Genomic DNA, 223,665 nt, shown 5'->3' on the forward strand with positions numbered 1-223,665 from the left:
CGTTCGGCGCGACGCTGCGGCACGGTCCGACCATGATCGAAAAATTCGCGCGGCTCACCTATCCGGAGCCGAGCCCTGAAATCGTCCGCTACACGCGCCGCGTGACCCAGGTGTGGTGCGCGTTCTTCATCGCAAACGGCGGCTTCTCCGTCTACACGGCGCTGTACTGGCGCCCGGCCGCGTGGGCGGTCTACAACGGGCTGGTCGCGTACGTGCTGATCGGTGCGCTGATCGCCGGCGAGTGGCTGTGGCGCAGGGCCTTCATCGCCGCCGCGCGCAAACGGGCAGGTGTCGCATGATCGCGCTGCACGAGATGCTCGCGGCCGAAGCGGACAGCGGCGCGGCCGTCTGTCGCGACGGCGCGCAGGTGCTGACGCTCGGCGACCTGCGCGCCCACGCCGACGCCATTGCGCGGCGCGTGGAGGCGAGCGGCGCGCGGCGCGTGGCGATCAGCACGGACGATCCGTTCGCGTTCGCGTGCGCGTTGTTCGCGGTAGCGGCCGCGCGCGCCGAAGCCGTGATTCCGGCCAGCAATGCGCCCGGTTATCTCGCCGAGCTGGCCCACGCATACGACCTCGTGCTCGATGCACCCGCGCTGGCCGCGTGTGCGCCGGCCGCGGGCGGCGAGGCCGCACCCGCGGCCCGCACGATCGACGCCGACGCCGCGGTGACGCTTTACACGTCGGGCAGCAGCGGCAGCGCGAAGCCGGTGCGCAAGTCGCTCGCGCAGTTCGACGCGGAGGTGCGTACGCTGCAGCGCGAATGGGCCGAGCGCGTCGGTGCGGCGGTCACGCTGTCGAGCGTGCCGCATCATCACATCTACGGATTGCTGTTCAGGATTCTGTGGCCGCTCGCGGCCGGCCGCGCGTTCGACCGGATCGCCGTGCTCGAGCCGTTGCAACTGCAGCAGCGGCTCGCCGCATACGGCGGCGGCATCGTCGTCTCCACGCCGGCGCAACTGGCGCGCTGGCCGGCGCTGCCGGGCTTCCCGATGCAGGCGCCGGCGCCTCGCGCGTTCTTCTCGTCGGGCGGCCCGTTGCCGGCCGATGCGGCAGCCGCGTATGCGAACGCGTTCGGCGCGGCGCCGCTCGAAATCTTCGGCAGCACTGAAACGGGCGGCATCGCATGGCGGCGTCAGGACGTTTCGCCCGCATGGCAGCCGTTCGCGGGCATCGGCGTGCGCTGCGACGACGACGGCGCGCTGTGCGTGCGCTCCGCGCATCTCGGCGACGATCGCTGGCACCGCACCGACGACACCGCGCAGTTCGATGCGTCCGGCCGCTTCGTGCTCGCCGGGCGGCGCGATCGCATCGTCAAGCTCGACGGCAAGCGCGTGTCGCTGCCGGAGCTCGAGGCGCGGCTGCTCGCGCACGCCTACGTCGCGCAGGCGGCGGCCGTGGTGGTCGACGGCGCGACGCGCGCGCACGTCGGCGTCGTCGCGGTATTGTCCGCGGCCGGGCGCGACGTGCTGGCCGCCGACGGACGGGTCGCCGTGGCGACCGCGCTGCGGCATGCGCTCGGCGACTATTTCGACGCGGCCGCGTTGCCGCGCTACTGGCGCTTCCTGCACGCGATGCCGTTCGACGCGCGCGGCAAATTGCCGGCCGCCGCGCTCGCGGCCGCCTTCACGGCCACGCCGGAAGGTTTCGAACTGCTCGCGTCCTGGCGCAGCGACGACGCGTTGCATTACGAGCTGCGCGTGCCGGCCACGCTCGCGCATTTCGACGGACATTTTCCGGGGCTGCCGATCCTGCCCGGCGTCGTGCAAATCGACTGGGCGGCGCGTCTGGCCGCGCGCGAGCTGCCGGCCGTGCGCGAGCTGCGTTGCGTCGAGCATCTGAAATTCAAGGCGCCGGTGCCGCCCGGCGCGGTGCTGACGCTGCGCATCGCGCATGACGCGGCGCGCGGCCGCGCACGCTTCGCGTTCCGCCGCGGCGAGCGCGAATGCACGTCGGGCGTGCTCGTCTACGAGGCGGCGGCGCAATGAGCGGCACCTGCATCGTCGTTCCGATCTACAACCATCGCGACGCGATCGGCGGCACGCTGGCGCGGCTCGCCGTGCATGGCCTGCCGATTCTGGTGGTCGACGACGGCAGCGATGCGCCGACGCAACAGGTGCTGACCGCGCTCGCCGCGCGCTACGCAGGCACGATGACGCTGCTGCGGCTGCCCGCCAACCGCGGCAAGGGCGCGGCCGTGATGGAAGGATTGCGCGCGGCGCGCGCGCGCGGCTATCGGCACGCGATTCAGATCGACGCCGACGGCCAGCACGACGCCGCCGACGTGCCGAAGTTCGTGGCGGCCGCGCAGGCCGAGCCGGACGCGGTGATACTCGGCCGGCCGCGCTTCGACGACAGCGTGCCGAAGGCGCGCCTGTACGGCCGCTATCTGACCCACGCGTGGGTATGGATCGAAACGCTGTCGCTCGACATTCCCGATGCGATGTGCGGCTTTCGGCTCTATCCGGTCGACGCGGTCTGCGAGCTGATCGACGCGGTGCCGCTGCCGACGCGCATGGCGTTCGACAGCGAAATCCTGGTGCGTCTGCACTGGCGCGGGCTCGCGTTCAGGACGATCGAGACGCGCGTGATCTACCCGGCCGACGGCGTCTCGCATTTCGACGTCTGGCGCGACAACGTACGCATCAGCGCGAGCCATACGCGGCTCGTGGCCGGCATGCTCATGCGCGCGCCGCTGCTCGTCGCGCGCCGGCTCGTCGGGCGGCGCGGCGCCGCGCCGACGGCGCGCGCACGCGCGTGGTGGCGCACGCCGGAGCGCGGCAGCCGGCTCGGCATGGCCCTGCTGGCGCTCAGCTGCCGCTGGTTCGGCAAGCGCTTCACGTCGTGCTGGCTGCATCCGATCGTCGGCTATTTCGTGCTGACGAATCGCACCGCACGCGCGGCATCGCATACCTATATCGCCCGCCTGCGCGATGCCAAGGCCGCGGCCATGCCGCAGCCCGGATGGCGCAGCGCGTACCGGCATATGCTGGCGTTCGCGCAGGCCGGCTTCGACAAGTTCGTCGCGTGGTCCGGGCGGCTCGACGAACTCGACGTGCGTTTCGACGATTCGTCCGCGTTCGATGCGCTCGCGGCGAGCGGCCGCGGCGCGCTCGTGATCGGCGCGCATCTCGGCAACCTGGAGATGACGCGCGCGCTCGCGTTGCGCGACGCCCACACGAAGGTGACCGCGATCGTCTACACCGAGCATGCGAAGCGCTTCACGGGCGTGCTCGCCGGCGCGAACCGCGACTACGGCAAGCACCTCGTCGAAGTGTCGGACTTCGGGCCGGACACGGCGATGATGATGCAGTCGCGCATCGACGCGGGCGAGCTGCTCGTGATCGTCGGCGATCGCGTGCCGCCGAACGATTCGGGCAAAACGGTCGACGCCCGGTTTCTCGACGCGACGGCCGCGTTCGCGCAGGGCCCGTACGTGCTCGCGCATGCGCTCGGCTGCCCGGTCTATCTGTTCTTCTGCCTGAAGGAGGCGCGCGGCTATCGGCTCTATTTCGAGCCGTTCGCCGAGCGCATCGAACTGCCGCGCCGCGAGCGCGCCGCGCACGTCGCGGCATGGGCGCAGCGCTATGCCGCACGGCTCGAACACTATTGCCGCAAGGCGCCCTACCAATGGTTCAACTTCTTCGATTTTTGGGCGCGGCCCGATGGAGGTCCGCGTGGCCGAGCATGAGATGAGCGACGTCGCGGCAAGCGCCGCGGCGGCAGCGGGCCGGGCGGCCGTCGTGGTCGGCGCACGGCATCTGACGATCGAGGACGTCGTCGCGATCGCGCGCGACGGCGCGCCGCTCGCACTGAACGCGGCGCCCGCCTGGCGCGCGCGGATCGAGCGCGGCGCGGCGTGGCTGCGCGACCACCTCGCGAACGGCGGCACCGTGTACGGCGTCACGACCGGATATGGCGACGCGTGCGTCGTCGACGTGCCGCCGTCGCTCGTCGAAGCGCTGCCGCTGCAGCTGACGCGCTATCACGGCTGCGGAATGGGCAACTGGTTCGACGCGACCCAAACGCTGTCGATCGTCGTCGCGCGCCTGAACTCGCTCGCGTTCGGCTACTCGGGCGTGCGCTTCACGTTGCTCGAACGGCTGGCCGACATGGTGAATCACCGCATCCTGCCGCGCATTCCGTCGGAAGGTTCGGTCGGCGCGAGCGGCGATCTGACGCCGCTGTCGTACGTCGCCGCGGCGCTGGTCGGCGAGCGTAGCGTCGGGTTCGCCGGCGGCGAGTGCGACGCGCGCGACGCGTGGCGCGCGATCGATCGCACGCCGCTGACGCTCGCGCCGAAGGAGGGGCTCGCGCTGATGAACGGCACGGCCGTGATGACGGGCCTCGCGTGTCTCGCGTTTGCGCGCGCCGACCACCTGACGCGCATGGCGGCGCGTCTGACCGCGTTGACGACCATCGCGCTCGACGGCCGCGCCGGACACTTCGACGCGCGGCTGTTCGACGCGAAGCCGCACGCGGGGCAGGCGGAGGCGGCGGCGTGGATTCGCGCCGATCTGGCCGGGCGCGACGAATTGCCGGGCCGCCGGCTGCAGGACCGCTATTCGGTCCGGTGCGCGCCGCACGTGATCGGCGTCGCACGCGACGCATTGTCGTGGATGCGCCGCGATATCGAGAACGAACTGAACAGCGCGAACGACAACCCGCTGATCGACCCGGACGAAGGCTGCGTGCTGCACGGCGGCAATTTCTACGGCGGGCACATCGCGTTCGCGATGGACGCGCTCAAGACCGCGGTGGCCAATCTGGCGGACCTGATGGACCGCCAGCTCGCGCTGCTGGTCGACGACAAGTTCAGCAACGGCCTGCCGCGCAACCTGAGCGGCGCCGCGCCCGAGCGTGCGGCGATCAACCACGGGTTCAAGGCCGTGCAGATTTCGTCTTCCGCATGGACGGCCGAAGCGCTGAAGCACACGATGCCGGCGAGCGTGTTCTCGCGTTCGACGGAATCGCACAATCAGGACAAGGTCAGCATGGGCACCATCGCCGCACGAGATTGCCTGCGCGTGCTGGCGCTCACCGAGCAGGTCGCCGCCGCGCACGTGCTCGCGACCGTGCAGGCCGTGCGCTTGCGGCTGCGTGACGATCCGCACGCGCAGCTGACGCCGGCGCTGCGCGCGTTCGTCGACGACGTGGGCCGGCAATCGCCGCTCGTGGTCGAGGACCGGCCGCTCGAAGCGGAACTGCGTGCGCTGTGCGCACGGCTCGCCGCATGCGAACCGATCGGCGCATCGCGCGACGGCATCGGGCAGGAGGAGGCGGCATGAACGAAGCTCGTCCGGCGCTGACCGCGACGGCACGCGTCGAAGTGCTGTTTCACGACGTCGATGCGATGAACGTCTGCTGGCACGGCCACTACCTCAAGTATTTCGAAAGCAGCCGCGCGGCACTGCTGCGCATGATCGACTACGACTATCCGACGATGCTGGCGTCCGGCTACATGTGGCCGGTGGTCGAGGCGCACCTCAAGTACGTGCGTCCGGCCCTGTACGGCCAGCAGCTCGACGTGCGCGCGACGCTGCTCGAATTCGAGAACCGGCTGAAGATCGGTTACGAGATCGTCGATGCCGTGTCCGGCGAGCGTTTGACGAAGGGGTATACGGTGCAACTGGCCATCGACGCGACGACGCGCGAACTGCAGTTCGTGTCGCCGCCGGCCTTGATCGAACGGGTGCGTGCGCAATGGGCCTGATGCTGCGTAACGGACGGCTCGTGACGATGTTCGCGGCCGCATGCCTGACGCTGGCCGGCGGCGCGGCCGCGGCCGTGGCCGCACCGGCGTCGGGCGCGGCGTCGCAATCCGCGAATGCCGCGCTCGTGTCGAACATCGCCGCGCGGCTTGCGCGGGTCGGCGCGATCCGCGCGGAGTTTCGGCAGACCCAGACGCTGTCGGCGATGAAGCAGCCGCTCGTCAGCACCGGCTCGATGTTGTTCGATCGCCGGGCCGGCGTCGTGTGGCGGATCGAGACGCCGTACCGGGCGACTTACGTGATCACCGACGGCGGCGTGCGCGAGGTCGGCGCGGACGGACGCCTCGTCGCAGCCGGCGGCGGTGGCCGCGGCGTCGCGCAGGTGTCGCGGATGATGCGCGACATGCTCGGCGGCGACCTGTCCGCGCTGTACGCGCAGTTCGACGTCGAAGCGAGCGGCACGCCCGAACGATGGCGGATGGTGTTGCGGCCGAACCAGCCGCAGCTCGCGCAGGCGGTGCGCGTGCTCGAAATGAGCGGCGGCGCGTATCTGGGCCGGCTCGACATGACCTTCGCGAACGGCAACGCGAGCGCGCTGGAGTTTGCTCGGCCGACGCCGGTCGACGCACCGGCGCCGGCCGAGCGCGCATGGCTGGAGGCGCGCTGATGAGCACGGCGCGCGACGTGAGCGGCGGCGCACCTGCACGCGCGCGACGGCGCATGCTGTGCGGCGCGTGGCTGCTCGTCACGCTGGCTGCCGCGGCGATCATCCTGTGGCGCTTCAGCGGCCCGTCGCCGCTGCAGACGAACCTGCTCGCGCTGCTGCCGGCGACCGAGGCGAACCCGGTCGCGGAACGCGCGGTCGATCTGCTCGGCGATGCGCTCGGCAACCGCACCGTGTTCCTCGTCAGCGACCGTGACGCGGCCCGCGCGAAGGCCGCCGCGAAACGCTTCGGCGCGCGGCTCGCCGCGAGCGGCGCATTTCGTTCGGTGACCGTCGAGGTGCCGCCGTTCGACCTGTCGCAGATCGCGGCCACCTACATGCCCGCGCGCTTCGGCTTGCTGACTGATGCCGATCGCCGGTCGCTGGAGCGCGGCGACCCCGCGCTCGGCGAGCAACTGACCCGGCGCCTCTATGCGCCGCCGGCCGACGGCCTGCAGACGCCCGTGGCCGACGATCCGTTCGGCTGGCTGCAGCACTGGCTCGGCGCGCTGCCGCTGGCGGCGTCGGATCTGTCGATGGAAGACGGCATGCTGGTGTCGCATCGCGACGGCGCGACCGGCGTGCTCGTGATGACCTCGCTGCCGGGGTCGGCCTATGAATCGACGGTGCAGCACGCGGTACGCGTCGCGACGGACGATGCGCAACGTGCGCTCGTGGCCGACTTCGCCGGCGTTCGCGTCGACCGCGCCGGCGCCGTGTTCTACGCGCAAGCGGCGCGCGCGAGCGCCGAGCGCGACGTGCACGTGATCGGCGCGGTATCGCTGGCCGGCATCGCGCTGCTGCTGATGAGCGTGTTCCGTTCGCCGCGCCTGCTGGTGCTCGCGTTTGCGTCGACCGCGTTCGGCATCGTCTGCGCGCTCGCGGCGACGCTGCTCGTGTTCGGCAAGCTGCACCTGCTGACGCTGGTGTTCGGCGTGAGCCTGATCGGCGAGGCCGTCGATTATTCGATCCAGTATTTCGTCGCGTATCTGTCGGCGGGGCCGCAATGGGATGCGCGCCGCGGCGCGGCGGCGGTGAGGCCGGCGCTCGCGGTCGCGCTCGCGACCAGTCTGCTCGGCTACGCGATCCTGATGTGGGTGCCGTTCCCGGCGCTCAAGCAGATCGCGTGCTTCGCGATCGTCGGCATCGCCTGCGCGTTCGCCGCGGTGACCGGCTTCCTGCCGCTGATGCTGACACGGCCGCCGCGGCGCGTGCCGGCGCGCGTGTTCGCGAACGCGGCCCGCTTGCTGCGCGGCTGGCAGTCGCTGCTGGCCGGCCGGCGCGCGGTGGCCGTCGCCGTGCTGGTGGCGCTGGTCGCCATCCCGGGCTGGGCGCTGTTGAAAAGCGACGACGACGTTCATCTGCTGATTCAGCGCGACGCGGACCTCGCGCGGCAGGAAAGCAGCATTCGTGCGGCGGTGGGCCTCGCGAACACCGCCCAATTCTTCGTCGTTCAGGGCGCGTCCGACGAACAGGTGCTCGAGCGATCGGAGGCGCTGATCGGCGCGCTCGATGCGCAGCGGCTCGGCCGCGTGCAGTCGATCGCGACGTTCGTGCCGTCGGCGCAGCGGCAGGCGCGCGACCGTGCGGTGCTCGCCACGCAGGTATTCGCCGACAGGGCCGCGTTGCGCGCGACGCTCGCGCACGCGGGCTTTCGCGACGAGGTCGCCGACGCGTGGCTGCGCGCGTTCTCCGCCGACGCCGCGGCGACGCTGTCGGTCGACAGCTGGCTCGCGGCGCGCTGGTCGGCGCCGTTCCGGCATCTGTGGCTCGGTCGAATCGACGGCGGCGCCGGCCCGGTCAGCGCGGCGCTCGCGATTCCCGAGCGCGTCGATGCGGCGAACGTCGCGACGTTCGCGGCCGTCGCGCGCACGTTGCCGGGCGTGTCGTGGGTCGACAAGGCCGCGAGCGTGTCGAGCCTGTTCGGCGCGTATCGCGTCGATAGCGGCCTGTGGCTGGCCGGTGCGCTCGTCGTGGTCGCCGCGCTGCTGATGTGGCGCTACGGCGTGCGCGGCGGCATCGCGACGACGTTGCCGGTCGTGTTCGCGATTGCGTTGACGCTCGCCGCGTTCGGCTATGTGCGCGTGCCGCTCACGCTGTTCAACTGGCTCGCGCTGATGCTGGTGCTCGGCGTGGGCGCGAACTACGCGGTGTTCCTGCGCGAAGGCTGCATGCGCGACGCGGCCGGCCTGGGCGCCGTATGGACCGGCGTGCTGCTGTCGGCGGCCACGACGCTGCTGTCGTTCGGCATGCTCGGCGCGAGCGCGATGCCCGCGCTGCGCAGCTTCGGCACGACGCTCGCGCTGGGCATCGTCTTTTCGGTGCTGTTCGCACCGCTCGCCACGCCATCCGGCCAGGAGCGCCGCGCATGAATTCGACTCGTACGGCCGTCTACCTGTCGGCGCCCGGCATGATCAACGCGCTCGGCGCCACGACCGACGCGATCGTCGACGCCCTGGGCCGCGGAGTCGCGCCCGGAATGGCGCCGCGCGCCGATGCGCCGGCCGGCGGCTGGGTCGGGCGCGTGACCGCGCCGCTCGAGTGCGCGCCGCCGGCCGCGCTCGCGCATTTCGACTGCCGGAACAATCGGCTGTTGCTCGCGGCGCTCGCGCAGATCCAGCCGCTGGTCGATGCGGCGATCGCGCGTTACGGCCCGCGCCGGATCGGCGTCGTGATCGGCACCAGCACGTCCGGCGTCGACGCGGCGGAACACGCGCTCGCACGACGTGCCGCGACCGGCGCGATGCCCGCCGGCTTCGATTACCGGCAGATGGAGATCGGCACGGCCGCGCCGTTCGTGCGCGCGGTGCTCGGCGTGACCGGGCCGGCGTACACGCTGTCGACGGCCTGCACGTCGAGCGCGAAGGCATTTGCGGCCGCGCGCCGCCTGCTGCAGCTGAAGATCTGCGACGCGGTGATCGTCGGCGGAGCCGATTCGCTGTGCGAGCTGACGCTGCAGGGCTTCGCGTCGCTGGAATCGGTCAGCCCCGGCCGCACCAATCCGATGAGCCGCAACCGCAACGGCATCAACATCGGCGAAGGCGCCGCGCTGTTCGTGGTGAGCCGCGACGAAGCGGCGATCCGGCTGGCCGGCGTCGGCGAGTCGAGCGATGCGCACCACATCTCGGCGCCCGACCCGGCCGGCCACGGCGCGGAAGACGCGTTGCGCGCGGCGCTCGCGGACGCCGGCGTGGCGGCATCCGCGATCGGCTACGTGAATCTGCACGCGACGGCGACGCGTCTGAACGACGAAATGGAAGCCAACGTCACCGCCCGGGTGTTTCCGCACGGCGTGCCGGCGAGCGGCACCAAGCCGCTGACCGGCCACATGCTCGGTGCGGCGGGCGCGACCGAGCTCGGCTTCGGCTGGCTGACGCTGGCGCGCCGGATCGCGCTGCCGGCCCACGTGTGGGACGGCGAGCACGACCCGGCGCTGCCGGCGCTCGACCTCGTGCGCGACGAACGGCGGCTGGCCGGCGACGCAGCGGGACGCTACGTGATGAGCAATTCGTTTGCATTCGGCGGCAGCAATGCCAGCCTGATTCTGGGGGCCTGACATGGATGCCGGACCATTGACCGATGCGCTGCACGCGGGCGCGGACATCGCGGTCGGCGACGTACCGGAGGTGTTGCCGCATCGCGGCACGATGCTGCTGCTCGATGCGATCGAGCGCTGCTCGGAAACCGGCATCGAAGTGCGCGCGACCGTGCGCCGCGACGCGTGGTATGCGGACGGCAACGGCGCGATGCCGGCATGGATCGGCATCGAGCTGATGGCGCAGGCGATCGCCGCGCACGTCGGCCTGCTCGCCGCCCATGAGGGCGGCCGCGCGAAGCCCGGCGTGCTGCTCGGCGCGAACCGCTATGTCGCGCATCGCCCGGCGTTCGGCGCGGATACGGTGCTGCGCATCGTCGCGCGCGAACTGCTGCGCGGCGACGAAGGGCACGGCGCGTACGACTGCGCGATCCATGCCGACGGCGGCTGTTACGCGGAAGCGGTCGTCAAGGTGTACCAACCGCAGGACTTTCAATCTTTCATCGAAGGGAGCTTCAATTCATGACTCGGCGAGTTCTCGTGACAGGCGCGAGCCGCGGCATCGGCCGCGCCGTGGCAATGCGCGTGGCGTCCGACGGTTTCGCCGTGACGGTTCATTGCCGCAGCGGGCGCGCGGACGCGGAGGCCGTCGCCGAGACGATTCGCGCGCAGGGCGGCACGGCGAGCGTGCTGCAGTTCGACGTGCGTGATCGCGCGGAATGCCGGCGTGCGCTGGAAGCCGACGTCGCAGCGAACGGCGCGTACTACGGCATCGTCTGCAACGCGGGCGTGACGCGCGACGGCGCGTTTCCCGCGCTGTCCGAAGAGGACTGGGACATCGTGATCGAAACCGGCCTGGACGGGTTCTACAACGTCGTTCATCCGCTGACCATGCCGATGGTGCGGCTGCGCGGCGGCGGGCGCATCGTGACGATCGCATCCGTGTCGGGCGTGATGGGCAATCGCGGCCAGGTCAATTACAGCGCCGCGAAGGCCGGCCTGATCGGCGCGACCAAGGCGCTGGCCGTCGAGCTGGCATCGCGCAGGATCACGGTCAACTGCGTCGCGCCCGGCCTGGTGGATACCGGCATGCTGGGCGAGGTGCCGCTCGAGCACGCCCTGAAGACGGTGCCGATGGGCCGCGTCGGTCAGCCCGACGAAGTCGCGGCGGTGGTGGGCTTCCTGATGTCGGATGCGGCGAGCTACGTCACCCGGCAAGTGATCGGCGTCAACGGCGGGATGGTGTGATGAAGCGAGTGGTCGTGACGGGGATGGGCGGCGTGACCGCCTTCGGCCAGCACTGGCACGAGATCGACGCGCGCCTGCGCGAGCGGCGCAATGCGGTGCGGCGCATGCCGGAATGGGATTGCTACGAAGCGCTGCATACGCGGCTCGCGTGTCCGTTGCCGGCGTTCGAATTGCCGAAGTCCTATCCGCGCAAGAAGACGCGCTCGATGGGGCCGGTGTCGATGTATGCGGTGCGCGCGAGCGAACTGGCGCTGGCGGACGCGCGGCTGACCGACGATCCGACGATCCGCGACGGCCGGATGGGCGTCGCGTACGGGTCGTCGTCGGGCTCGGTCGAGCCGATCCGCGCGTTCGGCACGATGATCGAAACGGGCTCGATGCGCGACGTCACGTCGAACAGCTACGTGCAGATGATGCCGCATACGACCGCGGTCAACGTCAGCCTGTTCTGGGATCTGAAAGGGCGCATCGTGCCGACCTCGTCCGCGTGCGCGTCGGGCAGCCAGGCGATCGGCTACGCGTACGAAGCGATCGCGACGGGCAAGCAGGCGCTGATGCTCGCGGGCGGCGCGGAAGAACTGTCGGGCCCCGCGGTGGCGGTGTTCGATACGCTGTACGCGACCAGCACGCGCAACGATACGCCCGACCTGACGCCGCGTCCGTTCGATGCGGCTCGCGACGGCCTGGTGGTCGGCGAAGGCGCGGCGACGCTGGTGCTCGAGGAATACGAACACGCGAAGGCGCGCGGCGCGACGATCCACGCCGAGATCGTCGGGTTCGGCTGCAATTCCGACGGCGCGCACATCACGCAGCCGACCGCCGACACGATGGCGATCGCGATGCGGCTCGCACTCGGCGATGCGGGGCTCGACGCCGGCGCGATCGGCTACGTCAACGCGCACGGCACGTCGACCGACCGGGGCGACGTGGCCGAGAGCCATGCGACGGCGTCGGTGTTCGGCGAGCGCATGCCGATCAGTTCGCTGAAGAGCTATGTCGGCCACACGCTCGGCGCGTGCGGCGCGCTCGAGGCGTGGTGGACGATCGAGATGATGAAGCGCAACTGGTATGTGCCGACGCTCAATCTCGAGACGGTCGATCCGGCCTGCGCGTCGCTCGACTACATCGTCGGCGACGCTCGCCCGATCGATGCGGAATTCGTGATGAGCAACAACTTCGCGTTCGGCGGGATCAACACGTCGTTGATCTTCCGGCGGATGGCGCCGTGACGACGCGCGTCGTCGTCACGGGGCTCGGCATCGTGTCGTGCCTCGGCAATTCGCTCGATGAAGTGGCGGCCGCGCTGCGCGCCGGCCGCTCGGGCGTGACGCGCGTGCCGGCGTGGCGCGACCGCGGCTTTCGCAGCCAGGTCGCGGGCGTGGCGTCCGTTGCCGCGGCGGCGCGCTTCGCGCGCAAGCACGAACGCTTCATGGGCGACACGGCGCGCTTTGCCGCGCATGCGGCCGCGGCCGCGCTGGACGATGCGGGCCTCGACCCGGCCGGGCTGCGCTCGCCGCGCGCCGGCGCGATCGTCGGCTCCGGCATCGGATCGATCGCCGATTACGACGACGCGATGGCCGTCGCGCAGCAGCGCGGCATCGACCGGACGCCGCCCTACGTCGTGCCGAGAGCGATGAGCAGCACGGCGTCGGCATGCGTGGCGCAGCTGTACGGCATCGAGGGCGTGTCGTACTCGCCGTCGTCCGCGTGCACGAGCGGCGCGCTCGCGATCGGCCACGCGACGCAATTGATCCGCCACGGCTGCCAGGACATCGTACTCGCCGGCGGCAGCGACGCGCTGCACGACAACATGACGTTGATGTTCGACGCGATGGGCGTGCTGTCGAGCGGTTTCAACGACACGCCGGACAGCGCGTCGCGCCCGTATGCGCTCGACCGCGACGGCTTCGTGATCGCGTCGGGCGCGGGCCTGCTCGTGCTCGAATCGCTCGACCATGCGCGCTCGCGCGGCGCGCGGATTTATGCGGAGGTGAGCGGGTTCGGGCAATGCACGGACAACGCCGGCATGGCGACGCCGCATGCGCGCGGCATCGCCCGCGCGATGCGCGATGCGGTCGAAGCCGGCGGCGGACGGCGCCCCGACTACGTCAATACGCACGCGCCGTCGACCCAGCCCGGCGACGTCGAGGAGTTGCAGGCGCTGCGCGACGTGTTCGGCGCCGACGTACCGGCGTTCTCGTCGACGAAAGGAATGACGGGCCATCCGCTCGGCGCGAGCGGCGCACATGAAGCGATCTACACGATGCTGATGATGCGCGACGGTTTCGTCGCGGGAACGGCCGTCGCCGGCCGACCCGATCCCGCTATCGCCGGCATGCCGCTCGTGCGCGACGCGCGCGACGCGACGATCGGCCGCGCGCTGTCGGTTTCGTTCGGCTTCGGCGGCAGTTGTACGAGTGTGTTGTTGGACGCCTGGAAGGGCGATTGATCTGAACCTGATGAGCTGAGAGGGCGATAACCATGAAACAAGCAGGACTTCTGGCCGGCATGCTGGCCGCGGCCGCGTTGCTGACGGGGTGCGGCACGGTGGTGCGTTCGCTGCCTTTGCCGGCAGCGGCGACGGCGGCGGACAGCAGCGGCGTCGCGGTCTACTTCGGTGCACAGCCGCATCCGGACGTGAAGGCCGTCATCGGCCCGCATTCGGCGTCCGTGCGCGTGCAGCGCGGCACGCTGAACGAGCAGCCGACGTGCGAGCTGGCGCTCGCCGAGGCATTGAACCGCCTTCGCACCTATGCGAAGAATCATGGCGGCGACGCGGTCATCAACGTGACGACGCGCTTTCACGAGAACCAGTCGAATTCGACCACCGGCTATACGTGCGGCGTGAGCCCCAGCGCGGGCGCGATCGCCGTGTCGGGCGATGTCGTGAAACTGAACGCCCGATAACGGAGTACCGATGAAACATCGCATGGCACTGGCGTTGCTCGCCGCGTCGTTTGCTGCCCCGGCCGCCTACGCGCGCGACACGATCGACACCTATCCGATCGACAGCGCACTGACGAGCGAGCCGGGCAAGGTCGACGACAGCATCGCGCTGTATTTCGGCGATCGGCCGCATCCGCGCGTGCTCAAGTCGTACGGGACGTTCGCGACCAACAAGAAGACCAACGCGTTCGGCAAGAGCGACGAGGCCGCGTGCCAGCACGTGTTCCTGTCGGCCGTGATCGAGCTTCAGGCGCGTGCCAAGCAGGAAGGCGGCAATGCCGTCATCGGCATCAACAGCAACTATCGGAACGTGTTGCACTCGAGCACGAGCGCGTACACCTGCGGCGCCGGCGCATTCGTGGCCGGCGTGGCGCTGACGGGCGAAGTCGTGAGGTTGAAGCGGTAACGCGCGTCGATCTGCAACGGGCCGCCGCGAGGCGGCCTCGTCGGGCTCAGGCAGGCTTGCGTGCGGCGACGTTGACGAGCGTCTCACGACGCTTGCCGGGCTTCGGCGTGTACAGGCCGATGCGCTCGAGCAGGCCGAAGTCTTTCGCGCGGCTCCACCACAGGTACGGGAACGACACGTTGCGGGCGTCGAAACCGAAGCCGGCATCGCGCAGCATCGCGAGGTAGCCGTCGGCGCTTTTCTGAACCTGCATCGGGTGGCGGAACAGCAGCCGGATCACCCACGACTTGATGTACGCGTCGGTCGATTCGGCGAACAGCAGCACGCCGCCCGGTTTCAGTACGCGGCGAAACTCGGCCAGTGCCTCGTCCTGATGAACGAGGTGGTGAAAGGTCTGGTGGCAGAACACGACGTCGACGCTCGAATCGGCCAGCGGAATCTGCGTGCAGTCGGCCCGATGCAGCTCGACCGGCGTGGCGCAGCGGCCGGCTTGTTGCGTCGCTTGCGCGAGCGATTCGTCGTGGCAGTCGACCCCGATGATCTTGCCGGGCGCGAACGCCTCGCTCAGCAGCCGGAACGACTTGCCCTGGCCGCAGCCCGCATCGAGGAGCACCGGCGCGGCCGGCAGCGGCGCGGCGAGGAGCCGCTTCAGGTCGGCGATCGCCACCCTGAGCACGTGATGCTCCCAGGTGTGCGTGCGCAGAAACCAGACGCCGAAGCGGGTTTCGGAAACATAGGCGGGAGCGTGCGTGCGGTGGGACGTCATGGGCCTTGGTCGGAATCCGGGATTTGTTTGGCGCCCATTGTAGTTTGCAACGCCATGTTGCGGCGTGAGAAACGTAAGATACCCAATCAATCGAAATGAACGGGCAAGCATGAACGAAATGAAATCGAATTCGGTCGACGTCGCCATCATCGGCGCCGGGCCGTCCGGCGCCGTCGCCGCCGCGCTGCTGCGCAATGCGGGCCGCTCGGTGCTCGTGCTCGAGCGCCAGCATTTTCCGCGCTTCTCGATCGGCGAGAGCCTGTTGCCGCAGAGCATGCGGTATCTCGAAGAGGCCGGCATGCTGCAGGCCGTCGTCGAGGCCGGCTTCCAGTTCAAGAACGGCGCGTATTTCGTTCATCGCGACCGGATGTCGTCGTTCGATTTCCGCGACAAGTTCTCCGACGGCTGGGGCACGGCCTATCAGGTCGAACGCGCCGCCTTCGACGATCTGCTGATCCGCTGCGCGGAGAAGCAGGGCGCGCAGGTGCGATTCGGTCATACCGTGCGTGCGTTTCACGCCGGCGATACGCCGCGGCTCGACGTGGTCGACGAGGCCGGCCACGAATATTCCGTTCAAGCGTCGTTCGTGCTCGACGCGAGCGGCTTCGGCCGCGTGCTGCCGCGGCTGCTGGGGCTCGAAGCGCCCACCGGCCTGCCGACGCGGGCGGCGATCTTTTCGCATGTCGAAGATCGTTTGCCGGCCGGCTCCACCGATCGCGACAAGATCTGCATCGCCGTGCATCCCGAGCGGCGCGACGTCTGGTTCTGGATGATTCCGCTGACCAACGGGCGCTCGTCGGTCGGCTGCGTGGCCGATGCGGCGTTCCTCGACGTGCCGGAAGCGGAACAGGAAGCGCTGCTGCGCGAATTGCTGCAGACCGAGCCGACCTTGTCTCGGCTGGTCGGCAGCAAGCCGTTCGTGATGCCGGTGCGCCGCATCTGCGGCTATGCGTCGAACGTCGAGTCGCTGCACGGCCACGGCTATGCGCTGCTCGGCAACGCGGGCGAGTTTCTCGATCCGATCTTCTCGTCGGGCGTGACGATCGCGCTGCGCTCGGCCCATCTGGCGGTCGCCACGCTGGAACGGCAGCTGCGCGGCGAGACGGTCGACTGGGCACGCGATTACGACGTCGCGCTGCGCAAGGGCATCGACACGTTCCGCGCGTTCGTCGAGCGCTGGTACTCGGGCGCGCTGCAGGACATCGTGTTCCACGAAGACAAGGCATCCGACGTAAAGCGCATGGTGTGCTCGATCCTGGCAGGGTACGCGTGGGACGAGACGAATCCATTCGTTCGGGAGCCGGCGCGCGGCCTCGATATCCTCGCGCAATTGTGTTGCCCGACGGGGGCGTCCGGCAACGCCGCTCAAGCGGCGACGCCGGACGGGGCGCGACGCCGTTGAATCCGACGGCGTTCCTGCTCGCACAAGCACGGCGTTTCCGCTCCCCGAAGCGTCGCAATCTTCCCGCGAGGAGCAGGACGCAAAGCGGACCGGCGCGAATGCGCGGGCGTTACTTGCTGGCCGTCCGCAGTTTCTCGCTCGCCGCGCGGAACGCGGCGTAGTGATCGCCCTCGTCGGCGGCGATCTGCCGGAACATCGCGGCCACTTTCTTGTCGCCGGCCGCATCGGCCTGCTCCGCGAACTTGACGTACATCTTGGTGTTCTCGTAGTGCTCGCCGGCCATGCCGTCGGCGAGGTTGGCCTCGTCGGACTTCGCCAGATTCAGCGCTTCCGCCTCGCGTGCGAAGTGCTCGTTGGCCTCCACGTTCGCGCTCTCGTCGAACAGCTTCGCGATCTCCGGGTGGCCGCTCTTGCGCGCATGCTCGGCGTAGGCGAGGTACTTCAGGTGCGCGTAGGCCTCGCCGTGCATCGCGGCCTCGAGGTTCTGCTTCGTCTGGTCTTTCAACGGACCGTCGGCGAACGCGGGAGCCGCGACGAACGAAAGCGCCGCCAGCGCGGCGACGGGCATCTGTTGCTTGAAGCGTTTCATGATCGGTATCCTTTTCGGGAACGTCGCCGACCGTGGCGACACCGACCATGTTGTCGTGCAGGATTGACAATGTCCTGACGTGCGCCACGACGTGCAACGACCATCGGTGTGTGACGACGCGCATCGGCGCGGGTTTGTCAGGACATGGTCAGAAGGCGTCTCTAAGCTTGGCGATGAGCGCGCCTTGCGCTCGCCGTTTCAGGCAATAGGAGCCGCAACATGAATCGCAACCGCATCGGCAGCATCGTCGCTATCATCCTGCTGGGCAGCATCGCGGGCCAGGCCGTCGCCAGCCCGACCTGCACGCGTCAGCCCGAATCGCAATGGCTGAGCGAGACGGAGATGCAGAAGAAGATCAGTCAGATGGGCTACAAGGAAATCAAGGTGTTCAAGAAAACCACGTCCGGTTGCTACGAGATCTACGGTCGCACGGCCGACGGCCGCAAGGCCGAGGTCTATTTCAATCCGGTGACGGGCGCGGTCGTCGAAAGCAACGTGGACTAGCCATGCTGCCGCTGCATCGTCACGACACGCAGATCACTCCCGCCGCCGCCGGACATGACGCGAACGCGCGGTCGATCCCGGTGTGGGACCTCGTCGTGCGCATCTTTCACTGGAGCGTCGTGGCCGGCGTGCTCGCGAACTACGTGTTTCTCGAAGCCGGCAAGGCGCCGCACCGTTACGTCGGCTACGCGGTGGCCGGCGCGCTCGCCGTGCGCGTCGTGTGGGGCTTCGTCGGCAGCACGCACGCGCGCTTCGCGGACTTCGTCACGACGCCGCGCGCGGCGGCGATGCACATCGCGAGCGCTGCAACCGGGCGCGATCGCCGCTATGTCGGCCACAACCCGGCGGGCGGCCTCATGATGCTCGCGCTGATGGCGCTGCTCGCCGCCGTCTGCATCACGGGCTGGATGCAGGGCCTCGACCGCTTCTGGGGCGAGCAATGGCTTCAGACCACGCATGCGTTGCTCGTCGACGCCGTGCTGGTCATGGCGGCGCTGCACGTGACGGCCGCGGTAGTGGAGAGCCGCCGACATCGCGAGAACCTCGTGCTTGCGATGGTGACCGGGCGCAAACGCGCAGCATCTGAAACGGACGTCGATCATGCGGCTGCTGCTCGTCGAAGATAACGCCAGGCTCGCGTCGCTGCTCGCCGACGGGCTGGCGAAGGAAGGCTTCGCGGTGGACTGGTGCGCGACACTCGATCTCGCGACGCGTGCGTTCGCGTCGACCCCCTACGACCTGGTGCTGCTCGATCTCGGCATGCCGGACGGCAACGGCGTGACCTTCGTGAAGGCGCTGCGCCGCGGCGGCCATACGGTGCCGGTGCTGATCATCACGGCGCGTAGCAGTCTGGACGACCGCGTGATCGGGCTCGACTCGGGCGGTGACGACTACCTGGTCAAGCCGTTCGAGCTGCGCGAGCTGACGGCGCGGTGTCGTGCGCTGCTGCGCCGGCCGGGCGCGTGCCTCGGCACCACGCTTGCGGTGGCCAATCTCGAACTCGATACGGCGGGGCGGGAAGTGCGCGTCGCGGGGCGCGTCGTGCCCGTGCCGCCGCGTGAGCTGGGGCTGCTCGAATGCCTGATGCGGCGGGTGGGCCATGTGGTCACGAAAGGCGCGCTCGAGGATTCGCTGTACGCGCTCGAAGCCGAGGTCACGCCGAACGCGCTGGAGGCAGTGGTGTCGCGCTTGCGGCGCCGGCTCGCCGCGGCGCATGCGCAGGTCGCGTTGCACACCGCGCACGGGATCGGCTACATGCTGACCGGCACATCCGCGTCCGCGTCGGACGACGGCGACGAAGCGCAGCGCAATGGTTGACGGGGCGGGCACGCGGGTGCGGCGACGCCACACGCTGTTCTTCACGATCTCCGTGCGGCTGGCCGTCGTCGGTTGCATCTTCATGCTGGTGCAGTTGCTCGCCGTCATGTGGATGTACGTGCGCAACCCCAACGAGCTCGATCAGTTGCTGATCTCGGCCGAGGCGACCCGCATCGCGCGCGCCATCGCCGCCGACGGCGCGGATGCCGGCCTCGCGCGATCCGCGGATCTCGCGCAGCCGCTCGCGCCCTACACGCGCCGCGCGTTCGTCGTTCACGAGAAGGGCGGCGCGATCGTCGCGCGACATGACGACGGCGAGGTGCGGATCGAACAGGAGGCGCCCATGTCGTTCCTGGTGATCCGCACGCAGCGCGAAACATGGGGCGACCGCTTTCTGCTCACGGGCACGCGGCGCGTGACGGTGGCCGACCGCCCGTACTGGGTGACGGTGGCGATCGCCGGCCGCGGCTTCAAGCCGTTCGTTCCGGTGATCTTCGACGAGATCCGCTTCCATGTCTTGCTTCCGCTCGCGCTGCTGTCGGGCTTGCTGCTGCTGTTCAACTTCAGCGTGGTGCGCAGCACGCTGAAGCCGCTCGATGAAACGATTGCCGCGGTGGATCGCATCGATCCGGCGCAGATCGCCACGCGCATAACGGATGCGACGCCGCTGTGGGAGGTGCAGGCGCTGGTCGGATCGGTGAACCGCATGCTCGACCGGCTGCAGCTGTCGGTGGAAACGCTGCGCGAGTTCGCGGGCGACGCTGCGCACGAGTTGCGCACGCCGCTGGCGATCCTGATGCTCGGCATCGGAAGCCTGCCCGACGGAGAGACGAAGACGAAGCTCACGCGCGACGCGCAGCGAATGAAGCGGCTCGTGGACCAGATGCTCGACATGGCGCAGGCGAGCACGGTCGAAATTGCCGCGGACGATCGCGTCGACCTCGGTGCGCTGGCGCGCGACGTTTCCACCGACCTGCTGCCGCTCGCGGTGGCGCGCGGCCGTTCGATCACGTTCGTCGATGCAGGCGGCGCGACGATCCGCGGTCACACGGAAGCGCTCGGCCGGGCGCTGCGCAACGTGATCGAGAACGCGCTCGAGCATACGCCGAGGGGCACGACGGTCGAGGTGGTGAGCGGGCCGGGCAGGTGTTGCTCGGTCCGCGACCACGGCCCGGGGGTTCCGGCGCGCGAGCGCGCGAGAATATTCGATCGCTTTTATCGGGTCGACCGGAGTCGCAACGCAGGCGCGGGGCTCGGACTCGCGATCGTCGCGACGATCATGGAAGCGCACGGCGGCTGGATCGAAGTCGACGATGCGGCGGATGGCGGCGCGTTGATGCGTCTGCGGTTTTAGGGCGGCCATGCGGGCGCGGCGTAGCGGGGATGCCGACGACATGCACGCTCGCTTGCATTCACGCCGCCTGTCGCGCGACGCCGAGTGCGAGCGCCGCCTTCGCGAGCAGCCGACGCAAACGCTCGGTGGCGGTCGCGACCGCGTGAAGCGGCGCGCGCGCCAGTTGCCGATCGTGCAGCGTCAGCAATTGCGCGACGTGCCCGTGGTCCTGCGCATCCATGCGCCATTCGCCCGTGGTGTGGCCGCGGTCGGTGCATCGGCGCAGCGCCGCTTCCATCTCCGCGAACGCGGCCTGGTCGCCGTCCCCATAGCCGGCTTCGTGAAGAAACTCGGCCAGGAACAGGATCTCGACGAGCCGCGAGAGCTGCCGCTCGTTGCCGTGGCCCGCACGGATCGCGGCCAGCACGAGGTGGTACTCGAGCGATTGCCGGTCGACCGTCGCACGCGGCGTCGGCAGCAGCATGGCCTTGTTGCGCGAGCGAACCGGCGAACGTCGAAGCGTCATCGTGCGGGATCCTTCAGGCGGAACATCGGACCGCGAATAGCCATGCACCGGCGCATGCCGCGTATGCGGAGCGGCCGAGCGGCCGGTTCCGCTGCGTTCCACTGCGAACCATCTCGACCTCCTTCATGCGCGGCCCGTCACCGTTCCGGAACCTGGGCGAGCAGCGCATCGACGACGCCGTACCCGACGCGATCGGCCGGATCGAGCGCGCGCAATTTCTCGACCAGCGCGCGCGCGACGCGGTACTCGCCCAGCCGCACGCTGATGAACGCGAGTGCCTTCAGCGTGAACAGCCAGAAGCGGGCGGGGCCGGGCACCGAAAAATCGGCGTCGCTCACGCGCACCGTGCGCCAGTCGCGGGCGAGCGACGCCTGCTCGGCCGCGACCGCGAGCGCCTTGATCGCGACCTGTTGCGCGTGCGCGAGCTCGCCGGCCGCCGCATGGAACTTGTAGAGCAGGTAGTACGCGGGCAGGCTGCGCGGCGCGCTGAGCACGGCTGCCCACAGCGCCGCGCCGGTCTCGTCGCGCGTCGCCCCGCGCGCCGAGTCGATCAGATGCCGGATCGACGCGGGCACGTCGCCGCCGAACAGCTCGGCGGACTCGGATCCCGTCATCAGGTTCACCAGATCTCCCTCGGCGCGAGCAGACGTGCGACCGGCTCGCCGCGTTCGAGGTGGCTGGAGAAAATCTCGTCGACGTCGGCCGGCGTGACGCCGCTGTACAGCACGGCTTCCGGATAGACGACGACATTCGCGCCGCGCTCGCACGGGCCGAGGCAGCCCGCGTAGGTGATGGCGACCGTGTCGTAGGCCTGGCGCTTCTGCTGCTCGGCCCAGAACGCCTGCAACAGCGCGGCCGAGCCGTGGCCGCCGCCGCAGGAGCCGCGCGGATGGTTCGGCGGCCGGTTCTGCGTGCAGACGAAGACGTGTCGTGTCGGACGTGGCATCGCGGTATCCCTCCTTCAACCGAACTTGAACAGGATCCCGTGGCCGCCCCGCGGGTACTCCCATTCGATGTTCTGATGTTCGCTGCACAGGATCCGGCAGCTCCCGCACTCGAGGCAGCCGTCGGTGATCAGCGTCACCGCGCCGTTGCCTTCGGCCTTGTAGCACGACGCCGGGCAGACGAACGTGCAGCTCTTCTGCCTGCAGTCGTTCAGGCAGACGTCCGTGCTCTTGATGCGGATGTGGGGCCGGCCCGCGTCGACGCGGTAGCGGTTCTGAAACAGCTTTTCCTCGACGTTGACTGTCACGGTGCTCATCGGAATGCCCTCCAGATTTTGAACGCGTCGCCGACCAGCCCGGCGAACGAACGGCTCTTGCGGAAGCTCGACACGATCGCGCGCTCCTTGGTCTTCTTGTCGACGCCGTCGACGGTGATCATCGTGCGCGCGGCGTTCGCGACCAGATCCGGATAGGTCGTGAAGAACTGCGGATTGCGGTGCAGCGTGTCCGGCATGTCGCGGTACTTGTACAGATCCTTCATCACGAAGCTGTCGTCGAGCTTCGCCTTGTACGCCTTCAGCTCGCCCGCGCGATAGCCGCGGCCGGCCGCCTTCGCCGCGATCACCGTCTCGGCCGCGAGGCGCCCGGTCGTCATCGCGAGGTTCGAGCCTTCGCGGTGCGCGGCGTTGACGAAGCCGCCCGAGTCGCCGACGATCATCCAGCCGTTGCCGTACACGCGCGGCACCGCGTGGAAGCCGCCTTCCGGGATCAGGTGCGCGCAGTACTCCTTCATCTCGCCGCCCTCGATCAGCGGCGCGATCGCCGGATGGCGCTTCATCTGCTCGATCAGCACGTACGGGCTCGTGCGGTTCGCGTTCTGCTTGAAATCGGACAGCATGCAGCCGACGCCGATCGTCAGCGATTCGCGGTTCGTGTACAGGAAGCCGGTGCCCATCATGCCGTCGGTGATCCGGCCGACCATCTCGATCACGACGCCTTCGTCCTCGCCGATGTTGAAGCGCTGACGGATCGTCTCCTCCGGCATGAACAGGATTTCCTTGACGGCGAGCGCGACGTTGCCGGCGTCGATCTCGTCGTGGAAACCGGCCTTGCGCGCAAGCGTCGAATTCACGCCGTCGGCGAGGATCACGACGTCGGCGTACACGTCGCCCTGCTCGCGATCGCACTGCACGCCGACCACCTGGTCGCCGTCGAGGATCAGATGGTTGACGGTCGTCTCGCAGATGACCAGCGCGCCGGCCTCGCGCACCTTCGACGAGAACCACTTGTCGAACTGCGCGCGGATGATCGTGTAGCGGTTGTACGGCGGCTTGTTGTAGTCGTCGCTGCGCACGTGCGTGCCGACGAACGACGTCTCGTCGAGCATCCACAGGCGCTGCTCGATGATGTGACGCTCGAGCGGCGCGTCGTCGCGAAAGTCGGGGATGATCTCCTCGAGCGCCTTCGCGTAGAGGATCGCGCCTTGCACGTTCTTGCTGCCCGGATACTCGCCGCGCTCGATCTGCAGCACCTTGAGGCCGGCCTTCGCCATCGTGTAGGCCGCGGCATTGCCCGACGGCCCCGCGCCGACGACGATCGCGTCGAATTGCGACGGTTTTTTCATTTCGCTGCTCCTTATGCGACCTGCTTGCCGCGAACCGACAGGTGTTCCGCGAACGCTTGCGTGAGCGCGGGCAGCACCTGCATCGCATTGCCGACGATGCCGAAGTGCGCGAAGTCGAAGATCGGCGCGTTCGGGTCGGTGTTGATCGCGACGATCACGTCCGCGCTCTCCATCCCCACGCGATGCTGGATCGCACCGGAAATGCCGGCCGCGATGTAGAGCTTCGGCCGCACGGTCTTGCCGGTCTGGCCGACCTGCCGGTCGGCCTCGACCCAGCCGGCCTGCACGCACGGGCGCGTCGCGCCCACCTCGCCGCCGAGCACCCGCGCGAGCTCGAACACGAGGCGGAAGTTCTCCGGGTTCTTCAGCCCCTTGCCGCCGCTCACGATCACGTCGGCATAGGGCAGGTTGATGCGGTTGCTGTTCGCGTCGGCGATGAAGTCGAGCAGCTTCGTGACGATGTCGGTCTCGACCATGCCGAACGTCTCCTGCACGATCTCGCCGCCGCGGCCCGGCTCGGCGCGCGGCATCGCCATCACGCGCGGGCGCACGGTCGCCATCTGCGGCCGGTACGCGAGCGTCATGATCGTGCACAGCAGCGAGCCGCCGAAGGTCGGCCGCGTCGCCGCCAGCGCACGCGTGGCCGGATCGATGTTGAGCGCGGTGCAGTCCGCGGTCAGTCCGGTCAACAGCGTGGTCGCAACCGAGCCGGCGAGGTCGCGGCCCATCGACGTCGCGCCGAGCAGCAGGATTTCGGGCTGGTAGCGATTGACGAGCTCGGTGAGCGCCTTCGTGAACGGCTCGTTCCGGTAGCCGTGCAGCACCGGCGCGTGAATCACGTAGGCCTTGTCGGCGCCGTAGCCGAACGCGTCGGCGGCGAACGCCTCGAGCGCTTCGTCGGGGCCGCCGAGCAGCACGACGGACACGTCGCTGCCGAGCTTGTCGGCGAGCTTGCGCGCCTCGCCGACGAGTTCCCACGACACGCCGTGCACGTGGCCGCGGTCGTGCTCGACGAACACCCAGACGCCCTTGTACGCCTTCAGGTGCTCGGGCAGCTCCAGATTGCGGCCGCCGGCCTTCCTGACGGGCGCGGCGGGCGGGTTGGCGGCGGTCGTCATGTCGACTCCTTCATCAGCAGGTCGGTTTCGAGCGTCGGATGACGCGTGAAGATCTTCTGCAGCAAGGTCAGCGACACGTCGCGCAGCGTCGACGTGTCGAGTTCGAGCAGGTCGGCCTTCTCGCTGCGCGGGGTCGGGCCGAACACCTTGCTGACGACGGTCGGCGATCCCTTCAGGCCGATCTTCGTCACGTCCTCGATGCCGGCGTCCTCCTTGTTCCATCTGCGCACCGGGAAACCGGCCGCGTGGATCATCGCGGGCATCGTCGCGAAGCGCAGCTCGTTGGTGTTCTCGAGCATCGTGACGAGACACGGCAGCGCGGTCTTCAGCACCTGCACGCCGCCTTCCGCGCGACGCTCGACGACGATCGTGCGCGCCTCGGGATCGATCTCGACGATGCGCGACACGTAGGTCAGCAACTGCATCCCGAGCCGCTTCGCGATGCCGGGGCCGACCTGGGCGGTGTCGCCGTCGATCGTCTGCTTGCCGGTGAACACGATGTCGACCGCCTGTTCGCGCGCGATCTGGCGGATGCCGGCCGCGAGCGCATAGGAGGTCGCGAGCGTATCGGCGCCCGCGAACGCGCGGTCGGTCACGAGGATCGCGTCGTCGGCGCCGTAGCTCACGCATTTGCGCAGCGCGTCCTCGGCCTGCGGCGGCCCCATGCACAGCGCGGTGACCATGCCGCCGAAGCGGTCCTTCAGCCGCAGCGCCTCTTCGAGCGAGAACAGGTCGTACGGATTGGGGATCGCGGGCACGCCCTGCCGCATGATCGTGTTGGTGACCGGATGAACCCGGATCTGCGCCGAATCCGGAACCTGCTTGATGCAGACGACGATGTGCATGGTGGGTTTCTCCGTCATGCGGTGCCGCGCGCCGGCAGCGACGCGCGGAGAGTGTCGACGGACACGTGCTGGCGGCCGTCGACGTCCTGGAATACCTTGAAGACCTTTTCCTCGGCGGGCGTCGACGCGACGAAGTCGCGGTAGGCCCGTGCGAGCTGGTCGCGGTAGGCGGCGAACAGCGCGGCTTCGGTGTCCTGCGGGATCGACGCCTGCTGCCGGATGTACTGGAAGAAGCGCTTGAGGATGTGCAGACGGCAGACGTCGACCACCTTCTGGTCGAACGGCACGCCAAAGAACTGCAGGAAGTCCTCCGCGGAGGACAGGTGTTTCAATCGTTCGGCGAGGGGCGTCATGGCGAATCACTCCGGACGGCGGGACGGGGATGGCGCGTGCACGGCGTCCATGCAGCCGTCGCCGCAGCATGGTTCGCCGGGTGCGCCGGGACGCGGCGGCAGCGGGCCGCCTGGGCTGGACTGCTCGAGCCGGGCGACGCGATCGAGCAGGCACGCGAGCGCCTTGCCGACCGGGTCGGGAATCAGGTGATGGTTCAGGTCGTAGCCGTGCGCGGTGCGCCGGTCGCGCGGCGCGACGACGCGCGCCGGAATCCCGACGACGGTCGCGTGGTCCGGCACCGCGTCGATCACGACCGAGTTCGCCGCGATCCGCGCGCCATCGCCGACCGCGATCGGGCCGAGGATCGTCGCGCCCGCGCCGACGATCACGCGCTCGCCGAGCGTCGGATGGCGCTTGCCCGCGTGCAGGCTGGTGCCGCCGAGCGTGACGCCGTGATAGAGCGTGCAGTCGGCGCCGATCTCGGCCGTCTCGCCGATCACGACGCCCGAGCCGTGATCGATGAACAGGCGCGGGCCGATCGTCGCGCCGGGATGGATGTCGACCTGCGTGACCATGCGCGCGACGAACGACAGCACGCGCGGCAGGTAGCGCCAGCCGCGCCGCCACAGCGCATGCGCGACGCGGTGCGCGGCGAGCGCGTGCAGCCCCGGATAGATGGTCCAGACCTCGAGCCGGCTGCGCGCGGCCGGATCGCGCTCGAGCACGCAGCGTGCGTCGCCGCGCAGCAAGGCCCACCATGAGCGGCCGGCGGCGCGCTCGGCCGCCGCCGCCGCGGATGCGGTGCGCGGCACGGCGCTCATGACCATTCCTCGATGAGTTCGCGCGTCTCGACCAGGAACCGGTACAGATCGGCCGCGTTCGGCGCCTGCTTCGTCTGGGTCGCATGCTGACGGATGCGCGCGAGCAGCAGCGGCACGAGCTGGTCGGCGACCGGTAGCCCGAGCGCCTCGTACGCATGGCGCACGCCGTGCGAGCCGGAATGCTTGCCGAGCACGAGCGAGCGCGCGCGGCCGAGCTCGGCCGGATCGAAGCTCTCGTAGGTCGTCGGATTCTTCGCGAGGCCGTCGGTGTGGATGCCCGACTCGTGCGTGAACACGCCGCCGCCGACGATGCTCTTGTTGAGCGCGACCTGCCGCCCGGACGCATGCTCGACGAGCCGCGAAATGCCGACGAGCGCGGTGGTGTCGACGCCGGTGTCGCGGCCGAGCAGATGGCGCGAGCACATCACGACCTCCTCGAGCGCCGCGTTGCCCGCGCGCTCGCCGAGGCCGTTGACCGTCGTGTTCGCATGCGTCGCGCCAGCCCGCAGCGCCGCGAGCGTGTTGGCGGTGGCGAGCCCGAGATCGTTGTGCGCGTGCATCTCGATCTCGATGTCGACGGCGTCGCGCAGGCGCGCGACGGCTTCGTAGGTCGAGAACGGATCGAGCACGCCGAGCGTGTCGGCGAAGCGGATGCGCTGCGCGCCGCATTGCTGCGCGAGCCGCGCGACGTCGGCGAGGAACGCCGGGTCCGCGCGCGACGCGTCCTCGGCGCCGAGCGAGATCTTCAGGTCGCTGCGCACGGCCTCGCCGATTACGCGCTTGATCTGCGCGAACACCCAGGCGCGCGGCTGGCGCAGCTTGTATTGCAGATGGATGTCCGACACCGGCACCGACAGGTGAATGATGTCGGGCCGGCTGCGCAGCGCCGCGGCGAGGTCGCCCGGCGTCAGGCGTCCCCAGACCATGACGCTCGCGTCGAGATTCAGGTCGACGATCGAGCGGATGTCCGCAATCTCGTCGGCGCCCATCGACGGGATGCCGATTTCGAGTTCGGGCACGCCGGCGTTCGACAACGCGGTCGCGATCGCGCATTTCTCCTCGACGGTGAACGCGACGCCGGCGGTCTGTTCGCCGTCGCGCAGTGTCGTGTCGTTGATGATCGGAATGGACATGGTTGCGATTCCAGAGGGCGTTGCGATACGTATTTGCAAAGGTCGTGCCAATTGCGCATGGGTGCGCGAGAGGCCGTCGCGACGCGGGTTTGCGCGAATCGCGCAGCGTGCGGATGGCGGCTTGCCGCCGACGCGTGTCGCGAATGTGCTGTTTCGGACAGCGGTGCGTCGGCTGGATGTCGGGTCGTTGGCGCGCGGTGCGCGCGACGTTGCGCGTGCAACGTGTCGCGCAGGAGGACGTACGGGCGGGATGAGCGGCAGGCGCGTGACGGAGAGACGAACGGCGGCCCGAGGACGGCCCGCGCGCTCAGCGTTCGCGTGCGAGATTGCGCGTGTGGCGCGGGAGTTCGATCGTCAGGTCGTCGTTGCCGAGGCTCACGCAGCACGCGAGCCGTGACTGCGCGTCGAGCCCCCACGCGCGATCGAGCTGGTCGTTCTCTTCGTCGTCCGGCGGCGCGAGCGACGCGCCGCCTGCGCGTACATACACATGGCAGGTCGCGCACGCGGCGACCATCTCGCACGCATGCTCGAGCGCGATGCCGCTTGCGAGCAGGCTCTCGCACAACGACGCGCCGCGCTGCGCATCGAATGCATGGCCGTTGGGACACAGCGCAGGATGGGGCAGAACCCGGACGCAGGGCATACGCGCTCCTCGATATCCGTTACGCGAGGCTGTCGAGTGCGCGCCCGGCGAGCGCGCTGCGGATCGACGCATCCATCCGGCGCGCGGCGAACTGCTCGGTGGCGCGGGACAGCGCGTCGGCGGCCTCGCGCAGCGCGTCGAGCGGCGCGGCCGTGCCGAGCGCATCGGCGACGCGGAACAGCGCCTGCCGGACCGCCGCGAGTTCGTCGGCCGCCAGCAGCGATGCATGCTCCGTCAGCGCGGCTTCGGTCGCGTCGAGCATCCTGCGCGCATCGACCTGTGCTTCGCGCCACGCGCGCAGCTGCATGTCCGCCACGGACGTGTCGATCGCATCGCGCAGCATCGACGCGACCTGGTCGTCGCTCAGGCCGTAAGACGGCTTCACTTCGACGTGCGCATCGACGCCGCTGCGCTGCTCGCGCGCGGTGACGGCCAGCAGCCCGTCGGCGTCGATCTGGAACGTGACGCGGATGCGCGCGGCGCCGGCCACCGCGGGCGGAATCCCGCGCAGCGTGAAACGCGCGAGCGAGCGGCAGTCGCCCACCGATTCGCGCTCGCCCTGCACGACGTGAATCGACATCGCGGTCTGGCCGTCCTTGAACGTCGTGAATTCCTGCGCGCGTGCGACCGGAATCGTCGAGTTGCGCGGAATGATCTTCTCGACGAGGCCGCCCATCGTCTCGATGCCGAGCGACAGCGGGCACACGTCGAGCAGCAGCCACGCGTCGCTGCCGGCGTTGCCGGCGAGGATGTCGGCCTGTTTCGCGGCGCCGAGCGCGACCACCTGATCGGGATCGATGTCGGCCAGCGGCTCGCGGCCGAACAGGCTGCGCACCGCGTCGCGCACGACCGGCATCCGCGTCGATCCGCCGACGAGGATCACGCCGTCCAGCTCGCCGATCGCCAGCTGCGCGTCGCGCAGCGCGCGTTTGGTCGCCGCCAGCGTGCGCGCGACGAGCGCTTCCGCGAGCCCCGCGAACGCCGCGCGCGACAGCGTTTGCCGCAGCTCGACGCCGCTCGACAGCCGGATCGCGAGATCGGCGCTCGCCGCGTGCGACAGCGTTTCCTTCGCCGCGCGCGCGGCGCTCAGCATCGCGCGCTGGTCGCCGGGCGCGTGCGAGGCGAGCGTGTCGACGCCGTGCGCGCGGCACAGCCAAGCCGCGATCGCGTGATCGAAATCGTCGCCGCCGAGCGCCGAGTCGCCGCCCGTCGCGAGCACCTCGAACACGCCGTTCGCGAGCTTCAGCACCGACACGTCGAAGGTGCCGCCGCCGAGATCGTAGACGACGTACGCGCCTTGCGCACCGCGATCGAGGCCGTAAGCGACCGCGGCGGCCGTCGGCTCGTTCAGCAGGCGCAGCACGGTCAGGCCGGCGAGCCGCGCGGCGTCCTTGGTCGCTTGCCGCTGCGCGTCGTCGAAATACGCGGGCACCGTGATGACGACGCCGGCCAGCTCGCCGCCGAGCGCCGTTTCGGCGCGCACGCGCAGCGCGCGCAGGATCTCGGCCGACACCTCGACGGGCGTGCGAACGCCGCCGGCCGTGTCGAGCGCGACCATGCCAGGCCGTTCGACGAACCGGTACGGCAGGGCGTCGGCGCCCGCGACATCCGCGAGGCCGCGGCCCATCAGGCGCTTCACCGACACGATCGTGTTCTGCGGATCGTCGACCTGACGCAGCTGCGCGAGCCGGCCGATCTCGGTTGCGCCGGACGGCAGATAGCGCACGATCGACGGCAGCAGCGCGTGGCCGTCCGCATCCGGCAGCACGCGCGCGAGCGCGCTCTGCACGGTCGCGACGAGCGAGTTGGTCGTGCCGAGGTCGATGCCGGCGGCGAGCCGGTGCTGATGCGGTGCGGCGGCGCGGCCGGGTTCGGCGATCTGCAGCAGGGCCATGACGGGTCTCCGTGCGGTCGGTGCGAATGTCGCGTGCGGGCGTGCTCAGACGGCGAAGCTCTCGCCGCAGCCGCAGTTCGCGGTCGCGTTCGGGTTGTGGAACTTGAAGCCTTCGTTCAGGCCCTCGCGGACGAAGTCGAGCTCGGTGCCGTCGAGCATCGGCAGGCTGCGCGGGTCGACGACGACGGTCACGCCGTGCGTCGCGAAGCACAGATCGTCGTCGTTCGGCGCGTCGACGAATTCGAGCGCGTAGGCGAAGCCGGAGCAGCCGCTCGTCTTGACCGCGACGCGCAGGCCGAGCCCGGCGCCGCGCTTTTGCAGCGCTTTCTCGATGTGGCGCGCGGCCGCTGGAGTGACGGAGATGGCCATCGCGCGCTCACACGGAAAAGGAACTGCCGCAGCCGCACGTGCTCTGCGCGTTCGGATTCTGGATCACGAAGCGCGAGCCTTCGAGCCCGTCCTCGTAGTCGACGCGGGCGCCCGCGAGGTATTGCCGGCTCATCGCGTCGATCAGCAGCGTGACGCCGTCGGTGACGACTTGCAGGTCGTCTTCCGCGACCTGGTCGTCGAACGCGAAACCGTATTGAAAGCCCGAGCAGCCGCCGCCCGACACGTAGAGCCGCAGTTTCAGCTGCGGGTTGCCTTCCGCGTCGATCAGCGCCGCGACTTTCGCGGCCGCGTTGGGCGTGAAGTCCAGAAAGGCCGGCAGCGGGACGGGCGCGGCGTCGGCGGACGGTTGCAGGAGTTCCATGGGGCGATCCTCGAAGGAGTGAAGCGTTCAGTTCGGCGTGGACGTGCAGACCGGCTGCTCGGCGAGCGTCTCGCCGCCCGCGCCCGGATGCCGCGAGCGGAAATCGGCGACGGCGGCCTTGATCGCGTCCTCGGCGAGAATCGAGCAGTGAATCTTCACGGGCGGCAGCGCGAGTTCTTCGGCGATGTCGGTGTTCTTGATCGCGAGCGCTTCGTCGAGCGTGCGGCCGCGCACCCATTCGGTGACGAGCGAGCTCGACGCGATCGCGGAGCCGCAGCCGTAGGTCTTGAATCTCGCGTCCTCGATCACGCCGTCGGCATTCACGCGGATCTGCAGCCGCATCACGTCGCCGCATGCGGGCGCGCCGACCATGCCGGTGCCGACGTCGTCGGCGCCGGCGTCGAATGAGCCGACGTTGCGCGGGTTTTCGTAGTGGTCGAGGACCTTGTCGCTATAGGCCATTGCATGCTCCGCGTGGAGGGATGACGACGGTGGGTTGACGACCGCCGGATTTGCAACATCCATGCCACGCTTTTTTTTCGCTTGATATCGTGGATGTCGAGCTGCGCATTGTCGAGTTTGTCGCGCGCACCCGGCGAACGGCGCGCGACCTTGTCGCCTTTGTCTGGTCTTTTCTCGCCTGTGTCGGCTTTGTCGTCGCGGGCAGGCGCCGCGATCCCGCGGCACGAGATGGGCGCAGATATTGCTTCGCCATTACGTCGCGCCGGAGTGCTGCACGCGCGGGCGAGCCATCGCAGGAGCGAAAGCCATGCCGAATTCCCATGCAAGCGAGCATCGCCGTGATCTCGACGTGGTCTATGAAGTGGGCAAGACGCTGATATCGTCGCTCGACGTCTCGCAGACCTTCCTCACGTCGCTGCGTTACCTGTCGTACACGCTGGGCTGGCGCTCGGCGTTCGTCGTCGTCGTCGAGCCGGACGGCTACCTGCGCGGCCTGTGCTGCACCGGCCTCGCCGACGACTGGCGCCAGCGCGTGCGCTTCCTGCCCGGCGAGGGCATCGTCGGACGCATCTTCACGAGCGGCTCGCCGGTGATCGTGCCGGAAGTGCGCGACGAGCCGCTGTTCCTCGATCGCACGGGCGGCGCGGGCGAGCCCGACGACGGCTCGGTCGCGATGCTCGGCATGCCGATCCGCCACGAGCAGCGCACGCTGGGCGTGCTGGTCGCGTTTTGTGCGAACCCCGATCGCAACCGCGTGTTCGCGAACGACCTGTATCTGATGAAGATCGTCGCGACGCTGATGGGGCAGGCGATGCTGCTACATCGCAGCGTCAGCTGCGCGCACGACCGCCTGCAGGACGAGGTGCGGCGTATGCAGAAGGCGATCCGGCCGGTGCAGCAGCTCGATCAGGTGGTCGGCGTGTCGGCGCCGATGCAGCAGGTGTTCTCGCAGGTCCATCAGGTCGCGCCGGCTCGCACGACGGTGCTGCTGCGCGGCGAGAGCGGCACCGGCAAGGAGGTGATCGCGCGCGCGATCCACCGGCTGTCGCCGCGCAACGACCACGCCTTCATCTCGGTGAACTGCGCGGCGCTGACCGAGACGCTGCTCGAAAGCGAGCTGTTCGGGCACGAGAAGGGCGCGTTCACCGGTGCGCAGGGATTGCGCAAGGGGCGTTTCGAACTGGCGCATGGCGGCACGCTGTTCCTCGACGAGATCGGCGACATCTCGCCGTCGTTCCAGGCGAAGCTGCTGCGCGTGCTGCAGGAGCGCGAGTTCGAGCGGGTCGGCGGCGCGGCGCCGGTGAAAGTCGATGTGAGATTGATTCTCGCCACCAATCGCAATCTCGAGCGGATGGTGAAGGAAGGCGAGTTCCGCGCCGATCTCTACTACCGGATCAACGTCGTCAGCATCCAGTTGCCGCCGCTGCGCGAGCGGCGCGACGACATCCCCGCGATGGCCCAGCACTTTCTCGATCGCTTCAACCGCGACAACGGCCGCGCGCTGCGCTTCAGCGAGGACGCGATGCGCGTGCTGACGAGCTGCTACTGGCCCGGCAACGTGCGCGAGCTCGAGAACTGCGTCGAGCGCACCGCGACGATGACGCATCACGACACGATCGACCGCCTCGCGTTCCTGTGCCAGGAGGACCGCTGCCTGACGAAGGTGCTGCATCACATCGAGCGCGAGGACGCGGTGCGTCCCGCGCGGCTGCTCGACATTCCGATCTGCGAGGTGCCCGCGCCTGGCGCGGGCGATCACCGCGGCTTGCCGCGCGACGGCGGCTTCGCGGACGACCCGTTCGACGACGCGTTCCATGAACACGAGCACGACCACGACGACGCGTTCGCGATGAACGGCGACGACGAAGGCAAGCCGGAGGGCGAGCGCGAGCGGCTGATCTGGGCGATGGAGCGCTGCGGCTGGGTGCAGGCGAAGGCCGCGCGCCTGTTGAAGATCACGCCGCGACAGATCGGCTACGCGCTGCACAAGTACGGCATCGAGGTGCGGCGGTTCTGACCGGCGCCGCCATGCCGCGCGTGCGCTGAGCTGCACGCGCGGCGCCTGACTGCGCGCTTGCGCCGCCGCATGCGCGCACGCCGCTTCCGCTTCCACTTTTCTTCCCGACCGACCTCACGCGCACGCCCGCGGTCCCATCCCGCTGCAGCCGCCGACGCATCGGCGCGCTTCCCTCTGCCGCTTCCCGATTGTGTCGTTTGTCGCAACCGCGACAGCGGCGGCCGCCGTTCTCGTCGCGGAACACGCGCCGGCCCGACAAACCGGACATCGGATCCGCCGCTCAGGCGCGCCGCTGCGTGCGTCGCGGCGTGGCACGGTTCTGGCTTTTAACGTCGCACGTCGTCCCCGTCGAATTCCAGGAGAAGTCCATGCACAGCGCACAGAACGTCGGCATGCCCCCCGCGTCGGCCTATATCGGCATCGGCGAGATCAAACCGCTCGGTATGCCAGCGGACGTCCCGGCAGCGGGCGGCGGTTGCGGCACGCAGGGCGGCGACGGCAAGGCGAGCTGCGGCTCGTCGGGCGGCCCCGACGACATGCCGGCCGAGATCTGGGAGAAGGTCAAGAACCACCCGTGCTACTCGGAAGAGGCGCATCACCACTACGCGCGGATGCACGTCGCCGTCGCGCCCGCCTGCAACATCCAGTGCAACTACTGCAACCGCAAATACGACTGCTCGAACGAGTCGCGCCCCGGCGTCGTGTCGCAGAAGCTCACGCCCGAGCAGGCGGTCAAGAAGGTCGTCGCGGTCGCGAGCGAGATTCCGCAGATGACGGTGCTCGGCATCGCCGGCCCCGGCGATTCGCTCGCGAACCCGCAGAAGACCTTCGACACGTTCCGGATGCTCCAGGAGCAGGCGCCCGACATCAAGCTGTGCCTGTCGACCAACGGCCTCGCGCTGCCTGCGCTGGTCGACGAGATCTGCCGCTACAACATCGACCACGTGACGATCACGATCAACATGGTCGACCCGGCCGTCGGCGCGAAGATCTATCCGTGGATCTTCTGGGATCACCGGCGCGTGACGGGCTACGAGGCCGCGCAGATCCTCCACGAGCAGCAGATGAAGGGGCTCGAGATGCTCACCGCGCGCGGCGTGCTGACCAAGATCAATTCGGTGCTGATCCCCGGCGTCAACGACGAGCACCTGATCGAGGTCAACCGCGAGGTGAAGAAGCGCGGCGCCTTCCTGCACAACATCATGCCGCTGATCTCCGAACCCGAGCACGGTACCTATTTCGGCCTGAACGGCCAGCGCGGACCGAGCGCGCAGGAACTGAAGGCCGTGCAGGACGCGTGCATGGGCGGCGCGAACCTGATGCGGCACTGCCGGCAATGCCGCGCGGACGCGGTCGGCCTGCTCGGCGAGGACCGCAGCGACGAGTTCACGCTCGACCGGATCGAGGAGATGGAAGTGGTCTACGACCTCGATCGCCGCCGGGCCTATCAGGACCGCGTCGAGGCCGAACGCAGCGCGCAGCATGCGGCGAAGCAGGAGGCGCTCACGGCGTCGATGGCGAGCGACGTCGCCACGGATCTCAAGGTGCTGGTCGCCGTCGCGACGAAGGGCGGCGGGCGCGTCAACGAGCACTTCGGCCACGTGAGCGAATTCCAGATTTTCGAGGTGTCCGCGTCGGAAGCGCTGTTCGTCGGCCATCGCCGCGTCGACCTCTACTGCCAGGGCGGGTTCGGCGACGACGAGCAATTGCCGTCGGTCGTGCGCGCGATCAACGACTGCCACGCCGTGCTGGTCGCGAAGATCGGCGCGTGCCCGCGCGACGAGCTGGCGCAGGCCGGCATCGAGCCGGTCGAGCGCTTCTCCGGCGAGTTCATCGAGAAGGCCGCGCTCGCATGGTTCGACGATTACCGCAGCCGCGTCGCGTCCGGCGCGGTCGTGCATGCGGATCGCGGCGACGCGGCGATCCGGCAGGGCGCGTACACCGGCAGCGCGGCGGCGTAACGCGCGCGTCATCAGGATCTCACCCACAACAGGAGCGTCACCATGTCCCTGAAGATCATCGCTTCGACCTGCACCGGCTGCTCGGCGTGCGAACCGGAGTGCCCGAACGTCGCGATCGGCGAAAAAGGCGGCGTATTCGCGATCGATCCCAAGAAGTGCACCGAATGCGAAGGGCACTTCGACAGCCCGCAATGCGTCGCGGTGTGCCCGGTCGACGGCTGCATCGTGCCGGCGTGAGCCGCGTGCCGACCGCCGTCCACGCGTTCAATGCGTTCAACGACAAGGAGTGAATCGCGATCATGCTGCCGAATGTCACCATCACCGCCGCGGCGGACAAGTTCATGCGCCGTATCGTGCGTTTCTCGGGCTTGCCGGCCGGCGCGGGCTTCCGGCTCGTCGTCAGCGCGGGCGGCTGCTCGGGCTATAACGCGGCGTTCAGCGCCGAGGCCGCGCCGCAGGCGGGCGAGGCGGTGCTCGACGCCGACGGCCTGCGCGTGTTCCTGCCCGCGGAAAGCCGGATGCTGCTCGACGGCGTGACGATCGATTTCGTCGAAACGGCGACGCAGTCGGGCTTCACGTTCACGAACCCGAACCAGGCGCCGTGTGCGTGCAGCAGCGCCGCGCCGGCGGAGCCCGGCGTCGCGAAGATCGGCATCGACGCGATCGGCCGCGGCCGGCCGCCCGAGCTGTCGCGCGCGTCGTGACCGACGGGAGCGGACCATGTACGGCGAATCCCGCACGCTCGACGACGCACTCTCCGCGTTCGCGTGTTCGGCGCTCGGCGGTGGCCTGCCGGCGCCCGTTGCCGCATGGATCGACGCCGCCGGGCGCTTGCAGCATCGCCCGGACGACGCGCTGGCATTGCTCGAACGCGCGCGGGCGGCGCTGCCCGCGCATCCTGCGCCGCTGATCGCGTTGTACCGCTTCCATTTCTACGGCCATCGGCTCGCGCAGGCGCGTGCAGTCGGCGAGGCAGCGCTTGCGCTCGTGCGCACGGCGCTCGGCCCGCGCGTCGGCGATGCGCCGCCGACGGGCGACGCGGTGCGCTACGACGCGACGGTGCGCTTCCAGCTGTTCGTGATGAAGGGGCTCGCATACCTGAACCTGCGGCTCGGCGAGCGCGCGGCGGCGCGCTCGCTGCTCGACGAATTGCGGCGCCTCGACCCGGACGACCGGGTGGGCGGCGCACTGCTGCTGCACGTGCTGACGCGCGACGAACGCCGCGCGGACGACGATGACGACGACGCGCTGCACGCGCATCCGGCGCGCCGCTGGGCGGAGACGCCGAGATGAACCGCTCGCCACGCTCCCCGCGCGCAGGGCGGTCGCCGCGCGAGCGCGCCGCCGGGCCGTCTCGCGATAGCGCGCTCGGCCGGGCGCGCAGCGTCCCGGCGCAGGCCGACGCGAACGCGCCGGCCGCGCCCGCCGGCGACATCCCGCCGCTGGACTGGCAGGGCGGCGCGCTCGACTGTGCGCGCTGCCCGTACGCGGCGCTGCGGGGCCGCGCGGGCGAAGCCGGCTGCGAGCCGGGCCGCGCCTGCATGCAGGACGCGTATGCGCGCCGGATCGACCGCTTCTTCAGCTGGCATCCGGCACTCGCCAACGAACAGCTCGCGCACCCGTATTTCGAGGTGCGCGCGATCGCCGCGCGCTACGCGGACGTGTTCCGCCTGCCCGCGCTGATCGACGATCCGGACGAAACCGTGCGGCTGCAGGTGGCGCTGCGCCTGCCGCACGCATATCTGTCGCGGCTCGCGGGCGATCCGCACCGCGAGGTGCGGATCCGCGTCGCGCAGCGCGTCGATCCGGCCGTGCTCGCGAGCATGCGGACCGATCCCGACTACGGCGTGCGCGACTGGGTCGCGCGCCGCCTGCCGGTCGCCCTGCTGCCGTCGATGGCGCGGGACGCCGATCGCGGCGTGCGCATGCGCGTGGCCGAGCGGCTCGACATGCCGGCGCTGCTGTGGATGGTGGACGACGCCGACGCCGAGGTGCGCCGGCGCGTCGCCGCGCGGCTGCCGGCGCCGCTGCTCGGCAACCTGCTCGGCGACGCGGATTGGCGCGTGCGCTGGGAGATCGCGCGGCGCGCGCCGCCGGGCATCGTCGTGCTGCTGCTCGACGATGCGGACGACGAAGTGTGCGCGCTCGCCAGGCGCCGGCTGCGTTCGGACGATCCGTCGCAACCGCTGGAACTCGATAGTGGAGCGGACCATGGCTGACATCAACCGCGACGACGACGTGATCGAGGTCGCCCATCCGCCGCGTTTTTCGTTCGGCGAGCGGGTGGTCGCGCGCTCGGTGGTGCGCAACGACGGCACCTACAGCGGCAAGGACATCGGCGAGGTGCTCGTCAACAAGGGCGACGTCGGCTACGTGACGAGCATCAACACGTTCCTGCAGCAGTTCTATATCTACGCGGTCGACTTCGTCGACACCGGCCACCGGGTCGGGATGCGCGCGAAGGAGCTGTGCACGCTCGACAACCTGCCCGACGACGTGCTCGCGAAGCTCGGCGCGCACGCGAGCCGGCTCGGCGAGCTCGGGCGGGCCGTTGCAGCCGACGGGCCGCACGCCGCGGCGCGCGAAGAACCGGAGACGTCATCGTGAACATGATGGAGCCCATGCGGGAGCCCGAGTATTCGTGGGGCATGCGCGTCGTCGCGCTGGACGATCTGTGCAACGACGGCAGCTATCCGGACCATGCGCCCGGCGCGCGCCTCGTCGACGCGGGCGCGGTGGGCGAGATCGTCAACGTCGGGCAGGTCGTCGACACGGGCGAGCCCGTCTACTTGGTCGAATTCGGCCGGCAGGTGATCGGCTGTACCGAGGACGAGATCGCGCCGGCGCCGGCCGGCCTGCTGCCCGAACACGACGGGGCGGCGCGATGATGACGCAGGGGCGAGCGGCGCCCGGGCGCGGCCAGCCGGCGAGCGTCGTCGATTTCACGCAGCGGCGGATCGAACGCGCGCTGCGCGAGCGTGCGCGCTATCGCTACGTGAGCCCGCGCGTGCTGCGCGACGCCGACGGCTTCCGGATCGAGAGCCCGTGCTGCTCGCGCAACGTCGATCCGGGCGGCGGCGTGATCGACATCGCGCGGCTCGCGCGCGGCCCCGCCGGGCGCTGGAGTCTGTACGCCCGCGATCATGCAGCGCACCGCTGGTCGTGGCGGTACGAAAGCGCCGATCTCGACCTGCTGCTGGAGCTGCTGTGCGTCGACGCCGAGCGCGTGTTCTGGCCGTGACGCACGACGGGGAGCGACGATGATCTATCTCGACCACAACGCGACGACGGCACCCGCGCCGGCGGCGATCGACGCGATGCTCGCCGTGCTGACCGACGTGTGGGCCAACGCGTCGTCGCAGCATGGCGCCGGACAGCAGGCGAAGCGCACGCTGGCCGCCGCGCGCGCGACGATCGCCGGCGCGCTCGGTTGCAAGGCCAGGGAAGTGGTCTTCACGAGCGGCGCGACCGAGGCGAATCATCTCGCGGTGCTCGGGCTCGGGGCGTCGGCCACGGCCTCGGCCGTGCGGCGCAGGCTCGTCTTCGGCGCGACGGAGCATGCGGCGCAGCTGAAGCTCGCGCACGCGCTCGCCGCCCAGGGCCGTCCGGTCGATTTCATCGCGGTGCGGCCGGACGGCGTGCTCGATCTCGACAGCGCCGCGCGCGTGATCGGCCCGGACGTCGCGCTGGTGTCGGTGATGGCGGCGAACAACGAGACCGGCGTGCTGATGCCGATCGCCGACGTGAAGGCGCTCGCGCAGGCGGCGGGCGCGCTGCTGCACGTCGACGCGACGCAGCTGGTCGGCAAGCTGCCGTTCGATTTCGCGGCGCTCGGCGCCGACGCGGTGTCGCTGTCCGCGCACAAGCTGCACGGGCCGAAAGGGATCGGCGCGCTGCTCGTGCGCGACGGCGTGCCGCTCGCGGCGCAGTTTCCCGGCAGCCAGGAGCGGCACCGGCGCGGCGGCACCGAAAACCTGCCCGCGATCGTCGGCTTCGCCGCGGCGCTCGAGCGGCTGGCCGATGTGCTCGCCGACGCCGCACGGATCGCCGCGCTGCGCGACGCGTTCGAGGCCGGCCTGCGCGCGGCGCTGCCCGGCGTGCACGTGTACGGCGCGAGCGCGCCGCGCGTGCCCGGCACGAGCTGCCTGCGCGTCGGCCGGCTGGACGCCGACACCGTCTTGCAGTGCTGCGAGCAGATCGGCGTGTGCGCGTCGTCGGGCTCGGCGTGTTCGTCCGGCGGCAGCGAGCCGTCGCACGTGCTGAGCGCGATGGGCGTGCCGCGCGACGAGGCGCTCGGCGCCGTGCGCTTCTCGCTCGGCGCGGCCACCAGCGCGCGCGACATCGATTACCTGCTCGCCGCGCTGCCTCCGTTGTTGAAGCCGTTGCTGGCCGAAGCGGCCGTGCAGCCGACCTGAACCCGTCGTATCCCCGGAGTCTTTATCGTGAAAGTGATGATTCGCAGAGACAGCAAAGGCGTGCTGAGCGCCTACGTGCCGAAGAAGGACCTCGAGGAGCCGATCGTGTCGATGGCGCGGCCGCAGATGTGGGGCGGGCTCGTCACGCTCGGCAATGGCTGGCAGCTCGAGCTGCCCGAGATGGATGCCGCCACGGCGCTGCCCGTGACGGTCGAAGCGCGGCGTATCGCCGGCGTGGAGGAATGACATGGCGCTCACCGCCGAGCAAGTCCAGGCCGCGGCCGAGCTGATCGGCTCGGCGTCGACGCTCGACGCCGCCGCGAGCCGGTGGCGCGAGCGCTTTCCGGACGTGCGCACGATGCAGCTCGGCGCGGCCGACATGTGCGGCGAGACGCCCGCCCTGCGCGTCGGCGCGCGGGCCGTCTACTTCGTCCGGATCGCCGGGATGTGCCTGTCGATCACGGCGCATGCGAGCGAAGCGAACGCGCTGATCCTCACCGACGCTGGGAGCGGCCATGGAACTTGACGAGATTGCGCTCGCCGAGCCGGCGTGCGGTGCGCGTGAAATCGAGCTGGTGAGCGCGGTGCTGCGCTCGTCGCGCTGGAGCGACGGCCCGATGCGCGAAGCATTCGAGCGCGCGTTCGCTGGCTGGGCCGGCCGCGCGCATGCGGTCGCGGTCGCGAGCGGCACGCTCGGCGCGTGGCTCGCGCTGCGCGCGCTCGGCATCGGGGCCGGCGACGAGGTGATCTGCGCATCGCACACCTGGCATCAGGTCGCGCAGGCGATCACGCTGGCGGGGGCGACGCCGGTGTTCGCGGACATCGATTACTGGAGCGGCTGCCTGAGCGCCGACAAGGCCGGCTCGAAGATCGGGCCGCGCACGGGGGCCATCCTCGCCGGCAACACGAACGGCCATCCCGCCGCGTGGGGCCCGCTGCGCGAGCTGGCCGATGCGCACGGGCTCGCGCTGATCGAGGACAGCACCGAGGCGCTCGGCTCGCGCTACCGCGGCCGCACGGTCGGCTCGTTCGGCGACGTCGCGATTTTCGAGTTCTCGGCGCCGAGCGCGCTGTGCGCGGGCGAGGGCGCGATGCTCGTCACCGACGACGACGCGCTCGTGCACGAGCTGCGTTATCTGCGCGAGCGGCGCGTCGCGGACCGCGGCTCGGTGTCGGTCGGCGCGCGCGTGCCGCTGCAGGCCGGCATCAGCGAGCTGACGGCGGCGCTTGGCCTCGCGCAGCTCGCGAGCCTCGACGAGCGCCTCGCGCAGCGCAAGCAGGTCGAGCGCTGGTATCACGAGCAGATGCGCAGCTTCGAAGGCATCAAGCCGCCGTACACGGCCGACGACGTCGACGAGGTGAACTGGATGCTGTACGTCGTGCACCTCGGCAAGCGCTTCACGCAAAGCGCGCGCGCGCAGATGATCGACGACCTGAAGTCGTGCGGGATCGAGACCGCCGCATACAGCCATCCGCTGCACGAGCAGTTCCACTACATGCAGGCGGGCGACTCGATCGGCCGCAAGCGCGGCGTGCTGCCGGACACCGAGCGCATCGGCGACCGCGCGCTGGCGCTGCCGCTGCACACCTTGCTCGACGCCGACCAGGTGAAGTTCATCGTCACGACCCTGAAGGACACCGCGACCAACGTGGGCGCGGGAGCCGCGATCTATCTGTGAGGAAGCCGTTCATGAGCATGTCGATCGAGCACATCGCCCGCCGGATCGAGGCGGGCAGCATCATTCCGTATCTCGGCCCGGGCCTGCTCGCGCTGTGCGCCGACGTGCGCGTGCCGGCCACCGCGGAGGCGCTGGCGCGGCTGATGACCGACAAGGTCAGCGTGCCGCACAAGATCCGCCACCGGCTCACGCAGGCCGCGCAGTTCATCGAGAACTTCAAGCATCGCAAGTCGGTGGTGAGCCTGATGAGCGACGCGTTTGCGGCCTCGCCGGCGCCGTCGGCGCTGCATTGCGCGCTCGCCGCGAGCGGGGGGGGCCTGTATGTCGACACCTGGTACGACGACACCTTCGCGGCGGCGCTCGCGCGCATGCGGCCGAGCGGCTGGGCGCAGGTGCAGGGGCTGTCGCAGTCCGAGCACTTCGGCGAATGGTTCGCCGGCTACGACGCGCACGGCGCGCGGCTGCCCGAGGTGCCGTCCGCCGGCGCGCTGCTCTACAAGCCGATCGGCGCGCATGCGCCTGCCGCGAACTATCTGGTGTCCGACAGCGACTTCGTCGAAGTGCTGACCGAGATCGATATCCAGACGCCGATTCCGCCAGCGGTGCAGGCGTGGCGCAGCGGCCGCAGCTTCCTGTTCGTCGGTTGCCGCTTCGACGACCAGCTCGCCCGCAGCTTCGCGCGCCAGATCATGAAGCGTTCGTCCGATACGCACTGGGCCGTGCTGCCCGACGAGCCGACGCGGATGGAGGCGCGCTTCCTCGACGAGCAGCGCATCGAGCGGATCGCGATGCCGCTCGATGCCTTTGCTCGCGCGCTGGTCGCCGAGTTGAGGCACGCGCTTCCCGCGTGACGGCCGCGGCGCGGCGTGTCGTCACGCGGTGGTTTCCGCCGTTTTCCTTGTTGTCTTTCTCGTCCCGTGAGTATCTGACCATGACCATCCTGACCGTTCTTCCTTCCGGTAAATCCTACGATGTCGCCGTCGGTGCGACGCTGTTGCAGGCGCTCCTCGGCGTCGGCGAGGCCATCGCGCACAAATGCGACGGCAAGGCCGAATGCGGGTCGTGCCATCTGTTCGTGCAGGAGGGCCGCAAGAGCCTGTCGAAGATTCAGCGCACCGAGAACGAAAAGCTCGATGCGATCGTCGGGGTCGGCTCGAAATCGCGGCTTGCGTGCCAGGCGGTGCTCGGCGACGAACCGGTGACCGTCGAGCTGTTGAGCTTCGTGTGAGGCAGACGTGAGGCCGTCGTGAGGCGGCATGCGGAGGCGGGCGTCGATGTCGCGAGCGGCTCTTGAGAACCGCATCGCGCTCATCGCCCGACCGACGCGCCCCCGTCATTCCGCTACTTCAGCAGCTTCGCGCGCTCCGCGGCCGAGAAGTTGCTCAGATGGCCCTCATGGGCCGCCTGCCGGCGGGCCTTCCTGACGATCTCGCGCGAGCGTCCGGGCGGCGCGGGCGCGCTGACCTGCTTGTCGAGCGCGGTGCTGCCGCAGTGCGGACACGCAGGCGACGCGCCCGCCCGCACCAGCGCTTCGAAGGTCCGGCCGCAGTCGCGGCACCGATAGTCGTAAAGAGGCATGGCGGCTCTCCGGTCAAATTGCATTCAGGCCGACGCGGCGGCGCAGCCCGTCGTCGCGGCCGCACAGCCTTCGAGCGAACCGGTCGTCACGTCTGCCGCCGTCAACGGACCGAGGCCGATCCACGCATGCACGCGCGCCGCATCGAAGCCGACCATCCGGCCGTCGCCCGCTTCCATCAGCGGCCGGCGGATCAGCAACGGTTCGGCCAGCAGCAGCGCGAGCGCGGCCGCGGCGTCGAGCGCCTCGGGGACGATCCGGCCGGCTTTCACGTCCGGCGCCGCGCGGTTGAACCATTCGTGCACCGGCAGCGGCTCGAGAAACGCGAACAGCGTCTTCGGCGTCCACGGCCAGCGCAGCAGATTGCGCGCCTCGAGTGTGTGGCCGGCGGCGACCAGCAGCGCCTTCTGCGCCGCATTGCCGCCGCAGCCGGGTTTTTCGTAAAACGTGACATGAGCCATCGCAAGATCCTTCATCAGAGTCGGCGCAGCAATTGCAGGCATTCGGCCGTCGCGGCCATGTCGAGGGCGGTGAAGCCGTCCCGCGAGCGGATCGCCGGATCGGCCCCCAGCGCGAGCAGCGCACGGACGACCTCGGCCTTGCCCGACGATGCCGCGTACATCAGGCAGGTCGCGCCCGTCACGTTCGCATGGTCGAGCGGCACGCCGGCCCGCGCGAGCCGCTCGATGCCGGCCGGGTCGCCATGCACGCATGCGAGCCACAGCGCGTTGTTGCCGTCCGCGTTGATCGCATCGACCGCCACGCCGTGCGCCAGCAGCGCGTCGACGGCGTCGCGCGCGCCGCGCCACGCGGCAACCATCAGCGGCGTGTTGTCGTGCGCGTCGCGCGCGCTCGGGCCGACGAAGCCGACGCTCGTGAGCCACGCGGCAAGCGCTGGCTCGACCGGGCTGCCGGACGGGTTCGCGCCGGCAACGCTCGCGGCCCATGCCGCGTGCCCGCCGATCAGGTCGCAGACGACCGTGAAGCCGAAGTCCGCGAACATGCGCGCCCAGGCCTGGCTCGCGTTGCCGCGATGGCAGTAGATCAGGATCGGCCGGCCGCGCCGCGTGCGCAGCAACAGCTCGTCCTGGTTGTCGCGCGACAGCCGCACGGCGTCCGGCCAGCCGGAGCGCGCATGACTGTCGGCATCGCGCGCGTCGAGCACCAGCGCATCGGGATGACGGCCGCGCCACGCGCCGAGCTCGTTGACCGTGAGACGTCGAAAGACGCGCTGGCCTTTCATTGCGAACGCTCGCGCGGCGTGCGCTTGCCGACGACGCGTGCGTCCGCGAGCGGCAGCGGTTCGAGCGGCGCGCCCTCATCGCGCGGGAACGCGGTGCGGTATGCGTCGCGGCTCGGTCCGGCTGCATGGCGCTCGTGCCGGAATACCGTCCGGAGCAGATGGTCGAGCGCGCCCGCCGCATCGGCGAGCGTGTAACCCGAGGCCGGGCGACGCGAAGCACACGCGCTCATGCCGCGTCGTCCTGCGCCGCATGCGCGAGCCGATGCGATTCGCGCAGCAGCTGCAGCGCACGATCGGTGGCCATGTCGCGCGCGCTGCGGCCGTCCGGCGCGCATAGCGTCTCGCTCGCGCCGCATGACAGCAGCAGCTGCATCACCTCGATCCGGCCGCTGGCGGCCGCCTGCATCAGACACGTGACGTCGTCGTCGTTCGCGTGGTCGACGTCGGCGCCCGCCTCGATCAGCCGCAGGATCGGCGCGGGCGCGCCGCCGATGCACGCATACCACAGCGCGCCGTTGCCGGCGTCGTCGAGCGCGTCGAGCCGCGCACCGTGCGCGAGCAGCGCGTCGAGCACGCCGTCCTCGCCTTGCAGCGCGGCCAGCATCAGCGGCGTGACGCCGTCGATGCCGCACGAGTGCAGATCGGGAAAGTCGTGCCACGCGAGCCAGGTGGCGAGCGCGGCGGGCATCCGTGGGCGCGGCGGGTCGTCGTCGCGCACCGCGCGCAGGTTGCCGCCGCGGCGTGCGACGAAGGAACTGTGCAGGGACATGGTCGTGCTCCGGCTCCGGTTGACGGACAGGGTTCGGCCAAGCGGCGCCGCGGGCGCCGATGCCGGCGCGCGGGAAACGCCGGGCCGCCCCACGTTGCTCAGGCTCGCTCGCGCGCGAGGCCCGAATCGACAGGTTCGCGGCCGCTCATACGGGCCGGTTCTCGTTCGGGTTGCGCACCGGCCCCATCAGTTCGAGCCCTTCCGCGTACGTGATCGTGTCGAACGTGACGTCGAACTTGAGCGCCGCGTCGGCGACGGCGTCGAGCTTGCCGGCGGTGTCCTTCTTCTTCAGCTCGCTCTTCTCCAGATAGAGCAGCTCGAGCATCTCGTTGTAGACGGTGCTCTCCAGAATCGGCAGCACATAGAACATCGCGCCCTTGTATGGCACCTGGTAGCGCTTGCTCAGGTCGATGTTGTCGCAGAACAGGAAGTACTTGCCGCCGGCGCTCAACGTGTCGCCGAGCACTTCGGCGACGTCCTTCAGATATTCGAAGCTCAGCAGGAAGCCCGCGAAGAACGGCAGGTGCGGCTCGCCGAAGGTCGCGACGGCCATCACCTGATCGCAGGTCAGCTCGGGCGGGCGCGCTTCGTCGGCGAGCTTGGCCGCGAAACGCAGCGCGAGTTCGCCGCGGAATCCGACCCGCCCGAAGGTATTCGTGAGCCCCTTCAGCACGGGGTTGAGCAGACGGCCTTCGGCTTCGAGCCGCGCGAACGCGGTGTCGTCGAGCGTGGTGCGGGTGAGCGCTTCGGTCATGATGAAAAATCCTCGGTGTCGTCGTCAAAGGTGAGGGCGAACGTCATCGCCCGGTGTTGCGCAACCAGTCGGCCAGCTTGAAGAGCGCCTGCATCAGTTCATCCCGCAGTGCCGGCTCGACGCCGCATTCGTCGAGCGCCGCGCGCATGCAGGCGAGCCACGCGTCGCGCTCGGCCATGCCGATCGCGAACGCGCGATGCCGCATCCGCAGACGCGGGTGCCCGCGCTGCGCCGAATAGTGACGCGGGCCGCCGAGCCACTCGCACAGATAGGTGACGAGCACCGTCTTCACCGGGCCGAGATCCGCGCCGTGCATCGCGCGGATGCCGGCGGCATCGGGCCGCGTGTCCATCTGGCGATAGAACGCATCGACGATGCGCGCGAGCGCGGCTGCGCCGCCGAGACGATCGAAAGGCGACGGCGGCGCGTGCGCCGCGTGAAGCGAATGAGCGGAGTGGGCGGGCGTGTTCATGAAGCCGCTTGGTGCAACAACCGTACCAGGCGAGATGCGCCGGGCCGCAGCGGACGAAGCGGACAAAACCACGCACGGATGCGCGACAACTGCGTGTCGTTTGCGACGCTGCGCGCGGCGTTTGTCGGGAATCCGACACGACGAAGGAAGCCGGCGCCGACCTCGCGCCGCGCGCAGCCGGCCCGTCGCGACGGGCGTTGCAACGAATGTCGTGCGGGTTGGCACGGAAGCTGCAATTGCTGGGCTGCGGACAACTCCTGGCCGATGCGCGGTGCGACAGAAGAAGACCAAAGGCGATACGGACACGGCAGGCTGACATGGTCGCGATTTCGCAACCCTGGTTTCAACCTCTTTTCTCAATGTGGAGCACGCAATGTCTCAACTTCGGCAAATCGCCTTCTATGGCAAAGGCGGCATCGGCAAATCGACCACGTCGCAGAACACGCTCGCGGCGCTGACCGATCTGGGCCAGAAGATCCTGATCGTCGGCTGCGACCCGAAGGCCGACTCGACGCGCCTGATCCTGCACGCGAAGGCGCAGGACACGATCCTGTCGCTCGCGGCGGAGGCCGGCTCGGTCGAGGATCTCGAGCTCGAGGACGTGATGAAGATTGGCTACAAGGACATTCGCTGCGTCGAGTCGGGCGGCCCGGAGCCGGGCGTCGGCTGCGCGGGGCGCGGCGTCATCACGTCGATCAACTTCCTCGAGGAGAACGGCGCGTATGACGGCGTCGACTACGTGTCGTACGACGTGCTCGGCGACGTGGTGTGCGGCGGCTTCGCGATGCCGATTCGCGAGAACAAGGCACAGGAGATCTACATCGTGATGTCGGGCGAGATGATGGCGATGTACGCGGCCAACAACATCTCGAAGGGCATTCTGAAGTACGCGAACAGCGGCGGCGTGCGCCTCGGCGGCCTCGTCTGCAACGAGCGTCAGACCGACAAGGAGCTCGAGCTCGCCGAAGCGCTGGCGGGCATGCTCGGCACCCGGCTGATCCACTTCGTGCCGCGCGACAACATCGTGCAGCACGCGGAGCTGCGTCGCATGACGGTGATCGAGTTCGCGCCGGATTCGAAGCAGGCGAACGAGTATCGCCAGCTCGCCAACAAGATTCACAACAACGCGGGCAACGGCACGATCCCGACGCCGATCACGATGGACCAGCTCGAAGATCTGCTGATGGAGCACGGGATCATGAGCGCGATCGACGAGTCGCAGGTCGGCAAGACCGCGTCGGAATTGACCGCGTAACGCGCGTCGCGCGACATGCCCCGCCGCGCGGCGCGCGCGGCGGGGCGCGCAGTGGAGAACGACCTCACATATGGAGCATGCTATGACCGCCACGGTTGAAGAGCGCAAGGCCGCGAACAAGGCCCTGATCGACGAAGTGCTGAAGGCCTATCCGGAGAAGATGGCCAAGCGGCGCGCCAAGCATTTGGGTACCTTCGAGGAGGGCAAGCCCGACTGTGGCGTGAAATCCAACATCAAGTCGCTGCCCGGCGTGATGACGATCCGCGGCTGCGCGTATGCGGGCTCGAAGGGCGTCGTCTGGGGGCCGATCAAGGACATGATCCACATCAGCCACGGCCCGGTGGGCTGCGGCCAGTACTCGTGGGCGGCGCGCCGCAACTACTACATCGGCACCACCGGCATCGACACGTTCGTCACGATGCAGTTCACGTCCGACTTCCAGGAGAAGGACATCGTGTTCGGCGGCGACAAGAAGCTCGACAAGATCATCGACGAGATCCAGCAGCTGTTTCCGCTGAACAAGGGCATCTCGATCCAGAGCGAATGCCCGATCGGCCTGATCGGCGACGACATCGAGGCGGTGTCGAAGAAGAAGGCGACCGAATACGCCGGCCACACGATCGTGCCGGTGCGCTGCGAAGGCTTTCGCGGCGTGTCGCAATCGCTCGGCCACCACCTCGCGAACGACGCGATCCGCGACTGGGTGTTCGACAAGACCGATCCCGACAAGCGCCCCGCGTTCGAATCGACGCCGTACGACGTCGCGATCATCGGCGACTACAACATCGGCGGCGACGCATGGTCGAGCCGCATCCTGCTCGAGGAAATCGGGCTGCGCGTGATCGCGCAGTGGTCGGGCGACGGCACGATCGCCGAGCTGGAGAACACGCCGAAGGCGAAGCTCAACGTGCTGCACTGCTACCGCTCGATGAACTACATCAGCCGGCACATGGAGGAGAAGTACGGGATTCCGTGGGTCGAATACAACTTCTTCGGCCCGACGATGATCGAGAAGAGCCTGCGCGAGATCGCGAGCCACTTCGACGACACGATCAAGGCGAACGCCGAGAAGGTGATCGCGAAGTACCGCCCGCTGATGGATGCCGTGATCGCACGGTACAAGCCGCGGCTGCAGGGCAAGAAGGTGATGCTGTTCGTCGGCGGCCTGCGTCCGCGCCACGTGATCGGCGCGTACGAGGATCTCGGGATGGAGGTGGTCGGCACCGGTTACGAGTTCGGCCACAACGACGACTACCAGCGCACGACGCACTACGTGAAGGACGGCACGCTGATCTACGACGACGTGACGGGCTACGAGTTCGAGCAGTTCGTCGAGCAGGTGCAGCCGGACCTCGTCGGTTCCGGGATCAAGGAAAAGTACGTGTTCCAGAAGATGGGCGTGCCGTTCCGGCAGATGCACAGCTGGGACTACTCGGGCCCGTACCACGGCTACGACGGCTTCGCGATCTTCGCGCGCGACATGGACATGGCGATTTCGAGCCCGGTCTGGAGCCTCGCGAAGGCGCCGTGGAAGAAGGCCGCCTGACCCCGCCCGCCGACGCTCGCTGCAGACGCCGGCACCGCGCCCATCGCCCATTTGACGACTGAATCAGGAGTACGTGATGCCACAATCCGCCGACAAGATCCTCGATCACGAGTTGCTGTTCCGCGAACCCGAGTATCAGGAGATTTTCCGCACGAAGAAGGAGCAATTCGAGTTCAACCATCCCGACGAGGCGGTCAAGCAGATCGTCGAGTGGACCAAGACCGAGGACTACAAGCAAAAGAACTTCGCGCGCGATTCGCTGACCGTGAATCCCGCCAAGGCGTGCCAGCCGCTCGGCGCGGTGTACGTCGCGAACGGCTTTCACAAGACGTTGTCGTTCGTGCACGGCTCGCAGGGCTGCGTCGCGTATTACCGTTCGCACTTCTCGCGCCACTTCAAGGAGCCGACCTCGTGCGTCAGCTCGTCGATGACCGAGGATGCGGCGGTGTTCGGCGGCCTGAACAACATGATCGACGGCCTCGCGAACGCATACAACCTCTACAAGCCCGAGATGATCGCGGTGTCGACGACCTGCATGGCCGAGGTGATCGGCGACGATCTCGATGCGTTCATCAAGAACAGCAAGCAGAAGGGCAGCGTGCCGGAAGACTACGACGTGCCGTTCGCCCATACGCCGGCGTTCGTCGGCAGCCACGTCACAGGTTACGACAATTCGCTGCTCGGCATCCTCAAGCACTTCTGGGACGGCAAGGCCGGCAGCGCGGCGCCGCTCGTGCGCGTGCCCGACGACAGCGTGAACTTCATCGGCGGCTTCGACGGCTTCGTCGTCGGCAACATGGCCGAAATTCGCAGGATCTTCGCGCTGTTCGACGTGAAGGTCAACGTGATCTGCGATCCGTCCGAGACCTGGAACACGCCGACCGACGGCGAGTTCCGCATGTACGAGGGCGGCACGACGAAGGAAGAGGTCGAACGCGCGCTGCACGCGAAGGCGACCTTCGTGTTCCAGGAGTACTGCTGCGAGAAGACCAGCAAGTTCATCGCCGAGCACGGCCAGGAAGTCGTCGTGCTGAACGCGCCGGTCGGCGTGGCGGGCACCGATCATTTCCTGATGGAAATCTCGCGCGTCACCGGCAAGCCGATCCCGGCGGAGCTCGAGAAGGAGCGCGGCCAGCTGGTCGACGCGATGGCCGACAGCCAGGCGCACCTGCACGGCAAGCGCTACGCGTTGTACGGCGATCCGGACCAGATGCTCGGCTATACGCAGTTCCTGCTCGAACTCGGCGCGGAGCCCGCGCACGTGCTCGCGACCAACGGCAACGAGGCATGGGCGGCGAAGGTGCAGGCGATGTTCGACGCGTCGCCGTACGGCGCGGGCTGCAAGGTGTATCCGAAGCGCGACCTGTGGCACATGCGCTCGCTGCTGTTCACGGAGCCCGTGGATTTCCTGATCGGCAACACCTACGGCAAGTATCTCGAGCGCGACGCGAAGACGCCGCTCGTGCGCATGGTGTTCCCCATCTTCGATCGCCACCACTACCACCGCTATCCGACCTGGGGCTACGCGGGCGCGCTGCGCACGCTGATCATGTTGCTGGACGAATTCTTCGAAGCGCTCGACGCGAACACGATGGTGCCGTCGAAGACCGACTACAGCTACGACATCATCCGTTGACACGGAGGCCGCGATGACGGAACGGGTACTCGTCAAGACGACGCAGGACGGCCGCAAGGTCGAGGTGATCGACGGCTGGGTCTGCCTCGCAGGCGTGCGCGAGACCGATCATCTGGTGCCGTTGGCCGAGCATCCGAACCGCCAGGCGATCGCCCGCACGGTGCGCTGCGCCACGCACGTGGCGGGGCGCCTGCCGCTCACGCACGACGAGGCCGCGATCGCGCAGGGCGCGCTGTCGGCCGCGCAGCGCGCGTTCGACGCGAGCCCGCAAGGGATCGCGCAGCGCATCCGGAAGGCCGTATGGGCGAAGACGGCAGCAGAGGGCGTCGAGTGAGCGCCGGCCGTTGCGATACGACGGCGTTACGACGTGGCGTCGCTCGGTCGCGGCGCGATCGGTCGGTCGGTCGGTCCAACAGGGTTTTACCTCGCGAAATTTGGCCCGCCGCCGGTATGGGGCGGCTTTTTTTCGGCGCGGCGATCGAGCGGCGCGCGTGACGAGGATTCGACGGCGTGCGCCGCGGCAGCGATCGGCCATCGCCGGGCCGCGATGCATGGCCCGACGCATGCGCCGTGGCCGCAGCGGCCGGATGGCGCCAGGAGGACGCGGTGATCTACGTGCTTGAACTGCCGGAAGCCGGCGCGCCGAACGCATGGTTCGCGTACGACGACGCCGATTTTGCGCGCAAGGTGGCGGCGTCCGACCCGCTCGCGCGCGACGAAATCCACGACACGCTGACGGTGCGCGAGCTGCTCGCGTTCGACGGCGCCGAACCCGACGCGGCGCTGTGCGCGCTCGGCGACGCCTATGGCTGGGACGCGACGCTCTACCGGGCCGACTACGTGCTCGGTCGCGGCGTCTGCGGCAACCAGCCGGTTACGCTGCGCGACGCGGCGGCGGCCGCGCTCGCCGCACGCAGCGCAGCCATCGTGTACTGGACCGACGACGACGCGCTCGCCGCGTTCGAGGGCGGCGATCCGCGCGTGGCGGGCGAGCGAAACTGGCGGGCGAGACGGGCGCTGTACGAGCAGCTCGTCGCGCTCGACGTACTGGCCGACGACAACTGACCGGCGGCGCACGAACATGAAGAAACGGCGAACCGCACGAACTCCGGCCGATGCGTCGGCGAACGCTTTCGCGACCGGATACGGGAACGAGCGATCGCCCGCTCGCACCGGCGCTGCGCCTTACAGCGTTCGCCGCTCGAGCGCGACTCGCGCGTTGTCGGGTTCCGTTCAAAACCGTCCAAAGCGCGTCCGAATCCCGACAACGCGCGCGCCCCGTCAGACCGCATCGAACGGTGTTCATGGGGCTGAGCCGCATGGTATGGAATTTGCGGATATCCCGTTGCACGAACCTGAGAGGAACCCGTCATGTCCGCATCGCTGAAAGCCAAGATTGCCGAAGTGTTCGACGAACCGGGTTGCGACAAGAACCAGGACAAGAGCGAGAAGGCACGCAAGAAGGGCTGCACGAAACAGCTTTCGCCCGGCGCGGCGGCCGGCGGCTGCGCGTTCGACGGCGCGAAGATCGCGCTGCAGCCGATCGTCGACGTCGCGCATCTCGTGCACGGCCCGATCGCGTGCGAAGGCAACTCGTGGGACAACCGTCACTCGGCATCGTCGGGCTCGCAGCTGTACCGCACCGGCTTCACGACCGACATCAACGAGCTCGACGTCGTCTACGGCGGCGAGAAGCGGCTGTTCCGAAGCGTGCGCGAAATCATCGAGAAGTACGATCCGCCCGCCGTGTTCGTCTACCAGACCTGCGTGACCGCGCTGATCGGCGACGACATCGAGGCCGTCTGCAAGCGCGCCACTGAGAAGTTCGGCAAGCCGGTGATTCCGGTCAACTCGCCCGGCTTCGCGGGGCCGAAGAACCTCGGCAACAAGCTCGGCGGCGAGGCGCTGCTCGACTACGTGATCGGCACGCGCGAGCCCGACTACACGACGCCCTACGACATCAACATCATCGGCGAATACAACCTGTCCGGCGAGCTGTGGCAGGTCAAGCCGCTGCTCGATGCGCTCGGCGTGCGCATCCTGTCGTGCATCTCCGGCGACGGCCGCTACGACGCGGTGGCGAGCGCGCATCGCGCGAAGGTCAACATGATGGTGTGCTCGAAGTCGATGATCAACATCGCGACGCGGATGCAGCAGCGCTACGGGATTCCGTACTTCGAGGGCTCGTTCTACGGGATCGGCGACATGAGCGATACGCTGCGGCAGATCGCGACGCTGCTCGTGCGGCAGGGCGCGCCGGCCGACCTCGTCGAGCGCGCCGAGCGTCTGATCGCGAGCGAGGAAGCGCGCGCGTGGGCGCGCATCGCGCACTACAGGAAGCGCCTCGCCGGCAAGCGCGTGCTCCTGATCACGGGCGGCGTGAAGTCGTGGTCGGTGGTCGCGGCGCTGCAGGAGGCGGGGCTCGAGATCGTCGGCACCAGCGTCAAGAAGAGCACGAAGGAAGACAAGGAGAAGATCAAGGAGATCATGGGCGACGACGCGCACATGATCGACGACATGACGCCGCGCGAGATGTACGCGATGCTGCGCGACGCGAAGGCCGACATCATGCTGTCGGGCGGGCGCTCGCAGTTCGTCGCGTTGAAGGCCCGCATGCCGTGGCTCGACATCAACCAGGAGCGCCACCATCCGTACGGCGGCTACGAAGGGATGGTCGAGCTCGTGCACGAGATCGATCGCGCGATCTTCAACCCGGTGTGGCAGCAGGTGCGGATCCCCGCGCCGTGGGGCGACGACGGCGAGACGCTCGGCGCGGTGCGCGCCGGTGCCGCGGCCGCATCGGCACCGATTCCGCATGGCGTGCATGCGTGGGCGATGGGGCTCGAACCGGGCGTCGTCGCCTGAGCGGGCCGGGGAGAGCTGCGATGGCTGAAGTCGTCGATTCGAAAAAGGCTTGCGCGGTCAATCCGCTCAAGATGAGCCAGCCGCTCGGGGCGAGCTATGCGTTCATGGGCCTCGACGCGTGCATGCCGGTGATGCACGGCTCGCAGGGCTGCACGTCGTTCGGCCTGGTGCTGCTCGTGCGTCACTTCAAGGAGGCGATCCCGCTGCAGACGACCGCGATGAACGAGGTCACCACGATCCTCGGCGGCTACGAGAACATCGAGACGGCGCTGCTGAACATCCGCAAGCGCGCGGCGCCGAAGATCATCGCGATCTGCTCGACGGGGCTCACCGAAACCAAGGGCGACGACGTCGAAGGCTATCTGCGGACCGTACGCAAGCGCAAGCCGGAGCTCGACGATACCGAGATCGTCTACGTGTCGACGCCCGACTACGTCGGCGGCTTCGAGGACGGCTACCGGCTTGCGGTCGCCGCGATCGTGCGCGCGCTCGTGAAGCCGCTGCCGGCGAACGCGCGGCAGGTCACGCTGCTGCCGGGCAGCCACCTGTCGCCGGCCGACATCGACGAGCTGCGCGAGATCATCGCGGCGTTCGGGCTCAACGCGATCGTGCTGCCGGACCTGTCCGGCTCGCTCGACGGCCACATCGCGCCGGACTGGCGCGGCACGACGCTCGGCGGCACGACGCTCGAGCAGATCCGGGCGGCGGGCGCGTCCGCGTTCACGATCGGCGTCGGCGAGCAGACGCGCATGGCGGCCGAGACGCTCCATGCGCTGACCGGCGCGCCGTTCGAGATCTTCGAGCGGCTCACCGGGCTCGAGCCGAACGACCGGCTGCTCGTGCGGCTCGCGCAGCTCGCCGGGCGGCCGGTGCCGGACAAGTATCGGCGGCAACGCAGCCAGTTGCTCGACGCGATGCTCGACGGCCACTTCTACACGGGCGGAATCAAGGTCGCGCTCGGTGCGGAGCCGGACCTGCTGCTCGCGCTCGGCTGCCTGCTGCACGAGATGGGCGCGGAGCTGCGCTGCTGCGTCAGCACGACCGCGTCGGCCGCGCACGCGCTGCTGCCCGCGCCACACGTGCTGCTCGGCGATCTCGAGGACCTGGAGCAGCGTGCGGCGGATTGCGATCTGCTGATCACGCATTCACACGGCCGGCAGATGGCCGAGCGGCTCGGCAAGCCGCTGATGCGCGTCGGCTTCCCGGTGTTCGACCGGATCGGCAACGCGCACCGCTGCCAGGTCGGCTATCGCGGCACCATGAACCTGATCTTCGAGATCGCGAACCTGATGATCGAGCGGATTGCGCATCACGGCCCGGGCGACTGGCCGCTGCCGCCGCACGCGGTCGATCTCGCTGCGCGCGATCCCGCGCGCACATTGGACATTCCGATCGTCGCCCAACCGATATTCGACCAGGAGCACACCGCATGAAGATCGCCTTCGCGACCCAGGACAAAGAGCATGTCGACGCGCATTTCGGCTGGGCGAAAAGCATCGTCACGTACGACGTGCGGCCGGACGGGCACACCTTCGTCGAGTCGTTCGAGTTCGGCGGCAAGCTCGAGGAGGACGGCGACGAGGACAAGCTCGCCCCGAAGCTCGACGCGATCAGGGACTGCGCGATCCTGTACGTCGCCGCGATCGGCGGCTCGGGCGCGGCGCGCGTCGTCGCACTGAAGATCCATCCGATCAAGGTTCCGCAGCCCGAACCGATCGGCGAGATCCTGGTGAAGCTGCAGGAGGTGCTCAACGGCACGCCGCCGCCATGGCTGCGCAAGGCGCTCGCGAAGGACGGCGGGCGCACATTCGATTTCGACGAAGACGACGAGGTATCACATGGCTGACGCCACCATCGACACGACGCCCGACGCGGCCGCGGACGAAGCGCTGCTCGCGACGCCGTTCGTGCAGCAGCTGATCAAGCAGCTGCGTGCACAGGACCTGCACGGCACCTGGGAGAACCGCAGCGACCTGCAACTGCTGAAGCCGTTCATCCTGAGCGCGGACGAGCGGCGCGCGATTCCGATCATCGGCGACCCCGATCCGGAGACGCTGTGGCGGCTCGAGCTGTTCTACGCGGCGGTTGCGGTCGCGATCGAACGCGAGACGCGCCAGATGGTGTCGCCGATGATGAAGATGAGCCACGAGGGCTTCGGCCGGATGGTGCTGATCGCGGGGCGGCTCGTCGTCGTCAACAAGCAATTGCGCGACGTGCACCGCTTCGGCTTTCCGTCTCTGGAGAAGCTCGCGGCGGCGGGCGGCAAGTTCCTCGACGACGCGATCGAAATGATTCGCGCGTACCCGGCCGTCGCGCAGTACGGCGCGTGAGCGGCGCAACGCGGAGAAAATCGATGACCAACCAAGCCGACGAACTGAAAGCGCGCCTGAAGAAGCTCAATGCCCAGGCGACGCAGGCGAAGATGGATCTGCACGACCTGTCCGAGGAACTGCCGACCAACTGGGAGCAGATTCTCGCCGTCGCGCAGCGCTGCCACGACGCGCATGCCGCATTGATGGAAGCGCGCAAGGCGAGCGCCGCGTGACGCGAGGCACCCGACCATGAGCGAAACCTTCAACGTGAAACTGCCGAGCGGGGAGACCTGGACGCCGACGTTCGTGTCCACGCTCGACGAGGCCAAATGCATCGGCTGCGGCCGCTGCTTCAAGGTGTGTCCGCGCGGCGTGCTCGAGCTGGTCGGCGTCGACGAGGACGGCGAGCACGTCGCGCTCGACAGCGACAGCGACGATGACGACGAGTACGAGAAGAAGGTGATGACGATCGCGCACCGGCAGCTGTGCATCGGCTGCACCGCGTGCGCGAAGATCTGCCCGAAGAAGTGCTATACGCACGCGGCGGCGCAGGTTTGACGGGGCGAGCGGCGATGGACGTGCGCGCGATCCTGATGCGTTGTGCGGTCGACGAGCAGGATCCGACCGTGCTCGCGTTCGTCGGCCCGCTCGCGGTGGCGTTTGCACGCGGCGAGGCCGACGCCGCGACGACCGTCGGGCTCGACGCGACCGATACGCACCGCGTGCTGGACCGCTGGTTTCCGGGCGCACGAGCGGCACTCGCGGCGTGCGCCGAGTCGCCCGGCGCTGCGCTGCCGCCGATGCACACGCAACCGCACACGCCGCGTGACGACGAGTTCGACGATCTGGTCGCGCTCTTCGTCGAGCACGCCGACTCCGATGCGGGCACGCGCGACGAAGCGCGCTGCGTCGCCCACGTGCTGGCGGCCGCCTGCGCGGGCGACAACCATTTGTGGCAGGACTTGCTGCTGCCGTCGCGCCGCGAGCTGTCCGCGCTGATCGGGCGGTGGTTTCCACGGCTCGCCGCGAAGAACACGCGCGACATGAAGTGGAAGAAGTTCTTTTACAAGCAGCTGTGCGAGCGCGAAGGACTGTTCGTCTGCAAGGCGCCGAGCTGCGGCGCGTGCGCCGATTACGCGCACTGCTTCGGACCGGAATAGCGGCGTTTCGCGCGATGTGGCGCGGAACCTGCTTCGTTTCGGACATCGTTATGTAGCGCGATATATAACCGACAAACCGAACAGGGAGCCGACACGCTCATGAACCCGAACCCGGGGGCTACGCCCCGCGCACGCTGGACGCCGTGTACGCGCGCCTGCTATCGGACGCTGCAATGGCCGGCCGCGCCTTTTCCACATGAGCGGCGCGACGCCGTCGGGCCGACCGTATGCCCGACGCTGCCCGCTCCGCCGCACCGGCTGCTCGCGATCTGCACGGAAGCGGGCCTGCGCGATCTGGTGGCGTGCCACATGGCGCGCTTGAAGACGACGCCGCTGTTCGCACGTGCCGGCGACTGCTTCGATTGCATCGTCGAGCGCGTCGCGGACTTCGTCGTCGAATCGTGCGGCGGCCCGCTGTACTTCAGTCAGCGTCACGCGCGTCTGCAGGCGGGCGCCGGGCTGCCGCTGCTGCTCGACGAGGAGGGGCGGGAGCTGTGGCTCGTGCATTTGTGGCATGCATTCGACGACGTCGGCTTGCCGAGCGCGTTGCGCGCGGATTTCTGGCGCTGGGCGGAACCGCTGTCGGTGCAGCTGCTCGCGCCGCATGCGCGGCACGACCGACTGACCCGCTATTCGTACGACACCGTGCAAAGCTGGTTCGCGATGCCGCCTGCGCAGCCCGACCCGCCGGGCCGGGATCGCACCGGCGCGCGCTGATCATGCCGCGGCCGGCGATGTGCGCGCTCGAGCGCAGCACGCAGCGCGCGTCGCAATCGCTGCGCGAGCACGACGAAGCGCTCGCGCGTCTCGCGCGGGTACGCGCGCATGCGGCAAGCCTCGCGCACGAGCTGCAGGCGGTCGAGCAGGTCATGCTCGACGGCGACTTGCTGTCGGCGATGCTGGTCGGCCGCCGCTTCGTCTACGTCGGCGGCCGGCCGGTGAGCAACGCGGTATTGCGCGCATGGTCGAGCGCGTCGGGCGGCGAATTCGTTCATCACGTGGCGCGGATCGACGACGACGGCGGCCCACGCGCGCAGCAGTTCGCGGCGCTGCTGCAACGCGCCGACGCGGTGCTGTGTCCGCTCGACACGATCGATCCGGACTCGCTCGCCGCGCTGCGCGCACACTGCGCGCGCCGTCGCGTGCGCTGGATCGCGCTGCGCACGTCGAGCGTCGCCAGCTTCATCGCCGGTGTGCTGAAGGCGCAGCGCATCTCGCGCGCGGCGCGTGCGGCGGCATGCGTGTGTCCGCGTCATGGATGACACCGGCGCTGCACGGCATTCGTGTCATGTCGGGAATCGGACATGTCGGTTTCGTTACGTCGCCTCGGTGTCTTTCTCGATGTCGAGAACGCGTGCGGCGACGAGCGCCGGGTTCGGTGGCCTGGCACGCTGCGCAGCGCCGATTCGTCGCGTGGCCGCATTGCTCCGCCCGCATCGGCAGCTGCTCGAGCCGGCCGCGCGTGACTTCGAACCTGCGCAGGGCGCTCGCGCGGCTCCCGGCGCGCCTCGGTCGGAGTTGAGGCTTTCCTGCCGGCCGACGCCTCGCGATGGAGGATGGCCTGCATCTTGCAACGTCGGTGATGTAGCCGAGTTCATCACGAAAGGTGTCGCAAATGTCGGGTTTCCTACAACGCATCGACTGGCCGCCGCTGTTGCTGTCGCTGAAAGTCGCGAGCCTCGCGACGCTGCTCGCATCGATCGCCGGCATCGCGCTCGGCTGGCTGTTCGCGCGCCGTCGCTTTCCGGGGAGCGCGATCGTCGAAGCCGCCTGCATGTTGCCGCTGGTGTTGCCGCCGACCGTGATCGGCTACGGGATTCTGATCGTCGCGGGCCGGCGCAGCGCGCTCGGCAGCTGGCTCCATGAACAGTTCGGCTACACCTTCGTGTTCAACTGGCACGGCGCGGTGCTCGCGTCGACGATCGTCGCGCTGCCGCTGGTGCTGAAATCCGCAAGCGCCGCGTTCGCGGGCGTCGACCGCTCGCTCGAGGCGGCCGCGCGCACGCTGCGGCAGTCGCCATTCTCGACCTTCGTGCGCGTCACGCTGCCGCTCGCATGGCCGGCGATTCTGGCGGGCGCGCTGCTCGCGTTCGCGCGTGCGATGGGCGAGTTCGGCGCGACCTTGATGATCGCGGGTGACATCCCGCGCGAGACGCAGACGCTGTCGCTCGCGATTTACGACGCGATGCAGGATGGCCGCGACGGCACCGCGTTCTTTCTCGCGTGCGTCACGTCGGTGCTGTCCGTCGCGGTGCTCGTGTTGTCCAAGCGCTTTTTCACACTACGTTGAGCCGGAGAGGGATTCATGAAATCAATGATTCGATGCTTCGCGAGCCTGCTGTGCGTGCTCGCGCCCGTCGTCGCGCTCGCGCAGCAACTGACCGTGTCGGCCGCGGCCAGCATGACCGATGCGTTCAAGGAAATCGTGCCGCGCTTCGAAGCCGCGCATCCCGGCGTGACGGTGCGGATGAACTTCGGCGCATCGGGCACGCTGCTTCAGCAGATCCGCGTGGGCGCGCCGGTCGACGTATTCGTCAGCGCCGATGCGGCGACCGTCACGCGCGGCATCGATGCGGGCATCTTCGACGGCGCGACGCAGCGCACGCTCGCGACGAACACGCTGGTGCTGGTCGTGCCGGCCGGCGACGCGTCGCCCGTGAAGTCGCTCGCCGCGCTAGCGGACCCGGCCGTGCGACGGATCGCGATCGGCAAGATCGCGACCGTGCCATGCGGCCGGTATACGCAGCAGGCGCTCGAGCGCGCGAAGCTGTGGGGCGCGCTCGGGCCGAAGATCGTGGAGTCCGACAGCGTGCGGCAGGTGCTCGACTACGTCGCGCGCGCCGAGGCCGACGCGGGCTTCGTCTATCGGACCGACGCGATGCTGATGCCCGATCGGGTCGCGGTCGTGCAGACGGTGGACGACCACGATCCCGTCGTTTATCCGGTCGTCGCGGTTCGCGCGAGCAGCGCTCCTGCGCTCGCGAAGGCATTCATCGCGTATCTGTTCGGCCCGGACGCACAGGCGATCCTGAAGCGGTACGGCTTCACGCACGCGTGACGGAGTGTACCGGTGATCGACGTCGACTTCGATGTGGCGGTGTCGGACGGCACACGGCGTTTCGCGCTCGCAATGCGCTTCGCGTCCGACGCGCGCGTGATCGCGCTCTACGGGCCGTCGGGCGCCGGCAAGTCGTTGACGCTGCAGACCGTCGCCGGGCTGCTTGCGCCGCGACGAGGGCACGTGCGCGTCAACCGGCGCACGCTGTTCGACGCGGACTGCGGAATCGACGTGCCGCCCGAGCGGCGCGGCATCGGCTGCCTGTTCCAACATTACGCGCTGTTTCCGCATTTGTCGGTGCGCGAGAACGTCGCGTTCGGGCTGACCACGTGGTATCGACGCCGCTTGTCGAACGACGCGCGTGGGCGCGTCGACGAGCTGCTGGAGCGCTTCGGTCTCGCGTCGCTCGCCGGCAGCCGGACCGACGGGCTGTCGGGCGGGCAACGGCAGCGTGTCGCGCTGGCGCGCTCGCTCGCCTGCCAGCCCGGCCTGCTGTTGCTCGACGAGCCGTTTTCCGCGCTCGATCCACCGTTGCGACGCGACTTGCGACGCTATCTGGACGAGGTGCTCCGCGAGTGGCAGATCCCCGCGATGATGATCACGCACGACGTCGACGATGTGGTGGCGCTTGCCGACGTCGCGTTCGTGATCGAGCAGGGCCGGGCGGTGCGCGAGGTCGACGTGCAGCGCGGCGTGGCGACTTCGCTGGAACGTATGTGCGCGGACGCGCGCCCGCCGACGCCGCACGAACAGCGTGTGCGCGGTTTGCTGCGTGCGTCCGCGATCGACTGACGCGGTGGACGGATGCGAGAGACGGGCGGTACGCGCAACGATGCGACGCTGTTGATCGGCGAGCTGAAGCTCGCGGGCCGCCTCGACGAGCGGTTTTTCGCGCTGCTGGAGGCGATCGACAACACGGGTTCGATCAACCGTGCGGCGCGCGTCGCCGGTTACAGCTACAAGGGCGCGTGGCTGGTGCTGGAGAGCGCGTCGAATCTTGCGAGCCAGCCGTTGTTCACGACGGAGACGGGAGGCAAGGGCGGCGGCGGTACACGACTTACGCCGGCCGCACGGGAGTTGCTGTCTGCATGGCGGGTGCTGCAGGTGAGGACCCGACGGTTCCTGCGGGAACAGGAAGCATGGCTGGTTCAATCTCCGGCGCTGTCCGGATTACTCAGGAGAATCGCAGTGAAAACCACCGCTCGCAATCAGTTTTCGGGAACCATAGCCGCGGTCAGCGATGGACCGGTCACGACCCAGGTGACGTTGAAGATATCGGGCGATCAGGAGATCGTTGCGACGATGACCACGGCCGCGGCGAAGCGGCTCGGTCTCAAGATAGGGCAGGACGCGATCGCGCTGATCAAGTCGTCGGCCGTCGTGCTGGTCGCCGATTTCGCCGGCTACGTGCTGTCCGCGCGCAATCAGTTCAGCGGGTCGATCTCGCGGATCGAGCGCGGCGCGACGACGTCGCTCGTCGTCGTGACGCTGGCGGGTGGCGTGAACGTGACGTCGAGCGTCACGAACGACGCGGTCGATGCGTTGGGGCTTGTCGTGGGGCAGCCGGCGACGGCGGTGTTCAAGGCTTATTCGGTGATGGTGGCGGTGGCGGCGGCTTGAGGCGTCATCGTGGTGAAGAGCGCCTTTCCGCCGGCCGTGCGGATGCAGGCGATCGCCACGCAGCTCACGCTGCCGACCACGGCCTTCGTGATCGAACGGTAGCCGGGCGACCACGCAATACGCTGGTTCACGCCGGGCGCCGAGCTGAACGTCTGCGGTCACGCCACCATCGCGACGATGGGGTATCTGTACGATGTCGAGCAGGTTCGGGCAAGCGGTCCGCTGTGCTTTCATACCCAGTGCGGACCGCTGCATGCATACGACGCCCGCCGCGCTACCGCCGCGCCTCCACGCGTCGCTGGGCTCGACGATCCACCATTTCGCGCGCGCGGTCGACGACTTTCTGGTGCTGCTGATTCGGAGGAAACGGTAAGCGGGCTCACGCCCGGCTTCGACGCTCTGAAGACCTTCGACTGCCGCGGCCATGTCGTCACGGCGCCCAGCCGGCGCACCGGCGTCGATTTTGTGTCCCGTTCCTTCTTTCCCGCGCTCGGGGTGAACGAGGTTCAGGTATGCGTGTCGGCCCATTGCAAACTGGCGCCGTTCTAGGCCGGGCGTCTGGAGCGGCGTCGCTTGTCGGCGCTGCAGGGGCCCCCGCGCGGCGGCCGCCTGATCGTTGAGGACGGGGAAGACCGCGTGCAGTCGCGGGCACTGCGGTCGTGCGGGCGCGGCTGACCCTATAAAATGGTCAGCCGCCCCGCAAGCTGAACCGCACCGAATTTTGTGGAGGCTCGGATTCTTGAGAGAATCGAGCCATGAACAAGAAGGCAACCAAGTTTTCCCCGGAAGTCCGGGAGCGCGCAGTGCGTCTGGTACGTGAGCAGCGTAGCGAACATCCGTCGATGTGGGCGGCGGTCGAATCGATTGCGCCGATGATCGGCTGTACGCCGCAGACGCTGCTGGATTGGGTCAAGCGCGAGGAGATCGATCGTGGGGAACGTGATGGCGTGAGCACGGCCGAGCGTGAACGCATCAAGGCCCTGGAGCGTGAGGTCAAGGAACTGCGCCGTACCAACGAGATTCTCAAGCTGGCGAGCGCGTTTTTCGCCCAGGCGGAGCTCGACCGCCGATTCAAGTCCTGAAGGCCTTCGTTGATCAGCATCGCGACACCTTCGGGGTCGAGCCGATCTGCAAGGTATTGCGGATCGCCCCGTCGGGCTACCGACGCCATGCTGCGCAGCTTCGTGATCCGTCCAAACGCTGCGCTCGTGCCAAACGCGATGAGGTCCTGCAACCCGAGATCAAGCGTGTCTGGCGGGCCAACATGCAGGTCTACGGTGTGCCGAAGGTCTGGAAGCAGATGAACCGGGAGGGCATTGTGGTCGCACGCTGCACGGTCGGGCGGCTGATGAAGCTGCAGGGCTTGCGAGGCACAGTTCGCGGCAAGCGAGTTCGCACGACGAATCCCGATACGAGCGCCCCGCGCCCGCTGGACCGGGTCAACCGGCAGTTCAAGGCTGAGCGCCCAAATCAGCTCTGGGTGTCTGACTTCACCTATGTCTCGACATGGCAGGGTTGGCTGTACGTGGCGTTCGTGATCGACGTGTTTGCCCGTCGCATCGTCGGTTGGCGCGTCAGTTCGTCGATGAGCACGGACTTCGTTCTGGATGCGCTCGAACAGGCGCTGTACGCGCGCCAACCGGGCGACGATGGGACCTTGATACACCACTCCGATAGGGGGGCTCAATACGTCAGCATTCGGTATAGCGAACGTTTGGCCGAGGCGGGTATCGAGCCGTCCGTCGGCAGCCGTGGCGACAGCTACGATAACGCGCTGGCTGAAACGATCAACGGTCTCTACAAGACGGAACTGATTCATCGGCGCGCCCCTTGGAAAACGAGGGAATCCGTCGAACTGGCAACGCTGGAATGGGTCGCCTGGTACAACCATCATCGGCTGATGGAACCGCTCGGCTATATCCCGCCCGCCGAGGCTGAGGCAAACTACTACAGGCAACTCAGAAATGCTGCTGAAGTGCCTGCATTAACTTAAACCAACCGGCCTCCACGATTCCCGGTGCGGTTCAAGCAAGGACACAAGATGAAGAAAAAGCGCCTGCAGTTGAATGTCGTCAACGTCGAAGATGTCGAGGCGGTCGATCACATGGAAGGGACGCACTGGGGCGGGTCTTACAAACCACTTACGCCTGTGCTCGACACGGTTCCCGGCAGAATCGGCGTGAATCTTTCACGCGTGCCGCCCGGCCGCACTGCCTGTCCGTTTCACACCCATGCGCGCGAGGACGAGGTCTTCTTCGTGCTGTCGGGACGCGGGGTGTTCCGCTATGGCGATACGCTGCGCGAAATCGGTCCCGGCGATTGCATCTCGTGCCCGGCAAGCAGCGGCATCGGACACCAGCTGGCGAATCCGTTCGACGAGGATCTGGTCTACCTGGCCATGGGGTTGAACGATCCGCACGAGGTCTGCACCTATCCCGACAGCGGCAAGGTGATGATTCGCAGCCTTAAGACGGTCGGCCGGATCAACACGGTGGATTACATGGACGGCGAAGCGAACGTGCCGCAGATCTTCACGATGCACACGACAGCCGGTCCCGCACCGAGGAAGCGCAAATCGTCCGGCAGACAGAAAAGCAAAAAGGCCTGACGAATCGGTGGGGTTGCGGGCGCCGCCGCACAGGGGGCGCATCCGGCGTAAACCGGCGACCAAGGAGCCACTTTATGCCACGCAAACGCAAGGAAGAAGTGACGATTGAACCGGGCAAGGGCTTGAACCTGGACCCGGAACTGATCAGACAACTGGTACCCGGAACGCTGGATCGGGAGACGCTGCCCCAAGCGCCGTTTCACGGGAGTACGCATTGACCGGCGCCGGCTTCGATACTCGCGAATGCCCCCGGCAATTTTCCGTACAATTTGACGAGCCCGGCAAATTTCCGTACAGTAGCGCAAGGAGGTAACACCTTATGGCTACTACTCGCTTTGAAGCACGCGTCGAGACCGACGTGCTGGCGGTGATCCGCCGGGCCGCCGAGATCCAGGGGCGCACGATGTCGGACTTCGTCGTGTCCGCTGCGCGCGAAGCCGCGCAACGCGCCATTTCCGACGCGGACTTGATTCGCCTGTCGGTGGCGGATTCGGAGCGCTTCGCCGCGGCGATTCTATCGCCCGCCAAGCCCACGGACGCCTTGCAGCGGGCACTGGGTCGTCATGACCAGTTGCTGCGTAACGAGTGACCGGTCCGCAGCTCACGGTGGCCGTGCTCGACGCAGCCCATGATCGAGCCGGTTTTGAATGTGGCACGCCGGCGCTTGACCGCTACTTGCGCGAAACGGTGACGCAGGACGTTCGCCGTCGCGTCGCCGCGTGCTTTGTAATGCTTGACGGCAATTTCGTTGCTGGCTATTACACGCTGTCAGCCGCCAGCGTCGCGTTGGCGGATTTGCCCCATGAAATAGCGCGCAAGCTGCCGCGCTATCCCACGATTCCGGCGGTGCGCATGGGGCGACTGGCCGTTGATCGCCGGTATCGGGGCAGGGGGCTGGGTGCCGCTTTGCTGGTCAATGCGCTGCGGCGCGCGACCAGCTCGGAAATCCCGGCCGTCGCGTTGACCGTCGACGCGAAGGACGAGGGCGCCGCGGCGTTCTATGGCCACTTCGGCTTCCAGCCCCTCACGCACGACCCGTTGGCATTGTTTTTGCCGTTGGCGACGGTCAAGTAGGGTAGAGCATTGAATCTGTCGCGACGTGAGCTTGTCCAGCTTATTCTCGAGATAAGCGGAGGGCTGACTGGCGCCATATCTACGATCCTCAACGAAGCACCAGAGTGGGCGATCAGGAGCGGTGACGAGTGCATCGATATCGCTCGCCTTGCACGAGTTGCCCGCGCGCATGTTTGACACCCCCTGGCCGTGGCCCATCGCACCTCGGCCCTTCCTGGAAGAGGCGTTTGGTAGCTGGTTGGGTCGAATCGCGGCGCGGTATCAGACGAGCGTGGACTGGATCTGGGAATCGGGCACAGGCGTAGCGATGCCTAGCCTGACCAAGGCCGGCTGGATCCTCGTTCCCCCCAGTTCCATCCCCAACCCTGTGCCGTCTATCTCGCGTAGCGCGGCTCAACGACGGCATTCTGCGCATGATCCAGACGCCGCATGAGTGGGTCTTCGGCCGGAAGTACTTGGTGTATTGCTTCAGATGTCTTGTTCTGAACGACGCCGATGTCACTGCATCACGGTGGAAGAGGGAGTGGCTCGATCCGTCAGCCGACTACTGCCGGGTGCACCACAGCCTGCTCGAGACTGTTCCGCAATCGATTTTTGCCAGAGCTCCGAATTTCGATGCCGCGCTGCTGGCGATATCACGTTATCGATGCCCACGCAGAAAGGAACCGTCACGCAGCTTTGGACCTGCGCCTTGTTGACGCGCCTTCTTCGATTCTCGCCAGTACACGCTTGCCGGAATCCACCACTGTCGAATCATGTGTCACCAGATAGCGCACAATCATGCCTTCCACAGAATAATTTCATTCAGTACCAGCGCCCTAACGGGCCGGTTCGGCGTCTCCGCAATCCGTCGACGATCTCCTTCACGATCAGCTTCAATGTGTGCGTTGATTCGATGCACCAAGGATGGACGCGACTTTCAATAGTGTCAAAGTCTGGTTTGCGATAGAGTCGATAGGAATGACCAATAGATGAGGGGGTGCCCGTGCTGCTCCGTCACATCCGCTACTTCCTTGCAGTGGCAGAACAGAAGAATTTCACGCGCGCTGCCGAGGCACTTCACGTATCGCAGCCGACCTTATCGCAGCAGATCCGGCAACTCGAGGACACCTTGGGAACACTGCTGTTCGACCGTTCCGGCAGAACTGTTCACCTGACCGACGCGGGAGAAGCGTGGATGCGTTACGCCAAACTCGCGCTGCAGGACCTTGACGCAGGGGTGAGGGCGATACACGACGTGGCGGAGCTGAGCAGGGGTAGCCTGCGTTTCGCAGTAACGCCGACCTATACGGCATCCTTGGTCGGGCCGATCGTCGATGACTTCCATCAGCTGCATCCTGGCATCAGAATCGATATTCGCGAACTCACGCAGGACCAGATGGAGGCGCAGCTTGCGGACGACAAGCTCGATATCGGTGTTGCATTCCATCCGGCCTTTTCGGCCGACATAGAAAGCCAATCGCTTTTCGAGGAGACGCTGAGCTTGGTAGTCGGCCACAGCCACCCGCGTGCGTCGCGCCGCAGGGCACTCGCGGGGCGTGACTTTGGCAAGGAACCGTTGGTGTTGTTGAACGACACGTTCGCGACGCGCCGGTTCATCGATGAGCATTTTGCGCGTCACGCGATTCGACCGCTTGTCGCAATCGAAGTGGATACCATCGGTGCAATCGTTGAAATCGTGCGTCGCGGGCAGCTGGCGACGGTTCTCCCTGATCACATCGCACGCGTGCAAGAGGGCCTGCATCCCGTGCCGCTCGATCCACCTCTGCCGACGCGCACGGCCGCCGTTTTAGAGCGCAAGGGTGGGTATCGCACCGCAGCAAGCAGGGCGTTCTTAAAGCTGCTCACTGATCGGTTCGGGAAGTCGACCTGACCTTCTCCGACATCGACGGTGTCGAGTAGTTGAGAGACTTGCATCGGAGCTGATGCAGCGTGAGCGGATTTGCCTACGACAGCGGTTTTTGCCGAGATCATCGACAGGAAACCCGCTTTTGATGACCCGTCGCGGCCTCGGTAACGATCCAACATTTCAGTGGCGAGCGGCCTTGCCGCCGCTGCGTTAGCATGCGCGTCGATCGCGACACCTTCATCGCAGGGCGCTTAGCCAAACCGTCAACCCCGTGCTTGATGGCTGTAGATCCGGCCGCGTCAGCAAATCCGACGTGGGCTCTGGTTGAAGAATTATTCACGATCGAATTCGCCGTGATCGTTAACGCATTGAGTGCTGCAACTGACGATCCACTGGACAGAGACACATCGAGGCGACTCGCTTCGCCGCAGCCGCTTGGTCTGGCGTCACGAGCCGTGGAAGACCGTGTCGTCCAGGCGTTGCAGAGTACCGTCCTGCCCGGCCTTGATCATGTCGTTGATCACCTCGCCGCGGGTCATTGCGCGCTGAGCTTCCGGCGCCGCATTCCGCTGAATCAACGGCGCAGCAGAGTGGTAACCCGGTGAAGCCGCTTCTGCGGAAGATGCAGCAAGCGCGGTCGTGGCGGAAGCAGCCAGCGTGAGTGCCGACAGGACGTAAGAAATGTGACGGATTCTCTTGTTCATGATGTTTCCATTTCCTTGTTTCGATAAGGTCAGTTTTACTAATGGTAGTGCTGTCGCGGTTCGAAGACTCTGCTAACAGTGACCATAGATTCAGCTAGCGGGAAAACCAGCGCCGCCGCCGTTAGAAAACCCTGAGAGCGACGGTCTCCTCGTCTCCGCACGCGATGCGCGTCGGGTAACAGAAGGGGGATGTCCGGGCGAAGGTTTTGCTATTGCGCCTTCATGTCGGATGTGGTTCACGAGGCAGCGGATCACTTCCTCAGCTAGGCCTTCGTCGGCCCGAAGTAGCGGAGCCGCCAGACGAGATTCGCGCACCACTCGACACAACCAGTAGTACCGTTGAACTTCAACACACGCCCAACAATCCGTTGTGCTTTGCCACGAGATTGTTGGGCGCGAACCGCTCATTGCGGCTCTAACGCGCCGGGCGTCAAAGTCCCAACTCGCTCAGTCCCGGATGATCGTCCGGCCGACGGCCCAAGGGCCAGTGATACTTGCGCTCGGACTCTTTGATCGGCATGTCGTTGATACATGCATAGCGGTGTTGCATGAGGCCGTCCTCGCTGAACTCCCAGTTCTCGTTGCCGTAGGAGCGGAACCAGTTGCCCGAGTCGTCATGCCATTCGTAGGCGTAGCGCACGGCAATGCGATTGCCGCCGAATGCCCACAGCTCCTTGATCAGACGATACTCGTGCTCCTTCTTCCATTTGCGCTCGAGAAACGCCTGCGCTTCCGTGCGATTGTTCGCGAACTCTGCGCGATTGCGCCATTTCGTGTCGAGCGAATAGGCGAGCGCGACCTTGGCGGCATCGCGCGAATTCCAACCGTCTTCTGCGAGACGGACTTTCTCGATGGCCGTCTCCAGCGTGAACGGCGGAAGCGGCGGACGAACTGCTGCGGATGAGGTCATTTCGGATCTCCTTGTGGGGGACAGCGCGTTGTTGGTGCTCGACGTGGAGCGCGGCACCGGTGCTCAGTAAGAACTTTCGTCTTTGCATCATGGGTTCAGAACGGCTTGGTCGGCAGATACTTGCCGTCGAGCGTGACGACGGCACGCTCGCCGCCTTCCGGGTCCGGAACCTTCTGGATATCGAGTTTGAAGTTGATCGCGCTGATGATGCCGTCGCCGAATTTCTCGTGAACCAGCGCCTTCAACGTCGAGCCGTACACCTGCACCATTTCGTAGAAGCGGTAGACGGTCGGATCGGTCGGCACGCCACCCGGAATGCTGCCGCGCACGGGAATGGTTTGCAGCAGGCGCACGGCGGCGGCGTCGAGCCCGAGGCGTTCGGCGACGAGCTTCGCCGCATTCTCAGACAGCGCATGCTGACCGAGCAGCGCAGCCGTCGTGTATGCGAGGCTCAGGCCCGTGCCTTCGTTGATGGCTTCGAACGTGAGGTTCTTGCGCACTTTCGCGTCGACGATCGTTTCGGTCAAAGCTTCGCGCGCGTTCGGTGTGACTTGCGATTGGGTCATGATGTTGCTCCTTGAGAAAATCAACCTGGTGAGATCGGCCGTCGGTTTGACGAGCCGGGAATCAGAGCGCAGCCACGCACTCGGCGGGCGTCGCGGTGACATCGGGATGCGCGGCGAGCGGCACGAACTGGCGAGTCGCGGCGTCGAGCGCGTCGATCGAGCCGGATTCGATGTCGTAGACCCATCCGTGCAAATTGAGGCGGCCTTGCGCAAGTCCCAGTGCAACGGAGGGATGGGTCTTGAGGTTGTCGAGCTGCGCGATGACGTTCTCGCGCACCATCGAGTCGACGCGCTCGCGTTCGCCTGCATGTTCACGCGCCTGGTTGACGAGCTTCGCCGAGTCGGCGTAGCGCAGCCAGTTCGCGACGGCGGGCATATGGTCGAGGCCCTTGCACGTTGCGACGGCCGTCATCGCGCCGCAGTCCGAGTGGCCGCAGATCACCACATCCGTCACGCCGAGCGCGGCCACTGCATATTCGACGGTTGCCGACACACCGCCCGGCTCGGGACCGAACGAAGGCACGATGTTGCCGGCGTTGCGGATCACGAACAGGTCGCCCGGTTCGCGCTGAGTGACCAGTTCGGGAACCATGCGGCTATCGGAACAGGAAATGAACAGAGTGCGCGGCGTCTGGCTGGTGGCCAGCTTGCGGAACAACTCCCTGCGAGCGGGCATGATGTCCCGTTGAAATTTCAGAAAACCGTCGATGATCTCTTGCATGGTCAGCTCCATTCAGTCTGGCGTTCGTCGCCGCGTCGGTCAGTGCGATGCGTTGAACAGAGAATGGACCTGTTGCATCATAGTGTCCAAGACGGGTTTATGATGCCAACCATAGGCAAGACCAATTGTTCTCGGGTGCGAGGAAATTCGCCATGCTGTTGTGGGCTATCCGTTACTTCCTGGCCGTCCCGGAACACCGCTATTTCACGTGCGCCGCCGAGGCACTGCACGTTTCGTAGCTCCCGCGGTCGGAGCAGATACGTCAACTGGAAGCCACGCGGCGCACTGAGCGAACTGCTGAGTGGATTCAGCATCGCTACGCGTGCCGCTGACGCGACGCGTCTGAAAGGCCCGCCGCGAAGCGAAGACTTCCCGCGCACGCCGCGAGGTGTCTTTACCAGGTCGTTGAATTCGACGGGCACCGGCTCGATATCCGGCTCAAAGGTCGTGATGCTCGATCAGCCCGGTTTTGCCCGAGAGTTCGAAATCAAATCGAACCCGTTTGGCTGCTGGTAATCATTGACGTATGCCATAGCCGAGCGTCAGGCCGCGCGTGTAATGTCGGGAGCGTTACGCGGCGGTGCCGCCCGTATGAACGGCGAGTTGCGCCCTAACTGGACCACGTTTGCGGGAACGATCGGAATGAATGCGGCTTCGCGCCAGCGCGGTCGAAGCGGGACCCGGCATTGCGCAGATCGCCGCAGCCGCCACTCGCCCCGAGCTCGAGGAGCGACACGATCGCGTGCGACACGGTGGAGTGCAACCCGATGAAGCCGCAGGCGAGGGCGACGCTACCGTCGACAGACGGGGCGAGCGGTTGCAACGACACGCGTCGCTCGAGCGGGCGGCTGCCACCGACGGCGCAGGCCCGCTGGTCAACCAGGCTCGGCGACAATCCGTGCGGCACATCGGGCAGCAGAAAAACGACTTTACCAGCGGCAAGCGGGATGCTGCCGCGCCTGTCGGCATAGTGAAGCCACGCGGACCCATGCAGGATGATGTGGAAGCTCGCCTTCGCGCAACCGGCGGTCGATGCCTGCCAGTTGCTGCAATACTGGGAAGAAGATCAAATTGCCGAGCGATCTCGCGTCGTGAACCCACATGAAGCAGTAGTCGTTCAGCGATCTACGTCCTTCTCACGATAGGGTGCAGCACGGGTGACATCGCCCTGATAGAACGCCGCAAATCGTTCCAACTGCCGCCGGGCCGCTTCGCTGTCGGAGCCCTCCTTCAGTACCGCACTCGAAAAACCCATGCGCTCCATCTGCTGCAATTGGTCGACGAGAACCTCACCAGTGGCCCGCAAGTCGCCCTTGAAGCCGAGCCGTCGGCGCAGGTAATAAGCCTGGCTATACGCTCGCCCGTCAGTAAACGACGGGAAATGCAAATCGACGCGCGTCGCGGTTGCGATCTGGAGCGCGTACACGCGCGGGTCGGCATCGTTCGGCAACGTGAGTACGGATGGGGCGGCGTCGGCGGCATGTTCGCCCGCGTCGAGAAGACGAATGCGTGCAACGGCGTTCATGCAAGAGTCTCCGCGGTTGTGCGAGCCGCATCGGCAGCCGACTTGAACGGTTCGAGTCCGACCCGGCGCAACGTTTCGATAAAGGTCTCGTAGCGTTCGCCCGACCGCGCACGTAGCGCCAGATAACAATCGAGCACCGCCTCGACGGCATCGGTTATTTCATGTGCCGCGAACGACGGGCCGATGACCTTGCCGGGCCGTGCAACGCCGCTGCGCGCGGAGCCGTCTGCTCCACCCAGTGTGATTTGGTACCACTCGGCGCCGTCCTTGTCGACGCCGAGGATGCCGATATGCCCGCTGTGATGATGTCCACACGAATTGATACAACCGCTGATGTGGAGGTCGATTTCGCCGATGTCATTCAGTTCGTCGAGATCCTGGAAGCGCTCCATGATGCTTTGCGCAACCGGTAGCGACCGAGCATTGGCGAGCGCGCAGAAGTCGCCGCCAGGGCACGAGATCATGTCAGTGAGCAAATGTACATTTGCGCTTGCGAGTTGCACGGCAACCGCCGCGTGCCAGAGCGGGAGCAAATCGTCGACATGAACCCAGGGCAGCACGATATTCTGGCTATGGGTGACGCGTGCTTCGCCTGCCGAGAAGCGATCCGCGAGCTCTGCGATCCGTTCGAGTTGCTCTGCAGACGCATCTCCTGGTGACTGCAATGGTCGCTTGAAGGAGAGGGTGACGATACGCAGCGACGGATCGCGGTGTGATGCGACGTTACGCTCGAGCCAGCGCGCGAAGTGGGGAGACTGCCGTGCAGTTGCCGTACGCACACCGTCCGATTCCGGATCGGCGGGGCGAATCGCGGCCACCTCGGGCGGCACCGCGAAGTACGACCTCATGCGATCTAACTCTGCCTGCGGGATCGTATGGGGCCCCCCGTCACAGTCCACGATTTGCCTGAATTCCTCTTCGACCTCGTCGATGAAACGCTGGCCTTCAGCCTTTGCGAGGATCTTGATCCGAGCTTTGTATTTGTTGTCTCTTCGGCCGAACTGGTTGTACACGCGGACAACGGCCTCGATGTAGTTCATGATGTGCCGCCACGGAAGGAATTCGCGCAGCACGACGCCGATCACCGGCGTTCTGCCCATGCCACCACCCACCAATACGCGAAATCCAAGTTCGCCGTCCTCGTCTTGGACGAGTCGTAGTCCGACGTCGTGCCAGCCCGTTGCCGCACGGTCCTCGGTGGAGCCGGAAATGGCGATCTTGAACTTGCGCGGCAGGAATGCGAACTCAGGATGCAGCGTCGTCCATTGGCGCATCAGTTCTGCAAAAGGCCGCGGATCTGCAATTTCGTCCGGCGCAACACCTGCTCGCTCGTCGCAGGATATGTTTCGGATGCAGTTGCCGCTCGTCTGTATGCCGTGCATGTTGACGGTTGCGAGAAGATCCATCACGTCGGCGGCTTTGGAGAGCGGAATCCAGTTGTACTGGACATTCGTTCGGGTCGTGAAGTGCGCCTGATGCGTCGGCAGGCGTTCGGTGCCAAGTTTACGCTGGGCATCAAGCGCTCGACGGTAGACTTCGGTATCAGGCTCGTCGTACTCGCGAGCAATGCGTGCCAAAACGCGAATCTGCGCACTTGAGAGTTCGCCGTACGGAACGGCGACACGCAACATCGGAGCGTGACGCTGCACGTACCAACCGTTTTGGAGACGCAGTGGCAGAAACTCTGCGTCACTGAGTTTGCCACTTTGCCAGCGCTCGATCTGATCGCGAAACTGAGCGGCGCGATTCGCCACGAAGGCCTTGTCGAATTCGTTGTAACGATACATGGTGGCTGCAGAAATGCCGGGATCCGGTGGACATGGAGCGTTCACGTTATCGTGCCCCGGAATGCAGTTAAAGCAGCAGACGACACTCAAACGAGCGTAGCAGTGTGAGATAGTCGAAAAGCTGACCCGTGGTCGACATTACAAAGCACCGTTCGTCATTCGTAAGCGGTAGATTGGCAGTCACATTGGGGGTAATCGTCCTTTTCGTGCAAAATCTGGCGGTTTCGCCGCAAAGCCTTCTGTAGCAAGGCCTTGCGGTCGATTCCGGCTACCGTCGGCAGTCCCGGCCGCGATCTGCGGTAAGCTACGTGCCCGCAATTTTCAATTGCGACCGTGACGGGAGGCAGCAGATGCCAGGCCTGGAATTTCGGTATGTGGAGCAAGATCGCTTGCCCGCGCGACTGTCGGAGTTCGACGTCCAGTGCTACTTCGCGCTGAACGACAGCGACGTAGCTGCGATCAACGAACGTTTCCGGCGCGATCGTCGCGCGGGCGCCGCCGTTCAACTGGCTTTCTGCGGGCCAGCGGCCACACGCAGGACCACGTTGGCACCCTTCCACGGCAACTGTTGCGCTATGTCGGCGAGCGCCTCGGTCTGCCGACGCCGTCGATCGCATCGCTGCGCGCGCTCTACCAACGCTACAAGACTCAATACGAGCACCAGGTGTGGGCGTGTGAATGCCTCGGCCTGACGTCGATCCGCGCTGACCAGTGGACCGGCCTCGGAACATGGATGCGTCAGGATGCGGCCGAATCGCTGACGCTCGACGAACTCGTCCAGCATGCGCATTACTGGCTGTACGAGCGGCGACTGTTGATTCCTGCCGAGCGAACGCTGCGGGATTTGGGGCGAGCGATCTGGGTGGAGGCCGAACGCGGTCTGCTCGCCACGATTCAGGCGACCGTCAGCGACTCCGAATTGATGCGCGCCGATGCGGTCTTGTCCACGCAACACGGCACGTCAGGAATGACCGTGCTCGAATGGCTGAAGACGCCGCCGGCACGGCACAGCCCGTCGACCATTACCGAAACACTTTCGCAGGTCCGTTTTCTCAAGTCACTCGGCACTCGTACGTGGAACTTGGACGCGGTGCCGATCGAGAAGCAGCGTGCCTATGCACAGTGCATACAGGCCCGGCGTCCCGCCACGGTTCGTGAGCTCAAGGCGTCGACGTGCACGATCGAGCAGATCATTTTCTGCACTTCACGCTGCTGGAGTTGACCGACGCGCTGCTCTACCAAACGGGTCGCCGCGTGTCCGATCTCGTTCGGCACGTCTACGATCGGACGACTGTCAAGCACGCCCGGTCCGCTGTCGAGTACGGCCAGCAGCTGATGTCAATCAAGGTGCTCGTCAACGATATAAGCCGCTCCGCAGAAGAACGGCTCGACGACATTGGCAAGTTGCTGGAGGATCTGTCAGACAAGCCGCCGACGAGTCACGCAGCCAGCGTTCGCGAAACGCTGACCGACGATCATCATCGCATCCGCAACCTGCTGGTGCCGTTACGCGAACTGGAGCTGTCCGGCAGGGAGGCTGAGCCGAGCCTGCAGCAGCTCGAACTCCTCAGCTCACTGCACGACCGCGGCGTGACCGAACTCCCGTCCGACTGCGAGGTGCCAGTAAGCGCAAGCTGGCGGAGACCAGCCGGCACCAGCACGACCCACAAGATGCTGATCGTGAGCCGGACCCCGTTGAGCAGCGGCCCGGCGATGGCCGGCAGCATGATGTGGATCAGCGGTTCACGGCGGTCGCCGCCAGGCTTGAGCCGAACTGCAGCCACTACCGCTCGATCTGCGTGGGCGCGCCGGCGGAGTATGCGTGGTAATAGCTGCTTTGACATTTGCAGCATGCCAATAAGTCGATATCGTCAGGCTGATAAATATATACGGACCTTTGCCCGCCAAACAGCAGCATGTCAGCATATTTGCTGATTAATCAGCAGCGCTGCAATCGAATTCGGGTGATCTCAATGCGGTTCCGGTGATGGTGCGTGATGGCACGGCTTCTGCTTTAGTCCTGGCATTGCAGCCATTTCTGATCTGCTGGAGCCAATATGACCGCATCAAATCACCTTAAATCCGTCCAGTCTTTCGATTCGCAATTATCGACAGGCACGGATTATGAGCGCCTGGCAGAACGCTTTCGCCCGATTTTCGCTCGTATTGCAGATGGTGCGCTCGAACGCGAGCGTTCTCGCATGCTGCCGTATGAGCCGGTCGAATGGCTCCGAAAGGCGGGGTTCGGCGCCGTGCGAGTGCCCGTCGAACGAGGCGGTGCGGGCGCGTCGTTGCCGCAACTGGTACAGCTGCTCATCGAACTGGCCGCCGCCGACTCGAACGTGCCGCAGGCGTTGCGCGGGCACTTCGCTTTCGTCGAGGATCGGCTCAATTCCGAACCGGGTGCTGCGCGCGACGAATGGTTCCGCCGCTTCGTCGCGGGTGAACTCGTCGGCAACGCGTGGACCGAGGTCGGCAGCGTTGCAATAGGCGATGTGATCACACGCGTGCGGCGCGATGGCGACGGCTGGATTCTCGACGGGGAGAAATACTATTCGACGGGCAGCATCTTCGCGGACTGGATCGACGTATTCGCGCGCGACGAAGACGGCCGGGACGTGATCGCGGCCGTGCGAACGAACCAGCCCGGCGTGCAACGCAGCGACGACTGGGATGGCTTCGGCCAGCGCACCACCGGTAGCGGCACGACCCGCTTCGACGCGGCACGCGTCGAAGCGGAGAACGTCATCGACTTCGCGACGCGCTTCAAGTACCAGACGGCGTTCTACCAGCTCGTGCTGCTCGCGGTGCTTGCGGGTACCGGACACGCCGCGCTACGCGACATCGCGCGAGAGGTGGGCGCACGCAAGCGCATCTTCAGCCACGGCAATGCGCCGTTGTTCGCGCAGGACCCGCAGATCCAGCAGGTGGTCGGCGAGGTCGCGGCGCGCGTATTCGCGGCCGAGGCGACGGCGGTGCGCGCGAGCGAGGCGGCGCAGCGCGCATACGAGGCCCGCTTCGGAGGTGACGAGCAGGCCGAGCACCGGGCGAACGTCGACGCCGAACTCGACTCCGCACGTGCGCAGATCGTGGTCTCGGATCTCGTGCTGCGCGCGACGACCGATCTGTTCAACGCGCTCGGCGCATCGGGCTCGAGCGTCGCGAAGGGGCTCGATCGCCACTGGCGCAATGCGCGCACCGCGGCCTCGCACAATCCACTGGTGTTCAAGGCGCGCATCGTCGGGGACTGGGAGATCAACGGCACTGAGCCGCCGTATGTCTGGGCCATCGGCAGCGGACCGGCCGCGCAGGGCGCTTCCCAGGCCGCCGCCTGAACCGGCGTAGGGAGCGGCACGGATGCATCCCGCTGCCGTTCCCGGACGCGACAGACCGTTGCATCAGAAACGATTGCTGCATACCGGGCAAGTGTCCGGCATGGTTGCTTGTCGGTACGTATGCGGATCAACGCCGATCGGATATCGATCGTGCCTTACGTAATGCCGCCGTTTGAACGCCGGCTGACGCTTCGACAATGTCGAGGTCAACGGCATGTATGGGCTGACGCCCGCGCTCGCGCTGGTCGGCAACGACGGATTCACGTCCGGCAAGGCGTCGCAGAACGGCAGGTCGGATTCGCTGCGCCGGTACTCGGTTACTGCGGGCGCGGATTATTCGTTCAGCAAGCGTACCGATGGCCTATCGAGCGTCTATCCGGCCGGTATTTACCAGCATGCAACGGGCATTGACCAGCGCCCGTGCGGAGCGTGCTACTTCAGCGCATTGATTTCCTTTGCCCGGATCAGACGCGCGCGCAGTACGTTGCGGCTGATGCCGAGCAGTTTCGCTGCCTGGATCTGATTTCGATGACTGAATTCAAAGGCAATGCGCATCACGGTATCTTCGATATGCTCGAACAGATTGTAGTGTTCCTCGTCGAACAGGCCGCGTAACGCCTGCTCGAAATTTTCCTGGGCATCATGGTGTTGAAGCGGATCGCTGCGAGGCGTGAACGGCGTGTCGCCGTACCTGATCTGGAGATCGGATTCCTGCAGCAGATCATGGCGGCTGACCAGGAGCGCGTGGTGGATCACGTTCTCCAGCTCGCGGATATTGCCGGGCCAGTTGTGCGCAAGCAGTTTCTGTTCGGCTCGCACGTCGATATCCGCGGGGCCGTATCCGAGGCGGCTGCGATAGTCCTCGATGAAATAGCGTGCGAGCGGCAGGACGTCGCCAGGGCGTTCGCGTAGCGCGGGGATCGCGAGCTGCACGACGTTGAGCCGATAGAACAGATCGCCGCGGAAGTGGCCTGCGGCGACCGCATCGTTGAGGTGGACGTTGGTCGCCGCGACCACTCGAACGTTGATCGGAATGCTGTGGCGCGACCCGAGCCGGACGATTTCGCGCTCCTGCAGCACCCGCAGCAGTTTGACCTGCATCGACAACGGCAGGTCGCCGATCTCGTCGAGGAACAAGGTGCCGCCGTTGGCCGCCTCGAACCATCCGGGCTTCGCGCAGAATGCGCCCGTGAACGCTCCTTTCTCGTGGCCGAACAGTTCGCTTTCCACCAGCGTTTCCGAGAACGCGCCGCAGTTGACCGCGATGAACGGGCGGTCCTTGCGGTGGCTCAGATTGTGAACGTGGCGCGCAACCAGTTCCTTTCCGGTTCCGGTTTCACCGACGATGAGCACGCTTGCATCGCTGGGCGCGATCATGCGTATCTGGTTGAGCAACGCGAGCGAGCGGGGATCGACGAAGACCTGCGCGCGCGCCCGGATCGACGTGGTGAGCGCGTGCCGGTCCGGCAGGGTCAGCACCGCCGAGTCGGCGGTCCCGGCCGGTTCGCTCAGCTGGACAGGAGGGAGCGGACGGTTCATGAGTAGAAGCTCGGTTGGGGGTAGGTCCGTTTGAGTGCCCACTCGCCGAGTTCGCGCAGCTTGTACGCCAACGGATCGTGCAGCGAGTGGGTTCGCAGGTTGCGCCAGTGTCTGTCGAGGCCCAGTGCGCCGTGGGTCGCGCGTGCTCCTGCAACGTCGAACATCCGGGTACAGATGTCGAGTCCGGTCCGGATCGACGAGACTTTTGCGCTCGCGACGGCCACCGCGACTTCTCCACGTTGGTCTTCGCCGAGTGCCGCGCCGAGCGCCCACGCGTCGTCGAGCCGGGCGGCCGCGCGGTCGGCCAGGACGCGTACGGCTTCGAGCCCGACCCAGAACTCGCCGTACTGGCTCAGGATGTAAGGATCGTCGGCGGTTCGTGCGACGCGCGTAGCGGGCCATGGCCGGGCCTCGTGCAGCGTGTAGTGTTGCGCGTCGTTGAAGGCGGCTTCGCTGATGCCCAGATAGATGTTCGTGAGCACGAGTTGCGCGATCAACGGGCGCAGGCACGCAAACGGTGTGGAGAGCGGCCCGGGATTGGCGAGAATCTCGCGATGCTCCACGCGCACCCGTTCGAACGTGACAGTTCCGCTGTCGGTCTGGCGCTGGCCGATGTTGTTCCAGTCTTCCGAGATGGAAATGCCGCTGCGTTGCGTCGGCACGGCGGCCACCAGCAACGCATTCGTGTCGACGGCGCGCGCGGACGCGATCAGCATTTCCGAATCGAGCGCACCGGAGCAGAAGCTTTTCTGTCCACTGAATTCCAGCCAGCCATTGCGCGGCGAACTGATCGTGCGTTCGTCGAGCGGGTTGAGCGCATTCCCCCAGAACCAGTCGTGGGTGGCCGTCTGCTGGAACCACGGCTCCCATTGCTCGGGCGCGCCGAACAGACGGGCGGTCGCAAGCAGCAGATGATGAAAACCAAACACGTGGGCGATCGAGCTGTCGGCGCGAGCCAGCGTGCGCACGATATCCAGCGTGGTGAGCCAGTTCGTGCCCAGGCCGCCATACGCAGTCGGAATGCTGAGCCGCAGCAGCCCGCTCGCACGTAACGCATCGCGTTCGGCCTTCGGCGTGCCGCCGGCACGATCACGTTCGGCGGCGGTTCGCGCGAATTGCGTGGCGAGTTGTTCGGCGATAGCCAGCGGATCGGGGTGCGCGCCGTTCGGCCCGGTCGTAGGCGGATAGGTCGAGAGTGTTGCCATGTGAAAGGGGGATGAGTGAGATGAAACCGAGCGTCCCAGTCCAACGATTCTGTTTGTCTCGGTGCTGCGTGGGAAGCAACAAATTGTCATATTCAAATCAGATGCCCGGCTTTTAGGCAGCAAGCGCTGAAGAATTGCGGATCGAGCAGCAGTTTGCTGGCGCGCTGCTGCCAGACAAGCGCGGCGGCTCCGGTTTCGACGTCTTTCGAGCCCATTCGCCCGTGGCATGGAACCTGCATGAACGCCAGCTCGAATAATCTCGATCGGAAGGCGTCTTGCTAATGAAGCATATCGGTGCTGAGACAGTTGCATTGGCGTCCTGGCAGCCGGCGGTGGAGTCGGTTGCGCAGGAACTGGAGCGTACGGCCGTTGCGCGTGACCGGGCCGGCGGGACGCCATTGCGCGAGCGTCGCATGTTGCGCGACAGCGGCCTGCTGGGGCTGAGCGTGCCTCGTGCGTATGGCGGTCATGGCGCGAGCTGGTCCGAGACCCTGGCCGTCGTACGGCGGTTCGCGCAGGTGGACAGCTCGCTCGCCCATCTATTCGCTTTTCACCATCTGCATCTCGCGACGGTGCGCCTGTTCGGGTGCCCACAGCAGTGGGAACCATGGCTGGAGCAGACCGTCTCGCAACGCTGGTTCTGGGGAAATGCGCTTAATCCGCTCGACCGGGGCACGCGTGCGGAACCGGGCGGTGCAGACGGATGGAATTTCGTTGGACGAAAGAGTTTCTGCTCCGGCGCGGCGGATTCCGATCGTCTGCTGGCCTCGGCTTTCGATGCGCAGGGACGTTTGCTGATCGGCGTGGTGCCGACTGCCCGCGAGCGGATCGTGATTCTCTACGACTGGGACAACATCGGGCAGCGCCAGACCGATAGCGGCACGGTGATATTCGAACGCGTGGCGGTGGCGCGCGATGAAATCCTCGCCGATCCGGGGCCGCTGTCTTCGCCGTTTGCCTGCTTGCGGCCGTTGTTGGCCCAACTGATCCTGGCGCATATCTATCTCGGCCTCGGCGAGGGCGCGTTACGTGCGGCGCGGGATTTTACGCGGGAGAGCACGCGCGCGTGGATCGCATCCCCGGCGCGCCATCCGACCGAAGATCTTTACGTACAGGGGCACTACGGCCGGTTCTGGCTTGCGCTCGAGGGTGCGGGCGCACTGGTGGAGCGAGCCGCCGCCGCGTTCGATGCGGCGTGGACGCGTGAGGCCGCGCTCACCGAGATCGAGCGCGGCGAGGTCGCGATTGCCGTTGCGGCGGCAAAGGTCTCGTCTGCGCAGGCCGGCCTCGATGTCACGCAGCGCATGTTCGAGGTAACGGGCGCGCGGGCGACCACCGCGGCGCTGCGGTTCGACCGCTTCTGGCGGAATCTGCGTGTCCATACCCTGCACGATCCGATCGACTACAAGATTCGCGAGCTCGGGGACTGGGCGTTGAATGAGCGCTTTCCGACGCCGTCCTTTTACTCCTGATGCTGCTCATGAAGCAGTGAGGAAGCAGCTTTGCTGCCGCTCGGTCATCTGCGCCGGCGATATGGTTTCCAGTCTGCCCGGAATGACGCGTGGATCGTCTCGCGAACCACGCATGTCGTGAATATGCGGCGAATCGCGGCCGGTTTTCCTGTCGTGGAACGAGAACGAGGCCGTTTGGCACGGTATTCGCTAAATGTTTGGCCTGCACGGCTGGCTGCAACGCTGGCGTCACGCAGCACATGAAAAGGAACGCACGATGGGCAAGAAGATTTACAAGGTGGTCGTTGTCTCGGGCAACACGTCACGGCCTTCGCGAACGCTCGCACTGACGGAGGCGTTGCTGTCGGGCCTGCGTGCGGTGCTGCCGGTCGAGCCGCATTTGATCGAACTCGGAGAGATTGCGCCGGTGCTGTCCGGCGTGCTTTCCCGAGCGGATGCTTCCGCCGAGCTGGCGCTTCAGTTGCGCGCCATCGAGGAGGCCGACGTGCTGATCGTTGGCAGTCCGGTCTACCGGGCGTCGTACACGGGGCTTTTCAAGCATTTGTTCGATCTCGTGCATCACGAGGCGCTGATCGACGTGCCCGTGCTGCTGGCCGCGACGGGCGGCAGCGAGCGTCATACGCTGGTGATCGACCATCAGTTGCGCCCGCTGTTCAGTTTCTTCCAGGCGCGGACCTTGCCGCTCGGTGTGTTCGCATCCGAGCGGGATTTCCACGACTACGCGATTACGAGCCCGGAGCTGCTCGATCGCATCCGGCTTGCCGTCGAGCGGGCCGTACCGCTCGTGCAGGAAGCCAGTCGTCTCGAACCTGCGGTGGCCGCGTCGGCCGCGTGAGTTTCAACATCTTCTGAACAGGACCTTTCCATGAGCAATGCCACTTCTTCCGACGAAGCCGTCAAGTTCGCCTACTGGGTGCCGAATGTGAGCGGCGGCCTTGTCGTCAGCACGATCGAGCAGCGTACCGACTGGAGCCTCGAATACAACCAGAAGCTCGCGAAGACCGCCGAAGACGCGGGTTTCGAATACGCATTGAGCCAGATCCGCTTCACGGCCGGTTACGGCGCCGAGTATCAGCACGAGTCGGTGTCGTTCAGCCACGCGCTGCTGCACGCGACGACCAAGTTGAAGGTGCTTGCCGCGATTCTGCCGGGGCCGTGGCATCCGGCCGTGGTCGCGAAGCAACTGGCGACGATCGATCACCTCACGAACGGGCGCATCGCGATCAACGTGGTGAGCGGCTGGTTCAAGGGTGAATTCACTGCGATCGGCGAGCCTTGGCTCGAGCACGACGAACGCTATCGGCGCTCGAAAGAGTTCATCGAAGTGCTGAAAGGTATCTGGACCCAGGACAACTTCACATACAAGGGCGACTTCTATCGCTTCCACGACTACACGCTGAGCCCCAAGCCGCTGCAGAAGCCGCACCCGGAGATCTTCCAGGGCGGCAGTTCGCGCGCGGCCCGCGACAACGCCGCGAGCGTGTCGGACTGGTATTTCACCAACGGCAATACGCCGGAGAACCTGAAGGCGCAGATCGACGACATCCGCGCGAAGGCGGCTGCGAATGGCCATCGTGTGCGCATCGGCGTGAACGCGTTCGTGATCGCGCGCGACACCGAGGAGGAAGCGCGGGCCGTGCTCGACGACATCATTGCGCATGCGCACGTCGAGGCGGTCAATGCGTTCGGCGACGCGGTGAAGCAGGCGGGCAAGGCGTCGCCGGAAGGGGAAGGCAACTGGGCGAAATCGACGTTCGAGGATCTCGTGCAGTACAACGACGGCTTCCGCACGAACCTGATCGGCACGCCGCAGCAGATCGCGGAGCGGATCGTCGCGCTGAAGGCGATCGGCGTCGATCTGGTGCTGACGGGTTTCCTGCACTTCATCGAAGAGGTCGAGTACTTCGGCAAGAAGGTGCTGCCGCTGGTGCGCGAACTCGAAAGCCGGCTGCAGCCGGTCGCGGCCTGAACGGGTGCCTGACACATGACGCAGACCGCGCCGCCGCTGCTCGCGCTCGAGCGCATCTCGCTGTTGTTCAAGGGCGTAAAGGCCGTCACCGACGTCAGCTTCGAGGTGGCGGCGGGCGAAATCTGCGCGCTGATCGGACCCAACGGCGCGGGCAAGAGCTCGCTGCTCAACGTGATCAACGGCGTGTATCGCCCGCAGCAGGGCGCGGTCCGCTTCGACGGACACACGTACCGGCACATGGACCCGTATCGCGCCGCGCATCGCGGCATCGCGCGCACGTTCCAGAACCTCGCGTTGTTTCGCCGCATGAGCGTATTCGACAACGTGCTGACGGGCCGCAACCTGCATCGGCGCAGCACCTGGCTGGAACAGACGCTGCATGTCGGCCGCGCCCGCCGCGACGAAGCCGCGCAGCGCCGGTATGCGGAGCGTGTGATCGAGAAACTCGACTTGCAGGCGTATCGCGACGCCGTGGTCGGCTCGCTGCCGTACGGGCTGCAAAAGCGCGTCGAACTGGCGCGCGCGCTCGCGGCCGAGCCGCGGCTGTTGCTGCTCGACGAACCGATGGCCGGGATGAATGCCGACGAAAAGCATGCGATGGCCGAATACGTGCTCGACGCCAACGCGCACTTTGGCGTGACCGTGGTGCTGATCGAGCACGACATCGGCGTTGTGATGGGCGTGTCCGATCACGTGGTGGTGCTCGACTACGGCAGGAAGATCGCCGACGGCAGACCTGATGAGGTGCGGGCGCACCCGGACGTGCTGGCTGCCTACATGGGCACGCATCACTGACGGAAACGGACAACGGGGAACGTGATGGCGTTTTTTATCGAGGTGCTGGTCGGCGGGTTGCTGGCGGGCGTGATGTATTCGCTGGTCGCGATCGGTTTCGTGCTGATCTACAAGGCATCCGGCGTTTTCAACTTTGCGCAGGGCGCGCTCGTGCTGTTCGGCGCGCTGACCTATGTGAGTCTCGTCGAGCGCGGCTGGAACGGATGGCTCGCGTTTGCCGCCACGCTCGTCGCGCTGGTCGTGATCGCGATCCTGACGGGGCGGCTGGTGCTGCGCCCGCTCGTGAACCGGCCGCCGATCGTGCTGTTCATGGCGACGTTGGGCCTGAGCCTGATACTCGAGGGCGCGGCGCAATTGTTCTGGGGCGCGCAGGTCCACGGTCTCGATCTCGGCATCGACGATCGGCCTCTGCATCTGGCCGGTGTGATGGTCAGCCAGTTCGACCTGTTCGCGGCGGCGACGGCCGGCGTGCTGGTGCTCGGACTGTCGCTGTTCGCGAAATGGTCGCGGCTCGGCCTGTCGCTACGCGCGGTGGCCGACGATCCGCTTGCCGCACTGGCAGTCGGCGTCCGTCTGCCGCGTGTATGGGCGGTGGTGTGGGCGCTTGCCGGATTCACGAGTCTGGTCGCCGGCCTGCTGTGGGGCGCGCGGCTCGGCGTGCAGTTCTCGCTTTCCCTGGTCGTGCTCAAGGCCCTGCCGGTGCTGATCATCGGCGGCTTTTCGTCGATTGGCGGCGCTATCGCGGGCGGGCTGCTGGTCGGCGCCGCCGAGAAGCTGGCGGAAGTTTACGCGGGCGGGGTGATCGGCGACGGCATCGAGAACTGGTTCCCGTATCTGCTGGCGATGCTGTTCCTGCTGGCGCGGCCGTACGGCCTGTTCGGCGAGCCGGCCGTCGAGCGTGTCTAGGAACGGACCCAGGGGAATTCACATGGATTTGACCAATACCGCTTCGATTCCCGCGTCGCGTCGCCTGGCCTGGCGCCAGTGGGTCGGGCCGGGCATGCTGGCGGTGGCCGCATTCGTCGGCGTGCCGCTGTGGGCCAACGATTACTGGCTCAATGCGATTCTCGTGCCGTTTCTGATCCTGTCGATCGCGGGACTCGGCCTGAACTTTCTGACCGGCTATGCGGGGCAGCTTTCGCTCGGCTCGGCGGCATTCATGTCGATCGGTGCATACGCGAGCTATAACCTGCTCGTGCGCGTGCCGGCGCTGCCGTTGCCGGCGGCGCTGCTGCTCGGCGGGGTCGCGAGCGCAGCGGTCGGTGTGCTGTTCGGGTTGCCGAGCCTGCGCATCAAGGGTTTCTATCTGATCGTGTCGACGCTGGCCGCGCAATTTTTCGTGGTCTGGTTGTTTACCCGCGTGAGCTGGTTCTCGCACGACGACATGTCCGGTGTGCTGAGCGCGCCGCAGCTCGCGATCGGCCGCTGGCACATCGACAATCCGGCATCGCGCTATTTGCTGGTGCTTGGCGTGGCCACCGTGCTGTTCGCACTGGGGGCGAGCCTCGTGCGAAGCGAACTGGGGCGGCGCTGGATGGCGGTGCGCGACATGGATACGGCGGCGCGCGTGATCGGCATCCCGATCGGGCGTACCAAGCTGCTCGCATTTGCGCTCAGTTCTTTCGTGCTGGGCATCGCCGGCGCGCTGTGGGCCTTTGCGTATCTCGGCACGATCGAACCGGACGGCTTCAGCCTCAACCTGTCGTTCCAGATCCTGTTCATCATCATCATCGGCGGCATGGGCAGCATCGGCGGGAATTTTCTCGGCGCCGCCTTCGTCGTGCTGCTGCCGATCCTGCTGTCGAACGCGGGCAGCGAACTCGCCCGCATCGGAATCGGCAGCGACCAGTTGCAGAACCTGCAGAAGATCGTGTTCGGCAGCCTCGTGATCGTGTTTCTGATCAAGGAGCCGGACGGATTGGCACGCCTCGTCCAGGTGGCGCGACAGCGGTTCAGACACGCGAAATGAATCCGTATCGACCGGGAATGACGTTTTTTATCATCATATAAATAAGGAATATCGATCATATGGGAAATGTTCGCAGGCACCTTGGCCGTTCGGCATGGAAAAAACGGGCTGGCACATTCATCGCTGCGCTCGCGCTGTGCTCGGCGGCGCTGCCGCAGGCACACGCGGCTGCCGAGGAATATTTCCCGCTGCAAAGCTACCGTGTCGGCCCGTATGCGGCCGGCGGCAGCGGCTTTTTCGGCGGCTTCATCGATTACATGCAACTGATCAACGCGCGCGACGGCGGCGTCAATGGTGTCAAGCTGGTATGGAAGGAGTGCGAGACCGAATACGTCGTGGAGAAAGGCGTCGAGTGCTACGAACGCCTGAAGAACGGCGGCCCGGACGGCGCACCGGCAGCTGCCACCAATCCGCTGTCGGTCGGTATCGCGTATGCGACGCTCGACCGTTCCACGGCCGACAGGATTCCGCTCATCACGATCAACCACGGGCGCACCGATTCGACCGACGGGGCCGTGTTTCCCTACGTGTTTCCTCTGCAGCTGAATCCGTACAGCGAAGTCTCGGCGATCGTCAACTACATCGGGCAGCGCTCGGGCGGGCTGGCCAACCTGAAGGGCAAGAAGATCGTCGTGCTTTATCACGGCTCGCCATATGGCCGCGAGACGATTCCCGTGGTCGACCTGCTGGCGAAGAAATACGGCTTCGACGCGATCCAGATCGAGGTGCCGCACCCGGGCAACGAGCAGGGCTCGCAGTGGCTGAAGATCCACCAGATCAAGCCCGACTGGGTGATCCTGCGCGGCTGGGGCGTCATGAACCCGGTGGCGCTCAAGAGCGCGCAGAAGGTCGGGTATCCGGCCGACCACATCATCGGCAACATCTGGAGCAATTCGGAAGAAGACGTGCGCCCGGCCGGCGATGCGGCCAAGGGCTTCGTCTCGATCACGACGCACCCGTCGGGCACCGATTATCCGGTCCTGCAGGCGATCAACCAGTACGTGATCAAAACCGGTAACGGCAACCTCAAGGACCCTGCGCGCTTCGGCACCGTCTACTACAACCTCGGCGTGGTGAACGGCATCCTGAACGTCGAGGCGGTGCGCGTCGCGCAACGCAAGTACGGCAACAAGCCGCTCACGGGCGAACAGGTACGCTGGGGCTTCGAGCACCTGAACCTCGACGATGCGCGGCTTCGGCAGCTCGGCGCGCTCGGTCTCGTGCAGCCGCTCAAGCTGTCGTGCTCGGACCACGAAGGCGGCGGCGCGGTGCGCTTCCAGCAATGGAACGGCAGCAAGTGGAACGTGATCAGCGACTGGGTGCAGGCCGATCGAGCGCTGCTGCGCCCGATCATCGAGAAATCGGCGCTCGCCTATGCGAAGGAAAAGAACATCACGCCGCGCGATTGCAGCAAGGAGCCTTGAGCATGAGCGAACCGATCCTGCAGGCCGACGAGATCTCCGTGACCTACGGCGGGATCATTCCCGCGTTGCGCGGGGTGTCGCTGACGGTGCCCGAGCGCGCGATCGTTGCGCTGCTCGGCGGCAACGGGGCGGGCAAAACCACCATGCTGAAGGCGCTTTCGAGCCTGGTGCGCGCCGAGCGCGGCGAATTGACGGGCGGGCGTGTCGTCTATCGCGGCGAGGACGTCACGCGTCTCGAGCCCTGGACGCTGGTCGAGCGCGGTCTCGTGCAGGTGCTCGAAGGGCGTCGCTGCTTCGGGCACCTGTCGATCGAGGAGAACCTGCGGATCGGATCGTTCGCGCGACGGCCGAAGCGGGCCGAGATCGACGCCGATCTCGAACGGATCTACACGATTTTTCCGCGCTTGAAGCAGAAGCGCGGCGCGTTGGCCGGCTATGCATCGGGCGGCGAGCAGCAGATGGTGGCGATCGGTCGCGCGCTGATGGCGCATCCGTCGCTCGTGCTGCTGGACGAGCCGTCGATGGGGCTGGCGCCGCATGTCGTCGAGGACATCTTCGAGATCGTCGCGGCGCTCAATCGTGACGAGGGCGTGAGTTTCCTGCTCGCCGAGCAGAATGCTTCGATTGCGCTGCGCTTCGCCAGTTGCGGCTACGTGCTCGAAAGCGGACGGGTCGTCGCGCATGGCACGTCGGCGCAACTGCGGGAGCTGGATGCGTTGCGAGATGCCTACCTCGGCGGTGCGCCGGTGGATTACGCGGCGAGGCGTGCGCAACGGGCGGCGGCGACGACCGGCGTATGACCGTGTTTCGGCAGCCGTGGGGCTGATTTTGCAGGACCCCGGCATCGCAGGATGTCACGGGTGCGGTGGATGATCATTTAACGAATACATCATGAGTCTCGATATTTTCTGGTTCCTGCCCACTTCGGGCGATACGCGTTATCTCGGCAAATCGGATTTCGGCCGTCAGGCAACGAATGCATACATGCGCCAGATCGCGGTGACGGCCGACCAGCTCGGCTACGACGGGCTGCTGATTCCGACGGGCGCTTCCTGTCTCGATCCGTGGGTGACGGCGGCCAGCCTGATTCCGGTCACGCAGCGTATCAAGCTGCTGGTGGCGCTGCGCACGTCGCTCGGCAATCCGACGGCTTCCGCGCGCCAGGCGGCGACGCTCGACCAGGCGCTCGGCGAGGGGCGGTTGCTGCTCAATGTCGTGCCGGGCGGCGATGCGACCGAACTCGCTGCAGACGGCGTGTTTTACGGTCACGACGAGCGCTACGAGGCCGGCGACGAATTTCTGACGATCTGGCGCGGCCTGCTGTCGGGCGAGAAGGTCGATTTCGACGGCAAGCACCTTAAGGTGCAGGGGGCACAGAATTTCTTTCCGCCCGCCAGCAAGCCTTATCCGCCGCTGTATTTCGGCGGGTCGTCGCCGGCGGCGCACGAGTTGGCTGCGAAGCATGTCGATGCCTATTTGACCTGGGGCGAACCGCCGGCCGCCGTGGCCGAGAAGATCGCCGACGTGCGGCGGCGAGCCGAGCGGTATGGCCGCAAGATTCGGTTCGGCGTGCGGCTGCATGTGATCGTGCGCGAAACGAGCGAGGAAGCGTGGGCGGACGCGGATCGATTGATCAGCCACCTGACGGACGACGATATCGCGGCGGCACAGCGCAATTACGCGAGCATGGATTCCGTGGGCCAGAAGCGCATGGCGGCGTTGCACGGCGGCAGCCGCGACACGCTGGTGGTCGGCCCCAATCTGTGGGCCGGTGTCGGCCTCGTGCGCGGCGGTGCGGGCACGGCGCTCGTCGGCAGCGCCGAAGAGGTGGCCGCGCGACTCAACGAGTATGTGGAGCTCGGCGTCGATAGCTTCGTGTTGTCCGGCTATCCGCACCTCGAAGAAGCGATTCGATTTGCGGAGCTGGTGTTCCCGTTGCTGCCCGGCAAGACGCCGGTCACGTTGCGCGACCGGACGCTCACGGGCGGAGCGTTCGATATCCGCGCCACGCCGCAAGGCGCCGGAGGGAAACACTGACGGGTTCGCCTGTCCGAATCCATTTCTTCGGCCGCAGCGTGATCGATCCGCGCTGCCGGCCAGCCTATCAACCTGACGTTTTCGGGGCGATCGCCGAGTCCGAGCGCGAATCCATCGTGCGCTGATTGAACCGGCGCACGGGTATCGAACGGTGCGAGCGGAAGTGGAGCGTGATCGCGCGGATCTTGGCGTGTCTTGGCCTGACGAACCCGAATCGCGCGTAGTAGACGAGAAGGAACCAGACCTGCGTTTTGGCGCGAAGGCCAGCGACGTCAATGTGGTCACGGCAATCGAGGTTGCGCCGCGTTGGACGATGCAGCGGCTTGAGGGCCGCGCGTCGGCCCGCTATGCGGGCAATCTCTGCGCACGCAAGATCGCCGCGAAGGCATCCTTCTCTTGGCGCATCGGAAACCGCGGTCCAAGGGCTGGCGGACCGACGCCGCGCCGGTCCGTCCTTTCGCAAACCCCTGTCTTTGGCGGCCGTGCGCCAGCGCCGTGCGCGGGGACACGCGTCATTCGTCGGTGTACAGCCCGCTCGCGTGCTTCTTTGGAAATGAAAATTTATTGGTTCGCCGTTCGCGGACGCTCGCGCATCATCGTTTCCTGATGGCTATAGACGGCTTGCCGTGAAACGGCCATGTAACGAACCCGGGAGGCGTAATGGCAGCAGTACTCGAAGAACGACCGGTCCACGCAGCACTCGAGACGGCACGCGAACAGGCGGCGAAGGAAGGGCTGGCCTACGCGGGCGGCGTCGCGCCGCGCGATGCATGGGCGCTGGTCTCGGCAGGCAACGCGGTGCTGGTGGATGTCCGCACCGCCGAAGAGCGCAAGTTCGTTGGCTATGTGCCGGACAGCGTGCATGTGGCGTGGGCTACGGGGACGAGCTTGACGCGCAATCCCCGTTTCGTGCGCGAGCTCGAAGCGAAAACAGGCAAAGATGTCGTCGTGCTGCTGCTGTGCCGCAGCGGCAACCGGTCGGCGCTCGCGGCGGACGCGGCAGCCAAGGCCGGTTTCGCACACGTGTTCAACGTGCTCGAAGGCTTCGAGGGTGCGCTCGACGACGCGCAGCACCGCGGCGGCCAGAACGGCTGGCGTTTCCATGGGCTGCCGTGGGTGCAGGACTAGCCGCACGACTGCGGTGGATCGCTCGGGCGCATTATGGGGATGGCGGTGCGATGCGCTTCGGTCGAACCATGCTCGGTCACGTGCCGGCGATGAATGACAAGGAGTAAAGCCTGTGGCCGTATTCGAAATCGATGAAATCGTGGGCTCGCTGTACACGGTCCGGCAACGGTGGCGCGACGAGCAGAAGCGCGCGCTGGAGCCCGGCGGGCGAGACCTGCCTTCGCGGGATGCGTTGTCGGAAGTCGTCGACGCGCTCAAGGGCGTGCTGTTTCCGATGCGGCTCGGGCCGCCCAGCCTGCGTCAGGACAGCGAGAACTTCTACGTCGCACATGCGCTCGACGCCGCATTGCATGGGCTGCTCGCGCAAGCCAGGCTCGAATTGCAGTACATCGCGCGGCGCGAAGCCAAAGACAGCGAAGCCGTGGAGGCGCGCGCCGTGCACGCCGTACGCGCATTTGCGCAGCGTTTGCCCGAGATTCGCGCGCGGCTGGATGCCGATGTGATCGCCGCCTATCACGGCGATCCGGCGGCAGGCAGCGTAGACGAAGTGCTGCTCTGCTATCCCGGCGTGCTCGCGATGATTCATCACCGGCTGGCACACGAGCTGTATCGGCTCGGGCTGCCGTTGCTCGCGCGCATCGTGGCCGAGCTCGCGCACGCGCAGACGGGTATCGACATTCATCCAGGCGCGCAGATCGGCGCAGGCTTTTTCATCGACCACGGCACCGGCGTCGTGATCGGCGAAACGTCCGTGATCGGCCAGCGTGTGCGTCTCTACCAGGCGGTGACGCTCGGCGCCAAGCGGTTTCCGGTCGATGCAGACGGCCATCTCGAAAAGGGGCTTGCACGTCACCCCATTGTCGAGGACGACGTCGTCATCTATGCCGGTGCGACGATACTGGGCCGCGTGACGATAGGACGCGGCGCGACGATCGGCGGCAACGTGTGGATCACGCAGGACGTCGCGCCCGGCAGCCACGTGACGCAGGCCAGCTTGCGCAGTGAAGCGGCCCGGCCGGCTGGCGCGGTAGTGGTCGGCCTGACGGCGGGAGTGCACGTATGACCGCACTCGTTCGCAATTTCGGCGCGGCCGTGCGCGCGCAGCGGGAAGCGCATGCGTGGTCGCAGGAGCAGCTCGCGGAGCACGCCGGCCTGAATCGCTCGTATGTCGGCGAAATCGAGCGCGGTACGGCCATCGCGTCGATCGTGACAGTCGAGAAGCTGGCTCGCGCGTTCGGCGTGCCCATCTCGACGTTGCTGGGCGTGCCGCCCACCGCTTCAGCGAGCGTGCTCGCGCCGGATCGCGGTCCGGCCACACCTGCGCCAACCTTCTGATTTTCATCGGCCATGGCCGGCCGGCGGCGTCGCACCTTGCCGGTCGACCGGCCGGTGATGGCTATAGCATGTTGAGCGCCATTTTCAGGCTCCCGATAATTCCCCATCGCAATAAGCATTCCCGTATTTCTTCTATCGACCAGGAGCCTCCGAATGTCGACGATCGTGAGCGGCCCGACCGCGCTCGGCGATAACGCAGCACGGCAACTCGCCAATGCCACCAAGACCGTCCCGCAACTTTCGACCATCACGCCGCGCTGGCTGACCCATCTGCTGCAATGGGTGCCAGTGGAGGCCGGTATCTATCGCCTGAACCAGGTGAAGAACCCCGAAGCCGTGCGCGCCACCTGCACGGCACGCGAAGACGAAGGGACGCTTCCCACCACCTTCGTCCCGTACGAAGAAAACCCGCGTGAATACTTCCTCAATGCGGTGAGCACGGTGCTCGACGTGCATACGCGCGTGTCGGACCTCTACAGCAGCCCGCACGACCAGATCAAGGAACAGCTGCGCCTCACGATCGAGACGATCAAGGAATTGCAGGAAAGTCAGCTCATCAACAATCCGGACTACGGCCTGCTCGCGAACGTGGACGAAGAGCAGCGCGTTTTCCCGCTGACCGGCGCGCCGACGCCCGACGATCTGGACGAACTGCTGACGAAAGTCTGGAAAGAGCCGGCGTTCTTTCTCACGCATCCGCTCGCCATCGCCGCATTCGGCCGCGAATGCACGCGCCGCGGCGTGCCGCCGCCCACCGTCAATCTGTTCGGCTCGCAGTTCATCACGTGGCGCGGCATTCCGCTGATTCCGTCCGACAAGGTCCCTGTCGCCGACGGCAAGACGAAGATCCTGCTGCTGCGGGTGGGTGACAAGCGCCAGGGCGTGGTCGGTCTGTACCAGCCGGGTGTGGCGGGAGAGCAAGGTCCGGGGCTGTCGGTGCGCTTCATGGGCATCAACAATCAGGCGATCGCGTCGTATCTGATCTCGCTGTATTGCTCGCTCGCAGTTCATTCGCCTGATGCACTGGCGGTGCTCGATGACGTGGAGATCGGCAAGTACCATGACTACGCTGACACCTACCGGTAACCTGCGGCCAGGCGACGCAGCGCCCGATATCCCGCCCGCCACGGTGCCGGCCGGACTGCCCGATGCGGACACGCTCGCACGCCTCGCCAACGCGTTTTTCTCGACGTTGCCCGGCAGTGTGGCGTCGCCGGAGTCGCCGTCGGCCGTAGGCGGGCTGCCGTCCGCGTGGCCCGCTGCGGTGCCGGTGGTCTCCACGCTCACGAACCCGGCGCCCGCCGGCTCGCCGCTCGCGGGGCCTGGCGGAGCGGGCACGGGTGTGCCCGGCGCGTCGCTGCCGGCAGGGCGCGTGCCGGGCGGAAATTTGTTGCCCGCCGCGCCCACGCACGTGCTCACGCTCGGCAACCGTGCACCCGCGTTGGCACCGCATGCGGTCGCGCAGACCGGGGTGCCCGACAACGTGGCGACGATTGCGCCCGCCCTCGAACCGCGTATCGGCGGTGCCGCGCTCGGCGTGCCGCCGGTGCAGGCGCCGGCGCCGGCCGTTGCCTCTCACGAGGCAGGGGCTGCGGCGTCTTCATCGTCCGCGGGGAGCGCACCGTACTACTTCATCGGCGCGCCGGAACATGGCTGGCAGCGTCCCGCGCAGGATATCGTCGTGCCGTCGGCGGCGGGCGTGACGCCGCAGTCGTTCGGGCTGCCTCACGAAGACGATCTGCGTTCGCTGCTATCCATTCATCGCTTCGCACCGGGCGTCGAGCCGCATCGTCACGCAGCTCACGGCGTACCGTACTTTCTCGACGGCGAGCGTGCCGCGCTTGATCCGCGCGGCGCAGGCCCAGCCGTGCCGGCCGCGCATCCGCCGTTCGACATCAACGCGATTCGCCGCGACTTCCCGATTCTGCAGGAGCGCGTGAACGGCAAGCAGCTCGTCTGGTTCGACAATGCGGCGACGACGCAAAAGCCGCAGGCCGTGCTCGACCGCCTCGCGTATTTCTACGCGCACGAGAACTCGAACATCCATCGCGCCGCGCATGCGCTGGCGGGCCGTGCGACGGATGCCTACGAGAACGCGCGGGCCATCGCGCGGCGTTTCATCGGCGCGGCGTCACCGGACGAAATCGTGTTCGTGCGCGGCACGACCGAGGCCATCAACCTGATCGCGAAGACCTGGGGCGCGTGCAATGTGGGCGAAGGCGACGAGATCGTCGTGTCGCATCTGGAGCATCACGCGAACATCGTGCCGTGGCAGCAACTCGCAGCGCAAGCGGGCGCGAAGCTGCGCGTGATTCCGGTGGACGATTCGGGCCAGGTGCTGCTCGACGAGTACCGCAAGCTGCTTTCCAGCCGCACGAAGATTGTGTCCGTCACACAGGTGTCCAATGCGCTCGGCACCGTGGTGCCGGTGCAGGAGATCATCGAGCTGGCCCACCGTGCGGGTGCGAAGGTACTCGTGGACGGCGCGCAGTCGGTGTCGCACATGCGGGTGGACGTGCAGGCGTTGGACGCGGACTTTTTCGTGTTCTCCGGCCACAAGATTTTCGGGCCGACCGGCATCGGCGTGGTGTACGGCAAGCGCGCCATTCTCGACGACATGCCGCCGTGGCAGGGCGGCGGCAACATGATCGCGGACGTGACGTTCGAGCGCACGGTGTTCCAGCCGCCGCCCAACCGCTTCGAGGCCGGCACGGGCAACATCGCGGATGCCGTCGGACTCGGCGCGGCACTGGAGTACGTCGAGCGGATCGGTATCGAGAACATCGGTCGCTACGAACACGATTTGCTCGAGTACGCGACGAGCCGGCTCGGTCCGGTGCCGGGCGTGGGGCTCGTCGGTACGGCGCGGCACAAGGCGAGTGTGCTGTCGTTCGTGCTGAAGGGTTACGAGACGGAAGAGGTGGGGCGTGCGTTGAACCAGGAGGGCATCGCGGTGCGCTCCGGCCATCATTGCGCTCAACCGATTCTGCGACGTTTCGGGCTGGAAGCAACCGTGCGTCCGTCGCTCGCGTTCTACAACACGTGCGACGAAGTGGACGCGATGGTGTCGGTCATTCGGCATCTGTCCGCGCGAAGCGCCTGAAGGGAGCGGCTCCTGACGTGTCGGGCGGCGTGCCGTCATCGATTCGATGACGGCACGCCATGCTCGATGGTCGGGGCCGCTTCTTCCCCTGCAAGGACGTTCGTAAGCGTCGCCCGTCCCCCTCGGGCGATATGCCGTGCAGGACGAAAACGAGCCGGATGCGCCGGTCGTCATCCGGCCAACGATCCGATCGCTCGATGCTCATGCTCCCGCGTGATAGCGAGTCGCGACGCGGCGCAAACAACAGCGCTCGGTGCGACGCGCAGAGCCGCAATTCGCGCACCGTCATTTGCTTTGCTCTAAACATCGGTTCACCGACGCGCATGCGGCCGTTAGCATCGGCTGTCCGACTGCGTGAATCGGGCTGTATGCACTGCCGCCCCTTTCGCTGCGGCACACGCCCACTCCATACGACCGAACCGGGGAAATACCATGAAGCAATCGAGCCGCGTCGGCTTCGCGCGCGTACGGGCGGCCGTCGCCGCCTTTGTGGCCGTCGCCTTCACGATGCTTACCGCGGCGCTCCCGCCGCGTGCGGCTCATGCCGCCGAGGCCATACCCACGGAACTGAAGCTCGACTACGCGTACTACTCGCCCGAAAGCCTCGTGATTCGCCACTACGGCTGGCTCGAGGAAGCGTTTGCGCCCGACCACACGAAGATCACGTGGGTGCTGAGTCTCGGCAGCAACCGCGCGCTGGAATACCTGAACAGCGGAGCGATCCAGATCGGCTCCAGCGCGGGGCTTGCCGCGGTGCTCGCCAAGGCGAACGGCAATCCCATCCGCACCGTCTACATCTTCTCGCGCCCCGAGTGGACGGCGCTGGTCGTGCGCAAGGATTCGAACATCCAGTCGCTCGCGCAGCTCAAGGGCAAGAAGATCGCCGCGACGAAGGGCACCGACCCGTATCTGTTCACGCTGCGCGCATTGCACACGGCGGGCTTGTCCGCGAACGACGTCGAGATCGTCAATCTCCAGCATCCCGATGGACGCACGGCGCTCGTCAACGGGCAGGTGGACGCGTGGGCCGGGCTCGATCCCCACATGGCCGCGGCGGAAGTGGACAACGGCGCGCGCCTCTTGTACCGGAACGTGGACTTCAACACGTGGGGCTTCCTGAATGCGCGCGAAGACTTCATCAGGCAGTACCCCGGCACACTCGCGCGCGTGCTGAAAGTCTACGAGAGAGCCCGGCTGTGGATCGCCGCGCATCCGGACGAGACCGCACAGATCATCGCGAACGAGTCGAAAGTGTCGCTCGCGGTGGCGAAGCTACAACTGAGCCGCAACGATTTCAGCCAGCCGCAGCCGGGGCCGAAGCAGATCGCCGCGCTCAAGGCCGCCGCGCCCATCCTCACGCAGGAGCAACTGGTGAAGCCCGGCACGAAGGTGGAGCAGGTCATCGATGCGCTGATCGACGTTCGGCCGGCCCAGACAGTCATCGCGTCGACGGGCGCACATTGAAGGGTCACCTTAAAGGAACACCCTGAAGGACCATCCGATGGCTATCGACGACGCGCTCACGCTGCGCAACAGCAGCGCATCCGGCGCCGTGCCCGCGCACGAAGCACACGAGCGGGGCGCCACGCAGGCGGCCGCCGTTTCGCATGCCGTGACGGCGCGCCGTGACGTAGCGGAAGCCGGGCACGGCGAGACTGCGGAACAACGCCTGCGACGCTGGCATTGGGCCGGCCTTGCGTTGCCCGTGGTGTTTCTCGGCGCGATCGAACTGCTGGTTCGTGCGCAGGTATTGCCCGCCAACCTGGTGCCCGCGCCTTCGGCGATCGCGGGCACGATGATGCACATGGGAGGCGAACGGCTTCTGCGCCACGTCGTCGCCAGTACGCTGCGCGTGCTGGCGGGCTTCGGCCTGGGTGCGGCGCTCGCTGTGCTGATTGGCGCGGCGATGGGGCTGAGCAGCAGGCTCGAGGCGCTCTTTGATCCGTCGTTCCAGGCGCTGCGCGCGATTCCGTCGCTGGCGTGGGTGCCGGTGTTGCTGCTCTGGATGGGCATCGACGAAGCACCGAAGGTCGCGCTCGTCGCGATCGGCGCTTTCTTTCCGGTCCACCTCGCCGTGGTGGCGGGCATTCGCAATGTGGAGCGCAAGCTCGTAGAACTCGGCGCGGTTTATCGGCTGAGTCCGGCACGCATGCTGACGCGCATCCTGTTGCCGGCCGCGCTCCCGCAACTCTTCACGGGGCTGCGCACGGGCCTGAGCCTCGCGTGGATGTTCGTGGTGGCCGCGGAACTGATCGCCGCCACGCGCGGCCTCGGCTATCTGTTGAGCGACGGGCGCGAAACCGGACGGCCCGACATCGTGTTCGGCGCCATCATCCTGCTGGCCTTGATGGGCAAACTGACGGACGGCGCGATGAAGGCGCTCGAAGCCCGCGTGCTGGTGTGGCGCGATACGGATACCGGCGAGAGGCGAGGATGAGCGATTCCGTGCTCCATGTACGTGTGCGGCTGAAGCGCTACGGCGGCCGCGCGGTGCTGAACGATACGCAGCTTGCGGTGCGCCCCGGCGAGATCGTGAGCCTGCTCGGCCCGAGCGGCTGCGGCAAGAGTACGCTGTTGCGTATCGCGGCCGGGCTCGATCGCGATTTCGATGGGGTAGTCGCGCTCGGAGGCCTGCCGCTCGATGGTCCGTCGCCGGCGCTTGGTGTGATCTTTCAGGAGCCGCGGCTTTTGCCGTGGCTCGATGTGGCGAACAACATCAGCTTTCCGCTGCGTGCTCGCGACGAAGCCGCCGACCGCGTCTCGGCACTGCTCGCCGAGGTTGGCCTGCCCGGGATCGAGGCGCGCTGGCCGAAGGAGCTATCGGGCGGTATGGCGCAACGCGTGGCAATCGCGCGTGGGCTCTTTTCACGACCGAGCGTGCTGCTGCTCGACGAGCCATTCAGCGCGGTCGATGCCATTACGCGAATGCGCTTGCAGGATCTGTTATTGCAGGTCACGTCGTCGCATCGGATGGCCGCGCTGGTGGTGACGCACGACGTGGACGAAGCCCTGCTGCTCTCGGACCGCGTGCTCGTGATGCAGTCCGGGCAAGACGGCGCGGGTGGCGGCATCGTGCACGAGTTGCGGGTCGATCTGCCGCGTCCGCGTAACCGGCAGGCAGCAAGCGACGGTGGATTGCGAACGGCGTTGCTCGATCGGTTGGCTGAGTTGTTCGCACAACCGGCTTGAAACCGGCTCGAGCTGTTGCCCTGAACCGGCACGAGCGCCACGACGATGACGGTTGGCCGGCGCCTGCGGGCGCCGGCATTTTCCCGTCGAGGGATTAGAACTCGAAGCCCGGACCGCCCGCGCCTGCGCCAGCAGGCAATGCGGAGGGCGCCGCGTCCTTGGGCGCTTCATATACCGTCGCATCCGTCGTCAGCAGCAGACTCGCCACGGAGGCCGCGTTGAGCAGCGCCGTGCGCGTCACCTTCGTGGGATCGACCACGCCGGTTTCCACCAGATCGCCGTATTCGCCGGAGGCCGCGTTGTAGCCGAAGTTGCCCGAGCCCTCCGCCACCTTCGCGACAATCACGCTGGCTTCTTCGCCGGCATTCGCGACGATCTGGCGCAGCGGCTCTTCCAAGGCGCGGCGCACGATGTTGATGCCCGCGTTCTGGTCCGCGTTCGCACCTTGCAGGCCGGCAATGGCCTGCTTCACGCGAATCAACGCGACGCCTCCGCCCGGCACGATGCCTTCTTCCACAGCGGCGCGCGTGGCGTGCAGTGCATCGTCGACGCGGTCCTTCTTCTCCTTGACTTCGATTTCGGTCGCACCGCCCACCTTGATGACCGCTACGCCGCCCGCAAGCTTCGCCACGCGCTCTTGGAGCTTCTCGCGGTCATAGTCGGACGTTGCTTCCGCGATCTGCACGCGAATCTGCTTGACCCGCGCCTCGATGTTGGACTTCTCCCCGCCGCCGTCGATCACGGTGGTGTTCTCCTTGCCGACCTCGATGCGTTTGGCCTGGCCCAGTTCGGCAAGCGTCGCTTTTTCGAGCGTCAGGCCGGTTTCCTCCGCGATCACTTGGCCGCCCGTGAGAATTGCGATGTCTTCGAGCAACGCCTTGCGGCGGTCGCCGAAGCCCGGCGCTTTCACGGCCACCGTCTTCAGGATGCCGCGAATATTGTTCACGACGAGTGTGGCGAGCGCTTCGCCTTCCACGTCTTCCGCAATGATGAGCAGGGGCCGGCCCGACTTCGCGACCTGTTCGAGTACGGGCAGCAGGTCGCGGATGTTCGAAATCTTCTTGTCGTGCAGCAGCACGAAGGGCTCTTCCAGGATGGCGAGCTGCCGGTCCTGATTGTTGATGAAGTAGGGCGAGAGGTAGCCGCGATCGAATTGCAGCCCTTCGACCACATCGAGTTCGTCGGCAAGCGACTTGCCGTCTTCCACGGTAATCACGCCTTCCTTGCCGACGCGGTCGATGGCTTCCGCAATGCGCCGCCCGATCGACTCTTCCCCATTGGCCGAAATGGTTGCGACCTGCGCGATTTCCTTGCTGGTGGTCGTCGGCTTGCTGATCTTCTTCAGTTCCTCGACTGCCGCGACCACGGCTTTGTCGATGCCGCGTTTCAGATCCAGCGGGTTGAGGCCGGCTGCCACGTACTTCTGGCCCTCGCGCACGATGGCCTGTGCGAGCACCGTCGCGGTGGTCGTGCCGTCGCCGGCGTCGTCGCTCGTTCTCGAGGCGACTTCCTTGACGAGCTGCGCGCCGATGTTCTGCAGCTTGTCGGCCAGCTCGATTTCCTTGGCGACGGATACGCCGTCCTTGGTCACGACGGGGCTGCCGAAACTGCGTTCGAGCACCACGTTGCGGCCCTTCGGACCGAGTGTGACTTTCACGGCATTGGCGAGCAGGTTCACGCCTTCAACCAGTTTGGACCGTGCGTTGTCGCTGAAGGCGACTTCTTTGGCTGCCATGTTTGACTCTCCCTCAGGATTGAACGACTGCGACGATGTCTTCTTCGCGCAGCACGAGCAGTTCGTTGCCGTCGACTTTCACCGACTGCCCCGCATATTTTCCGAACAGGACGCGTTCGCCGACCTTCAGGTCCGGCTCGATACGCCTGCCGTCGTCGCCGCGACGGCCCGGACCGACTGCGACGATTTCGCCCTGATCCGGCTTCTCGGCGGCGCTGTCCGGAATGACGATGCCCGATGCCGTACGGCTTTCCTGATCGAGACGCTTCACGATCACGCGATCATGTAACGGACGTAGACTCATTTGCTGTTCCTTTCTGGACGAGTGACGGAGGGTGATGCCCCTGCACCTTTGCTGGATCTTCGACTGGCACTCTCGGATGGTGAGTGCTGACCGGAAGCCGAGTATAGAAACGGCGTGCAAACGGCTCCAATAACCGATTGGCAGAACGTTTGCGGGCAGCACGGGATTTGCAATGCACGGTTTGCGCTAAAGGGCCAGGAGGAACGGCCCGCGTGAATCCGCACGGAGGGAGCTTTCCTATCGCGAGCGGCGAAAAAGCATCGAAAGAATGCTTGGTTGTGCGGCCGTGCGACGGTGACTAGATTGAATGCGTGAACGCCAGATGACCAGGAGGTGCCGTCATGTCGATGAGCCTCGCATTGCTCTCTCGCAACGCGATATCGCGGCTGCTACACAGCGTGCGGCGACGTTCGAGAGACCACGCCGCGTCCGTTGTCGCGCGGGAAAGCGCACGCCCTTTTGCAGCACGGCGGCTGTCCGCCCCGCAGGGCCATGACGCCGAGCACTTCGAACGCATTGCGACGTACGCGCTCGCCGGCTACTTCAACATGGGCTACACGCTCGAAGTGTTTCACGTGAGCGACTAACTTTCGCCGACGTAGAGGGAGCCGGATTCAACTACCCGGTTCTGAATGGCGAGTGGCCGGCAACTTGCGCGTATGAGCCACCTGAGGGGCTGCCGAGCCTGCGGGGTGTGCCGGGTGCGCCATTACGCAGCGGCGTCTATCGCGCGCAGCGCTGACTGACCCCGCGCGCCTGACCGCCGATACGGCGTTCGACGATCCATCTGCGCTACCCGATGCGCCGGCGCGCCGCAGCATCGAATCGCACTCGCTACTGTTCTTCCAGGCGAGCGACTGCCGGGCGCGCGATGGCGCCCGGATCAGGAAGCGACACAGAACTGCTGATAAAGCACATCCATCACGGCAAGCGCCTCGGCACTCGCCACCGAGTAGAAAATGTTCTTGCCCTCGCGGCGCGCAGTGACCAGACCATTTTCCCGAAGCACGCCCAACTGCTGGGACAGGGTGGGCTGGCGGATGCCTAGCTGATCCTCCAACTCGCCGACGGACAACTCGTCCTGAGACAAACGGCACATGACCAGCAAACGATCCGAGTTGGCGAGAACCTTCAGCAGGGCGCAGGCATTTTTCGCAGAAGCCTGCATGGTGCGAAGGTCGATGGTGGAATCGGAAGAACTCATTGAACGATTACAGTTTATATGTTGATAATCTATCTAAAGCTTATGTGAAAAATTTGGTTTGAGGCGCGAACCCTGGTCAATAGACTCTGCCCCGTTGGCTGTTAAACATTATTCGGGGAAACGTATGAAGCTACAAGGGACCTCACGCGCACTCCTTGCTGTTGTCGCGGCAATACCGGGCCTGGCATGGGCGACCAATGGCTATTTTTCCAACGGCTATGGCGTGGCGTCGCAGGGCATGGCCGGCGTAGGAATCGGGTTGCCGCAGGATGCCCTGTCCGCGGCGGCCAACCCTGCAGGCATTGCCTTCGTCGGCAACCGGTTCGATGGCGACATCAGCCTCTTTCTGCCGAAGCGCGGCGCGGAAATTTCGGGCAACGGCTTCGGCGCTGACGGCAGCTACGCAGGCAACAATCGCTCGATTTTCGCGCTGCCCGAATTCGCCGTGACGTATCAGGTTCTGCCGAACACTTATGCAGGTCTCGCACTGTACGCGAACGGCGGCCTTGACACGGGCTATGCGCGCAATCCCTATCGTGCCTTCGGTGCCACGGGATCGGCCGGCGTGGATCTCGAGCAGTTGTTTCTCTCCCCGACGATTGCCTACAAGTTGCTGGACCGGCATGCGTTCGGTATCGGCCTGAACATCGCCTATCAGCGCTTTACCGCAAGCGGGCTGCAACCGTTCACGGGCATGTCGGTCGCCCCCGGCAACGCCACCGATCGCGGAGCCGATTCGACAGTGGGAGTGGGCGTGCATCTCGGCTATACCGGCGAAATCACGCCCACGCTGACGGTCGGCGTGACGTGGGCTTCGAAGATTCACGGACGGTTCGACAAATACAAAGGTCTCTTTGCCGATGGCGGATCGTTCGATATTCCGGAGAACTACGGCATCGGCCTCTCCTGGAAAGTCACGCCGGCATGGACAGTGGCGGCCGATTTTCAACGCATTCTGTACGGCAATGTGAAGTCGATTGCGAATCCGCTCGCCAACCTGTTTTTAGGCAACACAATGGGGTCGTCCAACGGGCCGGCTTTCGGCTGGCGCAATACCAACGTAATCAAGATCGGCACCAGCTATGACGTGACTAGCCACCTCACGCATCGTGCAGGCTACAGTCATTCGAGCCAGCCGGTCGCCAGTACGGAGACCTTCCTGAACGTCCTCGCGCAAGGTGTCGTGCAGGATCAGGCGACGCTTGGCTCCACGTGGAAGACCGATGCGAAGACGTCGTTCGGTGTGTTCTACGGCCATGCGTTCAAGAAGACGGTCGACGGCAACAACTCGATTCCCGCAGCCTTCGGGGGCGGCAATGCAAATTTGCATCTCGCCGAAGACGTAGTGGGCGTGTCCTTCGGAAAATCGTTCTGAGTCTCGTCGTCCGGCGAAACCGCACGGGTTTCCGGCTCGGCTCGACGCGGCTAGCCACGCGATCCGATCGCTCGGCCAAGCGCATACGTCTGACGTTGCGCATTCGCGAAGCGGCCGCCCGTGTCGGCAGCGGTACCATGCTGCTGGTTGCGACGAGGCGCAGAGGGACGACGAAAACGAATAGCAATGGCTGCATGGCGCTCACGGCGCACTCGATCACCAGCAAATCACGCTGTTCACGTTTCTCGTCCGCCAACAGGAACTGTTTTGCGAGAGAACTGCCTCGCAGATTGCCGGTAAGACCGACCCCGTCGCAAACCTCTGTTCAGCGAATTTCGCAACAGCTTCTTGAACCAATCAGCCCCACGATTCCCGGTGCGGTTCAATCGGTCGCGCAGGATGGCCGCATCGTGCAGGCGACCTCGCGGCGCGGGTAATTTTGCGGACGCATCGATTTGTCAAAGCCAGATTCAAATGTCCGGGTTTCGGCTAGATAGAAATGTCCAGTTTTGACGTCGTTTTTGCCTTGGTTCCGTTTGTGTTTTTGGGGTGGGGCGGCGCAGCCACCTCCGTTCCCTCACTTCTTTTGCGCTGATATCGAGAACGGCCTGGTTCAGGTCGGCGACCTCGATGGCACGCTGCTTCTTCAGCCCGACGAGCGCCTTCTTCGCACGGACCGCTTCACCGATATGCGTGCGGGAAGGCGAGCCCGCCGCGCGCCGGTCATCACGTATCGCCTGAACCTGCCGCGCCACTTCCAGCGCGCTCGCGAGCCGCTTGTTGTCGATTTCCGCGCCCTGGTCGATCTTCGTGATGCGGTCATATTCGGTGTGCGGCAACACCGTGCGGTCGGCCTGCACCTCGATCACGCCATCGGGATACTCGACGACCTCCACGTACTCATGGATCAGGCGGCGATTGACCGCCGTGTCTTCCAGCAGGTACATCACACGGTCGTACTGCACCGTGAGTGAATTCGTTACCTTGCGCGGCACGCGATAGGCCAGGATCTGCCGCAGGTCCTCGTCATCGCGCAGTGGCCGGTGCGCGTTGTAATCGCTCGCCGGCGGCTTCGCGAAACGCCTGTCAAACGCGTTTGAAATCTGAGCCACTTCGCGCCTGATCGCGCAAAGTAAAACTGAGCCAGTCGCTACTTCTTCGATGTCGGGACGTGCCCGGCTTTGCGTTGCTGTTTCAGTCTGTAGCTGTCTCCTTTGATCTGGATGATGTGGGCATGGTGGAGGATGCGGTCGAGCATCGCTGCAGTGAGGGTGGTGTTGCCGCCGAAGGTTTCGTCCCACTGCGCAAACGGCAGGTTGCTGGTCAGGATCATCGAGCCACGCTCGTAGCGCTTGGCGACGATCTGGAAGAAGTGACTGGCCTGATCGCCCGAGAGCGGTAGATAGCCGATCTCATCGGCGATGAGCAGCCTCGGGCCGAGAATGTTGTGCCGAAGAACGGCGTCGTATCGCTCCTGTCGGCGTGCAGCCTCGAGCTGTAACATCAGATCCGCCGCCGTGATGAACTTCGTCTTGATGCCGGCCTGCGTCGCTGCATATCCGATGGCGATCGCGAGGTGCGTCTTGCCCACGCCCGACGGACCAAGCAACACGGCGTTCTCGCCTCGCTCGATGAAGCGTAGCGTGGCAAGCTCGTCGATTGCCTCGCGCGGGACCCCGACGGCGAAGCTGTAATCGTAGTCATCCAGTGTCTTGATGGCGGGAAACCCGGCCATGCGCACCAGTGTGTGCCGCGAACGAACTTGCCTCGTCTCTCGTTCGTGCGCGAGCGCGTTCTCGAGGAAGTCGAGGAAACTCCATTGCTTGGCCGCCGCGTCGCTGGCCAGAGCGACGTATCGGTGCATGAGTCCCTCGAGCTTCAGGCTTTGGCAGTGCCCGTCGATGCGTTCCTGCTGCAAGTTCATGCGCGCACCTCGGTCAGTAATTGCTGGTAGATGGACAACGGGTGCTGGATCGACATCGCGGGATCAACGCGCGGCCGAGCGACGGCGCGAGCCGGCAATCGGGGCAATGTGTAGCCAGGCATATCGAGCAAGCAAGCCCGTTCTCGTTGCTCCAACAGAATCGCGGGTGCCTGCCCGGTAACCGGATGCACGCGCTGGTTGGCCACGTCGCGCAGCCATTTACTCACCTCGACGTTCGCAGTCGCGGCATCGAGCATCAAGCCGGATTGTTTAAGCTGGCTCGCCAGCGGCACATAGAAATTGCCGCGCAGATAGCGGTGGAATCGCTCGACCTTGCCCTTGGTCTGCGCGCGGTACGGTTGGCACAATCTGGGCAGGAAGCCGTACCGCTTGGCCAGATCGAGCAGGCAGGCGTGCCAGCGATGTTGGCCGTCGCCATAAGCATCGCGTTCGACAACGATGGTCTTGGCGTTGTCGTAAAGGATCTCGCGAGGAATGCCACCCAAGGCTTCGAACAGCGCATGATGACAGGCAACCAGCGTCTCGGCGCGTTCATCGGTGGTGAAGCGTGCCCAGCGCCAACGACTGAAGCCGAGCGTGGCGGTGAAGGCGTAAAGCGGGTTGGTGCCTCGTCGGAAGACAACGAAATCGCACTGCATCTGCCGGCCGGGCTCGGTCTCGAACCTTACGACTGGATCGGGCTTCGGCATGGGCTTATGCGTGTTCATGAAAGCCTGCAGGCTTCGCAGTTGGCCCTCGTAGCCGCGCGCCCGCAACTCGCGCAGCAGCGCCGGCGCTGCGATGATCTCCGGTGCTGCGGCCCTCATGCGCTCGATGATGTACGCCTCGAACGCTCCGAGCTTGGTTGGCCGCGGTTCACGCGGCTTGTAGCGCGGCACTTCCTCAGCCGACAGGTACCGCGCCACCGTGTTGCGAGAAATGCCCAGGCGCCGCGCGATCTCGCGCTCCGATACGCCTTGGGCTTTGAGCACATGGATTTGCATCCACTGTTCCTTCTGGAGCATCGCCAGCCTTTGCGCGCAAAAGGCTGACTGTACTGAAAGGTGGCTTAGATTTACTTCGCGCGAAGTGGCTCATTATTACTTTGCGCCCAACAACGCCGGTTGAAGTCCACGATGAAGGAGGGCGCGTACGCATTGGCGGCTTCCCGCGTGCTGATGCCGCGCAGCCGAAGCTCCTTCACGAGCCGGTCCTGCAGCGTACCGTTGGCGCGCTCGACGCGCCCCTTCGCCTGGCTCGAGTTCGCACAGAACGTCTCGATGTTGAGTTCGTACAGCGCCCGCCCGAACTGCGTGACGCCTTTGCCCGCGGTCTCCGAGCGCTTCTTCACGTAAAAAACGCTGGCCTTGTCGCTGTAGAACGCCACCGGCTTGCCGTGCGAATCCAGATACCTGGACAGCGCCTCAAAATAACTGGCTCAAACCGGACATTACTACTTTGCTCTTACAACCCATTAATTTGATAATAGTTATTATGTAAAATTATGGATACCTAACCGATTTGAACCCCGCATGCGCCATTGAAATATCGATGCCGCGACACCGCATCGACCGATCGGGCATCCACCTGCGTCGACCGGCCAACGCGACCGTACTAGATTCCCGTGTCAGAGGACGGTCATGTGTCGCGCTTCAAATTGCAGCTTGCTACCATCCGCAAACACGCAAATGTCCACGCACAATTGCGGAGCCTCTATCGACACAGCGAGGTCGCACGCGGTGTCATACGCTCTGCAGACATCGGCGTCCATGCTGATGCACTCGGCGGTCGTGTATTGCGGTCGGTCCATCTTTTCGTATCAAAGGTCGAAGAACGGCTTCCCTACTCAAATCGCAGGCAGGTCTGGCTGGATTAGGAACGCCGCAGGATCATTGCCGAGCCACGCTGGTTGTCGCCCTCTTCCAGACCACGTCTTCCCTGTTGCAGGATCGCGGTACTTCGGAACGGTCGACATACGCTTCGAGTTGCGCTTCTGCACTCTCTCTTGCAGATCCAGAACGCTGAGATCGAACTCCTTCATCAGTGCCTTGATCTGTCCGATCGCCACTTCGCGTTCGGCCTTGCGAGCAGCGATGATTTGCGCATCCAGTGACTCTCGTTGCGCAATTAAAGCTAGGTAGCCTGGCGATTTCGGGTCCATGTTCTCTCTTCCTTGCACCGGCACGGCCGGCGTGTTCCTATGCCATCTGAATCACGAAATTCGCTGCTGCGTAGCGGACATTACAGCTCCACACTTCCTCGTCGCTTCGATAGAAGTAAGCCCAACCGCTCCTAACGACCATCCTGGCTTGCGGAAACACGGCACTATGACCATTGAGTGCAGCTGAAATCTCATTTCGTTCGCGGCACGTCGCCCAATAGTCGCCATCGGGCAACAAGTCCGGGTCCGGTCGCCTTGATTTCGTCACGGTGTTTTCCGAGCCCTTCAGACTGGAACTACCGTGAAGGGCTTGCCCGCCTTGAGCGCTTGTTTGATCGCCAGAAGAATCACTTCGTCAGGCGTGTCGTTGCTGAACGTCAGGACGCCTTGACCGGCTGCGAACTGCGCGTCGATGACCGCCTTCATGTCTACTTCGTCGTCGCGTTCAATCGCGTTGCTCATTTTGATTTGCTCCAACCGTTTTCCGATTCAATCTCGCACGCCTTACAACGGCTTATCGTCGTCGCAATAAGTGCCGAGATCGATCCTGGCTGCCGAACCATCCTGCGAGTAAGAAACAGTCTTTGCGTACTCATTGCACACATGACCGTCCGGACGTTGCCATTTTTGCAGTTGGACGTTGGCGCTTCCGGCTGAGAATGTGCTAACGGACAGCAGGGTTCCGTTGACCGGAGACGCTTCTGCTGCAACCGCTGCGCCACTGATTGCAAGCGCGCTCAATGTGATCAGGATTTTTGCCATTTGTTTCTCCATTCGTGCTGGCAACCGGCCAGCGTTCGGGGCGCTCGCGCGCCAGTTGAACTGCATTTTCCTATTCATAGGCGCGCAGCAGGACAAGCGAATCACTGAGCATATTTGCGGCATCGGCGTGAAGCGCGGCAATTGCGCGGTCGAGGTCAGTACCTGAAGGCATCTTGCGTGATTCCGCTGAGTCGCGCAGTACGTTGATCGCGAGACGAAGCGCGTCGGCGAGGGTTCGGCATGGATGACGCCTCAAAGCGTCGCCACCTTTTTCGTCATTGCTCCCTCGCCCGCGCAATTGCTTCGCTCGCAACGGCCTGCGCCTTCTGCTCTGCCATCTTCTGCTGCTCAAGGTCGCAAGCGATCCGCTGCTTCCGCACTCCACTGGACCAAACGAATATCCCAACCGCGCCCAGCGCGAGGCCCAATAGCCACGCCGATGCCGTATAGGGCAAATCACACACGACCGACTGAAACGCGTACACGAACAGGCCAACGCCTGCGAGCATCATCAAAACACCAATCACAAGCTCAGCAACTCCGCTACCTCGGTATGCGCCGCTGTTCGTTGCCGTCATCAGTTCCACCCTCGTGTTTTCCCGGGGTTAGCGTGCGTCGAAGACGCCTGCCGCTATGAGCCGTGTCGCGTCACCTTCGCTCACGATCGCACGCGCGGCGCCGCAAGAAAATACAGGGCCAGATGGATGATCGCCTTCGATTCGAGCTTTGCCGAACTCGATACAGAACGTCACCGAGTCGAGAATGATTATGCTGGACGGAATGTGAATTTCAACGTTACTTACCATGCTTTTCTTCGTGTTTTTCTTGGTGCCGGCAAAGCGCCGGCGTTTTCCTATAGCTCAGGATGGCGCTTCAACCAAACAGCGAATGCTTTCATCTCATCCGAGAACGGCCCGCCCAGCGGCTCTACCATCGGAACCGCACGCATAATCATCGAGACTGGCTGAATCCGGTCCACTTCAAACTCAGTCTCGGAAGGATCGCCAGCATGCTTCGCTTGGTTTCTCGCGTCGTTCAACACGTGCGTGATGAACTTACGGTGCTCGCTGTCCGTCTCAGCTTCGGTTTTGCCCCGGTAATAATCGACAACGAAATCTACAGCGTTGGGCAGCCCTGCTCTTTGAGATAGCGCACCAAGGATGCCCTCGGCCGCTCCGGCTAGGGTAAGCGATGAAACATAATCCCCATCAAAAAAGAGCCGTATTGCAGCGTCGAGTTGGATAGTTGCAACTTGAAGCTTTGTGATGGATACGGGATCCGTTGCCTGGGCATACTTCTGGATCGCGATCGCCACACGTTGCTCGCGGGTGCCTCGCCGTTTCGCCTCGCCCATGACGCCTCTGTCTTCCGACTTATTAGGCGCTGCCGGCGCGTTCTCGGAAAGCATCGATAGTCGCCAGGTGAACGCGGTAGAGTTGCTGCCCGTGCGCACTAAGAGACAGCTCGTCAACGAACGACGGCTGCACATGGAACGTCGGGTCTCCGCTGATGCGAACCCCAACGACGTACCAAAGAAGCGTCACGGGAGATCTGCCAGGTTCTCGGTTTTTCGTCTCGACGTCTTCACGCACTACTTTGGTCAGGGCCGCCATGGCGGCCTCACGCCCTTGGTCAGCCGAGAGAGTGAGAATGCGATCCAATATCAGCCCCGGACAGCTGACAAACGAGATTTTGCTGTCTTCCATGTTCGACGTCTCATCTCCGGCTTCGGGCCGTTTCCGGGCGCTCGGCGCCAATGTTTTCCGACCTCTCAGTAGGCTGCATTTCCCCCTCACTTCCATTGCACAGGCTCGGGGACGTTGCAAATCACAAGGTACTCATGCCGCCATCCGATGCCCCACATTACGCCCGATCCCGCGGATCGAGATGACCCATCGGGCGGCGAGTTCCCGGGCGGCACGTTCAATCGCCGAACTCGTCCTCGGGCACGAATGCCAGTTGCAGCAGCATCGTCGCGAGATCGGTCTGAATCCAGCCGTTATGCGTCGAAGCGCGCCAGAAATTCGGCTTGTCGAAGTCGATGAGGCTGCTGTCGGTCATCACGTTCCATAAATAGCCATAGGCCGGCATCGAACGTGTGCTTGGTCCTGAATCAAAATCCTTCTTGAATCGCCCATTGCAGACGTTCGTCTCGATCGTGCGTTTCATTGCGTCTGTCACCGGATATCGATTTAACAATACGCAGTGCATTAATGCTGGCCAGCCCTGCGAGGTGGCAGGGCCGTAGGTCAGCGCAGCATCGCCAATGTCGCTCGATGTCCACGGCGACGAGGGCAGGTTCACGAGCAACGATGCCGGGCCACACGATGTCCCGCCATGAGCATCCGGGGCGCCGCAATCCGTAACGCCGAGTTCGTGTGTGATGTACGGCTTATAGTGGCCAATCGTCTGTCTCGTTACGCGGTGACCACGATCGATGCGTGGGAGTAGTCCGGTCCAGATAGCGGTTGGATAAATCTTCGATGTCGCCCAGTCGTCGCTCGAAGTAATATTGATCCAGCGCGGTCGGCGCACGCCGACACTAGTGCGGGATGGCGCATAAAGCGAGCGATACGCGTCCGCGTCGATCGCCGCATTCACGGTGACTACCAGCACACCGGGGCCGAGCAGTTCAGGGTCCGGGTGTTCGAGCTGGCGAAGGAACGCACGAGATAGCAGACGGCCGCCGAGCGAATGGCCCGTCACGATCATCCGGTCGGCCGGGTTGGTCTGGCGCATCGCATCCGCAACTTCGTGCAAATCGGCAATGACATCGCTCGGGATCGCCCCGTCCGGGCGATCGCCCAACGCGACGCGATCGGATACGTGCGCCCGGTTGCCGATCGAAAGCGTAGTCAGTATCGGCGCTGTTGTGATCTCGCCGGGCCAGCCGACGTACACGCCAAACACATCGGTATTCGCCAGATTGGCGTGCCGCAATCCGTCAGCGTATCGCGCGAGCAGCAGCGGGAAGTCCCGAGCGTTGCTGCTCGCCTCTGACGCATTGTGATGCCAGCCGTGCACGTACGTGACGATCAGCAGTTTCTTGCCAGATGCGCCGACACGGCGGATCTCGTCGACGATCGCGGTCTTTTGGTGCGGATCGTAGCGATGCCCGTCTTGGTCGTACTCAAGATACGCGAGCCGGACATGCGCGACACCGGATTCGCCTCCGGCCACCGGGCCGGAGGGGCGTTCGGGTTCGCAGACCGCTTCGCGTCCGATCGGCGACAGCGTGCAGCGTTGTGCAACGATCGCGCTCTCGAGACGGTCGGGTTGGCAAATCGCGTCGCCTCCACAAACGAGGTGCGATGGAACATCCTTGACCACACATCCCGACAATGCCACGGCGCACGCGAGCGCGAAGCCCGCGCGTGATCCCATTAGTCTCCCGGTCATCAGAGCCCCCTCGGTTTGTTTTGTCGATGGTTCTGCTCGGCGTCGCCAGTCGGTCGGGCGCGTTGCTTGTTAGCCGTTCCCGGCCGCATCAAAATGAATTGAGTATCTACCGGTCGGGGGATTCATTCATTAATAGTGGACCCTTGACCACGTCTCGACAAGATACCCGAGTTTTCCTATTGTGGCTTCCGTTCGTCTGAAACAGTGTAGTGCCCGCAGGTGCATTGCACCGCTCGCCCGCGGAGCGCTTCAGCGCAGACGTAGTGGACATTTTCCAGATCGGCTTCCGACGGCACGCCGTCGACCTGATAGTCCCCGACCGTGAGAACGCGTCCGCAGTTCGCACACTGGATCGTCTTCTTGATCGTCGTCATCTCTCTACCCCGTCGCATCCGCTTTTCCTGGGTGCCGGCCGGCCCAGCGTTTTCCGGGCAAATTACGCGGGCAGCTTCGACGGCACCGCAGACATGCCGTACATCGTCTTGCCGATTGTGAAGTGGTGCCCGTTGCGCGCGAGAGCGGCGCTCTCTGCGGCTTCCGTGGCGGCGACGGATGCAGCAAGTCCATCGCGCAGCTTCACGGCGTCAGCCAGCGTCAGTTCGGTAGCAACGCCATCGAGCGTGATCACGACCGGATGCTGGACGATTCCCCCGGCAACCGTCCGTGCCTGAACTCCACCTTCAAATGTCTGTTCGTTGTACATGTTGATTTTCCGTTGTCCGATCACATTGAAAAGTAATGCGCCACGCCCGCCGCAGCCGTACCGATCGCGAGGCCGACCCCGCACACCGCGACCAGCTCCCACAACTTCCGTTGAGCAATGGCGCGGCGGATCGCTTCCTTGTCTGCGACGCTACGCGCGATGAAATACGCCGTCGCCCCATGTTCATTGGGGACGGTACGCACCGTGCCATCCGCAAGCGCCCTTTGGAGTGCCGCAGGCATGGGTACGTAGGTTGCGAGCATCCACTGAATTGTCTTCATGGGCGTTTTCTGTCCCGATCAGCGATGGCAGCGCACCATCTGCGTCCACGCCTCGATGACTACACTGATGCCGAAAGCGGCGATGAAGCCGAACGCAACCAACTCCAGCAACAGCATGAGTTGCGCGGCAGAGGGCATCGCGAATAACGGCATTCCCCAACTCATGATGATCGTGACGAGTAACGTCCACGCCACGAAAACCCACCAACCTATCTTCTTCGCCTTTGACCAATGGTTCATGTTGTTTTCCTACCGGACAGTGCCGTTCTTGCAGTTACCGCACCACATCCCCTTGCTTGCGCTGCACAAAGCAAGACGGCCGCAGTGCGGACAGCGGATCGAGATTGCTCCTAGATACATAGCGTTTTGCTAGTCGGTCTCAGATCAGAGGGTATCCGCCGCATCCCGAGCGTCGTCCAGCATCTCCGAAGCGATAGCGACGACCTTAGCCTCAGGCGCTGCAGTGCTCGGCGATGGGAACTTATTTTCAATGGACCTTGTTCCGGTCACATCGCCGCTGGCAGCCGTCTCCTCTCGATACCATTCGGTGACAGCTCTGATTGCATCAGGACGGGTCATATCACCGGCCGCGACAAGGCGTGCCGCACCGTTTGCAATTTCCTCCGCGAGGCGTTCACGGTGTGATTCCTCTTCATCTCGAACACCCTGATTAGATCCATAACCCACTTTTTCTTCTCCTTGACGCTGACCAAGCCGGCTTGTCCTTGGGTCGGCCAGGCCGACGTTTTCCTACGCCTTCTGAATGTTGAAGTTCGCCGCCGCGTACCGTGCATTGCACGTCCAGACTTCTTCCCCGTTACGGTAGAAAACTGCCCAACCCTTTGCGACGGTCATGCGGGCTTGCGGAAACACGGCGCTATGACCATTGATGGCAGCTGACATCTCATTTCGTTCGCGGCATGTTGCCCAGTAGTCGCCGTCGGGCAATAAGTCCGGATCTGGGCGCCCTGATTTCGTCACGATCTTTTCCCGTATGGCCCGCGCATCGAGCACGAGCGTTTTCCGATACGCTCACACGACTGCGCGTTCCATCGGGATCGATTTCCCAGCCTGAAGACCGATGCGAGCAGCCACACTGTCCTCTACCTCGAATCCGTGCTTTTGGAAAAGAGGAACCAGATCGGCATAGGCGGCAGTCAATGTGAGATGATTGTAGCCGCGCGCACGCGCGTATGCGTCCATGTTGTCGATGACCGTACCAAGGAGCCCCAACCCCTTATGGGATTGAAGGGTGTAGACGCGGTCAGCGGGTGCGATCGCCCGCTCGGGATCACAAAAAGCTACGTCTCCGAGATGAAGTTCGTCCTGGTAGACGTCGGCGATCATAAGCTCCATGACCAGGTTTGCCTTCCGCGGCACCCCTCTCCAAGCCTTGACCATCAAGATGTCGCGTATCGCGTTCTCGCCGATAACCTTGCTGATGGCGGAATGCAGCTTAGGATCGCTGCGCTGAAACTGGGAGCGCAGCTGCATCGGGTCAACGTCCTTCCACCCTCGGGTGACGATCCGATTCCAGATGTTGCCGCCTAACGCATGCATGCCAAGGGGTTTGGCTTTGATGATCTTAGAAAGCTTCTCCCGATCAAAACATTCGACGGTAAGGCTGTCTCCAAAGCGGGCGCGGAGTTGAGGCAGCGGAACAATATCTTCTAGCATGGGCGCTTCCTTATTTCTTCAACCGCCGCGTCGCCGCAGCGTGTGTTGTTTTCCGTTCTTCCAACCCATCAACGATTTCCAAGTAATGCGGTGATATTCTCGACCCCGGCCGCCGAGAACACGGCCGGCCCAAGATGCATCACGTGTCCGTTCACGTGCTTCCTGAATGACGCAACCACGGGAACGACTCGGTGCGGGATCTTCGCTGCGGCAGAGACGTTCCAGTCGCTATCGAACACTACTGCGATCAGGAAGTCAAAATGCGCTCCAGCCAAGTCTCGAACAGGACTCATCTGCGTCGACGGGTTCGTGGGGGTCACTCGGCGCGCCTTTATTTCGTACCTCACCTTCTGCGCATCTATCGCGTCGTATCCCTTGCACGATTTCGCTGCAAGCTCCAGTCCCAATCTGGAAGAGACTAGCCATTCCGCGTAGTCGCCTGTCGGGTTATTGCCAGACCGAAGAACGCCGCGTCGTTGCAGCTCCGCGATTACAATGCAATGCGTGGCGAGGAGGTCGGCGATCGACAGTTTCGGCAAATCGACGCTGCCTGTAGCAGCAACGGGCGCTTGGCGATCCATTTGCTTCCCCCCGTTTTCCTATGAATTCTGTTGTGTATCGCAGAGCGTCGCCGACTTTTCCAACTCCCGGCGGGCTCTCCGTAGGCAGAAAAGGCTTCGGGCGCTCCAACCGAAGACAGCAACGAAAAAGACCGCGATCGCTGACAAGATGGTCGATCGGTCCCAAACGCCACGCGCTGTCATGCAAAAACCCAGGATGCTCCAAGCGCAAAGGAAAATCGGCCGACCTTCAGGCTTACACACGATCACGCCGTTCTCATGGTCACGCCAGCCAGTCAAGGTCTGCCAGTTGCCGGCTTCCGTAAGATAGGCGGTGATCGTCATTCCCGACTCGATACGGGGCTTGCCTGGCGCGGCCACCGAATGCTCCTTCCGGCCTGCGCTTTCGAACCCGAACAAAGTGACCTGCTCGCGGTTTTGCGAGGTCTGCACGACGCCAAACACGCGATCTAATCGAACTGTTTCAAGCGGCATGTTCGAGTTTTCCTACCGGACAGTGCCGTTCTTGCAGTTACCGCACCACATCCCCTTGCTTGCGCTGCACAAAGCAAGACGGCCGCAGTGCGGACAGCGGATCGAGATTGCTCCTAGATACATAGCGTTTTCCGATTAGAGACCGTATTTCTCGGTCAGCGCGGCGATGCGCTTGACGTCGGCCTGGTGCGCTGCAAGCGCCTCCGGAGAAACCTCTTCGAGCCGCACCCTTCCGCATGCGATCGTCGTATCCCATTCGGTCGCACGTTTTACGCGCTGCATCAGTTCGCTCAGCTCTCTGCGCATCGTCTCGAACATCGTCTGCTCCTGTTTTTCCTATTCGAGTGCCTTGCGGACACGCCCCCTGACTTTTAGAGCATCGAGGATAGTTTCATCAAAGTAGCGGTGTACGCACTCTTTGAAATACTGCGCCTTTTCGACACTCGAAAACGTAACGATCACCGAACCGTCTTCATCGAACAAGTCGTTCGTGAGACCCGATATGCGCCCCCAACCATCGACCGCGCACATTAAGCCCCGTAGCATCCCTGCGATCTCGTATCGATCTTCCTGCGGAACATCGTCCATGTTGATCGAAATGCGCTTGACATACGGATTGCCATTGCCATCAACTAATTCTCTTAGCTTCATCTTGTTTCTGTTTTCCAGTGCCGCGCGTGGCAGCGAATTTTCCGATCAATTACCGAATACCTTGGTCCATTGAAAGCCCCATCCATTTCCCCGCGATCACATTCCCGGCATCGTCAAGTCCACAGAGCAAAGTCGTCGTGCTGCTCGGCTCGCGCTGTCCCTTATCACGATATACAGCTACGACTCTCACGATTCTCAAAGTCTTCTCCTTTAGGGCGCTCTTGTCAGTCGCCTACGTCCGGGCGTGCCGGTATCGCGCTCTTCCTCTATGCGAACGGCATATTTTCCCTGGCGCCGGCCGCGCCGGTGAATTTTCCTTGTTGCCGGCGCCGGCCGGCGGTTTCCCTTCTAACGGGACGCGGATTGTCCCGATGGTGTGTTAGCTCGCACGCTCAGCGCCGCGAATCGGTTTTTCCCTGTCCGTGTTATCGGCACACGTGCGCCGACCATGAGGCAATCATATCGCCACACAATTACAAATGCACCACCTATGTTGCATTTGATTTAACGGTAAGCACTAGTCCCCGATATGCGTCCGCCTCCTTCACGGGCACTTCCTGCCCGGTTTTTTCGTATCGGCCGATTTGTTGGCGAGTCAAGCCCCAACGCTCCGCAAGCTGCGTTTGGGTCAATCCGGCCTTCTTGCGCAGGGCCTGCGCGTCTTCGCCGTAAAGCACGTCGGTATCCCTCATGGGCGTTTATCAAATGGAACATAGGTGTTCCACAATCTTACCTCACCCGCGGGCGTCATAACACTTCGCAGAACATCTGCCAGAGCCTTCTTTCGGACACGGCCAGATAGGGCAAAACGTGGTCCAGTTCCGCATGACCTAGAAGCTGCTGCACCGTTTCGATATCGTGCCCTTGCTCAACGAGGTTACTGGCAAACGAGCGCCGTCCCGAATGGGACGATCCACCGCGTATCCCCGCATCCCTGTAGAGCTTTGTGACGTAGGCTTGGAGGCTGTCACACGCCGAGTAATCAACCGGCTCCCCGGCCTCGTTGATGCGCCGCTTGGTGCTCATCGCAAACTTGCGGCCCGTGCCAGCAAGGACCAGGCAAGTTGACGGCGCGAGTCCTCGATAGCGCTCTGCGGTTAGCTCGGTTCCCATGCCGCGTGCAATGCGATGGTTCAGATAGCGCTCCAGGGCCGAAGCCGTTTTCGGATGCGTGAGATAGACGCATCGTTGCCGACAACCCTTCGTGATTGCGGCACGAAGACTGACCTCTGAACGGATTGCGCCCGATGGGAACAACACGTCTTGAACTTCGATTTGAGCTATTTCGCTGACGCGCATCCCGCATGTAATGCCTAGCAGGAGAACGAGACAATCGCGTTCGGGGTGGCGCGATGGTGCAGACGTGACGGCGAGTAGATGCCGGATTTGAGCCGGGCGAAGTGTTGCAGCTTGGGCCATGCGTTCCTCTGAACTGGACAGGTTAATGACGTATTCAGAGAGAGATTTGGTCGGGGTCTTTTTCGAGCCTATCACGGCTTGTTTATTCACAACCTCGGAAAATTCGGCGCGGCGCTGAGATTCCATTACCATTTCGCTCTATTGCAATAACTCGAGCACGATCGTGACGACCGAACTACAAGACCTACAGGCTCAGCTCCGCGACTTGAATATTCGACTCGCGGACGTGAAGAAGGACGAGAAGCAGGCGTACTTGGCCGGCGTCCAGGAGCGCGTTGCGGTCTACGGCATCACCGAAGATGAACTGCTACGCGCGGCCGGCTTCCGGAAAGCGCGCAAACGGCAGGCGCAAGCGAAGTACTACGACCCCTCGTCGGGTAAGCAATGGTCGGGATTAGGCCCGCGACCGAGATGGCTCGAAGGCAAGAATCTCGACGACTACCTGATTGAGCGTGCTGCGAAACCGTGGTGGCCCGGAGAAGACGCCTGACGACGCGCGCAAGCGAATTTCGCACCGATAGAGTGCTCCACGGTCGGGGCGTACCTGACGACAGCGATCGCCACCGGCAACCCGATACTTGCGTTACCCTGTTTCGGTACGGTTGAACCGCACCGGGAATCGTGGAGGCCGGTTGGTTTAAGTTAATGCAGGCACTTCAGCAGCATTTCTGAGTTGCCTGTAGTAGTTTGCCTCAGCCTCGGCGGGCGGGATATAGCCGAGCGGTTCCATCAGCCGATGATGGTTGTACCAGGCGACCCATTCCAGCGTTGCCAGTTCGACGGATTCCCTCGTTTTCCAAGGGGCGCGCCGATGAATCAGTTCCGTCTTGTAGAGACCGTTGATCGTTTCAGCCAGCGCGTTATCGTAGCTGTCGCCACGGCTGCCGACGGACGGCTCGATACCCGCCTCGGCCAAACGTTCGCTATACCGAATGCTGACGTATTGAGCCCCCCTATCGGAGTGGTGTATCAAGGTCCCATCGTCGCCCGGTTGGCGCGCGTACAGCGCCTGTTCGAGCGCATCCAGAACGAAGTCCGTGCTCATCGACGAACTGACGCGCCAACCGACGATGCGACGGGCAAACACGTCGATCACGAACGCCACGTACAGCCAACCCTGCCATGTCGAGACATAGGTGAAGTCAGACACCCAGAGCTGATTTGGGCGCTCAGCCTTGAACTGCCGGTTGACCCGGTCCAGCGGGCGCGGGGCGCTCGTATCGGGATTCGTCGTGCGAACTCGCTTGCCGCGAACTGTGCCTCGCAAGCCCTGCAGCTTCATCAGCCGCCCGACCGTGCAGCGTGCGACCACAATGCCCTCCCGGTTCATCTGCTTCCAGACCTTCGGCACACCGTAGACCTGCATGTTGGCCCGCCAGACACGCTTGATCTCGGGTTGCAGGACCTCATCGCGTTTGGCACGAGCGCAGCGTTTGGACGGATCACGAAGCTGCGCAGCATGGCGTCGGTAGCCCGACGGGGCGATCCGCAATACCTTGCAGATCGGCTCGACCCCGAAGGTGTCGCGATGCTGATCAACGAAGGCCTTCAGGACTTGAATCGGCGGTCGAGCTCCGCCTGGGCGAAAAACGCGCTCGCCAGCTTGAGAATCTCGTTGGTACGGCGCAGTTCCTTGACCTCACGCTCCAGGGCCTTGATGCGTTCACGCTCGGCCGTGCTCACGCCATCACGTTCCCCACGATCGATCTCCTCGCGCTTGACCCAATCCAGCAGCGTCTGCGGCGTACAGCCGATCATCGGCGCAATCGATTCGACCGCCGCCCACATCGACGGATGTTCGCTACGCTGCTCACGTACCAGACGCACTGCGCGCTCCCGGACTTCCGGGGAAAACTTGGTTGCCTTCTTGTTCATGGCTCGATTCTCTCAAGAATCCGAGCCTCCACAAAATTCGGTGCGGTTCAGGTTGCCCTGGGAGTCGGCGATGTGCTATTCGGCAAAGATCCAAGCCAACTATCGTGAGTACGTGCGACGTTACGGTGCCGAGATGGACATCGAGACGTTCCGCCGCCTGTTCTTCGCGCGTGCGGCCGGGAGCGACATCAAGATTCCGAAGGCGGTCGACGCGGCGCTCGTAGGTGTCGACGAGGAAATCTCGGCCGCAATCGCCGCGTATCGAAGCCAGCGAACACAGAAGCTCGAGACGGATCTGTTCGAGCAGCGCACTCGGCTCGCCGCGGCAGAGAAGAAGCTCGCCGTGAAAATCACAAAGAAGGCTGGCGAGGACGTCAGGATCGCGACCGACAAGATCGAAGCCGCGCAGCGCGGGCTGGATGATCTTCGCCGTCGGGATCTACAGGAGCGCGATTCCCGGATTTTCCCCGGCTGGTACGTCCCCGTGCTCATCGAGCTCGACGGCAAGCGCGTTGTTGTGCCGATGCGATACCGGTGCCGTCTGCCAGGCTGGACCGAGGCAGACGAGAAGCAGAAGCCCGGGACTTACAACGCGCGGCTGGACCGTCTGTCGACGGCTTGGCGCAAGGTCTTCGGATTCACGCATGGTCTCGTACTCGTCGACGCCTTTTTCGAAAACGTTAAGCGCGACGGCCAGAACGTCGTGCTGCGTTTCGATCCGACGCCGCCGCAACCGATGCAGGTCGCGTGCCTGTGGACGCGCACCGAGATCCAGGGCGGCGACGACTTATGGTCGTTCGCCGCGATCACCGACGACCCACCGCCGGAAGTGGAGGCAGCTGGCCACGACAGATGTATCTGAATACTACTAACTGTTAGGTAATCGTAAGTAGTTGATCTAGCGTGTACTTCCACAACGTTCCGCCAACTATCGATATGGCCCGTTTCGGCCGTTGGAATGTGGCCAATCGGGCGCTGCGGCAAGCCATAGCTCCACGCAGTCGGCGTCATTCCGAGCGAAGCGCTCGTGCACATCGAACTCTCGTGTGCCGTAGTGATTGGCATCTGATAATCCGCGCGTCCTCCGGCACGATCTACCAGTAAACCCGGCATCGTCATGTTCGGCTATCGGCCAGCCTTGAAATCCTGAAAGGTTTGCCCTACACCCCAATCAATACTTCAAGAAACATAAAAATCTTGGGGCAGCAATTCGTCTAAGAAGTTGCGGCCCCAACCGTTTCGATTGGAATCCAGTTCGTACACGCGATCAAGCAATCCGCCTGTCAAATTTCGAAATGGAGGAGACCATGAGTCTTAATCGCAGGCAATTTCTCAAGCTCACCGGCGGGGCGGCCGCTGGCGTAACCGTGGCTGGAGCTCCACCGGCACAGGCCGCTCAGGCCCCTCATGCCGATGCCGGACGAACGACGCTGCCCTATACCCCCAAAGTGATCGCCCGAGCCGGGCAATTGCGACCAAACGTTCCCCTGGCGTTTACCTTTCCGGATTCGTCGTCACCATGCGCAGTAGTCAAAATGGGGACCCCCGTCCCCGGCGGCGTCGGCCCCGATAAAGACATCGTCGCGTTCAGCGTGTTGTGCACGCACATGGGCTGCCCGGTCGCATACGATGCCGCCACACGCGAATTCAATTGCCCTTGCCACTTCAGCAAGTTCGATGCTGAAAAAGCCGGTCAGATGATTTCGGGACAGGCAACGGAAAAGCTTCCCTCGATCGTGCTCGACTACAACGCCAGCAACGGCACAGTGCGCGCGATCGCAGTGGACGGATTGATCTACGGCCGCCAAGCCAATCTGCTGTAGAGGGGGCGATCATGGCTACCAACAAGGATCGGGTCGCACTGCCGCCCGTTCAGGCCCAGCGCACGAATCTGACCTGCCACTTCTGTATCGTCGGATGCGGGTACCACGTGTTCAAATGGCCCGAAAACACCGAGGGCGGACGAGCACCGAACCAGAACGCATTAGGGCTGGATTTCCGCACCCAGTTGCCGCCGCTGTCGATCGTCATGACGCCGGCGATGCAAAACACGATCACCGACAAGGACGGTCGCCGATGCAACATCATGGTCGTGCCGGACAAGACGTGTAGCGTCAACCGCGGATTGTCGTCGACGCGCGGCGGCCAGCTCGCGAAGGTGATGTACAACCCCGATGGCGGTGTCGCCAAGGAGCGCTTGCGGAGCCCTCGCATCTACCTCGCCGATCAATGGATGGATACGAGCTGGGACGACGCGCTCGCGCTGTATGCCGGCCTTACGAAGAAGATCCTCGATCGCGACGGCCCGTCGGTGCTCGCTTTCGATTGCTTCGACCACGGTGGCGCCGGCGGCGGCTTCGAGAACACCTGGGGCACCGGCAAGCTGATGTTCACCGCGCTCAAGACGCCGCTCGTGCGTATCCATAACCGGCCGGCGTACAACTCGGAATGCCACGCCACGCGAGACATGGGCATCGGCGAACTGAACAACAGCTACGAAGATGCCGAACTCGCGGACGTCATCATGGCGATCGGCTGCAACTCATACGAAACGCAGACCAATTACTTCCTCGCGCACTGGTTGCCGAACCTGCAGGGGCAAACGGTCGACAAGCGCAAGCAGCGCTTCGCCGGCGAGAGTGTCGAGGCCACCAAGATCATTTTCGTCGATCCGCGCCGGACCACCACGGTCGCGATCGCCGAGCATGTCGCCGGCAAGCAGAACGTCCTGCATCTGGACATCGAGCCCGGCACCGACATTGCGCTCTTCGACGGCTTGCTGACCTACGTCGTGGATCAGGGATGGCACGACAAGGAATTCATCACGCAGTACACCAACGGATTCGGCGATGCGTTGAAGACCAACCGTCTTTCCTTGGACGAAACCAGTCGCATCACGGGTGTACCGGTTGAGCGCCTGAAGCAGGCAGCTGAATGGGCGTACAAGCCGAAGGCGTCGGGGCATCGCCCACGGACCATGCACGCCTATGAGAAGGGAATCATCTGGGGAAACGACAACTACCTCATCCAATCCGCGTTGGTCGACGTCGTGCTGGCGACGCACAACGTAGGTCGGCGCGGCACCGGTGTCGTGAGAATGGGCGGCCACCAGGAAGGCTATACGCGCCCGCCGTACCCGGGTAACACGAAGATCTACGTCGATCAGGAGATCATCCACGGCAAGGGCATGATGTACACCTCTTGGGGCGCGAATCCATTCCAGACGACCCTGAACGCGCAGGAACATCGTGCGGTCATCTTGCACCGCGCCGGCATTGTTCGGGAAGCGATGTCGCGCGAGCGTGGTGCGTCGACCGCGCAACTCGTCGACATCGCCTATGACGCCGTGAAGAACAAGGGCGGGCTTTTCTTCACGAACATCAACCTCTACCCGACCAAGCTTGCGGAAGCTGCGCATCTGATGTTGCCAGCGGCGCACCCAGGCGAAATGAACCTGACGTCGATGAACGGCGAGCGACGCATGCGTCTCTCGGAACGCTTCATGGACCCGCCCGGCACCGCGATGCCCGACTGCTTGATTGCGGCGGCAATCGCAAACACCCTCAAGCGCATGTACGTGGCTGAGGGCAAGCAAGACATGGCCGCCCGGTTTGCCGGCTTCGACTGGAAAACCGAAGAAGACGCATTCAATGACGGCTTCCGGCAGGCCGGGCAAGCCGGCGTCGGGCCAATCGACAGCCAGGGTGGCAAGACCGGCAACCTCGTGACATACGCGCGGCTTCATGCGATGGGCAACAACGGCGTCCAGTTGCCCGCCAAGTCATATGAAGGCGGCAAGCTGGTCGGGACCGAGATGCTCTACATGGACGGCAAGTTCGACACGGCCGACGGCAAGGCCCAGTTCAAGCCGGCGAAATGGACGGGGCTGCCCAAGACGGTGGCGGATCAGAAGGCGAAGTACAAATTCTGGATCAACAACGGCCGCGTCAACGAAGTCTGGCAGACCCTTTATCACGACCAGTACAACGAGTTCGTGCGCGAACGTGTACCGATGGCCTTCCTCGAGCTCAACCCGGACGACGCGCGCTCGCTCGGCATCACGTCGGGTGACGTCGTCGAGGTCTATAACGATTACGGTTCGACCTACGCGATGGCCTACCTCGAGCCGGCGATCAAGCATGGCCAGACGTTCATGCAGTTCGGGCATTTCAACGGGATCATGGGCAACGTGACGACCCCGTGGACGGACCGGAACGTCGTCCCCTACTACAAGGGCACGTGGGCGAACCTGCGCCGAGTGGGGTCCGTTCAGGATTTCAAGGACACAGTGAGCTTCAAGAGCCGACGTATCGACGCAACCTGAGTGCGCTTGAGTTGATTCCCGATGTAACGCGGCGCGATGGCGGCTCAACCGCTGTCGCGCCGCTTTTTGTTGGGGATGTGATCGGGGTATGGAGGGGCTGTGCAATCTTCAATATTTCAACTATGATTGAAACATGGAAACGAACTCTGTCGTCCGCGCCCTTGGCGCCTTAGCTCAGGAATCCCGGCTTGCCGTCTTTCGACTGCTCGTGGAAGCGGGTCCCGGAGGGTTGCCCGCCGGTCAGATTGCCGAACGGTTGGGCATCGCCCCTTCGTCATTGTCTTTTCACATGAAAGAACTGACCTACGCCAACCTCGTCACGGTCGAGCAGCAGGGGCGCTACATGATCTATTCGGCTAACTACACGTCGATGAATGATCTGATGGCGTACCTGACGGAGAACTGCTGCGGCGGCAATCCGTGCTCGCCCATCGGCACCGGCAGTTGCAAACCCGTGAAGGAGAAAGCGTCGTGAAACGTCTGCACATTCACCTTTCCGTTGAAGATCTGGCGGCCAGCATCCGGTTTTACTCGGCGCTGTTCGCGAGCCAGCCCACCGTTGAAAAGGCCGATTACGCCAAGTGGATGCTCGACGATCCACGCGTCAATTTTGCGATCTCGCAACGCGGCGCCGTGCCGGGGCTCGATCATCTCGGCGTTCAGGTCGAGAACGAGTCCGAGCTTGCCGAAATGCATGCGCGTCTGAACGATGCGGCCCTGCCCGTCGACGAGCAAATCGGCACGGCGTGCTGCTACGCACGCTCCGACAAATACTGGACGGTCGATCCGCAAGGCATCGCCTGGGAGACATACCAGACGCTCGGCGAGGTTCCAACCTTCGGTGAATCCCGTCACGCGTCGGCGGCTGAGTCGAATGCCGACGCTTCTGCTTGCTGTTCCCCCGCGCGCGGCAAGCCGATCGGCGTGCCGGTGAAATCTTCCTGCTGCTGAGGTCTAACCATGAGCGACAAGCCCTACAACGTGCTGTTCATCTGCACCGGCAATTCCGCCCGATCGATCCTGTCCGAAGGTCTGATGAACCAGCTTGGCGACGGGCGTTTCGTAGCCTATTCCGCCGGCAGCCATCCGAAAGGTGAGGTGAACCCGTTTGCATTGCGCGAACTGGCACGTTGGCACTTGCCGACCGAAGGGTATCGAAGCAAGAGCTGGGACGAGTTCGCGACGCCTGAAGCGCCCCCACTCGATTTTGTCTTCACCGTGTGCGACAAGGCCGCCGGCGAAGTCTGCCCGATCTGGCCCGGTCAACCGATCACCGCGCACTGGGGTGTGCCCGATCCGGCAGAAGCCGAGGGCTCCGACGAACGGAAGCAGCAGGCCATGCACGACGCCGCGCTGACGTTGAAGCGTCGGATTGACCTGCTTCTGTCATTGCCGATCACCAAACTCGACAACGTCGCGCTGCAGAAGTCCGTGACCGAGATCGGGCAAAAGTAACTTTGGATCGTTAACCCATGACCACGAACGTACTGATCCTCTGCACCCACAATTCGGCGCGCAGCGTGCTGTCCGAAGGGATGCTCAATCATTGGGCCGCGAAGCTCGGCAAGGATGTCCGCGCGTACAGCGCCGGCAGTGCGCCGAGCGGCAGGCTCAATCCGTTCGCGCTGGAAGCGCTGACGAACGCTGGCGTCGACGTGAGCGGCTACCGCAGCAAGAGCTGGGACGAGTTCACCGGTGATGGCGCGCCCGAAATGCGCGTCGTCATCACGGTGTGCGACAGCGCGGCCGCCGAGACGTGCCCGTACTGGCCCGGCAGCCCTGTCCAAATGCATTGGGGCTATGCCGATCCGTCGAACGCGTTGGGCGGTGACGAAGGCAAGCGCCTCGCCTTCGAACTGACGCGCCAGGCAATCGGCTATCGCATGCTGCAGTTGCTGGCGCTGCCGCTCGATCGGATGAGCAACGCCGAACTCCAGACTGCGCTGACCGAGATCTCGCAAAACTGACCATTCGGATGGCGGCTTGCCGAAACGCGCGGCCGCCAACGACTTCAAGACCGAACCCTGTCCAATGAACACGTCCAACGTCGCCCCGCCGGGCAAGGCTGTCGCAAAGCCTTCCATCAACTTCTTCGAACGCTATCTGACGGTCTGGGTGGCGCTGTGTATCGTCGCCGGCATCGCGCTCGGCCAGGTGCTGCCCGGCCTGTTCCAGCAGATCGGCCGGATGGAGTACGCGCAGGTCAATCTCCCGGTCGGGCTGCTGATCTGGGTGATGATCATCCCGATGCTGGTCAAGGTCGACTTCGGCGCGCTGCACGAAGTGCGTCAGCACGTGAAAGGCATCGGCGTCACGCTCGTGGTTAACTGGCTCGTCAAGCCGTTCTCGATGGCGTTCCTCGGCTGGCTGTTCATCCGCCATCTATTCGCACCGATGCTGCCGGCGGACCAGCTCGACAGCTACATCGCCGGCCTGATCCTGCTGGCCGCTGCACCGTGCACGGCGATGGTGTTCGTGTGGAGCCGGCTGACGGGCGGCGATCCGCTGTTCACGTTGTCGCAGGTGGCACTCAACGACAGCATCATGGTGATCGCGTTCGCGCCGCTGGTCGGCCTGCTGTTGGGGATGTCGGCAATCACGGTGCCGTGGGCGACGCTGCTCACGTCTGTCGTGCTCTACATCGTCATCCCGGTGATCATTGCGCAGATCCTGCGTAAGCGGCTGCTCGCGAATGGTCAAGCTGCATTCGATGCCGCGATGGCGAAGATCGGCCCGTGGTCGATCGCCGCGCTGCTGGCCACGCTCGTGCTGCTGTTCGCGTTCCAGGGCGAAGCGATCCTGAAGCAGCCGCTGGTGATCGCGCTGCTCGCGGTGCCGATCCTGATTCAGGTGTTCTTCAACTCGGCGCTCGCATACTGGCTCAACCGCGCCGTGGGCGAGAAGCACAACATCGCATGCCCGTCGGCGCTGATCGGCGCATCCAACTTCTTCGAGCTAGCCGTCGCGGCCGCGATCAGCCTGTTCGGCTTCCATTCCGGCGCAGCATTGGCGACCGTCGTCGGCGTGCTGATCGAAGTGCCGGTCATGTTGCTGGTGGTGCGCATCGTCAATCAGTCGAAGGGCTGGTACGAGTGCCGGACCTGACATGTCCACGCATGCACCCCGCCCGCGCGTCTGGCTGACGCCGTCGCTCGGGCTGACGCAGATCGTCGGCTGGGGTTCGATGTTTTACGCGTACGGCGTCCTGATGCAGCCGATGCAGGACGAACTCGGTCTGTCGAAGCCGGCCGTCGTCGGCGCCTATTCGGTGGCGCTGCTGATCTCGGGGCTGTTGTCCACGTCCGCCGGCAGCATCATCGACCGCGTCGGCGGGCGTGCCCTGATGGCGAGCGGGTCGTTGCTGGCGGCGCTGATGCTTGTCTGCTTGTCACGGGTGAATAACGTGGTCGGGCTGTATCTCGTGTGGGCCGGCATCGGTATCGCGATGAGCGCAACCCTGTACCAGCCTGCGTTCGTCGTCATCACGCAGATATTCGGCAACGACTATCGCCGGGCAATCACGTACCTGACTCTATTCGGCGGCTTCGCCAGCACGGTGTTCTGGCCGCTGACGCAAACGCTGTTGCAGCACGTCGGATGGCGCGACACATGGGTGCTCTATGCCGTCGCGAATCTGGCGATCTGCGTGCCCGTCCATATCGCGCTGCCAAGGCGTTCACGCGCACCGCATGCAGCGACGCCGGCTCTAACGGAACAATCCGGCGCCAACCTCGCCGCTGTCCTGCGCGATCCGGCGTTCTATCTGCTGACCGCAGCGGTCACGCTCAATGCGCTGGTGTTCGCTGCGATGTCGCTGCACATGATCCCGGTCCTGCAGGCGCACGGCATTTCCGCCGCGAACGCGGCATGGGTCGGTGCGCTGGTCGGGCCGATGCAGGTGCTCGGCCGCGTGCTGGAAACGACGATCGGCAAGCGCGCGAGCACGCGCCAGGTCGGCATGGCCGCGATCGCGCTGCTACCGCTTTCACTGATCCTGCTCTTTGCGTCCGGGCAGTGGTTGCCCGTGTACGTCATTTTTGCGGCGCTGTATGGCATCGGCAACGGCGTCATGACGATTGTCCGCGGTGCATTGCCTGCGGAACTGTACGGGCGAGCCGCCTACGGTGCGATCAGCGGGGCGATGGCGACGCCCGTGCAGATTGCCATCGCCGCCGGTCCGTTCGTTGCGTCGCTCCTGTATGTCGCCGGGAATGGCTATCCTGGCACGCTATTGGCCCTGGCCGGCATCGGCGCGACGGGTGCGGTCCTGTTCCGCTACGCGGTCCTGCATCTGCGCCATCGCGCGGTCCCATTATCGAAGCAAGGAATCTCGACATGAGCAACATCACGATCTATCACAACCCGGACTGCGGCACGTCGCGCAACGTGCTGGCCCTGATCCGCAACAGCGGCGAGGAACCGGTTGTCATCGAGTATCTCAAGACGCCGCCGTCGCGGGAAACGCTGGTCAAGCTGCTGGCCGATGCCGGCCTGACCGTGCGCGAAGTGCTGCGGGAAAAAGGCACGCCATATGCGGAACTCGGTTTGGGCGATCCGAAGTGGACTGATGAGCAACTGCTCGATTTCATCGGGCAGCATCCAATCCTGATGAACCGGCCGATCGTGGTTACGCTGATCGGCACGAAGCTGTGCCGGCCGTCGGAGGCCGTGCTGGATATTCTGCCGAACCCGCAGACCGGGCCGTTCAGCAAGGAAGATGGCGAAGTCGTGATCGATGCGGAGGGCAAGCGTGTCTGAGCAACTGAACGACCTGCCGCAGCTCGACGCCACGCTGTTCCGCGTGCCGGACGCCGCTCAACTGCGGCCGGCGACGCCATCGACCCATCCGCCTCGGCTCCTGCTCTTGTACGGCTCGCTGCGTGAGCGTTCGTTCAGCCGTCTGCTGGTCGAGGAAGCTGAGCGTCTGCTCACGGCGATGGGGGCCGAAGTTCGTGTGTTCAACCCCAGCGGCCTGCCGCTGCCCGATGATGCTCCCGAGAGTCACCCGAAGGTGGTCGAGCTGCGCGAGCTGGTGATGTGGTCGGAAGGCATGGTGTGGTGCTCGCCGGAACGACACGGCGCGATGACCGGGATCATGAAGTCGCAGATCGACTGGATTCCGTTGTCGGTCGGTGCAGTCCGGCCGACGCAGGGTAAGACGCTGGCAGTGATGCAGGTCAGCGGCGGTTCGCAGTCGTTCAATGCCGTGAACCAGATGCGCGTGCTCGGCCGCTGGATGCGCATGCTGACCATCCCGAACCAGTCGTCGGTGGCGAAGGCGTTCGCGGAATTCGACGAAGCCGGCCGGATGAAACCATCGGCCTATTACGATCGTGTTGTCGACGTCATGGAAGAGCTAGTCAAGTTCACGCTGCTGACCCGGGACATCGGCCCGTATCTCGTCGATCGGTACAGCGAGCGAAAGGAAAGCGCCGAGGAACTGTCGAAGCGCGTGAATGAGCGGAGTATCTAGAACTCAGTCCAAGGAGCGCAAATGGAGATCCGTCCCGCCACTGTCGACGACCTATCGTCGATTAAAACGTTGCTGCATCAATGCGGTCTGCCCATCGTCGGTGTAGCCGACCATTTGCAGGATTTTGTGGTCGCGATGGAAGGTTCGACGATCTGCGGGTGCGGCGGCATCGAGCATTACGGCGACGCTGCCCTTTTGCGCTCCATTGCGGTGGCGGAACATGCCCGTGATTCAGGGTTGGGGCTACATATCGTTTCCCAGCTAGTCGCCGCGTGTCGCTCGCTCCAAGTCCGGTCGCTGGTGCTTCTCACCACGACCGCAGAGCACTATTTCAGCCGTCAGGGCTTTGTGCGCGTTGCGCGCGGCGACGTACCGCCCTTGGTGTTGGTGTCGAGCCAATTTCAGGGCGTATGCCCGGGGTCGGCGGTTTCGATGTTGCGAGTTCTGTAGGCTTGGACAGGAGCGCCCGGGAACCAACGCGACATGAGCGACGTACCATTAGTCCAAACCGCCTCATCGGGCTCGTGCCGCGCTCTGCCGCGTGGATGGCGCGAGGAAGTATGCAGGTCAAGGACGATCTATTCGAGCCGCGCCGTCATGTGGGGCGCATGCGCAACTTGAGTGCGCGAAACAGGCTTAAGCGTGCTTCAGAGGGGGCAAAACGGCCATCTTCCCGGAAGCCGCAGCCCGCAGCATTGCGATCTCCTGACGCAGTGTTTCATTGATGGAGGCCAGCCTCGCGACGTCGGCAAGTGCAGCGTCTCGCTCCGTGCGCATGGCCTTCAGCCGTTCTCTTACCGCCTTGACCTCCGCCACCTTGGCGTCGCGCTGCTGCCGAGTACCCCGTCCGACTTGAGCGCGGATCTCTTCGGCGATGTCGGGGTACGTGTTGTGGACGAGGCCGGCGCTCACGCCGGCCTCGGTGGCGACTGCGGAGATGCTCAGCCTCAGTCCCTTTTTCTTGACCCGCAGCATCGCCAGTTGCAACTCCTCGCGCGTCTTTGCTCTGCTCCGGCGGCGGGGCGCCGCCCCGGTCTGGGCCTCGGCGGGCGTGGTGCCTGCGCGGGTGCTCATGCGCCCTCCTGCGCGGCCATGTACGCCTGGCCCTGGTCATCGGTCGGCAGCGCGCAGCCTAGATCCTGGAGCACCTGCGTCGAGCGCTCGATCGCACGCCGCGCCTTATCCGCCACTTCGGGGCCGCAATCGGTGATCGCCGCTAGCCGCAGGTTGTCCAGGTGGATCATCTGCCACGCAGATGCTTGCCCCTGGTCGATGACGGCCTGCGAACAACCTCCGCACATTGATGGGTCGTACACCCCTTGGCCGTGACAGCCGTGCGTGCCACTGATGCACCACGCGTGTCCGGTGCTGCGCAGTTCGACCGACTCGGCCGTTTGTCTCAGGAGCTGCTTGATATCTCGTGCGGCACGCGTCCGCGTCTGCAAGATCTTCTTGCCGGCGCCCCCGCTAAGCAGTGCATCGGGATGCGCCCAACCTTCCAGCAGCCCCAGCCGCGCCTCGAACATCTCCTCCTCGAACTCACGATATAGCGCGTGATCCTGGTAGGGGCTGGCGGCGTAAAGCTGCGTCCACGACATCGACGCATGTTTGAGTTGCCACTTCAGGAAGACGAGGCCCATTCGCCCCAGACGCGAGTTCGCGACGTTGTAGGCGAAGGTGCGACGGCACTGATGGTTGGCCAGGTCCCACTCCGTCCCGGCAGCCAGCGCCAGTTGCTTCAGTTGGTAGGCGCAGGAGGCAGAGCTCAGCACCTCGACCCGCGACCCGGTTCCCAAGTGGTCAGAGGCTTTCACGTTCAGACCCAGAACCAGATGGTGGCCAATCCCGCGCACATGGTTCAGGCGGTGCACAGCCTCAACTATCTTCATGCCGTTGCCCAGGTGACCGGAGAGATCAGCGCCCTGTGCCAGCAGGTCTTCGAGCCATCGTGCCTCGTCGGCCAACCGCGCCTGCAGCGGTTGGGCGTAACGCTGCAGAATCTCAAGCGCGCGAATGGCCTCCGGCGGCACCAGGAAGTCGACCTCGGTTCCGCCAGTCGTCTTGATTTCGCGCGTGCGCACCCAATGATAGGTCACGCCATTGCGCTGTTCGGTACGCCAACACCCACTCGTGACGCCGGTGCTCTCGGAGTTGCGCATTCCCGACGAGATCTGCAGCAGGTACAGGACCGCATTGCGGATCGCGGCGATCGCGGGGCGCTTGGGGGCTCCGATCTCACCCGCGTCTCGAGCTCGGAACAGGTCGTCCGCCTGAGCGAGGATCGCCTCGCAGTGGCCAAACAGCACGCGCTGCACCGCGCGCGGAATCACGGGGGTCATGCCAGTGCGGCCCGATGGCCCTCGGTCGCCCTCGTTGCCGCCGCATGCATCCCAGAGCGCCAGTCCCCCCCACGGGTGCTCGGGCAATGGATGCAGAACTTCCATGTGGAACGACCAGATGAGGTTGATAATTTCCAGTCGTGCATGCACAGAGTTTGGCTTGAGCGTGCGCCGCAGATCCGCAATGTGATCAGACAGGTGCAGCGCTCGTACCTGTCTGAAGTCGCCCAGCCCTAATTGGGCGAGGTGCCTCAGCATTTGGACGGCGCGGCGACCAATCGCCGTAATAGAGCTACCCGACCACTGCCGACCACGAGGGCCGCGTCGCCGAGCGCAGTAGAGTGCCGCCTTGGCATCGTCGACCAGCGCTTTCGGGACGTCGTCCGGCCAGACGATCTTCAGGGCTGAACCCTTGCGGTTCTTCGCCTCGACCTCCGACGCAAGGTCCCAGACGCGGTCGCCGAAGCGGCTCACTGGGTGCTCGTGGCCGGCGACATCGGCCACGGCAGTCACCACGATGGCGTCACGATCAGCCGGCGGGATGCCGACCAAGCTGATCGGCTGAGCCGCCAGCAACTCGAAGGCCCGCAGGGCACGTGGCGCGGGCGTGGAGCTGACCGGCTCAACGAGGGCCCCAGAGCGCTCCCGGGGCGCATCAACGACCGAGGTAGAAGTGGCACTCATGACCGGCTCGTTCTGCGCGCCTGTAGTGCCACAGTATCGCCTTGCGATCCATTACAGCGCGGTTCCGGCGCTAAAGCGCGGCTGCGTGCGCGGCGGCTCATGGTCATCTGATGCTGCCAGTAGGGATGCAAGCCTGAGGCAGTCCGGGCGCGGGCCTGGGCGACCCGGCTGCGCCCGAACTGGCGGTGAGTGAAATCGTCGATGTAGGGAATGGCCACCCGGTATCGGTCGCGCAGATCCTCAAGCAGGCGGTCGGCCGTGCGCTCCGGACCCAGGGCTTCGTCAAGGTGGTCAAGCTCGGCCTGCGCGAACACCTGGAAGCTGAACAGGCGCCAGAGTTCGTCCACGGTGCCGACGATGGCGAAGCTCGAGCAGAACAAGCACATGACGTAGCGGTCGCAGTGACTGTGCCCGTCATTCGGCGCATGCTCGCCGTTGATCGAGTCCGAGCACGCGGAGACTGGCGTCGGAGTCGGCATGGCGCTTGCGCCGTCTTCGCCGAGCTTGAAGGGTCGCACTTGCACTGGCTGGATCTCAGGCACCGTCGGAGCCAGACCTTCGGTCCGCATCGAAGCAGTGTAGTCGCCGCTCATGAAGTTCGCCGCTTCGGCCTTGCGCGCCGCATTCATAGACGGGTAGTTCGCCCCGGCCACCCTCGGCGTATTACCCATCAGATTGGCGGTGATCGCTATGTCGCCGTCGGCGGTACGCAGTGCGCGATCGAAGCGACTTTTGCGTAGGCGACTAAGATTGAGGCGCAACGGCAGCCCGTCGTCTCCCAGCAGGTTGTGGCGCTGAATGACGGCTTGAATGGCCCGATTGAGGGACTTGCTGTCGAGGCAGGTGATGTTGCCCCTCTTTGTCGACCCTGCACTTGCTTCGGCGCGATACAACCAGATTCGCTGCTTCAGAGCAGGTCGTGCCTCACACACCAGTTCGCGGGTGCTGGCGATGGCTTGTTGCAACACTGCACCTTCGGAGAGGTCGAAACAAAGATCTTGCTCGGCGGCCTGCCCGCTCGGTTTAGTTGGCGTTTGCCGTTCAAGAGCAGCGCGGCCGATACTGGAACGGATCTTCTTGCTGCGATGCTTGGCAGTGCGCATGCGGATCGTGCCAGGTAGGAATCCCGGCTCCAACGCGTCACGGCACATCTCGAGCAGGGGTGTCGGGTTGAGCCCCTGGCGATGCGCCACCAGCAATAGCCTGAGGCCCTGCACGGCACCTTGCTTCAGCGGTAGGCGGCCGTGGTGAACGTCAATGAGATCGGACTTGATAGCCTTGGCTAGGCGCTCTTGCTCCGCGTCACTCAGACTAGTCTGTAGACTGTCTTCGGAGCTCCACGGTAACGCACCGTGCCGGAAGAAGCGCGAAGGCTCGCCCTCGATGAAGCCCTGTGCGAACATTTCGGTGAGTACGGTCTTGACGGCCCGGTAGGTATTGCGCGTCGAACTCGGTCTCCAATCTGCAGCCTGCGCCCGCTTCTGCAGCCAGCCGATGAAGTGCTGGACGTGCTGCGGAGACAAGTCCGACGGGAGCTTCGGCCTCGGGGACACTGCCGTTTGCGAGCTACATGTGAGGTACTCGAACAGGTAAGGCAATTGCCCGAAGTACGTGGTGACGGACGCGGTCGCGCGCGCCCCAGAGAGCAGCATCGCCTTGAGGCAGAAGCCGGATGAGCATACCCAGTCGTCGATGCCACGACCCAGCCAGTCACGAAGGTCGAGCGTTTTGATTCTCTGAGGGAAGCGTGCTTGTGGCCCCAACAGCGCCACCATGTCGATCCAGGCGTCGTCAGCACTGGGCCTCGGCCGCTCGATCGACGCCGATGTGGCATCGACCGGCGCGGCGCGATTCTCGCTGACGTTGTAGTTCTTCATTCTGACCATGGCGCGGCTCAGTGTCGAGGATCGACTGTGGACGCCTGCGGCGTCGAGGCCAAGGCGTTGCTCACCCCGTAGAGCCGGTCAAACTCGTCCATCATCGCCAGCGCCTCGGCGCCCAGCAACCGCTCGATCTGCTGCAGATACACCATTGTGGTTTGGACGCTCGCGTGGCCGAGGCGGTCGCGGACGTACATGAGCGGCTCCAGCTTGATTTCGGGACGGCTGCGCAGCAGCAGCAGGGTATGGATTGCGTAGCTGTGGCGCAGCATTAGCGGGCGCACCCGGAAACCGAGCCGGTGACTGAGATCCATGCAGACCTTCACCGCGGATTCCTTGCTGTAGCGCTGTCCGTGGATCGTCAGGACCAGTTCCTTGCGCTCCGCCGCGCCTATGAGACCGTTGCGCTCGTATGTCGCGTATGCGTACATGTCCTCCATCAGGCTGTATGGCACGTGCACGACACGGGCCTTGTTCAACTTGATCTCCATGTCCCGCGGGTCGAGTCGCACGTCGATCAAGGTGCCTGGCTTGAGAGCCTTTTGGGCACTGGGATCAAACACGTACGACAAAGGGAAGGTGCGCGCCTCGACTGAGCGCAGACCAACCCTCGCCATCAGGTTGAACAGCAGCCGCTGCGATGCAGAGCGTATCGATTGCCGTGCGATCTTCAGTTGCTCAACGGTCAGGAACGCAGGTTCCTTGTCCCACTCGTTGAGCAGCACATCTGGGCAGCTCAGCGTCTTACGGCCACCTGTGACATGGGCCAGATCATGCTCAATGTCGTTCATGGCGATTTCGGAATAGTTAAAGGGCAAGCGGTCGATCCGCCCGCGCTCATGTGCCCACTCGTACATCGCCGCAACCAACCTCAACCGGTCGTTGATGGTTGCCGGGTCCAGTTTGAGATCCTGAGCCTGCCAGTCGCGGTAGACACGCACGACGCTCTGCCCGACCGAAATAAACGGATCGTTCCAGCTCCAATCGTTCGCTTGAAGAAATCGCGCGAAATCCCATAGCCGGCGCCCGTACGCCTCCCAGGTCTTCGGATCCAGTGCCTTGCCACGCTCAAGCAACCGATACAGCAGGTAGTCGTGGAACGGCTGGGCCGGTTCCATCGACTCATCAAGGAGCAACGGAAATCCTGACCGCGGTCGTCCGGCGAAGACGAACTCCTCGGTGGCGCGTACGAACCTCACGCGCCGGCCTCCCGCAACATCTTCACCGCTTGCTTGAACGGCACGCGCCATAGGTGCATCACGAGGTCGACGGCACCTCCGCCACCCTTGCGTTCGCGCGTGTTAAAGAAGCGAGCGCCGTCGACCATTAACTCCCAGTCGGCGCCGGCCGCAGTCACGTAAACGCGTCGGGTGTTGAAGGAGCGCACGGGAGCGAAGTCCCGGTCGAGCTTCGTGTATTCGGCCATTAGGTGAAGCACATCGAGTACTGCGAGGCCACGAAGCCGCTCTAGTTCCGAGTTATCCACAGGCTGCATCCCTTCCCCCGGCCCCCATCCCGCTACTCGCCTCAAGGAGATTGAATAGCAGTACAGACTGCTATGTCTGTCAACCCATTTCTTACTAACAAAAAGAAGTATTCGTACAGATGTATCGTCCCCATTAAATCCTCGAACGTCGACGCCTGGCTCGCACCGGACCCAAGCCGGCGCGCGCAGCTGCGCGAGATCCTTCTCGATCGCGAGCGGCCGCACTACGAGCACCAGCTCGCTGCGTAAATTCAGGCCTCCGCGGCTGCCGTGCGCGACACGTCGCCGGCGCCCTCGCGACTCGCGCTGGCGCCGAAGCGCGATAGCGTCGAGGTCACGTTCGGGAGACGTTGTGGTCCCGCACGTAACACGGCTCTGTTCGCTCCCTTGCCCCCTCGCCGATTTTGTTGAACCACCCGTGCAAGCCTCGATCGGCATGTATCCGCCACACCTTCTTCGCGTATTCCGTGCCGTCAAGACAACATTCCACGTCCATTGAGAGGCTTGACGAGAGATCACGATGTCCAATCGACGCGGACGCTCACCACTGCATCCACAACCTTCGTCTCGCGCGAAGATCACGCGAACCTTGTTGCTGCCTATGCCCCGACAGAAGGCGGAAGCGCTTGCCTTGCAGTATCACGCGGCGTTCCAGGCGCTGCGCATGCGCCGCGGCTCGGCGCATGGACCGGCAGTTCTGCTGCAGCTGGTCGTGCTTGCGGGTTTCGTTGACGAAGCCTCCAAACACGAGCTGCGCGCCGAGGTCCTGGTCGCCACCGAACGCGGCATCAACGTGGCGCTCGACCGGGGCATCGCGAGCGAAGAATGGACCCTGGGTCCGCAAACGGACGAGCTCGTCGCGGCGCTGCTCGCGTGGCATGACGATCAGTTGCGCGCGGTGCCGCTGGCGGTGTTCGCCGAGGCGCTCGAGCGGCTTGAGCGGATGCGCGACGGCCGATCCTACGATCGGCCTCCAACGCGGCCCGGAGGCATCGGATCCGCGCTCGGTTGATGCCACGGGTGCGACGTCCGGCCGGATCTTGCGTACCGCCCACACCCCTGATATATATACAGTGTTACGGTCGCAATGGCCGCCGGACGGTGCGGAGAACGGAATGGACAATCTGATTCGAGTAGTCGACGTTCGCGATCGCGGTGCCTTCGCGCAGCCGTTGTACGAGTTCGCCAGCATGCGCGCGCACCTGGTCCACACACCGGGGAGTCGAGCATGATCGCCGCGCCGATGCTCGAGCAACGCGACACCATGGTCGCACTCGGATGGACTGTGGTCAGCGACTACGGCTATTCGCATCGCAGCGGCTGGACGATCGGTGTCTGCCGCGTGCGCGATAAGTGGACCGTCGAGCTGTGGGATGGAACGTCTCTCCATGCCGTCGTCGACTCGCCGGTGGCGGCCATCAGGCTACATCGCGAGTTGGTGACGGAATCTGAGTCAAGCCCCCCTCCTGATCTCGGAGGGCAGCACGAGCTGTCGAGCTGACCACGCCAAGCGATCGGTACTGCCGGCCCGGCGTGCGCCGCGGTCCCCGTCGTAGGTGAGATCGTGCCAGGGTCGCGACGTCCGGCCACCTGACCCGAGCTGGCCGCGCGGCAGTCGCAAGATGGCGATCTCGTGCGCGTTCGTCGCGCACGAGATCGCCCTAACTACCCGGCTCTTTCAGATAAGGCTAGAGATGAGGTGACAACCGCATGTCGCCCGATGTCCGTGCCGGGCAATCGGGATACTGTCATCCGTCAAGGAAGCGTCGCCTTCTTCGATGACATTCGGTGAGATGCTCGGATGCTGCGGGCATGAGACAAGGTCTCCCTTACGGGCGACAAAGCGACCATCGAAGCGCATCTTCGTCGATCCGGTTTCGACCTTTCCGCCGTGGTCAGTGGCGTCGCCTATCCGAATAAGATTGATCACTCAGGATCACCAATTTTTAAAGAAATTCAGCCTGGCTGTGCAGACGTCACGCTCCTCGTGTAGCTTCGCGGCCGTCATCTTGCAGTTCAGGGTTACATATTTAACCCAATTCGGATTGTTTCCATCGGAGGTATTTTTTATCAGTTTCGTTACTACCTTACCAGTATCTCCATTTTCATACAAATTCGCCATTACAGCCAGCGATCGCCTAAATACATCCATTCCGACCGCCGACCCCAAATAACGAATTTCATCCGTTCGCGCCTCGGTCACTGCCGTCAAACAAGTCCATTTGTCAATAGCCGCCTCCGCCCCCGGAGCGGTAGCATCAAAAGCCGCGCCGCAATATTTCTCCTTATATACAACCCATGCCCTCTGAGTTGCAATGAGATTTTGCTTATCCGATGCGGCGATTTTCGCCAGAAAATCATTGTAGCTTTTATTTAAAATTCTATCTGCAGCATCGTAATTTGTTTGCGCGCAATTGGTCAATTCTGCGTTGGTTTGGCCATTGCAAGCCACCTTCGAAAAGGCGGCACCGGAAACAAGCATAAGGACACAAAAGACAATATTCTTCGTCACAGTCTATCTCCAGCAGTCACAAGTCATACCTTTCTCGAACAGGACAGCCTCCTTCTCTCGTCGTTTGAGTAGGCCATCGTTCCCAGTTCCTTCCCACAATACTTTCATGGCACGTAACTGCGCCGCAACTTCAGGTAAATTATTATTCTGAATGGCAGCCTTAATATTTCTCATGTGAACCCGCGATCTTTGACCGGGCTTATCTTCTAATTGAGATCCACGGTTATAGACCAAGCTGAGCAGCGCTCCTTGACAATGCGGATGCAATTTCGTAATACCGGGAAATGCGTCGACGGTAAACTGAGCGTAGCGGCGCTTAACCTTCTTAGCCATCTCAAGCGCCTTTGGCTCGGATATTTTTATGTCACTAAATGATGAAACAACGGCGCGCGCCCCATCCCCATGTTTTCCGATCGCAGTTAAGAGCCGGGTGATCTCTGCCTCCGTAAAAAAACCATTCAAATCGGCGCTAGCCGTCGCTTCGGGTTGTTGCCCCAAATCATAACCGTAGCCAATTGTTACACCGCTAGATTGATCTTTTTTGCTCCCTGGCACGTAAGGAACTTCACCAAATCCTTCCGAGTCGAGGATAAGATGAAACGCCTCTACTGATGTATAGTACATTCCCTCTGTAGTGGAAAAATCCAGCACGTCGGTTTTGCATTTGTCGCTACAACCAGCCATGAAATTCCCAATCAACCCGATCGGGTGAAAATGCCACGGCTTCGGCTCTTTCGGAAGAATCTTCGCGTCAATCCCTTGAACCTCTTCCCACCACTGCAGCTTCTTGATCCGCTCCATCTCGTTGACCCACTTCCACGGCACGAGCTTCATATGAGGCGTGATGTCCTCCCACTTCCCCATGTTACCGCCCCACTCGCTCTCGCTCTTCACGACCATGTGCGAGATCGCCTCGGCCAGCCATTGCTTTGTCTGCGCATCCGCCAATTCCGCGGCGGTTACCTTGCCATCGTGATTAGCGTCAATGGCCATTTCGAGCTTCTGGATGAGGTCGCTGGTGGCCAACGCATCCGCGCTCGGCTTGAAGTTGTCTTGATCCTCTCCCATGGCCAGGCCGGCGACGAACAGATACCGCTTGAACATGTCGACCATTTTGGTCGAACTGTTGTCGACGAGATCGAACCCAGGCCAGTCCCACGGGCTGCACAGCTTCACTTTCGGATGATCCTGCTCGCGCACCCAGCCTTGACGGGTTCCGCCCTCTTTCGTACCGACTGTTACGTTCCACCAGCGTTTCGTTTTACCGCTCGCGTCCTTGTCTTCTCGTGCCAAGATTTGCGGCCCCTGCTTGTCGAGATCGACCACCCGGAGCACGTTGCGGAAGTCCGTTTCGGGCCCGTCCGCCTGGCTGACCTTCAGCGGAAAGCTTTTCCAGCCCTTGACGGGCGCCGTCGTCATTTGATTGACCAGGCCCAGGCTGCTGTCGATCCAGAACGGGCTGCCGGTCGGCGTCTCGATCGGCGCCTGCTTTTTCGGTGGCTTCTCCTTGTGCTTCTTCCCCTTGCCGGCCGGCCCCGCTGGCTCCGGCTGCTCGGCAGGCATTTTGACGGTCTTGGGCTGCACCTTGACCCATCGCGATTTCGGATCGCTGACTGGTACCAACTTCAAACCCGTCTGCTCGAGGGTGTAATCCGAATCCGGAACTTTCGTCACGAGTTTTGCGCCCGCCAGGATCTCCAGAAACGGCTTGTCTGTATCCGGCAGTTCTTTCGCGCGTGCCTGGCTCTTGGCGATGAACGCCGGAAGATCGGAGCCCGCAAAGACTTCGAGATGCAGCAACGGCCGACTCGGTACGGGAGGAGTGAGCTTCGCTTCCCTGTAGCGCTGGTATTGCCCGAAATGCGCGACCACATCTCCCGCCTTGACCGGGTAAGGCTTCTTGAGCACGACCACCTTATCGACGGGGCCGGACTGAGGAATCGGCTCCAGTTCCGAAAGAAACACGTAGCTGTACTGCAACTGCACATGCGGTGGTTGACCGACAACGGGGCCCACCGGATCGCCTTTAATGATCTTCGTGATCTTTACCCACCCCTTGTGGCCGCCGTTATCGGCCTCGTTCACGGTGAGTTCCGTCCCCTCGGGTAGCAAACCGAGGAGCTTGCCGTTCGGGATAATACGAACCCGAACACCCGAGACAGGCGCCGGCAGCGCATCATCCGCACCTTGCTGCTGAGGCGGATCGTCGCCGAGCGCGTCGGGATTGATTGGCTTCGGTTTGGGAAGGTCCTGCTTGTTCGGCTTCAGCGCTCGATACGAGCGGTCAGCTTCCCAGTACGGAAGAGGCTTGAGCCGCGGTGCCTTGGGATCCGCGTTTTCCGATTTGGGCTGATCAAGCGCCGCCTTATACGTTTTCCAGTCGAGCGTATGCATGTACAGACTGAAGAACGTCAGCATTTCATCGGGAGGCGGACTGGACGGCGCAGGAGCCTGCGCCGGGGCTGGCGCAGACGCCGGTGCCGGCGGCGTCCCATTGGCGCCCGACGCGGGCGATGTGGGCGGCGCATTCGAGGGTGCAGGAGCCGGGTCCGGCTTTTTCGGTGCGGGCGGCAATTGCAGGGTATGGCGAATCAGCACAAAGCCCCGCGAGTACAACGCGTTGCGTTTGTCCTGGTACGCCAACGTGGGGCACTCGTTGTCGAGCCGGTAAGCGACGATCTCCCCGGTGGCGATCGCGCGTATGCCCTCGTCCTGTTTCAGTGCCTCGCCGGTCTTCTGACCGAAGTGAATGCCGCCATGCCAGATGCCGCTGGCTCCCAGCGGAAAAAAACCATCCTCGGCGGTCGCGAGCACCTTCATATAGGTCATGGGATCCGTGGCATCCGACGCCGCGCCTTCCTTGGTTGCGGGCGAAAACGGATAGCTCCATGCAAGAGGCGTATACGCGGGCTTTGGTTCGGGCTCAGGTTTCTTCGGCGGTTGTTTGGGAGGGTGCTTGTCCGTCATGGCAATTAGAATCGCAAGTCGTTATCGTGTTTCTCGTACGGGCCGAATCCGGATCACCCGGAAAAATCGTCCGCGTAACCGCCGTGCTTCGACACGGGCGTGCCGGTCAACGGATCGCGCAGCGTCATGGTTGACGCACCGGGCTTGTCCCACGATGCGCATTTCTCGAGAATCTGACCTGACGTCCCGTTCTCGATCATGTTCGGCGTGATCTTGATATACGAACCACCGACATTCAGAATCAGTTCCTTTTCCGCGCGCAGAACCATCCGTCCGGACGCGCTCTCGATGGTGATGTCCTGCTGCGCGAGCATCGTCAACGCATCGTTCTGAGCCTGGATCTCGACAGGGCCTTTGGTCGCGAAGATCTTGATCCCGAGGTTTTGAGCGTACAGACTGATCTTGTCCATGACGCTTGCGAGAAGCGACTTCCCGGCCGCAACGTTGACGTTCCGTCCCGACACCAGGTTGACCTGTTGATTCGCCGAGGCGTGAAGCGACTGCTGGCTGGAGATCCCGACACCCGCCGGACTCGACAGCAGCATCGCCGGCTTCGCAAAGCCGTTGGCACTTCCCGTTCCGCCCCCTGCCGTGCGACCACCTTTCGTGACGCCCGGAACGCTGCTCTGCGTCATCTCGGTAAACGCCTTCAACGCATCGCTACCGTCCTTCAGGCTCTCGGCCCGGTTCGTTTCGCTCGCCTGCGAGACGGTCTCGAACACAGCTTCCGCAGCTGCAAGCTGATCAGTCGCGGCCGACACGTTCATAGGCTGTACTGCGGCCGGATGGGTCGAGATCGACAGGCCTCGTACCGCGCGAATCGCACCATGCGCCTCCGACTTGAGATCGAAGCCGCTGCCGACGAACGCGCCGCGCGTGTTGTCGGACTGCTCGATCAAGTAACCCAGATGAAGGTGAGAGCTGTAGCTCGACGAGTAAAGTTGAGCCCGATTCTGACCGCTCGAGTCGTCCATCACGAGCTGGTTGAAGCCGTCGCCACCGTATTCGCGAGACCTGAAGCCGGACAGCAGGCCATGCGTATGCCATACGGGCATCGTCGCGCCCCCATGCAGCCTCGAGATGATCACCGGCCGGTCGCAATCGCCGTTCACGAATCCCAAGAGCACCTGGTCATCCTTGCGCAGCGGGAAGTAGCCGCCGCGCTTCGCGCCGGCGTCCGGCATTGCCGCGCGAATCCACGTCGTCGACTTTGTATTGCGATCGTTCCGGCTGTTCGATGTGCGGACCCGCACGCGGTTGCCATCGTCGGTGAGGATTTCGTCGTCGCTGTCCGTCACGACGATCGCCGTCTGCAGGTGCATCTCCGGCTTCTCGTGCTCGAACGGACTGCGGAACGGCGTTTTGCGGCGCTGCGCCTCGATCTCGACGTGGAAAAATCCGACACCGCCGTCGCGATGACGCACGGTCGCGCCGGTCCCGGCCGCCTGAGCCTGCTCGATTTCGCTGCGCAGGCTGCGCGGAAACCGCGTGAGCGCGTCCACACCCGGCAGGTTGTTTTGAATCAGCCAGTCGCTCGCAATGATCGACAACTCGCGCTCGTCCTCCGGCTGCGTGTCGAGAACGGGATGCCCCGACAGCTTGAACCAATAGCCGGGTAGCGCGTACCGCGGGCTACCGACTGCGAAATAGCGCTTCGACCGGGACGCCCATTCCTCGGTGCGAATGCGAGCCTGACGCTCGCCGACGTCGGATGCGTCCCAAGTCTGCGAGCCGGTATAGAGATAGTCCTCACCTTGACCTGGCAAATCCTCGAGGTCGGCCGCCGGCATGCCGACCTGTTTGTCGAGATCCGGCCGCTTGTAGTCGGCTGTGCCGAGCGTCAGCGACGCGCTTTGTGCGTCTTGCTGCTCGCTCAACTGGGTGAGCCCATCGAAATCCTCGTCGGTACCGGCATGACTGAACGTCATCTCCGGGTTCGGCAGCGACGGCCCGAAATAGAGGTCGTCCATCATGACGACCTTATGCGACTTGCCGTCCTTCGCGAAATCGAAGCGCGGAAACACGCCGATCTCTTCCAGGCTTCGGTGCACGAAGTTCCAGTCGGTTTCCCACTGCACGCGGTGCGAATACGACGGGATCGTCCCGCGCAGCTCGAGCCCATAGTGGCCGTTCGCCTGCGGATGCTTGTTCAGCACGTCGGTCAGGATCTGCCAGCCCGAGGTTTCCTGCCAATCTCGCCGGTCGCTGCTCAGTTTGAGGAAGCTCAGCCAGGACGCGAAGCGGAGCTGAAAATACGAGAGAGATCCATCACTTCCCAGACGCCGAACCTGCTGCACGTAGCCGTGAATCGGCAGATACCCACCGTCCGTCTGGCGAATCCAGAGCGTGACGGGCTGCAGCATCAGCGCGTTGAGCTTGATCTTGTCGCCGACGACCGATGACGCGTCGACGACTACCTCGAAATTCCGCCCGAGCCGCGCTTGAATCTTGACGTACAGCGGCACGAGCCAGTCGTCGCCGAGCGGTGTATCGAGTTTGACGATGCGTTCGAACTGCGCGTGCCCGCCGCGCAGCGCCTTCAGCAAGACTTCGCCGCTCATGCTGACATCCCATGGTAAGCAATCTCGGCCGGTATTGCCCTCTCAGAACCGCGACTGCAATTATTAAACAATGCGACGAATTAGTTACATATTCTTTCACCACCTTGCGCTTCGCGTGCCAATTAAGTCGTGGCGCGTGAGTCGTGATTCGAATCGCTTCGTCGAAGAATGCAAACTCAGATCATATGGCAATTCGCCCATGTACGTTAGGATGAGCTGTCGGCAGAAGTATCAGCAATAGTTAAACTTCGTTCGAGTACCCGCCCAATTCCCCGGGTGCTGATGCGCTCATTGAGATTTCATCCAAGCCGCTCCCGCATAAGCGCGGCGGAATCATCATGGTTCATGTCAACCCGTTTGCCGATGCGGCACGGCGGATGTTCAACGCGTGGTCGTGGAACGGTCAAAACGGCGGACGGGAATACGAGGCCGATGTCGAGCTGCGGGCCGACGGCAATGCATTCCACGTTGGCGCCGACGGTTGTCAGCTCGATTTCGCGATTTATGGCGCGCAGATGGAAGTCGAGCAACTGTAGCGCCCAGGCTCGCGTGGCCGAGCGGCTCCTGCAGGTCGCGGACGTCAGCGCCGGCATCGAGCCCATGGTTCGCGAAGGTGTGGCGCAGCCAGTGCGTGCTCGCGCGGCGCAGGTCGGCGGCCGCGTTCGGGTAGGTGGCCGCCAGCTGGTCGGCGGCCCGCGTGAAGATCGCCTTGAAGAGGCGCCCGACCACGTCCGGATGCAGCGCCTCACCGGTCACCAGATGGGCGGTCAGCGGGGTGTCGGCCGGCGCGGTCTCGAGCGTGAGCGGCACCGGGCGCGTGCGCAGCTGCGCACGCAGCGCATCGACCAGGCGCCGCGGCATCGGCACGGTGCGTGCGCGCCGGCCCTTGCCCAGCACGCGCAGGCTCCACGCGTCGTCGAGCGCCCCGTCCAGCGCGGTGCGCGTCAGCGCGCCGGTGGTCGCCGCGGCAAGCTCGGCGCGGCGCAGCCCGGTCGCGTAGGCGAACAGCAGCAGGAACGCGTCACGCGCGGTCGCGGCGTCGTCGCCCGACACATCGAACGCCGACTGTGGACGCAACACCGTCTGCAGCACATACTGCCACTGCGCGCGCGTGAGCGTGCGCCCGGTGGTGTCGAGCGCGACGGCCGGCGCGGCCGGCAGGCCGCCGAACGGGTTCACGCGCAGGTACTGCTGGCCGAAAAGCCACGCGCCCATCGCATTGAGGATCCGCCGCGCGGTGTCGCGGCTGCGCTCGGACAACGGCCCGACGAACGGCCGCCACGCCGGATCGAGCCGTTCGACGCGGCCGCGCCCGGTCCAGCGCTCGGCCGGTTGCGGGTCGCGCAGGAAGCCGTCGAGGTACTCCGCGCAGTCCATCGTGTTCAGCGACGACAGCGGCTTGCCCTTGGCCACGATCGCCCACAGCAGCAGCCGCTCGGCTTCACGGCGGTACGCGCGGCGGGTCGCGTCGCTGCGTGCGCCGCGGGTTGCGATCCACGCGTGGACCGCCTGCAGGTCGGTATTCAGTTCGGCCTGGTGCGCGGGCGCCGGCGCGCGGTTCAGCCCGGCCGAGCCGTCGAGCGCGGCCGGCACGCGCAGCGCCTCGAGCGGCACCACGTCGGCGGCTGCGCCCGGCACCGGCTGCAGCGCCGGATGGCCGGCGACCAGCTGCCGGCGCGGGGTGACCGCGAGCGGCGACAGGTAGCCCAGCGTGTCCGGATGCTGCGCGATGAAGTTGCTGATGCGCTGCGCACCGATCGCGCCCAGGCGCGGCACCGCGCGGTACCAGCGCTGACGCCGCGCGCGCATCAGCGCGAGCAGCTCGGCAAAGGTCGTGACGCCGGCGGCCGCGAGCTGCGCGACCAGGCGCGCGTCGAACCAGCCGTCGAGCGTGTGCTCCGGCTGCGGCGCCTCGACGAGACTCGCCTCCATGCGTGCGAGCGCGGCGTCCTGGCGATCGCGCAGGCGGCGATTGCGGGCACCCTTCCGATCGAGCGCTGGCGACGACGCCGGCGGATAGGTTTCGACGTACAGCGCGACGAGCTCGCGCTCGCTGTAGAACGCATCGGGATCCACCTCGGCGCGAAATGCCTCGAGCGTCGGGACTTCGCGGCCGGCCGCCCCTCCCGCTGCGCCGCCGGCGTGCGCGTCGCGCGGCAAGCTGCCGGGCTTCAGGCGCAGCAGGTGTGCCGCGTCGACGTCGCCGGAGCGCCCCGCGGCAATCGTCAGCGTGTCGCGCAGCATCGCGAGCGTGCGGCGCGTCACGCGCACGTCGGTGCCCGGCACGCCGTAGTGCGCATGCAGCGTCGCTTCGTCGAGCCCTTCGAGGTACGCGCGGTACAGCGCGAAGTGGGCCGGCGTCAGGCGCAGCGTCGCGCGGGTGGGTGAAGCACGCACGTCACTCGTAGACCAAAGCAAAGTTGTCACCGTTTGCAAAGTAAAAATGTCACTTCGCCGGACGGCATCGGCTGGGAAGCGGCGAACTCTCGGAAGTTCATGAGGTTGCGCATTGCGCACTAAAGTTGTCACTGTCCGCGGCCTTGCGAAGACCAGTATCAACTCCCCCGCGACGCACTCCCAGCGCCGGCAGGGGCGGTCACGCGTTCCGCGAAATCCAAGTTTGAACCGACAATAGTGCCGTAGCGATAAGGTTCATCTCGTTACTAGGCCGTTCGGCGATGTCGGCAAACAAGCCAGCGCGCCGTCGAGCGGCCGTTCTGGAGCCGTGCGAAAGGCGCTTCGCGACCCTGAGTGGTCATCCGACCGGGCCGATTGCGGACACTCAAGGACGTTGCTTCGATTGACCAAACCAGCGATTCCAGAGATTCGAATCTTCCTTGCCTATCTCAAAGATACGCTCACGAATTTTCGTACCAATTCCATCGTGAAGATCCAAGTGTAATTTCACAGATTTAAATACACCTTTCAGATCCACGTCATTCGCGTGACAGAGTTCGGTGAACTCTTCGATCGCTTGATGGTACTTAACTTCGGAGACGGCAATAAATCTAACCTCTGTGGCCGCCTGTTTTCTGGCGGCGTACCAATCCATCACGATTTCCTTCCATTCGCGCATTTCCTGAATCAGATCGTCTGGATTAGTCAGCTCCATGGAAAGCACGATCATGAACAAGTCTTCCTGCAGCTCGCTTTTCTTCACAGCTTCTTTGTATTGCATAGGAGATGCCTGTCGCCCCTCAAGGTAGTATTGGCCTGGTGAGACGGTTCCTGAGTGCGTTGGTTACCGACCAGGGCAGCTTGCCGCTCAGCTTGATTGAAGATTGGCTACGCAGTCGTGGATTGCCGGCGCGACCTGGGGATTGGACAAATTCGGCCGACACGCGCGAGCGAGAGCAACAATTGCTCGACGCCTTCAACAACCCCAACTATGCGCCCGTTTTCCACGGGATCGCCAGAGCTAGCTAGTGCTTCCGGCAAGTTGGATTCAATACTTGCGATTCCGTCCTCAACCCAGAGGTCGATTCCGAACGGCAGCAAAAACGCTCGATTCTTATCCATTCTTCCGATCTCGTCCTGGTCGAAAGCCGCATTGTCAACGATCCAGGAGGCGAAGTCGAACGTCCGCTTCTGGCCGGGAGCAGCTGTCGCAGTTGACCCCGAATGTCCCGCATCACTACTTTTCCAGCATGCGTGACCGAGCTTCAGGCAGAGAGCGTCCTGTCTGAACTCAGCGCATCGACCGGCCCGGCGGTGCGTCGGGAATCGGTCAAGAAATCAGGACGTTACCGCCGGAACCCTTGCTCCACGACGCGAATTGACAAATTTAATGCGGACGTAGGCGAATTGACGACATTCTTTTGATGGGGCCGTCAATGAAGTCGTCAATTCGCAGCCCGGAGGCCTTGATCCATGGGAATTCCGGAGTGACGGAATTATTTTGCTCTACGCCTGATGGGCCATTGCCGAAGCATGCCCGCAGTCTCGATCAGACCGCGCAGCCTATCCTCAGCAAAATCGCGGCGCACCTACAACAGTCGCCGGCACGAAAAACAGGCTTCGGGGTGCTGGTTCAACCTATTTCGTCATCGCTTCGAGAAGCTTCGCAAAACCAGGGTGGGTACGACTCTCCATAAAGATTTGGGTGACCGCCGGGGGGAATTATTGCATTATCGTAATCTATGGATGCGATTAGCAGTTTACAAGCCATTAAACAAAGCATGCCATACGGAAAATTTCCACAATAATCAATTTCTTGTTGAAAATCGCATCTGATCATATACGCTGAAATGCGCGCGAGATACGGGTGGGTCGCCTGACATGGCAAAGCGAAACATTCCAGAAATTGACGCGCCTTTTGTTCAGTATTTTTAACCATATCAGGAGAAAGAATCATGACAGCAGCGTCGCGCGTTATGGCTTCCCGCGGTGCAGAAATAGAAGTGAACCTCCTTCGCGAGCAGGGTGCCTTTCATCTTACCGCCGTTGCGTGCGGGGATTTCGCGGCGCTCGATCGGGTCTCTTGGCCGGTCAGCCAGATGCAGCTGCGCGGCTACGGCAAGAGCGTCGCGCAGGACCGACTGGCTGCGCCTGCGCTAAGCGACTACGTCGCCGATCTCGATACGGTTACGGCCGCCAGAGCAAATGGGAAGACGGTGCTGTTCGGTTATTCCCATGGCGGCTATTTCACGACGGCCTATGCGCTTGCACATCCCGACCGGGTCGGTGCGTTGATTCTGGTCGAGCCGGCACTCTACACGCCGAAGGAAGACCTGCTCGAGCGGGCACGGAAGGCCGCCGCGGGGGACAAGGCGGGCGCGGTCGAGCGCGTGCTCCGATACGTCGATCCGACCGTCGGTCTGGTGCATGAGCGTGCGACGCAGGTCGTTCAGTCGATCGTCACGAACATCAACAGCGACAGTCAGCTGGCCCACGAATTCACGATTCGCGCGGAAAACCCGATCTCCGACGACAACCTCGCGCAACTGCGGGTGCCGGTCCTGCTGATCGGCGGGACCGACAGCCATGTGAACTTCATGGTCAAGCGCGCGGCGCAGGTGATTCCGTTCGCCTCGGTGTTCTGGGTGCAAGGCGCAACCCACCTCGACCTGCAAGGCGACAAGCATGCCGACGCGATCTCGGGCGCCGTGGAGGCATTCCTGAAGAGCGTCGGGTAAGCGGCGACGCTCCGCTCCGCGCGGCCGGCCGGACCTCGCCGGTCGCGCGCGGGCGGCTCAGCTCAGCGCATCGAGCACGACGCCGACGATCTGGTCGACACACGCGTCGAGCGATTCATTGGCGGTGTCGACGCGGACCTCCGGATGCAGCGGCGGCTCGTACGGCGACGAGATCCCCGTGAAGTCCTCGATCAATCCCGCCCGCGCCTTTCGGTACAGCCCCTTGACGTCGCGCTGTTCGCAGACCCGAAGCGCGCAGTCGCAATGGACCTCGACGAAATCGCCCGACGCGAACAGCGCGCGCACGCGATCGCGATCCTCCTGGAACGGCGAAATGAAAGCGGACAGGACGATCACGCCGGCATCGACGAACAACCGGGCGACTTCGCCCGCGCGGCGGATATTTTCCGTGCGGTCGTCGGCCGAAAAGCCAAGGTCGTTGCACAGGCCGTGCCGGAGGCTGTCGCCGTCCAGCACGTAGGTTCGCTTGCCGGCAATATGCAGACGCTGCTCGACCGCCGCCGCCAGCGTCGACTTGCCCGCGCCCGACAACCCGGTCAGCCAGATGGCGAGCGCACGGTGCGCCTGCTGTCGTTTGCGGTCGCGACGGTCGATCGATGGCGTTTCACCGGCAGAATGCAGCATTCTCATCAATTTAAGTTTCCTCAAAGGGTGTCAAGCGAGATCGCGCCTGCCGGATTCCCGATAGCGGGCCCGCGATGTCCTTCCTGTCCGAAATCAGCGAGCGCCAGCGTTGGCGCTGTCGACGGGCGTCGCCGACCACCCTCCCCCGGTCGCCCGGATCACGTCTACGGCCGCGAGCAGGCGCCGGGTCTGGGTCTGCGCGGCGGCGCGGTCCGCGGCGAGCTGGCTGCGCTGCGCGTCGACGACGTCGAGGTAGGTGGCGATGCCTCGCTCGTAGCGGGTCAGCGCCACCTGGTAGGCGCGCGAGGCCGACTCCTGCGCGATTTTGCGCGCGTCGGCCTGCAACGCGTGCTGCTCGACGTCGGACAGCGCATCCTCCGTTTCGCGCAGCGCCTCGAGCAGCTTGTTCTGGTGATCGGCGAGCGCTTCCTGGTAGCGCGCATTCGCCGCCGCGAGGTTCGCGCGATTGCGCCCGCCGTCGAACAGCGGCAGCGTCAGCGCGAGCGGCCCGACGTTGAACTGGGTGGAATCGCCGTTCGTCAGTTCCCGCAGGTTGCGCGATGCGTAGCCGAAATCGCCGGTCAGTTGCACGCCCGGATAGAACGCGGCCTCCGCCACGCCGACCTGGGCATTCGCGGCGCGCAGGTTCGCGACGCTCACGCTCAGGTCCGGCCGATGCGCGAGGAGTTGCGCCGGCAGGCCGACCGGGATGCGCGGCGGTGTCGGCAGCGGGGCATTCGCGCTCACGTCGAGCGGCCGCGACGGCGCTTCGCCGACGAGCACCGCCAGCGCATGCTCGAGCGCATCGCGCTGGCGAACCACCTCGTGCAGTTCCGCCTCGGCATTCGCCTCCTCGACGCGCGCGCGCGACAGGTCAAGCTCGTTGGCGAAACCGGTGCGAAAGCGCGCCGTCACCAGCTCGCGCGTTTCCCTACGCGTCGCGAGCGCGCTTTCGAGGATGCGTTGCTCGGCTCCCACGCCGCGCCACTGCCAGTAGACGCGGCCGACCTGAGTGGACAGCAGCAGCGCGACGCCCGCGTAGTCGGACTGCGCGGCGCGGAACTGCGCATCGGCCGTTTCGACAACGCGCCTGACCCGGCCCCACAGATCGATCTCGTAGGTCATCGACAGGCCCGCGGCGACGTTGTTGCCGAGGATCAGCTGGCGACCGAATACGATTGCCTGCTGCGTGTTGAGGGAACTGCGCATGCGCTGCGCGGACGCATTCGCATTGATCGCCGGCAACTGCTGGGCACGGGCGACGCCCAGCAGCGCCTGGGCCCGCAGCAACCGTTCGGCGCCGGCTTTCAGGCTCGGGCTGTTGCGAAACGCGCGTGCCTCGAGCGCGTTTAGCGCGGGGTCGCCGAACACGGTCCACCACTCGTCGGGCAGCGACACGGACGTCGCCTCGGACGCCGCATGCCGGTAGCGCGCCGGGGTGGTGTCGGCGGGGGCGACGAAGTCGGGGCCGACCGTCATGCAACCGGACAGCAGGGCGAGCATGGCGGGCCACGCCAGGGAAGTGAGTTGTCTCGACATGAAAATGACTTGGCAAGCGTTGGAGGTACCGGAAGCGCACACAGCGGCGGGCCACTGCCGTGCCTGCCGGGGCCTGTTGTTGGCGGAACAGGCCCTAGCGGGACGTGCCGGATCGGGACGGCGTCTTGTGAGCATCGGCGAACCAGACGATGCCCATGCAGGCGAACAGCAGCAGGCCCATGATCAGGAAGCAGTCGTTGAACGCCATCACGTAGGCATCGCGGCGCACGCCCGCATCGATCAGGCGCGTCACGCGCTCGTCGGCCAGCGGCCACGGATCGTCGCCGCGCGCCAGCAACGTGCGCGTGAGCTGCCCGATGCGGAGCAGCGTTTCGGGCTGCGCGGGCGAGATCCACTCGACCAGCCGCGACGAGTGGAAGTGTTCGCGCCAGGTCAGCAGCGTCGACAGCACCGCGATGCCGACCGATGCGCCGAGATTGCGCGTCATGCTGAAGAGCGCCGACGCCGACGCGGTTTCCGCCGGCGCCACGCTCTTCATCGCGAAGTTCGCGATGATCAGCATGATGAAGGGCTGGCCCAGCGCGCGAACGATCTGCGACATCATCAGCTGGTCGTATCCCGTGGTGGCGTCCATGGTCGTGTTCACCAGGCAGGACACGCCGAACAGCAGGAAGCCGAACGCGCACAAGAGGCGGTTGTCGACGCGGCTCGCGAGCGCGGTGACGATCGGCATCACGAGCAGTTGCGGCAGGCCGGCCCACATGATCACCTCGCCGATCTGCATCGGCGTGTAGCCGGCAATCCGGCTGAGAAACATCGGGATCAGGAATGACGAGCCATACAGCGCGACGCCGGACACGGCCGACAGGATCGCGGCGACCAGGAAATTGCGCCGGCCGTAGAGGCCGAGATCGACGAACGGTTCGCGACGGAAGTGGTCGTTCACGACCCACGCCAGCACCCCGGCGAAGGCCAGCGCCGCGCAACCCATGATCAGCGGCGAGTCGAACCAGTCCTTGAGATTGCCTTCCTCGAGGAACACCGTCAGCGCGCCGAGGCCGACGGCCATGCAGCCGATGCCGGTCCAGTCGGCGTGCCGGAGCAGCCCGGGCCGCGTCTCGCCCGGCTCGAGCCCGTAGACGACGCCGGCGACGAGCAGCAGGCCGGGAAGCCAGTTGACGTAGAAGATCGACTGCCACCCGTAACTTTCGCTCAGGTACGCACCGAACGTGATGCCAAGCACCGGCGCGAGCGTGCCGGTCAGTCCGAACATGCCCATGCCGGCGGCGCGGCGCGTCGGCGGCAGCCGCGTCATCAGGAGCGTCATGGCCATCGGAATCATGCCGCCGCCCGTGAACCCCTGAAGCGTGCGCAGCACGATCATGCTCTCCAGGTTCCAGGCGAGGCCGCACAGGCTGGACGTCACCAGGAACGCGACGGCCGTGCCGATCAGGTAGTTGCGCACGCCGAACACGCGGCCGAGCAGGCCGGTGAGCGGGATCACGATGATCTCGGCCACGAGATACGACGTCGAGATCCACGAGCCCTCTTCCGGGGTCGCGGACAGCGCGCCGAGGATGTCCTTGAGCGACGCGTTGGTGATCTGGATGTCGAGAATCGCGATGAACGCACCCATCATGCTCGCCAGGACCGCGATCCAGGTTCGCACGTCGACGTGCTCCGGCGATGCTTGCGTGCCGCGCACGCCAGTGGAAACCGTGTTCATGGCCGTCCGTGTCAGCGTGCGTCGGCGAGCCGTACCGGCCCGGATCGATCGGCGCGCACCTCGACCCGCGCGGACATGCCCGGCACGAGACGCCCCTTCAGCGCCGCCACGTCGGCCGGCGCCAGCGCGATCTTCACGGGTATCCGCTGCACGATGCGCGTGAAGTTGCCGGTCGCGTTGTCCGGCGGAAGCATCGAGAACTGCGCGCCGGAGGCCGGCGAGAAGCTGTCCAGCGTGCCGACCAGCGGACGGTCCTTCAGCGCGTCGACGATGACCGCGACCTGCTGCCCGGGATTCAGGCGCGCCAGTTGCGTTTCCTTGAAGTTTGCGGTCACCCAGACCTTGTCCTCCACCACCGCCGCCATGTGCTGGCCCGCCTGCATCGCGATGCCGACCTCGACGATCCGCTTGCCGATCCGCCCGGCCGCCGGCGCCCGCACCGTGTGGTATTCGAGGAATTGCCGCGCGTCCTTGAGCTGGGTCTGCAGCACGCGGATCTGCGCCTCGTCGACGTCCCGGGTGGCAGCGACCGAATCGACCTGCGCAGCGGCGGCCTCGACGGCCTTGCGGCGCGCGTCGACATCCGCCGCGGCACTGGCCTGGGTGGCCACGGCCGCGTCCAGCTCGGATCTAGCGACGGCCTTCATCTGTTCGCCATACAGCTGGCGATAGCGTTCGGCGTCCTGGTTGGCGCGCCGCAATTGCGCCTCGGCCTGCTTCAGTTGCGCGCCGGCGCCGCCGACCTGCGCGCGCATCTGGACGACCTGCGCATCGTCGCGCAGCACCTGCTGCGTCGCGCTGTGGATCTGCGCCTCGATCTGCTCGATCCTGGTGCGCTGATCGGTCGGGTCCAGCTCGGCAATCGGATCGCCCTCGCGCACGAACTGGTTGTCGGTCACGAACACGCGCGACACGACGCCGTTGATGCGCGGCGACACGATATGCACGTGGCCTGTCACGTAGGCATTGTCGGTCTCGACATAATGCGCGCCGCGCCACGCCATGCGCGCGGCAACGCTGAGCGCGACGAGCACCAGCGCGCCGGCCAGCCAGACGACGCGGTGGCTGCGCCGCGCCGGCGCGGCTGGATTCGGACGATCCTGTACGACAGACATCTTCATTCTCCGATGGTGAGTGGCGATGCGCGATCACCCGACCGGGAATCGCCATAGGTAAAACGATCGTCTTGCGGGGCTGCGGCGAGCACGGCCAACGTGCCCACGTACGCGGGCGCCGGCGGCTCGTCGAGCACGAGGAAATGGGAGGCGCGCGCGGGCGGCGCCGCGCCGTCATCCAGCAGCGCGAATGCGCGCGCGTCGGCGCCGACGCGCAGCCGGAAGCTGTCGAGGCGTCGCCTCAGTCCCTGGCCGGTCGCCTTCAGATAGGCCTCCTTGGCGGTCCAGAGTCGTGCGAACGCGCGCGGATCGCGCGGCGTGCCGCCGCGTTTCGCCAGCGCGGCCGCCTCGAACGCGTACAGCCGCCATGCGAGCCTGTCGTAGGCGGCACCGTCCGGCGCCTCGAGATCGAACCCCACCGGGAACTCGCCGAGCGCCACACCCCCGAACGGCCCGCTGTGGGACAGATTGAAATGCAGCCGCGGATGGTCCGGCAGCGCCGGCTTGCCGTGCGCGTCCGGCGCGATGACGAGCGCGCGCGAAGCGACGCCCAGCCACTCGGCCAGCAGCACGCGCAGCGCCGCGTGGTGCCGCGCGTACGCAGCCTGCCGCTCGAGCGGCAGGCGCCGCATCCGTTCACGCTCGCGCGCATCGAGCAGTGCCGCGCAACCGCGATCGTCCCAGTCGCCGTGCGCGACGGACCACACGCGGCATTCGATGGACGCCTGTGGCACATCCGCGCTCAGCCGGCGGGTCGGCACGTCGCGCCACAGCCCGCACGCATGCAGGTGCTGCGTATCGGTGCGCCAGCGGGACGCGTGGGCAACCGGGCTCATGCCGCGCGCCAGTGCCGGCAGGCGGCACGTTGCTCGGCGTCCGGCGCGGCGGCCAGCGCCAGCGCGCCCTGCAACGGCGCGTCGCCGCCGTGCGGCGATAGCCGGATCTCGGGCATCGCGAGCGGTCGCTTGAGGAAAGTCGTGCCGAGCGCGCGCGCGACGGCGTCGGGCAGCGCGGGAAAGCGATGCACGAGCCCGCCGCTCAGCGTGATGCAGGTGCTGTGGAACAGCTCGACGAGATTGGCGCTGCATGCGGCGAGCGCATCGGCCGCACCGTCGAGCCAGCGCGCCGCGGCGACCTCGGCCGGGTGCCGCTCGGCGAGGCGCTCGAACGCGCGGCCGGATGCGTAGGCCTGCAGGCAGCCCTGCCGACCGCAACTGCACGGCGCGCCATGCGGATGCACGATCAGATGACCGAGCTCGCGGTCGCGCAGCACGCGGCCGTCGACGCAGATCCCGCCACCGACGCCGGTGCCGAGCGAGAAGTGAACCAGGTTGGGCGCGCCGAGCGTCCACGTGTCGGCGAGCGTCGCCGCCGTGCCGTCGTCGCACCACACGATCCGCTCGCGCGCGAACGGCGCGAGCGTCGCGACGACCGGCGCCCCCTCCCACGCGGGACGATTCGGCCAGCGCTCGACCCGGCCGTCTCGGTCCAGGTTCGGGGCGCTGGCAATCGCGATCGTGGCGGGCCGGCCATGGGCCGCGCATCGCCGCTCGAGATACACGGCAAGCGCCGCCAGCACCTCGTCCGGCGCGGGATGCGTGTCCAGCCCGACGCGATGCTCGAACAGCGTGTGCGAGCCGTCGCGCGCGGCCAGCGCGATCTTGCTGCCGCCGATGTCGATACCGAGCCGCACCATCAGAAGCGCGCCGCGCCGTCGACCGGCACCACCACGCCGCTGACGTAGGACGCCTCGTCGGATGCAAGAAACACGACGGCGGCCGCCACTTCGCGCGCGTTGCCGAGCCGGCGCAGGCCGATCTGCTCCTTCACGCGCGCCTCGTCCTGCTCGGTGTAATGCGACTGACCGGCACTCGACAACGCGCCGGGCGCGACGACGTTCACCGTGATCCCGTGGACGCCGGCTTCCTGCGCGAGCGAGCGCGCATAGGCGTGCAGCGCCGCCTTCGACGCCGCGTACACGCCCTGCCCCGCCAGCCCGCGCTCGCCGGCCGTCGAGCCGATCAGCACGATGCGGCCGCTGCGCTGCCGGAACATCGGGCGCAGCACGCCGCGACACAGCTGGGCAACCGCCTTGAAGTTCAGGTCGAGCAGGCGATCGCAGTCGTCTTGCCCGGTCAGCAACGCCGATTTGCGCAACGTGGCGCCGGCCGCGCAGACGAGCACGTCGATCCGGCCATGCGACTTCAGTATCTCGCCGAGGGCGGCCGTGACGTCGTCGGCGCGCGTGACGTCGAGCCGGACCGGATGGATTCGCGCCCCGGCCGATGCGTCCGCACGTGCCGCGTCGAGCCCTTCGGGGTGCGTGAAATGGCAGGCGACGACCGTCGCGCCCTGCGCGGCTAGCGCGCCGCAGATCTGCGCGCCGAGGTAACCCGAGGCGCCGGTGACGAGGCAGATTTTTCCGTGGAGATCGAACATGTGTCTATCCGAAGTTGACGTGCCGGTATGGCGACGGGGCGCGCCCCGTCAGGCGCCGATGGACGTGGCGCCTACCGGCGCATGCAGCGGCGACGGCGCTTCGTCGCCGGCCGCCCGGGGTGTGCCGAATGCGGTCGGCAGCGAGACCGCCAGCGCCTGGCCGTCCATGATCACGAGCGGCTGGCTCATATACGGCTCGTCGACGTAGCGATCGAGTACCGGCGCGCCGTGCGCGTCGTAGTGGTCGATCACGCACAGCCGGTGCAGCACCGCGCCATTGCTCCGATGCGCGGGCCACGCGGCGGGATCGAGGCGGCACGCCGCATGCAGCATGCCGAGCAGCAGTGGGTCGAACGCAACCCATTCGCCGTCGATGCGGAACTCGGTCCAGTAGTGCCCGGTCGAGAACGGCGTGGCCAGCAGCAGTCCGAAGCATTGCCGCGCATCGAGGCCTTGCTCGCGGGCCTGCCGCAGCATGCGCTTCGACGCGCCGCCGCATTCGCAGACGCGATGCTGCTCGATGAAGTCAACGTCCCACCGGCACGCTTCCGGCAACATGAAGAAGCGATAGCCGGCCCACGCATCCAGCAGCGCCCTCACCGGGCCCTCCGCGTAACGGGCATGCTCCGCGATCGGCACTTGCAGCACCTCGAGTGGATCGGCCGTCGCGCTGTCCGCGCCGATCGGAAGGACCTTCACGGTGGCAGCGTCGATCCGGCGGCTCGCCGCCAACTGCAGCGCCCGCGCCCACGTCCGCATCGCCAGCCGCTGGATCGACGGCAGCCCGAGGTGCAGCGCAAGGTTCGACAGGTCGAACTGGTCGTAGCGGTGCGCGCCATCGGCCCCCTCCCACGGCAGGCCGCGCCGCGTCAGGTTATCGAGCATCACGGGAGGCATTCCGTAGTGGCGCGCGGCGGTGTCGGCGTCCGTGTCGAAGCGCCGCACGCTTGCCGGAATCGCCGTGATCAGGCCGAGCAATTCCTGAGTAAGGTCAGTGGTATTTCGCATAGCAGTCCCGCCGGCACGGCGGCAGTCGATCGTTCCAAAGGTGGATCCGTCAGGCAGACGACGCTTGAAAGAGACGTCCGTTCGCGCGAACGGGGCGCGCCCGATCGCTTTGTTTCATCTTTCGCCGTGTTTTATTTAATTGTTTCTTTGTTTTAAAAGTCAGCACGGATTCGTCTTGTATTTACTATTCCGTCGAGACGGGATTGAAAATTCCGGTTGCGAATAATAACAGCGCATGAATATAATTCACAGGTGTATCAATGAATTCATGATGAACCGGCGAAGTCCAGGATGACGGGGAACTCATCCTGTCATGTTCCGCCATATATATAGACAAACGACTGAGAGAACCGTCCGTGTCTGGCTGGACGACGGATGCGTGCTTGCCTGAGGAGGGATAATGGACAAGAGCCTTGATTTGCAGCTTCGTGAGCTCTATATACGCGCGCTGCGACTGCATCGCCAGGCGGAGGCCTTGCCGCCCGACGGGCTTCTGGCCGCCCTCTCCATCGATTCCGTCTCGATGCTGGAGATCAGCATCGGCGTCGAGGCGAAATACGGCATCGAAATAGCCCCGGACGACCTGACCGCGAATCTGCTGGATTCGTTCGAGGTGCTCGCGCGATATATCACGGATAAGCAGGCCGCCTCGACAATCGGCTAGGCGCGCGATCGCGCGCCCGGCGAAATAATAGACGATTCCAAGATCAATTCCGATTCATTCAGAATTGCGAGGTCGCTCGCCCATTTAAATAGAATCTACCTATTGAAGCGCAAACCGATTTCCGCACACCCAATCCATCCAGTTATTTACAAAAATGGTATCAATCCCGGATTCGGCTGGCTTCGGTGATCGGTTGCGCAATTCGACTCGTTGGTCTTCTCTCTAAACTGGAATGCTCATGTCGACAACCCTCGATCATCGCGACACGCACTGGAAGGATCTGGCTGGCTCCTATGACGCCATCATGGCCAAGGTGCCGCAGATGCACGATCTGTTCGCGGAAATCGTGCGCCACCTCCCGGTCGATGCCGGCCGCATCCTCGATCTCGGCGCGGGCACGGGCAACCTGCTGAAAGCGGCCGCGACGGCCCGGCCCGACGCGCAACTGATCGCGCTCGACCCGGCCGAGCCGATGCTCGACATGCTGCGGACGAAATTCGACGGCCAACAGGACGTCGCGTGCATCGTCGGCTCGGCGCATGCGATCGACCTGCTGGACGGCTCCGTCGACGCCGTGGTGTCCAACTATGCACTGCACCACCTGACCCACGACGAGAAGCGGATCTGCGCACGTGAAGTGATGCGCGTGCTGCGGCCGGGCGGCAAGTTCATCTATGGCGACCAGCACTGCCGGACGATGGGGGGGCCCGACGATCCCGCGTGGGTCGCGGACATGTTCTCGCTACTGTCGGACAAGGCAATGCACTACCTGCGTACCGCGGGACTGGCGCGAATGCTGCTGCAGATCGAACTGATGCCGAAGTTCCTGCGCGCCGACGGCGAAATGCCGGTGCCGGTCGACTACTGGCTCGAATGCCTCGACGCGGCGGGCTTCCCGCCGGCCACCGTGGTCAATATGGCGCCGGCTGAATTGCTGAACTGCGTGATCGTGGCGGTCAAGCCATGCTGAGTGCGCGCAACGCAAGCGAGGCGGCGGGCGTCGCCGTGCTGGGCGCCGGCGTGGTCAACCCAGTCGCCGCGACGCTGGAGAGCTTCGTGGACGCCCTGTCGAGCGCGCGCGCGCGCGTCGGCGTGCTCGACGGCATGCCGATTCCCCGCGGCAAGGCGCTCGCGGGCCTCGTGAGCGACGCGGCCTTCGACGGGCCTGACAAGGCGTTCCGGATGGCGCACGCGGCGATGGCGCAGGCGATCGACGCGAGCGGGCTCGACCTGTCCGCGCTCGACGACGTCGGCGTGATCCTCGCGACGATGGGCGGCGAAAGCCATGCGGCCGAGCAGTGCTACGCGACGCTCGATACGTCGTCGGCCATCGACGACGCGGCGCGCGCGGCGCTCGGCGCCTATCCGAACGGCGTGCTGCTGCAGCGCCTGTGCGCGAGCGTCGGCGTGCTCGGGCCGCGCTTCGTGATCAGCAACGCATGCGCGTCGGGCAACATCGCGATCGGTCTCGCGCTGGATTTCCTGCGGGCCGGCAAGTGCAAGGCGATGATCGTGGTCGGCGTCGAAGTCATCAAGCCCAGCATGATCTGGGGCGCGGAGCGCGCCGGCTTCGTCGGCACCCGGCTTGCGCCTTTTCATCCCGATCGCGACGGCGCGATCCTCGGTGAAGGCGCCGCCGCGCTGGTGCTGGCCGAGCCGGCGCTGGCCGGCCATGCGCCCGCGCTCGGCTGGGTCGACGGCTTCGGCAGCGTGTGCGACCGCGGCGCGGCGCCGATCACGCTGGCCGAAGACGGCTCCGGCCTGTATCGCGCGATGCAGCTCGCGCTCGACGACGCCGCGCGCGGCCGCGAGCAGCTCGACTACGTGAACGCGCACGCGCCCGGCACCCGCATGATCGACGCGATCGAATGCGGCGCGATCGCGCGACTGCGCGGCATCGGCGAGCCGGTGCTCGTCAATTCGACCAAATCGATCACCACGCATCTCGCGGGCGCCGCCGCGATCACCGAAGTCATCGCCACGCTCGTGCAGATGCGCGACGGCTTCGTGCACGGCAACGCCGGCCTCGATCGTCACGACGACGCGCTGGCCTTGCGTCCCGTCGGCACGGCGAGCGTGCGCCACGCGTTCGCGTTCGGCCTGTCTAACGCGTGCGGCGGCGGCGGCTTGAATACGAGCGTCGCGCTGTCGTCGGCCGCGAACGGGCAGCCGCGCCGCCACGCATTCGCGCCGCGCGCGGACGCGCCGCTCGTGATCACGGGCAGCGGCGCGATCGCGGCCGACGGGTTTTGCTGGCGGCCGGTGGGCGAAGACCGCCCGCGCCCGGCCGCGCGGCTCGGCAAGTTCGACATCTATCGCCACTACCCGGTCGAATCCAACTACCACTACATGAACCGCGCGGCCCAGCTTGCCGCCGCGTCGAGCGCCGACGCGCTGCGCCGCGCCGGCATCGCGCCGGACACGCTGCCCTGCCCGGACGATCGCTTCGCGGCGATCTTCGGGAGCTGCGTCGGCGGTTCGCCGGAAGCCAGCCGCGTGATGTGCGACGGCTTGCGGACGAATCCGTCGGCCATCACGCCGAGCATGTCGCTGGACCACGGCATCCACCTCGGCGCCGCGCTCGTGTGCCGGCATTTCGGCCTGACCGGCACGACCTATACGCTGACGGGCTCGCGTCGCTCGGGGCTTCAGGCGCTCGAAGTCGCGGGGCTGTCGATCCGGGCCGAGCGGGCCGATGCGGCACTGGTTGCCGGCTACGACGCATGGGATCCGCTGGAAGCGGCGCTCGCGCCGCATATGCCCGGGCGGGCGGAACCGGCCGACGCGGCCGGTTCGCTGGTGCTGGAAACCGCCGAGCGGGCCGAGGCGCGTGGCGCGCGGGCGCTGGCGCGCCTGCTCGACGTGCGCACGCTGAGCGGTCGCGACGCGGCCGACGGCGCCCGTCCGGCGCTTGCCGAACGGCTCGGCCGCCATCTCGAGCAATACGCGCCGGACCGCGTCTATCTCGCGGCGCACGAGGCCGGCCGCTACTTGCCGCTGCTCACGCGCGCGCTGGATGTCTGCGGCCACGCGCCGGCCTGCCTGACGCTCGGCGACGGCTTGCCGGACCCGCGCGCCGCGCTGTCGATGCTGGCGATCGACGATGCGATCGCGCGCGGCGCGACTTCAGCGATCGTCGCGCCCGGCGCGGACGACACCGTGCTCGTCGCGATCGTCGCCGCCACGGAGAACGCGCAATGAGCGCCGTCGAGCATCGGATCGACGCCGATGCGGCCTTGCGCGCGCCGTCGGGCAATCCCGCCATGTTCTGGGCGATGGCCTACAAGATCAGCGACATCCTGATGACGCTGACGGAGACCGGCGCACTGGCGCGGCTGCAACAGGCGCCGGCCACGGCCGAGGCGCTCGCGGCGGCGATCGGCTGGCGCGCCGCGCCGCTCGCGCGGTTTCTCGAACTGCTGGCGACGGTCGGCGTGCTCGAGCGCCGCGGCGCCGCGTATTCGCTGCCGTCCGCGACGCGTGCCGTGCTGCCGGTCGTGGCGATGGAATCGCGGTTGCGCCGGTGGCATGCCGACCACGGCTCGCTGCGCGCCGCGCTCGAGGCCGGCGTGGCCGAGCGCCCGCTCGAACAGATCGACGACGCGGCGTTCCTGACCTGCTATCAGCAGGCGATGGCGGCCTCCGCGCGCGCCCTCGCGCTGCACGTCTACCGCTACGCGGCGATGCCGGTCCATGGCGCCATCCTCGATATCGGCGGCGCGGACGGCGCGCTCGCCGGCGAACTGGCGGCGCTGCTGCCGCACACCCGCTATTGCATCGTGGACCGGTCCCCGGTCGCGGCCCATTTCGATGCGCGCGTCGCCGGCATGGCCGATCGCGAACGCTTTCGCTTCGTCGCGGACGACATCACCCGGCCGCAGGCGCTGGGAACCGAAATCGCCGTGGCCGACGCCGCCATCGTGTCGAACGTGCTGCACCTGCTGAGCGACCGCGAGATCGACGCGCTGCTGGACGCACTGCGCGGCGGGCTGCGCAGCGGCGCGCGGCTCGTCGTCTACGACCAGTTTCTCGATCCCGCCTGCTTCAGCGCCGCCGACCTGATGACCGTCGACTGGGCCTGCGTCGGCGCCGAGTTCGCGCTGACCGACCGCGCCATGTGCGAACGGCTCGCGCGGCACGGCTTCGCCGCTGTCGCGAGCCTGCGGTTCCCGCTCGTACCCGGCGCGCTGGTCTGCGCGTCGGCGCCATGAGGTGCGCGTCATGCACGAACCGATGACGACGGAAGACGCACCGCACGACGCCGATCCCGCCGGATGCGAGGACGTGACGCTGCTGCCGCTCGCAATCACCCAGGTCGACGCGACTTACGGCTGCGCGGCCGGGTTGACGCCCGAAGGCCGGTGGCTGAGGCCCGAACCCGTGTACCTGGCCGACGTGGCCGGCGACGCACCGCGCTACGCGTACGGCCGCCCCGTGCATTGCCGGCTGGCACCGTCCCGCGTCGCGGACCGGCGCCCGGAGGATCGCGAACGCATCGCATGGCTGCCCGCGGCACAGGCCGTCGGCGACTGGGACACGTCCCGGCTCGAGGCCTGGCTGTCGTCGCACTGCGACGCGAGCGTCGCAGCCGGGTTCGCCGGCGCGCGCAGCGCCGCCCTGATCAAGGCCACGCCGGAGCGTATCGAACTGCTGCGCACGACGCGTCAGCGGCATCTCGTGAAACTCGCGTTCCGCGACGCGTCCGGCGAATCGCACGCGTGGATCGTGCCCGATCTCGCCTTTGCGCAGGCCGTGACAGCGATCCTGCGCGATGCGCCCGACAGCGCCGCGAGGGCGGACCGGCTCGTCGAGTGCCTGGCCGCGACGCACATGTTCCTCGCGATCGTCCTGACCAAGCCGCTCGGTCATGCGCGCGGCGTGATCCGGGGATGTCAGCCGCTCGTGAGCGGCGTACACACATTCCCCCCGTACCAGAGCGGCTTCGCCGCCCTGTCCGGGGAAGGCGCGGCGCCCGCCGCTTTTGAAAACCGTTCCACACCCGAGGTGAAGTGATGCAGCTTGGTTATGTAATCGTCTATACGAACGATGTGTTGCAAACGGTGGCGTTCTACGAGCAGGCTTTCGGCCTGACGCGCCGCTTCGTGCATGACAGCAATCAGTATGCCGAAATGGAAACCGGCGACACGACGCTCGCGTTCGTCTGCGACGAACTCGCGGCAACCAGCGTGCCCGTGCAGTACCGCAAGAACCTGGCCGGCGAAATGCCGGCCGGCATCGAGGTGGTGCTGGTCAGCCGCGAGATCGAGGCGGCCTACGCGCACGCGATCGCCAACGGCGCCACGCCGGTCAAGACGCCGATCGAGAAGCCCTGGGGGCAAAAGGTCGGCTACGTGCTCGACAACAACGGTGTGCTGGTCGAGCTGGCGACGCCGTTGCGCTGATCGCCCGGCGCGAGACATTTGCCATGCACCACGATCCCAAGCAACTGCAGACGCCGGTGATGCTGGCCGCCCCTGATCCGAACGCGATCAGCTTCCGGCCGATGTTCGGCGGCGTGATGGCGTATGCGAACGGCAAGCCGTTCGCGTCGCTGTCCAACGTCGGCCTCGCGATCAAGCTCGATCCGGTGCACTACGCCGCGCTGCTGCAAGAGCGCGGCGCGCGGCCGCTGCGGTACGAGCCGGCCAGCCCGCCGAGCCGCCAGTACGTGCTGGTGCCCGATGCGATGCTGGACGACACCGCACGCCTGAGCGTGTGGCTCGCCCACTCGATCCGGTTTGCCGGCCAGCCCGGCAAGCCGCCCCGGAAACGATGACGCTCCGGCCGCCGCACGCGGCGCCGGACACCTCAAACCCTCACCATGGAAGCGCGGCACGCGCCGCGCCACAGTCGATGACGACATCGAATGCGCTCAAACTGCTGGTACTCGGTATCGACGGCGCGTCGGCAACGGTCCTGGATGATCTGATCGCGCGGGATCGATTGCCGAATTTCAAGGCGTTGCGTGCGCGTGCCGCATCGGGCGTGCTGCAATCGACCTTTCCGCCGCATACCGCGCCGGGCTGGGCGTCGATGTTTACCGGCGTCGAACCGGGCGAGCACGGCATCTACCAGTTCTGGTCGACCCAAGCCGGCGATTACTCGGCGCGCGGCATGAACGTCGCCGACTACGGCCGCGAACCGGTATGGCGCACGCTGGAGCGCCACGGTTACCGCGTCGGCGTCTACAACGTGCCGATGACGCATCCGCCCGCGCCGCTGCGCGACGGCTACATGGTGAGCTGGCCGCTGTCGAAGACGCTGCGCTATACGGAACCGCCGGAGCTGATGAGCGAGCTGGCCGCCGCGGGCCTGCACTACCACTCGGACATCGTGACGATGTACCGCGGCCAGGACGACTACGTCGAACGTGCGCGCCGCTTCATCGACGATCGCGCGCGCACCTGCCTGCACCTGCAACAGCACCGCCCCGTCGACGCGCTGTTCGTGGTCTTTACCGAGATCGACCGCGTGAGCCATTACTACTGGGGCGAGGACGCACGCCCCGGCCCCGACGTGGAACGCATCTACGCCGACGTCGACCGCGCGCTGGGCACGCTGCTCGAGCTGGTGGACGACGACACGCTGTTCGTGGTGGCGTCGGATCACGGCTTCGGCCGCTGCGATGCCGATTTCAACGTGCACGAGCTGCTGGAGCAGCACGGCCTGCTGGCGACCGAATTCGCACCGGCGAGCGCCGCCGGGCAACTGGCCAACGACGACGCGACGCAGCGCGCGTGGTTCGACTCGCCGGTCCATTATCGTCGCACGGTCGCGTGGGCGAAGACCCGCTTCTACATGCCGACGCCCGGCTGCTTCGGCCTGAACGCGAACCTCAAGGGCCGCGACGCGCACGGCACGCTCGACGCCGACACGCTGCCGGACGCCGAGCGCGCGCTGGCCGACGCGCTCGCAACCGTCGTCGACGCGCACGGCCAGCCCTGGTTCCGGCTGGAAAAGCGCGAGCACGTGTATCGCGGCGCGCGGCTGGCGGGCGCGCCCGACTACCTGCTGATTCCGCGCGACTTCAGCGTGATGCCGACGCCGAACCTGACCGGGGCAATCTGGAGCGAGCCCGCGCAGCGCGGCGTGCACCGGCCGGACGGCATCGTGTTCGTCGCCGGCCCGGCGTTTCCGCGCGGTGCGGCGCTGTTCGCCCGCATCGAGGACATCTACCCGACCCTCCTCGTCCATCTCGGCCTGCCGGTGCCCGATCGTCTCGACGGCCACTGGCTGGTCGAGCCCGGCGACGATGTCGCCCGCGAGGCGGCGCAGCAGCACGCCGGCGGCCGGCGCATGACCGACGCCGAATCGGCGTTCATGGACAGCCAGTTGCAACAGATCGGCTATTTCTGACATGCCGTCTGCGCTTCACATCAAGCCCGTGATTCCGCTGATGCCGTTCGTCGCGCCCGACGACGAGGACGGCGATCCGCTGCGCTCGGCCGTCGACTTCACGCATCCGCGGCCGATGCGGGTCTGCTTCCCGGTGCTGCTGGACGGCGATCTCGTGGTGAGTTCCGAGCATCTCGGCGTCAGTTATCTCGTCGCGATCCTGCGCCACCTGAGCATCGACTGCCGCATCGTCGAGGTGCCGGCAGGCGGCGTCGGCGATGCCGCCGCGATCAAGCGGATCCGGGCATTCCGGCCGGACCTCGTCGGCCTGTCGCTCACGACCGTCAGCATTTCGCATGCGACGGCGTTCGGCCAGGCGTTGCGCGCGCGCCTCGGGCCCACCACCGCGTTCCTGGCCGGCGGCCCGCTCGCGACCTCGCTCGGCTCGCAGCTGCTGCGCAATCCGAACTGGTCGTTCCTCGACGCGCTGGTGCGCGGCGAAGGCGACGTGCCGCTCGTGCGCTACGTCGAGGCCCTCTGGCAGGACGGCGACTTCGCGAACGTGCCGGCGCTGAGCTGGCGGCGCGCGGCCGACGACTGTGTCGACAATCCGGTCGGCCACACGGTCGTCGAGCTCGACATGCTGCCCGAGGCGATGCGGGACCAGTACGAGGCGAACGACGGCCGCCTGTCCAGCATGCGGCTGGCGACGACGCGCGGCTGCAGCGGCAGCTGCACGTTCTGCAACGCGCCGCATGCGGGCAACAAGATCAACGGCGGGAAGCTGTGGCGCACTCGCTCGACCGGGCGGATCCTCGACGAAATCGAGCGGCTGCACCGCCAGTACAGGGTCGACACCTTCGAGTTCGTCGATTCGACGTTCGAGGATCCGGGCGGCGGCACGCTCGGCAAGCGCCGCATCGGCGCGATCGCGCAAGGCATACTCGATCGCGGGCTGCGCATCCACTACAGCTGCTGCACGCAGGCGCGGAGCTGGCACGAGGCGGATCGGCCGCTGCTGGCGCTGCTCCATCGCTCGGGGCTCGAAAAAGTGCTGATCGGCATCGAATCCGGCTCGCAGCGCGGCCTCGACCGCTGGAACAAGAAATCGACGGTCGAGGACAACATTCGCGCGATCGGGCTGTTGCGCGGCGCCGGCATTCACATCGAATTCGGTTTCATCGCGTACCACCCGTGGTCGACGTTCGACGAGATTCGCGCCAACAACGCGTTCCTGCACCGCTTCCTCGGCCAGCATCTGCGCCGCTTTACGACGCCGCTCGAGCTCTACCCCGGTGCCAGCGTGCTCGACACGTTGCGCTCGGAGCGGCTGCTGCACGACGACTACGCGCTGTCGCTCGACCCGTTCGCGTACGACTTCCAGGATGCGCGCATCGCGGCGCTGGCCGCATCGATGCCGCTGCTGTTCAGGAAGGACGCCGCGTCGATGGACGGTGCGCTGCCCCCCGTATTCGAATTCGAGCGCAACGATCCGGCCTTCAGCTTGCGCCTGTCGCGGTTGAAGCGCCGGGCCGCGACGCCGGCCGGCGCGCGCGCGATCGCGGCGGCTGAAGCCGGCGTGCGCGCGCTGCGCGACGCGCTCGCCGAATTCAACCTCGCGCTGATTTCGCGGCTGACGCTGCGCGCCGAACAGGGTGCGCTGACCGAAGCGGACGTACTCGCCGAGCGGCCGGCCGTCGACGCCCGGTATCGCGCGGCGCTCAACGCGCTGCTCACGCTCGACGCCGAACTCGCCGCCGGGTGGCGGCCGGCCGACTCCCGACCATTCCATTCCCAACCCGACGAGGCGGTCCGACCATGAATCCACTCGCGCATGAACCCGACGTCGCCAGACAACTGCTCGGCAACGACCTGGTGATCAACGAGAACGCGTGCAACCTCAGTTGCGAATACTGTCTGACCGGGCAGAGCAACCTGAAGGCGTCGCACGAACGCAAGCTGATCTTCCAGACGCCGACGATCACCCGCTATGCGCAAGACAACGATCTCGGCACGCGGCTCGACACGATCGTCGAGCGTGTCGACGAAGCGCTCGCCCCGCCGTTGCTGAAACTCACCGGCGGCGAGATCTTCATCGTCAAGGGAATCATGGCGTTCATCGAGAAGATGGCGCCGCGCTATGAAACGCTGATCGTGCAGACCAACGCGCTGCCGCTGACCGACGACAAGATCGAGCGGCTCGTCAAGCTCGGCAACATCACCGTGCAGGTGTCGCTCGACAGCAGCGACTACCGCGGCAACAGCTACCGCGTGCAGTCGGAATCGATTCATTCGATGGTGCTCGACCGGGTCCGCCGGATCGTCGAGGCCGGCCTGCCGCTCGAAATCTACGGCGTGCTGAACGATCGCAGCGCACCCTATCTGCGCGCGCTGGTCGAATGGTGCGGGCAGTTTCGCGAGAATCCGCCGCAGCTGTTTCCGTTCCCGGTACGCGGGCCGGACAGCGAGCCATTCCAGGTGCGTCCGGACCAGTACCACCACATCGACGCGCTGCCGTCGATGCTCGCGGAATTCGCGCACGTGCTGCCGCCGAAGCCGTATCTCGACCGGTTGATCGCGTTCTATCGCGACGGCGTGCGCTCGTGGCGCTGCCACCTGCCGCGACTCGTCGTGTCGACGTTCGACGACGGCGTCGTGACGCCCTGCCCGAACATCTGGTTCCACAAGATGGGCGACTTGACCACGGACAACTGGGAAGCGGCGCTCGAGCAGGTCAACCGCACCGGCTTCTACGAACTGCTGCTGGGCGAGCGCCCGCGCCTCGACGCGTGCAAGGGCTGTTTCACGCCCTGGGACACGCTCAGCCTGTATTTCGAGGACCAGATCACGCTCGACGAGTTGTGCCGCGCGCCGTCCTATGCGCCGCCCGGCGTGCGCCGCCTGCTCGAAGCCAAGAAGGCCCACTATGTCGGACACTAAATTCATCGCGCGGCCCGCGCCGCCGGACGCCCCGTCGTTCGAGCAGGTGGCGGCCCGCCATGCCGGCGCGGCGACGTTCGCCGCGTGGCGCGACGCGCTGGCCGCCGAGCACGGCATCGGCACGCGGGCGGTGGTCTACGTCGACAACACGCTGCCGCATGCCGCGCTGCTGTTCTTCCTGCTGGCGCACGGCATTTCGCCGCTCGTGCTGCCGGCCGACAGCACGGCCGACGAGGCGCGCGGCTACGCGCGCGAAATCGGCGCCGACACGCTCTGGCGCCTGGCGGACGGGCAGTCGCTGACGATCGAGCGCATCGCGGCCCCGCCGGCGCGCACCGGCGACCACCCGCCAGAAAGTGGTCTGCACCTGCTGACGTCGGGCTCGACCGGCCGGCCGGCCGTCGTGTTCCGTCCGGTCGCGAGCTGGCGGCAGGAAGCGCGCCGCTACATCGACCTGCTCGGGCTCGCGCCCGAACATCACGTGCTGCTCGTCGCACCCGTCTACCACGCATACGTGCTGGGCTGGCTGTGGGCCGCCGCCGATGCGGGCTGCGCGCTCGAGATCTGTGCGCCGACCCAGCTCGGCCGCACCGTCGACGCGCTGCGACAGCGCGCCACGCATTGCGCGCTCACGCCGTTCATCGCGTCTCTGCTGGCGCGCCGCGCCGGCAGCGGTGCCCGCCCGGCGCGGCTGCGCGTGGCGATGGCGGGCGCCGGGCCGGTCGACGCGCCGCTCGACGCGCAGTTCCAGGCCGCGTTCGGGCTCGGGCTGTCGCGCAACTACGGCAGCACCGAAACCGGCGCGCTGTTCGCGGGCATCGCGCCGCTGCCGCCGCTGTGCATCGGCCGACCGATGCCGGGCCTGCGGATCGCCGCGAGGCCAGGCGACGCGTCGGGCTTCCCGCTCGTGATCGAACTCGAGGACGGGCGCCTGCATCCGACCGGCGACCTGGTGAGCGAAGGCGAGCACGGCTATCAGATCGTCGGCCGCGAAACGGCCGCGATCCGCCGCGGCGAGGCGTGGATCTCGCCGTTCGAGATCGAAGCGGTGCTGCGCGAGTGCCCGCTCGTCGACGATTGCCAGGTGCGCAGCGTGAAGTCGCGCCGCGGCGACGGCAACGACCACATTCTCGCGTCGATCGTGCCGCGCCCCGGGGTCGCCTGGGACGAGGGCGCAGTGCGCCGGTTCTGCCGAGAGCGGCTGCGCGAGAACAAGGTTCCGGACGTGTTCGAAGCCGTCGACGCCATCCGCCGCACCGCCAACGGCAAGGCCGCGCGCAGCCCGGTCTACCGCTGGGCGGCGCCGGAACGGCTGATCGAGGCGGCCGGCGCGTACAAGCGCTCCGCGCTGCTGTTCGCGCTATGCGGCTCCGGCGTGCTCGAACGGCTCGACGGCGTCGCGAACGTCGACCAGCTCGCGTACGAAAGCGGTCTGCACGCCGACGCGCTGGGCGAGCTGCTGTCGGTCGCCGCGCAATGCGGATTGTTGAGCGACGCGCCCGACGGCGCGCCCGCGCCGCTGCCGGACGCGGTGGCCGACCTGGTGCGGCTCGAAGCCGACGCCGCCGCCAGCTGGAACCGCGCCGAGGATCTGCACGCGATCCTGCAGGCGGGCCGTCGCGCGCGGCCGCTCGCGACGCATGCGCCGTCGCCGGCGTTCATCGCGCGTTACCAGCGCGCGATGAACGGGCCGCACAAGCAGCGCGCCGCGCTGCTCGCGATGCGACGCCTCGCGGCGCTGTACCCCGGGCCGTATCGCGTGCTCGACGTCAGCGCGACGTCGGGCGCCTATTCGGCGCGCCTCACGGCGCAAGGCCTGATGCGCGACGGCCGGTGCGTGCTCGTCGGCGGGCTCAATGCGGAACCGGCGCCGGGCGTGCGGTGCTGCACGCTCGACGACGCGTGCGCCGGCGCCGGCGACCTCGACGTCGTGATCCTCGACAACGCGGTGCACCACCCCGACGTCGCGTCAAACCTGCTGCGGCTGGCGGAGCGGCTGTCGCCCGCGGGCGTCGTCGTTGTCGACGAGCTGTTCCTCGGCGACGGCGCGGGCGCCGCGATCGGCGTCGACTGGATCACGCACGGCGGCACCTGCCATCCCACCGAATCGAGCATCGACCTGCTGATGCTGAACCTGGGCTTCCGGAAGCAGGACGTCATGAAGGACGACGCCACGGTTTCCCATCGTGTGAACTTTTACTCAAGGACCTGAGCCATGCAAATTTCCGAACGCCTGATCAACGTGTTCTCGGCGGTCACGCAACGCGACGTGACGCTGGACGCGCTGCGGGACAAGAACCTGATCGAAACGCTCGGCCTGAACTCGGTCGACGCGCTCGAAGTGCTGATTCGCGTCGAAGGCGAATTCGGCATCCAGATCGACGACGAAGACCTGTCGATCGAACTGGTCAGCTCGGTCGACACGCTCGAGCAGTACATCCGCAACCGGCTGCCGGCGGCCACCGCATGAAGCGACGCACGCACCGCGCCCGCCCGGGAAGAACGGCATGCTGAAATCCCTCCCGTGCATGGAAGTCCTCGCGAACGATGCGTGGGGCGACGATGCGGTCACCGTCGTCTCGGGCCTGCCGCGCTCCGGCACGTCGATGCTGATGCGCGTGCTCGCGTTCGGCGGCATCGAGCCGTTGACCGATCACATCCGCGAAGGCAACTCGCGCAATCCGCACGGCTATTTCGAATGGGAGCCGATCAAGGAGCGGCACGGCTACGTGAACTGGATCGACAGCGCGGCCGGCAAGGCCGTCAAGGCGGTGTCGCGCTTCGTGCGGCACCTGCCGGCCACGCGCTGCTATTCGATCCTGTTCCTGCACCGGGACCTCGACGAAATCGTGCGCTCGCAGCGCGACATGGCACTGCATCTCTCCGACGCCTCGTGGGACGACGCGGCGGCGGACAAGCTCAAGGACGTGTACCGCCGCCACGTCGACGAAACGCTCGCGTGGACCGACGCGCGGCCGAACATGCGGCTGCACACGCTGCACTACGAATCGATGCTGGCCGCCCCCACGCAGGAGATCGACCGCATCCGCGCGTTCCTCGCGCCGCGCCGGCTCGACATGGCGCGCATGCTGACGGCCGTCGACCCGACCTTGAACCATGCGGCTTCGCCGCGGGAGGCATCGCATGCCTGACACGTTGTCCGCGGTCATCTTCGATCTGGACGGCACGCTGATCGACAGCAAGGACGTGATGCGCAGCGCGTATTTCGCCGCGTATGACGAGGTGGTCGGCGACGGCATGCCGCCGCCGTTCAGCGAATACTGCCGCTATCTCGGCCAGAGCTTCCCGAACATCATGCGCCAGATGGGTCTGCCGCTCGAGATGCACGCGGCGTTCAAGCGCGAGAGCATCCGCAACATGCATCGGGTGCGCGTGTTCGACGGCGTCATCGCGATGCTGGAAGCCCTGTCGCTGCGCCGCGTGCCGATGGCGATCGCGACCGGCAAGGATCACGCGCGTACCGTCGCGCTGCTCGAGCACCTGCGGATCGACCACCATTTCGCGATGGTGCTCGGCAGCGACGACGTGCCGAACCAGAAGCCGGCGCCCGACATGGCGCTGTGCATCGCCGACGCGCTGGCGCTCACGCCGGCCGACACGCTGTTCGTCGGCGACGCGGCCGCCGACCTCGAATGCGGCGCGCGCGCCGGCATGAAGACCGCGCTGGCCCTGTGGGACCATCCGCCAGCGCACGTGCTGGCGATGCCCGTCGACGTTCGGCTCGCTGCGCCGGCCGATCTCCTGTCACTGCTGAGGATGCCCCTGTCATGCGCACTCTCCTGATGATCAACGGCCCGAATCTCGGCCGGCTCGGCAGCCGCAAGCCGGACATCTACGGCACGGCCACCCTGCACGACATCACGCGGCGCCTCGAGGCGCTGGCCGAGGCCGACGGGTGGTCGGTCATCGCTTTCCAGAGCAATCACGAAGGCGAAATCATCGACTGCCTCGAGGCGCGCCGCGACGTCGACGCGCTGATCCTGAACCCCGGCGCGCTGATGATGAACGGCTGGGCGTTGCGCGACGCGCTCGAGGATTTTCCGGCGCCGTGGATCGAAGTCCACCTGTCGAACATCTGGAGCCGCGAGAGCTTTCGCCATACGTCCATCCTCGCGCCGCTCGCGGCCGGCGTGATCGCCGGCCTCGGCAGCGAAGGCTACCTGCTGGCCGCCACCGGGCTGATGCGCGGCGCTGGCCGGCCGGCCGCCGAACCGGCCGCGCGCCCCTGACCTCCTGTCCCATGAAAGCACTCGTCATCATCGCCGAAGGCATGGACCCGGCCGTCCTCGAGCAGCAGGTGCAGCGCGGCCACCTGCCGTGGTTCGCCGAACGCCTGCGCGCGTCGCGCTACCGCCGCCTGGATTGCGGGCCGGTTCCGTACGAGCCGAGCAACCTGGCCACCGCGTTCTCCGGCGTCAATCCCGGGCGCCACGGCTGCTTCTCGTACTGGAGCACCCGTGGCGACGGGGAGCTGCCGCGCGTGCTCGAGACGGGCGACGTGAAGGCCGCGCGCGTGTGGGAATGGCCCGAGCTGGGCGACCTGCGCTTCAGCGTCGTGAACGTCCAGCTGACCCATCCGCCCAAGCCGCTGAACGGCCGGCTGGTGACGTACCCGATGTCGTATTCGCTGAACACCAGCTATCCGCGTAGCCTGCTCTCCGACCTGCACCGGCGCGGCATCCGCTACGCGCACGACGTGACGCTGTTCTACACGGGCCAGCCGTTCGACGCGTTCGCGCAGGATGCCTGGCGCGTCGCGTCCGCGCAGCTCGACACCGCGTTCGAGCTCGCGGCGGACACCGACGTGATGATCGTCAACCTCACGCTGATCGATCGCGTATCGCATTTCCTGTGGTACGAGATGCGCGAGGACGATCCCGCCCGCCGGCCGGTGGTGCTGCAAGCGTACGACTTCGTCGACGCGGCCTGCCGGCGCCTGCAGTCGCTCGAGCCCGACGCGACGCTGGTGTTCTCCGAGATCGGCTTTGGCGATCTCGACGGCTTCCATTCGATCGACGCTGCGCTGCAGGCCGGCGGCCTGCAGGTGCTCGCGGGCGACGGCCAGGTCGACTGCGCGCGCAGCCTCGCGATGGAGACGGTGCAGGGCTCGCACGGCATCGCGCTGCGCGGCGACCTGCTGGGCGGCCACGGCGTGCGCGACGGCGAAGTCGACGAGGTTCGCGCGTTCCTGCAGGCGCTGCGCTTCGACGACGGCACGCCGGTGCTCGCGAGCGTGCATCACCGCGACGAGCTCTACGTCGGCGACCACCGGCATCTCGCGCCCACGCTGATCGTCAAGCCGGCGAACGCGAAGCGCCCGCCGCTCGGCGATCCGCGCTGGGCGCGCCACGTGCGCCGGACCGCCCAGTCGGGCTGGCACCGGGACCAGGGCTTCGTGCTGGTCGACAGCGCGCACGCGCTGGCCGACCCGGGCGGCGACGCGCAGTTGCAGCAGATCGCCCCGACGATCGCGCACCTGCTCGGTCGCGCGCCCGCGTCCCAATGCGAAATGGGCACCTTGCTGCAATGACCAACAGGGGGCGGCGCATCGCGGCCGCCCCGATCTCCCGCAATCTTCCGGAACTCATTCACATGAAACTTGCAATCGACGGCGGCAGCCCGGTCAAGACCGGCGCATTTCCAGCCTGGCCGCACTACGACGAACATGAAGAAACCGCGCTGCTGCGCAGCCTGCGCCAGGGCCAGTGGTGGCGCGCGACGGGCCAGGAAAACCTGCGCTTCGAAGAGGAATTCGCCGCGCATCACGGCTGCGAACACGCGGTGACCGTCACGAACGGCACGGTCGCGATCGAGCTCACGCTGCTCGCGCTCGGCATCGAACCGGGCGACGAAGTGATCGTGCCGGCTTTCACGTTCATCTCAACGTCGATGGCCTGCCAGAAGATCGGGGCGGTGCCGGTGCCGGTCGACGTCCTGCCGACGACCTACTGCATCGACCCGAAGGCGATCGAGGCCGCGATCACGCCGCGCACACGCGCGATCATTCCGGTCCACATGTCCGGTCATTTCAGCGACATGGACGCGGTGCTCGCGATCGCCGGCAAGCACGGGCTGGCCGTCATCCAGGACGCCGCGCACGCGCACGGCGCGCGAGGCCCCCGCGGCCTGCGGATCGGCGAATGGGGCACGACCGCCTGCTTCAGCTTCCAGAACTTCAAGCTGATGACGGCCGGCGAAGGCGGCATCATCACCTGTCCGGATGCCGCGCTTCGCGAGCGGATCTTCCTGTACAGCAATTGCGGCCGGCCGCAGGCCGACCGCGCCTACCAGCACACCGTGGTCGGCACCAACGCGCGCATGAGCGAGTTCTCGGCCGCCGTGCTGCGCACGCAGCTCGCGCGCCTCGATGCGCAGACGCAGACCCGCGAGGCGAATGCCGCGATCCTGCGCGACGCGCTCGCCCGCATCCCGGAAATCCGCCAGCAGCAGCACGGAGAGCATGCGACCGTTCATCCGCACTACATGACCATCCTGACCCTCGAGCGCGATCGGCACGGCCGCCCGTTCGATCGCAACCGCGTGGTCGACTGCCTCATCGCCGAGGGGATCCCGGCGTTCCGCGCGTATCAGGCGCTGTATCGCATCCCGAGCTTCTGGATCGCGCCGGCGCCCGCGACGACGCACGACGCGCTGGTCCAGGCCTGCCCGGCGACCGAGCACATCGCGGCGAACGGCATCTGGATCCACCATCGCGCGCTGCTGGGTTCGCGGGAGGACACCCTGGCCATCGCCGAGGCGCTCCGCAAGGTGCTCGACGGCGTCAACGCGTCGTGACCGCGATGCGCACAGCGACGATCGGCGGCGGCTGGGTCGCCCGCACCGTCTGGCTCCCACTGCTCGAGGAGGTCGGCGCCGCACTCGCGAGCGTCGTCGATCCGTCGGCTGACGCGCGCGATGCGGTGGCGGCGCGCTTCCCGGGCATCCGCGCTCATCACGCGCTGGACGACGCGGCGCTGGACGGCTGCGATCTCGCGCTGGTCTGCTCGCCGAACGCCCATCACGTCGAGCACGCCGCGTTCGCGCTGGAGCGGGGCTTGCACGTCATCGTCGACAAGCCGGCCTGCTTCAGCCTCGCCGAGGCCGAGTTCCTGATCGGCCTCAGCGAACGGCGGCAGCGCGGGCTGTGGGTCACGTCGGCCTCGTCGCGACGCGGCGACGTGCGCAGCCTGTACGAGCACGCCCGGCACGGCGCGCTCGGAGCTCCGCATTGCATCGACGTCGGCTGGCGTCGCCGCGCCGGCATTCCGCGCCCCGGCTCGTGGTTCACGCGTGCCGGCAGCGCGCTCGCCGGATCCGGCGGCGACCTCGGCTGGCATCTGCTCGAAGTCGGCCTCGGCCTGCTCGACTATCCGCTCGTGCAGGCCGGCTTCAGCCACCCGGTCATGACGGCCGGCAACCCCGCGACCCAGTTGACCGCGTGGCGCGGCGACGCCGCCACGGCGCCGGACGCCGAGCTCAGCGTCGACACGCAATTGTTCGGCTGCCTGCTCGCCGACACGGGCGCGATCGTGCGTGTATCGACAGCGTGGGCGTCGCATCGCGAACACGATGAAACCGTGATCCACGCGTACGGGCAGAACGGCGAACTGGCATTGCGCTGCACGTTCGGGTTCAGCACCGATGGCGTGCGCGAGCCTACGCTGACGCTGACGCGGGACGGCGCCATGTACGCGCTTGCCTGCCCTTCCGAGGAGCGCATCGCGCCGTATCGGGCCTTCGTGCACGACGCGCTGGCGCTCGCTGGCCGCGCGGCGGCGGGCGAGCGCGCGGCGCTTTCCGCCGACTATCGGAAGCTGCGCTCGCTCGGCTCGGCGATGGCCGCGCTTTACCCGGCGGCCGCGCGGGCCGGCGCGGGCGGCCCGGCCACCGAACCGACGCGGGCCGGCGAGGTGGCGGCATGAGCCTGAGCGTCATCGTTCCGGCGCACAGCAAGGCCCCCCGGCTGGCGCTGACGCTGGCCGGCCTCGCCGGCCAGTCCGGGTGCGGCGACGTCGAGCTCGTCATCGTAGCGGACAACGCGACGCCGGCGGTCCGGCAGGTGATCGCCGCCGCGCCGCCGGCACGCGTCGTCGAGACGCCCGGCGTCGGCCGCGCGGCGGCTCGCAACGCGGGCGCGACCGTCGCGCGCGGCGAATGGCTGGTGTTCGTCGACGACGACATCCTCGTGCAGGCCGACTTCCTGGCCTGCCACCGGTCCGCCCAGGCGGAGCGGCCCGGCCTCGTGCACGGCATGCTCAGGGAGCTGATCGGGCTGTTGCGCGTCGACGATCCGGCGCTCGGCGGCCCGTCCTGCCCCCCGATCGACGCGGCGGCGTTGCGCGCCGGATGCTGGTCGCCGGGCACCGCGCGCGCCGTCGCCAATCCGCTCGAACAGGCGGCCGAGCACGCCGAGGTGGCCCGCTGGCCATGGCTCGCGTGCGCCGGCGCAAACCTGTCCGTGCCGCGCGCGACCTGGCTTGCGAGCGGCGGCTTCGACGAGGCCTATGGCACCCGCTGGGGGATGGAGGACATCGATTTCGCGTTCCGCCTGTGGGCGTCCGGGGTGCCGGTGCGGCTCGCGCCGCAGGCGCGCGGCTACCACATGTCGCATTACAACGCCGCGCGCTGGGACGAGCACCACGACAACCTGCGGCGGTTCCAGCAGCGCGCGGCCTGCCCGGAGGCGGACGCGCTCGATGCGCTGCTGGCGCCGGCCGGCTCGGTCGAGCGCTACCGTCAGCGCGTCGACCAGATCAGGCAGCGCGGCGTATCGCCGGCGTAGGCCGACAGCGCATCGATGAAACGCGCGCGGCCGCCGAACAGCCGGATCACCTGGCTGCGATAGCAGAGGCTCGCGTCGACCCACGCCGGCCAGTCGCATTCGAGCGCGACGGGCATCGCCGCCAGCCCGAGCGCGCGAACCTGCTCGGCGAGCGTGGCGGCATGCGCGGGCGCGTAATACGGAAACTCGGCGTAGTACGCGACGGTGTGCGGCAGGCGCCGCGCGAGCAGGTGGGCGATGCAATGGTCGACGTGGCCGCCGAAGCCGAGCGGCGCGATGACCTGGTCATCCGGGCGCAGCCATGCGCGCAGGCGCGCTTCGAGCGCGTCCGGCACGGCGGGCGCGCCGGCGCCGCCGGGCGCCGCGAACAGCGCGTCCGGCGCCGGGCATTCGAATTCACCCGCCGGCGATGCGCGCAGTGCGGCGTCCCGGTGGCCGAGGCCGATGCGCGCGCACCCGAGCATGGCCGCGGCGCGCACGTCTTCGTCGCGCCGCGCGGCGACACCGCCGAACACGCGCCAGCGATGCGCGGGCTCGGTCAGGCGCGCGCCGACGGCAGGCTCGGCGTCGCCGTCGCACAGCGTGACGATCGTGACCTCGCGGCCGCGGCGCCACGCGGGCACCGCGCCGCCGAGCGACCACACGGCGTCGTCGAGATGGGGCGACAGCAGCACGAGGCGGGCGTCAGAAACGAGTCGGGCGGTCGAGTTCATGCGGGATCGAGTGGAGAAACGAGCGATGCAATCCGGATGGGCCGTGGCGTCATGGCGGTCATGCGTGCGCGGCGTGCGCCATGCCGTCGGCCAGCGGGATAAAACCGTCGAGCGCTTCGATGCGCGCGATCCACGCGCACAAGCGCGGATACGGGTCCAGCGCGAACCCGCCCACCGGCGCGTGCGCGAGGTACGTATGGCAGGCCACGTCGGCGATCGACGGCTGCGGGCCGAGCAGGAAATCGCGGCCCGCGAGATGTTGTTCGAAAAACGCGCACAGCCGCTCGGACAGCGCACGCGCGCGCACCAGATCGTGCTGCCCGCCGAACAGCGCGTGACGACGCAGCACGGCGGGACCGAACGCGAGCTCCCCCGCCGCGAGCGATAGGAAGCGCTGCACGGCGCCGGGCGGGGCGTCCGTGCCGCGCCAGTGACGCGCGCCGTAGCGCTCGGCGAGGTAGACGAGGATTGCATGGGAGTCCGACAGGACGAGCGGACCGTCCTCGAGCACCGGCACCTGACCGAGCGGATTGAGCGCGAGAAAGGCCGGCGTGCGGTGCTCGCCGCGCAGCAGGTCGACTTCGATCGTCTCGATCGGAAGCTTCAGCAGCGATGCGAACAAGGCGACGCTGTGCGAATGGCCGGACAGCGAGAAACGATGGAGACGAATGGATGGTTTTGAATGCATGACTTCGGGCAAGTGAATACGGCAATGAACAACGCGGCGGCGCGACCGACACGGGCGCATCCGGCCTTCCCGGCCTTTCCCGCGCCGCCCCCCTTTTTTAACGACACGAGCATAGTTCTTTCGAGGCTGACCATGCAATTAATCGATATGCGAAATGAGCCGATCGAGCGTGAATATCATTTCGAGCTGGACTCGCGCGTCACCGATCCCGGCCGCTTCAAGGTCGCGTTCGTGATATTCCTGGAGGGTGACCTCGTGATGTCGCCGGAGCATCTCGGCGTCGCCTACATGGCGGCGGTGCTGCGCCGCGCCGGCTTCACCTGCGTGATCATGGAAGTACGGGACGACAAGGACGCCGCGCTCGACACGCTTGCCGCGTTCGCGCCGGACATGACGTGCTTTACGCTGATGAGCCTGAACATCGTGACGTTCGGCGGCTTCTCCGAGCAAGTCCGCGCGCGCCTGCCCGGCACGCGCATCGTGTGCGGCGGGCCGGCCGGCACCTATGCCGGGGTCGACGTGCTGCGCAACTGCCCGCACACGGACATCGTCGCGGTCGGCGAAGGCGAGCCGACCATCTTCGAGCTGGTGCAGCGGCTGTACCTCAACCTGCCGCTCGATACCTGCCCGGGCATCTGCTTTCGCAACGCAGATGGCGAACCGGTACAGACCCCGTTGCGGAGGATGATGCACAACCTCGACGACCTGCCCTTCCCGTCGCGCGACCAGCTCGAGCTGCACGGCGGTAAGTTGGAGTACATCCGCATCAGCACGAGCCGCGGCTGCGTCGCGCGCTGCACGTTCTGCAGCGCGCCGCACGCGGGCAACAAGATCCAGCCGGGCAAGGGCTGGCGCGGCCGCTCGGCCACGTCGGTATTGGACGAGCTCACCCATCTCGTCGACACGTACCAGTTCCGCACGTACGACTTCATCGATTCCACCTTCGAGGATCCGGACGGACGGCGCATCGGCAAGGGGCGCATCCGGGAAATCGCGAACGGGATCCTCGACCGCAAGCTCGACATCTACTACAACGTCTGCATGCGCGCGGAAAACTGGACCGACGACGATGCCGAGCTGCTGCAGCTGCTGTTCGAGTCCGGCCTCGAGAAGGTCAACGTGGGGATCGAGTCGGGCACCACCGAGGAGCTCGCTCTGTGGCAGAAACGCGCGACCGTCGAAGACAACGAGCGGATCATCCGGCTGCTGCGCGATAACGGCATCTATCTCGCGATGGGATTCATCCAGTTCCACCCGTACTCGACCGTCGACACATTGCGTCGGAATGCTGAATTCCTGCGCCGCAACAACGGCCACAATCTGCGCCGGCTCACCGAGCGGCTGGAAATCTATCCGGGTACGCCGCTAATCGGCAAGATGGAGCACGACGGCCTGTTGAACGCGAATTACTGGCAATCGCTCGACCACTACGGTTATCGCTACCAGGATGAAGCGGTGGCGAAGCTGGCGCATCACTTCGCGTCGCTCTACAACAACGACGACTATCACGAGCGCGGCGTCATCACCGATCAGTCGGCCGTGTTCGAATTCGAGACCTTCAACGTGGTGCTGTCAACCTTCCTTTCGCGCACCCAGCGGCGCTTTTGGCACAACTCGTCGGTCGTCGAGCTGATCCGCGAGTTTCGCTCGGGGCTGTATGCGAAGCACAAGGAGATGTCCGAGTTCAATTTCGCGTTCTTCACGTCGAGCCTCGACGCGGTGCTGGGGGACCGGCTGGATGCGGAAACGCACCGACGCGACGTCGCGGACGTCGAGCAGTATTTCCGCGCCGCGATCAACGAGATCCGGACCCGCCAGTTGCGGCTCGGGCGGGCGCTGCTGCGGGCCGGCGCCGACCTGAGCCAGATCACGTCGACCATCGACACGCGCAACTTCCCGGTCGCCAAAACGTATACTGGCAGCGGCACGCCCTGCTGGTGAAACGGGCGGCGGCTCCATTCCCGACCGACTCCACGATGAATCCCGCCAAGGTAGACCGAACCCGCGTCGTCAAGCTGACCGACTTGCCCAACATCGGCCCGGCCGCCGCCGCCGACCTCGTGCAAATCGGCATCGGCCGCCCCGCCGATCTCGTCGGCCGGTGTCCGTTTTGCCTTTACGACGAGCTGTGCATGCGCACTGCGACGCACCACGACCCGTGTGTGATCGATGTGTTCATTTCCGTGACCCGGTTCATGGCGGGTGATCCGCCAGAGCCGTGGTGGGCCTTCACCGACGCGCGCAAGCGCGTGATGAGCGGCGCGGCGCCCGCCGCCTGCGACACGTCCGCCGGCCTGCCGTGCGCGGTGTGCGGGCGGCGGCTGGCCTGAGCCGGAAGGCCGCCCCGCACCTCGCGCTCCCCCCGCTCGAGCACGCGCACCCCATCGTTGGTGCCTTTCGGTGCGACCTTCATCTTGAACGTCGACCATCGGCGCGGCGAGAGCATGCAGCGGGAGACGCGCCCGTTGCTGCTCATAGACCAAGCGCCGCGAAGAACCGTGTCAACTCCCCTATGCTGCCGAGACAGCGCGGCGATTAATGTTACGCGTTGCGCGAAACCTCAGGTTGAGAGGACAAGCGGACCGTAGTGATAAGGTTCCCTATCTCGTCGGCACGTTCATCCTGATGCCAGAAACTGGACGCGACAGTGAATGGCGGTTCTACAGCGACGCGAACGGCTCTAACGACCGTGTCGTCACGCGCATCCCCGCATGCCGAGCGCCCAGCAGCCCCAAGCTCACGTTCGTTCGAGGCAGCCCCTGTCCTAAAACGCATCAATCGTCAGCTTCGTTTGCGCCTTGCCGTCTGCCAGGATCGCCATGCTGCACGCGAGCGGCCGACAGGAGGTGTGCCACTACCCAATCGCCGCGTCTGTTGGAACCGCAGCGCCAGCGCCACAATCGCGCGGCGGTAGCTGTCCTGCGAATGGCGCTTTCGCAGGGTGCTCAATCCCCACAGGAGCGAGCCCAGCATCGCCGTGCCCCACAGCAGCGCGACCAACAGTTCCGTGGTCACGATGCCGTGTACCCGCACGTAACGACTCACCATGGCTGGGTCGATTTGATGACGCAGTGTTGATTTCCACCGAATCTTGACCCACCGGGGATGCGGACAAAATCTTGGACTACTTTGGAGGTAGTCCATGTATTCATACGAAGACCGCGTTCGGGCGGTCGAGCTGTACCTGAAACTCGGAAAGCGCGTCAAGGCGACAATCCGCCAGTTGGGTTACCCGACGAAGAATTCTCTCAAGGCGTGGTGCGAGGAATTCGAGAAGAGCGGCGATCTGCAGAAAGAGTATGTTCGCGTAAAGCCAAAGTACTCAGAAGAACAGAAGAACCTGGCACTTGAGCATTACGTCAATCACGGGCGCAGCTTCAGCTTCACCCTCAGGGCATTAGGCTATCCCTGTCGGCAGATACTGACGGCGTGGGTTCGCGAGCGCTATCCGGAAACCAGGAAACGCGTGGTTGGCAAGGCAGGCCGACCGGCCGTGTCATTGGCGACCAGGCAGCTCGCGGTGTACGAACTGTGCACACGGGAAGGAAGTGCACAGGCGGTGGCGCAAAAGCTGGACGTCGACAGGGTGTCGCTGTACAACTGGAAAAACCAGTTACTCGGCCGAGGGGCCCCTGCATCCATGAAGCGCGACAAGGGATCACCATCAGAGACGGATCGGGACGAACTGGAGCGGCAGGTCGAAGAGCTCCGGCGCGACATTCGCAATCTGAAGCTTGAACACGACCTGTTGAAGAAGGCGAATGAACTCGTAAAAAAAGACCTGGGCGTCGACCTGCCACTCCTGAGCAATCGGGAGAAGACGAAGCTGGTTGACGCCCTGAGAGAAGAATACGGTTTGACTGAGCTGCTTGAGCGGTTGGACCTGGCGCGCAGCTCCTATTTTTATCATCGGTCGCCCATACGGGTTGCCGACAAATATGCAGATGTCCGTCGTACCGTTGCAGAGATCTTCGAGGACAATCACCGATCCTACGGCTATCGTCGGGTGCAAGCAGCGCTTATCAGGCAACGAGTTTTTCTATCGGAGAAAGTCGTGCGTCGCCTCATGAAACAAGGCGGCCTCCACGCAGCAAGGCCCAAGCGGCGCCGATATCGCTCTTATATCGGGGAAATCAGCCCTGCCCCAGATAACATCATCAATCGCGATTTCCACGCGAACGCCCCCAACGAAAAGTGGGTGACGGATATTTCCGAGTTCCAGATTCCTGCGGGGAAGGTATATCTATCGCCCATGATCGACTGCTTCGATGGGATGGTAGTCAGCTGGTCGATTGGCACAAGCCCCGACGCAGAGCTCGTGAATTCCATGCTAGATGCGGCTATTGAGACCGTGACCGTGACCGAGGACGACGAGACGCCGATCGTGCATTCCGATCGGGGTGGCCACTACCGTTGGCCTGGCTGGCTATCGCGGGTTGCGAAGGCTAAGCTGATCCCCTCCATGTCGCGTAAAGCCTGTTCACCGGACAACGCGGCCTGTGAGGGATTCTTCGGCAGGCTAAAGACAGAGATGTTCTATACAGGAGACTGGCGTTCGACGACCATCGCGGAGTTCGTTGAGGTACTGGACGCCTACGTTCGCTGGTACAACGAGAAACGGATCAAGGGCTCCCTTGGCTATCTCAGCCCCATCGAGTACCGTGAAAGCCTCGGGTTAGCAACGTAAATCAGTCCAAGAAAATAGCCGCATCCCCGGTGGGTCAGTTCTGCGTGGACATCAACAGTTCTCGGCGAAACTTCGCGAGGCCGTTGACGCGCACGTTGCAGAACTGGTTTGTCGTGGCGTCGATCAAGCGTTTATGGACGAGTATTTCGCGTCCCTGAACGCGTTGTTGCCAGTACACCTGCGGTCAACGGACGCCTCCTCCTGACACGGGGCGAGGTGCTGAGGCGTCTTGCTCGTGAGTCGAACGCAGGTATTCCGCAATTTCTCGAGCCGTGTCACGTGCACTGCGCATCACACCAATGAGCGTGGCCGAAGCAGCACCGCACCATTCGCCATAGCCGACCAGCCACAAGCGCGGCTCGTCTTTGGCGCGCGTTCCATCCGTCCTCACCAGCCCATCAGCGTCGCGGATCTGCAGTGCATCGAGATGGCCAAGCGAGGGACGGAAACCAGTGCACCAGATCACGGCGTCGACGTGAGAGTGTGAACCATCTGCCCATACGACTCCGTCTGCATCGAAGTGCGAGAACGGCCGCACGGTGTGCAGCACGCCTCGCGTACGTGCGTCTCGTACCGGTGGCACCATGACGACATCGCCCAAGCCGCCCACCGGAACCCCCGTCGCCTGACCGTCACGGAGTGCTTTCCATTTGGCGGTCGCGCGTTCGAACAGGATCCGGCCGTCGACATCATCGGGCAGAAACACCGGCTCGTGCAATGTCACCCATGTGGCGCTGCACACCGTCGATACCTCCGCCAGGATTTGCGCACCGGAGTTGCCGCCGCCGACGACCAGCACGGCAAGTCCGCTTAAATCGTCCGGATTGCGATACTGCGCCGAATGAATCTGGCGACCGCGAAACATTTCGCGTCCGGGATAGCCCGGGATATAGGGGGCGCTCCAGGTGCCGGTCGCGCTCACGACTGCTTGGGCCAGCCACTCACCGCGATCCGTGGTGACAAGCAAACCCTCGCTGGTGCGAGAAACGGCTTCGACATGAACGGGGCGCTGAACCGGGAGGTGGTAACGACGCTCGTAATTCGCCAGATAGTCGATGACGTGATTGCGCGACGGGTACGTGCTATCCGAGATCGGCATCTGCCAGCCCGGAAGTGAACTCCATTCCGCAGGCGAGAACAGGTGCAGGGACTCCCACGTATGTCGCCAAGCGCCGCCGGGTGCGCTCTGGTCATCTAGCACGACGTAGTCGATCCCCGCGCGGCGCAGGAAGTATGCGGTGGCGAGTCCGGCTTGACCGCCCCCGATCACCACGACGTCAACGTACATTCGCATGTGTTTCCTTCCTATTTTCTAGCTCGGATCCTGCGTGCTACCGTGGGCATTGAGCATCAATGCCGCAATCAGCCCCGCCCTTCACTAGCAGCGCTTCCGGGATCACCTCGTAGCTCGCGCCTTCGACCTCCACAGTGCGGCATTCCGCATCGCCGCAGACTGCGCAGCAACGGCTACTGCCGACTGTGCCGTTCAGCCATGCTTCCATCGGCTTTCCGGCGATCCAGATACGATTGGACTCCGCAGGGTTGGTCTTGAAGGCCGCTTCGTCGATCTCGCGCGTTTCCAGGACGGGTTCGATGCCGACCGGCGCCAGGATCTCGCGGAGTTGTCGGGTTGCCCGGTTCACTTCGTCGCCGGTGCCGGCGCAACGCGGGCAGGTCTTGCCGCTGGTGACGAGTCGTTGCCACAGAATCGGAAGCACTTTCATCGCGTTGCTCATTCGGGGTGCTACGTGATTACCCGTTCCAGGCCGGCTGCCCCGACCGGGGCCTCGGCGAGCCACGGGATCAGCGCGGTTCGCGGCGCCAGGTTGTCCGCTACTCGGCGCACGAACGGCACCTCGTACGTACCGCGCTGACATAGCAGTGGATCGGCCGTGCCGCCGGCCAGCAGCGACTGGTTGATGACCCACGCGTACGGCGCAATACCTGCGCGCGCACGGTCGGCGCTCAGGCGTTCCGCTTCGTGAACCGGGGTGGCTTCCGGCAGCGTGACAATCAGGATTCGGGTGTAGTCCGGATCCCGCAAGCGGGGCAGCAACTGACGAAACGGCTCCGGCATGTCGCCCTGCGTGCGCATCACTCGCGGTGATAGGCCTCGGCCGCATCGAGCAGCAGAATGGTGTGGCCGGCCGCGTCACGCGCTTCTTGCCCGCACTTTCCGCTTCCGCAAAGATCATTTGCCGTTTCATCGTCGTGGACTCGTTCCGTGAACTTTGTTCTACAACGTCCTCGGCTGCGTCAGCGATGACCACCGAGACGGAGAAATCAGTGTTTCCCTATGACTTGGGTAGCCAACGTCCAATGCGACCTGGGTCACAGGGTGCCCTCCACTCAAACGCTCGATGGCTGTGAGCAGGCAGACCTGCTGGCGCCACTCGGCAAAGCTCACTCCGGTCTGCGCACGGAAAAGCCGGGTATCCGTGCGTCAGGTCTCGCAGACAATGGCCGAAAGCATCATTGGTATGACTTGCTGAACGACTGCCGTGCTGCCTGCTTGCCGTAATTGTGCTTCGACAGACTCGCTCGAACCGAACACCACCGCGCCATAGATGGGACTCGAAGAAGTCTTACCATTCCCGTGTCTGAAGGTCGGGTCGCCAGGTTGGTATCCGAATACTGCGCGAACGCGTAGGCCATATACAGTTAGATTCGTCCCGTGCGCGGGGCGAAACGCATTGACTGAGTTCGCCTCAACGCGAATCGGGGTGGGGTCGATCAAATGACTATTGATGAGATTGGCGATAAACGTGTGCGCATTGGATTTGCAGGCAAACTGCTCATCAATCGTGCTCGCGAACACTGACGTCGGGAAAACTCCAGCGCTCAGTACGACGGCCGAAATCAAGTGGATGAGAAGGGAGTTTTTCATGGCGTCAACGGGAAAAACATTCGGCTTGATACCGGAACTTCGCAACGCGTATAAATTACCACATACGTTGATGAAATAATGCTGCGTTCTTCGCTGTATTGCATTTCGTTTCTTGAAAAAATCCGAACTGGCGGGTCACCTAAGGAAACACTGATTTATCCGTCTCGGTGGTCATCGCTGACGCAGCCGAGGACGTTGTAGAACATAGTTCACGGAACGAGTCCATGACGATGAAACGGCAAATGAGCTTTGCGGAAGCGGAAAGTGTGGGCAAGAAGCGCGTGACGCGGCGTCAGCGTTTCCTGGACGAGATGGAGAAGCTGGTGCCGTGGTCGCGGTTGCTGACGGCAATCGAGCCGTATTACCCGAAAGGAGCGCGCGGGCGCCCGCCGATCGGTCTGGAGCGGATGCTTCGAATCTACTTCCTGCAGCAGTGGTACAGCCTGTCGGACGAAGGGCTGGAGGATGCGCTGTACGACAGCATCGCGATGCGGGCGTTTGCCGGGATTGATCTGGCCATCGAGAACGTGCCGGATGCGACCACGCTGCTGAAGATCCGGCGCCTGCTTCTCGAACATGACCTGACGCGCAAGCTGTTCGACGAGATTGGCATCTCGTTGTGCGAACGCCGGCTGATGATGAAGGAAGGCACGCTGGTCGATGCAGCGATCATCGAAGCGCCGCCGTCGGCCAAGAACGCCGAGAAGTGTCGCGATCCGGACATGCATCAAACGAAGAAAGGCAACGAGTGGTACTTCGGCGTGAAGGCGCACATCGGCGTCGATGCCGATTCGGGGCTGGTTCACAGCGTGGTCGGCACATCCGCCAACGTGTCGGATGTTTCGCAAGCGCACGCGCTGTTGCACGGCCACGAGCAATAAGCATTCGGCGATGCGGGCTACATCGGCGTGGACAAGCGCGATGAAATGAAGAGCAAGTCGGTGAAGTGGCGCGTGGCGGCCAAGCGAGCAAAAATCAAGGCGATGCGCGACGGTGCGCTGAAGGATCTGGTAATCGCGCTGGAGCGAACCAAGGCGCAAATCCGCGCGCGGGTCGAGCATCCGTTTCATGTCGTCAAGAACCTGTTCCGTCATCGCAAGGTGCGCTACAAGGGGCTGTTCAAGAACACCGCGCAACTGTTCAGTCTGTTCGCCTTGGCGAATCTGGTGATCGCGCGAAACCGGCTGCGGTCGATTCATGGGAGCAATCCGTCATGCATGTGAGAAATGCGGGAAATTAAGCACATCCTCGGGTCAAACTTCTCCGAACGGGCGACGCTTCGCTTCGGCATGCAGCCATGCCACGCCTGCGTTACCGACAACCTCGCGTGATCGTCTATTAATCAGTGTTTCCCTAAACGGTGCGTGAATGTAGTTACGACTCCGGCCGTTCTATCTTTTCAAACCGCCGAAGCCAATCTGCCATTAATCCCATGCCGCAGCAAGCCGATTTATTTCTCGATGCATCAGGGATTGGTTCACATCGACCGGTTCAACGGAAACCACGATTGGCAGGCGCATGCGCCCCCCAACCGTCCATCAAAGATCTCGACGCGTCACAAACTAGAATGACTGCCAGCTCGCAGCGCTTTCATTGGCAACGACTGCGGCCTCGGTTTTGCGTTGAACCGTCTTTCGCACAGCCGGCTTCGGGCGCGGCTGGACCTCTGCCGCACGCTCCGGTTGGCTTGCCGTGACCGCCATCCCGTCAGGCAGGCGGAAGATCGAAACCAGTTCGCGCAACGTGTTCGACTGCGAGGCCATCGACTGCGCCGCGGCGGAAGCCTCCTCCACGAGCGCAGCGTTCTGTTGCGTGACCTCGTCCATCTGCATGACCGCCTGGTTGACCTGCTCGATGCCGGTATGCTGCTCGACCGACGCCGATGCAATTTCGCCCATGAGGTCGGTGACGCGCTTGACCGCGACGACGACCTCGTTCATCGTGGCGCCGGCGTTGTCGACGAGAGACGTGCCGGCCTCCACTTTGGCCACTGACTGACTGATCAGCTCCTTGATCTCCTTGGCCGCCGAAGCACTTCGCTGCGCAAGCGCCCGCACTTCGCTCGCCACCACGGCAAAGCCCCGACCTTGCTCGCCGGCCCGGGCTGCCTCAACGGCCGCGTTCAGTGCGAGGATGTTCGTCTGGAAGGCGATGCCCTCGATGACGGCGATGATTTCAGCGACCTTTGCCGAGCTGTGGGAAATGTCGTGCATCGTGTCGACGACCTTCGCCACCACCTGCCCGCCTCGGACCGCGACCTCAGAAGCATTGCCGGCGAGCGTATTCCCCTGCCGGGCGTTCTCCGTGTTCTGTTTGACCGTCGCCGTCAACTGCTCCATGCTGGCCGCGGTTTCCTCGAGCGAAGCTGCCTGCTCCTCGGTACGCTGACTGAGATCGGTGTTGCCGGCAGCGATCTGCGCCGAGCCCGAAGCGATGCTTTCGCTGCTCGAGCGCACGCGCCCCACCACGTCCTGCAGCCGCGCGTTCATATTCCGCAGCGCCAGCAGAAGCTGGCTCGTCTCGTCGCGACCGGATACTTCGATATTGGACGTGAGATCGCCGCGCGCGACCGTCTCCGCGATGCCGACTGCGCGACCGAGCGGTGTGACGATGGAACGGGTAATCAACCATGCGACAGCGACCGACAGCAGCAGCGCCGTGCCGCACAACAGACCGGTCAACAGGATCGTCGAGTGATAGTTGGTTGCCGCTTCGGCCGTCGCGACGCCCGCGCCTGCGCGATTCAGCTTTACTTCTTGCTCGATCAGATCTAGCGCCTGCGCGAACAACGTTGCAGCCTCACCCGTTGCGAGCGATCTGGCCGCAGCCAATCCGGCATCGCCCGCTTCCGACAGCGTCAGAAGTTTAGCGTCGGATGCCAGGAATGCGTCCCAGGCCCTACTCAGATTGTCGAAACGTTGCCGCTCCTCAGGCGAAGACACGCGCTTCTCATAACTTGCCATCGCGACTTTTACGGATGCCAACGTTGCATCATGCTGACTACGCTGGCTATTCTTCGCCGAAGCCTCACTTTCCAGCACCGATCGGAGGCTGGCGCGTCGGACACCGTTGGCGAGCGCCCGGATTTCGCCCAATGTCTGAACGTTGACGAGCCAGTTGTCAGCGATCTCCCGGGTGCCCTCATAAATTCGTGACGCCTGCAACACGGCGAGTCCGCCCGTCATCATCAGCAGCAACAACGTGATGCCAAAACCCACTCTGAGGCGAGTTCCAATGCGCAGGTTAACTAAATACCTCATAAGTACATCTCCAGTTTGACATTCCATATAACGACTCGCGCTCACCAATCTGACCAGTGATCAGGCGCAAAATCGACGCATCCGATCGCCATCAAAATCACTGCAGTTGCGCCCGGTATTCCGGGTCGCCTGGCGACTTCCTTCGACCGGCGATGGGTCCGCGAGACGCATTCGGCACGCAGCCTTGCCAGGCAAAGGAAGCGCCATCGGCTATCTCTGTCCTTGCCCCTCCGATGTGGAATTCCGTCCGCGCTCGAATATCTCGGCAGCGCCGAGCAGCTCTCCGAGCTTGCCGGACCGCCCGGTAAGGGCCGCTTTCATACCGAGCTCGAGCGGCAGTTCCTCTGCGAACTCATCCTGTTGCCGGCCGTAGACGACATGCAATAGCGAAAGCATGCCGGTCAGGTACGCGGTCTGTGCGAAGGCCGTCTCGTTCGGGGACTCGAAGAGCGCGACGTCCAGCATGAAGGAGGCACGTTGTCTCGCTAGCGCGATCAGCGGATCTCGGCAGACCGTCTCCGGATCGGGATGGTTGTAGAGCAGCAGGCTGCACCACTGGAATAGCCGTGTAGTGCCGATCGCAGCGAGTGCGTGATGCAGCGAAGCGATGGCCGTGCGCTTCGGGTTCACGTTGCCGGAGCAGTTGGCGAGGCGCAGAACCTGCGCCACCAGCACGGGCATGTCGGATAGCGCGTGAATGACGCGATGATCGTCAGCGTCTTCGATCAGCAGGTTGAGCAGACTCAACAACTGTCCCAGATCAGGTACCAGACGGCGTGCTTCCATCACCTGTGGTCTGCTGAAGTAAAAGCCCTGAACCATGTCGCAGCCGCTGCCAATTGCAGCATGCCACTGCTCGTGGCTATCGATCTTCTCGGCAACCACGATCTTGCCGGCGCGTTTCAAATCGCCCACCATCGCGCGCGCGCTCAGCGGGTCGAATGCCGGCCACTCGAGCTTGACGATGTCGACTGCCGGTAGAAACGCCACGATGTCGGGCGTGAGCTTCGCGACATCGTCGAGCGCCACGCGAAAGCCGGCTGCGCGCAATGCATTGCAGCGCTTTTTCAGCGACTCGTCGAGCTCACACGATTCGAGGACTTCGAGCACGAATCGCGGACCGGTCAAGATCTGGGGCACATCGGAGTGCAGGAAATGCGACGTGCAATTCAGGTATCCGTCGAGGCCAGCGAGCACCGTATCGAGGCCCAACGCACCCACGGTACGCTCGACGACATGTGCGGTGCTGCCAAAGCCGTCGACGATTTCGGCGGTGGCCGTGTGGCCGTTCCTGAACAGCAGTTCATAGGCGACGGTCCGGCCGTCCCGGTCGACGATAGGCTGGCGTGCGACGAACGTCGACGCACCCTGATTTAATACCCGTTGCCAAGCCTCCATCATTCCCTGATTCCCCGTTTTTTTGTCTCTTGTTGCTGTCGCTAGATGCGCTGCGCGGTTCCTACAACGTAACCGAGCCGATGGCCGGTTCGAAGCGTTACGGCACGCACCACATGTACGAAATGTTTCGGACCGCCGCCAGTTGCCGGGCATCCAGGCACAAGCCGTCCGTGCTCCTCGAGCGACTTACTCGCGCAGACGAAAGGAGGCGATCGTCGCCGCTTCCGTCAACTGCATAAGACGACCGCCGAAGCGCCGCCCTTACGGTTTCTTTGGGCGTATCGCGCGCCGGCGTCCCTCCATCCTCCGCATCGGCCCGATTCCCGTCCCCATCGCATCAGATGCCGACAGCCATGGACGTCACGCTCTTCTTCCGCGCGACTACTATGTCGGCAAATTGCAAGTTAACTGTAATTTATGCGTTTGCCAACGGGGAGATTTTTCGCAACATGAGGGAGTATTTCGGCTGACTTGCGCTGCTGCGGACGCATCGCTATGCGAGCGGGCCGGGCGAGCTGATCCAAGCTGCGAGCCCGCTTCGAGCGGCGGCGCGATATTCATACTGCGTGGCTCACGCTTGCCGTCATCATCATTTGCGCCCGCTTCGCGAATGCCTCGTGTAAGCGGATATTAATTTGATTAACGAAGCTCACTATGCCGACCGCGACAATGCACCTTTGCTAGAAACAGAAGGAATCCCGCTCTGCCCGCAAAAGCCGCCGCCACCGCGCGATCGATCACCAGCGACACGACGTCTGCGGCACGGTCAAAGGCCCGTCCTGCGCGGCACAGAAACAACGAGCCTGATTACATCACCCAATCACGCGCGTCAATTAATATTCGACCATACATTTGACTCGAATCAATCCTGGTGCAGCTTTTGCTATGATGCGGCGCGGGCTCTGAAATTTGCGCCCGTTTCCACTCCGCCTGGCAGATCAAAAAGAAATCGATGTCCCGAAATTTGAAGTTCGCAACCCGCAGCTTACGGGCGGCGGCGTCCATGGTTCTGACGCCCATTGGGGTTATCGGTTGCGCGGGGCTGCTGTGGCTGTGCACATGCGTGTTCTTTGCCGCGATGCTGCTCGCGGCTCGCGAAGACGCCTACAACAGCGAAGTGAGACACGCACGCCAACTGGGGACCGCGCTTGAGCGCGACATTCTGCGAAGCATCGAGCTTTACGAGCTGTCGCTGAGCGCCGCGGCACAGGGCGCCACAAATCCGCGCGTCATGTCGTTGCCCGTCGATCTTCGAAACCCGGTGCTCTTCGACCGAGCCGCCACGGCAAAATACCTTGGCCCGATTTCAGTGCTGGATACCAATGGGAAACTTCTGGTGAATTCCAGCAGCGCCCCGGCGAATAGAGTGGATTGGTCCGAATTGCCGCTTTTTCGGATCCACAAGGAAAAAATCGATTCCGGCTTGTATATCAGCTTGCCGTATCCGTCCGAATTTCCGCCGCACGAGAAAGTCATCGCACTGAGCCGCCGTATTAACGGACCGGACGGATCGCTGACTGGGGTCGTTGTCGGGCGGTTAAGCATCGATTATTTCAATCATTTGTTTGACGGGCTCTCGGTAGGGCGCGACGAGACCATCTTCGTCATGGCAACCAATGGCACGCTGATCACGCGCCTTCCATATAACCGTGACGTCGTCGGAAAAAGTCTTCAGGGTTCCGCCGTTCTTTCCGGCCTATCGCGCCACCCGTCCGACGCGGTCTCCGGAATCTCGCGCATTGACGGCGTGCATCGACTGTATGTCTACAGGCGCCTCCCCGGATTGCCTTTCGTCATTGCAGTAGGCCCCGCCTGGGAGGTCGTATTCGCCGGCTGGCGCACCCGCGCCGAATGGCTTACCGGATTCATGGCGCTGTTCTCTGTCGTCATCTGGGCGGGCGCACTGTTGCTGGCTCGCGAGCTTCGCCGACGCCAGCGCGCCGAATGCGACCTACAGCGACTGGCACGTCGAGATGCGCTGACCGGGCTCGAGAACCGCGGGGCGTTCGACGAAATGTTGAGTCAGGAATGGGCGAACACACTGCGCACGGGAAGGCATCTGTCACTGCTCTTTATCGACATCGACCGATTCAAGTCCTACAACGATCATTACGGCCACCAATCCGGCGATCAGGCGTTGAAGGCTGTCGCTCATTGCATATCCGCATGCGTTTCCCGCCCGTCCGATCATGTGGCACGTTACGGCGGCGAGGAGTTTGTCGTGATTCTCCCGGAGACCGACGTCGAGGGCGCCGCTGCGGTCGCGGAGAAGGTTCGCCAGGCGATCCATGACATGCATGTCGCCCATGTGAAAAGTGGTTTCGGCTACGTCACGGCCAGTATTGGTGTCTCGTCGTCTGCCCATCCTGCCGTCCACGACGGAGACGCGCTGATTCGCGTGGCGGACCTGGCGGTGTACGAAGCCAAATCCCGGGGTAGAAATCGCGTCTGCATCGCAGGGGAAGCGATCGCTTCTGCACCCGAGGCGGCATTGAATTGACTGTTCCTCACTGAAGCACCCGCTGTCGCGTCAGCAGTACCCCGTCCCGGCAACGTCCGGCGTTCGAGCTTCGTGGCAATCAGATGACTACGGATGTAATCCTGAAGCGCGTATCGCACCGTGGGAAAACAGAGCGCCTGCGCTAGAAATTGACCAACGGAACAGCCAATTATGTTGACATTTGTCAAATTAAGCACCTACAGTTAGATCTCGGCATGTTTTATACGATGACCTGTTGGATATGCGAGTTCTCTATATCAAGCCGAGGCCATAAGACGCCGTATTCCGCCATTACACGGTGGATATAGCTAACGTTTCTGGTTGCAGCTCGCGTCCGAGAAAACGCAACGAGGGTTGAGCATGAAGAAGGTACTTCTCGCGGAACGTCATGCGATTACGCGTGACGGCATTCGGTATCTCCTTCAAGAAACCGGGGAGTACCAAGTCGCTCGCGAGTTGTCTGATGGCGACGCACTGATTGCGACAGTCCAAGATGAAACATTCGACATTGCGATCGTCGACCTCATTAGTATAGGTGCGCGCTCCATCGAATTAATCAGCCAAGTCGTATCCTACACCCCAATGATGCGAGTTCTTGCAATATGCAGCACGGCCGAGCCGAGTTATGCAAAGTCCGTGTTTAGTGCTGGGGCATCCGGCTTCGTCACGAAAGACAGCACGGCGGCCGAATTGGTCCGAGCGGTGCACTCGGTGCTCGCCGGGCATAGGTACATGAGCGCACAAGTCGCAGAGCGCATGGTCCGTACGATTGATATTCCTCCCGATGCGCAGTTGCACGCGCGCCTGACTGCCCGAGAGAAGGCCGTACTCGAAGGACTAGCATGCGGCGACGGTATATCGGAAATTGCTAGCCGTCTCGGCATCAACGCAAAGACGGTCAGTACATATAAAGCACGCCTACTTAAAAAACTTGAACTCCGCACTGAAGCAGCATTGATTCGGTACGCACTCGAGCATCAAATTGTCGATCCAGACTGAGCGCGTCGGTTTTTAGCCAGCCTTTCGGTTCGAAACTCTCGATGACCTCGCGGAGTCGATCTTTCGGCCAATCATTCGCGTCACGTGAGCGTCGTGCATCATCCACACTGCACCAGCCCTGAAAGGGAATGAACTCGTAGCACACGAGTGAGAAACAATTGACCCACCTGCACGAGATGAATCAAATCCTTGACGAAAATCTCGAGGGTGGTTTCTGTCAGGATTGGGCGTCTTCGAACCAAAGCATTGGACCATAAGGCTTCGTGCGATTCCCGATCTCGCCATACCCCACCACTACGGCGTCCCAGGGCGGAAGCAAACTTGGCTTGATCAAAGATCTGCGGCGTCAGGGCCCGTATCTACCCAGCGCGATGCGTCCGGGTATACCGGAATCTCGGCAGCGACGGAACCGTCGCCAGCGCGCCCTCGTACGCTCGCGGCCCCACAGACGCTGTTCGTCCTTTCCCGTATTCCGATTGCCGGCGGCGTCCTCACCCGATAGCACGAAAGCACAGGCACCGCGCCGCCGGTCACGTTTAGTATCCGGAGTTAATTGGGTGGTCCACTCCACCTTAGGCGCGGTACGCTTTGCCTGGTCACTGCTGAATCAGCAAGCGGTTGCGATTCTTGACGTCCCTGATCCACGCCGGCGCACGTCCACGACCTGACCAGGTCGCGCCGGTCTTCGGATCGCGATACTTTGCTTCCGGTGGCACAGTCGCCTGCTTTGCAGGGCGACCGCGGCGCGAGCCGAAGATATCCTTCTCGGTTATGCCGTACTCTGTGATCTTGCTACGGATCTCGTCGATGACGGCTTGGAATTCGGCTACACGGGCAGCTTCCGCTTTTTCGGCCAGCGCGTCCATTTGGGCTTTCAACTCTTTGTATGTGGCCATGCTTCCCTCCTCTAGTTGCATCGCGAACATGATAGCCGTTTTGCATCGAAACAGGGGAGCGAACTATCAATTTGCTTAACTAAACAGTGCCTAAGAGGGAACTCTGCATGCACTACCGTCGATCGAGTTGTCCGCTGTCCCATTCACCGATCGCCGTCTTTTGAACCGACTGGACATTCCCCTGTATGACCGGGTGCCGAGTCACACTTAGGTTTGAGAACTTGCTTGCTAGCGAAAGCCGCGTGGCGAGCAGCGTTTCAAGGCCCTGCCCAGATGCGCCCCGTTGTCGCGCTCGAACATCATCGCACAACTCTGCAGCCCTACGGGAACTGCGTCAGAACGTCGACGGGCTCTCAGTTGTGGTGAGGCTTGAGCATGAGCAGAAAGCTGAATCTCAATTTGGCCCTGTCGCGTGTCCGTCTTGGCGGGGCCGGCCCCCGGACCGGCCAACCACAACATCAACACTACTTGGCGTCAGATGCAGCAACCCACTGGAAACCGAGAGCGGTTATCCCGTTCACGAGACTTTGAAAATCCTGCAAGCCGGGCGTGCCGAGATCAGGTTCAAGCCAAAATGGATGAAAGAAGAAGGATGCGAAGCCATCCCGAACCGTCAGCGCGTACTGCGCATTCGTGTAGAGATCTTGCCACGTGTATGCCAGACATGAGGACGGATCGATATTGCATATGTTGTATTCGATATTTCCGAGATTCTCTGGCAGTACCCGTTGTCCGTAATAGTCTGAATTGATGATATACGGAAAAAACTGACCAACCGAAAAGTCGTGATTCGGGGCGTTCGAGTTCAGATTCGGATTATCTGAGGTGTAGTAGACAACACGCTGGTAGGTCGTCTTGAACAGCGGAGGAACGGCCTTGATCGAAAGGGGCGAAGACTGATAGTGTGGAGCCTCCCACGCAAAGGGTGTATAGCCATTCGACAACAATTCCTGTAAACCGGCCGACAGACGCGCCGAAGCCCACGGAGTCGAGTCTTCGTCCACAGGGCGGTTCTGAGTAGCAAGCCAGAACTCGTAGTCATTGCCGCTCACCGCATTGACAATATTTGGCGTTGAATTGTACTGATGCGTGTAGCCGTGCATCACGATCCTGCCCCCCCTGGCCAGCGCGTAGTTGAGTGCCTGCTTCAGACCACTCGCCTGCGCGAGGTGCACGGTGAGCGGCACGCCATTGTTATAGGCGCCTAGCGGATCTTCGTACCGCGGAATGGTGGCAATAGAAAACGGGATGCGCTTTGAATACATGTAGTCAGTCAGCGTCTTCATCGACGATGTCGTCGTGAATGCATTGACGTCTTCAAGACGCACCATCGCACGATGCCGCACCGGCTGATTGGTCCCGAGAATGTCATGCAGCAGGTCACAAATGACCAAGTACCGGTCGCGTGGCCCGATGTACGAGAATGGTACGTCGGCGAAGTACCAGAAATTGCCGGCCCGCATTACATACGGCGCCTGCGCACCCGTGTGACTGTCCTTGATGGTGACAAGTACGCTGGCCTTTGTCGCGTCGGACACCGCAGTCACACCAATGTCGGGATCCGCGCTAATCACGCCGGTGTTGGCGTTGAACGCATAGTACTTGACCATGCTCATGGTCTTGTAGATCACTGTGTCGAAGAAGTTTGGGGTCGGGTTGCTACTAGATGGTGCGTAGGCCAGTCCACTCACGCCAGTAAAGGTGAATCCGTAGCGGGCAGTAAAGCTGTACGCGGGATCCCATGCGACTTCCCACAGGTTGTTCTTGAACCAGACCACCGTCTTTGATGTCTTGACGACGTCCGCAAGAAATCCGGACGGAAGGGGGTTGTTGTAGTAATCCCCGAGATAGAAAGTCGCCTGATACTTCTCGATAGTGCCGGCTGTATAGCTGTCGACAGGTGCAAGCGTGACGTTCGTGTTGAAATGGCCAAGCAGGTTGCGCAGCATAATCGCGTAAGCAAAACCGAGCTTTGAATATGGGTCGTTCGGCGGCGCATCATAGAGCACCAGGACTTTCGCCGTGGTGGTCTGCGCGAGCACGGTGGACGGCATCTGGGCAAATACGCATCCGAGAACGAGGAACCATACAAGTACGAGCTTCTTCATGGTGGTCTCCTTCGCGCCTAGTCGCGCTGAAAGCTGCCGTTATTCAGACGGTGTCCGCCTTCCTTGAAGTTCGGCCCCCTACTACGCCCGCGCTCGACATGACGTTTCCCCTCTGCGGAGATGCCGGGCATAACCTCGGTCGCGACAGCCGGGCGCGGTGGAGGCTCCACACGCTTATGTGGAACGGACGCACTCGGAACTTCGGCGCTACAAACGGTGCCCGTCACTGCAACCACGGACGAAATCGCGGCACACGCGACCGCACTCTTTAGCGAGGCTTTCATAGGCGGACTCCTCTCACTGACCTCTGACTGACAACGGGTGTGCGCGATTAGGACGAACGTCTCGTGTGAGCCTTGAGTGCCAGGGGGCGAGCACCGAACGGGCTCGATTGCCTGATCCAACCTCATACAATTGACTACGAGCGGACGACGAGATCATCCGTGTCGTCGATCACGAGCGCCCCGGTCGGAAGCCCCAGTTTGCTGTGAACGGTCGACAACAGATGCTCGTCCCCGAAGTCGCGCCCTCGCCTGATCGCTACGTCAACTACGCATGCACTAACGATGCCAGGCTCCGCTCTACCGAAGCGGCGCGGTAACAGTGCAGACAAGAGGGCGTTGAAAGGAATGAAAACGTTGCGTCAACGATACGTAAGCGGCCGTAGGGGCGACGACGAGACCAACCCGCGCCGGAACCAGACCGGACAGCACGTGCCGCTAGTTATCGATCCAGGCGGCCCGTCTGCGAGGTCGGTTTATGTCACCAACGAGATAGGCATGTGTTTCGTTGGTCGCCATGCCGCGCTCCTAGCGGGAGAGAAACACAACGTCGCATGCCCCTCCTCATTGATCAGCGCCTCCAATTTCTTCGAACTGGCGGTCGCGGCCGCCATCAGCCTGTTCAGTTTCAAATCTGACGCTGCGCTGGCCACGGAGGTTGGTGTGCTGATCGAGGCGCCGATGATACTGGTGGTCGTGAAAATCGTGAATGCATCAAACGGCTGGTATGAGCGCGCCTGACTGCATGATGCGCCGCGCGAGCGTCGCGGATCTCGACGCCATCCGGGCGCGGCTTAAAGCGTGCCGGTTACACACCAGCGATCTGCCTGCGGCCAGCATCGGTGGACTTCATCTCTCCGCCCACGGTACGATGATCGTGGGGGTTGCCGCGCTCGAGCAGGCCCGCGATGGGCGCTCGCGCTCGCGGATGGACCGGACGGAGCTGTCAGGATGTTCAGCGTCCATGTGCAATTGAGACCAAGCTCAAGCGTGGGTACGGTCACTTCCATACGTGAAGCGGACGCTGGGGCGGCCATGGACGCTCGTTGGCGAACGGCACCTAATGGTTGTACCAAACGCCGCGTGTCCACCACCGGCGTACTTGGCTTAAGTCAAAAACGGTCCTGTCCGAATTGCGCGTCGCATCGAACCACTTTATGTGTCTGAATTAGACTAGCGTCACTGAGGCTGCCGGAGCATACAGTCGACTGACGAGAAAATCGTTCGCAGACTTCAGCGCTGCGAGCCGATCCAGATTTGGAGGCTCTGGCGGTAGGCTACGCTTTGCTAGCGTGGAAAAATTTCGGTGCTGCTTCCTCGATTATCATCGCACCAGCATTAAGTGGCCGCGGGCGGCAAAATGGCATGAATACGGTCGAGCCGATCTGGATTTCTCGGCCACTGAGAACACATCGCCCACGTTTATTCGCTACCCGTAATTTCCAGATCTGCTCGAGGTAGACACATCTTCGAGCGTCGCTCCACGAAACTAACAGTGTTCCCTGAGACGGTCGGTCAACAATCTTTACCACTCGCACTACATCGTACGTGACTGATCCACCCGTGTTGAATCGGTCGGTCTCACCAAGGTCCTTGTCTACTACCGGACCTACCGACGTAAAACAGTCCACGTCGTTCTGTCTGTCAAGGTTCGCGACGATTTTCGCCCAAGCGTCACGCTTTTGACAGACATATCCCATGCTCTGCGCTCCTGTCGATGTTAGGGAAAAATACCACAACTTTTCGATCGTAGGATCGAAGCGCGCACCGCTCCTGTGGGCTGTAGGGAGTCACGACATCGACACACCGAGCAGCGCGCCAGCACCATACGTGAAGGCGGCGGCAACGCAACCAATCACAATCTGGCGGATTACAGAAAACCACGGGGAACGGCCATTGAACAGCGAGGTCACTACACCGATCACGGTCAAGCAAAGCACGCTGAATGAAACACTGATTCCGATGCCGACCAATCCGTGGGACCAGAAAAACGGTACTGCAGGAAATATCGCTCCGAGTGCAAACAAACCGAACGACGTGCCAGCGGCACGCCAAGGATTTCCGCCCAGGTCCTCCGGGTCGAGGCCCAGCTCTTCCCGCGTGAGGGTATCGAGCGCCTTGTCACGATTGCGCATCATTTCCTCAGCCAATCGATGCGCATCATCTTTGTCGAGACCCTTAGCCTGATAGATAAGCGCGAGTTCCCGCAATTCCGCTTTTGGCGTCCGCTGGAGTTCTTCGCTTTCCCGCGCGATCTGGGTTTGCGCGAGCTCGCGCGCGTTCGTGACCGATAACCATTCTCCAAGTGCCATTGAAGATGCGCCAGCAATGAGCCCAGCCAGTCCCGTCAGAAGGATTGTCTTGTTGGAGGCGCCGGCTCCAGCAACGCCCATGACGAGGCAAAAATTCGACACGAGACCGTCGTTGGCACCGAGGACCGCCGCTCGCAAATCGTTACCTGACCAACCACGATGCGATGACTCCGCGCGCGCGATATCGGAGCCTTTCACGCCACCCGAAGGGTTGCTCCGCGCGACGGCGGCTACGACCGCCGCGTGTGTGGATTCGTCAGCGGAGAGTGCCCCCGCATCGGTCTGCGTGGCATATTTGTCGCGGTCGGCGAACTCTGCGGCGGCGAGCGCCGGCAGTACAAAACGCGGACCGAAGCTGCGTATAAGCATACGCAATGCTATGGTTTTGAATGTCGGCCTCGTGGTCGCTACATCGACACCCCGTTGCTGTAGCTTGGCGTGCCATATTTCCGCGTGTTCATGTTCGGCCTCGGCCAATTGCATAAATACGTCGCGGCGCGATGGGTCTGGTTCCGCAGCGGCAAGCGCTTCATATAGCGCGGCTCCGTCCATCTCGTCCCGCAGGTTGGTTCGAAGCCTATTGATGTCTGATTTGTTGGACGATCGCATGGCTGAACGCGCTCCACAGAGTGGTTGGACAATAGCATGACGATACTCGATGACGGAGTTGCGTGTATTCTGAAATTCTTGCCCCGCTCATACTGACCTCCTCGGCTACCAAAAATTATGGCGCGAAGGTATCCACGAAAGGAGGGCCGGTCCACAATCTGCATCCGAGTTCGCTTCCGCAGGAGCGATCTGCGTCGATCTCTTTGCGTCAAATCAATCGTATCGCGTAAGCGACGTGCACAATCATCCCTGCATTCACGCAGGGAGGCCATGAACTGGTACTACACGGTCGAGAAGGAATTAGCGCATGTGAGAAATGCGATTCAAGTTCTTGATGTAGGGCGAGGGCAGTTCCCGCCAGGATTAGAAGTCTGCGAGCCAAGGTATGGGGGCAAAATGATCTCAAACTGTGATCGGTTTGTTGTAGTTGCAACGAATACTTGAGCAGCGTTGTTCATGGAACGCTTACCCTTAGCCGGCCTCAGCAGGCGAAATTCCTGACAGGTGTCGACGTGCCTGAATGTGCGCATCCGACGAGGAAAAGTTGATAATTTGATTGCCACACATCGTGACCACTGCTCGTCAAAGTTAGGGCTCATTTCCCGCCGCACTTTGATCGACAAGCGATCATTTCGAGTTTCTCCCACCCAGTTTTTCCACCCACCCGAAGGACTAGAGATGAAATCCTTGAAGACCTACGTTGCTGCAGCGATCGCCATCAGCGCCATTGCTGCGATCGTGCCCGTTGTTCATGCACAAGAGACGACCGCGGCACCTTCAGCAACAGCTCCCTCTCGTTCGGCTATTAGAGCAGCAAATAAGGATTTGGCGAAACGAGTTCAGAAGACGTTGTACAAACAAAAGGGCTTGGAGTCCACTGATGTTCATGCCGTCGCTCGTAGCGGCAAGATTACGCTAGTAGGAATGGCTCCGGACCAAGCGCAGATAGATCTCGCTGGGAAAGTTGCCGAGAGTGTTCCTGGCGTTACGTCGGTCAAAAACAATTTGACCGTGGACGAAAAAGGACGTTAATGGTTGAGTCTAACCGCATCCTTGACTGCACTGGCGCGCCTTGACAACACGAATGTTATGTTTTCAACGGCGACGCCATTGCCTGGGAGGTCACTGGACATTCCGCCGCCAATGCCGCCAGCGGCGCCGAAACCTGCTCGACATGTGCAGACCCTTGCGACGCGATCAGCGAGGCGCCGGACGCCATCTTGTTGCCTTCTGTCGCGACCGGGCGGCCATCGAAGGTCATGCTTCTCACCTTCACGTCGAGGATGGGATAGACGCCGCCGCATCTCGGACATGCAACCATGTCGCCAAGCAGCGCGACGGCTTTACCGAACATCATGTTCGTTGATGCGCAGGCGAGTACACGTCCACCATGCGACGTCGTATCGCCTTCGCGAATAAACGCGTAGGTCATTGCCAGCCCTCGGTTTGTTGTGTCAGACGAATTTAGCACCAATTCGCTACCGGGCATCGCGGTGGGCGGGCCGCTCAATTGTCAAAGTTTGTTAGCCGCGCACGAGTTAGTCCCTCGTGTGCGACGACGACAGCGGCGCGCCATTAACGGCGATCGCCCACGGCAGCAGCCGTCCGGCTGCGCGCCGGCATGCGCGAGGGGGGCTTCGCTGCGTGCGCCGCAGATCGCGATCCACGGGTGGACCGCCTGCAGGTTGGCGGCCCGTTCGGCGTGGCGCGACGGCGCCGGCGCGCGGTTCACGCCGGCCGCCCCATCGAGAGCGGCTGGGTACGCGGCAGCGCCTCGAGCGCCTCTACGTCGACGAGCGCGCCAGATATCGGCTTGCAGCACAGGGGGCTGGCGTAGACCAAAGCAAAGTTGTCTACATGAACGCCCCCCTTTGCGCCGGACTTTCGAGTCTTCGAAAAACAGGATGGGCTGCAGCTCTACATTCGGCCTTGTTGCAGCCTGATTCGCTGCGGGCCCCTATGAAATCCGCAGACTCACGCCTCATTCACCTCGCGAGCTGGTCAGGCTCAGACAACTTTTCAGGCTTAGTGAGTCCCAGGTCCTACCTGTCTTGTCATCACGCTCGAATGCCACCGCAACTTTTGACGTTCCACCCCTTCAGCTCAACTTTCAGACAAACCAGAGAAATCAGGCCGGTTTAACGCTTTCGTAGTCCTTCCGGTAGGGTCGCTGTTGATTTCCACCGAATCTTGACCCACCGGGGATGCGGACAAAATCTTGGACTACTTTGGAGGTAGTCCATGTATTCATACGAAGACCGCGTTCGGGCGGTCGAGCTGTACCTGAAACTCGGAAAGCGCGTCAAGGCGACAATCCGCCAGTTGGGTTACCCGACTGTTGGGCGCAAAGTAATAATGAGCCACTTCGCGCGAAGTAAATCTAAGCCACCTTTCAGTACAGTCAGCCTTTTGCGCGCAAAGGCTGGCGATGCTCCAGAAGGAACAGTGGATGCAAATCCATGTGCTCAAAGCCCAAGGCGTATCGGAGCGCGAGATCGCGCGGCGCCTGGGCATTTCTCGCAACACGGTGGCGCGGTACCTGTCGGCTGAGGAAGTGCCGCGCTACAAGCCGCGTGAACCGCGGCCAACCAAGCTCGGAGCGTTCGAGGCGTACATCATCGAGCGCATGAGGGCCGCAGCACCGGAGATCATCGCAGCGCCGGCGCTGCTGCGCGAGTTGCGGGCGCGCGGCTACGAGGGCCAACTGCGAAGCCTGCAGGCTTTCATGAACACGCATAAGCCCATGCCGAAGCCCGATCCAGTCGTAAGGTTCGAGACCGAGCCCGGTCGGCAGATGCAGTGCGATTTCGTTGTCTTCCGACGAGGCACCGACCCGCTTTACGCCTTCACCGCCACGCTCGGCTTCAGTCGTTGGCGCTGGGCACACTTCACCACCGATGAACGCGCCGAGACGCTGGTTGCCTGTCATCATGCGCTGTTCGAAGCCTTGGGTGGCATTCCTCGCGAGATCCTTTACGACAACGCCAAGACCATCGTTGTCGAACGCGATGCTTATGGCGACGGCCAACATCGCTGGCACGCCGGCCTGCTCGATCTGGCCAAGCGGTACGGCTTCCTGCCCAGATTGTGCCAACCGTACCGCGCGCAGACCAAGGGCAAGGTCGAGCGATTCCACCGCTATCTGCGCGGCAATTTCTATGTGCCGCTGGCAAGCCAGCTTAAACAATCCGGCTTGATGCTCGATGCCGCGACTGCGAACGTCGAGGTGAGTAAATGGCTGCGCGACGTGGCCAACCAGCGCGTGCATCCGGTTACCGGGCAGGCACCCGCGATTCTGTTGGAGCAACGAGAACGGGCTTGCTTGCTCGATATGCCTGGCTACACATTGCCCCGATTGCCGGCTCGCGCCGTCGCTCGGCCGCGCGTTGATCCCGCGATGTCGATCCAGCACCCGTTGTCCGTCTACCAGCAATTACTGACCGAGGTGCGCGCATGAACTTGCAGCAGGAACGCATCGACGGGCACTGCCAAAGCCTGAAGCTCGAGGGACTCATGCACCGATACGTCGCTCTGGCCAGCGACGCGGCGGCCAAGCAATGGAGTTTCCTCGACTTCCTCGAGAACGCGCTCGCGCACGAACGAGAGACGAGGCAAGTTCGTTCGCGGCAAACACTGGTGCGCATGGCCGGGTTTCCCGCCATCAAGACACTGGATGACTACGACTACAGCTTCGCCGTCGGGGTCCCGCGCGAGGCAATCGACGAGCTTGCCACGCTACGCTTCATCGAGCGAGGCGAGAACGCCGTGTTGCTTGGTCCGTCGGGCGTGGGCAAGACGCACCTCGCGATCGCCATCGGATATGCAGCGACGCAGGCCGGCATCAAGACGAAGTTCATCACGGCGGCGGATCTGATGTTACAGCTCGAGGCTGCACGCCGACAGGAGCGATACGACGCCGTTCTTCGGCACAACATTCTCGGCCCGAGGCTGCTCATCGTCGATGAGATCGGCTATCTACCGCTCTCGGGCGATCAGGCCAGTCACTTCTTCCAGATCGTCGCCAAGCGCTACGAGCGTGGCTCGATGATCCTGACCAGCAACCTGCCGTTTGCGCAGTGGGACGAAACCTTCGGCGGCAACACCACCCTCACTGCAGCGATGCTCGACCGCATCCTCCACCATGCCCACATCATCCAGATCAAAGGAGACAGCTACAGACTGAAACAGCAACGCAAAGCCGGGCACGTCCCGACATCGAAGAAGTAACGACTGGCTCAGTTTTACTTTGCGCGATCAGGCGCGAAGTGGCTCAGATTTCAAATGCGTTTGACACGACGAAGAATTCTCTCAAGGCGTGGTGCGAGGAATTCGAGAAGAGTGGCGATCTGCAGAAAGAGTATGTTCGCGTAAAGCCAAAGTACTCAGAAGAACAGAAGAACCTGGCACTTGAGCATTACGTCAATCACGGGCGCAGCTTCAGCTTCACCCTCAGGGCATTAGGCTATCCCTGTCGGCAGATACTGACGGCGTGGGTTCGCGAGCGCTATCCGGAAACCAGGAAACGCGTGGTTGGCAAGGCAGGCCGACCGGCCGTGTCATTGGCGACCAGGCAGCTCGCGGTGTACGAACTGTGCACACGGGAAGGAAGTGCACAGGCGGTAGCGCAAAAGCTGGACGTCGACAGGGTGTCGCTGTACAACTGGAAGAACCAGTTACTCGGCCGAGGGGCCCCTGCATCCATGAAGCGCGACAAGGGATCACCATCAGAGACGGATCGGGACGAACTGGAGCGGCAGGTCGAAGAGCTCCGGCGCGACATTCGCAATCTGAAGCTTGAACACGACCTGTTGAAGAAGGCGAATGAACTCGTAAAAAAAGACCTGGGCGTCGACCTGCCACTCCTGAGCAATCGGGAGAAGACGAAGCTGGTTGACGCCCTGAGAGAAGAATACGGTTTGACTGAGCTGCTTGAGCGGTTGGACCTGGCGCGCAGCTCCTATTTTTATCATCGGTCGCCCATACGGGTTGCCGACAAATATGCAGATGTCCGTCGTACCGTTGCAGAGATCTTCGAGGACAATCACCGATCCTACGGCTATCGTCGGGTGCAAGCAGCGCTTATCAGGCAACGAGTTTTTCTATCGGAGAAAGTCGTGCGTCGCCTCATGAAACAAGGCGGCCTCCACGCAGCAAGGCCCAAGCGGCGCCGATATCGCTCTTATATCGGGGAAATCAGCCCTGCCCCAGATAACATCATCAATCGCGATTTCCACGCGAACGCCCCCAACGAAAAGTGGGTGACGGATATTTCCGAGTTCCAGATTCCTGCGGGGAAGGTATATCTATCGCCCATGATCGACTGCTTCGATGGGATGGTAGTCAGCTGGTCGATTGGCACAAGCCCCGACGCAGAGCTCGTGAATTCCATGCTAGATGCGGCTATTGAGACCGTGACCGAGGACGACGAGACGCCGATCGTGCATTCCGATCGGGGTGGCCACTACCGTTGGCCTGGCTGGCTATCGCGGGTTGCGAAGGCTAAGCTGATCCCCTCCATGTCGCGTAAAGCCTGTTCACCGGACAACGCGGCCTGTGAGGGATTCTTCGGCAGGCTAAAGACTGAGATGTTCTATACAGGAGACTGGCGTTCGACGACCATCGCGGAGTTCGTTGAGGTACTGGACGCCTACGTTCGCTGGTACAACGAGAAACGGATCAAGGGCTCCCTTGGCTATCTCAGCCCCATCGAGTACCGTGAAAGCCTCGGGTTAGCAACGTAAATCAGTCCAAGAAAATAGCCGCATCCCCAGTGGGTCAGTTCTGTGCGGACATCAACACACGGGATTCCGACGGACCACCATAGCGAACAAATCGTCTAACCCATACGGTGCGGTGACCTTGATTGAGTCGTCGGGAAGCAGTGTCAGCCCGACTGCAGTCGCATACTCTGGCCACGACGCAACGGCGGCCTCCAACGACCTGAAAGGCGGCACAGCGTGACCAAATGTTGCCTCGAACCAAGTATGAACTGCGGCCTGATTGGTCACCTCCCACGGGAACTGGGGGTGCGTGTGAGCTAGCAGAGACTGAAACGTCGCGTCACGCTCCGCAGAAAGATCGGTGCTATCGAAGTACGCAACATCGATGTCCGACAATGCCGACGGCAGCGAACAGGTCACAGGCGCACCGCAACTACCCGAGCTGTTCCGCGATCGACTTTGTCCGCGGCGACTCGACGTCACCCGTATGCTTCGTCGTCACGGTCTCGATGAGAACGATCCAGCACTCATCGACCGCCAGCGGATTGTGCATCGTGTTCCTCGGCACGACATGCATCGCGCCTTCGGCCAGTTCCGCTGTGCGACCGTCCTCGTATTGCATCCGCAGATGTCCGCGCACCACGTAAAACAGCTCGTCCTCGTCGGCATGCCGGTGCCAGACAAGCTCACCCTGGATTTTCGCGACCTTCACGTACTGGTCGTTGACCCGCGCGACGATCCGGGGCGACCAATGGTCGTGCACGGCATCGAATGCCGCGATGAGATCGAATGATTCGGGAAATGCCGTCTCGAGCATGGGAACACTCCGTTTTTGCGGGACGCGCGCGGCCCACATCGCAATGAATACCGGTCAGGCGGCAGTCTGATTCTGCCCGGCCAGCACCGCAAGCGCCGCCTGTTCCGACCAGTTGCTGCGACCGTCGCGTCCGGACGCGCGCAGGGCGAGCGTCGCCGCTGCGACCACACCGGTCGCAAGCACGCTGCAGCGGCCACGCCCTTCGATCAGTTGCGCCTCGACGAACACGACGCTCGACGAGCGGCGCATCGCCACGCATTCGACGACGGGACTGGCCGTCCGAACCGGCTTCATGAACTGGATCGACATCTGGACGGTGCCGCAGGTGCGGCCCCGCATGTGCAGGATGCCGGTCACCGACATCGCGCAATCGATCAGGCCCGCGATGATCGCGCCATTCAGCGCGTCCGTGCCGAGCCCGCCCTCGTGCGCCGGCGTACGCGTCACCAGCGCCAGTCGAACGATCCGCCGGTCCGACAGATCGAGCGCCGCGCCCAGATGGTCAATGATCGGCATCGCGCCAAGGCACGCCTGCCATTGCGCGCGTGCGTCTGCCGGTCCGGGAATGTCGAGTGCGCCGGCGGCCCAGTCGGCGCGGGCCGCCGTCATCGCGCCACCTCGGGCTGCAGCGCCGGCGTTCGGGCCAGCGGCGCGAGATCGGCCGGACCATCGGCCCGCGACGCGTCGCGATACGGCGACCAGATGAACTGCTTCCAGTAGCTCTCCGCGACGCCGACCCAGTTCCGCAGCGACTCGATGTTGTCGAGCGACTTGTCGAGGCTTACCATCAGCCAGCTGTAGACGGCCTGGCTATCGCGGCAATCGCTGCAATGCCCCGACGTGCAGCACAGTTCGACGGTCTGGAGATCCGGCTTCCACGTGTTGAACATCGGCAGCACCGCGTTGCCGTTCGACAATCGTTCGACGTTACCCGGATGATCCTGACTCACACTCGGGCACACGTCGTAGCCGAACTCGCCGCACCATGCGCGACCGGTCACGATCGCCTCGATGTGCGCGGGATGGTTCAGCACGGTGTCCGGATACGCGCGTGAGACGCGCAGCATTTCGGCGAGCAGGCGTCGCCCATTTTCCATCCGCAACGGGTGGCCGGTATCGTACTTACTGTAGAAGTTGAACGTGACGACGTTGCCGTTGTCGCGAATGCGCCGCACCGTCGATTCGATATAGCCGATGCCGTCTTCCGTCACCGCGAACACGAACGTGGCGCGCGGATCGTCACGATAGTTGTCGAGTGCTGTTTCGAACAGGCCTTCGAACCGGCTACCGCCCGGGCGAATCGCGCGAAGCGCATCGTCGAGCGGGCCGCCGCCGAACAGCGAGATGAAGACTGTCACGTGCTCGAACGGCGCAATGTTCGGCAACGGCTTCAGTCCGTTCGTCGAAATCGACACGTAGCGCATTTCGTCTACGAACACTCCGATCCGGTCGCGAAACAGCGTCGGCTCACCGCCGATCAGCAGCGCGCAGTTCACGCGCCGCTTGCGCTCGGCGGCGGCGAATGCGCGCCATTGATCGATCGACTTCACTTCCTGCGACTGCTGGTCGTGACCGAACTCGAAGAACCAGCAGCCCTTGCAGCGGATATTGCACGCATTGGTCAGATGATACTCCGATGCGCGGACCAGCGACGAAAAGCGCCGGACCTCGTTGAAGCGGATGGCCAGCGCCGGATCCTGTTCAAGCAGCGCCGGCAGCCGTTCGGCAATCAGCACCTTGCGTCGTGTCTTGATGTCGCGTGCATCGATCATGACAGCGCTCCGTAGCGCGACGCCATCTCCGGCACAACGAGCCCGAGCGCGTCCAGTTTCGGCAGGGTCTTGCGGACAAAATGACGTCTCAGCTCGCCGTTCGTCGTCTTGCGCAGCCCCCACTTCACGTACAATGCGGACCGCTTCGACTCGTCGCGCCCGAACAGCGCGAGGATGTGCGGCCAAAGACGATCGAGCGCCTGCTGGGCCTGCTGACGCCCCATGTCGGATCCACATGCGTCGCGAATGATGCGGAACCCGTGCGCGACATGCACGTGTTCGTCCTTGATGATCTGCTTCACAAAAATCTCGCCGAACGGCGCGTAGCTCGACTCCTGAAACTCGAGCAGATGCTCGAGCACAACCGCTTCGCCCAGGAACGAGAAAATACCGCGCTCCATCCAGTTCCGCACCCCACGTACCAGTTCGTTCGCGTAGTACGGGCGCTCCTGGAAATGCTGAGTCAGCATCGCGCTCGTGTCGACGCCCAGGCCTGCCAGCACTTCGGCGCTCAGTTCGTAGTGCAGAACCTCCTCGGCCGCACGCTCGCAGCAGACGAATTTCTCGTAGGCGTTTGGCGCAAGGTTATAGAACACCTGGGTGTAGTCGTCCGCGCCGGTCAGCTCACCCTCCGTATGGACCATCATCAGGTGCGTGGCGAGCGCTCGATATTCATCCGGCATGTTCCTGAAATCCTCCGGTGTTCTGACTGCATTCTTCCCGATTACCGGGGATGCCGCTAGCGTGGTCTCCACGTGTTGTCTCCTGGTTGGGTTTCTAGGTCGTTCTTTCCGCGGTCAACGCCGATGCCCGCTTCGTCGCGTCGCCACCGGTCGAAACCGATGGCCCGGCGAGGATGTCGCGCAGATGCGCGAGCACGGCCGCGCGATGCGAGTCGATGAAGAAATGCTCGCCGCCGAACATACGCACGCTGATCGGCAACGACGAATACTGTTGCCATTCGCCCAGATCTTCGAGTGCGACCAATGCATCGTCGGCGCCGGCGAGCACATGGATCGGGACCGGCACCGCGCGAATCGCCGCGTGCCAGGTTTCGCGGCATTCGAGGTCCGCGCGGATCGTCGGCAAGAACAGGTCGACGAACGCATCGGCGTCAAGGATCCCCGCGGGCAGTCCTTCCAGCAGGTTCAGCTCCTGCACCAGCGCCTCACGCGGCAGGTCGTGCAGGCGGCACCGGCGTCGCGACGGCAAATGCGGCGCCGCGCATCCGGACACTGCCAGCGCCGCCGGCGGCATGCCGAGATCGGCAAGCCGGCTCGCCAGCTCGAGCGCCAGCGCGCCGCCCATGCTGTGTCCGAACAGCACGACTCCCGCGTCGGCGATGGGCAGCAGGCTTGCCATCACGTGGTCGGCGAGTGCGCCCATCGTCCGCAACGGCGGCTCGCGGAACCGCGCTCCGCGCCCGGGCAATTCGACCGCGCATACCTCGACGTCGTCCGGCAACCACTCATGCCAGTTGGCGTACGCGGACGCGTTGCCGCCCGCGTACGAACAGCACACGAGCCTGATACGCGGCACTTGCACTGGCATGAAGACTTTCAACGTTGCGCTTGAGGTCATGACTGTCCGGTCGGTATCGGGTTCATCGGTCGATCGCGCGCTGACCGCGCGCGTCAGGCAGGCAACCCAGCATGCCGGCGAGCTTCCCACAGCGCTTCCATGCGCGCGGTAATGGCCGGGAGCTGATCCGTCGTCACGCGATACCTGACCGTGCGCAGCGGCGTGCGCAGGATCGGCAGGTCGAACACGCCCTCTCCCTGCGCCTCAATGCCGAGCCGCGTCTTGACCCGATTGGCGCCCACGTTGTCTACCGGCGACTCGAACCGGATCGAATCGAGCGAGAAGCGCGCGAAGAACGTCGCCATCGCCTTCACGTACGACACTATGCCGATGCCGAGCCGCCGGTGTTCCGGGCTCCAGATATGCGCGTGCATGACGCCACTGAGGTACTGCCCCGGCGCCGCTCCGGCGCGCGCTTCAAGATGGGTGAGTTCGTGCACTCCCACGGTTCGTCCTTTCAGCGCGACACTCAGGATAGCGTTGCGCGGCATGTCGGCGCGCCTGTCGCGCTCAATATTGAGCTCGAGCATGTCGCGCATCTGACGACGGCCGGGCAGCCGCGCCGGATCCACGCCCATTTCGATCAGATGGCTGTCACCGCTGTCGTACCAGTACGCAATGAAGCCGTCGATGTCGGCGCTTTCAAATTCCCGTACCTCAATATCCGCTACGTCGATCACGCCACACTCCCTTTGTCGCTTCGCTGCGGTCCACTGGGCCTTGCGTGCCCGGGTCGCGCCGTGCCATGAGGCGGCCGGCCATCCGTCTGCCGCGATGATGCAGATTTCCGGCGCCGGACGTCAGCTGTAGTTTTTTGCAGGATGAAAGGAATTGCGCGCAGCCGCGGATGGTCGCAGAATATCCGCCAAATCCGGCTATTCATGGCAGCGATTCCGCGCAGCCGTATCGCTGCGGCAATCGCGCCAATATGGCCTCTTTGGTACCCGAACCAATCCCGTCCGGATTACCTCCGGCACCGCACCACACATCGTCGCGCCAACGGCTACTTCCCGACGCGCGGTCCGAGTCGCCCCGCCTAGATGTCTTTTTGCTTCCGGCCTGCCGAGCGACGCTGCCCCGCCAGTCGTCCACCCATGTTTGAAGGTAACGGTCAGCATTCGCACGCCACGCGCGTACCGGCCGGTACACACGCCAAACAAGGAGGTTGCTCTTGGATCTGAAATCCGACGGACATGCGGTGCCGGCATACTTCGACACGTCGTCCCACGACGGATACGCGCGAGTGTCCATCACGCAGCTCGCCTCGGTCACGCTCGGTCTGCTCTACGCGGCGTGCGACGAAGGCGTACTGAGCGACGCATGGGGTTTCGGCCTGCCCGCGTGCCACGCGGGCCATTGCGAATGGATCGATACCAACTGGCGCCCGCCGATCACAGTCGGCTGGTCGTGGTTGACGGATCGCGACCGCACGTGTCGCATGTTTCCGAACAGCGTGAGCACCAACGTGATGATTGTCTGCCCGCGGGGCTACGATGTTGGCCCCGAACACACCCGCTCGCTGCTCGAGAACTGGATCAATACGCTGCCGTGGACCGCCAGTGTCCGCGCGCATCTGGCCCTGCCGGTCCTGTAAAAAATTGCAGTTTCGACGCGCTCTCCATTTCGCATTTAATGCGTACATCAACTGGAGTTCGCACATGCACATGACCACTATCGGCAACGCGTCGCAACTGTCCGCTTCGAACCTTGCGGCACTGGCGTCGTACCGGCACGCAATCTTCATCGAGAAGCTCGGCTGGCAGCTTCCGGTAGCCAATCAGCAGGAGTTCGATCAATTCGACCGGCAAGACACGATCTATATCTTCGGTCGGGAGGAAAACGGTGCGATCTGCTCGTGCGCCCGATTGCTGCCGACGACCCGACCGACCCTTCTGAGCGAGATTTTTCCAGGTCTGATGGGCACGATGCCGATTCCGAATTCGCCCGAGATCTGGGAACTCTCCCGCTTTTCGTCCTACATCCTCGACGCCGATTCCCACGCCCTCCAGCGCGCACATGCGAACACCCGCCGGTTGCTTGCGGACGTCGTCGGTTTCGCGCGATCGAACGGCGTTCGACGGCTCATCACGGTGTCGCCGCTCGGCGTCGAACGGCTGCTGATGCGCCTGAACGTTCATGCGCACCGTGCCGCACCGCCGCAGCTCGTCGATGGGAAGCCAGTGTTCGCGTGCTGGATCGAGATCGACGAGATCACGTGTGCGTCGCTGGGCGTCGAATGCCCGCGCGCGACAACGCCGAACTGAAATTGGGCCGGATCGCCGGGCCTGCTTCGGCTCACCGGCATTCCGTTCCGCGCGACGCGGCGCCCCCTTTCATACGATATCCGCCCCATGCAGCGAGAAATCATTCCCGCCTTCGACGGACGGCCCTTGCGGGTGTTTCATACGACACGCTCGGCTGGCCGACGCAACCTGATGCTCGTCTTGCCATTCGGCGTGCGTCACGCGATGGCCGAACGACTGTGCGACGCGCTCGAGCCGCATTTCAACGTGATCACGTGGGAATCGCGGTTCGTTCTTGACCTGCAGGATGATTCGACCGACGGCGCATTCGACGTCGAATATCACGTGCGCGATCTCGTGACGGTCGCCGCGCATGCGAACGACCGCACCGGTCACGCCGGCCCGATCGATGTGATCGGCTATTGCTCCGGCGCCGGCGTCGGCCTGCTGGCCGCCGCTCGGTACCCCGACGCCGTGCGCCGGCTTGCGCTGGTGTGCGGCGAATTCATGCTGAAGCCGTCGGTCTGTCCGCCGAGCAGTTTCCAGCGCGAAGTCGACGTGCTGCTTCCCGTCGCGGCGACGAGCCGGGAAATGGCCGGCATGCTGTTCGAAAAGATCTCGTCCGGCCGCAGCGCACCGCAATCCGAATTCCATTCGTTCATCTCGGTTCCGTTCTCGAGCGCGGCGCACCTGCACCGCTACGGGCTGAACTACGTCGCGTACCGGCGCACCGATTTCCTCGGCGAAGCCGGCGCCGTGACGCAGCCCACACTCGTGATCGCGACGCGAAACGATCGGCAGGTGCTCCCGGAAAGCGCGCACATCATCGTGTCGCACCTGCCGGATGCGACGGGCGTGCACGAGTTCGACGGCGACCACTACGAGCTGTGTCGCGCGCAGCCGGCCATGACTGACACGCTGCTGCAATTCTTCGGCACGCAAGCCAACAGATCGGAACCTGTCCAATGAATCCATCGACCATCGACGGCCGTTTCGCCGAGCAGGTGCGCCGCACGCCGGAGCGCACCGCACTGGCGGGAACGGAGCACACCGCCCCCCTCACCTATCGCGAACTCGACCGGTGCGCGAACCGGCTTGCCGCGGTGCTCGTCCGGCAAGGCGTCACGCCGGGCGCGTCCGTGCTGCTGATGTTGCCGCGCTGCGCGAACGCCGTGATCGCGATGCTGGCGATCGTCAAGCTCGGCGCGGTCTTCGTCCCGCTCGACCCGAACTACCCGGATGCGGTCAAGCACGCGTACGCACGCGACAGCGCGGCGCGGCACGCGATCGCGGCCGACGGCGATAACACGCTGCGCGCGCTGGAGCTGTCGGTCGTCCACGTCGCCGATCTCGCGGCGAATGGATCGGCCGACGATCCGCCGCCCGTCGCATCGCACGGCGGCGACGCACCGGCCTACGTGATGTTTACGTCGGGAAGCACCGGCAAGCCGAAAGGCGTCGTGGTCCCGCATCGCGGCGTCGTGCGGCTCGTCGACCGGCCGAACTACATCGCGATCCGGCCGGACGATGCGTTCCTGCTGCTGTCTCCGATCACCTTCGATGCGTCGACGTTCGAGATCTGGGGCGCATTGCTGAACGGTGCGCGCCTCGTCGTATACGACGGCGCGATCTTCGATCCGAACGCCGTGTCGCGGCTGATTCTCGACCAGCGCGTGAGCGTGATGTGGCTGACCGCCGCGCTGTTTCATCTCGTCGTGCGCCGCTATCCGGCCATGCTGACCGGGGTGCGCGTGCTGCTCGCGGGCGGCGACGTGCTGCATGCGGATGCGGTCAACGCCGTGCTCGATGCCTTCCCCGGCATCGCCGTCGTCAACGGCTACGGCCCAACGGAAAACACGACGTTTACCTGCTGCCACGTGATGACGCGCGACAACCGGCCCGACGGCGCCGTGCCGATCGGCACGCCCGTGACCGGCACGTCGGTGCACATCATGCGCGGCGACGGCGATCTCACGGCCGTTCCCGACGGGCAGGAAGGCGAGCTCTACGCCGGCGGCGACGGCGTCGCGCTCGGCTACCTGAACCAACCCGATGCGACACGCGCGGCGTTCGTGCCCGATCCATCGGGGCGCGGCCGGCTCTACCGCACCGGCGACATCGTCCGGCGCCGCGCGGACGGCACGCTCGAATTCGTCGGCCGGCGCGACCGGCTCACGAAGATCCGAGGCTACCGCGTCAGCCTCGACGAAGTGCAGCAACTCGTTTCGCGCCTGCCTTGCGTCGAGGAATGCGTGGTACAGGTCCGCGAAGACCCGAACGGCGAAAAGTCGCTGGTCGCCACGGTCCAGACCAGCGAACAGCGCGACAACATGCCGGCGTTCATCCGCGGCGAACTGCGCAAGCTGGTGCCAGGTTTCATGATTCCCGACGCCATCGCCGTGTGTGCCGAACTTCCGGTCAACGCGAACGGCAAGGTCGATCGGGTTCGAATCGCAAGTCCCATCTGAAAATCCGGAGAACGTAATGACTGAAAAAATTGCCATTCCCGACATGATCGCGTCGACCTGCCGGGACACGCTCGGCTTCGCCGACCTGCGCGGCGACGAGGATTTCTTCGACCGGGGTGCCAGCTCGTTGACGATCGTTGAACTGCAGATCCAGATCGAAACCCGGCTGCAGGTGCGAGTGCCGACCAGCAAGCTCATGGCCGCGCCCACGGTAGACGGCTGGGCCGGCATCTACGAAGCAGCGGCCGCCGCACTCGCGTAAGCGCGCACGTCACTTCCCGAAACCCGCTTCGTCCGTTCGAAGCGGACGCATTTCATCGATTCGACCAGGAGCACTTCCATGCAGAACTTTCGACTGACGCCCGAGGAAATCGCCACCTTTCGTGCGCAAGGCTACATCGGCCCGTTCACACTGTATTCGCCGGAGGAGGCGCGGGAGCGTTACAAGACGATCCGCGCGCAGCTGTTCGATCGCGAACATGCGGTCTACGACCTGCCGACGACGAGCCCGATCGCCAATTATGATCGCCACCTCGACGTCAACCTGCTGAGCGAGCATATCGGCCGGCAGGAAATCGTCCAGCGGCTCAACTCGATTCTCGGGCCGGACGTCATCTGTTGGCGTTCGGAGATGTTCCCGAAGTATCCGGGCGACGAAGGGACCGATTGGCACCAGGCCGACACGTTCGCGCATGCGTCGGGCCAGCCGCAGATCGTATGGCCGGGCGATCAGCGGTTCGGCGGCGCGATCACGGTCTGGACGGCCCTGACCGATGCGACGGAGGAAAACGGCTGCCTGCGGTTCGTGCCGGGCACGCATGAAGAGATGTTCTACGACGAGTCGCGCAAGATGCAATTCGATCCGTCCAACATCAACGCGCTCGAGAAGGACGGCATCAAGCGCGGCTTCTTCGGCTACGACTATCGCAGCCTGCAGAAAGATCCGGACTGGAAGCCCGACGAGAGCAAGGCCGTGTCGATCGTGATGAAGCCCGGCCAGTTCGTGATCTTCTGGTCGACGCTGATGCACTCGTCGTTCCCGAACTCGACGGCCGACCAGACCCGGCTCGGATATGCGAGCCGCTACGTGCCGGCCGCGGTCAGAGTCTATCCGGACACCGACACCGTCGACGAATACGGCAGCAAGATCTCGCTCGACAAGTTCGGCGTCGTGCTCGTATCCGGCGAGGATCGATTCGGGCACAACCGCCGCGTCGAGCGCAACGCGCGCGGCGTCAGCTTCGCGCAGCAACCGTCCTACGCCTGACCGACCGCGTCCGCGGCCATGACACCGGCGAACGGCGCGGCGCGCCGTTCGCCTTTCGACCGGTTCAAGCCCATGATCCAGCCTATCGAGATCCCTCATGTCCGGCGCGTCGATCACGTCGTCGCGTCCGTCGTGGCGAGCGTCCTCGGCCGCGACGCCGTGACGCCCGACGACGACTTCTTCACGATCGGCGGCTCGTCGATTTCCGCCGCGCTGGTGAGCACGCAGCTCGAGCGGCAGCTCGGCCGCGACGTGCCGGTGCGCCTGCTGTTCGAATACCCGTGTCTTCGCGTCTTCAGCGAAAAGCTGCTCGAATCCATGAGCGTTGCCGCACGGTAGTCCCGGGATCACCGTCCGGAACCGCCTTCTCTTCGGAGGAATTCGCTTTGAAAAAGCACTATCGCGCCGAAATCTACGATTTCGACAAGCAGGTCGAGCGCGCGGATCTCACGCTCGCCGACGCCGCATTGCTTATTCGCGACCGCAAGGCCGCCGCTGTCCTTGTCGATCTGGTCGAACCGAAAGCGCTCGACCGATGGTGGGACGACCCGGCGTTCCCGCCGGTCACGCAGCACCAGAGCTTCGCCGGCGCGGGCAAGTCGGGGCTGGCGATCGGGCCGACCCAGCGGCTCGTCAAGGAGCAGTTGATCCCCGGCCTGATCGACTACTTTTCGTATGCGGGCCGCACGAACGCGGCGCTGCGCGACACGGAATTCGTCAAACTGTGCGCCCGCGAACTCGGCGCGGGGCCGGTTCGGGTCGGCGACTGGGGCGAACTCCCGCTGGTATCCAAACGGGAATACCAGCCGGTGCCCAACGGGCTCTACAGCGTGCCGCCGCATTGCGACGCGATCCACTTCGGCCGCGAACCGCTGAACTGGCCGATCAAGGCCGGTTACGACGAAGGCTACGATCAGATCTCGCTGTTCCTGTCCGTGCAGGACGCGGAAAACAGCGCTGGCCTCGTCATGTGGGACTACCGACCCGAGACGCGCGCCGAGCTCGACGAACTGATGCGCGAATTCACGCAAACCCGGCGCATCGACCGGCTGGACCGCGTGCGCAGCGTCGTCATCAACGGACGTCCCGGACAACTGAACATTCTCAACACGCGAGTCATGCACGCGGTCGAACAATGCACGAGCGTGCGCCGCACGCTCGGATCGTTCCTCGTCTGGCACGACGGTCAATGGCGGATGTTTCACTGATGGCGGCCATCGCGCCAACGGCGGGCGTCGACCCGGCACACACCAGGCTCGACGCCGAGATCGCGACGTTCGAGCGGTTCGCCGCGTCGGGCACGATCGGTCGCGCGCGCGTCGAGCGGGTCGGGCGTTTCGGCTTCGTGCTCCATCCGCCACACGCGAACGCGGCGCACGGACAGCGCTTCGACCTGTTGTTCATCGCGCTGACGCACGGCAACGAATACGCGGGACTCCCGGTGCTCAATGCGCTTTGCCGCTACGTGGAGGCCGGCGTGCTGACGCCGCCGTCGTCGATCGGCTTCCTGCTCGGCAACGTCGACGCCGCGCGGCAGGGCGCGCGCTTCGTCGAACGCGACCTGAACCGCACGTTCGGCCGCGCCGGGCGTGACACGGCCGATGACCGGCGCGCCCGCGAGATGGAGCCGATGATGACGCGCGCCCGCTTCTGCGTCGACCTGCACCAGACGATCGAGCCGTCGGAAGCGCCGTTCTTCGTCTTCAACTACCAGCCGACGAGTCTGCAGCTAGCGCACGCGATCGCACCCGACACACCGGTCGTCACGCATTGGGGCAGGCCCTTTTCCGCCGCATCCGCGGGCGGCTGCACGTCGGACGAATTCGTCCAGCAGGCCGGCGGCGTCGCGTTGAGCATCGAGCTTGGCCAGAAGGGCTTCGGCCTCTATCAGATCGCGGCGGGCGTGCGCGTGTGCCTGGACGCGATCACCACCGTCGGCGGGGTTATCCGCGGCGCGGCGCTGCCGCCCGTCGACGCGTGCTCGAATCCGATCTATACGTGGGCGCACATCGTCCCCTATCCGGACGGCGAGGTCAGGCTCGACGCGGGCTTGCGGAATTTCCAGCCGGTCCACGTTGGCGATCGCCTCGGCATACGGGACGGAGCGCCGCTCGTCGCCGGCACGAGCGGCCTGCTGCTGTTTCCGAAATACCGGCGGTCCGAATCCGAGCCGAAGCCTGCGGAGCTTTACCGTGTATTGAGGCAACCGGCATTTTCTGAACTGGGCAAAGGCGACTGCCTTACCCCGCAAACCTAATTAGCCCGCACACGTGGAGGGATCATGCAGACTACCTACTCAGCCCAATTGATGCGCTTTGGGACGCCGGCACGCGCCGAGCGCATGACCGTCGCGTCGGCGGTTCACGCACTCGATGCGGACGAGGCCGACGCGATCGTCATGGACATCGTGCCCGACGGCGAGTGTGAAGCGTGGTGGGACGACGAAGGCTTCTCGAGTTCGCCGTTCACGAAGAACGCCCACCATGCGGGGATCGTCGCCACGTCCGTGACGCTCGGCCAGCTCCAGCGCGAACAGGGGGACAAGCTCGTTTCGAAGGCCGCCGAATACTTCGGGATTGCCTGTCGCGTCAATGACGGCCTGCGCACGACCCGATTCGTGCGACTGTTTTCCGATGCGCTGGACGCAAAGCCGATGACGATCGGGCACGACTACGAAGTCGAGTTCCTGCTCGCGACACGACGCGTCTACGAACCCTTTGAGGCGCCGTTCAACTTCGCGCCGCACTGCGACGACGTGAGCTACGGGCGAGATGTCGCGAACTGGCCACTGAAGCAATCTTTCACACGGCAGCTCGGCGGATTTCTGACCATTCAAGGCGCGGCCAACGACGCAGGCATGGTGATGTGGGACAACCGGCCGGCTTCCCGCGCCGCGCTGGACCAGATGCACGGCGAATATCGCGAAACTGGCGCGATCGCCGCGCTCGAAAGGGCCGCGAAGATCGTGCTGAAGCCGCAGCCCGGTCAACTAACGCTGTTCCAGAGCAAGAACCTGCATGCGATCGAGCGCTGTACGTCGACGCGACGCACAATGGGCCTCTTCCTGATCCACCAGAAAGAAGGCTGGCGCATGTTCGATTGATCGACGGCAATCACGCTGCGCGCGCGATTCACTCCGACGCATTTTCCATCCGCTGACAGGTTCGACGAACCTGCCGGCCTTTTTCACTTTCGGCGGCCGAACGCGCCGGCATTTTTGAAAGCAGGCACTCCCATGAACGACATCGTGCTGGCCATGCGCGCGCGTGGCATCAAGTCCTCCGCAGTGCGCGAACTGCTGGAGTTCAGCAAGAATCCTGACGTGATCTCGCTGGCCGGCGGCATCCCCGCGTCGGACCTATTCGACATGGACGGCATCGACGAAGCGCTCGACGCCATCCTGCGCGAAGAGCACCGCGACCTCTTCCAGTACGGCCTCACCGAAGGCGAATTGGGCTTGCGGCAACAGATCAGCGAGTGGGCCGGCACGCTCGGCATCCCGGCGTCGCCCGAATCGATGCTGATTACGTCCGGATCGCAACAAGGGCTCGATCTCGTCGCGCGAGTCCTGTTTGACCAGGGCGACCGCGTCCTTGTCGAACGCCCTACCTATGTCGCCGCACTCCAGGTATTCCAGTTCATCGGCGCGCAGATCGACGGCATCCGCGGCAGCACAGACGGGCTCGATCTCGACCAGGTCGAGCGCGAACTGAAATGCGGCGGTGTCAAGGCGATCTACCTGACGCCAAATTTCGCGAATCCCACCGGTTACACGATGCCACTGGCGCAACGTGTCCGCCTCGTCGAACTCGCTCAGCGTCACGGTTGCGCGATCATCGAGGACGATCCCTACGGCCAGTTGCGCTTCAGCGGCGAAGCGATCCCGAGCCTGCTGTCGATTGCGTCGCAGCAGTCTGGCGGTAACCGCACCGTGTGCTACCTGTCGACCTTCTCAAAGGTCTTCTCGCCCGGCGTGCGCGTTGGCTGGATCGCGCTTCCCGAGGCACTCCGTCCGCCGATGGCTGTCGCCAAGCAGGCATTCGACCTGCACACTTCGACGCTCACGCAAGACATCGTCGCGCGCTATCTCGCGTCGGGCCGCCTCGCGTCCCGCATCGAGGTGCTGCGGACCGCCTATCGCACGCGACGCGATGCGCTGACGAAGGCATTGCGTGGTGCATTCGGCGACGATCTGTCGTTCAACGAACCTGAAGGCGGGATGTTCCTGTGGTGCCGCTTCGCGCGGCAGGTTCCAGCGGAAGAGGTACTCGAAGCGGCGATCCGCGAAAAGGTTGTGTTCGTGCCCGGCAAGGCGTTCTACGCCTCCGATCCGGAGTACGACACGCTGCGCGTGTCGTACTCGATGCTGGGCGAGCAGAGCGCCGAGGAAGCGGCGCACCGCCTGAAGCGTGCGTGGGACGCCGTCGCACGCGGTTGACGTCATCGCGGAGTGATCGACGGCGGTTACACGGCGCGCTTCCGGATACGCTTCACTGTGCGCGCCGGCCCGTCACTTGCTAATGACCGGCATCGCTGGCGCCGGACATGGATGCGCGCGCAGCGTGAGCCGCACGAGCGGCGCGGTCAGTGCCGTCGTCACCAGCGCGAAGATGACGAGGATCGTATAGACACGGGCCGGAAGAATCTGCATCTGCAACCCGATCGACAGCACGATCAGTTCCATCAGTCCGCGCGTATTCATAAGCGAGCCGACCAGCATCGCATCGCGCGGTGCAAGCCCCGTCACGCGCGCTCCTACGTAGCTGCCGGCGAACTTGCCCGCGAATCCGCCGGCGAGAAACACGCCGAACCACAGCCATGAAGACGCATCGCCGATCATCCCAATCGACGCATGCAATCCCGCGTAAGCAAAGAACACCGGCATCAGCACGAGCTTCACGAATCCCTCGACGTTCTCGCGCCACTCCACGTCCAGCCCTGGCACGCGGCGCAGGAACAGCGCGGCCGACAGCGCGCCGAACGCGCTATGGAAGCCGATTTGCGACGTCGCGGCCGCCGACGCCAGCACGAAGCAGCACAGCACCGCCAGCCGGTCGCGCGTCGCATGCGCTGTTCCCGCGAGCCGCACGAGCAGTGGACGCGCGACGAAACGCGCGAGCAGCGCGCTCAGTGCCAGATACGCTAGCAAGCTGGCGAGCATGCGCGCAAACGCCCAGCCGGGCCCGCTCGACAGCGACGCGATCGTCGCCAGTAGCATCCAGCCGAGCGCATCCGTCAGCATCGCGGCGGACATCGCGTGCCGCGCGCCTGTCAACGCGCCGAGCCTGAGATCGTCGACGATGCGCGCCATGACGGGCACCGCCGACACCGCGAGCGCGATGCCGCAGAAAAGCACGTACGGCAGCCACGGCGCCTCGCTCGCGAGCGTCTCCTTCGATACGATCGCGATGACCATGCCGATTGCGGCCGGCACGCACAGGCCGCCGATGGCGACCGCGACGGGCACGTGCCACCGGCCTCCCCGCAGCGTCACGCCGAACTCCATGTGAAGCCCGAGCTGGAACATTAGCAGCACAAGGCCGATCTCGCCGACCTGCGCCATCGCTGACGGCGCTCGCGCGCCAAACAGCACATCGTAGAAATCCGGTGCTATTGCGCCGAATAGCGATGGACCGAGCAAAAGTCCGGCCGCGATTTCACCAACGACCGCGCATTGGCCGAGCCGCTCGGCAAGACGACCGCAGACGTTGCAGAACGAGATCACGAGCACGAGTTGCAGCAGCCAGATAGTCATGGAATGCCCCGGGAATAATCGATCGGCGGAAACGGGGAAGCGACGCGAAGCCGAAGGTGGGTCGAACGGGGCCGCAATGCGTGGGGGACGCATACGTCGCGATACCGTCAACCGAATCTCGGCATTGATCCTATAACGCGGTCACGCGCGGCGATACTGGAAGGACCTACAGGCGGGCGGCGTCCGGAGCGCGCCGCGTCGGAAAAGCGCGATCAGGCGGCGCGATCGGTCGGGCCGTACGACATGCCGTCGCCGATGGACCGCTCGTCGAAAAAGCCGTTGCGAATGAAGTTCGCCATTTCCTCGACCAGTGGCGTCGTTCCAGATGGCGGCAGATGCAGAGTCACGGCGAAATCCGGCAACGTGGGCAAACCGGGCGCCGATCGCAGCATCTGCAGATTGGTGGGGACCGTCGACGCGAGCCATGCGGTCACCGCCATGTCCATGCGGACAGTGGCCTTCGTCGCCTCGATGTCGCCATTCTCGAACACCGTCCGCCACGCAATCTCATGCTGAGTCAATGCGTCGAACAATGCTGGGCGGAACACGCACGCGTTGCTGACGATCGACACCGCTAGCGGCCGCTTCAGATACGCACTGCCGCCGACCGCGCCGACCCACACGAGCGGCTCGATGCGCAGGCACTCCCCGCCCGGCTCGCGCGCCGGCTGCTCGATCACCGCGATGTCGACGCGTCCGTCGAGCAGCGCGGCCGACAGTTCGACTGACCCCAGGTTGATGAGCACGATCTCGACGTGCGGATAGTGGTGGGCAAACGCCTTGAAAATGCCGGCGAGATAGGTACCCACTAAATCGGACGGCGCGCCGACGCGCAGCACGCCGGCAAACACCGGTCCGTTCATGTCGGACCAGATACGGTCGTTGAGCCGTACCAGCTGCTCGGCCCGCTCGAGCAGGCGCTCGCCTGCGGCAGTCAGTTTCAGTCGCCCCTGCGAGCGATCGAACAACCGCTGGCCAAAGCATTCCTCGAGCCGCTTGATCTGCTGGCTGATCGCGCCTTGGGTCAGATGCAACGTGTGCGCCGCCGCCGTCATGGTCGAACGACGCGAAACGGTGACGAAGGTGCGCAACAGACTCGTATCGAGATTGCGGATCATGGGAAGAAATAGAGCATTAGCAACGCTAATAGGATCATTATAAACATTCCATACCCTAGGCTGCGAAAGACTTTTAGAGTTTGTCAGGTACCCAATCCAGTTCGTGCCGAGACAGATTCCTAAGCCGCCCCCAGCTCTTCATACGAGGTTGTCTAGCCATGTCCGAGACGCTGTTCTCCCTAATCGTATTCGTCATCGTCGCCACCATCACGCCCGGGGGAGCGACCACGCTGGCGACAGCCTCGGGTACGCAGTTCGGGTTCCGGCGCAGCGTACCGCTGCTCGGCGGGATTGCGCTTGGTCTCGCATCGCTCGCCGCCATCGCCGCGGCTGGGCTGGCTGGACTGCTGCACGCGGTGCCGGCGCTGCAACTGATCATGAAAGTGCTGGGCTCCGCATACCTTCTGTGGCTCGCGTGGAAAATCGCGTCGAGCGGCGCCCCGAAGAATCGTGCGAATGCGTCCCAAACGCCGACCAGCTTCATCGGTGGCGCGCTGCTACTGTGGCTCAACCCGAAAGGCTGGACGATGGCGCTCGGCGCGGCCGCATCGTTCGCGGCGCTGACGCCCGACCCGGGGCGCCTCGCGGTGATACTCGGCACCGCATTCGGCGTCGCGGCTATCTTTTCGCTCGTGCTGTGGTGTACGGTCGGCGTGCTGCTCGGCCGTACGCTGCGAACCAACCGGCACTGGCGCATCGCGAACGCGGCGCTGGGGCTTCTGCTCGCGCTGTCGATCGTGCCGATATGGCTCGACTGATCGTGCCGTGTACCGCATGAAACAGGCGACGTATATGCGGTCAACGAGACGCACGTAGCCGACAAGAACATACTGCGGCTCGTCGTACCACCGCGTCGACCGCCGTCGGCGGTACAACGACCGGGCGCGCTGGTGGAAACTCGACGCTCGACGAAGCGACCGCCGGCAGTCGGTGTCGTACCTCGCCGACGTAACCGCGCCTGCATGGCACATCTGCGGAAAATCCGCGCCTGCGGCCGGCGAAGGCATTCGCAACACACGTCAGGCACCGGGATCAACAGGCCTTTCAAAACAACAAACACCACGACATCCGGCCGGAACCGGGTGCATAACGTCGTTGGTAGCGATCGACGTGCTTCACACCTCTTCCCTGGCTGATCCAGCCAGTCGATATCGACACGCTGCGGAAATCTGCGAAATCAACGTGTTGCGCAAGGAATGGAGCCTCCCTAATTCATGCACAGCGAACATATCGCCGACGCATGCGACCTAGTCGTCATCGATCGCGTGCGTTTGACACTACACGCTATTTGGAGAATGTTGTGGATGCATGGAGAGAAGAAGTCATGACGACGTTGTCGCGCGCGCAGAGCTTCGATGAGATTTTCGACTTCGTTGCGGCCCAAACCCGC

Annotated in this window: 238 protein-coding genes, 8 pseudogenes and 2 other annotated features (2 of these 248 cut by a window edge); of the genes and pseudogenes, 140 read left to right on the forward strand and 106 right to left on the reverse strand. The window is 64.8% G+C overall.

Annotation, left to right across the window (positions count from 1 at the left end):
* The 14 genes in view from MBR110_RS25495 to MBR110_RS25560 are tightly spaced (at most 32 nt apart) and all read left to right on the forward strand, a layout consistent with a single transcriptional unit that may run on beyond the window.
* Positions 1–299, forward strand: partial view of a membrane protein gene (locus MBR110_RS25495; protein ID WP_034192765.1) — the final stretch only. The gene continues 337 nt to the left of window position 1, outside the view; the window shows 299 of its 636 coding nt (coding positions 338–636); its start codon lies off the left edge, out of view; it ends in the stop codon at positions 297–299.
* Positions 296–1,987 carry an acyl-CoA synthetase family protein gene (locus MBR110_RS25500; RefSeq protein ID WP_059561343.1) on the forward strand — a complete coding sequence of 564 codons (1,692 nt, stop codon included), beginning with the start codon at positions 296–298 and terminating at the stop codon, positions 1,985–1,987. The genes MBR110_RS25495 and MBR110_RS25500 overlap by 4 nt, the downstream gene beginning before the upstream one ends.
* On the forward strand, positions 1,984–3,690 hold the full coding sequence (locus MBR110_RS25505; protein WP_059897290.1) for a glycosyltransferase family 2 protein: 1,707 nt from the start codon (positions 1,984–1,986) through the stop codon (positions 3,688–3,690). Before MBR110_RS25500 ends, MBR110_RS25505 begins: the two co-directional genes overlap by 4 nt.
* Positions 3,677–5,287 carry an HAL/PAL/TAL family ammonia-lyase gene (locus MBR110_RS25510; protein ID WP_041494441.1) on the forward strand — a complete coding sequence of 537 codons (1,611 nt, stop codon included), beginning with the start codon at positions 3,677–3,679 and terminating at the stop codon, positions 5,285–5,287. Before MBR110_RS25505 ends, MBR110_RS25510 begins: the two co-directional genes overlap by 14 nt.
* A complete protein-coding gene (locus MBR110_RS25515) occupies positions 5,284–5,712 on the forward strand; it encodes an acyl-CoA thioesterase (RefSeq protein WP_011880092.1) in 429 nt (142 codons plus the stop codon). Before MBR110_RS25510 ends, MBR110_RS25515 begins: the two co-directional genes overlap by 4 nt.
* Entirely contained in the window at positions 5,703–6,377 is a 675-nt protein-coding gene (locus MBR110_RS25520) for an outer membrane lipoprotein carrier protein LolA (RefSeq protein WP_105856619.1), read from the forward strand. The genes MBR110_RS25515 and MBR110_RS25520 overlap by 10 nt, the downstream gene beginning before the upstream one ends.
* Positions 6,377–8,785 (forward strand): MMPL family transporter, encoded by a 2,409-nt coding sequence (locus MBR110_RS25525; RefSeq protein ID WP_181709664.1) that lies wholly within the window; start codon positions 6,377–6,379, stop codon positions 8,783–8,785. The genes MBR110_RS25520 and MBR110_RS25525 overlap by 1 nt, the downstream gene beginning before the upstream one ends.
* The gene (locus MBR110_RS25530; protein WP_181709665.1) at positions 8,782–9,969 is read left to right on the forward strand and encodes a beta-ketoacyl-[acyl-carrier-protein] synthase family protein; all 1,188 of its coding nucleotides are present in this window, start codon (positions 8,782–8,784) and stop codon (positions 9,967–9,969) included. The genes MBR110_RS25525 and MBR110_RS25530 overlap by 4 nt, the downstream gene beginning before the upstream one ends.
* 1 nt (position 9,970) lies before the next feature.
* The gene (locus tag MBR110_RS25535) at positions 9,971–10,474 is read left to right on the forward strand and encodes a hotdog family protein (RefSeq protein ID WP_181709666.1); all 504 of its coding nucleotides are present in this window, start codon (positions 9,971–9,973) and stop codon (positions 10,472–10,474) included.
* A complete protein-coding gene (locus MBR110_RS25540) occupies positions 10,471–11,196 on the forward strand; it encodes a 3-ketoacyl-ACP reductase FabG2 (RefSeq protein WP_014725833.1) in 726 nt (241 codons plus the stop codon). Before MBR110_RS25535 ends, MBR110_RS25540 begins: the two co-directional genes overlap by 4 nt.
* Complete coding sequence (locus MBR110_RS25545) at positions 11,196–12,425, forward strand: beta-ketoacyl-ACP synthase (RefSeq protein WP_034192757.1); 1,230 nt, start codon at positions 11,196–11,198, stop codon at positions 12,423–12,425. The genes MBR110_RS25540 and MBR110_RS25545 overlap by 1 nt, the downstream gene beginning before the upstream one ends.
* On the forward strand, positions 12,422–13,645 hold the full coding sequence (locus tag MBR110_RS25550; protein WP_014725835.1) for a beta-ketoacyl synthase N-terminal-like domain-containing protein: 1,224 nt from the start codon (positions 12,422–12,424) through the stop codon (positions 13,643–13,645). Before MBR110_RS25545 ends, MBR110_RS25550 begins: the two co-directional genes overlap by 4 nt.
* 32 nt (positions 13,646–13,677) lie before the next feature.
* Positions 13,678–14,103, forward strand: coding sequence for a hypothetical protein (locus MBR110_RS25555; RefSeq protein WP_059475435.1), 426 nt, complete (start codon positions 13,678–13,680; stop codon positions 14,101–14,103).
* Between the two features lie 10 nt (positions 14,104–14,113).
* Positions 14,114–14,548, forward strand: coding sequence for a hypothetical protein (locus MBR110_RS25560; protein WP_059561352.1), 435 nt, complete (start codon positions 14,114–14,116; stop codon positions 14,546–14,548).
* A 46-nt stretch (positions 14,549–14,594) separates the two neighbouring features.
* Here MBR110_RS25560 and MBR110_RS25565 read toward each other — a convergent pair whose 3' ends face one another.
* Complete coding sequence (locus MBR110_RS25565) at positions 14,595–15,314, reverse strand: class I SAM-dependent methyltransferase (RefSeq protein WP_181709667.1); 720 nt, start codon at positions 15,312–15,314, stop codon at positions 14,595–14,597.
* Positions 15,315–15,423: 109 nt separating this feature from the next.
* Between MBR110_RS25565 and MBR110_RS25570 the strand changes: the two genes are divergently transcribed.
* Positions 15,424–16,716 carry an NAD(P)/FAD-dependent oxidoreductase gene (locus tag MBR110_RS25570; RefSeq protein WP_059694228.1) on the forward strand — a complete coding sequence of 431 codons (1,293 nt, stop codon included), beginning with the start codon at positions 15,424–15,426 and terminating at the stop codon, positions 16,714–16,716.
* Positions 16,717–16,825: 109 nt separating this feature from the next.
* Here MBR110_RS25570 and MBR110_RS25575 read toward each other — a convergent pair whose 3' ends face one another.
* Positions 16,826–17,305, reverse strand: a complete 480-nt coding sequence (locus MBR110_RS25575; protein WP_014725839.1) for a rubrerythrin family protein — start codon at positions 17,303–17,305, stop codon at positions 16,826–16,828.
* Positions 17,306–17,524: 219 nt separating this feature from the next.
* On the opposite strand from MBR110_RS25575, the gene MBR110_RS25580 reads away from it, so the two are divergent.
* Genes MBR110_RS25580 through MBR110_RS25595 form a run of 4 tightly spaced genes read left to right on the forward strand, consistent with a single transcriptional unit; the run spans position 17,525 to position 20,480 of the window.
* Positions 17,525–17,809, forward strand: a complete 285-nt coding sequence (locus tag MBR110_RS25580; protein ID WP_011880105.1) for a PepSY domain-containing protein — start codon at positions 17,525–17,527, stop codon at positions 17,807–17,809.
* A gap of 2 nt (positions 17,810–17,811) precedes the next feature.
* Positions 17,812–18,435 (forward strand): cytochrome b/b6 domain-containing protein, encoded by a 624-nt coding sequence (locus MBR110_RS25585; protein WP_014725840.1) that lies wholly within the window; start codon positions 17,812–17,814, stop codon positions 18,433–18,435.
* Entirely contained in the window at positions 18,410–19,126 is a 717-nt protein-coding gene (locus tag MBR110_RS25590) for a response regulator transcription factor (RefSeq protein ID WP_059603491.1), read from the forward strand. Before MBR110_RS25585 ends, MBR110_RS25590 begins: the two co-directional genes overlap by 26 nt.
* A complete protein-coding gene (locus MBR110_RS25595) occupies positions 19,119–20,480 on the forward strand; it encodes a sensor histidine kinase (RefSeq protein ID WP_014725842.1) in 1,362 nt (453 codons plus the stop codon). Before MBR110_RS25590 ends, MBR110_RS25595 begins: the two co-directional genes overlap by 8 nt.
* Positions 20,481–20,538: 58 nt before the next feature.
* On the opposite strand, the gene MBR110_RS25600 is transcribed toward MBR110_RS25595, so the two are convergent.
* The 15 genes from MBR110_RS25600 to iscU all read right to left on the reverse strand — a co-directional run bounded on the left by MBR110_RS25600 (position 20,539) and on the right by iscU (position 31,553).
* The gene (locus tag MBR110_RS25600) at positions 20,539–20,985 is read right to left on the reverse strand and encodes a hypothetical protein (RefSeq protein ID WP_011880109.1); all 447 of its coding nucleotides are present in this window, start codon (positions 20,983–20,985) and stop codon (positions 20,539–20,541) included.
* Between the two features lie 137 nt (positions 20,986–21,122).
* The gene (locus MBR110_RS25605) at positions 21,123–21,608 is read right to left on the reverse strand and encodes a hypothetical protein (RefSeq protein WP_060082292.1); all 486 of its coding nucleotides are present in this window, start codon (positions 21,606–21,608) and stop codon (positions 21,123–21,125) included.
* Positions 21,605–21,931: a (2Fe-2S) ferredoxin domain-containing protein gene (locus MBR110_RS25610; protein ID WP_014725844.1), complete on the reverse strand. Its 327-nt coding sequence runs from the start codon at positions 21,929–21,931 to the stop codon at positions 21,605–21,607. Before MBR110_RS25610 ends, MBR110_RS25605 begins: the two co-directional genes overlap by 4 nt.
* A gap of 15 nt (positions 21,932–21,946) precedes the next feature.
* Positions 21,947–22,246, reverse strand: a complete 300-nt coding sequence (locus tag MBR110_RS25615) for a ferredoxin family protein (protein WP_011880112.1) — start codon at positions 22,244–22,246, stop codon at positions 21,947–21,949.
* Positions 22,243–23,553, reverse strand: a complete 1,311-nt coding sequence (locus MBR110_RS25620; protein WP_011880113.1) for an FAD-dependent monooxygenase — start codon at positions 23,551–23,553, stop codon at positions 22,243–22,245. Before MBR110_RS25620 ends, MBR110_RS25615 begins: the two co-directional genes overlap by 4 nt.
* Positions 23,554–23,564: 11 nt before the next feature.
* Entirely contained in the window at positions 23,565–24,671 is a 1,107-nt protein-coding gene (locus tag MBR110_RS25625; protein ID WP_034192750.1) for an electron transfer flavoprotein subunit alpha/FixB family protein, read from the reverse strand.
* Entirely contained in the window at positions 24,668–25,516 is an 849-nt protein-coding gene (locus tag MBR110_RS25630) for an electron transfer flavoprotein subunit beta/FixA family protein (RefSeq protein WP_014725846.1), read from the reverse strand. Before MBR110_RS25630 ends, MBR110_RS25625 begins: the two co-directional genes overlap by 4 nt.
* Positions 25,517–25,530: 14 nt before the next feature.
* A complete protein-coding gene (nifW, locus tag MBR110_RS25635) occupies positions 25,531–25,869 on the reverse strand; it encodes a nitrogenase stabilizing/protective protein NifW (protein WP_014725847.1) in 339 nt (112 codons plus the stop codon).
* Between the two features lie 6 nt (positions 25,870–25,875).
* On the reverse strand, positions 25,876–26,670 hold the full coding sequence (cysE, locus tag MBR110_RS25640) for a serine O-acetyltransferase (RefSeq protein ID WP_175949326.1): 795 nt from the start codon (positions 26,668–26,670) through the stop codon (positions 25,876–25,878).
* Positions 26,667–27,803 carry a homocitrate synthase gene (nifV, locus tag MBR110_RS25645; protein WP_059694236.1) on the reverse strand — a complete coding sequence of 379 codons (1,137 nt, stop codon included), beginning with the start codon at positions 27,801–27,803 and terminating at the stop codon, positions 26,667–26,669. The genes cysE and nifV overlap by 4 nt, the downstream gene beginning before the upstream one ends.
* A gap of 307 nt (positions 27,804–28,110) precedes the next feature.
* Positions 28,111–28,446, reverse strand: coding sequence for a 2Fe-2S iron-sulfur cluster-binding protein (locus tag MBR110_RS25650; RefSeq protein WP_059561368.1), 336 nt, complete (start codon positions 28,444–28,446; stop codon positions 28,111–28,113).
* Between the two features lie 19 nt (positions 28,447–28,465).
* Positions 28,466–30,340, reverse strand: a complete 1,875-nt coding sequence (gene hscA / locus MBR110_RS25655; protein WP_181709668.1) for a Fe-S protein assembly chaperone HscA — start codon at positions 30,338–30,340, stop codon at positions 28,466–28,468.
* A 45-nt stretch (positions 30,341–30,385) separates the two neighbouring features.
* The gene (gene iscA, locus MBR110_RS25660; RefSeq protein WP_011880121.1) at positions 30,386–30,709 is read right to left on the reverse strand and encodes an iron-sulfur cluster assembly protein IscA; all 324 of its coding nucleotides are present in this window, start codon (positions 30,707–30,709) and stop codon (positions 30,386–30,388) included.
* A 7-nt stretch (positions 30,710–30,716) separates the two neighbouring features.
* Positions 30,717–31,091, reverse strand: a complete 375-nt coding sequence (erpA, locus tag MBR110_RS25665) for an iron-sulfur cluster insertion protein ErpA (protein ID WP_059463596.1) — start codon at positions 31,089–31,091, stop codon at positions 30,717–30,719.
* A gap of 27 nt (positions 31,092–31,118) precedes the next feature.
* Positions 31,119–31,553: a Fe-S cluster assembly scaffold IscU gene (gene iscU / locus MBR110_RS25670; protein ID WP_011880123.1), complete on the reverse strand. Its 435-nt coding sequence runs from the start codon at positions 31,551–31,553 to the stop codon at positions 31,119–31,121.
* A gap of 307 nt (positions 31,554–31,860) precedes the next feature.
* Here iscU and nifA point away from each other — a divergent pair, with 307 nt between their 5' ends.
* The 15 genes from nifA to MBR110_RS25745 all read left to right on the forward strand — a co-directional run bounded on the left by nifA (position 31,861) and on the right by MBR110_RS25745 (position 42,853).
* Positions 31,861–33,570, forward strand: coding sequence for a nif-specific transcriptional activator NifA (gene nifA / locus MBR110_RS25675; RefSeq protein ID WP_045579660.1), 1,710 nt, complete (start codon positions 31,861–31,863; stop codon positions 33,568–33,570).
* Between the two features lie 368 nt (positions 33,571–33,938).
* Positions 33,939–35,531 (forward strand): nitrogenase cofactor biosynthesis protein NifB, encoded by a 1,593-nt coding sequence (nifB, locus tag MBR110_RS25680; protein WP_059561373.1) that lies wholly within the window; start codon positions 33,939–33,941, stop codon positions 35,529–35,531.
* 42 nt (positions 35,532–35,573) lie between these two features.
* On the forward strand, positions 35,574–35,768 hold the full coding sequence (locus tag MBR110_RS25685) for a 4Fe-4S binding protein (RefSeq protein ID WP_011880126.1): 195 nt from the start codon (positions 35,574–35,576) through the stop codon (positions 35,766–35,768).
* Positions 35,769–35,830: 62 nt separating this feature from the next.
* Entirely contained in the window at positions 35,831–36,235 is a 405-nt protein-coding gene (locus MBR110_RS25690) for a HesB/IscA family protein (protein ID WP_011880127.1), read from the forward strand.
* A 16-nt stretch (positions 36,236–36,251) separates the two neighbouring features.
* Complete coding sequence (locus tag MBR110_RS25695; RefSeq protein WP_181709669.1) at positions 36,252–36,824, forward strand: hypothetical protein; 573 nt, start codon at positions 36,252–36,254, stop codon at positions 36,822–36,824.
* Complete coding sequence (locus MBR110_RS25700) at positions 36,821–37,750, forward strand: 4Fe4S-binding leucine-rich repeat protein (RefSeq protein WP_249472110.1); 930 nt, start codon at positions 36,821–36,823, stop codon at positions 37,748–37,750. Before MBR110_RS25695 ends, MBR110_RS25700 begins: the two co-directional genes overlap by 4 nt.
* Entirely contained in the window at positions 37,743–38,138 is a 396-nt protein-coding gene (locus MBR110_RS25705) for a nitrogen fixation protein NifZ (protein WP_059897309.1), read from the forward strand. The genes MBR110_RS25700 and MBR110_RS25705 overlap by 8 nt, the downstream gene beginning before the upstream one ends.
* A gap of 5 nt (positions 38,139–38,143) precedes the next feature.
* Positions 38,144–38,419 carry a nitrogen fixation protein NifZ gene (locus MBR110_RS25710; protein WP_011880131.1) on the forward strand — a complete coding sequence of 92 codons (276 nt, stop codon included), beginning with the start codon at positions 38,144–38,146 and terminating at the stop codon, positions 38,417–38,419.
* On the forward strand, positions 38,416–38,772 hold the full coding sequence (locus MBR110_RS25715) for a DUF3024 domain-containing protein (protein ID WP_059694243.1): 357 nt from the start codon (positions 38,416–38,418) through the stop codon (positions 38,770–38,772). Before MBR110_RS25710 ends, MBR110_RS25715 begins: the two co-directional genes overlap by 4 nt.
* 19 nt (positions 38,773–38,791) lie before the next feature.
* Complete coding sequence (locus MBR110_RS25720) at positions 38,792–39,946, forward strand: cysteine desulfurase family protein (RefSeq protein ID WP_181709670.1); 1,155 nt, start codon at positions 38,792–38,794, stop codon at positions 39,944–39,946.
* Between the two features lie 27 nt (positions 39,947–39,973).
* Positions 39,974–40,192, forward strand: a complete 219-nt coding sequence (nifT, locus tag MBR110_RS25725; RefSeq protein WP_011880134.1) for a putative nitrogen fixation protein NifT — start codon at positions 39,974–39,976, stop codon at positions 40,190–40,192.
* Between the two features lies 1 nt (position 40,193).
* On the forward strand, positions 40,194–40,472 hold the full coding sequence (locus MBR110_RS25730; protein WP_045579665.1) for a hypothetical protein: 279 nt from the start codon (positions 40,194–40,196) through the stop codon (positions 40,470–40,472).
* Complete coding sequence (locus MBR110_RS25735; RefSeq protein ID WP_060122460.1) at positions 40,462–41,625, forward strand: DegT/DnrJ/EryC1/StrS family aminotransferase; 1,164 nt, start codon at positions 40,462–40,464, stop codon at positions 41,623–41,625. The genes MBR110_RS25730 and MBR110_RS25735 overlap by 11 nt, the downstream gene beginning before the upstream one ends.
* Positions 41,626–41,636: 11 nt before the next feature.
* Positions 41,637–42,476: an SIR2 family NAD-dependent protein deacylase gene (locus tag MBR110_RS25740; RefSeq protein WP_034192740.1), complete on the forward strand. Its 840-nt coding sequence runs from the start codon at positions 41,637–41,639 to the stop codon at positions 42,474–42,476.
* Positions 42,477–42,556: 80 nt separating this feature from the next.
* Positions 42,557–42,853, forward strand: a complete 297-nt coding sequence (locus MBR110_RS25745) for a 2Fe-2S iron-sulfur cluster-binding protein (protein ID WP_011880138.1) — start codon at positions 42,557–42,559, stop codon at positions 42,851–42,853.
* A gap of 113 nt (positions 42,854–42,966) precedes the next feature.
* Here the strand turns inward: MBR110_RS25745 and MBR110_RS25750 are convergent, their stop codons facing one another.
* The 7 genes from MBR110_RS25750 to MBR110_RS25780 all read right to left on the reverse strand — a co-directional run bounded on the left by MBR110_RS25750 (position 42,967) and on the right by MBR110_RS25780 (position 46,439).
* Positions 42,967–43,203, reverse strand: a complete 237-nt coding sequence (locus MBR110_RS25750) for an FmdB family zinc ribbon protein (RefSeq protein ID WP_034192739.1) — start codon at positions 43,201–43,203, stop codon at positions 42,967–42,969.
* A 24-nt stretch (positions 43,204–43,227) separates the two neighbouring features.
* Complete coding sequence (locus MBR110_RS25755) at positions 43,228–43,662, reverse strand: ArsC/Spx/MgsR family protein (protein ID WP_014725862.1); 435 nt, start codon at positions 43,660–43,662, stop codon at positions 43,228–43,230.
* A gap of 14 nt (positions 43,663–43,676) precedes the next feature.
* Positions 43,677–44,444 carry an ankyrin repeat domain-containing protein gene (locus MBR110_RS25760; RefSeq protein WP_059463592.1) on the reverse strand — a complete coding sequence of 256 codons (768 nt, stop codon included), beginning with the start codon at positions 44,442–44,444 and terminating at the stop codon, positions 43,677–43,679.
* Positions 44,441–44,674 carry a hypothetical protein gene (locus tag MBR110_RS25765; protein WP_059463591.1) on the reverse strand — a complete coding sequence of 78 codons (234 nt, stop codon included), beginning with the start codon at positions 44,672–44,674 and terminating at the stop codon, positions 44,441–44,443. The genes MBR110_RS25760 and MBR110_RS25765 overlap by 4 nt, the downstream gene beginning before the upstream one ends.
* A complete protein-coding gene (locus MBR110_RS25770; protein ID WP_059740483.1) occupies positions 44,671–45,213 on the reverse strand; it encodes an ankyrin repeat domain-containing protein in 543 nt (180 codons plus the stop codon). The genes MBR110_RS25765 and MBR110_RS25770 overlap by 4 nt, the downstream gene beginning before the upstream one ends.
* A gap of 145 nt (positions 45,214–45,358) precedes the next feature.
* Complete coding sequence (locus MBR110_RS25775) at positions 45,359–45,967, reverse strand: hypothetical protein (RefSeq protein WP_014725866.1); 609 nt, start codon at positions 45,965–45,967, stop codon at positions 45,359–45,361.
* Positions 45,968–46,010: 43 nt separating this feature from the next.
* The gene (locus MBR110_RS25780) at positions 46,011–46,439 is read right to left on the reverse strand and encodes a group II truncated hemoglobin (protein WP_011880144.1); all 429 of its coding nucleotides are present in this window, start codon (positions 46,437–46,439) and stop codon (positions 46,011–46,013) included.
* A 373-nt stretch (positions 46,440–46,812) separates the two neighbouring features.
* On the opposite strand from MBR110_RS25780, the gene nifH reads away from it, so the two are divergent.
* The 25 genes from nifH to cynR all read left to right on the forward strand — a co-directional run bounded on the left by nifH (position 46,813) and on the right by cynR (position 67,446).
* Positions 46,813–47,694, forward strand: a complete 882-nt coding sequence (nifH, locus tag MBR110_RS25785; protein ID WP_011880146.1) for a nitrogenase iron protein — start codon at positions 46,813–46,815, stop codon at positions 47,692–47,694.
* Positions 47,695–47,776: 82 nt separating this feature from the next.
* Positions 47,777–49,240: a nitrogenase molybdenum-iron protein alpha chain gene (nifD, locus tag MBR110_RS25790; protein ID WP_014725867.1), complete on the forward strand. Its 1,464-nt coding sequence runs from the start codon at positions 47,777–47,779 to the stop codon at positions 49,238–49,240.
* A 76-nt stretch (positions 49,241–49,316) separates the two neighbouring features.
* Positions 49,317–50,876: a nitrogenase molybdenum-iron protein subunit beta gene (gene nifK, locus MBR110_RS25795; protein WP_181709671.1), complete on the forward strand. Its 1,560-nt coding sequence runs from the start codon at positions 49,317–49,319 to the stop codon at positions 50,874–50,876.
* 13 nt (positions 50,877–50,889) lie between these two features.
* Positions 50,890–51,210, forward strand: coding sequence for a hypothetical protein (locus MBR110_RS25800; RefSeq protein ID WP_059463589.1), 321 nt, complete (start codon positions 50,890–50,892; stop codon positions 51,208–51,210).
* A gap of 272 nt (positions 51,211–51,482) precedes the next feature.
* On the forward strand, positions 51,483–51,941 hold the full coding sequence (locus MBR110_RS25805; protein WP_181709672.1) for a hypothetical protein: 459 nt from the start codon (positions 51,483–51,485) through the stop codon (positions 51,939–51,941).
* Between the two features lie 306 nt (positions 51,942–52,247).
* A complete protein-coding gene (gene nifE, locus MBR110_RS25810) occupies positions 52,248–53,741 on the forward strand; it encodes a nitrogenase iron-molybdenum cofactor biosynthesis protein NifE (protein WP_059561386.1) in 1,494 nt (497 codons plus the stop codon).
* A gap of 20 nt (positions 53,742–53,761) precedes the next feature.
* Positions 53,762–55,174 carry a nitrogenase iron-molybdenum cofactor biosynthesis protein NifN gene (gene nifN / locus MBR110_RS25815; protein ID WP_181709673.1) on the forward strand — a complete coding sequence of 471 codons (1,413 nt, stop codon included), beginning with the start codon at positions 53,762–53,764 and terminating at the stop codon, positions 55,172–55,174.
* Complete coding sequence (gene nifX, locus MBR110_RS25820; protein ID WP_011880153.1) at positions 55,171–55,587, forward strand: nitrogen fixation protein NifX; 417 nt, start codon at positions 55,171–55,173, stop codon at positions 55,585–55,587. Before nifN ends, nifX begins: the two co-directional genes overlap by 4 nt.
* Positions 55,580–56,071 (forward strand): NifX-associated nitrogen fixation protein, encoded by a 492-nt coding sequence (locus MBR110_RS25825; RefSeq protein ID WP_014725872.1) that lies wholly within the window; start codon positions 55,580–55,582, stop codon positions 56,069–56,071. Before nifX ends, MBR110_RS25825 begins: the two co-directional genes overlap by 8 nt.
* 23 nt (positions 56,072–56,094) lie before the next feature.
* Entirely contained in the window at positions 56,095–56,286 is a 192-nt protein-coding gene (locus MBR110_RS25830; protein WP_011880155.1) for a CCE_0567 family metalloprotein, read from the forward strand.
* A gap of 16 nt (positions 56,287–56,302) precedes the next feature.
* Positions 56,303–56,611 carry a ferredoxin III, nif-specific gene (gene fdxB, locus MBR110_RS25835; protein WP_011880156.1) on the forward strand — a complete coding sequence of 103 codons (309 nt, stop codon included), beginning with the start codon at positions 56,303–56,305 and terminating at the stop codon, positions 56,609–56,611.
* Positions 56,612–56,625: 14 nt separating this feature from the next.
* Positions 56,626–57,213 carry a nitrogen fixation protein NifQ gene (locus MBR110_RS25840; RefSeq protein WP_181709674.1) on the forward strand — a complete coding sequence of 196 codons (588 nt, stop codon included), beginning with the start codon at positions 56,626–56,628 and terminating at the stop codon, positions 57,211–57,213.
* A gap of 99 nt (positions 57,214–57,312) precedes the next feature.
* Positions 57,313–57,930, forward strand: coding sequence for a hypothetical protein (locus MBR110_RS25845; protein ID WP_011880158.1), 618 nt, complete (start codon positions 57,313–57,315; stop codon positions 57,928–57,930).
* Between the two features lie 2 nt (positions 57,931–57,932).
* Entirely contained in the window at positions 57,933–58,475 is a 543-nt protein-coding gene (locus MBR110_RS25850) for a DUF2325 domain-containing protein (protein ID WP_059561394.1), read from the forward strand.
* 353 nt (positions 58,476–58,828) lie between these two features.
* The gene (gene modB, locus MBR110_RS25855) at positions 58,829–59,503 is read left to right on the forward strand and encodes a molybdate ABC transporter permease subunit (protein WP_059463584.1); all 675 of its coding nucleotides are present in this window, start codon (positions 58,829–58,831) and stop codon (positions 59,501–59,503) included.
* A gap of 15 nt (positions 59,504–59,518) precedes the next feature.
* Positions 59,519–60,271, forward strand: coding sequence for a molybdate ABC transporter substrate-binding protein (gene modA / locus MBR110_RS25860; protein WP_059454658.1), 753 nt, complete (start codon positions 59,519–59,521; stop codon positions 60,269–60,271).
* Between the two features lie 12 nt (positions 60,272–60,283).
* On the forward strand, positions 60,284–61,063 hold the full coding sequence (locus MBR110_RS25865; RefSeq protein WP_034192732.1) for an ATP-binding cassette domain-containing protein: 780 nt from the start codon (positions 60,284–60,286) through the stop codon (positions 61,061–61,063).
* Between the two features lie 12 nt (positions 61,064–61,075).
* Positions 61,076–61,891: a TOBE domain-containing protein gene (locus MBR110_RS25870; protein WP_059561397.1), complete on the forward strand. Its 816-nt coding sequence runs from the start codon at positions 61,076–61,078 to the stop codon at positions 61,889–61,891.
* Positions 61,892–62,059: 168 nt separating this feature from the next.
* On the forward strand, positions 62,060–62,440 hold the full coding sequence (locus tag MBR110_RS25875) for a PhzF family phenazine biosynthesis protein (protein WP_230939086.1): 381 nt from the start codon (positions 62,060–62,062) through the stop codon (positions 62,438–62,440).
* Positions 62,441–62,646: 206 nt separating this feature from the next.
* Positions 62,647–63,884 (forward strand): IS3-like element IS1416 family transposase gene (locus MBR110_RS25880; protein ID WP_105819029.1). Its coding sequence is split into 2 segments (ribosomal slippage): positions 62,647–62,938 and positions 62,938–63,884, totalling 1,239 coding nucleotides; the frame shifts between segments, so codons are not numbered across the junction.
* Positions 62,928–63,044: a sequence feature (AL1L pseudoknot), on the forward strand. It overlaps the preceding gene by 117 nt.
* Before the next feature lie 48 nt (positions 63,885–63,932).
* Positions 63,933–64,499: a cupin domain-containing protein gene (locus MBR110_RS25885; RefSeq protein WP_181709675.1), complete on the forward strand. Its 567-nt coding sequence runs from the start codon at positions 63,933–63,935 to the stop codon at positions 64,497–64,499.
* A 74-nt stretch (positions 64,500–64,573) separates the two neighbouring features.
* On the forward strand, positions 64,574–64,717 hold the full coding sequence (locus tag MBR110_RS25890) for a hypothetical protein (RefSeq protein ID WP_155624606.1): 144 nt from the start codon (positions 64,574–64,576) through the stop codon (positions 64,715–64,717).
* Positions 64,718–64,818: 101 nt separating this feature from the next.
* Positions 64,819–65,088: a type II toxin-antitoxin system TacA family antitoxin gene (locus MBR110_RS25895; RefSeq protein WP_011880168.1), complete on the forward strand. Its 270-nt coding sequence runs from the start codon at positions 64,819–64,821 to the stop codon at positions 65,086–65,088.
* The gene (locus MBR110_RS25900; RefSeq protein ID WP_181709676.1) at positions 65,085–65,573 is read left to right on the forward strand and encodes a GNAT family N-acetyltransferase; all 489 of its coding nucleotides are present in this window, start codon (positions 65,085–65,087) and stop codon (positions 65,571–65,573) included. The genes MBR110_RS25895 and MBR110_RS25900 overlap by 4 nt, the downstream gene beginning before the upstream one ends.
* A 985-nt stretch (positions 65,574–66,558) precedes the next feature.
* Positions 66,559–67,446: a transcriptional regulator CynR gene (gene cynR, locus MBR110_RS25905; protein WP_059454739.1), complete on the forward strand. Its 888-nt coding sequence runs from the start codon at positions 66,559–66,561 to the stop codon at positions 67,444–67,446.
* A gap of 422 nt (positions 67,447–67,868) precedes the next feature.
* Here the strand turns inward: cynR and MBR110_RS25910 are convergent, their stop codons facing one another.
* From MBR110_RS25910 to MBR110_RS32320, 8 genes and pseudogenes are all read right to left on the reverse strand, one after another.
* Complete coding sequence (locus MBR110_RS25910) at positions 67,869–68,126, reverse strand: hypothetical protein (protein ID WP_034192729.1); 258 nt, start codon at positions 68,124–68,126, stop codon at positions 67,869–67,871.
* 430 nt (positions 68,127–68,556) lie between these two features.
* Complete coding sequence (locus MBR110_RS25915; RefSeq protein ID WP_034192728.1) at positions 68,557–69,036, reverse strand: nuclear transport factor 2 family protein; 480 nt, start codon at positions 69,034–69,036, stop codon at positions 68,557–68,559.
* Positions 69,037–69,131: 95 nt separating this feature from the next.
* Positions 69,132–69,602: a cyanase gene (cynS, locus tag MBR110_RS25920; RefSeq protein WP_181709677.1), complete on the reverse strand. Its 471-nt coding sequence runs from the start codon at positions 69,600–69,602 to the stop codon at positions 69,132–69,134.
* Between the two features lie 61 nt (positions 69,603–69,663).
* Positions 69,664–70,323: a carbonic anhydrase gene (locus tag MBR110_RS25925; protein WP_059897347.1), complete on the reverse strand. Its 660-nt coding sequence runs from the start codon at positions 70,321–70,323 to the stop codon at positions 69,664–69,666.
* Between the two features lie 610 nt (positions 70,324–70,933).
* Positions 70,934–71,326, reverse strand: a pseudogene (locus tag MBR110_RS25930) (cupin domain-containing protein); the annotation flags it as partial.
* A 114-nt stretch (positions 71,327–71,440) separates the two neighbouring features.
* Complete coding sequence (locus MBR110_RS25935; RefSeq protein ID WP_034192726.1) at positions 71,441–71,848, reverse strand: DUF934 domain-containing protein; 408 nt, start codon at positions 71,846–71,848, stop codon at positions 71,441–71,443.
* Complete coding sequence (locus MBR110_RS25940) at positions 71,845–73,635, reverse strand: nitrite/sulfite reductase (RefSeq protein ID WP_181709678.1); 1,791 nt, start codon at positions 73,633–73,635, stop codon at positions 71,845–71,847. The genes MBR110_RS25935 and MBR110_RS25940 overlap by 4 nt, the downstream gene beginning before the upstream one ends.
* 155 nt (positions 73,636–73,790) lie before the next feature.
* Positions 73,791–74,141, reverse strand: coding sequence for a hypothetical protein (locus tag MBR110_RS32320; protein ID WP_175464249.1), 351 nt, complete (start codon positions 74,139–74,141; stop codon positions 73,791–73,793).
* On the opposite strand from MBR110_RS32320, the pseudogene MBR110_RS32700 reads away from it, so the two are divergent.
* A pseudogene (locus MBR110_RS32700) lies at positions 74,025–75,276 on the forward strand (DUF4158 domain-containing protein); the annotation flags it as partial. The gene MBR110_RS32320 and the pseudogene MBR110_RS32700 sit on opposite strands and share 117 nt — an antisense overlap.
* A gap of 5 nt (positions 75,277–75,281) precedes the next feature.
* Here the strand turns inward: MBR110_RS32700 and MBR110_RS32330 are convergent.
* Positions 75,282–75,418 (reverse strand): annotated as a pseudogene (locus MBR110_RS32330) (ABC transporter permease); the annotation flags it as partial.
* Positions 75,419–75,692: 274 nt separating this feature from the next.
* Here MBR110_RS32330 and MBR110_RS25950 point away from each other — a divergent pair.
* Positions 75,693–76,970 carry an acyl-CoA dehydrogenase family protein gene (locus MBR110_RS25950; RefSeq protein ID WP_181709679.1) on the forward strand — a complete coding sequence of 426 codons (1,278 nt, stop codon included), beginning with the start codon at positions 75,693–75,695 and terminating at the stop codon, positions 76,968–76,970.
* 432 nt (positions 76,971–77,402) lie between these two features.
* Here MBR110_RS25950 and MBR110_RS25955 read toward each other — a convergent pair whose 3' ends face one another.
* The 3 genes from MBR110_RS25955 to MBR110_RS32335 all read right to left on the reverse strand — a co-directional run bounded on the left by MBR110_RS25955 (position 77,403) and on the right by MBR110_RS32335 (position 79,929).
* On the reverse strand, positions 77,403–78,509 hold the full coding sequence (locus MBR110_RS25955; protein ID WP_014725906.1) for a sigma-54 interaction domain-containing protein: 1,107 nt from the start codon (positions 78,507–78,509) through the stop codon (positions 77,403–77,405).
* Positions 78,506–79,714 carry an acyl-CoA dehydrogenase family protein gene (locus MBR110_RS25960; RefSeq protein WP_014725907.1) on the reverse strand — a complete coding sequence of 403 codons (1,209 nt, stop codon included), beginning with the start codon at positions 79,712–79,714 and terminating at the stop codon, positions 78,506–78,508. Before MBR110_RS25960 ends, MBR110_RS25955 begins: the two co-directional genes overlap by 4 nt.
* A gap of 92 nt (positions 79,715–79,806) precedes the next feature.
* Positions 79,807–79,929 carry a hypothetical protein gene (locus MBR110_RS32335; protein ID WP_014725908.1) on the reverse strand — a complete coding sequence of 41 codons (123 nt, stop codon included), beginning with the start codon at positions 79,927–79,929 and terminating at the stop codon, positions 79,807–79,809.
* 66 nt (positions 79,930–79,995) lie between these two features.
* Here MBR110_RS32335 and MBR110_RS25965 point away from each other — a divergent pair, with 66 nt between their 5' ends.
* From MBR110_RS25965 to MBR110_RS26045, 17 genes are all read left to right on the forward strand, one after another.
* Entirely contained in the window at positions 79,996–81,186 is a 1,191-nt protein-coding gene (locus MBR110_RS25965; RefSeq protein WP_181709680.1) for an acyl-CoA dehydrogenase family protein, read from the forward strand.
* Between the two features lie 256 nt (positions 81,187–81,442).
* Entirely contained in the window at positions 81,443–82,021 is a 579-nt protein-coding gene (gene msuE / locus MBR110_RS25970) for an FMN reductase (RefSeq protein ID WP_181709681.1), read from the forward strand.
* 30 nt (positions 82,022–82,051) lie between these two features.
* Positions 82,052–83,155: a dimethylsulfone monooxygenase SfnG gene (sfnG, locus tag MBR110_RS25975; RefSeq protein WP_014725911.1), complete on the forward strand. Its 1,104-nt coding sequence runs from the start codon at positions 82,052–82,054 to the stop codon at positions 83,153–83,155.
* Between the two features lie 15 nt (positions 83,156–83,170).
* Positions 83,171–83,950: an ABC transporter ATP-binding protein gene (locus tag MBR110_RS25980; RefSeq protein ID WP_014725912.1), complete on the forward strand. Its 780-nt coding sequence runs from the start codon at positions 83,171–83,173 to the stop codon at positions 83,948–83,950.
* 24 nt (positions 83,951–83,974) lie between these two features.
* Positions 83,975–84,856, forward strand: coding sequence for a branched-chain amino acid ABC transporter permease (locus MBR110_RS25985; protein WP_059735761.1), 882 nt, complete (start codon positions 83,975–83,977; stop codon positions 84,854–84,856).
* A 22-nt stretch (positions 84,857–84,878) separates the two neighbouring features.
* Entirely contained in the window at positions 84,879–85,919 is a 1,041-nt protein-coding gene (locus MBR110_RS25990) for a branched-chain amino acid ABC transporter permease (RefSeq protein ID WP_014725914.1), read from the forward strand.
* 59 nt (positions 85,920–85,978) lie between these two features.
* A complete protein-coding gene (locus MBR110_RS25995; protein ID WP_014725915.1) occupies positions 85,979–87,343 on the forward strand; it encodes an ABC transporter substrate-binding protein in 1,365 nt (454 codons plus the stop codon).
* Positions 87,344–87,345: 2 nt separating this feature from the next.
* Entirely contained in the window at positions 87,346–88,143 is a 798-nt protein-coding gene (locus MBR110_RS26000) for an ABC transporter ATP-binding protein (protein ID WP_014725916.1), read from the forward strand.
* 91 nt (positions 88,144–88,234) lie between these two features.
* Positions 88,235–89,380 carry an FMNH2-dependent alkanesulfonate monooxygenase gene (ssuD, locus tag MBR110_RS26005; protein ID WP_014725917.1) on the forward strand — a complete coding sequence of 382 codons (1,146 nt, stop codon included), beginning with the start codon at positions 88,235–88,237 and terminating at the stop codon, positions 89,378–89,380.
* Positions 89,381–90,040: 660 nt separating this feature from the next.
* Positions 90,041–90,508 carry a rhodanese-like domain-containing protein gene (locus MBR110_RS26010; protein ID WP_014725918.1) on the forward strand — a complete coding sequence of 156 codons (468 nt, stop codon included), beginning with the start codon at positions 90,041–90,043 and terminating at the stop codon, positions 90,506–90,508.
* A 112-nt stretch (positions 90,509–90,620) separates the two neighbouring features.
* Positions 90,621–91,571, forward strand: coding sequence for a serine O-acetyltransferase EpsC (gene epsC, locus MBR110_RS26015; protein ID WP_034192722.1), 951 nt, complete (start codon positions 90,621–90,623; stop codon positions 91,569–91,571).
* Entirely contained in the window at positions 91,568–91,843 is a 276-nt protein-coding gene (locus tag MBR110_RS26020; RefSeq protein WP_014725920.1) for a helix-turn-helix domain-containing protein, read from the forward strand. The genes epsC and MBR110_RS26020 overlap by 4 nt, the downstream gene beginning before the upstream one ends.
* A 153-nt stretch (positions 91,844–91,996) precedes the next feature.
* Entirely contained in the window at positions 91,997–92,929 is a 933-nt protein-coding gene (locus tag MBR110_RS26025) for a family 2A encapsulin nanocompartment shell protein (protein WP_014725921.1), read from the forward strand.
* A complete protein-coding gene (locus MBR110_RS26030) occupies positions 92,904–94,946 on the forward strand; it encodes a family 2A encapsulin nanocompartment cargo protein cysteine desulfurase (protein WP_181709682.1) in 2,043 nt (680 codons plus the stop codon). Before MBR110_RS26025 ends, MBR110_RS26030 begins: the two co-directional genes overlap by 26 nt.
* 432 nt (positions 94,947–95,378) lie before the next feature.
* A complete protein-coding gene (locus tag MBR110_RS26035) occupies positions 95,379–96,410 on the forward strand; it encodes an aliphatic sulfonate ABC transporter substrate-binding protein (RefSeq protein ID WP_181709683.1) in 1,032 nt (343 codons plus the stop codon).
* Positions 96,411–96,447: 37 nt separating this feature from the next.
* On the forward strand, positions 96,448–97,383 hold the full coding sequence (locus MBR110_RS26040) for an ABC transporter permease (protein WP_014725924.1): 936 nt from the start codon (positions 96,448–96,450) through the stop codon (positions 97,381–97,383).
* Complete coding sequence (locus MBR110_RS26045; protein ID WP_181709684.1) at positions 97,380–98,135, forward strand: ABC transporter ATP-binding protein; 756 nt, start codon at positions 97,380–97,382, stop codon at positions 98,133–98,135. Before MBR110_RS26040 ends, MBR110_RS26045 begins: the two co-directional genes overlap by 4 nt.
* A 94-nt stretch (positions 98,136–98,229) precedes the next feature.
* Here MBR110_RS26045 and groL read toward each other — a convergent pair whose 3' ends face one another.
* Both groL and groES read right to left on the reverse strand, forming a co-directional pair.
* Positions 98,230–99,870, reverse strand: coding sequence for a chaperonin GroEL (groL, locus tag MBR110_RS26050; protein ID WP_176315187.1), 1,641 nt, complete (start codon positions 99,868–99,870; stop codon positions 98,230–98,232).
* A 13-nt stretch (positions 99,871–99,883) separates the two neighbouring features.
* The gene (gene groES / locus MBR110_RS26055) at positions 99,884–100,174 is read right to left on the reverse strand and encodes a co-chaperone GroES (RefSeq protein ID WP_014725927.1); all 291 of its coding nucleotides are present in this window, start codon (positions 100,172–100,174) and stop codon (positions 99,884–99,886) included.
* 341 nt (positions 100,175–100,515) lie between these two features.
* Between groES and MBR110_RS26060 the strand changes: the two genes are divergently transcribed.
* On the forward strand, positions 100,516–100,761 hold the full coding sequence (locus MBR110_RS26060) for a hypothetical protein (RefSeq protein ID WP_014725928.1): 246 nt from the start codon (positions 100,516–100,518) through the stop codon (positions 100,759–100,761).
* A 296-nt stretch (positions 100,762–101,057) separates the two neighbouring features.
* Here the strand turns inward: MBR110_RS26060 and MBR110_RS26065 are convergent, their stop codons facing one another.
* The gene (locus MBR110_RS26065; RefSeq protein WP_041494374.1) at positions 101,058–101,378 is read right to left on the reverse strand and encodes an ArsR/SmtB family transcription factor; all 321 of its coding nucleotides are present in this window, start codon (positions 101,376–101,378) and stop codon (positions 101,058–101,060) included.
* 124 nt (positions 101,379–101,502) lie between these two features.
* On the opposite strand from MBR110_RS26065, the gene MBR110_RS26070 reads away from it, so the two are divergent.
* Positions 101,503–102,753, forward strand: a complete 1,251-nt coding sequence (locus MBR110_RS26070) for an OmpP1/FadL family transporter (protein ID WP_176000097.1) — start codon at positions 101,503–101,505, stop codon at positions 102,751–102,753.
* A 470-nt stretch (positions 102,754–103,223) separates the two neighbouring features.
* Here MBR110_RS26070 and MBR110_RS26075 read toward each other — a convergent pair whose 3' ends face one another.
* From MBR110_RS26075 to MBR110_RS26185, 23 genes and pseudogenes are all read right to left on the reverse strand, one after another.
* Complete coding sequence (locus MBR110_RS26075) at positions 103,224–103,865, reverse strand: hypothetical protein (protein WP_105856545.1); 642 nt, start codon at positions 103,863–103,865, stop codon at positions 103,224–103,226.
* A gap of 38 nt (positions 103,866–103,903) precedes the next feature.
* Positions 103,904–104,677 (reverse strand): IS21-like element ISBcen13 family helper ATPase IstB, encoded by a 774-nt coding sequence (gene istB, locus MBR110_RS26080; RefSeq protein ID WP_181709685.1) that lies wholly within the window; start codon positions 104,675–104,677, stop codon positions 103,904–103,906.
* Positions 104,674–105,702: an IS21 family transposase gene (gene istA / locus MBR110_RS26085; protein ID WP_181709686.1), complete on the reverse strand. Its 1,029-nt coding sequence runs from the start codon at positions 105,700–105,702 to the stop codon at positions 104,674–104,676. Before istA (MBR110_RS26085) ends, istB (MBR110_RS26080) begins: the two co-directional genes overlap by 4 nt.
* A gap of 92 nt (positions 105,703–105,794) precedes the next feature.
* Positions 105,795–106,109, reverse strand: a pseudogene (locus MBR110_RS26090) (ISNCY family transposase); the annotation flags it as partial.
* Positions 106,110–106,523: 414 nt separating this feature from the next.
* The gene (locus MBR110_RS26095; protein ID WP_081065007.1) at positions 106,524–106,838 is read right to left on the reverse strand and encodes an H-NS histone family protein; all 315 of its coding nucleotides are present in this window, start codon (positions 106,836–106,838) and stop codon (positions 106,524–106,526) included.
* Positions 106,839–107,123: 285 nt separating this feature from the next.
* Entirely contained in the window at positions 107,124–107,300 is a 177-nt protein-coding gene (locus MBR110_RS26100) for a hypothetical protein (protein ID WP_181709687.1), read from the reverse strand.
* Between the two features lie 42 nt (positions 107,301–107,342).
* On the reverse strand, positions 107,343–107,600 hold the full coding sequence (locus MBR110_RS26105; protein WP_181709688.1) for a hypothetical protein: 258 nt from the start codon (positions 107,598–107,600) through the stop codon (positions 107,343–107,345).
* A gap of 275 nt (positions 107,601–107,875) precedes the next feature.
* Complete coding sequence (locus MBR110_RS26110) at positions 107,876–108,178, reverse strand: hypothetical protein (RefSeq protein WP_181709689.1); 303 nt, start codon at positions 108,176–108,178, stop codon at positions 107,876–107,878.
* Positions 108,179–108,453: 275 nt separating this feature from the next.
* The gene (locus MBR110_RS26115; RefSeq protein ID WP_181709690.1) at positions 108,454–108,954 is read right to left on the reverse strand and encodes a hypothetical protein; all 501 of its coding nucleotides are present in this window, start codon (positions 108,952–108,954) and stop codon (positions 108,454–108,456) included.
* Between the two features lie 22 nt (positions 108,955–108,976).
* Positions 108,977–109,306 (reverse strand): hypothetical protein, encoded by a 330-nt coding sequence (locus tag MBR110_RS26120; protein WP_181709691.1) that lies wholly within the window; start codon positions 109,304–109,306, stop codon positions 108,977–108,979.
* 217 nt (positions 109,307–109,523) lie between these two features.
* A complete protein-coding gene (locus MBR110_RS26125; protein WP_181709810.1) occupies positions 109,524–110,984 on the reverse strand; it encodes a hypothetical protein in 1,461 nt (486 codons plus the stop codon).
* Positions 110,985–111,175: 191 nt separating this feature from the next.
* Positions 111,176–111,373, reverse strand: a complete 198-nt coding sequence (locus MBR110_RS26130; protein WP_155625452.1) for a hypothetical protein — start codon at positions 111,371–111,373, stop codon at positions 111,176–111,178.
* 4 nt (positions 111,374–111,377) lie between these two features.
* Entirely contained in the window at positions 111,378–111,566 is a 189-nt protein-coding gene (locus MBR110_RS32645) for a 4Fe-4S dicluster domain-containing protein (protein WP_181709692.1), read from the reverse strand.
* Between the two features lie 156 nt (positions 111,567–111,722).
* On the reverse strand, positions 111,723–111,983 hold the full coding sequence (locus MBR110_RS26140) for a hypothetical protein (RefSeq protein WP_181709693.1): 261 nt from the start codon (positions 111,981–111,983) through the stop codon (positions 111,723–111,725).
* 18 nt (positions 111,984–112,001) lie between these two features.
* The gene (locus MBR110_RS26145; RefSeq protein ID WP_059461887.1) at positions 112,002–112,223 is read right to left on the reverse strand and encodes a hypothetical protein; all 222 of its coding nucleotides are present in this window, start codon (positions 112,221–112,223) and stop codon (positions 112,002–112,004) included.
* A 144-nt stretch (positions 112,224–112,367) separates the two neighbouring features.
* Entirely contained in the window at positions 112,368–112,670 is a 303-nt protein-coding gene (locus tag MBR110_RS26150) for a hypothetical protein (RefSeq protein WP_144410594.1), read from the reverse strand.
* Between the two features lie 345 nt (positions 112,671–113,015).
* Positions 113,016–113,660 carry a GNAT family N-acetyltransferase gene (locus tag MBR110_RS26155; protein WP_181709694.1) on the reverse strand — a complete coding sequence of 215 codons (645 nt, stop codon included), beginning with the start codon at positions 113,658–113,660 and terminating at the stop codon, positions 113,016–113,018.
* A 68-nt stretch (positions 113,661–113,728) separates the two neighbouring features.
* Positions 113,729–114,241 carry a hypothetical protein gene (locus tag MBR110_RS26160; RefSeq protein ID WP_181709695.1) on the reverse strand — a complete coding sequence of 171 codons (513 nt, stop codon included), beginning with the start codon at positions 114,239–114,241 and terminating at the stop codon, positions 113,729–113,731.
* Between the two features lie 18 nt (positions 114,242–114,259).
* On the reverse strand, positions 114,260–114,715 hold the full coding sequence (locus MBR110_RS26165) for a hypothetical protein (protein WP_181709696.1): 456 nt from the start codon (positions 114,713–114,715) through the stop codon (positions 114,260–114,262).
* Between the two features lie 135 nt (positions 114,716–114,850).
* Positions 114,851–115,033, reverse strand: a complete 183-nt coding sequence (locus MBR110_RS26170; protein WP_059462741.1) for a hypothetical protein — start codon at positions 115,031–115,033, stop codon at positions 114,851–114,853.
* Between the two features lie 18 nt (positions 115,034–115,051).
* Entirely contained in the window at positions 115,052–115,366 is a 315-nt protein-coding gene (locus tag MBR110_RS26175; RefSeq protein WP_181709697.1) for a hypothetical protein, read from the reverse strand.
* A 488-nt stretch (positions 115,367–115,854) separates the two neighbouring features.
* Positions 115,855–116,058, reverse strand: coding sequence for a helix-turn-helix domain-containing protein (locus MBR110_RS26180; RefSeq protein ID WP_059522815.1), 204 nt, complete (start codon positions 116,056–116,058; stop codon positions 115,855–115,857).
* Positions 116,059–116,113: 55 nt separating this feature from the next.
* Positions 116,114–116,911: a tyrosine-type recombinase/integrase gene (locus tag MBR110_RS26185; protein WP_258570005.1), complete on the reverse strand. Its 798-nt coding sequence runs from the start codon at positions 116,909–116,911 to the stop codon at positions 116,114–116,116.
* A 37-nt stretch (positions 116,912–116,948) separates the two neighbouring features.
* Here MBR110_RS26185 and MBR110_RS26190 point away from each other — a divergent pair, with 37 nt between their 5' ends.
* A complete protein-coding gene (locus MBR110_RS26190; RefSeq protein ID WP_181709698.1) occupies positions 116,949–117,275 on the forward strand; it encodes an H-NS histone family protein in 327 nt (108 codons plus the stop codon).
* A 147-nt stretch (positions 117,276–117,422) separates the two neighbouring features.
* Here the strand turns inward: MBR110_RS26190 and MBR110_RS26195 are convergent.
* A protein-coding gene (locus MBR110_RS26195; protein WP_105819029.1) for an IS3-like element IS1416 family transposase occupies positions 117,423–118,660 on the reverse strand; the annotation gives its coding sequence in 2 pieces (ribosomal slippage) (positions 117,423–118,369 and positions 118,369–118,660; 1,239 coding nt in all).
* Positions 118,263–118,379: a sequence feature (AL1L pseudoknot), on the reverse strand. It overlaps the preceding gene by 117 nt.
* 70 nt (positions 118,661–118,730) lie before the next feature.
* Between MBR110_RS26195 and MBR110_RS26200 the strand changes: the two genes are divergently transcribed.
* The 12 genes from MBR110_RS26200 to arsN2 all read left to right on the forward strand — a co-directional run bounded on the left by MBR110_RS26200 (position 118,731) and on the right by arsN2 (position 128,907).
* Positions 118,731–119,522 (forward strand): SOS response-associated peptidase family protein, encoded by a 792-nt coding sequence (locus tag MBR110_RS26200; protein WP_181709699.1) that lies wholly within the window; start codon positions 118,731–118,733, stop codon positions 119,520–119,522.
* 445 nt (positions 119,523–119,967) lie between these two features.
* A complete protein-coding gene (locus MBR110_RS26205) occupies positions 119,968–120,483 on the forward strand; it encodes an arsenate reductase (azurin) small subunit (protein ID WP_060096360.1) in 516 nt (171 codons plus the stop codon).
* Between the two features lie 11 nt (positions 120,484–120,494).
* Entirely contained in the window at positions 120,495–122,984 is a 2,490-nt protein-coding gene (locus MBR110_RS26210) for an arsenate reductase (azurin) large subunit (RefSeq protein WP_181709700.1), read from the forward strand.
* A 133-nt stretch (positions 122,985–123,117) separates the two neighbouring features.
* On the forward strand, positions 123,118–123,459 hold the full coding sequence (locus MBR110_RS26215; protein ID WP_060349291.1) for an ArsR/SmtB family transcription factor: 342 nt from the start codon (positions 123,118–123,120) through the stop codon (positions 123,457–123,459).
* Positions 123,456–123,935: an ArsI/CadI family heavy metal resistance metalloenzyme gene (locus tag MBR110_RS26220; protein ID WP_181709701.1), complete on the forward strand. Its 480-nt coding sequence runs from the start codon at positions 123,456–123,458 to the stop codon at positions 123,933–123,935. Before MBR110_RS26215 ends, MBR110_RS26220 begins: the two co-directional genes overlap by 4 nt.
* Positions 123,936–123,944: 9 nt before the next feature.
* Positions 123,945–124,439 carry an arsenate reductase ArsC gene (locus MBR110_RS26225; protein ID WP_181709702.1) on the forward strand — a complete coding sequence of 165 codons (495 nt, stop codon included), beginning with the start codon at positions 123,945–123,947 and terminating at the stop codon, positions 124,437–124,439.
* Positions 124,440–124,456: 17 nt separating this feature from the next.
* Positions 124,457–124,951 (forward strand): arsenate reductase ArsC, encoded by a 495-nt coding sequence (locus MBR110_RS26230; protein ID WP_181709703.1) that lies wholly within the window; start codon positions 124,457–124,459, stop codon positions 124,949–124,951.
* Positions 124,952–125,015: 64 nt separating this feature from the next.
* Positions 125,016–126,089: an ACR3 family arsenite efflux transporter gene (arsB, locus tag MBR110_RS26235; protein ID WP_060349295.1), complete on the forward strand. Its 1,074-nt coding sequence runs from the start codon at positions 125,016–125,018 to the stop codon at positions 126,087–126,089.
* Between the two features lies 1 nt (position 126,090).
* Positions 126,091–127,323 (forward strand): MFS transporter, encoded by a 1,233-nt coding sequence (locus tag MBR110_RS26240; protein WP_181709704.1) that lies wholly within the window; start codon positions 126,091–126,093, stop codon positions 127,321–127,323.
* A complete protein-coding gene (gene arsC / locus MBR110_RS26245) occupies positions 127,320–127,742 on the forward strand; it encodes an arsenate reductase (glutaredoxin) (protein ID WP_181709705.1) in 423 nt (140 codons plus the stop codon). The genes MBR110_RS26240 and arsC overlap by 4 nt, the downstream gene beginning before the upstream one ends.
* Positions 127,720–128,457, forward strand: a complete 738-nt coding sequence (arsH, locus tag MBR110_RS26250; RefSeq protein WP_181709706.1) for an arsenical resistance protein ArsH — start codon at positions 127,720–127,722, stop codon at positions 128,455–128,457. Before arsC ends, arsH begins: the two co-directional genes overlap by 23 nt.
* Before the next feature lie 21 nt (positions 128,458–128,478).
* Positions 128,479–128,907 (forward strand): arsenic resistance N-acetyltransferase ArsN2, encoded by a 429-nt coding sequence (arsN2, locus tag MBR110_RS26255; RefSeq protein ID WP_181709707.1) that lies wholly within the window; start codon positions 128,479–128,481, stop codon positions 128,905–128,907.
* 186 nt (positions 128,908–129,093) lie between these two features.
* Here the strand turns inward: arsN2 and MBR110_RS26260 are convergent, their stop codons facing one another.
* The 5 genes from MBR110_RS26260 to MBR110_RS26280 all read right to left on the reverse strand — a co-directional run bounded on the left by MBR110_RS26260 (position 129,094) and on the right by MBR110_RS26280 (position 134,786).
* Complete coding sequence (locus MBR110_RS26260) at positions 129,094–129,531, reverse strand: TetR family transcriptional regulator (protein ID WP_181709708.1); 438 nt, start codon at positions 129,529–129,531, stop codon at positions 129,094–129,096.
* On the reverse strand, positions 129,528–131,480 hold the full coding sequence (locus tag MBR110_RS26265) for an integrase (protein ID WP_181709709.1): 1,953 nt from the start codon (positions 131,478–131,480) through the stop codon (positions 129,528–129,530). The genes MBR110_RS26260 and MBR110_RS26265 overlap by 4 nt, the downstream gene beginning before the upstream one ends.
* Positions 131,477–133,357: a hypothetical protein gene (locus MBR110_RS26270; protein ID WP_258570006.1), complete on the reverse strand. Its 1,881-nt coding sequence runs from the start codon at positions 133,355–133,357 to the stop codon at positions 131,477–131,479. Before MBR110_RS26270 ends, MBR110_RS26265 begins: the two co-directional genes overlap by 4 nt.
* 17 nt (positions 133,358–133,374) lie before the next feature.
* Complete coding sequence (locus MBR110_RS26275) at positions 133,375–134,478, reverse strand: tyrosine-type recombinase/integrase (protein WP_258570007.1); 1,104 nt, start codon at positions 134,476–134,478, stop codon at positions 133,375–133,377.
* Positions 134,479–134,555: 77 nt separating this feature from the next.
* Positions 134,556–134,786 carry a hypothetical protein gene (locus tag MBR110_RS26280; protein WP_181709712.1) on the reverse strand — a complete coding sequence of 77 codons (231 nt, stop codon included), beginning with the start codon at positions 134,784–134,786 and terminating at the stop codon, positions 134,556–134,558.
* A 177-nt stretch (positions 134,787–134,963) separates the two neighbouring features.
* On the opposite strand from MBR110_RS26280, the pseudogene MBR110_RS32705 reads away from it, so the two are divergent.
* From MBR110_RS32705 to MBR110_RS26290, 3 genes and pseudogenes are all read left to right on the forward strand, one after another.
* Positions 134,964–135,095: pseudogene (locus MBR110_RS32705) on the forward strand (SOS response-associated peptidase family protein); the annotation flags it as partial.
* Between the two features lie 271 nt (positions 135,096–135,366).
* Complete coding sequence (locus MBR110_RS26285; RefSeq protein ID WP_181709713.1) at positions 135,367–135,858, forward strand: hypothetical protein; 492 nt, start codon at positions 135,367–135,369, stop codon at positions 135,856–135,858.
* Between the two features lie 216 nt (positions 135,859–136,074).
* A complete protein-coding gene (locus tag MBR110_RS26290; protein WP_181709714.1) occupies positions 136,075–136,347 on the forward strand; it encodes a hypothetical protein in 273 nt (90 codons plus the stop codon).
* A gap of 177 nt (positions 136,348–136,524) precedes the next feature.
* Here MBR110_RS26290 and MBR110_RS26295 read toward each other — a convergent pair whose 3' ends face one another.
* The 6 genes from MBR110_RS26295 to MBR110_RS26320 all read right to left on the reverse strand — a co-directional run bounded on the left by MBR110_RS26295 (position 136,525) and on the right by MBR110_RS26320 (position 146,064).
* A complete protein-coding gene (locus MBR110_RS26295) occupies positions 136,525–136,776 on the reverse strand; it encodes a PAAR domain-containing protein (protein WP_181709715.1) in 252 nt (83 codons plus the stop codon).
* Between the two features lie 6 nt (positions 136,777–136,782).
* Positions 136,783–137,358: a lysozyme inhibitor LprI family protein gene (locus MBR110_RS26300; RefSeq protein WP_181709716.1), complete on the reverse strand. Its 576-nt coding sequence runs from the start codon at positions 137,356–137,358 to the stop codon at positions 136,783–136,785.
* Between the two features lie 3 nt (positions 137,359–137,361).
* Positions 137,362–140,325: a pesticin C-terminus-like muramidase gene (locus tag MBR110_RS32550; RefSeq protein ID WP_220138109.1), complete on the reverse strand. Its 2,964-nt coding sequence runs from the start codon at positions 140,323–140,325 to the stop codon at positions 137,362–137,364.
* Positions 140,326–140,378: 53 nt separating this feature from the next.
* The gene (locus MBR110_RS26310) at positions 140,379–142,886 is read right to left on the reverse strand and encodes a type VI secretion system Vgr family protein (RefSeq protein WP_181709717.1); all 2,508 of its coding nucleotides are present in this window, start codon (positions 142,884–142,886) and stop codon (positions 140,379–140,381) included.
* 381 nt (positions 142,887–143,267) lie between these two features.
* Complete coding sequence (locus tag MBR110_RS26315; protein ID WP_258570008.1) at positions 143,268–145,283, reverse strand: site-specific integrase; 2,016 nt, start codon at positions 145,281–145,283, stop codon at positions 143,268–143,270.
* A gap of 385 nt (positions 145,284–145,668) precedes the next feature.
* Positions 145,669–146,064, reverse strand: coding sequence for a hypothetical protein (locus MBR110_RS26320; RefSeq protein WP_059704494.1), 396 nt, complete (start codon positions 146,062–146,064; stop codon positions 145,669–145,671).
* A gap of 1,174 nt (positions 146,065–147,238) precedes the next feature.
* On the opposite strand from MBR110_RS26320, the gene MBR110_RS26325 reads away from it, so the two are divergent.
* Positions 147,239–148,021: an alpha/beta fold hydrolase gene (locus MBR110_RS26325; protein WP_181709718.1), complete on the forward strand. Its 783-nt coding sequence runs from the start codon at positions 147,239–147,241 to the stop codon at positions 148,019–148,021.
* 57 nt (positions 148,022–148,078) lie between these two features.
* Here the strand turns inward: MBR110_RS26325 and cysC are convergent, their stop codons facing one another.
* From cysC to MBR110_RS26365, 8 genes are all read right to left on the reverse strand, one after another.
* The gene (cysC, locus tag MBR110_RS26330) at positions 148,079–148,666 is read right to left on the reverse strand and encodes an adenylyl-sulfate kinase (protein WP_258570009.1); all 588 of its coding nucleotides are present in this window, start codon (positions 148,664–148,666) and stop codon (positions 148,079–148,081) included.
* A gap of 93 nt (positions 148,667–148,759) precedes the next feature.
* Positions 148,760–150,205 carry an efflux transporter outer membrane subunit gene (locus tag MBR110_RS26335; protein ID WP_258570010.1) on the reverse strand — a complete coding sequence of 482 codons (1,446 nt, stop codon included), beginning with the start codon at positions 150,203–150,205 and terminating at the stop codon, positions 148,760–148,762.
* A gap of 94 nt (positions 150,206–150,299) precedes the next feature.
* Positions 150,300–151,892, reverse strand: a complete 1,593-nt coding sequence (locus MBR110_RS26340; RefSeq protein WP_181709721.1) for a DHA2 family efflux MFS transporter permease subunit — start codon at positions 151,890–151,892, stop codon at positions 150,300–150,302.
* An 11-nt stretch (positions 151,893–151,903) separates the two neighbouring features.
* Positions 151,904–153,007, reverse strand: coding sequence for an HlyD family secretion protein (locus MBR110_RS26345; RefSeq protein ID WP_258570011.1), 1,104 nt, complete (start codon positions 153,005–153,007; stop codon positions 151,904–151,906).
* Positions 153,008–153,009: 2 nt separating this feature from the next.
* Positions 153,010–153,843 (reverse strand): 4'-phosphopantetheinyl transferase family protein, encoded by an 834-nt coding sequence (locus tag MBR110_RS26350; protein ID WP_181709723.1) that lies wholly within the window; start codon positions 153,841–153,843, stop codon positions 153,010–153,012.
* Positions 153,840–154,703: an ROK family protein gene (locus MBR110_RS26355; RefSeq protein WP_181709724.1), complete on the reverse strand. Its 864-nt coding sequence runs from the start codon at positions 154,701–154,703 to the stop codon at positions 153,840–153,842. Before MBR110_RS26355 ends, MBR110_RS26350 begins: the two co-directional genes overlap by 4 nt.
* Complete coding sequence (locus tag MBR110_RS26360; RefSeq protein WP_181709725.1) at positions 154,703–155,446, reverse strand: SDR family NAD(P)-dependent oxidoreductase; 744 nt, start codon at positions 155,444–155,446, stop codon at positions 154,703–154,705. The genes MBR110_RS26355 and MBR110_RS26360 overlap by 1 nt, the downstream gene beginning before the upstream one ends.
* A gap of 48 nt (positions 155,447–155,494) precedes the next feature.
* The gene (locus MBR110_RS26365; RefSeq protein WP_181709726.1) at positions 155,495–156,454 is read right to left on the reverse strand and encodes a transglutaminase domain-containing protein; all 960 of its coding nucleotides are present in this window, start codon (positions 156,452–156,454) and stop codon (positions 155,495–155,497) included.
* A gap of 400 nt (positions 156,455–156,854) precedes the next feature.
* On the opposite strand from MBR110_RS26365, the gene MBR110_RS26370 reads away from it, so the two are divergent.
* The 19 genes from MBR110_RS26370 (at position 156,855) to MBR110_RS26460 (ending at position 176,196) form a co-directional block, all read left to right on the forward strand.
* The gene (locus tag MBR110_RS26370) at positions 156,855–157,118 is read left to right on the forward strand and encodes a phosphopantetheine-binding protein (RefSeq protein ID WP_181709727.1); all 264 of its coding nucleotides are present in this window, start codon (positions 156,855–156,857) and stop codon (positions 157,116–157,118) included.
* A 238-nt stretch (positions 157,119–157,356) separates the two neighbouring features.
* A complete protein-coding gene (locus MBR110_RS26375; RefSeq protein ID WP_181709728.1) occupies positions 157,357–158,088 on the forward strand; it encodes a class I SAM-dependent methyltransferase in 732 nt (243 codons plus the stop codon).
* Entirely contained in the window at positions 158,082–160,319 is a 2,238-nt protein-coding gene (locus tag MBR110_RS26380) for a beta-ketoacyl synthase N-terminal-like domain-containing protein (protein WP_181709729.1), read from the forward strand. The genes MBR110_RS26375 and MBR110_RS26380 overlap by 7 nt, the downstream gene beginning before the upstream one ends.
* Positions 160,316–161,329 carry a methyltransferase gene (locus MBR110_RS26385; RefSeq protein ID WP_181709730.1) on the forward strand — a complete coding sequence of 338 codons (1,014 nt, stop codon included), beginning with the start codon at positions 160,316–160,318 and terminating at the stop codon, positions 161,327–161,329. The genes MBR110_RS26380 and MBR110_RS26385 overlap by 4 nt, the downstream gene beginning before the upstream one ends.
* Before the next feature lie 10 nt (positions 161,330–161,339).
* Positions 161,340–162,131 carry a hypothetical protein gene (locus MBR110_RS26390; RefSeq protein ID WP_181709731.1) on the forward strand — a complete coding sequence of 264 codons (792 nt, stop codon included), beginning with the start codon at positions 161,340–161,342 and terminating at the stop codon, positions 162,129–162,131.
* Positions 162,131–162,520 (forward strand): VOC family protein, encoded by a 390-nt coding sequence (locus tag MBR110_RS26395; RefSeq protein WP_181709732.1) that lies wholly within the window; start codon positions 162,131–162,133, stop codon positions 162,518–162,520. Before MBR110_RS26390 ends, MBR110_RS26395 begins: the two co-directional genes overlap by 1 nt.
* Before the next feature lie 23 nt (positions 162,521–162,543).
* On the forward strand, positions 162,544–162,894 hold the full coding sequence (locus MBR110_RS26400; protein ID WP_181709733.1) for a TfoX/Sxy family protein: 351 nt from the start codon (positions 162,544–162,546) through the stop codon (positions 162,892–162,894).
* Positions 162,895–162,971: 77 nt separating this feature from the next.
* Complete coding sequence (locus tag MBR110_RS26405) at positions 162,972–164,474, forward strand: alkaline phosphatase family protein (protein WP_181709734.1); 1,503 nt, start codon at positions 162,972–162,974, stop codon at positions 164,472–164,474.
* Between the two features lies 1 nt (position 164,475).
* The gene (locus MBR110_RS26410; RefSeq protein ID WP_181709735.1) at positions 164,476–166,275 is read left to right on the forward strand and encodes a B12-binding domain-containing radical SAM protein; all 1,800 of its coding nucleotides are present in this window, start codon (positions 164,476–164,478) and stop codon (positions 166,273–166,275) included.
* Positions 166,272–167,393, forward strand: coding sequence for a radical SAM protein (locus MBR110_RS26415; protein WP_181709736.1), 1,122 nt, complete (start codon positions 166,272–166,274; stop codon positions 167,391–167,393). Before MBR110_RS26410 ends, MBR110_RS26415 begins: the two co-directional genes overlap by 4 nt.
* Complete coding sequence (locus MBR110_RS26420) at positions 167,380–169,605, forward strand: class I adenylate-forming enzyme family protein (RefSeq protein ID WP_181709737.1); 2,226 nt, start codon at positions 167,380–167,382, stop codon at positions 169,603–169,605. Before MBR110_RS26415 ends, MBR110_RS26420 begins: the two co-directional genes overlap by 14 nt.
* Positions 169,606–169,608: 3 nt before the next feature.
* On the forward strand, positions 169,609–169,863 hold the full coding sequence (locus MBR110_RS26425) for an acyl carrier protein (protein WP_181709738.1): 255 nt from the start codon (positions 169,609–169,611) through the stop codon (positions 169,861–169,863).
* 37 nt (positions 169,864–169,900) lie between these two features.
* The gene (locus MBR110_RS26430; RefSeq protein WP_181709739.1) at positions 169,901–170,545 is read left to right on the forward strand and encodes a sulfotransferase; all 645 of its coding nucleotides are present in this window, start codon (positions 169,901–169,903) and stop codon (positions 170,543–170,545) included.
* Positions 170,538–171,197: an HAD-IA family hydrolase gene (locus MBR110_RS26435; protein WP_181709740.1), complete on the forward strand. Its 660-nt coding sequence runs from the start codon at positions 170,538–170,540 to the stop codon at positions 171,195–171,197. Before MBR110_RS26430 ends, MBR110_RS26435 begins: the two co-directional genes overlap by 8 nt.
* Positions 171,182–171,643, forward strand: a complete 462-nt coding sequence (locus tag MBR110_RS26440; RefSeq protein WP_181709741.1) for a type II 3-dehydroquinate dehydratase — start codon at positions 171,182–171,184, stop codon at positions 171,641–171,643. Before MBR110_RS26435 ends, MBR110_RS26440 begins: the two co-directional genes overlap by 16 nt.
* An 11-nt stretch (positions 171,644–171,654) precedes the next feature.
* A complete protein-coding gene (locus MBR110_RS26445; protein WP_181709742.1) occupies positions 171,655–172,944 on the forward strand; it encodes an alkaline phosphatase family protein in 1,290 nt (429 codons plus the stop codon).
* Positions 172,945–173,006: 62 nt separating this feature from the next.
* Positions 173,007–174,209, forward strand: a complete 1,203-nt coding sequence (locus MBR110_RS26450) for a DegT/DnrJ/EryC1/StrS family aminotransferase (protein WP_181709743.1) — start codon at positions 173,007–173,009, stop codon at positions 174,207–174,209.
* A 5-nt stretch (positions 174,210–174,214) separates the two neighbouring features.
* Positions 174,215–175,336, forward strand: coding sequence for a Gfo/Idh/MocA family protein (locus MBR110_RS26455; RefSeq protein WP_181709744.1), 1,122 nt, complete (start codon positions 174,215–174,217; stop codon positions 175,334–175,336).
* Entirely contained in the window at positions 175,333–176,196 is an 864-nt protein-coding gene (locus MBR110_RS26460; protein ID WP_181709745.1) for a glycosyltransferase family 2 protein, read from the forward strand. Before MBR110_RS26455 ends, MBR110_RS26460 begins: the two co-directional genes overlap by 4 nt.
* On the opposite strand, the gene MBR110_RS26465 is transcribed toward MBR110_RS26460, so the two are convergent.
* On the reverse strand, positions 176,151–176,909 hold the full coding sequence (locus MBR110_RS26465) for a PIG-L deacetylase family protein (protein ID WP_181709746.1): 759 nt from the start codon (positions 176,907–176,909) through the stop codon (positions 176,151–176,153). The genes MBR110_RS26460 and MBR110_RS26465 overlap by 46 nt on opposite strands.
* A 58-nt stretch (positions 176,910–176,967) precedes the next feature.
* A complete protein-coding gene (locus MBR110_RS26470) occupies positions 176,968–177,597 on the reverse strand; it encodes a glutathione S-transferase family protein (protein WP_181709747.1) in 630 nt (209 codons plus the stop codon).
* Positions 177,598–177,621: 24 nt separating this feature from the next.
* On the opposite strand from MBR110_RS26470, the gene MBR110_RS26475 reads away from it, so the two are divergent.
* Both MBR110_RS26475 and MBR110_RS26480 read left to right on the forward strand, forming a co-directional pair.
* Positions 177,622–179,538 (forward strand): B12-binding domain-containing radical SAM protein, encoded by a 1,917-nt coding sequence (locus tag MBR110_RS26475; protein ID WP_181709748.1) that lies wholly within the window; start codon positions 177,622–177,624, stop codon positions 179,536–179,538.
* Positions 179,539–179,573: 35 nt separating this feature from the next.
* Positions 179,574–179,927, forward strand: coding sequence for a helix-hairpin-helix domain-containing protein (locus tag MBR110_RS26480; protein ID WP_175037953.1), 354 nt, complete (start codon positions 179,574–179,576; stop codon positions 179,925–179,927).
* A gap of 451 nt (positions 179,928–180,378) precedes the next feature.
* Here the strand turns inward: MBR110_RS26480 and MBR110_RS26485 are convergent, their stop codons facing one another.
* Positions 180,379–180,645 carry a hypothetical protein gene (locus tag MBR110_RS26485; protein WP_181709749.1) on the reverse strand — a complete coding sequence of 89 codons (267 nt, stop codon included), beginning with the start codon at positions 180,643–180,645 and terminating at the stop codon, positions 180,379–180,381.
* Between the two features lie 94 nt (positions 180,646–180,739).
* Here MBR110_RS26485 and MBR110_RS26490 point away from each other — a divergent pair, with 94 nt between their 5' ends.
* The gene (locus tag MBR110_RS26490; RefSeq protein WP_181709750.1) at positions 180,740–182,284 is read left to right on the forward strand and encodes an IS3-like element ISBmu11 family transposase; all 1,545 of its coding nucleotides are present in this window, start codon (positions 180,740–180,742) and stop codon (positions 182,282–182,284) included.
* Between the two features lie 184 nt (positions 182,285–182,468).
* Here the strand turns inward: MBR110_RS26490 and MBR110_RS26495 are convergent, their stop codons facing one another.
* From MBR110_RS26495 to MBR110_RS26515, 5 genes and pseudogenes are all read right to left on the reverse strand, one after another.
* Positions 182,469–183,578 carry an ArsO family NAD(P)H-dependent flavin-containing monooxygenase gene (locus tag MBR110_RS26495; protein ID WP_181709751.1) on the reverse strand — a complete coding sequence of 370 codons (1,110 nt, stop codon included), beginning with the start codon at positions 183,576–183,578 and terminating at the stop codon, positions 182,469–182,471.
* Between the two features lie 37 nt (positions 183,579–183,615).
* Positions 183,616–184,008, reverse strand: a complete 393-nt coding sequence (locus tag MBR110_RS26500) for a DUF2703 domain-containing protein (protein WP_181709752.1) — start codon at positions 184,006–184,008, stop codon at positions 183,616–183,618.
* Between the two features lie 20 nt (positions 184,009–184,028).
* The gene (locus MBR110_RS26505; RefSeq protein ID WP_230945433.1) at positions 184,029–184,361 is read right to left on the reverse strand and encodes an ArsA-related P-loop ATPase; all 333 of its coding nucleotides are present in this window, start codon (positions 184,359–184,361) and stop codon (positions 184,029–184,031) included.
* 159 nt (positions 184,362–184,520) lie between these two features.
* Positions 184,521–184,727: pseudogene (locus tag MBR110_RS32370) on the reverse strand (helix-turn-helix domain-containing protein); the annotation flags it as partial.
* Positions 184,728–185,171, reverse strand: a complete 444-nt coding sequence (locus tag MBR110_RS26515) for a hypothetical protein (protein WP_181709754.1) — start codon at positions 185,169–185,171, stop codon at positions 184,728–184,730. It lies immediately after the preceding pseudogene.
* A gap of 230 nt (positions 185,172–185,401) precedes the next feature.
* On the opposite strand from MBR110_RS26515, the pseudogene MBR110_RS26520 reads away from it, so the two are divergent.
* Positions 185,402–186,394, forward strand: a pseudogene (locus MBR110_RS26520) (IS5 family transposase).
* Positions 186,395–186,733: 339 nt separating this feature from the next.
* On the opposite strand, the gene MBR110_RS26525 reads toward MBR110_RS26520, so the two are convergent.
* Entirely contained in the window at positions 186,734–188,431 is a 1,698-nt protein-coding gene (locus MBR110_RS26525) for a methyl-accepting chemotaxis protein (protein ID WP_181709755.1), read from the reverse strand.
* A 210-nt stretch (positions 188,432–188,641) separates the two neighbouring features.
* Complete coding sequence (locus MBR110_RS26530) at positions 188,642–189,832, reverse strand: EAL and HDOD domain-containing protein (RefSeq protein ID WP_181709756.1); 1,191 nt, start codon at positions 189,830–189,832, stop codon at positions 188,642–188,644.
* A gap of 1,006 nt (positions 189,833–190,838) precedes the next feature.
* Between MBR110_RS26530 and MBR110_RS26535 the strand changes: the two genes are divergently transcribed.
* A complete protein-coding gene (locus tag MBR110_RS26535) occupies positions 190,839–192,329 on the forward strand; it encodes a sensor domain-containing diguanylate cyclase (RefSeq protein ID WP_408913054.1) in 1,491 nt (496 codons plus the stop codon).
* Between the two features lie 360 nt (positions 192,330–192,689).
* A complete protein-coding gene (locus MBR110_RS26540) occupies positions 192,690–193,328 on the forward strand; it encodes a LuxR C-terminal-related transcriptional regulator (protein ID WP_181709758.1) in 639 nt (212 codons plus the stop codon).
* Between the two features lie 596 nt (positions 193,329–193,924).
* Here MBR110_RS26540 and MBR110_RS26545 read toward each other — a convergent pair.
* Both MBR110_RS26545 and MBR110_RS26550 read right to left on the reverse strand, forming a co-directional pair.
* Entirely contained in the window at positions 193,925–194,224 is a 300-nt protein-coding gene (locus tag MBR110_RS26545; protein WP_059475977.1) for an H-NS histone family protein, read from the reverse strand.
* 464 nt (positions 194,225–194,688) lie between these two features.
* Positions 194,689–196,332 (reverse strand): DUF2334 domain-containing protein, encoded by a 1,644-nt coding sequence (locus tag MBR110_RS26550; RefSeq protein ID WP_059475974.1) that lies wholly within the window; start codon positions 196,330–196,332, stop codon positions 194,689–194,691.
* A gap of 815 nt (positions 196,333–197,147) precedes the next feature.
* Between MBR110_RS26550 and MBR110_RS26555 the strand changes: the two are divergent.
* Positions 197,148–197,354: pseudogene (locus tag MBR110_RS26555) on the forward strand (arsenic resistance protein); the annotation flags it as partial.
* A gap of 536 nt (positions 197,355–197,890) precedes the next feature.
* On the opposite strand, the gene MBR110_RS26560 reads toward MBR110_RS26555, so the two are convergent.
* Together MBR110_RS26560 and MBR110_RS26565 are read right to left on the reverse strand one after the other, a co-directional pair.
* Complete coding sequence (locus tag MBR110_RS26560; protein ID WP_011880284.1) at positions 197,891–198,313, reverse strand: DUF3331 domain-containing protein; 423 nt, start codon at positions 198,311–198,313, stop codon at positions 197,891–197,893.
* 90 nt (positions 198,314–198,403) lie between these two features.
* On the reverse strand, positions 198,404–199,477 hold the full coding sequence (locus MBR110_RS26565; protein WP_181709799.1) for a VIT1/CCC1 transporter family protein: 1,074 nt from the start codon (positions 199,475–199,477) through the stop codon (positions 198,404–198,406).
* Between the two features lie 735 nt (positions 199,478–200,212).
* On the opposite strand from MBR110_RS26565, the gene MBR110_RS26570 reads away from it, so the two are divergent.
* A complete protein-coding gene (locus MBR110_RS26570) occupies positions 200,213–200,566 on the forward strand; it encodes a BON domain-containing protein (RefSeq protein ID WP_080484377.1) in 354 nt (117 codons plus the stop codon).
* 55 nt (positions 200,567–200,621) lie between these two features.
* Here the strand turns inward: MBR110_RS26570 and MBR110_RS32375 are convergent, their stop codons facing one another.
* Positions 200,622–200,966, reverse strand: a complete 345-nt coding sequence (locus MBR110_RS32375) for a PAAR domain-containing protein (protein ID WP_408913052.1) — start codon at positions 200,964–200,966, stop codon at positions 200,622–200,624.
* A gap of 996 nt (positions 200,967–201,962) precedes the next feature.
* Here MBR110_RS32375 and istA (MBR110_RS26580) point away from each other — a divergent pair.
* The 3 genes from istA (MBR110_RS26580) to MBR110_RS26590 are packed head-to-tail and all read left to right on the forward strand — an operon-like array spanning position 201,963 to position 205,275.
* Entirely contained in the window at positions 201,963–202,991 is a 1,029-nt protein-coding gene (gene istA / locus MBR110_RS26580; protein WP_041494180.1) for an IS21 family transposase, read from the forward strand.
* Complete coding sequence (gene istB, locus MBR110_RS26585) at positions 202,988–203,761, forward strand: IS21-like element ISBcen13 family helper ATPase IstB (protein ID WP_011881749.1); 774 nt, start codon at positions 202,988–202,990, stop codon at positions 203,759–203,761. Before istA (MBR110_RS26580) ends, istB (MBR110_RS26585) begins: the two co-directional genes overlap by 4 nt.
* Positions 203,762–203,787: 26 nt before the next feature.
* Positions 203,788–205,275 (forward strand): IS3 family transposase, encoded by a 1,488-nt coding sequence (locus tag MBR110_RS26590; RefSeq protein WP_408913055.1) that lies wholly within the window; start codon positions 203,788–203,790, stop codon positions 205,273–205,275.
* A gap of 51 nt (positions 205,276–205,326) precedes the next feature.
* Here the strand turns inward: MBR110_RS26590 and MBR110_RS26595 are convergent, their stop codons facing one another.
* From MBR110_RS26595 to MBR110_RS26625, 7 genes are all read right to left on the reverse strand, one after another.
* The gene (locus tag MBR110_RS26595) at positions 205,327–205,737 is read right to left on the reverse strand and encodes a nucleotidyltransferase family protein (RefSeq protein ID WP_309486125.1); all 411 of its coding nucleotides are present in this window, start codon (positions 205,735–205,737) and stop codon (positions 205,327–205,329) included.
* Positions 205,688–206,071, reverse strand: coding sequence for a cupin domain-containing protein (locus MBR110_RS26600; protein ID WP_059594540.1), 384 nt, complete (start codon positions 206,069–206,071; stop codon positions 205,688–205,690). The genes MBR110_RS26595 and MBR110_RS26600 overlap by 50 nt, the downstream gene beginning before the upstream one ends.
* 54 nt (positions 206,072–206,125) lie before the next feature.
* Positions 206,126–206,680 (reverse strand): PaaI family thioesterase, encoded by a 555-nt coding sequence (locus tag MBR110_RS26605; protein WP_181709759.1) that lies wholly within the window; start codon positions 206,678–206,680, stop codon positions 206,126–206,128.
* On the reverse strand, positions 206,677–207,843 hold the full coding sequence (locus tag MBR110_RS26610) for a radical SAM protein (RefSeq protein ID WP_059594538.1): 1,167 nt from the start codon (positions 207,841–207,843) through the stop codon (positions 206,677–206,679). The genes MBR110_RS26605 and MBR110_RS26610 overlap by 4 nt, the downstream gene beginning before the upstream one ends.
* Positions 207,840–208,598, reverse strand: a complete 759-nt coding sequence (locus MBR110_RS26615; protein ID WP_258570013.1) for a Phenylacetic acid catabolic protein — start codon at positions 208,596–208,598, stop codon at positions 207,840–207,842. Before MBR110_RS26615 ends, MBR110_RS26610 begins: the two co-directional genes overlap by 4 nt.
* Positions 208,599–208,620: 22 nt before the next feature.
* Positions 208,621–209,394, reverse strand: coding sequence for a thioesterase II family protein (locus MBR110_RS26620; protein ID WP_230939409.1), 774 nt, complete (start codon positions 209,392–209,394; stop codon positions 208,621–208,623).
* An 83-nt stretch (positions 209,395–209,477) separates the two neighbouring features.
* Positions 209,478–210,104, reverse strand: a complete 627-nt coding sequence (locus MBR110_RS26625; RefSeq protein ID WP_181709760.1) for a hypothetical protein — start codon at positions 210,102–210,104, stop codon at positions 209,478–209,480.
* Between the two features lie 491 nt (positions 210,105–210,595).
* On the opposite strand from MBR110_RS26625, the gene MBR110_RS26630 reads away from it, so the two are divergent.
* The 11 genes from MBR110_RS26630 to MBR110_RS26680 all read left to right on the forward strand — a co-directional run bounded on the left by MBR110_RS26630 (position 210,596) and on the right by MBR110_RS26680 (position 219,840).
* Entirely contained in the window at positions 210,596–211,018 is a 423-nt protein-coding gene (locus tag MBR110_RS26630; RefSeq protein WP_175902515.1) for a DUF4902 domain-containing protein, read from the forward strand.
* 64 nt (positions 211,019–211,082) lie between these two features.
* Positions 211,083–211,688, forward strand: a complete 606-nt coding sequence (locus MBR110_RS26635) for an acyl-homoserine-lactone synthase (RefSeq protein WP_175902869.1) — start codon at positions 211,083–211,085, stop codon at positions 211,686–211,688.
* A gap of 171 nt (positions 211,689–211,859) precedes the next feature.
* Positions 211,860–212,636 (forward strand): alpha/beta fold hydrolase, encoded by a 777-nt coding sequence (locus MBR110_RS26640; protein ID WP_249181274.1) that lies wholly within the window; start codon positions 211,860–211,862, stop codon positions 212,634–212,636.
* Positions 212,633–214,135 carry an amino acid adenylation domain-containing protein gene (locus tag MBR110_RS26645; protein WP_059594532.1) on the forward strand — a complete coding sequence of 501 codons (1,503 nt, stop codon included), beginning with the start codon at positions 212,633–212,635 and terminating at the stop codon, positions 214,133–214,135. Before MBR110_RS26640 ends, MBR110_RS26645 begins: the two co-directional genes overlap by 4 nt.
* A gap of 16 nt (positions 214,136–214,151) precedes the next feature.
* A complete protein-coding gene (locus MBR110_RS26650) occupies positions 214,152–214,397 on the forward strand; it encodes an acyl carrier protein (protein ID WP_059594531.1) in 246 nt (81 codons plus the stop codon).
* A 78-nt stretch (positions 214,398–214,475) separates the two neighbouring features.
* On the forward strand, positions 214,476–215,402 hold the full coding sequence (locus tag MBR110_RS26655; protein ID WP_059594530.1) for a chlorinating enzyme: 927 nt from the start codon (positions 214,476–214,478) through the stop codon (positions 215,400–215,402).
* A gap of 72 nt (positions 215,403–215,474) precedes the next feature.
* Positions 215,475–215,741 carry a phosphopantetheine-binding protein gene (locus MBR110_RS26660; protein ID WP_059594529.1) on the forward strand — a complete coding sequence of 89 codons (267 nt, stop codon included), beginning with the start codon at positions 215,475–215,477 and terminating at the stop codon, positions 215,739–215,741.
* Positions 215,684–216,610, forward strand: coding sequence for a hypothetical protein (locus MBR110_RS26665; protein WP_230939408.1), 927 nt, complete (start codon positions 215,684–215,686; stop codon positions 216,608–216,610). The genes MBR110_RS26660 and MBR110_RS26665 overlap by 58 nt, the downstream gene beginning before the upstream one ends.
* Positions 216,592–217,659, forward strand: a complete 1,068-nt coding sequence (locus MBR110_RS26670; RefSeq protein WP_230939407.1) for a succinylglutamate desuccinylase/aspartoacylase domain-containing protein — start codon at positions 216,592–216,594, stop codon at positions 217,657–217,659. The genes MBR110_RS26665 and MBR110_RS26670 overlap by 19 nt, the downstream gene beginning before the upstream one ends.
* 24 nt (positions 217,660–217,683) lie before the next feature.
* Entirely contained in the window at positions 217,684–218,505 is an 822-nt protein-coding gene (locus tag MBR110_RS26675; protein ID WP_059594526.1) for a hypothetical protein, read from the forward strand.
* A 132-nt stretch (positions 218,506–218,637) separates the two neighbouring features.
* Positions 218,638–219,840, forward strand: coding sequence for an aminotransferase-like domain-containing protein (locus MBR110_RS26680; protein WP_181709762.1), 1,203 nt, complete (start codon positions 218,638–218,640; stop codon positions 219,838–219,840).
* 72 nt (positions 219,841–219,912) lie between these two features.
* Here the strand turns inward: MBR110_RS26680 and MBR110_RS26685 are convergent, their stop codons facing one another.
* Both MBR110_RS26685 and MBR110_RS26690 read right to left on the reverse strand, forming a co-directional pair.
* Positions 219,913–221,157 (reverse strand): cation:proton antiporter, encoded by a 1,245-nt coding sequence (locus MBR110_RS26685; protein ID WP_175902508.1) that lies wholly within the window; start codon positions 221,155–221,157, stop codon positions 219,913–219,915.
* A gap of 212 nt (positions 221,158–221,369) precedes the next feature.
* A complete protein-coding gene (locus tag MBR110_RS26690) occupies positions 221,370–222,212 on the reverse strand; it encodes a LysR family transcriptional regulator (protein WP_258570017.1) in 843 nt (280 codons plus the stop codon).
* A gap of 221 nt (positions 222,213–222,433) precedes the next feature.
* Here MBR110_RS26690 and MBR110_RS26695 point away from each other — a divergent pair, with 221 nt between their 5' ends.
* Positions 222,434–223,033: a LysE family translocator gene (locus tag MBR110_RS26695; protein WP_181709764.1), complete on the forward strand. Its 600-nt coding sequence runs from the start codon at positions 222,434–222,436 to the stop codon at positions 223,031–223,033.
* Positions 223,034–223,599: 566 nt separating this feature from the next.
* A protein-coding gene (locus tag MBR110_RS26700) for an autoinducer binding domain-containing protein (protein WP_059539119.1) crosses the window boundary here: on the forward strand, positions 223,600–223,665 show its 5' end (the start). Its footprint extends 627 nt past the window's final position; the window shows 66 of its 693 coding nt (coding positions 1–66); its start codon is at positions 223,600–223,602; its stop codon lies beyond the right edge, outside the window.

The sequence above is a fragment of the Burkholderia sp. MBR-1 genome, from assembly GCF_013822785.1.
In the GTDB taxonomy this organism is placed as follows: Bacteria; Pseudomonadota; Gammaproteobacteria; order Burkholderiales; family Burkholderiaceae; genus Burkholderia; species Burkholderia vietnamiensis.

Bases quoted from the DNA above. Each gene is read 5' to 3' on its own strand.
- MBR110_RS26660 (WP_059594529.1), top strand. From the start codon at position 215,475: ATGATCCAGCCTATCGAGATCCCTCATGTCCGGCGCGTCGATCACGTC.
- MBR110_RS26455 (WP_181709744.1), top strand. From the start codon at position 174,215: ATGCGCACAGCGACGATCGGCGGCGGCTGGGTCGCCCGCACCGTCTGG.
- nifX (WP_011880153.1), top strand. From the start codon at position 55,171: ATGAAGATCGCCTTCGCGACCCAGGACAAAGAGCATGTCGACGCGCAT.
- MBR110_RS25950 (WP_181709679.1), top strand. From the start codon at position 75,693: ATGACCGCATCAAATCACCTTAAATCCGTCCAGTCTTTCGATTCGCAA.
- MBR110_RS26620 (WP_230939409.1), bottom strand. From the start codon at position 209,394: ATGCCAGTGCAAGTGCCGCGTATCAGGCTCGTGTGCTGTTCGTACGCG.
- arsC (WP_181709705.1), top strand. From the start codon at position 127,320: ATGAGCAACATCACGATCTATCACAACCCGGACTGCGGCACGTCGCGC.
- MBR110_RS25965 (WP_181709680.1), top strand. From the start codon at position 79,996: ATGAAGCATATCGGTGCTGAGACAGTTGCATTGGCGTCCTGGCAGCCG.
- MBR110_RS25870 (WP_059561397.1), top strand. From the start codon at position 61,076: ATGCGAGAGACGGGCGGTACGCGCAACGATGCGACGCTGTTGATCGGC.
- fdxB (WP_011880156.1), top strand. From the start codon at position 56,303: ATGAGCGAAACCTTCAACGTGAAACTGCCGAGCGGGGAGACCTGGACG.
- MBR110_RS25580 (WP_011880105.1), top strand. From the start codon at position 17,525: ATGAATCGCAACCGCATCGGCAGCATCGTCGCTATCATCCTGCTGGGC.
- MBR110_RS26490 (WP_181709750.1), top strand. From the start codon at position 180,740: ATGTATTCATACGAAGACCGCGTTCGGGCGGTCGAGCTGTACCTGAAA.
- MBR110_RS25590 (WP_059603491.1), top strand. From the start codon at position 18,410: ATGCGGCTGCTGCTCGTCGAAGATAACGCCAGGCTCGCGTCGCTGCTC.
- MBR110_RS32335 (WP_014725908.1), bottom strand. From the start codon at position 79,929: ATGGGCTCGAAAGACGTCGAAACCGGAGCCGCCGCGCTTGTCTGGCAG.
- MBR110_RS26540 (WP_181709758.1), top strand. From the start codon at position 192,690: ATGAAGAAGGTACTTCTCGCGGAACGTCATGCGATTACGCGTGACGGC.
- MBR110_RS26390 (WP_181709731.1), top strand. From the start codon at position 161,340: ATGCACGAACCGATGACGACGGAAGACGCACCGCACGACGCCGATCCC.
- MBR110_RS26480 (WP_175037953.1), top strand. From the start codon at position 179,574: ATGAATCCCGCCAAGGTAGACCGAACCCGCGTCGTCAAGCTGACCGAC.
- MBR110_RS25700 (WP_249472110.1), top strand. From the start codon at position 36,821: ATGAACCGCTCGCCACGCTCCCCGCGCGCAGGGCGGTCGCCGCGCGAG.
- MBR110_RS25500 (WP_059561343.1), top strand. From the start codon at position 296: ATGATCGCGCTGCACGAGATGCTCGCGGCCGAAGCGGACAGCGGCGCG.
- MBR110_RS26070 (WP_176000097.1), top strand. From the start codon at position 101,503: ATGAAGCTACAAGGGACCTCACGCGCACTCCTTGCTGTTGTCGCGGCA.
- istA (WP_041494180.1), top strand. From the start codon at position 201,963: ATGCTCCAGAAGGAACAGTGGATGCAAATCCATGTGCTCAAAGCCCAA.
- MBR110_RS26120 (WP_181709691.1), bottom strand. From the start codon at position 109,306: ATGGAAGACAGCAAAATCTCGTTTGTCAGCTGTCCGGGGCTGATATTG.
- MBR110_RS25690 (WP_011880127.1), top strand. From the start codon at position 35,831: ATGCTGCCGAATGTCACCATCACCGCCGCGGCGGACAAGTTCATGCGC.
- nifW (WP_014725847.1), bottom strand. From the start codon at position 25,869: ATGACGCCCCTCGCCGAACGATTGAAACACCTGTCCTCCGCGGAGGAC.
- ssuD (WP_014725917.1), top strand. From the start codon at position 88,235: ATGAGTCTCGATATTTTCTGGTTCCTGCCCACTTCGGGCGATACGCGT.
- MBR110_RS26395 (WP_181709732.1), top strand. From the start codon at position 162,131: ATGCAGCTTGGTTATGTAATCGTCTATACGAACGATGTGTTGCAAACG.
- MBR110_RS26180 (WP_059522815.1), bottom strand. From the start codon at position 116,058: ATGAGGGATACCGACGTGCTTTACGGCGAAGACGCGCAGGCCCTGCGC.
- istB (WP_181709685.1), bottom strand. From the start codon at position 104,677: ATGAACTTGCAGCAGGAACGCATCGACGGGCACTGCCAAAGCCTGAAG.
- MBR110_RS25840 (WP_181709674.1), top strand. From the start codon at position 56,626: ATGGACGTGCGCGCGATCCTGATGCGTTGTGCGGTCGACGAGCAGGAT.
- MBR110_RS25610 (WP_014725844.1), bottom strand. From the start codon at position 21,931: ATGCCACGTCCGACACGACACGTCTTCGTCTGCACGCAGAACCGGCCG.
- modA (WP_059454658.1), top strand. From the start codon at position 59,519: ATGAAATCAATGATTCGATGCTTCGCGAGCCTGCTGTGCGTGCTCGCG.
- MBR110_RS25750 (WP_034192739.1), bottom strand. From the start codon at position 43,203: ATGCCTCTTTACGACTATCGGTGCCGCGACTGCGGCCGGACCTTCGAA.
- MBR110_RS26375 (WP_181709728.1), top strand. From the start codon at position 157,357: ATGTCGACAACCCTCGATCATCGCGACACGCACTGGAAGGATCTGGCT.
- MBR110_RS25540 (WP_014725833.1), top strand. From the start codon at position 10,471: ATGACTCGGCGAGTTCTCGTGACAGGCGCGAGCCGCGGCATCGGCCGC.
- MBR110_RS25555 (WP_059475435.1), top strand. From the start codon at position 13,678: ATGAAACAAGCAGGACTTCTGGCCGGCATGCTGGCCGCGGCCGCGTTG.
- MBR110_RS26020 (WP_014725920.1), top strand. From the start codon at position 91,568: ATGACCGCACTCGTTCGCAATTTCGGCGCGGCCGTGCGCGCGCAGCGG.
- MBR110_RS26115 (WP_181709690.1), bottom strand. From the start codon at position 108,954: ATGGGCGAGGCGAAACGGCGAGGCACCCGCGAGCAACGTGTGGCGATC.
- MBR110_RS26325 (WP_181709718.1), top strand. From the start codon at position 147,239: ATGACAGCAGCGTCGCGCGTTATGGCTTCCCGCGGTGCAGAAATAGAA.
- groL (WP_176315187.1), bottom strand. From the start codon at position 99,870: ATGGCAGCCAAAGAAGTCGCCTTCAGCGACAACGCACGGTCCAAACTG.
- MBR110_RS25615 (WP_011880112.1), bottom strand. From the start codon at position 22,246: ATGAGCACCGTGACAGTCAACGTCGAGGAAAAGCTGTTTCAGAACCGC.
- MBR110_RS25940 (WP_181709678.1), bottom strand. From the start codon at position 73,635: ATGTATCGTTACAACGAATTCGACAAGGCCTTCGTGGCGAATCGCGCC.
- nifA (WP_045579660.1), top strand. From the start codon at position 31,861: ATGCCGAATTCCCATGCAAGCGAGCATCGCCGTGATCTCGACGTGGTC.
- MBR110_RS32645 (WP_181709692.1), bottom strand. From the start codon at position 111,566: ATGGACTTGCTGCATCCGTCGCCGCCACGGAAGCCGCAGAGAGCGCCG.
- MBR110_RS26560 (WP_011880284.1), bottom strand. From the start codon at position 198,313: ATGGGATATGTCTGTCAAAAGCGTGACGCTTGGGCGAAAATCGTCGCG.
- MBR110_RS26655 (WP_059594530.1), top strand. From the start codon at position 214,476: ATGCAGAACTTTCGACTGACGCCCGAGGAAATCGCCACCTTTCGTGCG.
- MBR110_RS25525 (WP_181709664.1), top strand. From the start codon at position 6,377: ATGAGCACGGCGCGCGACGTGAGCGGCGGCGCACCTGCACGCGCGCGA.
- MBR110_RS25980 (WP_014725912.1), top strand. From the start codon at position 83,171: ATGACGCAGACCGCGCCGCCGCTGCTCGCGCTCGAGCGCATCTCGCTG.
- MBR110_RS26095 (WP_081065007.1), bottom strand. From the start codon at position 106,838: ATGGACCCGAAATCGCCAGGCTACCTAGCTTTAATTGCGCAACGAGAG.
- cysC (WP_258570009.1), bottom strand. From the start codon at position 148,666: ATGCTGCATTCTGCCGGTGAAACGCCATCGATCGACCGTCGCGACCGC.
- MBR110_RS26215 (WP_060349291.1), top strand. From the start codon at position 123,118: ATGGAAACGAACTCTGTCGTCCGCGCCCTTGGCGCCTTAGCTCAGGAA.
- MBR110_RS26125 (WP_181709810.1), bottom strand. From the start codon at position 110,984: ATGGGATCACGCGCGGGCTTCGCGCTCGCGTGCGCCGTGGCATTGTCG.
- MBR110_RS25705 (WP_059897309.1), top strand. From the start codon at position 37,743: ATGGCTGACATCAACCGCGACGACGACGTGATCGAGGTCGCCCATCCG.
- nifB (WP_059561373.1), top strand. From the start codon at position 33,939: ATGCACAGCGCACAGAACGTCGGCATGCCCCCCGCGTCGGCCTATATC.
- MBR110_RS26460 (WP_181709745.1), top strand. From the start codon at position 175,333: ATGAGCCTGAGCGTCATCGTTCCGGCGCACAGCAAGGCCCCCCGGCTG.
- istB (WP_011881749.1), top strand. From the start codon at position 202,988: ATGAACTTGCAGCAGGAACGCATCGACGGGCACTGCCAAAGCCTGAAG.
- MBR110_RS26450 (WP_181709743.1), top strand. From the start codon at position 173,007: ATGAAACTTGCAATCGACGGCGGCAGCCCGGTCAAGACCGGCGCATTT.
- MBR110_RS26545 (WP_059475977.1), bottom strand. From the start codon at position 194,224: ATGGCCACATACAAAGAGTTGAAAGCCCAAATGGACGCGCTGGCCGAA.
- MBR110_RS25770 (WP_059740483.1), bottom strand. From the start codon at position 45,213: ATGTCCCTGCACAGTTCCTTCGTCGCACGCCGCGGCGGCAACCTGCGC.
- MBR110_RS26430 (WP_181709739.1), top strand. From the start codon at position 169,901: ATGCTGAAATCCCTCCCGTGCATGGAAGTCCTCGCGAACGATGCGTGG.
- MBR110_RS25780 (WP_011880144.1), bottom strand. From the start codon at position 46,439: ATGAACACGCCCGCCCACTCCGCTCATTCGCTTCACGCGGCGCACGCG.
- MBR110_RS26530 (WP_181709756.1), bottom strand. From the start codon at position 189,832: ATGATGGAGGCTTGGCAACGGGTATTAAATCAGGGTGCGTCGACGTTC.
- MBR110_RS26445 (WP_181709742.1), top strand. From the start codon at position 171,655: ATGAAAGCACTCGTCATCATCGCCGAAGGCATGGACCCGGCCGTCCTC.
- MBR110_RS25505 (WP_059897290.1), top strand. From the start codon at position 1,984: ATGAGCGGCACCTGCATCGTCGTTCCGATCTACAACCATCGCGACGCG.
- MBR110_RS25755 (WP_014725862.1), bottom strand. From the start codon at position 43,662: ATGGCTCATGTCACGTTTTACGAAAAACCCGGCTGCGGCGGCAATGCG.
- MBR110_RS26100 (WP_181709687.1), bottom strand. From the start codon at position 107,300: ATGAGCAACGCGATTGAACGCGACGACGAAGTAGACATGAAGGCGGTC.
- MBR110_RS26060 (WP_014725928.1), top strand. From the start codon at position 100,516: ATGTCGATGAGCCTCGCATTGCTCTCTCGCAACGCGATATCGCGGCTG.
- MBR110_RS26470 (WP_181709747.1), bottom strand. From the start codon at position 177,597: ATGCATTCAAAACCATCCATTCGTCTCCATCGTTTCTCGCTGTCCGGC.
- MBR110_RS26640 (WP_249181274.1), top strand. From the start codon at position 211,860: ATGCTCGTCTTGCCATTCGGCGTGCGTCACGCGATGGCCGAACGACTG.
- MBR110_RS26505 (WP_230945433.1), bottom strand. From the start codon at position 184,361: ATGCCGGAGCCGTTTCGTCAGTTGCTGCCCCGCTTGCGGGATCCGGAC.
- MBR110_RS26405 (WP_181709734.1), top strand. From the start codon at position 162,972: ATGACGACATCGAATGCGCTCAAACTGCTGGTACTCGGTATCGACGGC.
- MBR110_RS25935 (WP_034192726.1), bottom strand. From the start codon at position 71,848: ATGAACGCCGTTGCACGCATTCGTCTTCTCGACGCGGGCGAACATGCC.
- MBR110_RS26410 (WP_181709735.1), top strand. From the start codon at position 164,476: ATGCCGTCTGCGCTTCACATCAAGCCCGTGATTCCGCTGATGCCGTTC.
- MBR110_RS26355 (WP_181709724.1), bottom strand. From the start codon at position 154,703: ATGGTGCGGCTCGGTATCGACATCGGCGGCAGCAAGATCGCGCTGGCC.
- MBR110_RS26420 (WP_181709737.1), top strand. From the start codon at position 167,380: ATGTCGGACACTAAATTCATCGCGCGGCCCGCGCCGCCGGACGCCCCG.
- MBR110_RS25585 (WP_014725840.1), top strand. From the start codon at position 17,812: ATGCTGCCGCTGCATCGTCACGACACGCAGATCACTCCCGCCGCCGCC.
- MBR110_RS26240 (WP_181709704.1), top strand. From the start codon at position 126,091: ATGTCCACGCATGCACCCCGCCCGCGCGTCTGGCTGACGCCGTCGCTC.
- MBR110_RS26225 (WP_181709702.1), top strand. From the start codon at position 123,945: ATGAGCGACAAGCCCTACAACGTGCTGTTCATCTGCACCGGCAATTCC.
- MBR110_RS26335 (WP_258570010.1), bottom strand. From the start codon at position 150,205: ATGTCGAGACAACTCACTTCCCTGGCGTGGCCCGCCATGCTCGCCCTG.
- MBR110_RS25760 (WP_059463592.1), bottom strand. From the start codon at position 44,444: ATGAAAGGCCAGCGCGTCTTTCGACGTCTCACGGTCAACGAGCTCGGC.
- MBR110_RS26570 (WP_080484377.1), top strand. From the start codon at position 200,213: ATGAAATCCTTGAAGACCTACGTTGCTGCAGCGATCGCCATCAGCGCC.
- MBR110_RS26280 (WP_181709712.1), bottom strand. From the start codon at position 134,786: ATGGCCGAATACACGAAGCTCGACCGGGACTTCGCTCCCGTGCGCTCC.
- MBR110_RS26110 (WP_181709689.1), bottom strand. From the start codon at position 108,178: ATGACGGCAACGAACAGCGGCGCATACCGAGGTAGCGGAGTTGCTGAG.
- groES (WP_014725927.1), bottom strand. From the start codon at position 100,174: ATGAGTCTACGTCCGTTACATGATCGCGTGATCGTGAAGCGTCTCGAT.
- MBR110_RS25650 (WP_059561368.1), bottom strand. From the start codon at position 28,446: ATGCCCTGCGTCCGGGTTCTGCCCCATCCTGCGCTGTGTCCCAACGGC.
- MBR110_RS26695 (WP_181709764.1), top strand. From the start codon at position 222,434: ATGTCCGAGACGCTGTTCTCCCTAATCGTATTCGTCATCGTCGCCACC.
- msuE (WP_181709681.1), top strand. From the start codon at position 81,443: ATGGGCAAGAAGATTTACAAGGTGGTCGTTGTCTCGGGCAACACGTCA.
- MBR110_RS26610 (WP_059594538.1), bottom strand. From the start codon at position 207,843: ATGATCGATGCACGCGACATCAAGACACGACGCAAGGTGCTGATTGCC.
- MBR110_RS25775 (WP_014725866.1), bottom strand. From the start codon at position 45,967: ATGACCGAAGCGCTCACCCGCACCACGCTCGACGACACCGCGTTCGCG.
- MBR110_RS26525 (WP_181709755.1), bottom strand. From the start codon at position 188,431: ATGAGGTATTTAGTTAACCTGCGCATTGGAACTCGCCTCAGAGTGGGT.
- MBR110_RS26440 (WP_181709741.1), top strand. From the start codon at position 171,182: ATGCGCACTCTCCTGATGATCAACGGCCCGAATCTCGGCCGGCTCGGC.
- MBR110_RS26045 (WP_181709684.1), top strand. From the start codon at position 97,380: ATGAGCGATTCCGTGCTCCATGTACGTGTGCGGCTGAAGCGCTACGGC.
- MBR110_RS26010 (WP_014725918.1), top strand. From the start codon at position 90,041: ATGGCAGCAGTACTCGAAGAACGACCGGTCCACGCAGCACTCGAGACG.
- MBR110_RS25830 (WP_011880155.1), top strand. From the start codon at position 56,095: ATGACCAACCAAGCCGACGAACTGAAAGCGCGCCTGAAGAAGCTCAAT.
- MBR110_RS25850 (WP_059561394.1), top strand. From the start codon at position 57,933: ATGCCGCGGCCGGCGATGTGCGCGCTCGAGCGCAGCACGCAGCGCGCG.
- MBR110_RS26495 (WP_181709751.1), bottom strand. From the start codon at position 183,578: ATGCGAATGTACGTTGACGTCGTGGTGATCGGGGGCGGTCAAGCCGGA.
- MBR110_RS26690 (WP_258570017.1), bottom strand. From the start codon at position 222,212: ATGACGGCGGCGGCGCACACGTTGCATCTGACCCAAGGCGCGATCAGC.
- MBR110_RS25710 (WP_011880131.1), top strand. From the start codon at position 38,144: ATGGAGCCCATGCGGGAGCCCGAGTATTCGTGGGGCATGCGCGTCGTC.
- cysE (WP_175949326.1), bottom strand. From the start codon at position 26,670: ATGAGCGCCGTGCCGCGCACCGCATCCGCGGCGGCGGCGGCCGAGCGC.
- MBR110_RS25955 (WP_014725906.1), bottom strand. From the start codon at position 78,509: ATGAACCGTCCGCTCCCTCCTGTCCAGCTGAGCGAACCGGCCGGGACC.
- MBR110_RS25985 (WP_059735761.1), top strand. From the start codon at position 83,975: ATGGCGTTTTTTATCGAGGTGCTGGTCGGCGGGTTGCTGGCGGGCGTG.
- MBR110_RS26645 (WP_059594532.1), top strand. From the start codon at position 212,633: ATGAATCCATCGACCATCGACGGCCGTTTCGCCGAGCAGGTGCGCCGC.
- nifV (WP_059694236.1), bottom strand. From the start codon at position 27,803: ATGTCCATTCCGATCATCAACGACACGACACTGCGCGACGGCGAACAG.
- MBR110_RS26385 (WP_181709730.1), top strand. From the start codon at position 160,316: ATGAGCGCCGTCGAGCATCGGATCGACGCCGATGCGGCCTTGCGCGCG.
- MBR110_RS26365 (WP_181709726.1), bottom strand. From the start codon at position 156,454: ATGCGAAATACCACTGACCTTACTCAGGAATTGCTCGGCCTGATCACG.
- MBR110_RS26685 (WP_175902508.1), bottom strand. From the start codon at position 221,157: ATGACTATCTGGCTGCTGCAACTCGTGCTCGTGATCTCGTTCTGCAAC.
- MBR110_RS25765 (WP_059463591.1), bottom strand. From the start codon at position 44,674: ATGAGCGCGTGTGCTTCGCGTCGCCCGGCCTCGGGTTACACGCTCGCC.
- MBR110_RS25740 (WP_034192740.1), top strand. From the start codon at position 41,637: ATGAGCATGTCGATCGAGCACATCGCCCGCCGGATCGAGGCGGGCAGC.
- MBR110_RS26175 (WP_181709697.1), bottom strand. From the start codon at position 115,366: ATGAAGCTAAGAGAATTAGTTGATGGCAATGGCAATCCGTATGTCAAG.
- MBR110_RS25910 (WP_034192729.1), bottom strand. From the start codon at position 68,126: ATGAACAAGAGAATCCGTCACATTTCTTACGTCCTGTCGGCACTCACG.
- MBR110_RS25895 (WP_011880168.1), top strand. From the start codon at position 64,819: ATGGCTACTACTCGCTTTGAAGCACGCGTCGAGACCGACGTGCTGGCG.
- MBR110_RS26000 (WP_014725916.1), top strand. From the start codon at position 87,346: ATGAGCGAACCGATCCTGCAGGCCGACGAGATCTCCGTGACCTACGGC.
- MBR110_RS26565 (WP_181709799.1), bottom strand. From the start codon at position 199,477: ATGGACGGAGCCGCGCTATATGAAGCGCTTGCCGCTGCGGAACCAGAC.
- MBR110_RS25925 (WP_059897347.1), bottom strand. From the start codon at position 70,323: ATGCAAGAGATCATCGACGGTTTTCTGAAATTTCAACGGGACATCATG.
- MBR110_RS25995 (WP_014725915.1), top strand. From the start codon at position 85,979: ATGGGAAATGTTCGCAGGCACCTTGGCCGTTCGGCATGGAAAAAACGG.
- MBR110_RS26310 (WP_181709717.1), bottom strand. From the start codon at position 142,886: ATGAGCGGCGAAGTCTTGCTGAAGGCGCTGCGCGGCGGGCACGCGCAG.
- arsH (WP_181709706.1), top strand. From the start codon at position 127,720: ATGCGGAGGGCAAGCGTGTCTGAGCAACTGAACGACCTGCCGCAGCTC.
- MBR110_RS26205 (WP_060096360.1), top strand. From the start codon at position 119,968: ATGAGTCTTAATCGCAGGCAATTTCTCAAGCTCACCGGCGGGGCGGCC.
- MBR110_RS26265 (WP_181709709.1), bottom strand. From the start codon at position 131,480: ATGAGTGCCACTTCTACCTCGGTCGTTGATGCGCCCCGGGAGCGCTCT.
- nifK (WP_181709671.1), top strand. From the start codon at position 49,317: ATGCCACAATCCGCCGACAAGATCCTCGATCACGAGTTGCTGTTCCGC.
- MBR110_RS26140 (WP_181709693.1), bottom strand. From the start codon at position 111,983: ATGAAGACAATTCAGTGGATGCTCGCAACCTACGTACCCATGCCTGCG.
- MBR110_RS26275 (WP_258570007.1), bottom strand. From the start codon at position 134,478: ATGGAACCGGCCCAGCCGTTCCACGACTACCTGCTGTATCGGTTGCTT.
- iscA (WP_011880121.1), bottom strand. From the start codon at position 30,709: ATGGCCATCTCCGTCACTCCAGCGGCCGCGCGCCACATCGAGAAAGCG.
- MBR110_RS26260 (WP_181709708.1), bottom strand. From the start codon at position 129,531: ATGAGCACCCGCGCAGGCACCACGCCCGCCGAGGCCCAGACCGGGGCG.
- MBR110_RS26285 (WP_181709713.1), top strand. From the start codon at position 135,367: ATGTCCAATCGACGCGGACGCTCACCACTGCATCCACAACCTTCGTCT.
- MBR110_RS25915 (WP_034192728.1), bottom strand. From the start codon at position 69,036: ATGACCTCATCCGCAGCAGTTCGTCCGCCGCTTCCGCCGTTCACGCTG.
- MBR110_RS25595 (WP_014725842.1), top strand. From the start codon at position 19,119: ATGGTTGACGGGGCGGGCACGCGGGTGCGGCGACGCCACACGCTGTTC.
- MBR110_RS26675 (WP_059594526.1), top strand. From the start codon at position 217,684: ATGCAGACTACCTACTCAGCCCAATTGATGCGCTTTGGGACGCCGGCA.
- MBR110_RS25885 (WP_181709675.1), top strand. From the start codon at position 63,933: ATGAAGAAAAAGCGCCTGCAGTTGAATGTCGTCAACGTCGAAGATGTC.
- MBR110_RS26475 (WP_181709748.1), top strand. From the start codon at position 177,622: ATGAACAACGCGGCGGCGCGACCGACACGGGCGCATCCGGCCTTCCCG.
- erpA (WP_059463596.1), bottom strand. From the start codon at position 31,091: ATGGAACTCCTGCAACCGTCCGCCGACGCCGCGCCCGTCCCGCTGCCG.
- MBR110_RS26670 (WP_230939407.1), top strand. From the start codon at position 216,592: ATGGCGGATGTTTCACTGATGGCGGCCATCGCGCCAACGGCGGGCGTC.
- MBR110_RS25745 (WP_011880138.1), top strand. From the start codon at position 42,557: ATGACCATCCTGACCGTTCTTCCTTCCGGTAAATCCTACGATGTCGCC.
- MBR110_RS25825 (WP_014725872.1), top strand. From the start codon at position 55,580: ATGGCTGACGCCACCATCGACACGACGCCCGACGCGGCCGCGGACGAA.
- MBR110_RS25715 (WP_059694243.1), top strand. From the start codon at position 38,416: ATGATGACGCAGGGGCGAGCGGCGCCCGGGCGCGGCCAGCCGGCGAGC.
- MBR110_RS26435 (WP_181709740.1), top strand. From the start codon at position 170,538: ATGCCTGACACGTTGTCCGCGGTCATCTTCGATCTGGACGGCACGCTG.
- MBR110_RS25800 (WP_059463589.1), top strand. From the start codon at position 50,890: ATGACGGAACGGGTACTCGTCAAGACGACGCAGGACGGCCGCAAGGTC.
- MBR110_RS25515 (WP_011880092.1), top strand. From the start codon at position 5,284: ATGAACGAAGCTCGTCCGGCGCTGACCGCGACGGCACGCGTCGAAGTG.
- arsB (WP_060349295.1), top strand. From the start codon at position 125,016: ATGAACACGTCCAACGTCGCCCCGCCGGGCAAGGCTGTCGCAAAGCCT.
- MBR110_RS26270 (WP_258570006.1), bottom strand. From the start codon at position 133,357: ATGAAGAACTACAACGTCAGCGAGAATCGCGCCGCGCCGGTCGATGCC.
- MBR110_RS26465 (WP_181709746.1), bottom strand. From the start codon at position 176,909: ATGAACTCGACCGCCCGACTCGTTTCTGACGCCCGCCTCGTGCTGCTG.
- nifN (WP_181709673.1), top strand. From the start codon at position 53,762: ATGGCTGAAGTCGTCGATTCGAAAAAGGCTTGCGCGGTCAATCCGCTC.
- MBR110_RS25565 (WP_181709667.1), bottom strand. From the start codon at position 15,314: ATGACGTCCCACCGCACGCACGCTCCCGCCTATGTTTCCGAAACCCGC.
- MBR110_RS26145 (WP_059461887.1), bottom strand. From the start codon at position 112,223: ATGAACCATTGGTCAAAGGCGAAGAAGATAGGTTGGTGGGTTTTCGTG.
- MBR110_RS26200 (WP_181709699.1), top strand. From the start codon at position 118,731: ATGTGCTATTCGGCAAAGATCCAAGCCAACTATCGTGAGTACGTGCGA.
- arsN2 (WP_181709707.1), top strand. From the start codon at position 128,479: ATGGAGATCCGTCCCGCCACTGTCGACGACCTATCGTCGATTAAAACG.
- MBR110_RS25570 (WP_059694228.1), top strand. From the start codon at position 15,424: ATGAACGAAATGAAATCGAATTCGGTCGACGTCGCCATCATCGGCGCC.
- MBR110_RS26360 (WP_181709725.1), bottom strand. From the start codon at position 155,446: ATGTTCGATCTCCACGGAAAAATCTGCCTCGTCACCGGCGCCTCGGGT.
- sfnG (WP_014725911.1), top strand. From the start codon at position 82,052: ATGAGCAATGCCACTTCTTCCGACGAAGCCGTCAAGTTCGCCTACTGG.
- MBR110_RS25695 (WP_181709669.1), top strand. From the start codon at position 36,252: ATGTACGGCGAATCCCGCACGCTCGACGACGCACTCTCCGCGTTCGCG.
- modB (WP_059463584.1), top strand. From the start codon at position 58,829: ATGTCGGGTTTCCTACAACGCATCGACTGGCCGCCGCTGTTGCTGTCG.
- MBR110_RS32550 (WP_220138109.1), bottom strand. From the start codon at position 140,325: ATGACGGACAAGCACCCTCCCAAACAACCGCCGAAGAAACCTGAGCCC.
- MBR110_RS26635 (WP_175902869.1), top strand. From the start codon at position 211,083: ATGCACATGACCACTATCGGCAACGCGTCGCAACTGTCCGCTTCGAAC.
- MBR110_RS26165 (WP_181709696.1), bottom strand. From the start codon at position 114,715: ATGCCGCTTGAAACAGTTCGATTAGATCGCGTGTTTGGCGTCGTGCAG.
- MBR110_RS26320 (WP_059704494.1), bottom strand. From the start codon at position 146,064: ATGCAATACAAAGAAGCTGTGAAGAAAAGCGAGCTGCAGGAAGACTTG.
- MBR110_RS26155 (WP_181709694.1), bottom strand. From the start codon at position 113,660: ATGCTAGAAGATATTGTTCCGCTGCCTCAACTCCGCGCCCGCTTTGGA.
- MBR110_RS26400 (WP_181709733.1), top strand. From the start codon at position 162,544: ATGCACCACGATCCCAAGCAACTGCAGACGCCGGTGATGCTGGCCGCC.
- MBR110_RS26500 (WP_181709752.1), bottom strand. From the start codon at position 184,008: ATGAAAGTGCTTCCGATTCTGTGGCAACGACTCGTCACCAGCGGCAAG.
- MBR110_RS26680 (WP_181709762.1), top strand. From the start codon at position 218,638: ATGAACGACATCGTGCTGGCCATGCGCGCGCGTGGCATCAAGTCCTCC.
- istA (WP_181709686.1), bottom strand. From the start codon at position 105,702: ATGCTCCAGAAGGAACAGTGGATGCAAATCCATGTGCTCAAAGCCCAA.
- MBR110_RS26230 (WP_181709703.1), top strand. From the start codon at position 124,457: ATGACCACGAACGTACTGATCCTCTGCACCCACAATTCGGCGCGCAGC.
- MBR110_RS26380 (WP_181709729.1), top strand. From the start codon at position 158,082: ATGCTGAGTGCGCGCAACGCAAGCGAGGCGGCGGGCGTCGCCGTGCTG.
- MBR110_RS26105 (WP_181709688.1), bottom strand. From the start codon at position 107,600: ATGGCAAAAATCCTGATCACATTGAGCGCGCTTGCAATCAGTGGCGCA.
- MBR110_RS25630 (WP_014725846.1), bottom strand. From the start codon at position 25,516: ATGCACATCGTCGTCTGCATCAAGCAGGTTCCGGATTCGGCGCAGATC.
- nifH (WP_011880146.1), top strand. From the start codon at position 46,813: ATGTCTCAACTTCGGCAAATCGCCTTCTATGGCAAAGGCGGCATCGGC.
- MBR110_RS26550 (WP_059475974.1), bottom strand. From the start codon at position 196,332: ATGAAGAAGCTCGTACTTGTATGGTTCCTCGTTCTCGGATGCGTATTT.
- MBR110_RS26415 (WP_181709736.1), top strand. From the start codon at position 166,272: ATGAATCCACTCGCGCATGAACCCGACGTCGCCAGACAACTGCTCGGC.
- MBR110_RS25685 (WP_011880126.1), top strand. From the start codon at position 35,574: ATGTCCCTGAAGATCATCGCTTCGACCTGCACCGGCTGCTCGGCGTGC.
- MBR110_RS26290 (WP_181709714.1), top strand. From the start codon at position 136,075: ATGATCGCCGCGCCGATGCTCGAGCAACGCGACACCATGGTCGCACTC.
- MBR110_RS25560 (WP_059561352.1), top strand. From the start codon at position 14,114: ATGAAACATCGCATGGCACTGGCGTTGCTCGCCGCGTCGTTTGCTGCC.
- MBR110_RS26025 (WP_014725921.1), top strand. From the start codon at position 91,997: ATGTCGACGATCGTGAGCGGCCCGACCGCGCTCGGCGATAACGCAGCA.
- MBR110_RS25535 (WP_181709666.1), top strand. From the start codon at position 9,971: ATGGATGCCGGACCATTGACCGATGCGCTGCACGCGGGCGCGGACATC.
- MBR110_RS26340 (WP_181709721.1), bottom strand. From the start codon at position 151,892: ATGAACACGGTTTCCACTGGCGTGCGCGGCACGCAAGCATCGCCGGAG.
- MBR110_RS25600 (WP_011880109.1), bottom strand. From the start codon at position 20,985: ATGACGCTTCGACGTTCGCCGGTTCGCTCGCGCAACAAGGCCATGCTG.
- hscA (WP_181709668.1), bottom strand. From the start codon at position 30,340: ATGGCCCTGCTGCAGATCGCCGAACCCGGCCGCGCCGCCGCACCGCAT.
- MBR110_RS26425 (WP_181709738.1), top strand. From the start codon at position 169,609: ATGCAAATTTCCGAACGCCTGATCAACGTGTTCTCGGCGGTCACGCAA.
- MBR110_RS26170 (WP_059462741.1), bottom strand. From the start codon at position 115,033: ATGTTCGAGACGATGCGCAGAGAGCTGAGCGAACTGATGCAGCGCGTA.
- MBR110_RS25990 (WP_014725914.1), top strand. From the start codon at position 84,879: ATGGATTTGACCAATACCGCTTCGATTCCCGCGTCGCGTCGCCTGGCC.
- cynS (WP_181709677.1), bottom strand. From the start codon at position 69,602: ATGACCCAATCGCAAGTCACACCGAACGCGCGCGAAGCTTTGACCGAA.
- MBR110_RS26065 (WP_041494374.1), bottom strand. From the start codon at position 101,378: ATGAGTTCTTCCGATTCCACCATCGACCTTCGCACCATGCAGGCTTCT.
- MBR110_RS25620 (WP_011880113.1), bottom strand. From the start codon at position 23,553: ATGAAAAAACCGTCGCAATTCGACGCGATCGTCGTCGGCGCGGGGCCG.
- MBR110_RS25730 (WP_045579665.1), top strand. From the start codon at position 40,194: ATGGCGCTCACCGCCGAGCAAGTCCAGGCCGCGGCCGAGCTGATCGGC.
- MBR110_RS26040 (WP_014725924.1), top strand. From the start codon at position 96,448: ATGGCTATCGACGACGCGCTCACGCTGCGCAACAGCAGCGCATCCGGC.
- MBR110_RS26350 (WP_181709723.1), bottom strand. From the start codon at position 153,843: ATGAGCCCGGTTGCCCACGCGTCCCGCTGGCGCACCGATACGCAGCAC.
- MBR110_RS25545 (WP_034192757.1), top strand. From the start codon at position 11,196: ATGAAGCGAGTGGTCGTGACGGGGATGGGCGGCGTGACCGCCTTCGGC.
- MBR110_RS26210 (WP_181709700.1), top strand. From the start codon at position 120,495: ATGGCTACCAACAAGGATCGGGTCGCACTGCCGCCCGTTCAGGCCCAG.
- MBR110_RS26515 (WP_181709754.1), bottom strand. From the start codon at position 185,171: ATGAAAAACTCCCTTCTCATCCACTTGATTTCGGCCGTCGTACTGAGC.
- MBR110_RS26485 (WP_181709749.1), bottom strand. From the start codon at position 180,645: ATGGTGAGTCGTTACGTGCGGGTACACGGCATCGTGACCACGGAACTG.
- MBR110_RS25845 (WP_011880158.1), top strand. From the start codon at position 57,313: ATGAACCCGAACCCGGGGGCTACGCCCCGCGCACGCTGGACGCCGTGT.
- iscU (WP_011880123.1), bottom strand. From the start codon at position 31,553: ATGGCCTATAGCGACAAGGTCCTCGACCACTACGAAAACCCGCGCAAC.
- MBR110_RS32375 (WP_408913052.1), bottom strand. From the start codon at position 200,966: ATGACCTACGCGTTTATTCGCGAAGGCGATACGACGTCGCATGGTGGA.
- nifE (WP_059561386.1), top strand. From the start codon at position 52,248: ATGTCCGCATCGCTGAAAGCCAAGATTGCCGAAGTGTTCGACGAACCG.
- MBR110_RS25520 (WP_105856619.1), top strand. From the start codon at position 5,703: ATGGGCCTGATGCTGCGTAACGGACGGCTCGTGACGATGTTCGCGGCC.
- MBR110_RS25890 (WP_155624606.1), top strand. From the start codon at position 64,574: ATGCCACGCAAACGCAAGGAAGAAGTGACGATTGAACCGGGCAAGGGC.
- MBR110_RS26160 (WP_181709695.1), bottom strand. From the start codon at position 114,241: ATGGATCGCCAAGCGCCCGTTGCTGCTACAGGCAGCGTCGATTTGCCG.
- MBR110_RS26035 (WP_181709683.1), top strand. From the start codon at position 95,379: ATGAAGCAATCGAGCCGCGTCGGCTTCGCGCGCGTACGGGCGGCCGTC.
- MBR110_RS26600 (WP_059594540.1), bottom strand. From the start codon at position 206,071: ATGCTCGAGACGGCATTTCCCGAATCATTCGATCTCATCGCGGCATTC.
- MBR110_RS26030 (WP_181709682.1), top strand. From the start codon at position 92,904: ATGACTACGCTGACACCTACCGGTAACCTGCGGCCAGGCGACGCAGCG.
- MBR110_RS26605 (WP_181709759.1), bottom strand. From the start codon at position 206,680: ATGACGGCGGCCCGCGCCGACTGGGCCGCCGGCGCACTCGACATTCCC.
- MBR110_RS26185 (WP_258570005.1), bottom strand. From the start codon at position 116,911: ATGGAATCTCAGCGCCGCGCCGAATTTTCCGAGGTTGTGAATAAACAA.
- MBR110_RS25575 (WP_014725839.1), bottom strand. From the start codon at position 17,305: ATGAAACGCTTCAAGCAACAGATGCCCGTCGCCGCGCTGGCGGCGCTT.
- nifD (WP_014725867.1), top strand. From the start codon at position 47,777: ATGACCGCCACGGTTGAAGAGCGCAAGGCCGCGAACAAGGCCCTGATC.
- MBR110_RS26345 (WP_258570011.1), bottom strand. From the start codon at position 153,007: ATGTCTGTCGTACAGGATCGTCCGAATCCAGCCGCGCCGGCGCGGCGC.
- MBR110_RS25735 (WP_060122460.1), top strand. From the start codon at position 40,462: ATGGAACTTGACGAGATTGCGCTCGCCGAGCCGGCGTGCGGTGCGCGT.
- MBR110_RS25530 (WP_181709665.1), top strand. From the start codon at position 8,782: ATGAATTCGACTCGTACGGCCGTCTACCTGTCGGCGCCCGGCATGATC.
- MBR110_RS26650 (WP_059594531.1), top strand. From the start codon at position 214,152: ATGACTGAAAAAATTGCCATTCCCGACATGATCGCGTCGACCTGCCGG.
- MBR110_RS26130 (WP_155625452.1), bottom strand. From the start codon at position 111,373: ATGACGACGATCAAGAAGACGATCCAGTGTGCGAACTGCGGACGCGTT.
- MBR110_RS25720 (WP_181709670.1), top strand. From the start codon at position 38,792: ATGATCTATCTCGACCACAACGCGACGACGGCACCCGCGCCGGCGGCG.
- MBR110_RS26370 (WP_181709727.1), top strand. From the start codon at position 156,855: ATGGACAAGAGCCTTGATTTGCAGCTTCGTGAGCTCTATATACGCGCG.
- MBR110_RS25625 (WP_034192750.1), bottom strand. From the start codon at position 24,671: ATGACGACCGCCGCCAACCCGCCCGCCGCGCCCGTCAGGAAGGCCGGC.
- MBR110_RS25960 (WP_014725907.1), bottom strand. From the start codon at position 79,714: ATGGCAACACTCTCGACCTATCCGCCTACGACCGGGCCGAACGGCGCG.